The organism is Streptomyces sp. NPDC092369 (assembly GCF_044755245.1).
Taxonomy (GTDB): domain Bacteria; phylum Actinomycetota; class Actinomycetes; order Streptomycetales; family Streptomycetaceae; genus Streptomyces.
In genome coordinates, this window is sequence record NZ_JBIVQP010000002.1 from 476,777 (window position 1) to 704,129 (window position 227,353).

The window sequence follows — 227,353 nt, forward strand, 5'->3', positions numbered from 1 at the left end:
CAGCAGGTCCCAGCGCCACTTCTCCTCGACCCAGCGGCGCCCCCGCTCCCCCATCCTGCGGCGCAACTCCGCGTCCCCGAGCAGCGTGACGATCCGTTCCGCCGCCTCCTCGACGGAGTCTCCCCGGACCACCCAGCCGGTCTCCCCGTCGAGCACCGCGTCCGGCGCCCCGCCCGAGTCGCCCGCCACGACCGGCAGCCCCGTCGCCGACGCCTCCAGGTAGACGATGCCGAGCCCCTCCACGTCGAGGCCGCCGCGCCGGGTCCGGCAGGGCATGGCGAAGACGTCGCCCGCGCCGTAGTGGGCGGGCAGTTCGGACCAGGGGACCGCGCCCGTGAAGCGCACCGAGTCGGCGACGCCGGTCTCGCGCGCCAGCGTGCGCAGGTCCTTCTCGTACGGCCCGCCGCCGACGATCAGCAGCACGGCGTCGGGCTCGGCGGCCAGGATCCTCGGCAGCGCGCGGATCAGCGTGTCCTGCCCCTTGCGCGGCACGAGCCGCGAGACGCACACGACCACCGGCCGGTCGGTCAGCCCGAGCCGAGCGCGCACCTCGGCGCCGCCGGAGCCCGGGTGGAAGGTCTTCTCGTCGACGCCCGGCGGGAGTTGGACCATCCGCGCGGCCGCCTCGGGCGTCAACGCGGTCGCGATGCGCGAGCGCGTGTACTCGCCGAGGAAGGTGATCGTGTCCGTCGACTCCCCGATCCGGCGCAGCAGTTGACGCGCCGCGGGCAGCTGCGCCCACCCGGCCTCGTGCCCGTGCGTGGTGGCCACCAGCCGCTCGGCGCCGGCCTTGCGCAGCGCCGGCGCCATCAGCCCGAGCGGCGCCGCCGCCCCGAACCACACCGACGTGCACCCGTGTTCCCTGAGCAGCCCGACCGCCCGCCGGGTCGCCCCCGGCGTCGGCAGCAGCATCGTCGTGCGGTCCCGTACGACGGTGAAGGGCTGCTCGGCGTCGAAGGCGGCGGTCGCCTCCACGCCCTCGCGGCTCCGCTTCCAGGTCGAGGCGTGGACCACCACGCGCTCGGGATCCAGGCGCAGCGCCATGTTGTGCAGAAACGCCTGGATACCGCCGGGCCGGGGCGGGAAGTCGTTGGTCACGATCAGGGTCTTGTGCATCGCCGCAGACCCTACCGAACCGCCGGCCCCCGGCCGGGCCCGGCCGTGCTTGTGGCACGCTCACAGAAGGGCGGGCCATCATGTTCCCCTCAAGGCGGGAAGCGGACGGCAGGGGATCACGTGAAGACGACGGGCTCGGGGCGGTCACCGGTGTGGCTGCTGGGCACCTGGGGTGTGACCAGGCTGCTGCTGCTCCTCTTCGTGTTCAAGGTCTACGTCTTCCCCGGCCCGGACGTCACCAGCGACGTGTCCGTCATCTACCAGGGCTGGTACGACGTGCTGCGCACCGGCACCTTCCCGCTCGACGACGTGACCTGGCAGTACCCGCCCGCCGCCGCGCTCCCGATCCTCTCGCCCGCGCTGCTGCCCTTCCTCGGCTACGCGCACGCGTTCTTCGTGCTCGCCTTCGTCGCCGACCTGGCCGCCTTCGCCCTGCTGCTGTACGCGGGCCGGCGCCCCGGCAAGTCGCTGCGCGGCGCCTGGGTGTGGGTGGTGGGCGTACCGCTGCTCGGCCCGACCGTCTACTCCCGCTACGACGTGATGGTCACCGCCGTCGCGGTCGCCGCGGTGCTGGCCGGCACCCGGCACCCGCGCGTGACGGGCGCGTTGGTGGGCTTCGGGGCGATGCTGAAGGTGTGGCCGCTGCTGCTCCTGGTCGGCGTCCGCAGGCGCGGGGTGTGGGCCTGGGCGGTGGGCACGATCGCCGGCGTGGCCGCGCTGTTCGCGGTGGCGATGCCCGGCCCGTTCGCGTTCCTCACCTTCCAGCGCGACCGGGGCACCGAGGTGGAGTCGCTGGGCTCACTGGTCTTCCACATCGCCCGCCACCACGGCTGGAGCGGCCAGGTGCTGCTCAACTACGGCTCGGTGGAGTTCGTGGGGCCGTATGTGCAGGCGGTCAGCACGGCCGCCCTCCTGCTCACCGGCATGATCTTCGGCTGGCTGCTGATGTGGCGGCTGACGGCCACCCGGTTCGAGGCGGCGACGGTGGCGGACGCGGCGTTCGTCGCGGTGCTGATGTTCACCGTCACCAGCCGGGTGATCAGCCCCCAGTACATGGTCTGGCTGATCGGTCTCGCGGCGGTCAGCGTCTGCTTCCGCGGCAGCCGCATGGGCACGCCCGCGGTCCTGGTCCTGCTGGCGAGCTTCGTGACGGTCCTGGAGTTCCCGATCTGGTTCTCGGACGTGGTCCAGAGCACCCCGGTGGGCATCACCCTGCTGGCGGCCCGCAACGGTCTCCTGGTCCTCGCCACGATCCTCGCGGCCCGCGCCCTGTGGCGCGCCACGGTCCCCCGCGAGGAGCCGGCCACGGTCCCCGACCAGCCCACGCACGCGAACGAGACCTCGGTCTCCCCCTGACCGGCCCGGTCAGCCCAGCTGGTCCCGCAGATACTCCCGCCACGCCTCCGTGAACTCCTCGGGCGTGGTCCCCAGCACCTTCTTCAGCGCCCCCTCGACCGACCCCGCCCGCGTCCGGTGGTCGCCCACGGCCCGGTAGAACTCCCCCAACTTCGCCTCGCCCCACTTCCCGGCGATCATCCGGCAGGCCAGCCAGCCGCCCTCGTAGGCCTGCGCGAGCTTCGTCGCGTCGCCGCTGAACCCGAAGTCCCGGTCGGTCGGCAGGGCTTGGGGCACCTCGTCGTCGGCCACCGCGCGCGCCAGCTCGGGCGCGGCCTGGTCCGGGGTGCGGCCGGTGCCGCGGTAGCCGACCCAGTCCGCGTACCCCTCGGACAGCCACAGCGGGGTGGCCGCGCTGGTGTGGGCGCGGGTGGCGACATGGGTGGTCTCGTGGGTGAGCACGACCTGTTTGCCGAGGGCGCCGAGGACGGCGTACGCGTCCGGGTTGACGATGACCCGGTCCGCCGGCGCGTTCGGCGCCCCGCCCACCTCGCCGGTGGTGACCGCCGCGATGCCCCGGTAGGAGGACGCGGGCGAGCCCAGCAGCCCCGCCATGCCGTCCAGCGACTTCGGTACGAGCACGACGACGTGCCCGACCCAGTCGGGGCCCCACGCCCCCGTCACGGCCGGTACGGCGCGATCGGCGAGGTCCGCGTAGCGGTGCAGCGCCTCGCTGGTCTGGCCGACCCCCAGGACGAGGCTGTGCGCGCCGCGCACCACCGCCACCTCGCCCTGGTCCCACAGCTGCTGGGCGGACTTCTCGGCGGGCGTCTCGGCGTCCACGTACCACTGCCCGTCCTGCTCCCGGCTGAGGGTCAGGGTGCGGCCTGCGGTGACGGGGGCCTTGTCGTAGCCCTGGACCTGGTACCGCAGCTCGACGTCGGCGGTGGCGGTGGTGTCGCCCGACTGGTGCAGGGCGGTGACGCGGTAGGACCAGCTCGCCAGCGGCACCCCGCGCAGGTTCTCGAACCAGCTCAGCGCGCCCGTGCGCAGGAAGGCCGTGCGGTCGCGGTCCAGGACGGCACTCGCGCGCCGGTCCAGGACCCGCTGGAGGTCCTTGCGGTCGGTGGTGGCGGCCGGCTTGCCGCCGCAGCCCACCAGGCAGACGAGCAGCAGTACGAGCGCCACCGCTCCGGATCCCGACGCCCGCCCTCGACCAGCCACTTTACGATCGTACGGCGGCGACGCCGGGTGTGGTCAGACCCTCGTGACCGACGAGACGGGCATCATGCCCACCGGGTCGTAGCGCACCGGCGCGCCGGGGTAGGGCGCGTGGATCACCTGGCCGTTGCCCATGTACATCGCGACATGGCTGGCGTCGGACCGGTAGGTGACCAGGTCGCCGGGCTGTGCCTGGGAGAGCGGGACCTGGTGGCCGGCGTAGCGCTGGGCCTGCGAGGTGCGCGGGAGATGGACGCCGGCCTGCGCGTACGACCACTGCATCAGGCCCGAGCAGTCGAAGCCGGAGGGGCCGCTGGCGCCCCACACATAGGGCTTGCCGAGCGCGGTGCGGGCGGCGGCGATGGCGGCCGCCGCGCGCGCCGAGGAGGGGGCCGCGTCGCCGAGGTCGGGGATCTCCACGCGGCCGGAGCGGGAGGCCCGGTCGTAGGCGGCGCGTTCCGTGGAGGGCAGGGAGTTGAGCAGCTGCCGGGCCTTGGCGAGCTTCTTCTCGACGGTCTTCTTGTGGGTGGCGACGGCCTTGCGGCTCTTCTCCAGCTCGGAGAGCTTCTGGGTGGCCTCCGAGCGCTCCTGGGCGAGTTCGCGCATGGCGGTCTCGAGTTCCCTGAGTTCGCCGGTCTGGTGGACGGTGATCCGGTCCAGGACGGAGGCCTTGTCGAGGTAGTCGTCCGGGTCGTCGGAGAAGAGCAGGGCGAGGGAGGGGTCGACACCGCCGGAGCGGTACTGCGCGCCGGCCAGTGAACCGAGCGTCTCCCGCATGGAGTTGATGCGCTGCTGCTGGCGGGCGATGCGGTCCTGGGAGTCGGCCACCTCGCGGCGGAGCGTGTCGGCGGTCTCGTCGGCCTTGTTGAAGGCCTCGGTGGCTTCCTCCGCCTGCTCGTAGAGGCGGTCCACCTCGGCCTTGGTGTCGGCGTGCGGAGCGGCGCTCGCCGGTACGGCGCCGAGGGCGGCGGCCGCGGCGGACAACGCGCACAGGGCGGTGCCGGCGCCCCGGTTGAACCCGGACGGCGAGGCAAGTCGGCGATGGGACCCCACGGGAAGCCGCACTCCTTCCGCTGACGGACGAGGAAACGCGGCAGACAGTAGCCCCGCTACCGGGGGCCTACCAAAGACCTCCGCGACCACACAACGTGACGCCCCGCCTCAGACGCAGGTCATGGGCGGGGCGCGGGGTCAGCGGGAGTTGTCGTAATTCGCCCGTTCGGGCGGTGCGGCGTCGCGGCCTTACGGTCGATCGCTTCCGGTCGGAAGACGACGCCGAACCGGATCAGATCCGGACGCCGAACTGGAACGGCATGTTGCCGATCGACTCGTAACGGACCACGGTGCCGGTGCGCGGGGCGTGGATCACCTGGCCGTTGCCGGCGTAGAGGCCGACGTGGTGCATGTCGCCGTAGAAGATGACCAGGTCGCCGACGCGCAGGTCGCTCTGGTTGTAGATACGGGTACCGGCGTTGGCCTGGGCCTGCGAGGTGCGCGGGATGGAGACGCCGGCCTGGGCGTAGGCCCAGGAGGTCAGGCCCGAGCAGTCGAAGGAGGACGGGCCGGAGGCGCCGTAGACGTACGGGGTGCCGAGCTTGGACTGGGCGGCGGCGAAGGCCGCGGCGGCCCGGCTGTTGGCGGAGGTGCTGTTGCCGAGGTCCACGCGCTCGCTGGAGCTGCGGCTGGCCCGGGCGTCGGCGTCGGCGAGCGCCGAACGCTCGGCGGCCGTCAGGGTGTTGAGCAGCTTCTGCGCCTCGGCGAGCTTGCTCTGGACTTCCTGCTTCTTCTTGCCCAGTTCGGTGCGGGTGGAGGCGAGGTCCTTGAGCTTGTCGGAGGCCTCGGCGCGCTCCTGGGCGAGTTCGCGCTGCTTCTCCTGGATCTTCTTCAGCGCCTCGACCTGCTGGGCGCTCAACTGGTCGGCGGTGGACGCCTTGTCCAGGTAGTCGTCGGGGTTCGACGAGAGGAAGAGTTGCAGGGAGGAGTCGATGGAGCCGGTGCGGTACTGCGCGGCGGCCGCCAGACCTATGGACGAGCGGAGCTCGTTGAGCTCCTCCTGGCCGCGGGCGACGTTGTCCTGGATGGTGGAGATCTCCTTCTGGAGCTTCTCCTGCTTCTCCTTGGCGCCCGTGTACTTCTCGGTGGCCTGCTCCGCCTGCTCGTAGAGCTTGTCGACCTTCTCCTTGACCTCGTTCTTCGTGGGCTTCTCACTCGGCGCGGCGTTCGCGGCCTGGGCGCTGATGGCAACGGCGGCAGCAGCTGCGGTGGTGAGCACGGTCACACGTGCCCGACTCGGCTGCTTGGGTCGACGGTGGGACGCCACGGACGCGGGCTCCTTCTTCAGAGTGATCACCCGTTCGGAGGTTCGAGCCCAGACCCTAGTGACCTTCTTGTGATCAGTTCAAATCCTCACGTGAAAAATGTCTGTCACAGAGTGCATTCTTTGCACTCAACTCACATGCAGTCATGGTCGATTGACGCTACGTTGCGTGACGATTACGCCAATTCGGGCGTTAAACCTGCAAGCTTGACCTTCAGGACAGGCGCCGGAACAGGCGCTCAGGTCAGCCGCTTCAGGAGCATCGCCGAAGCGATCGGCCGGGCCCCCGCCTTGGCGACCCCGTCGGCCACCTCGCGGTCCGTGGAGGCGACGATGACGGGCCGGCCCGGCGGCTCGGCGCGCACCAGCTGGCGGATCAACTCGTCGGCCGTGACACCCGGCTTGGAGAACAGCACCCGCACCCCGCGCGGCGGCGCGAGCAGCACCGGCGCGGCCAGTTCGGCCCCGTCGAAGACACACGTCACCTCGGCCCCGGTCTGCGCGGCGAGCTGCGAGAGCTGGCCCAGCAGCCGCAGGCGCTGCTTCTCCAGGGGCATCTGCGGATAGCCGGTCTTGGTGACGTTGTAGCCGTCCACGACCAAGTGCGCCTGGGGCAGCGCGAGCAACTGGTCGACAATCGCGGGGTCGTGCTCGGACAGCGCCCGCGCGGCGATGTCCTTCGGGGTCATTCGTCCCGGTTCGACCGCGTCCACGGTCTCCGCGGGCCGCACGGACACCGGCGGCAACGCCAGTTCCCTGCGCAGCCCTTGGGCCGCGTCCAGTACGGTGTCCAGCAGCAGGCGCACGCGCATGTCCTCGACACTGCGCCCCTCGCGCGCCGCCCTGCGCGTGGCCTCCAGGGAGGCCTCCGCCTCGGTGAGCCGCGCCTTCAGCCGCCGCGCCTCGCTCTCGGCGGCGGACAGCTGGGTCTGCCCCTCGGAGCGCAGGGCGTCCATCTCGGCGTGCACCTTGCGCAGGGCCGCCTCACCGCGCCGCACGTCACTGACGGCCGCGCGCAGCTTGCGATGAAGCGATTCCGCTTCTTTTCTGGCAACCTCCAGATCGGCGCGCAGCCGCTCGGTATCGGTCCGGGTCGCCTCCCGCGCCTGCGCCAGTTCCTCGCGCAGCCGCTCCAGCTCGGCCCGGCTCTCCTCGTCGGCCCGCTCGGCATCCGCCCGCTGGGCCTCCTCGCCGGCCGCCGTCACGAGCTTCACCCAGCCCGTGGGGCGCAGCACATAGGCCGCGGCCGCCACATCGAGCGGGTCCGCGGCCGGAGGCGGCGAGCCGGAGTCGAGGGCGCCCGCGAGCTCCGCCTGGGCCTCTCTCAGCTTCTCCCCGATCCGCTGCCGGAACAGCGGATCGGTCTCCAGCGCGGCCGCCATCGCGTTCCCGGCGAACTTGGCCCGCCGGTTGGGGGCGAACCGCGCGTACTGCCTCAGCTGCGCGGGCAGTTCGGCGACGGTCAGGCCGCCGAAGCCGTCCGAGACGATCTGCACGACCCGGCGGCGCACACCGTCGGGCAGCGGACGGTCGAGCACCTCAGCGGTGCCGTCGCCCGGCCCCCCGCCTGCGCTCTCCACCATCCGTCACACCCCATCACCTGTGCGGGGCCGGCCCTGTCAGGAACCGGCGCCGGGCCTGTCCACGAGTTCCACCTGATCCACGGCGTTGCACCAGCGGCAGCGCACCGACTCGATGGTCTCACTGACCACCTCGCGCTCCTCGACCTTCGGCTCGCCGGCGAGGTCGAGGTGCACGTACTCGACGACCTTCGACGAGCGCGTCACGTCGAAACGCGTGAGGTTGCCGCACAGAGTGCAGCGCCACCGCGTGGCTGCGGTGGGCAGGGGAACCGTCATCGTGACTGTCCGCTTTCCTTCTAGTGTCCGTGACGCCCGGCTTCCCCGGTGCGTGTGGCTCGTAACCCTACGGCCTGGCGCGTACCCGCCGCCCGCCCGTCCGCGGCGGCGAGGCGATCTGTGCGTGTGCGTCCGGTTACGCCATGCTCTGTGTCCATGATCAGCAACTGGAGCGCGTCGGTCGGCAGGACGGTCAGAACGGTCCGGATGCCGTCGGCACCGGTGACGTACGGACTGATCGCGTTGTGCTGTCTGGTCTTCGCGGTCGGCCCGGCCTCGGGACTGAATCCGGCCTACGGCTCCGGGGACGCGCTGCTCGCCGCGCAGCGGGCCTATTTCCACCGCTGGGGCGTGGTCCCGGCGGACCTCTTCGCGGACCCCGCCGGCTCCGCCCTCACCCCCGCCACGGCCCTCTTCATCCACGGCAGCTGGGTCCACCTGCTCGGCAACATGCTCTTCCTCTACGTCTTCGGCGTGCTGACCGAGGAGCGGATGGGCCGCGTGCAGTTCACGCTCTTCTACCTCGTCTGCGGCTATCTCGCCCTGCTGGGGTACGCGGCCGCCAACTCCTCCTCCGACCAGTCCCTGGTGGGAGCGTCGGGGGCGATCTCGGCGATCCTGGGCGCGTTTCTGTACCTGTTCCCCGGGGCGCGGGTGACGAGCCTGCTGCCGTTCCTGTTCTTTCTGCCGATGCGGTTTCCCGCGTGGGTGGTGCTGCCGTTCTGGGCGGCGCTGCAGTGGGTGGCGGCGGGGCGGGCGGAGCAGGGGCCCGGGGTGGCGTATCTGGCCCACCTGGTGGGCTTCTCGCTGGGCTTCGGCTACGCGTGGGCCCGTTTCCGCCGTAGGACTAGAGTAAGGGCCGCCCCAGCTCCGGCCCCCGAGGGAGAGAACCAGCCGTGATCACCGCGATCGTCCTCATCAAGACCAGCGTGGACCGGATCCCCGAGATCGCGGAGTCGATTGCCTCGCTGGAATCTGTGAGCGAGGTGTTCTCCGTGACGGGTACGTATGACTTGATCGCGATGGTTCGGGTCAAGGAGCACGAGGACCTCGCCGAGGTGATCCCTGGGCGTATCAGCAAGATCCCCGGGGTTGAGGGCACGGACACGCATGTGGCGTTTCGGACGTACTCCCAGCATGACCTTGAGGCGGCTTTTGCTATCGGGTTGGACTCGTGATCGGCGCCCAATCGTCTGCGGAGCGCGGTTCGTGTGCGACTGCCGGCCGGATGTGGCTGGTCGCGCAGATCCCCGCGCCCCTTAGGAGCCTCTAGCCCACCGTCGGGACGCAGCGGCCGTTCTCCGTCGTGTACTTCCACTTCGCGCCGTCAGTCACCAGTTCCTTGACGGCGTTGATGAAGCGCTCGACGTGCTCGTCGGGGGTGCCCGCGCCGAAGCTCACCCGGATCGCGTTGAGGGACTTCTCGCCCGGGGCCGCCTCGGGGGCGCCGCATTCACCCTGGGTCTGGGGGTCGGTGCCCAGGAGGGTGCGGAGCAGGGGGTGGGCGCAGAAGAGGCCGTCGCGGACGCCGATGCCGTACTCGGCCGAGAGGGCGGCGGCGAAGTGGGAGCTGTTCCAGCCGTCGACGACGAAGGAGATCACGCCCACGCGCGGGGCGTCGTCGCCGAAGAGGGACAGGACCTTCACCTGCGGGACCTCCGCCAGGCCCGCCCGCACCTTCTCGATCAGGTGCTGCTCGCGTGCGACCAGCGTGTCGAAGCCCGCCTCGGTCAGCGCCTTGCAGGCCGACGCGATGGAGTAGGCGCCGATGACGTTCGGGGAGCCCGCTTCGTGCCGCGCGGCGGTCTCGTGCCACTCCACGTCCACTCCCCCGTCCTCGCGCCGGGCGACCTTGCGGCTGGCGCCGCCGCCCGCGAGGTAGGGGTCGGCGGCCTGGAGCCAGTCGGCGCGGCCGGCCAGGACGCCGGAGCCGAAGGGGGCGTAGAGCTTGTGGCCGGAGAAGGCGATCCAGTCGACGTCGAGGTCCTGGACGGAGACCGGGTGGTGCGGGGCGAGTTGGGCGGCGTCCAGGACGATCCGCGCGCCGTGGGCGTGCGCGGCGGCGGCCAGTTCGCGGACCGGCCACAGCTCGCCGGTGACGTTCGAGGCGCCCGTGACGCAGACCAGGGCCGGACCGTAGGGGTCCCGGTCGGCGAGGGCCTTTTCGAGGGTCTCGACGGCCTGGGCCGGGGTGCGCGGGGCGTTGAGGTAGGTGACGCGGGCGTCCTGCCAGGGCAGCAGCGAGGCGTGGTGCTCGGTCTCGAAGACGAAGACCTGGCAGTCGGCGGGCAGGGCCGCGGCGAGGAGGTTGAGGGAGTCCGTGGTGGAGCGGGTGAAGATCAGCTGGTCGTCGGGGCGGCAGTCGAGGAACTCCTCGACCGTCTTCCGCGCGTTCTCGAAGAGGTCGGTGGAGAGTTGCGAGAGGTAGCCCGCCCCGCGGTGGACGCTGCCGTAGTACGGGGCGTAGGCCGCCACGTCGTCCCAGACGCGCTGGAGGGCGGGGGCGCTGGCCGCGTAGTCGAGTGCCGCGTAGGTGACCTCGCCGCCCGTGACGAGCGGGACGGTGACGTCCCGGCCCAGAACGGGCAGCTGGGCACAAATGGTCTGGGCGGCGGCAGTGGTGGAGACAGACATGGCGAACTCCCGTGAGAGGCAAGGCGGTTCCGCCGTGCGAGCAGGCTGGGCTCAAGCACGGAGGGGTGAAAGGGGGTGTGCGGAGGCGGGGCTCGACGCCCTATCGCATTCGCTTGCTCACGGAGAACTCCCTCGATGACCAGGACCCCTGGTGTCTTTCGAGGGGCCCGCGCTTGCCGCAGACCTCGCTGCCTACGGCCTGGTCTTCACCCGGGGCACCCCGCCACGGACGGAGGGTTGCCGGACAGTCGGCCGGGGCCTCATGACTGTCACTCATGACCTGGTCCGAAAACTTACGCGATGTGATCGTCGTCCCGCAACCCGTGTCCGGATCGCGGGACGACCACCGCCGTACCGCTACGCGTTGCTGGCTGCCGCCCAGCGTTCCAGAGTCCGCTTGGCGGCGCCCGAGTCGATCGACTCCGCCGCCTTCTCCATCCCGGCCCTGAGCCGGTCCGCCAGCGGCCCGTCCTGCGCCTCCAGGGCCACCAGGGCGGCTGCCGAGTTCAGGAGTACGGCGTCCCGCACCGGGCCCGTCTCGCCGTCCAGGAGCCGGCGGGCGACGGCCGCGTTGTACTCGGGGTCGGCGCCGCGCAGCGCCTCCACCGGGACCAGCGGGAGGCCCACGTCACGGGGGTCGAAGGTCTCCTCGGTGACCTTGCCGTCGCGGACGATCCACACCCGGGAGGTGGCCGTGGTCGTCAGCTCGTCGAGGCCGTCGTCACCCCGGAACACCAGGGAGGAGTTGCCGCGCTCGGCGAAGACGCCCGCGATGATGGGCGCCATCCGCGGGTCGGCGACCCCGACCGCCTGGGCGCGCACCTTGGCGGGGTTGGTGAGCGGGCCGAGCGCGTTGAACACCGTGCGAATGCCCAACTGGCCGCGCGCGGCGCCCGCGTGACGCAGGGCCGGGTGGAACTTGATCGCGAAACAGAAGGTGATCCCGGCCTCCTCGGCGACCTCGGCCACCCGCTTCGGGGTCAGCTCCAGGTTGACGCCGAGACGCTCCAGGACGTCGGAGGCGCCGGACGCGGAGGACGCGGCGCGGTTGCCGTGCTTGACGACCTTCGCGCCCGTGCCGGCGATCACGATCGAGGACATCGTGGAGATGTTCACCGTCTTCGCGCCGTCGCCGCCGGTCCCGACGATGTCCACCGTCTTCCCGGACACCTCGATCACGTTGGCGTGCGCGTACATCGCGCGCACCAGACCGGTGATCTCCTCGACGGTCTCGCCCTTGGCCCGCAGCGCCACCACGAACCCGGCGATCTGCGCGTCCGTCGCCTCGCCCCGCATGATCTGGTCCATCGCCCAGAAGGTGGCGTCGGCGTCCTGGTCCCTGCCGTACAGCAGGGAGTTCAGTACCTCGGGCCAGGAACGGGCCGCCGCGGTGTCGCCTCCAGCGGGGGTCACAGCGCTCATACGGCCGCTCCTGGGTGTCGTAGAAATGTGCGTCGGGACGTGCGTCGAAAGACGTGCACCACCCTATCCAGCGCGCGGCACGGCGAAGGGCCCCGTCCGGTGTTCGGACGGGGCCCTTCGACTGTGGCGTGGCGACGCCTCAGCGATCAGTGGTGGCCGTGGCCGCTCGTGATCTCCTTGTACTCCTCGACGGTGGGCTTGGGGATCTGGGACTCCTCGCCGTAGTACGCCTCGCTCAGCTTGGCGCGCAGCTTCTCGGTGCCCTTGACCTTGCGCTCGACGCCGTTCTCGTCGACCGTGGCGCCGATCGCGGCCGGCACGTACTGCTCGTGCGCGGTGAGCGTGTGCAGCGCGTCCTGGCTGAGCGGCTCGTGCACCTCGATGAACTCACCGTGCGGCAGGCGCTTGATGATGCCCGACTCGCGGCCGTGCAGCACCTTGTCGCGGTCCCGGCGCTGCAGGCCCAGGCAGATCCGCTTGGTGGCGACGAACACGAGGACCGGCACCACGAAGAAGCCGACGCGCACGAACCAGGTGATCGCGTTGATCGACAGGTGGAAGTGCGTGGCCCAGAGGTCGTTGCCACCACCGACGAGCAGGACGAAGTACCAGGAGATCCACGCGGCGCCGAACGCGGTACGCGTCGGGACGTTGCGCGGCCGGTCCAGGATGTGGTGCTCGCGCTTGTCGCCGGTGACCCAGGACTCGATGAACGGGTAGACCGCGATCGAGACCAGGACCAGCGGGAAGATCACCAGTGGGATGAACACGCCCAGGACGAGCGTGTGACCCCAGGCGTTGATCTCCCAGCCCGGCATGACACGGATCAGGCCCTCGGAGAAGCCCATGTACCAGTCGGGCTGGGCACCCGTGGAGACCATGTCCGGCCGGTAGGGGCCCATGGCCCAGATCGGGTTGATCGAGGCGATCGCCGCGACGGCCGCGATGACACCGAAGACCAGGAAGAAGAAGCCTCCGGCCTTGGCCATGTAGACCGGCAGGAGCGGCATGCCGACGACGTTGTTGTTCGTCTTTCCGGGGCCCGCGAACTGCGTGTGCTTGTGGTAGAAGACCAGGATCAGGTGGCCGACCACGAGCCCGAGCATGATGCCCGGCAGCAGCAGGATGTGGATCGAGTAGAACCGTGCGACGAAGTCGCCGCCCGGGAACTCGCCGCCGAAGAGGAAGAACGACAGGTACGTGCCGACGATCGGCACGGACAGGACCGCGCCCTCCATGAAGCGGACACCGGTGCCGGAGAGCAGGTCGTCCGGGAGCGAGTAACCGGTGAAGCCGGTGAACATGCCCAGGACGAACAGCAGGAAGCCGAACAGCCAGTTGACCTCACGCGGCTTGCGGAAGGCACCCGTGAAGAACACGCGCATCATGTGCACGAACATGGCGGCGAGGAAGATCAGCGCGGCCCAGTGGTGGATCTGCCGGATCAGCAGACCACCGCGCACATCGAAGGAGATGTGCATGGTCGAGTTGAAGGCCTCGGACATCATCTGGCCCTGCAGCGGGATGTAGCTGCCGTGGTACTCCACCTCGTTCATCGACGGGTGGAAGAACAGCGTCAGGTACACACCCGTGAGGATGATGATGATGAAGCTGTAGAGGCAGACCTCGCCCAGCATGAACGACCAGTGGTCGGGGAAGATCTTGCGCATGTTGGCCTTGGCCAACCCGTAGATCCCCAGCCGGCCGTCCGCCCAGTCGGCGACGCGCTCGCCCGCCGGGGCTTTGCCGCGCCGGGGCTCGTTGCTTGCGGGACTCTCGTTGTTGCTCATCCGCGCTCCCAGAATGCAGGACCGACGGGCTCTTCGAAGTCGCCGAGCGCCTCGAGGTAGCCCTCGTCGTTCACGCCGATGCGCAGCTGCGGCAGGGCGTGCCCGGCGGGGCCGAAGATCACTCGGGCACCGTCGGAGAGGTCGAAGGTGGACTGGTGGCAGGGGCACAGCACGTGGTGCGTCTGCTGCTCGTACAGGGAGATCGGGCAGCCGACGTGGGTGCAGATCTTCGAGTACGCCACGATGCCCTCGTGCGACCACTCGAGCTCGCGCTTGTCCTTGATGTTGTCCGGCTGGAGCCGGACGATCATCAGGGCCGCCTTGGCGATCTCGGTCTGGAACTCCTCGTCGTGCTCCTCCAGGCCCTCGGGCTTGGCGAAGGTGAGCGAGCCGACCTGGACGTCGGAGGGGCGCAGCGGCTCGTTCGTGTTCATGTTGACGAGCAGCTTGCCCTTGGACCAGATGGTGTGGCGGAGCTTGGTCCCGGGCAGCGGGCCGAGGTCGCGCAGCAGCATGACGCCGGAGAGCGGGAACAGGGCCAGCGCGCCGAACATCGTGTTGCGGATCAGCTTGCGGCGGCCGAGCGCGGACTCCTTGGCGCCCTGCTTGAAGTCGGCCAGCACCTTGGCCTTGACCTCGGGCGTGGCCTCGATCGCGTGCCGCTCGTCGGCGATCTCCACGTCGGACATCAGGGTGCGGGCCCAGTGGACCGCGCCCGCGCCGATCGAGAACAGCGCGAGGCCCAGGGTCAGGCCGAGCGCGAAGTTCAGCGCGTTGATGTGACCGATCGGGAAGACGAAGATCGCCTTGTCGTGCGGGATCGCCACGTAGGAGGCGATGAAGCCGACGGTGGCCAGCATCGACACCGTGAACAGGAAGGCCACGACGCGCTCGGACCGCTTGGCGGCCCGCTCGTCGATGTCCTGGACCCGGTGCTCGTGGGGGGGCAGTCCGGGGTCGGCGAACGGGTCCTGCTCGTTCGCGACGCCTACCGCGCCGTGCGCGTCCTGCTCAGCGGGCAGGTTCTCTTCTGGAATGTCTTGGCTACTCATGACTTCTTGGCCTTTGCGGTCCGAGCGGCGACCCAGACGGCGACCGCGATCAGCGCGCCGAGTCCGAAGACCCAGGCGAAGAGGCCCTCACTGACCGGCCCGAGGCCACCCAGTTCGAGGCCACCAGGGCTCTCGGTGTCGTCGCCGTTGACCGCGTTCAGGTACGCGATGATGTCCTTCTTGTTCTTCTCCGACAGCGTGGTGTCGGGGAAGGACGGCATGTTCTGCGGGCCCGTCTGCATGGCCTCGTAGATGTGCTTGGGGGCGACACCTTCGAGGTCCGGCGCGAACTTGCCGTGCGTCAGCGCACCGCCCTTGCCGGTGAAGTTGTGGCACTGGGCGCAGTTGGTGCGGAAGAGCTCACCACCCTTGGCGATGTCGGCACCGTCGGGGCCGTACTGGGCCTTCGTGGGAACGGTCGGGCCGGCGCCGAGGGAGGAGATGTACGCGGCGAGCTGGTCGATCTCGGCCTGCGTGTAGATGACCTTCTTCTTCGGGATCTGCGCGCCCGGCTGCTGGGCCGGCATACGGCCGGTGCCGACCTGGAAGTCGACGGCCGCGGCGCCCACGCCCACGAGACTCGGACCGTCGGAGGTGCCCTGACCGCCGGTGCCGTGGCAGCTTGCGCAGCCCACGGAGTAGAGCTTCTTGCCCTCGTCGATGGCGAGGGACTGGGCGGTCTCATCGGCCTGCGCCTTGCTCGCGGGCGCGAACGCGGCGTACAGCCCCCCAGTGGCCGCCAGCGCGAGGAGTAGGACGACGACAGCCGCCAGCGGATGGCGTCGTCGTGCGGAGAGCTTTTTCACGGATTACCCCGGTGTCAGGATCTTCTGCGTCGATGCTTCTGGAAAGTGCGTCTGCTGGACGCACGCGGGAGCGGGCCCGCCTACTTGATCAGGTAGATCGTGGCGAAGAGGCCGATCCAGACGACATCGACGAAGTGCCAGTAGTAGGACACGACAATGGCCGCGGTCGCCTGCTCGTGCGTGAACCTCTTGGCCGCGTAGGTGCGGCCGAGGACGAACAGGAAGGCGATCAGGCCGCCCGTCACGTGCATGCCGTGGAAGCCGGTGGTCAGGTAGAACACCGAGCCGTACGGGTCCGAAGAGAGCGAGAGGCCGTCCTCCTTCACCAGCTCCGTGTACTCGAAGATCTGACCGCCGATGAAGATCGCACCCATCACGAACGTGACGATGAACCAGCCCCGGAGCTTCTTCACGTCCCCGCGCTCGGCGGCGAAGACGCCGAGCTGGCAGGTGAGGGAGGAGAGCACCAGGATCGTGGTGTTGGTCGCGGAGAACGGAAGGTTGAGATGGCTCGCCATCTCCTTCCAGTGATCCGGACCGGTCACCGATCGCAGGGTGAAGTACATCGCGAAGAGGGCCGCGAAGAACATCAGCTCGGAACTCAGCCAGATGATGGTTCCGACGCTGGTGAGGTTCGGCCGGTTGACCGACGGGTGCGCGTGCCCGGTTTCTACTGTCGTTGCTGTCGCCACGACCGACATTATGTCGGTCGCTTATCCCGCCCTCACTCCGGGGGGTGCCGTTCGGAGTGTTCGCAGCGTGTGTACTGCCCGTATGGCCCATCGAAGCGGTGTTCCAACAGGTGTTGACGGGGTGTTCAAGGGAGTAGCATCCGCCGCATCGGTCCCCGAGGTTCCCGATCGAAGACGCGGAGGAACAATGCAGCCGACTGCCACGGTGCTGGTCTACAGCGACGACTCCAACACCCGCGAGCAGGTGAGGCTCGCGGCTGGCCGGCGGCCGGCTCCGGACGCGCCGTTGGTGTCGTTCCTGGAGTGCGCTACGCCTGCGGCGGTTCTGGCGGAACTGGACAAGGGTGGGATCGACGTCTGTGTCTTCGACGGGGAGTCCGCGCCGATGGGGGGCATGGGGCTGTGCCGGCAGATCAAGGACGAGGTGTTCAACTGCCCGCCGGTGCTCTTGCTCATCGGGCGGCCGCAGGATGCGTGGCTCGCCACGTGGAGCCGGGCTGAAGCCGCTGTGACGTTGCCTGTGGATCCGGTGGAGTTCGCGGCGGCGCTCGCTGCGTTGTTGCGGGACAAGAAGGCTCTGAGCGCCTAAGAGCTCGGTTCGGCCCGTAGTTCGGCGACTGCGGGCCGTTGTGGTTGCTCGCGCAGTTCCCCGCGCCCCTTTCGGGGCGCTCACACGGCCGTCGGTCGTAGACGCGCCGTGTCCTCGGGGCTTGGGGCGTCCGGGGTGTTGGCGATGAGGGCGCTGCCGTTGCGCCACTTCTTCCAGTTGACGTTCCAGTCGCCGAAGCCGTTGCCGAAGGGTTCCATTTCGTTGCCGTCGGAGTTGACGACCTTGACGACGTCGCCCTGGTGGATGTTGTCGAAGAACCACTCGGCGTTGCTGGTGCTCATGCCGGTGCAGCCGTGGCTGACGTTCTCGTAGCCCTGGGAGCCGACGGACCAGGGGGCCGCGTGGACGTACTCGCCGCTCCAGGTGACGCGCGTGGCGTAGTAGACCGGCAGGTCGTAGTTGTCCGAGGAGCCCTCGGCGATGCCGACCGTGGTGCCGCGCATACGTACGAAGTACTCCTTGCCCAGTACGACCTTGACGCCGTTGCGGGTCTCGAAGCCGGGCTTGCCCGTGGTGACCGGGAGTTCGTTGATCTCCTTGCCGTTCTTGTAGACGGTCATGGAGTGTGACGAGGCGTCCGTGACGGCGATGATGCGGTCGCCGATGGTGAGCTTCAGGGGCTTGGAGGCGCCGCCCCAGAGGCGGTCGCTGATCTTCACGCCGTCCAGCTCGCTGCGCACCCGCACCGTGGCCCGGGTGGGCCAGTAGTCCTTGGGCCGGTAGTGGAGTTCCTTGTCGTCCACCCAGTACCAGGCGCCCTGCACGGCGGGTACGGAGTCGACCCTCAGGGCGCGTTCCACGATCGCCCGCTGCGCCTTGTCCTTGACCGGCTTGTTCAGCTCGGCCGTGACGGGCTGTCCGACGCCGTACTTGCCGCCCTCCGGCCCGAACTTCACCGTCAGGGGCTTCTTGGCGGTGGGCTTGCTGGTGTCGAAGGCGAGCACCTTGCGGCCGGGCGCGCCGTCGTCGTCCTCGGTGCTCACCCGGACCGTGTAGTGGGCGCTGGCGGCCAGCGGGGAGGTGCTGTGCCAGCGAGTGCCGTCGGCGCTGAGTTCGCCCGTCACATAGCGGCCCTGGGCGTCCATGGCGGTGACGTCCGTGATGCGGCCGTCGTCGTCCGACGCGGTCACTTCCAGGGGCTTGTCCGGGTCGACCTTCTTTCCGTCGTCGGCGGGGCCGTTGAAGGAGATCTGGTCCGTCGCGTCGTACGGCTTCGCGGAGAGCGGGTTGCCGCCGCTGCCGCAAGCGGTGCCGCCCGCGCCGAGGGCGATCACCAGCAGCGTGCAGCTGACGACGGTGCGGGTGCGCGGAGAGTGGTTCATACGATCACGTTATGGACGTACATGGACGGCGGCGCGGTGAGTAACTCGTACGAGGGACCGGACGTGCGGCAAAAGCAGGAGCCCGGACCCTCCTGACGGAGTGTCCGGGCCCCGATACGTGCCGGGCGTGCTACTGGGTGCGGTTCTCACCGCGGTAGTACTCGAAGACCCAGCCGTACAGGCCGACCATGAGGATCGGCGCCGAGAAGTACAGCAGCCACCAGCCGATCGCGATCGACAGGAAGGCGAGCGCGCCGCCGATGCCGAGGGCGAGCGGCTGCCAGCTGTGCGGGCTGAAGAACCCGACCTCGCCGGCGTCGTCAGCGACGTCCGCTTCCTTGTTGTCCTGTGCGCCGACGTCGACCCGCCGGGCCGTGAAGCCCAGGTAGAAGCCGATCATGATGCACAGGCCGAAGGCCAGGAAGAGCGCCGTGGTACCGGCCGGCTCCTTCGACCACACGCCGTAGACGACCGCCATGGCGAGGACGAAGACGCTCAGCCACATGAACATCCAGCCTTGGACCTTCACTTGCCAGCCTCCTTGCCACCGGCCAGGGCCTTCTCACCGTGAGGCGCGTTCTCGAGCTGGTCGAGAGCGGCGATCTCCGGGTGGTGCAGGTCGAACGCCGGGGATTCACTGCGGATCCGCGGAAGGGTGAGGAAGTTGTGCCGCGGCGGCGGGCAGGACGTGGCCCACTCCAGGGAGCGGCCGTAGCCCCACGGGTCGTCGACGCCGACCGGCTTGCCGTACTTGGCCGTCTTCCACACGTTGTAGAGGAACGGCAGGATCGACATGCCGAGCAGGAACGAGCTGATCGTCGAGATCGTGTTCAGGGCGGTGAAGCCGTCGGCCGCCAGGTAGTCGGCGTAACGACGCGGCATGCCCTCGGCGCCCAGCCAGTGCTGGACCAGGAAGGTGCCGTGGAAGCCGATGAACAGCGTCCAGAACGTGATCTTGCCGAGCCGCTCGTCGAGCATCTTGCCGGTCATCTTCGGCCACCAGAAGTGGAAGCCGGCGAACATCGCGAAGACGACCGTGCCGAACACCACGTAGTGGAAGTGCGCCACCACGAAGTACGAGTCCGAGACGTGGAAGTCCATCGGCGGCGAGGCCAGGATGACACCGGTCAGACCACCGAAGGTGAAGGTGATCAGGAAGCCGGTCGCCCAGAGCATCGGGGTCTCGAAACTCAAGGACCCCTTCCACATCGTTCCGATCCAGTTGAAGAACTTCACGCCTGTCGGTACGGCGATGAGGAACGTCATGAAGGAGAAGAACGGCAGCAGGACTCCGCCGGTGACGTACATGTGGTGGGCCCACACCGTCACGGACAGGCCGGCGATGGCGATGGTGGCGCCGATCAGGCCCATGTAGCCGAACATCGGCTTGCGGGAGAAGACCGGGATGACCTCGGAGATGATGCCGAAGAACGGCAGCGCGATGATGTACACCTCTGGATGGCCGAAGAACCAGAAGAGGTGCTGCCACAGCAACGCCCCGCCATTGGCGGCGTCGAAGACATGTGCCCCGAATTTCCGATCCGCCTCCAGCGCGAACAGCGCGGCGGCGAGCACGGGGAAGGCCAGCAGCACGAGCACGGCGGTCAGCAGCACGTTCCACACGAAGATCGGCATGCGGAACATGGTCATGCCCGGCGCGCGCATGCAGATGATGGTGGTGATGAAGTTGACCGCGCCGAGGATGGTGCCGAAGCCGGAGAACGCCAGGCCCATGATCCACAGGTCGGCGCCGATGCCCGGCGAGCGGACCGCGTCCGACAGCGGGCTGTAGGCGAACCAGCCGAAGTCGGCCGCGCCCTGCGGGGTGAGGAAGCCGCCCACGGCGATGGTCGAGCCGAACAGGTACAGCCAGTAGGCGAACATGTTCAGCCGCGGGAAGGCGACGTCGGGGGCGCCGATCTGGAGCGGCATGATCCAGTTCGTGAAGCCGGCGAACAGCGGCGTCGCGAACATCAGCAGCATGATCGTGCCGTGCATCGTGAACGCCTGGTTGAACTGCTCGTTCGACATGATCTGCAGACCAGGACGGGCGAGCTCGGCGCGCATCAGCAGCGCCATCACGCCGCCGATCAGGAAGAACGCGAACGACGTGACGAGGTACAGCGTTCCGATGGTCTTGTGGTCCGTGGTGGTCAGCCACTTGATGACCACGTTTCCGGGCTGCTTGCGCCGGACCGGTAGCTCGTCGGCGTAACCGCCTTCAGCCGCCGCGGCACCCTGGGGTTCGTTGAGGATGCTCACAGGTTTGTCGTCTCCCGGTTCTTCTCGTGGCCCGTCTGCGCGATGCCGGCGGGAACGTAACCGGTCTGCCCCTTCTTGGCGAGGTCCTTGAGGTGCTGCTCGTACCGCTCGGGGGAGACGACCTTCACGTTGAACAGCATCCGCGAGTGGTCGACGCCGCACAGCTCGGCGCACTTGCCCAGGAAGGTGCCCTCCTTGTTGGGGGTCACCTGGAAGGAGTTGGTGTGGCCCGGGATGACGTCCATCTTCATCAGGAACGGCACCACCCAGAAGGAGTGGATGACGTCACGCGACGTGAGGACGAAGCGGACCGTCTCCCCCTTCGGGAGCCACAGCGTCGGGCCCGGGTTGTTGGTCTGCGGGTTCCGCGTGCCAGGCGTACCGACGTCGTAGACACCGCCGGCGTTCGCCGGGAAGTCGTCCTTGAAGCGGTTCGGGATGGCGGCCAGGTTCGCGTCTGTCTTCGCGTCACCCGTGGAACCCTCGACGGGCTCGATGTAGTTGAAGCCCCAGCTCCACTGGAAGCCGACGACGTTCACCGTGACGTCAGGCTTCTTGTCGAGACTGAGGATCTTCGTCTCGTCGCGCGCGGTGAAGTAGAAGAGCACCGAGACGATGACGAGCGGAACGACCGTGTACAGCGCCTCGATCGGCATGTTGTACCGGGTCTGCGGAGGCACCTCGATCTTGGTGCGGCTGCGCCGGTGGAAGATCGTGCTCCAGATGATCAGGCCCCACACCAACACGCCGGTGGCCAGCGCGGCGGCCCAGGACCCCTGCCACAGGGAGAGGATCCGCGGAGCCTCTTCCGTGGTCGGGGTGGGCATACCAAGGCGGGGGAAGTCCTTGTATGTGCAACCGGTGGCGGTCGCCAGGACCAGGCCCGCGGTCATTGCCTGCAGCAGCTTCCGCCGCATCGGGCGCCGCGGCGAGCGGTCGGAGCCGTTGGGACTCACGTAGCGCCTTCCCGAGAGTCTCGCCCGCGCGGTATGGCTGCGGCCTGGCCTTCTCGGTGGTCGGTCGCCGTCCTGCGTCGGGCAGGGGTTTGGATGTTTATGCGGACCAAACCCTAGCCGACGCCCTCGGGGGGTTCGCGGGGAGGGGTGCCTAGTCACTCGGTGGGTTCGCTGGATTGGCGGCTGCGGGTCGTTTGTGGCTGATCGCGCAGTTCCCCGCGCCCCTGAGGGGGTTAGCGTGATCGCGTGTCCTACTTCGACGCTGCGTCCAGTGCTCCGCTCCATCCCGTCGCTCGCCAGGCGCTGTTGGCGTCTTTGGACGAAGGGTGGGCTGACCCCTCGCGGTTGTATCGGGAAGGGCGGCGGGCCCGGATGTTGCTCGACGCCGCTCGAGAAGCCGCTGCCGAAACCGTGGGCTGCCGACCGGACGAACTGGTCTTCACTTCCTCCGGAACACGGGCCGTTCACACGGGAATTGCGGGGGCGCTGGCAGGACGGCGACGCGTCGGGGGTCACCTGATCGTGTCAGCTGTCGAACATTCCTCCGTACTCCATTCGGCCGATATGCACGAGGCCGATGGCGGAACGGTCACGCGGATCGCGGTGGACCGCACGGGCGCGGTGACCGCGGAGGCCTACGAACGCGCCCTCCGGCAGGACACCGCGCTGGCCTGTCTCCAGTCGGCCAATCACGAGGTGGGGACCGTGCAGCCGGTGGGGGCGGTGGCCGAGGTGTGTCGGGCGGCCGGGGTGCCGTTGCTGGTGGATGCGGCGCAGTCGCTCGGGTGGGGGCCGGTCGAAGGTGACTGGTCGTTGCTGGCGGCGAGTGCGCACAAGTGGGGCGGGCCCGCGGGGGTCGGGCTGCTCGTCGTACGGAAAGGGGTGCGGTTCGCGCCGCAAGGGCCCGTGGACGAGCGGGAGTCGGGGCGGGCGGCCGGGTTCGAGAACCTGCCGGCGATCGTCGCGGCGGCGGCCTCCCTGCGGGCGGTGCGCGCGGAGGCGGCCCAGGAGGCGGTACGGCTGCGCGAGTTGACGGACCGGATCCGGACCCGGGTGCCGCACCTGGTGCCGGACGTGGAGGTGGTCGGCGATCCGGAGCGGCGACTGCCCGGGATCGTCACCTTCTCCTGTCTCTACGTCGACGGAGAGACACTCCTGCACGAGCTGGACCGCGCCGGCTTCTCCGTCTCGTCCGGCTCGTCCTGCACGAGCAGCACCCTGACGCCGAGCCATGTGCTCAAGGCGATGGGAGTGCTGAGTGAGGGCAATGTGAGGGTTTCGCTGCCGCTGGGGACGACGGAGGCTGATGTCGAACGCTTCCTGGAGGTACTGCCGGGGGCGGTGACGGCGGTACGGGAGAAACTGGGCGCATCCCTGCCGACCACCATCGCGACCGAGGACGCCCTCATCGTGGACGCCCTCGGCAAACGCTGCCCGATCCCCGTCATCGAACTCGCCAAGGTCATCGGCGAGGTCCCCCTGGGCGGCACCGTCCGCGTCCTGTCCGACGACGAGGCGGCCCGCCTGGACATCCCGGCGTGGTGCGAGATGCGGGGGCAGGAGTACGTGGGCGAGGAACCGGCGGACCAGGGTTGTGCGTACCTGGTCCGCCGGGTCTCGTAGGTCAGCCCAGGTGCCCCTGAACCTCGGCCGCGGCGTCATGCCCGTAAGCCTTGGTGAAGCGGTCCATGAAGTGCCCCCGGCGCAGCTGGTACTCCTGCGTGCCCACCGTCTCGATGACGAGCGTCGCCAGCATGCAGCCGACCTGCGCGGCGCGCTCCAGAGAGACACCCCAGGCAAGACCGGAGAGGAACCCGGCGCGGAAAGCGTCGCCGACACCGGTCGGGTCAGCCTTGCGCTCCTCCTCCGCGCAGCCCACCTCGATCGGGTCCTCACCGACCCGCTCGATCCGCACACCACGCGAACCAAGGGTCGTCACCCGGGTCCCGACCTTCGCCAGGATCTCCGCGTCGCTCCAGCCGGTCTTGGACTCGATGAGCCCCTTCTCGTACTCGTTGGAGAAGAGGTACGTGGCCCCGTCCAGCAGGATCCGGATCTCGTCGCCGTTCATACGGGCGATCTGCTGGGAGAAGTCCGCGGCGAAGGGAATCGCGCGGGACCGGCACTCCTCGGTGTGCCGGAGCATGCCCTCCGGGTCGTCCGCGCCGATCAGCACCAGGTCGAGACCGCCGACCCGGTCCGAGACCGCCTTGAGTTCGATGAGGCGAGCCTCGCTCATCGCGCCCGTGTAGAAGGAGCCGATCTGGTTGTGGTCGGAGTCGGTGGTGCACACGAAGCGCGCGGTGTGCAGCGTCTCCGAGATCCGCACCGAGTCGGTGTCGACGCCGTGCCGCTCCAGCCAGCCGCGGTACTCGTCGAAGTCGAAGCCGGCCGCGCCGACCAGGATCGGCCTGGTGCCCAGCTGGCCCATGCCGAACGCGATGTTCGCGCCGACACCGCCCCGGCGTACGTCGAGGTTGTCGACCAGGAAGGAGAGCGAGACCGTGTGCAACTGGTCCGCGACGAGCTGGTCGGCGAAGCGGCCGGGGAAGGTCATGAGGTGGTCTGTGGCGATGGAGCCGGTGACTGCGATGCGCACGGCGGGGACTCTCCTGTGGGGAGACGGATTGACAGTTCACGCTACCGGGTCGTAGCCGGGCTCTGAAGCCGCCAAAACTACCCGATAGTAGATCTTTCTTCGCGGGTGGAACCGTGCCTACGGTTCGGCTATGACGAACCTCAAGGTCCACGCGCCCGCTCCGGCCGATCTGGAAGGCGACCTCGCGTCGCTGCGCGGCGACTGCGCCAGGATGGCACCGCACTGGACGGCGCCCGTCCGGATCGCCGCGCTGCCGGTGTCGCCGTCGCTGATCCACGGTGTGACGGTGCCCTCGAGGTCGGCTCGACTGCTGGACGAGATGTCCGACTACGGCGACTGAAACCGGCTCGCCGGTCCGTATCGGCGCATTGCAGGGAACCGCGCGCTCCCCCGACGCGTCCCATCGCCGTCCCCCTTAAAGGGGATGCGGGATACGACCCTCCCACCGGCCTCTTTGGCAGGGCCGGGTCAGGGTCAAGGGACAGTTGCGCAGCCGAAGGAGCGATGCGGTGAACACCGAGCGACCCGATGACGACACCCCTGCCTCCGGCGGTGAGGTGGGGGCTTCCGGCACTGAGGCCGCCAAGGGCGCGGAAACCGAAGCCGCCGAAAACGCCGAAGTCGCTGCGAAGGCTGCCGGTACCGAGGAATCGCCTGTTGAGGCTTCCGGTGCCGAGGAGACGCCCGTCGAGGCTGCCGGTGTCGAGGAAACGGGCGCCCGTGACGACGAGGACACCGAGTCCGAGGCGGCTCCCGGCGCGGAAGCCGGCGACGCCGAAACCGCCGAGGCCCCGGCCGACGCACACGCTCCCGTTCTCGACGAGGCGCCGGACGCGCCGGACGTCGATGAAGCCGACCCCGATCCCGTCCCCGCCGAAGTCCCCGGCCCGCACGAGTCCGAGGCCGAGGCGCCCCGGCCGAACCGACGGCGTCCCCGCGTTCTCGTCGCCTCCGTCGCCGCCGCCGTCCTGCTCGTCGGTGGCGGTGGGGCGTATCTCGCGGCCACGGCCTCCGGAGGAGACGGTGGGGACAAGGGAGCCGGGGCCTCCGGAGGAGACGGCGGGACTCCCCCGCAGCTCGTGCTCGACGGCTACGCCGAGGGCGGTTCGAACGGGATCGCCCCCGGGGAGCCGAATCCCTACGGCGTGACGTACAAGGTCGACGGCAGCCTTCCCGACGGACCGGACTCGGCGCCGGTGTACCGGGCGACGGGTGAGGTCACCAAGGACGAGGTGGCCCGGCTGGCGAAGGCGCTCGGGGTGGACGGGTCGCCGGTGGTGCGGGGACAGTCCTGGCAGGTCGGGCCGGACAAGGACGGTGCGGGGCCGAGCCTGGTCGTCGACAAGGCGGCGCCGGGCACCTGGACCTTCCACCGGTTCGCGGCCGGCACCGACAACTGCAAGAGCATGACCGTCTGCCCGCAGGACCCCGCGAACCCGGCCGGCGACACGGTGAGCGAGGCCGCGGCGAAGAAGGCGGCCGCGCCGATCCTGAAGGCGATCGGTCAGGACGACGCGAAGGTGGACGCCAGCCAGGTCATGGGCGCCCAGCGGGCCGTGAACGCCGAACCGACGGTCGGCGGGCTGCCCACCTACGGCTGGACGACCGGCCTCACGGTGAGCGCGCAGGGTGAAGTGGTCGGCGGCACCGGCCGGTTGAAGGCACCGGTGAAGGGCGACACGTATCCCGTGCTGAGCGCGAAGAAGACGCTGGCCCTGATGAACGCGGCGCCGACGACCGACCACCGCATGGGCATCGGCGGCTGCGCCAGTGCCGTACCGCAGAAGGACCGGCTCGAAGCGCCGTGCGGATCGTCGACGGCTCAGCCCACGCGGGAGACGATGACCATCGGGGACGCGGTGTTCGGGCTGGCCGCGCGGTCGGTGGACGGGCGGCAGGCGCTGGTGCCGTCGTGGCTGTTCCAGGTGCGGTCGGCCGGGGCGGCGGACGGTTTCCGGGTGACGTATCCGGCGGTGGACCCGAAGTATCTGGCCTCGCCCTCGACCACGCCGACCGGTGCGCCCACCCCCACCGCGTCCACGCCGGGCGGCGACGAGCCGACCTCGGCTCCACAATCGCGGGACGTGGAGGTGCAGGGCTACTCGGCCGAGGGCAAGGAGCTGACCGTGACCTTCACCGGCGGGGTGTGCGCCGACTACAAGGCGACGGCGAGCGAGAGCGGGGGCGAGGTGACCGCGACGGTGACCGAGAAGCCCTGGAAGAACAAGGTCTGCATCATGATCGCCAAGGAGTACCAGCAGACGGTCCAGCTGGACGCGCCGCTCGGTGACCGCGAGGTCGTGGGGTCGGACGGCAAGGGGATCCCGCTGGAGAAGGCGGGCGCGCGGCTGCCGCAGGCGTCCATGGCGCGGTAGCCGGGCGCGCGCAGGAGCCGTCCTCCGCCCGGCGGACCCGGGCGGGCGGACAGGACGAAGGCGGCGGCCCCGTCGGAGGGGGCCGCCGCCTTCGTCGTGTCCTGGTGTCTCAGTCCGGCACCGCGGTCACCGCGGGCCGGTGAGGCTCAGCTGAAGGAGTCGCCGCAGGCGCAGGAGCCCGTCGCGTTCGGGTTGTCGATCGTGAAGCCCTGCTTCTCGATCGTGTCCACGAAGTCGACGGAGGCGCCGCCCAGGTACGGGGCGCTCATGCGGTCGGTGACGACCTTGACGCCACCGAAGTCCTTGACGACATCGCCGTCGAGGGAGCGCTCGTCGAAGAAGAGCTGGTAGCGCAGGCCGGAGCAGCCGCCGGGCTGAACGGCGACACGCAGGGCCAGGTCGTCGCGGCCTTCCTGGTCGAGCAGGGCCTTGACCTTCGCCGCGGCGGCGTCGGACAGGATGATGCCGTCGGTGACGGTGCTGGTCTCGTCCGATACGGACATCTACATCTCTCCCGGGTTGTACGGAGACTGCTTGCCGACAATTGCAACCGGCAGGGCCGCGGATTCATTCCGGGCCGGGTGGCGTTCTTTTCGCCTGTTCCTCTTCTGTTCCACCAACCATGCTCGCACATGCCCGCAAGGTCCCTCGCCGAGTGCGTATCGAGTGCCCACCGGGATTGATGTCACATCGACGCTATGGGCATCGTCAAACTGACGTGAAGCAGTTATGATAGATAACGTCAATTCGACGAGAAGGTCCGTCTTTTCAGGACAGCCCGCAGAACAGAAAGGGTGCGTGTCGTGACCACCGCCCAGACCCAGGAGCTCGACGTACAGCCGACGCCCCTCGCCCTGCTGCTGCTCGGCCGCGAGGCCGACCCGAAGAGCGAGCGGGGCGTCGAGTGTCCCGGTGACCTGCCCTCGCCGTCCGACCCCGACCTGGTCGAGCGGGCCCGCGCGGCCAAGGAGAAGCTCGGCGACAAGGTCTTCGTGCTCGGCCACCACTACCAGCGCGACGAGGTCATCCAGTTCGCCGACGTCACGGGTGACTCGTTCAAACTGGCCCGGGACGCGGCCGCGCGCCCGGAGGCCGAGTACATCGTGTTCTGCGGTGTGCACTTCATGGCGGAGTCCGCGGACATCCTCACGTCCGACGACCAGAAGGTCGTGCTCCCGGACCTCGCGGCCGGCTGCTCGATGGCCGACATGGCCACCGCCGAGCAGGTCGCCGAGTGCTGGGACGTGCTGACCGAGGCCGGCATCGCCGAGCAGGTCGTGCCCGTCTCGTACATGAACTCCTCCGCCGACATCAAGGCGTTCACCGGCAAGCACGGCGGCACGATCTGCACCTCCTCGAACGCCGAGCGGGCCCTTGAGTGGGCCTTCGAGCAGGGCGAGAAGGTCCTGTTCCTGCCTGACCAGCACCTGGGCCGCAACACGGCCGTGCGGGACATGGGGATGACGCTCGAGGACTGCGTCCTCTACAACCCGCACAAGCCCAACGGGGGCCTGACCGTTGAGCAGTTGAGGGCCGCGAAGATGATCCTGTGGCGCGGCCACTGCTCGGTGCACGGCCGCTTCTCGCTGGAGTCCGTCGAGGACGTCCGCGCCCGCATACCCGGCGTCAACGTCCTGGTGCACCCCGAGTGCAAGCACGAGGTCGTGAGCGCGGCGGACTACGTCGGGTCGACGGAGTACATCATCAAGGCACTTGAGGCGGCCCCGGCCGGCTCGAAGTGGGCCATCGGTACGGAACTCAATCTCGTACGCCGGCTCGCGAACCGGTTCGCGCCCGAGGGCAAGGAGATCGTCTTCCTCGACAAGACGGTCTGCTTCTGCTCGACCATGAACCGCATCGACCTGCCTCACCTGGTCTGGACCCTGGAGTCCCTGGCCGAGGGCAAGCTGGTCAACCGCATCGAGGTCGACAAGGAGACCGAGGCCTTCGCGAAGCTGGCGCTGGAGCGGATGCTGGCCCTGCCGTAGGCCCGAGTCCGGCCCGGCTCACCCGACCCCGCTCACTCGGCCCGGCTCACTCCGTCACGGGCTTCCGTTCGGGGTGAGCCGGGTCGAGGCTGAAGACGGTGCCGTCCGGGGTGTTCACGATCAGCGCACCGCCGTACGGCAGTACCGCCGACTTGATCACCTCGCCGCTCGCGAGCTGCTCGGCCTGCGCGCCCGTCTCCCACAGCAGCGTGCCCTTGCGGGCGTCGAGGGCCGCCACCCGGCCGCTGGTGCTGGCCAGATACAGGGTGCGGGTGCGGGCGTCGTACGTGGGCCGGCCCGAGCCCTCCGCGCCGGTGCGGGTCTGCCACAGCTGCTTGCCGCTCAGCGGGGACACGGCGGTCACCAGGCCGTTGGCCCCGGTGATCCACAGCGTGCCGTCGGCCAGCGTCACCGCGCCCTCGTAGGTCTTCGCCAGCTTCGTCGTGGTGCCGGCGCCCGTGTCCGGGTCGATCAGCCGGATCCTGCCGAACGTCAGCTCCTCGGGGCGCGTCGGGCCCGTGGTGCCGACCGCGAGGGCCAGCTTGCCGTCGACGGTGCCGAGCAGACCGGTCGTGTACGGGGTCTCCACCCGCCGGACCACCGAGCCGTCGGCCTGGTCCAGCTCCAGGAGCTCGGCGGGCCGACTCTCGTCCCCCGGGAAGCAGTGCGCGTACAGGCCTGAGCCGTATGTCAGGAGCTGGCAGTAGTTGTCGGCGGGCAGCTCCACGGTCCAGCGCTCGGCGCCGGTGCGCGGGGAACGGGCCGTCACCCGCCGGCCCTCGGGGGTCAGGGCGAGCTCGCCGGACACGCCCAGGTCGACGGTCTCGTCGCGCACCTCGCGGGACCAGAGCCGCTCGCCGCTGTCCGTGTCGAGAGCGACGACGGTGACCGTCGAGTTCCCGGAGGTCCCGATGTACACGACCTGTCGGACCAGCATCACGTCGTCCCGCACGCCGAGGAGCGTGAAGGAGTTCAGCTCCGCGCCGGGTTCGGTGGACGCGAGGGAGGAGCGCCAGACCGTCTTGCCGGTACGGCCGTCCAGCCGGACCGGAAGGATGTCGTTGCCCGCGCAGTAGACCGCGTCCTCGTACCTGGCGCAGGTGGCGTCGGTCGGGTCGCCGCTCTCCTTCCCCAGCGCCTCGGCCGCGCCGCGCGGTGCCGTCCTGAACACCGTCGACTGCCAGGTGCCGAAGCCGGTGGGCACCGTCGCCCACCGGGAATCCGGGGAGCCGGCGGAGGCCGGCGCCGGAGGACTGTCCGAGAATCCCGGGCCGAGCCACACGTACCCGAGCAGGCCCAGGGCCGTCGCGCAGACCGTGCCGACCACCAGCAGCGGGCGGAGGCGACGGCTCCACCCGCCGGTACGGCGGCCGGGCCCGGGGGGCTTGGTCGCCTCCCCCGGGTCGGCTCCGGAGGTGGTCTCCCCCACGGTGCGCAGCCGGTCCGTACGCAGCGTCAGCGTGACCGGGTCACCGGGATCCGACTCGGGCAGGGCGTCCGCGAACTCCCGTTCCAGCTCGTCGAGTTCGGGCCGGTCCTTGGCCTCCTTGGCCAGGCAGCGCTCCAGGACCGCGCGCAACGGCAGCGGCAGCCCGTCCAGGACGGGTTCGTTGTGGACCACCCGGTAGGCCGTCAGATAGGGGCTGTCGGCGTCGAAGGGACCGCGTCCGGTGACGGTGTACACCAGCAGCGCCCCGAGCGAGAAGACGTCCGAGGAGGGGCCCACCGTACGGGCGTCGGTGAACTGCTCCGGGGACATGAAGGGCGGGGTGCCGATCATCTGGCCGGTCTCGGTGAGGGTGTTGTGGTTCTCCACCGCGCGGGAGATGCCGAAGTCGATGACGCGGGGGCCGTCCTCGGACATCAGGACGTTGGCGGGCTTCAGATCCCGGTGCACCACCCCGGCCCGGTGGATGTCCTGCAGCGCCTCGACCAACCCCAGCGCCACACGGCGCAGTTCGCCGCCCTTCAACGCGCCGTGGTCGCGGATCCGCTCGGCGAGGGAGTTTCCGGGGACGTACTGGGTCGCCATCCAGGGCCGTACCGCCTCCGGGTCGGCATCCACCACCGGTGCGGTGAAAGCGCCGCTCACCTTGCGGACGGCCTCGATCTCCTGGCGGAACCGGGCGCGGAAGACCGGGTCCTCGGCGTACTGGGCGTGCACGACCTTGACGGCGACGTCACGGCCCGAGCGGGACCGGCCCCAGTAGACGACGCCCATGCCGCCGACTCCGAAGCGGTCCACCAGTCGGTACCCGCCGACCGACTTCGGGTCGTCCTTGTGCAGTGGCACCGCGGGGATCCCCTTCACCGTCAAGCAGTTCGAGCCACAAGATACCCAACGGGCAAAAGCCGACGGCCGGGCCCCGGACCGTCCTGGTCCGGGGCCCGGCCGCCTCGGCCGTCACACTCCCGCGGGCTCCGGCTCCGGTTCGTCCGAGGCCGATCGCGAGGCCGGCGGCTCGGTCTTCCTCGCCTGCTTCGCCGCGCGCTTCGACGCCCGCCGCTCCTTGCGGAGTTCGAGCATCGCGTAGAGCGTCGGAACCAGGAGCAGGGTGAGCAGCGTCGACGTGATCAGGCCGCCGATGACGACCACGGCCAGCGGCTGGGCGATGAAGCCGCCCTCGCCGGTGACGCCCAGGGCCATCGGGAGCAGGGCGAAGATCGTCGCCAGGGCCGTCATGAGGATGGGCCGCAGACGGTGCCGGCCGCCCTCGACCACGGCCTCGACGACGCCGTACCCCTGCTTGCGGTACTGGTTGATCAGGTCGATCAGCACGATCGCGTTGGTCACCACGATGCCGATGAGCATCAGCATGCCGATCATCGCGGGGACGCCCATCGGGGTGCCGGTGACGATCAGCAGACCGATCGCGCCGGTCGCCGCGAACGGGATGGAGACCAGCAGGATCAGCGGCTGGGCGAGCGAGCGGAAGGTCGCGACCAGCAGCATGAAGACGATCGCGATCGCCGCCAGCATCGCCAGGCCCAGGTTCTTGAACGCGTCGTCCTGGTCCGAACTGACCCCGCCGATCTCCGCGGTGGCGCCTGCCGGCAGCTTGAGGGCGTCGATCTCGGTCCCCAGCCTGCCGCTCACCGCACCTGTGTTGTCGCCGGTCGGCCGCGCGGTGATGGTCGCCGCGCGGCGGCCGTCGATACGGGTCATCGAGACCGGTCCGTCGACCAGCTTCACCGTGGCGATGTCGCCCAGCTTCACCGGACCGAGCTTGAGATTCCGCAACTGGGCAAGAGTCGCGGCCGGCTTGGCCGACTTGATGACGACGTCCCGCTCGGTGTCGTCCAGGATCGCCTTGGCGGCCGTGGTGCCCTTGACCGCCTCGGTGACCGCGGCGCCGAGGGTCTGGTCGTTGTAACCGGCCGCCGCCGCTTTGGAGTTGGCCTTGACCGAGATGCGCGGCACGCTCTGCGAGAGGTCGCTGGTCACATCGGTGACGTCGTCGAGGCCCGCCACGGTCTTGCGGACCTGCTCGGCCGCCGTACGCAGCACGCTCGCGTCGGCCGCCTTCACGACCACGCTCAGGTCCTGGTTGCCGAAGCCGTCACCGGCGGAGACGGTGGTGGTGCCGATGCCGGTCAGCTTCTTCAGGCCGGACTCGATGCCGTCCTGCACGTCCTCGTAGGAGGCCGAGTCGTCCAGCATCACCTGGTAGGAGGCCTGGTTGGTGTCCGTGCCGCCGCCGAAGGCCGCCATGAAGCCGGAGGAGCCGATGGTGACCTGGTAGTCCTTGACGCCCTTGGTGGCGCCGAGCAGCTTCTCGACCTTCTTGGCCTGTGCGTCGGTGGCCGCCAGGCTGGTGCCGGGCTTCAACTCCTGCTTGACGGTGAGGACTTCCTGCTCGCCCTGGTCGAAGAAGTTCGTCTTCAGCAGCGGCGCCATGCCGAACGTGCCGATCAGGATCACGGCCGCGAGCAGCACGCTGGTCAGCCTGCGGCGGGTGGCGAAGCGCAGGACGGGGACGTAGATCCGCTGCAGGCGGCTCTTCGCCTCCTTCTCCTCGGCCAGTCGGCGGGCCTGTTCGGCGTCGCCGGGCGTGCCCTTGGGGGCGCGCAGGAACCAGTACGACAGGACCGGTACGACCGTCAGCGACACCAGCAGCGAGGCCAGCAGGGCCGCCGTCACCGTCAGGCTGAACGAGCCGAACAGCTCGCCCACCATGCCGCCGACCAGGCCGATCGGCAGGAAGACGGCGACCGTGGTGAGGGTCGAGGAGGTGACCGCGCCGGCCACCTCGCGGACCGCCTTGAGGATGGCGTCCTCGCGCTCCTCGCCGTAGCCGAGGTGCCGTTTGATGTTTTCCAGGACCACGATCGAGTCGTCGACGACCCGGCCGATGGCGATGGTCAGCGCGCCCAGCGTCAGCATGTTGAGGGACAGGTCGCGCGTCCACAGGACGATCAGCGCGAGCACGACCGAGAGCGGGATGCTCACCGCGGTGACCAGGGTCGAGCGGACCGAGGCCAGGAACACCAGGATGACCAGGATCGCGAAGAGCAGGCCGAGCGCGCCCTCGGTGGTCAGGCCGCTGATGGACTTGGAGACCGCCGGGCCCTGGTCGCTGACGACCGTGATCGTCGCGCCCGAGCCGACGTCCTCGCGCAGATCGGGGAGCTTGTCCTTCACCGCGTTCGAGATGGCGACCGCGCTGCCGTCGTGGTCCATGGTGACCGACACCGCGAGGCTCGGCTTCCCGTCGGTGCGGGTGAGGGAGTCGGCGGTGGCCTGCTGCTGCTCGACGGTGGCCACGTCCCCGAGGCGCACCGGCTTGCGGCCGCCCTGGCCCGTGACCATCAGGTCCTGGATCTGCGTCAACGAGGTGAAGCCGCCGCCCACTTGGACCGTGCGGTTGGCGCCGTCCTCGTCGAAGGAGCCGGCCGGGACGGTCGCGCCGCCCGCCTGCAGGGCCTGGCCGAGGGCGAGCGTGCTCAGCCCCGCCCGCGCCAGCTTCGCGTCGTCGGGTGTGACGGTGACCTGGAGGTCCCGCACCCCGTCGACCGTGACCTGGCGGACGCCGTCGATGGCCTTCAGGTCCGGTACGACGGTCCGGTCGAGGCGGTCGGCGAGGGCCTGCTGGTCCTGTTGGGAGGTGACGGCGAGGACGACCGTCGGGATGTCGTCCGTGGAGCCGGCGACGACCTGCGGGTCGACGTCGTCCGGGAGTTGGACGCGGGCCCGGTTGACGGCCTGCTGGACATCGGCGACGAGCTGCTTGGTGTCGTTGCCGTAGTCGAAGGAGGCCATGATCACGGCGTTGCCCTCGCTCGCCGTGGAGGTGACGCCGGTGATGCTGTCGACGGCTTCGAGGTTGTCCTCGATCGGCTCGACGACCTGCTTCTCGACGACGTCGGGTGCGGCGCCCTGGTAGGGGGCGATCACGGACACCATGGGCAGTTCGATGGAGGGCAGCAGTTGCTGCTTGAGCTGCGGTATCACGATCGCTCCGAAGGCGAGCACGATGAGGGACATCAGACCTATCAGGGCCCGTTGCGCGAGGCTGAATCGGGACAGCCAGGACATGGGTGAGGGTTCTCTCTTCCGGGAGGAGTCTGCTGGGAGAGGCCTTCTGGGAGGGTCAGAAGGGCGGGAATCGACAGCGGACGCACAGGTGAGCGGCCGCCCTCTCACCCTGAGCCATCGGGGAGCCCCGATTCCTAGCCCCCAGGTCCCGTTCCTTATCCCGCGCATACTCCGGCCGCAGTACGGCCCGGTGGAGATCACTCCACCCTTGGACGTACCAGCCCCGACTCGTAGGCGATCACGACCAGTTGGGCCCGGTCACGGGCGCCGAGCTTGGCCATGGCCCGGTTGACGTGGGTCTTGACCGTGAGCGGGCTGACCTCCAGACGCTCGGCGATCTCGTCGTTGGAGAGCCCGCCGGCGACCTGGACCAGTACCTCGCGCTCCCGCACGGTGAGCGCGTCCAGCCGCTCCGCGCGGGCCGGGTCTCCGCCGTCGTCCGCCGCGCCACCCTGGGCGAGGAAGCGGGCGATCAGGCCCTTGGTGGCAGCCGGGGAGAGCAGTGCCTCGCCGCCGGCCGCGACGCGGATGGCGGACAGGAGCTCGTCGGGTTCGCTGCCCTTGCCGAGGAAGCCGGAGGCGCCGGCGCGCAGGGACTGCACGACGTAGTCGTCGACCTCGAAGGTGGTCAGGATGACGACCCGGACGTGCGCGAGGGAAGGGTCTGCGCTGATCATGCGGGTGGCCGCGAGGCCGTCGGTGCCGGGCATCCGGATGTCCATCAGCACGACGTCGGCCCGCTCCTGCTTGGCCAGCCGCACCGCCTCCGCGCCGTCGGACGCCTCGCCCACGACCTCCATGTCGGGCTCCGAGTCGACGAGCACACGGAAGGCGCTGCGCAGCAGGGCCTGGTCGTCGGCGAGCAGGACACGGATGGTCGTCATACGGGGTCCCCCGAGGCGCGTGTGCGGGTCTTGACCGGCAGGATCGCATGGACGCGGAAACCGCCGCCGTAGCGGGGACCGGTGGTGAGGGTGCCGCGCAGGGCGGTGACGCGCTCGCGCATGCCGAGCAGTCCGTGGCCGCCGCCGTTCTCGGGGTCGTCGTCCTCGCCGGCGCCGTTGTCCAGGACGGTGATCTCGATGTTCGGTCCCACGCGTACGACGCTGACCTCCGCCTTCGCCTCGGTGCCGGCGTGTTTCTGCACGTTGGTGAGGGCCTCCTGGACCACGCGGTAGGCGGCCAGGCCGACGGCGGCGGGCAGGGTGGTGCCGTGGTCCGCGCGGGCGACCTCGACGTGCAGTCCCGCGCTGCGGAAGGTGCCGACGAGTTCGTCGAGGCGGTCCAGGCCCGGTGCCGGTTCGGTGGGGGCCTCGGGGTCGCCGGACTGACGCAACAGGCCGACGGTGGCGCGCAGTTCGTTGAGCGCGGAGCGGCTCGCCTCGCGTACGTGGGCGAGGGCTTCCTTGGCCTGGTCGGGGCGCTTGTCCATGACGTGCGCGGCGACTCCGGCCTGCACGTTGACCAGCGCGATGTGGTGGGCGACGACGTCGTGCAGGTCACGGGCGATCCGCAGGCGCTCCTCGGCGACGCGGCGGCGGGCCTCCTCCTCACGGGTGCGCTCGGCTCGCTCGGCGCGGTCCCGGATGGCCTGCACGACCGCGTGCCGGCTGCGGACGGCGTCTCCGGCGGTGGCGCCGATGCCGGTCCAGGCGAAGATCGCGAGGTTCTCCTGGGCGTACCAGGGCAGGGGCCCTGCCAGCATCGAGGCGCCGGTCAGGACGGTCATCGTCAGCAGGCCCAGGCGCACGGTGGTGGCGCGGTCGGTGGTGTACGCGACCGTGTAGAGGGCGATGACCGCGGACATGGCGACCGGGGCGCGGGGGTCTCCGACGACGCACTCGACCAGGGAGACGGTGCCGGTGAGAGCGAGGACGGTCCTCGGGGCGCGGCGGCGGAAGACCAGGGCGAGGGCCCCGAGCACGATGAGCACGAGGGAGAGGACATCGGGGGTGCGGATGCCCCAGTCGACGCCGTGCTTTCCGTGCGGGTCGACGTATGAGCCGGCCACCATGCAGACCAGGACGCCGAACGCCAGCGCCGCGTCCAGCGCGAGGGGGTGCGCCTTCAGGTGGTGGCGGGCGCGGTCTTGGGTGCGGCTCACGTACCGAACAGTACGGCGTCCCTGCGGGGCTTTGAACGGGGGCTGCCTGTAGGTTTCCTGCGCGGTTCGGGCGTTGGCGTGGCCGTTCCCGGGGGCTGCCGCCCCCGGCCCCCCGCTTCGGCCTGAACGGCCTCGTCCTCAAACGCCGGACGGGCTGAGAGATGCGGACCCATGTCCGGACGGTGCCGTCTCCGTCAGCAGCGGGCCCGCCCCACCCCTTGCCCCTTCTTTCTGCTCAGCCCGGGATCAAGCCGTCGTCGCTCAGCAGGTCCCTGACTTCCTCCAAGGTCGCGTCCGGGGACGGGAGGATCAACTCGGAGGGTTCCAGGGAGGCGTCCGGGAGAGGCGTGCCCAGTTCCCGGACCTTGGCGAGGAGGGCCTGGAGGGTGCGGCGGAAGCCGGGGCCGTCGCCGTTCTGCATTTCGCGCAGGAGCTCGTCGTCGAGCTTGTCGAGTTCGGTGAGGTGGCTGTCGGCCAGCCTCACCTGTCCCTCCCCCATGATCCGTACGACCATGTCGCCCATGTGTCGGCCTCCTAGGCGTGGGCCCTCACTGCTTGTCGAAGCGTGGGGTGTCCTGCGGTTGCTGCTGGGCCTGCGACTGGCCGTTGCCACCCTCGATCGCCTGCTGCTGCGAGGACGGGCCGCCGGCCAGTTCCGCCTTCATGCGCTGCAGTTCCAGCTCTACATCCGTACCACCGGAGAGCCGGTCCAGCTCGCTCTGGATGTCGTCCTTGGCCAGACCGGAGTGGTCGTCGAGGACGCCCGAGGCGAGCAGTTCGTCGATGGCGCCGGCGCGGGCCTGGAGCTGGGCCGTCTTGTCCTCGGCGCGCTGGATGGCCATGCCGACGTCGCCCATCTCCTCGGAGATGCCCGAGAAGGCCTCGCCGATCCGGGTCTGGGCCTGGGCGGCGGTGTAGGTCGCCTTGATCGTCTCCTTCTTCGTACGGAAGGCGTCGACCTTGGCCTGGAGTCGCTGGGCCGCAAGGGTGAGCTTCTCTTCCTCGCCCTGGAGCGTCGCGTGCTGTGTCTCCAGATCCGTCACCTGCTGCTGGAGCGCGGCCCGGCGCGAGAGCGCCTCGCGGGCCAGGTCCTCGCGGCCGAGGGCGAGGGCCTTGCGGCCCTGGTCCTCCAGCTTCGTGGACTGCGACTGCAGCTGGTTGAGCTGGAGCTCCAGACGCTTGCGGGAGGTGGCGACGTCGGCCACTCCCCTGCGTACCTTCTGAAGCAGCTCCAGCTGCTTCTGGTACGAGTAATCGAGGGTTTCGCGCGGGTCCTCGGCCCGGTCAAGGGCCTTGTTCGCCTTCGCGCGGAAGATCATCCCCATACGCTTCATGACACCGCTCATGGGCTTCGCGCGCCCCCTTCTGACGGACTCCAGCTCCAGCTCTGCGACAGAACCCACAGTACGGGCCCTGCATCCATTGACGCACTGTTCCGGGACGGATGCGGTCATCCCCAAGGACGACTGCGCTCGCTCCCGCTCCGGCGTAGGGAGTAGGTGTCCCCCCAGGGTGACCCCCGAGAGGAAGCCGAGAAGGACCCGGCGCCGGAAGTACGTGCAACGCCCCCTCTGTCCCTTACAGGACGACTGGTGTTGCCGGATCGTTCCCCGCCGGGCTGGGGTCCAACCCCGGCCACCCCTTACCCTTGGGTTTTGTGTTCCGAAGCCGCGCCAAGGAAGAGAAGGCCGCGTACGCCGACAAGGCGTCGCTGACCGACTCCAAGCAGACCCGTGACCCGCAGGCCCCCAAGGGCCGCCCGACGCCCAAGCGCAGTGAGTCCCAGACCCAGCGCCGCAGCGTCGCCAGTACGTCGATGACCCGCAAGGACGCCTCCAAGCGTCAGCGCGAGGAGCGGCGTACCGCGATGCAGCGCCAGCGCCAGGCACTGGCCAGTGGCGACGAGCGCTACCTGCCCGCGCGGGACAAGGGCCCGGTGCGCAAGTTCGCGCGCGACTGGATCGACTCGCGGTTCAACGTGGCCGAGTTCTTCCTGCCGATGGCCGTGGTCATCCTGGTGCTGAGCATGGTGCGCGTGGGCGCGCTCCAGAGCATCGCGCTGCTGCTGTGGCTGGTCGTGATCGTGCTCATCCTGGTCGACGCGTTCGTGAACGCCTACCGGCTCAAGAAGCGGCTCGCCGAGCGCTTCCCCGACCACAACCGCCGGGGTGCCGTCGCCTACGCGCTGATGCGCTCCCTCCAGATGCGCCGTCTCCGGCTGCCGAAGCCGCAGGTCAAGCGCGGAGAGCGGCCCTGAGCGCGGATTCCTTCGCCGGGGGCGCGGCGGACGCCTGGCTGAGCAAGCTGGGCGGGCTGCGGGATGTCGTACGACAGGAGCTTGTCGCTCGGCAGTTGGAGGCTCAGATAACCGGGCGGTTCCCGGTCGGGCAGCGGCTGCGCGTGCTCGACGTGGGGATGGGCCAGGGCACCCAGGCGCTGCGGCTGGCCCGGGCCGGACATCAGGTGACCGGGATCGAGCAGGACCCCACGATGATCTCCGCGGCCCGCGCGGCCGTCGCCGCCGAGCCGGAGGGCATCCGGGAGCGGGTGCGGCTGGTGCAGGGCGACGGGCGGGACACGGGGGTGCACTTCCTGCCGGGCAGTTTCGACGTGGTGCTTTGCCACGGGGTGCTCATGTACGTCGGTGATCCGGACGCGCTGCTGGCGGGGCTGGCCCGGATGCTCGCCCCGGGCGGACTGCTGTCGCTGCTCGTGCGCAACGGCGACGCCCTGGCGATGCGGCCGGGGTTGTCGGGCGACTGGGCGGGCGCCCTCGACGCCTTCGACACCGTCTCCTACACGAACCGGCTCGGTCTCGACGTGCGCGCCGACAGGCTGGAGACGCTCACGGCCACGCTCGCCGGCATCGGGGCTCCGCTGCACGCCTGGTACGGCGTGCGGGTCTTCACGGACACGGCGGCCGACGGGGTGCAGGCGCCGGACGACCTGGAGACGCTGCTGGCGGCCGAGGAGCGGGCCGGGCGGACGGATCCGTACCGGCGGGTGGCGGCGCTGCTGCATCTGTGCGGCGTGCGCGGCTGAGGCACGCGGGCGCGATACCGACGAAGGCGCCGGTCGGCCCGTTCGGGTGAACCGGGCAAGCCGGACAATCGCCCCGAAGAGACACTCGGGGCATGGATGCTTCCCGTAACCGTGCCGTCCGGCTGCTCGCTCCCGTCGCCGCGCTGTCCTGCTCCCTCGCCCTGCTGAGCGGGTGCTCCGGGTCCGGTTCCTCGGGCCAGGAGGAGATCTCGAAAGCGCGGACCGAGCAGGCCGCACAGGCCGCCGAGGTCGCCGCGCCCGCGTCCGGCGACGATCTGCAGAACGACTACCTGAAGGTGATCAAGGACGTTCTGCCGTCGGTGGTGCAGATCCAGGCCAGCAACGATCTGGGGTCCGGGGTCGTGTACGACGACCAGGGGCACATCGTCACCAACGCGCACGTCGTCGGGGACGAGACGACCTTCAAGGTGACGACCGCCAACAGCGAGGACGTGCTCAGCGCCAAGCTCGTCTACTCCTACCCCGAACAGGACCTCGCCGTGGTCAAGCTGGACAAGGCGCCGGACGGACTCAAGGCCGCCGCCTTCGCCGACTCCTCGAAGGTCGACGTCGGACAGATCGTCCTCGCCATGGGCTCGCCGCTCGGGCTGTCGTCCAGCGTGACGCAGGGCATCGTGTCGGCGACCGGACGGACCGTCAGCGAGGGCAGCAGCGGCGGGGGCACGGGCGCGACCATCGCCAACATGGTGCAGACCTCGGCCGCGATCAACCCCGGCAACAGCGGGGGCGCGCTGGTCAATCTCGACGGGCAGGTCATCGGCATCCCGACCCTCGCGGCCACCGACCCCGACCTCGGGGGCAGCGCGGCGCCCGGTATCGGGTTCGCGATCCCGTCCTCGATGGTGAAGACGGTCGCCGACCAGATCATCAAGGACGGCAAGGTGACCGACTCGGGCCGGGCCGCGCTCGGCATCACCGGCCGCACGGTCGTGGACGGCAGCTACCGGGCCGCCGGGGTCGCCGTCGTCGACGTCAAGAGCGGCGGGGCGGCCGACCGGGCGGGCATCGAGCCCGGGGACATCATCACCAGGCTGGGTGACACGGACATCACCACGATCACGTCACTCTCGGAGGCACTGGCCGAGGACAAACCCGGGGACAGGACGACGGTGACGTACACGCGCGACGGCGACGAGGACAAGACGGACGTGACGCTGGGCGAGCAGTGACGCAGGGGGCGGCCGGTACGCCGCCCCCTGTCCCGCGGAGCCCTACGCGTCCTGGGCGTGCAGGCTCATCGGACCGTAGATCTCCGTGGTGTCCTCGAACAGCCGCACCTGGTCCGCGCCGCCTTCGAGGAGTGCCTTCCAGTGCTCCCCGATCCACGACTCGGCGTCCCCCTGCGTGGTGAACTCCTCGGGCTGCACCGCGGGCGGGACCTCCGCCCCGTCGGTCTTCTCGAACCGCCACGTCCATGCCGCCATGTACGCCTCCCGTGTCTGAGCACCTGCAGAGCGAGAGCCGGATCTTGGTCCGGCTCCTGCCCTGAAGACTAGTCGGACGGGCAACACCTGCGCAGACACGCGAAAATCACTTCTGTGGAAGTAACACTGCTCGGCACCGGTGCCCCGGCGGGCCTGCCCCGCCCCGACTGCTCCTGCGCGAACTGCGCCGTCTCCCTCGGGGAGCACGCGCGCGCGGCGACCGCGCTGCTCATCGACGGAACGTTGCTGCTCGACCTCACGCCGGGTGCCGCCTTCGCGGCGGCGCGGGCCGGGCGGTCGCTCGGCGGCGTACGACAGGTGCTGTTGTCGCATCCGCACGACGGGCCCGCCGTCGAGGTGCCGGTGGGGCTGCCGCAGCCCGGACGGGTGCCGGACGGGCGGGAGTTGGCGCTGCTGACGGGGCATCGGGTGCGGGCGGTGGCGATGGACGCGCCGGGCACCGGGTACGCGGTGACGGGCCCGGACGGGCAGCGGCTGCTGTATCTGCCGCCCGGGGGCGCGCCGGCCGGACTGGACGGCAACGGGGCCGTGGAGTCGTACGCCATGGTGCTCGCCGATGTCGTGGGGCGGCCGGACGCGCTCGCCCGGCTGCGGGCGGTGGGGGCGCTGGGGCCGACCACGGACGTCGTCGCCGTCCATCTGGACCATGACGTGCCACCCGGTGCCGAGCTGCGGCGGCGGCTGGCCGCGGCGGGGGCGCGGGCCGTGCCGGACGGGACGACCCTGACCGTGGGGGTGTACGAGGACGTGCCCGACGTGCCGCGGCGGACGCTGGTGCTGGGAGGTGCGCGGTCCGGGAAGTCGGTGGAGGCCGAGCGGCGGCTCGAAGCCTTTCCGGACGTGCTGTACGTGGCGACGGGCGGCACGCGCGGTGGGGACACCGAGTGGGCGTCCCGGGTCGCCGTGCACCGGGAGCGCCGCCCGGGGTCGTGGCGGACCACCGAGACCTGCGATCTGGTGCCCCTGCTGACGGACGAGGGGGCGCCGCTGCTCATCGACTGTCTGTCCCTGTGGCTGACGGACGCGATGGACTCCGTGGGGGCGTGGGACGACGCCGTGTGGGCGGACGGTGGCGAACGGGCACTGCGCGAGCGGACGCGGGAGCTGACGGACGCGGTGCGCGCGAGCCGGCGGACCGTGGTCGCCGTCTCGAACGAGGTCGGGTCCGGAATCGTGCCGGCCACGGCGTCGGGGCGCCGCTACCGGGACGAACTGGGCCGCCTGAACGCCGCGTTCGCGAGCGAGTGCGAGCAGGTGGTGCTGCTGGTGGCGGGCCAGGCGCTGGTGCTACGGGGCTGAGGGCGCCCGGCGTGCGATGAGCCGGGCGGTGGGGCGGAGTCGGTCCGGCAACGGGCTTTGGGGGAGCGGGCGGCCGAGGAACCTGCGGGGCTTCGGCGGGACGATCACGCAGCCCTGGGACTCCAGCTCGGTGCGCACGGCGTCCACGCCGGGGCGGGGGGTCTCCAGGAGGAGGAGGCCGCCGGGGCGCAGGAGGGTGAGGGCCGCCCGGAGTTCCTCGTCGGGGGTCGGGGTGTGGAGGAGGGTGACCACGTCGTAGCGGGCGCGCAGGAATCTGGTGAGCTGCCGGTCCGTCAGGTCGCCGACGTACGCCTCCTCGACACGTTCCTCCTCTCGGGCCGTCAGCACGCGCGCGGTGGGGTCGATGCCGTCGAAGGACGTGTAGGGGAACAGCTCCTTCGCCGTCGCCGGGAAGTGGGCGTGGCCGGTGCCGACGTCCAGCCAGCTCTCCGGTTCGGGGTCGACTCGCAGCAGGGCGCGGGCGGTTGAGCGGTGCCGGCGGCGCCGGTCGAGGTCGTCGGCACGCGCGCGTAGGGCACCGGTCCGGGTGCGCAGGACGGTGAGCCCGGTTCGGGCGGACCGGACGGATCGTGCGGAGAGGAGGGAGAGTGCGGCGAGTGGTGACATGTGCGGCTCCCGAGGACGTATGACAATCCGCTGCAAAGCGGAACATATGGGTTCTCGATCTTGGGAGCAACGACGTCACGCGCGCGTGGTGCCCATGTGGCGCGGAAGCGTTCGATCGGTGCCGGTACTGTTCGGCGAATGAGCTCGCTTAATCTCGACGACTTCTCCGATCTGATCGAGCGCCCCGACGGCGGAGTGCGCCGCGACGCCGAGGCCCGCCGGGAGCGTCAGGTCGTGCCGCCCGGGTCGCTGGGCCGCCTCGACGAACTGGGTGAGTGGCTGGCCGCGGCACAGTCCGCCGTGCCGGTGCGGCCGATCGGACAGCCGCGGGTCGTGCTCTTCGCCGGTGACCACGGAGTGGCCGAACTCGGCGTCTCCGCGCGGCCCGCGGGCACCGCGGGGCAGCTGGTGCGGGACGTCCTGGAGGGCGGCCGGCCGGTGTCGGTGCTGGCGCGGCGGCTGGGCGTGCCGGTGCGGGTCGTCGACATGTCCCTGGACTGCGACCCCGAGACGCTGCCCGACGAGGTCGTACGGCATCGGGTGCGGCGCGGCAGCGGGCGGATCGACATCGAGGACGCGCTGACCCCGGAGGAGGCGGAGGCCGCCTTCCGGGCCGGGATGGCGGTGGCCGACGAAGAGGCCGACTCAGGTACGGATCTGGTGGTGCTCGGCGATGTGAGCGTGGGCGGGACGACGGCGGCGGGCGTGCTGATCGCGGCGCTGTGCGGGACCGACGCGTCGGTGGTGACCGGGCGGGGCGGCCTGGCGATCGACGACCTGGCGTGGATGCGCAAGTGCGCGGCGATCCGGGACGCGCTGCGCCGGGCCCGGCCGGTGCTCGGGGAGCAGTTGCAACTGCTGGCGACCGTGGGCGGGGCCGACCTCACCGCGATGACGGGGTTCCTCCTGCAGAGCGCGGTGCGCAAGACGCCGGTGATCCTGGACGGCGTGGTGGCCGCCGCCTGTGCGCTGGTGGCCCAGCGGATCGCGTTCCGGGCGCCGGACTGGTGGCTGGCCGGGCACGACAGCGGGGAGCCGGGACAGGCCAAGGCGCTGGACCGGATGGCCCTTGAGCCGCTGCTGTCGCACGGGGTGACGGTGGGCGAGGGGGCGGGGGCGCTGCTCGCGCTGCCGCTGGTCCAGGCGGCGGCCGCGCTGGCCGCCGAGCTGCCGGAGAAGCCTCAGGAGACGGAGAAGCCGGAGGAGTCGGCGGCCGTCGAGGGGGCCGAGGGGTCCGGGGAGCCGGAGGTCTCCGGTGAACTGGCGAAAGAGGAGACCGAGTAGGTCTCAAAGAGCCGAAAGTCGACCGCACGTCAGACGAAAGAAGGACGGTTCGTCCAGGGCATCGCCCATATGATCCTTCTCCATGGGAGATGCCCGAAATGCCTCGCGGCGGGCCGCCGCCTTCGCCGTCTGGTACCTGCGGTTCGTCGCGTTCGTCAACTTTCTCAGCGCGATCTGGGTCTCCCTCGGACAGGACGTGCGGCGGCACAACCAAGAGGACTTCTTCACGCCGTACCTGCTCACCGCGGGCTTCGCGTCCGGGGTGTTCACCGTCTTCCTGGCCATCACCATGCGGCGCCGCAAGCGCGCCGCATGGATCCTGAACCTCGCGCTGGCAGGGCCCTTCCTCGCCCTGTTCTCCCTCGCGATGGCGTTCCCGGAGATGCGGCAGCACGCGCAGAACTGGATCTCGCTCGCCCTCACCGCCGCCTTCGTCGTCGCCCTGGTGGTCGGACGGCGGGAGTTCTACGCGAAGGGCGACCGGTCCAACCCGAAGCTCGCCGCCGCCGTCGCGGTCGGCGGCACGCTGGCCTGCTCGCTGCTCGCCGCACTGCTGGTGACGGTCACCAACCAGGCCTCGGACGCGGCCCGTTCGACGTTCCTGGAGCGCTGGCACTACGGCACCTTCCGGCTGGTGTCGGTCGCCGCGAGCGAGGCCCGCTTCCCCGGCATCGACACGCCGAACTGGGTGGACGTCGGCATCAACGTGCTCAGCACGGTCCTGGTCCTCGCCGTCTTCTACGCCGCCTTCCGCTCCCGGCGCGCGGTCGACCCGCTCACCGAGGACGACGAGAAGCGGCTGCGGGAGCTGCTGGAGCGGCAGGGCGGGCGGGACTCGCTCGGCTACTTCGCGCTGCGCCGGGAGAAGAGCGTGGTGTGGTCGCCGACCGGCAAGGCGGCCGTCGCCTACCGGGTCGTGGGCGGGGTCTCGCTGGCCTCCGGCGACCCGATCGGCGACCCCGAGGCGTGGCCCGGCGCGATCGAGCCGTGGCTCGCCGAGGCCCGCGCGCACGGCTGGATCCCGGCGGTGATGGGGGCCGGCGAGGAGGCCGGCACGGTGTACGCGCGGCACGGCCTGGACGCGCTTGAGCTGGGCGACGAGGCCCTGGTCGAGGTCGCCGAGTTCACCCTGGAGGGGCGGGCCATGCGGACCGTGCGGCAGGCCTACAACCGGGTGAAGCGGGCCGGGTACACCGTGCGCATCAGGCGCCACGAGGACATCCCCGCCGACGAGTTGGCGTATCTCCTCAAGCGCGCCGACGACTGGCGGGACGGGGCGACCGAGCGCGGGTTCAGCATGGCACTCGGCCGGCTCGGGGATCCCGAGGACGGGCGTTGCATGATGCTGGAGTGCACGGACGCGCAGGGGCGGCTGCGGGCGCTGCTGTCCTTCGTGCCGTGGGGGCCGCACGGGCTCTCGCTCGACCTCATGCGGCGCGACCGTGACGCCGAGAACGGGCTGATGGAGTTCATGGTGATCGAACTCCTGCGCAGGGGCTCCGAGATCGGGATCACCCAGGTCTCACTCAACTTCGCGATGTTCCGCTCGGTCTTCGAACGTGGCGGGCGTCTCGGCGCCGGCCCGGTGCTTCGGCTGTGGCGGTCACTGCTGAGCTTCTTCTCCCGGTGGTGGCAGATCGAGTCGTTGTACCGGGCAAACGCCAAGTACCGGCCCATCTGGGAGCCACGGTTCCTGCTCTTCGAGAAGAGCGCGGACCTGCCGCGCATCGGCATTGCTTCGGCTCGCGCGGAAGGGTTTCTGGAGGCGCCGGGGTTGCCCAAGTGGCTGCATCGCAAGCACCTGGAGACGCACAGATGAGGAACCTCGCCCGCTGGGCCCGCGCCGAATGGGGACTGTTGTACGTCACCGTGCGCGAGCCGCTGCTGAAGCGGCACTGGCGGGCGATCCCGATGACGCTCGGGGCGGTGGTCCTCACGGCGGTCGTGCAGGTCGTGCAGAACCAGTCCTGGGGCTACCGGTTCGTGCAGGACATCGGCGCGGTCCGGGCCCAGGACCCGCTGTGGCTGGCGTTGCTGCGCACCCCCTTCTCGCTCTTCGTCCCGGCGCTGGACCTGCCCGTGTGGGGCGCCCTCGCGCAGGTGCTGTTCGTCTTCGGCATCGCGGAGATCTGCCTCGGCTGGTGGCGCACGCTCGTCATCGCGTACGCGGCCACCCTCGCCGGCACGCTGTACGCGCGCGTGGGCATCTCCCTGGGCCCGGGCAGCCCGTTCGGCCTGCCCGCCTCGGACGCCCAGGTCGTCGACACCGGCCCCTCGGCGGCGGTGGTGGGCCTCGCGATCTTCCTCGGCTGGCGCTACGGCGCCTACCTCACCGCGGGCGCGGTCGCCCTGGCGATGGCGGTCGAGGTGGTGCTCAAGGACAACCTGGCCGGCAAGGAACACCTCGCGGCGATCGTCACGGTGGCGGTGCTGTGCGGGGTCTCGGCGCTGCGGCACCGGAAGCGGGAGCCGAGGGTACGGGGTCCGCGGGCGCGGGGTCCGGAGCCGGGCTCCCCGCCGCCTTGAAGCGCGCGTCCCCCGAGCAGTGCCCGTGGCGGCACGTCATCCCCGAGGCAGCGCCCGCTCCGGGTCCGGCTTGCCGCCGATCCAGTCCTGGAACCTGCGGCTGGGGCCCGCCCAGCGGCGGTCGTGGTGGTAGGCGCGGAGCCTGGAACGGGCGCGGGCCCGAGGGCGGCGACGGTAGAAGCGGCGCGCCCAGAAGGAGCCGGGGCGGGCCAGGCGGATCAGCCCGATCAGGCCGACCAGCGGGACGATCACGCTGAAGATCGCCATGCGGGTCTTGCCCTTGGCGAGGACGGCCAGCGCGAACACGAAGTTGACCACCACCGTCGTGATCACGCCTCCCCGGTCCTGGAGCTCCTCCTGGCTCATGTCGTTGACCCCGAAGGGCGAGAAGCCGGAGAGGACGAGGCCGACCAGGGCCGCCGTCAGGACGACGACCTCGACGCTCTGGCGGCCCTCCTCGCTCCAGTACACGTCGTCGAGGTGCAGGATCAGCGCGAACTCGTCGAGGACCAGGCCCGCCCCCATGCCGAAGATGACCGCGCAGAGGGCCGAGCCGAACCCGTGCCGCCCGCCGGCCACCGCCCCGAAACCGCCGATGACGGTCAGCACGATGCCCGGCACGACGTGGTGGATGTGCAGGCCGCCCGCCTTGACGTTGCCGAAGGGCCCCTTGCCCGCGCGGATGAGACGGGTGATCAAGCGGGTGATCAGGAACGTCAGGACGAAGGCCGCCAGGGCGAGGAGCAGCGGCAGCTTGCCGGGCTCGATGATGTTCCGGTGCAACCAATGTCCCATATGCGCACTTTATCCACCCCGTCCGCTTCCGCCCGCGCGACCGCCGGGTAACCTGCGCCGGTGCCCCGAACCCCCTGGCCGGACGGCCTCCGCTTCGCCTTCGGCACCCTCACCGCGCTCCCGGTCACGGTGACCCGCTGGGACCGGGACGCGGCGCGCGCCGGCATGCTCTGCGCCCCGGCGGCCGGACTGACGGTCGGCGCGGGCGCGGCCCTGTTCGGGGTCCTGCTGCTGGCGCTGGGCGCGGGCGCGCCGCTCGCCGCCGTCGCCTCCGCCGCCGTACCCGCCGTACTCACCCGTGGTCTGCATCTCGACGGGCTCGCGGACACCGCCGACGGGCTCGGCAGCGGGAAGCCCGCCGAGGACGCGCTGCGGATCATGAAGCAGTCGGACATCGGGCCGTTCGGGGTGATCACGCTGGTGTTCGTGCTGCTCGCGCAGGTGGCCGCACTGGCGCAGGCCTACGGCGACTCGTGGGGGCGTGGCGCGCTCGCCGCCGTCGCCTCGGCGGCCACCGCCCGGCTCGCGCTCACCCTGGCCGCCCGGGCGGGCGTGCCGGCGGCGCGGCCGGAGGGGCTGGGGGCGGCGGTCGCGGGGGTCGTGCCGGTGCGGGGTGCGGCGGTCGCGGGGGTTGTGGTGGTGGCGCTCGCGGCGGCCGGGGGCGCGCTCCTCGGGGCGTACGACGTGGTTCGTACGGCGGTCGCTGTGGTCGTCGCGGTCGGCGGTGCCGAGCTGCTGTTGCGGCACTGCACTCGGCGGTTCGGCGGGGTCACCGGTGATGTGTTCGGGGCGCTCGCCGAGACGGCCGCGACGCTCTCGCTGCTGGTGCTGTGCCTGGGGAACTGACGGCGAGGACACGGCCGTTGATCAGCAGGCCCTGCGCCAGGCCCCCAGTTCGTACTTCTTGAGCATCGAACTCAGCTTCAGGCGGCGGGAGTCGGCGCAGAAGCGGCTGGTGGGCAGCTCGTACTCGACGTGGAAGACCGCCTTGCCGGCCTTGATGAACGGCGTCAGGTCGGCGCATTCGCCGTACTGGGCGCACTGTTCGTTGACCGCGAAGTCGAAGTCCCCCACCAGCTGGGGGATTTGGTCGAGGTCGTTCTTCAGGCCGACCGACATGCCCCGGTCGTGGGCGAGTTTCGCGATCAGGCGGTTGTAGCGGAGCTGGTCGGTCGCCTTGAGGGGGAAGCCGGTGCGGTTCTTGTAGCCGTCCATGTTGTCCGGCTCCACCGCGTCGAAGCCCTTCTCGCGGCACATGTCGATGCGGGCCGCCATCAGCGGTTCGAGGACGTCGGTGCGGCGGATGTCGAGCCAGCGCTCGCCGTCCCAGCCGTTGCCCTTGCCCAGCACCGACGTGGGGAACTTCTTCGCGTCGGGGCGCCAGTCCTCGTAGGCGCCGGTGGAGAGGTAGCAGATGACCTTGCGGCCCTTGGCGTGCAGCGCGGAGACGGCGGACTTGGGCTGGTCGAAGCCGTCGATGTCGTAGACCGGCACGTCGACGGAGGTGTCGAGGCGGCCGCTCAGCTGCCACTGCCAGGCCACTGCGGGGCGCGGCTGCCAGCGGGCGTCGGCGGGGGACTCGTCGTCGGGCGAACCGGCGCAGCCCGCCAGGAGGGCGAGCAGGGCGAGCAGAAGGGGCGGGCGTCTCGGCATGCGGCTCAACGTGCGGACTCCAAATGTGCGGTGAGGTGGCTCAGGAATGATCTCCGATGCCGAGGACAGGTGAACGCACGGGGGAATGAGTGAACGCACCCACGCGCGTAGGCTCGTCCCGACTGTTCGCCGCACCGGGGAAGGCCCCGCTCAAGCCGCGTTCCTAGGCCGGATCTAGGGTCGGCTGTCGGGCCCGGTCGACCCACACAGTTCGACCACCGCAACTTCACATCGGAAGCGAGATTTCACCACCGTGACTGCTCTCACTCTCAGCACCGCCGCGGCGCCCGGTCTGCGTGCCGACGCGATCGTGCTCGGTGTCGCCAAGGGCGACAAGGGGCCGGTCGTCGCCCCGGGCGCCGAAGCCGTCGACAAGGCCTACGACGGCGGGCTCGCCGGGATCCTGGAAACCCTCGGTGCCTCCGGGGCCGAGGGCGAGGTGACGAAGCTGCCGGCGCCGTCCGGCTTCAAGTCCCCGCTCGTGGTGGCGGTCGGCCTCGGCGCGGAGCCCCAGAAGGACTCCGGCTACGACGCCGAGGCGCTGCGCAAGGCCGCCGGTGCGGCGGCCCGTGCCCTCACCGGGGCCAAGAAGGCCGTCTTCGTCCTGCCGGTCGGCGACGCCGCCGACGTCGGCGCGATCGGCGAGGGCGTGCTGCTCGGCGCCTACTCGTTCGACACGTACAAGGAGAACGGCAAGGACCCGAAGGCCAAGAACGGCAAGGCGCCGCTCGCCGAGGCCGCCCTGCTCGGCGCCAAGCCCCGCGACAAGGACCACAAGGCGGCCGTTGAGCGCGCCACCGCCGTCGCCGAGGAGCTCAACCGCGCCCGCGACCTGATCAACACCCCGCCCAACGACCTCAACCCCGAGTCGTTCGCGGCGATCACCCAGGCCGCCGCCAAGGAGCACGGCATCAAGGTGCAGGTGCTCGACGTGAAGGCGCTGGAGAAGGGCGGCTACGGCGGCATCCTCGGCGTCGGCGCCGGGTCCGCGGCGGGCCCGCGGCTGGTGAAGCTGTCGTACACCTCGTCCAAGGCGAAGAAGCACCTCGCGTTCGTCGGCAAGGGCATCACCTACGACTCGGGCGGTATCTCGCTGAAGCCGGCCGGGCACAACGAGACGATGAAGTGCGACATGAGCGGTGCGGCGGCGGTCTTCGCCGCCGTGGTCGCCGCCGCGCGCCTGGGCCTTGAGGTCAATGTCACCGGCTGGCTCGCGCTGGCGGAGAACATGCCCTCGGGTTCCGCGACCCGTCCCGGTGACGTGCTGCGCATGTACAGCGGCAAGACGGTCGAGGTCCTCAACACCGACGCCGAGGGCCGGCTGGTCCTGGCGGACGCCCTGTGGGCCGCCTCGGCGGAGAAGCCGGACGCGATCGTCGACGTGGCGACGCTGACCGGCGCGATGATGCTGGCGCTGGGCAGCCGGACGTTCGGGATCATGGCGAACGACGACGCGTTCCGCTCCGCGCTGCACGAGGCGGCGGAGGAGGTCGGCGAGCCGGCGTGGCCGATGCCGCTGCCGGAGCACCTGCGCAAGGGCATGGACTCCCCCACGGCCGACATCGCGAACATGGGCGAGCGGATGGGCGGCGGGCTGGTCGCCGGTCTCTTCCTGCGCGAGTTCGTGGGCGAGGGGATCACCTGGGCGCACCTGGACATCGCGGGTCCGGCCTTCAACGAGGGCGGACCGTTCGGCTACACCCCCAAGGGCGGTACGGGCACGGCGGTGCGGACGCTGGTCCGGCTGGCCGAGCTGGCCGCTTCGGGAGACCTGGGCTGACGTGACCGACGGTGAGGGGGCTCCGCGCGCGGGTAGGGCGGAGCCCCCTCCTGCCGTCTTCGGCGAGGTTCGGCGGCCCCGCTCAACTGAACGTGGGACGTCTCACACACCGGCCCGGCGTCTCGTCCACCCCCGACAAGTGCGAAGATGGGGCTCGGCAGGACAGGGCCCCCACCACAGGGCCGAAGGAAGAGCGGCCGGACACCAGCCGCCGACCGGTCACCCACCCGCACGGGACAAGGGCGACCGGCGTGGCGCACATGCATGGAGGACGTGACGTGGCGAACGACGCCAGCACCGTTTTCGACCTAGTGATCCTCGGCGGTGGCAGTGGCGGTTACGCCGCGGCCCTGCGCGGGGCGCAGCTGGGACTGGACGTCGCCCTGATCGAGAAGGACAAGGTCGGCGGCACCTGCCTGCACAAGGGGTGCATCCCCACCAAGGCCCTGCTGCACGCGGGCGAGATCGCCGACCAGGCCCGCGAGAGCGAGCAGTTCGGCGTCAAGGCCACCTTCGAGGGCATCGACGTCCCCGCGGTCCACAAGTACAAGGACGGCGTCATCGCCGGTCTGTACAAGGGTCTGCAGGGTCTGATCGCCTCCCGCAAGGTGACGTACATCGAGGGCACGGGCCGGCTGTCGTCCCCGACCTCCGTCGACGTGAACGGCCAGCGCATCCAGGGCCGTCACGTCCTGCTGGCGACCGGCTCCGTCCCGAAGTCGCTGCCCGGCCTGGAGATCGACGGCAACCGGATCATCTCCTCCGACCACGCCCTCGTCCTGGACCGCGTACCGAAGTCCGCGATCATCCTGGGCGGCGGTGTCATCGGCGTCGAGTTCGCCTCGGCGTGGAAGTCGTTCGGCGCCGACGTGACGATCATCGAGGGCCTCAAGCACCTCGCCCCTCTCGAGGACGAGAACTCCTCCAAGCTTCTTGAACGCGCGTTCCGCAAGCGCGGCATCAAGTTCAACCTGGGCACCTTCTTCTCCAAGGCCGAGTACACGGCCGACGGCGTCAAGGTCACCCTCGCCGACGGCAAGGAGTTCGAGGCGGAGATCCTCCTCGTCGCCGTCGGCCGCGGTCCCGTCTCCGCCGGTCTCGGCTACGAGGAGCAGGGCGTCGCGATCGACCGCGGCTACGTCACGGTCGACGAGTACATGCGGACGAACGTCCCGACCATCTCCGCCGTCGGTGACCTGGTCCCGACGCTCCAGCTCGCGCACGTCGGCTTCGCCGAGGGCATCCTGGTGGCGGAGCGCCTGGCCGGTCTCAAGACCGTTCCGATCGACTACGACGGTGTCCCGCGGGTGACGTACTGCCACCCCGAGGTCGCCTCCGTGGGCATCACCGAGGCCAAGGCCAAGGAGATCTACGGTGCGGACAAGGTCGTCGCTCTGAAGTACAACCTCGCGGGCAACGGCAAGAGCAAGATCCTCAACACCGCGGGCGAGATCAAGCTCGTCCAGGTGAAGGACGGTGCCGTGGTCGGCGTCCACATGGTCGGCGACCGCATGGGCGAGCAGGTCGGCGAGGCCCAGTTGATCTACAACTGGGAAGCGCTGCCCGCCGAGGTCGCCCAGCTCATCCACGCCCACCCGACGCAGAACGAGGCGCTCGGCGAGGCCCACCTGGCCCTGGCCGGCAAGCCCCTGCACTCGCACGACTGACCCTCGGTCGACGAACGCGACTCCGCGACGAACCCAGACTTCCGCAATTCGTAAGGAGCAACCGAAACCATGGCGGTTTCCGTAACCCTTCCGGCGCTCGGCGAGAGCGTCACCGAGGGCACTGTCACCCGCTGGCTGAAGGCCGAGGGTGAACGCGTCGAGGCCGACGAGCCGCTGCTCGAGGTCTCCACCGACAAGGTCGACACCGAGATCCCCGCGCCCGCCGCGGGCATCCTGGCCTCGATCAAGGTCGCCGAGGACGAGACCGTCGAGGTCGGCGCCGAGCTGGCGATCATCGACGACGGCACGGGCGCGCCCGCTGCCGACGCCCCGGCCCCGGCCGCCGAGCCCGAGCCGGCCCCCGCCGCCGAGCCCGCCCCGGCTCCGGCCGAGGCCCCGGCCGCCCCGTCCACCGAGCAGGCCGCCCCGGCTCCCGCCCCGACCGCCGAGGCCACCACGGGTGCCTCCGGCGCCGAGGGCACGGACGTGGTCCTGCCCGCGCTCGGCGAGTCCGTCACCGAGGGCACCGTCACCCGCTGGCTGAAGGAGGTCGGCGAGGAGGTCGCGGAAGACGAGCCCCTGCTCGAGGTCTCCACGGACAAGGTCGACACCGAGATCCCCGCCCCGGTCGCCGGTGTGCTGCTGGAGATCGTGGTCGGCGAGGACGAGACCGCGGAGGTCGGCGCCAAGCTGGCCGTCATCGGCGCCCCGGGCGCGGCTCCGGCCGCTGCCCCGGCTCCCGCCGCTCCGGCCCCGGCACCCGCCGCCGCTGCCCCGGCTCCGGCTCCGGCCGCCCCCGCGGCTCCCCCGGCTCCGGCTCCGGCCGCTCCGCCGCCCACCCCGGCTCCCGCTCCGGTCGCCGCCGCTCCCGCCGCCCCGGCCCCCGCGCCGGCCGCTCCGGCCCCGGTCACCCCGGCTCCCGCCGCTCCGGCGTCCGCCGCGGTCTCCGGTGACGACGGCGCCTACGTCACCCCACTGGTGCGCAAGCTCGCCGCCGAGAACGGCGTCGACCTGGGCACCGTCAAGGGCACCGGCGTCGGCGGGCGGATCCGCAAGCAGGACGTCATCGCCGCCGCCGAGGCCGCGAAGGCCGCCGCCGCCGCTCCGGCTCCGGCCGCCGCCACCGTGACTGCCGGGGGCCCTGCCGCCAAGAAGGCGCCGGCCCTGGAGGCCTCTCCCCTCCGCGGCCAGACCGTCAAGATGCCCCGCATCCGCAAGGTCATCGGCGACAACATGGTCAAGGCGCTGCACGAGCAGGCCCAGCTGTCGTCGGTCGTCGAGGTCGACGTCACCCGCCTGATGCGCCTGCGCGCCCAGGCCAAGGACTCCTTCGCCGCGCGCGAGGGCGTCAAGCTCTCCCCCATGCCGTTCTACGTCAAGGCGGCGGCCCAGGCGCTGAAGGCCCACCCGGCCGTCAACGCCCGGATCAACGTGGACGAGGGCACGATCACCTACTTCGACACCGAGAGCATCGGTATCGCGGTGGACTCGGAGAAGGGCCTGATGACCCCGGTCATCAAGCACGCGGGCGACCTGAACATCGCCGGCATCGCGAAGGCCACGGCGGATCTGGCCGGCAAGGTCCGCGCCAACAAGATCACCCCGGACGAGCTGTCCGGCGCGACCTTCACCATCTCCAACACCGGTTCGCGCGGCGCGCTCTTCGACACGATCATCGTGCCGCCGAACCAGGTCGCGATCCTCGGCATCGGTGCCACGGTCAAGCGCCCGGCGGTCATCGAGACCGAGGAGGGCACGGTCATCGGCGTCCGCGACATGACCTACCTGACCCTCTCCTACGACCACCGTCTGGTGGACGGCGCCGACGCGGCCCGTTACCTGACCGCGGTCAAGGCGATCCTGGAGGCGGGCGAGTTCGAGGTCGAGCTCGGCCTCTGACAGCCGACTGAGCAGCGCGTACGGTGCCCCCGCCCGGAGTTCCCGGGCGGGGGCACCGTCGTTCGCGCGCGTGCTACCGCGGCGTGAGCGTGCGGTCGCTCCACAGCACCAGCGTCTCCACCCACACGTTCGGGATGTCCAGCTCGGGCGCGGGTGTCAGATGCCGGGTGCGGTAGGCCCTGAGCACGTCGTAGGTGGCGTCCAGGCAGTCCCGGGAGGTCAGCTCGCCGGTCCGCGGGTCGACGCCGACCAGGAAGCCACGGCTCTCGACGGTACGGATCATCGCGCGGGCGGCGCCCACGTCACTGGTGGAGGACGGGGTGCAGCGATAGCGGCTGTACGGGTGCGTCGACTTCCCGGGGTAGTGCGCGTCGCGGGACATCTCGCTGAGCATGCGCGTGTACGTCCCCTGCGCGTGCCAGGCGCCGATGTCCCCGCCGGGCGGGGTGTACAGCTTGTTCGTCGGGTTCTCGACGGCGCCGTAGACCCACTGGTCGGTGCCGGTGATCCGGAAGCCCCAGCCGACGTGCCCGAACTTCTGCGCCCCGTCCGGCTTGACGAAGACGCAGGCCGCGCCGGTGCCGCCGCCCGCGCCCGCCGCCATGTTCCGGACCGGCGCGCCGGCCGTGTCCGTGGCCTTCGTGGCCGTCCCCGCCGCCTTCGTGGGCGTCGGCCGGCAGCCTGCCGCCCCCATGACCAGCGCCGCCACGACCGCCAGTCCGATCCCCGCGCTCCGCACTCCACTGTTGTTCATCGCCGTCCCCCGATGTGCCGGGAGTGCCTCTCACGGGCACCCCTACCGACCGCGACACCGTCGGGGGCCGGCGGGTTCTGCCGGTGACACGGTGGTGACGGCTCCGGGCCGGTCCCGGTACGGGTCTTTACAGAGCGGGCCGCCCTGAGGAGCGTGTAAGTCTCGTCTCACCTGCATGAAAGCGCCCCCGTGCGCCCCTCCGGAGTGCGCCCCCGGCCTTATTGTCTAAACGTCAAACGCCCCCGGGGCCGATGGGCGGCCCCTCCCTAAGGAGCCCCCATGACCGCGCCCGTCGTCCACTCGCTGCGCGAACAGATCCGCGAGCACATCGTGGAGGGGATCGTCAGCGGGCGCTGGAAGCCGGGCGAGCGGATCGTGGAGCGGCGGATCGCGACCGAGCTGGAGGTCAGCCAGACGCCGGTGCGGGAGGCGCTGCGCGAGCTGGAGTCGCTGCGGCTGATCGAGTCCGCCCCGAACAAGGGCGTACGGGTACGGAACCTCACGGCGGCCGACCTGGAGGAGAGCTACCCGGTCCGGGCCGGTCTGGAGGCGATCGCCGCGGAGCTGGCGGCAACGCGCCTCGCGGAGGACTGCTCGGCACTGGAACCGCACGTCACCGCGCTCTACGAGGCCGACCGCAACGCCGACGGCACCGGCCAGGTGCGGCACACGGTCGCCTTCCACCGCGAGCTGGTGCGGGCGGCCGGCAACTCGGTGCTGCTGCACACCTGGGAGGGCCTGGGCATCGAGGTGTTCACGGCGCTGTCGATCCGCTGGCTGGGGACGGTCCAGCAGTCGTACGCGGAGGAGCACGAGGAACTGGTGGCGGCCTTCCGGCGGCGGGACCCGCGGATCGCGGAGATCGTGAAGGCACACGTGCTCGGTTGCGCTCCGCGCCCGTGAAGGTGACCGAGTGTGCGGCGGGCGCACCGTGAAGCAGTCGAGCGCCCCCTCGCTCACCTGCGAAAACGACTCAACGGCACGGCACCCGGTGCCTTTTCGCAGGGCACTCTGTGCCGACTTTCTCGGTATCAAGATATTTTGCCCTGGGAACCTTTGATCGATCATCGATCAGGGAGTTACAGTCGCCGGTGGGCCACACGGCGGAAGCCGCGCGGTGTCACAGCACCACGGCCCACCGCCCTGTCCTGCCAAAGACAAAGGGCAACCCCGAACCCTTACCGATGAGGGAACCCCCTTCGACTGAGGAAGGCGGCGACATGACCGACCCCAAGGCCATCCAGCCGAGCGAGCTCGACCAGCTCCCGGACCGCGACCCCGAGGAGACCGCCGAATGGCAGGCCTCCCTGGACGCCGTCACCAAGGCGGCAGGGCCGCACCGTGCCGCGTACCTGATGCGCCGCACACTGGAGCGAGCCGAGGGCAACGGCATCGCGCTGCCCAAGCTTCTCGAGACCGACTACGTCAACACCATCCCCACCTCCGCCGAGCCCGCCGTGGACGGCGACGAGGCGATGGAGAACCGGATCACCGCCTGGAACCGCTGGAACGCGGCGGCGATGGTGACCCGGGGCGCGAAACACGGCGTCGGCGGCCACATCGCCACCTTCGCCTCCGCGGCCTGGCTCTATGAGACCGGCTTCAACCACTTCTTCAAGGGCAAGGAGGCCGACGGCTCGGGCGACCAGCTCTACATCCAGGGCCACGCCTCCCCCGGCATCTACGCCCGTGCCTTCCTCGACGGCCGCCTGACCGAGGCGCACCTCGACAACTTCCGCCAAGAGGCGGCCGGCAACGGCCTCCCGTCGTACCCGCACCCGCGCCGGCTGCCCTGGCTGTGGGAGTTCCCTACGGTGTCGATGGGCCTCGGCCCGCTCTCCGCGATCTACCAGGCGCGTTTCAACCGCTACCTCACCGCGCGCGGCATCAAGGACGTCTCCGACTCGCACGTCTGGGCCTTCCTCGGCGACGGCGAGATGGACGAGCCCGAGTCGACGGCGGCCCTCGCACTCGCCTCCCGCGAGGGTCTGGACAACCTGACCTTCGTCATCAACTGCAACCTCCAGCGCCTCGACGGCCCGGTCCGCGCGAACTTCAAGATCGTGCAGGAGCTGGAGGCCCAGTTCCGCGGCGCCGGCTGGAACGTCGTCAAGTCGCTGTGGGGCAACGCGTGGGACGAGCTGTTCCAGCTTGACACCACGGGCGCGCTCGTACGCCGCCTGCGCGAGGTACCCGACGCCCAGGTGCAGACGTACCAGACGCGTGACGCGGCCTACATCCGCGAGGACTTCTTCGGCAAGGACCCGGCGCTCGTCGAGCTCGCGAAGCTGCTGAGCGACGACAAGATCCTCGAGTGTTTCCACCTCTCGCGCGGCGGTCACGAGGCCCGCAAGGTGTACGCGGCGTACCGTGCCGCCCTGTCCCACAAGGGCGCGCCGACCGTCATCCTGGCGCAGACGGTCAAGGGTCACACCCTCGGCCCGGGCTTCGCCTCGAAGAACGCCAACCACCAGATGAAGAAGCTGTCGACGGACGAGTTCAAGCAGATGCGTGACCTGCTCGAACTCCCCATCAAGGACAGCGACTTCGTCGACGGGGTCGTGCCCTACGGCCACCCCGGCGCCGACTCCCCCGAGGTCCGCTACCTCCAGGAGCGCCGCGCGGCCCTCGGCGGTCCCGCCCCGGCCCGCCGCACGCACGCGATCGCTCCCCTGCCGTCCGCCTCGGAGAAGGCGTTCGCGTCCTTCGACAAGGGCTCGGGCAGCCAGAACGTGGCGACGACGATGGCGTTCGTCCGCCTGGTCAAGGACCTGGTCCGCGACAAGGAGACGGGCCGGCGCTGGGTGCCGATCGTCCCCGACGAGGCGCGCACGTTCGGCATGGAATCGTTGTTCCCCTCCCTCGGTATCTACTCCCCCAAGGGCCAGACGTACGAGCCCGTCGACCGCGACCAGCTCATGTACTACAAGGAAGCCAAGAACGGCCAGATCCTCAACGAGGGGATCACCGAGGCCGGTTCGATGGCGGACTTCATCGCCGCGTCGACGTCGTACGCGACGCACGGCGAAGCGATGATCCCCTTCTACATCTTCTACTCGATGTTCGGCTGGCAGCGCACGGCCGACCAGATGTGGCAGCTCGGCGATCAGCTCGGCCGCGGCTTCCTGGTCGGTGCGACGGCCGGCCGTACGACGCTGACGGGCGAGGGTCTGCAGCACGCGGACGGTCACTCGCCGGTGATCGCGGCGACGAACCCGGCGGCGCTGTCGTACGACCCGGCGTTCGCGTACGAGGTGGCGGCGATCGTGAAGGACGGTCTGCGCCGGATGTACGGCGAGTCGGCGCCGAACGAGGACCCGAACGTCTTCTACTACCTCACCGTCTACAACGAGCCGATCCCGCAGCCCGCGAAGCCCTCCGGGCTGGGCATCGACCAGGGCATCGTCAAGGGGCTGTACCGCTTCAACACGGCGGAGTCGGCGGGGCTTTCGCCTGCCGCCAACGCGGCGCGGATCCAGTTGCTCGGCTCCGGTACGGCGATCCACTGGGCGTTGAAGGCGCAGCAGTTGTTGGCGGAGGAGTGGGGTGTGGCGGCCGATGTCTGGTCGGCTACGTCCTGGACCGAGCTGCGGCGCGACGCGCTGGAGGCGGATGCGGCGCTGCTGCGGGGCGAGGAGCGGGTGCCGTACGTCCGACAGGCACTGCACGGTGCCGAGGGTCCGGTTCTGGCGGTCTCGGACTACATGCGGCAGGTCCCCGACCAGATCGCGCAGTGGGTCGAGCAGGACTGGTCGTCGCTGGGAGCGGACGGCTTCGGACTGTCGGACACGCGGGACGCGGCGCGGCGTTACTTCGGCGTCGACGCGGAGTCGATCGTGGTCGCGGCGCTCGCCCAGCTGGCGCGGCGCGGTGAAGTCAAGGCGACGGCGGTGAAGGAGGCGCGCGAGCGCTACGGGCTGTAGGGGTTGTTTTTCGCCCCCGCCGCCCCTACCCGTCCCATCCTTCTGGGGCTCCGCCCCAGACCCCGCTCCTCAAACGCCGGAGGGGCTGGATTGTGCCGGCCCAGGCTTGATCTTTTAGCCCGTCCGGCGTTTGAGGACGAGGCCGTTCAGGCCGAAGCGGGGGTCTGGGGGCGGCAGCCCCCAGAGATGGGACGGGTAGGGGCGGCGGGGGCGAGATCCCTCATCATGAAGGCATGCGCGCTGCCCGTCTCATCAAAATGGTGCTGCTGCTTCAATCACGCGCCTCCATGACCGCCGCCGAACTGGCCAGTGAGCTGGAGGTCTCCGAGCGGACCGTCACCAGGGACGCACAGGCGCTGTCCGAGGCGGGCGTCCCCGTGTACGCCGACCGGGGGCGGGCCGGCGGATATCGGCTCATCGGCGGGTACCGGACCCGCCTCACCGGACTGGCCCGCAGCGAGGCCGAGGCCCTCTTCCTCAGCGGCGTGCCCGGCGCGCTCCGCGAGATGGGCCTCGAAGACGCCGCCTCCGCCGCCCGCCTGAAGGTGTCCGCCGCCCTCCTCCCCTCCCTCTCCGACGCCTCCCGGACGGCGTCCCAGCGCTTCCACCTGGACGCGCCCAACTGGTTCGTCGAGCCCAAGGCCCCCGACCTCCTCCCGACCGTCGCGGACGCGGTGTGGGACGACCGGCAGGTGACCGCGCGTTATCGGAGTCGGGACACCGAGGTGGAGCGGGTACTGGAGCCTTACGGGCTCGTACTCAAAGCCGGCGTCTGGTATCTCTGCGCCCGCATCCCCGACGCGGACACCTTCCGGGTGTACCGGATCGACCGCTTCACGGCGATGGACCCCGGCGCGGACCGCTTCGTACGGGACGAGGAGTTCGACCTGCCGGCCTTCTGGGCGGAGCGCGCGCAGCAGTTCGCACGGTCCATCCTGCGCACGGAGGTGGTGGTACGGCTGTCCCCGGACGGGGTGCGCGCGCTTCCCTACGCCGTCGATCCCGTCTCCGCCCGCGACGCGCTGGCCGCCGCAGGCCCCCCGGACGACGACGGCACGCTGACCGTGACGCTGCCGGTGGAGTCCGAGAAGGTCGCCCACTCCCAGCTCCTGGCGCTGGGGCCGGAGGCCGAGGTGCTGGCGCCGGAGAGTCTGCGGGCGCGTTTCACGGACGACGCGAAACGGCTCGCGCGCCTTTACGGAACATAACAATCCACCTCACTCCACGTGCGCCCCACCCGTCCAGGCCCGATGCTTGACCCGTGATGGACGAGACGGAGTTCTGGGAGCTGGTGGACGCCTCCCGCGAGGCCGCCGAGGGCGACCCCGAGGAACAGGCCGACCTGCTCGTGGACCGGCTCCTCCAACTGGACCCCGAGCTGGTCCTCGACTTCGCCCGTCACTTCGAGGCCCGCTACAACCGCGCCTACACCTGGGATCTGTGGGGCGCGGCCTGGGTCCTGCTGGACGGCGCGAGCGACGACGCCTTCGACTTCTTCCGCTGCTGGCTGATCGGCCAGGGGCGCGAGGTGTACGAGGGTGCTGTGCACGACCCGGACTCGCTGGCCGATCTCATCGACGACTTCGACGAGGAGATCGACGGCGACGGGGAGGAGCTCGGCTTCGCGGCGGACGAGGCCTACGAGCAGCTCACCGGCGCGGTCGCCGCCGACCTCGGCATCCCGCCCGCCCCCGCGGAACCGACCGGCACGCCGCTCGACCTGGAGAACGAGGCCCTGCTGGCCGAGCGGTACCCCAAGCTGTGGGAGCGCTTCAGGGGCTAGGCGGGCCGGCGGCTGTCACGCGCACCGTGCCTCAGGCCGCCTGTCGGCGGCGGGTCGTGTCCGTCGGGATGTAGGCCTGGTTCTGGTCCGCCCGTACCGCGTGGTGCATCGGGGCCGCGTTGGCCTGGTCGAGCGCGGACGCGGTGACGGCGGCCGGCCCGAGGATCACCGTGGTGACGGCGCAGACCACCGCCCAGGGTCCGCGCGCCGACCTGGTCCAACTGCCCGACTTCTCCGTGGTGTTGGTCTGACTGCTGTTCATTTCCCCACCTCCGGTCAGTGCGTGTGCATGACGATAGGGAGACCTCCTCGGGGGACCCGGTGAGCCGCCTGCGAGCAACCTGTGAGCGCCGCGCGGGCGGGGTTGGAGTTCACAGTCGTGACGTCTTGACCCGTCCGGTGCGCCCCGGCTTGCGGTGGCCGCCGCCGAACAGGAGCGACCCTCTCTGGCTGCAGCCGGACGGGAGCCATCTCCAGCTCCCCGAGTGGGCCGATGTGCAGCCCGACTGGACGGCGGAGAGCGTCGGTTGGTTCGAGGACGACGAGATGGTCGCCGTGGCGCTCGTGCTGTACCGGGCGTTCCCCGGGACCGGGCCGCTGTCCCGCCTACCGGCACAGGCGGCCAGGCCGTGGAGTACCTGGGGGAATGGGAACGCCCGGTGGGCACTCAAGGGAAAGTCCTGCAAGGGGCGTTGGGGGTCTACCTCGGACGGAGGTAGGAACGCCCCCAGGGGCGCGGGGAACTGCGCGACAAGCCTCCACCGGCCTGCGGCCAACACTCGACCGGGCGGGGGTCCGGCGCGCAGCCCCCGGGATGGGACGGGTAGGGGCGGCGGGGGCGATCAACGCCCTTGAAGACGAGCCGCTTCCTCACGGACAAAGGGAAGTTCGAGATACAGCGCCGCCCCAGGGCAACTGGTCATGTACCCGTCCTTGTGCCCCGCCAGCGCGGGAAGCCTCGCCGTCGTACCGGACGCGTACCGGCTGAGACTGTTACTGGACACCAGTCGAGCCGTGGCCCGCGGGTCGACATCGGCCAGCCCCAGCTTCCACGCGGCCACGGCGGCGATCGCCCGCGTCATCGCGGACGGCACCTCCGCCCCCGCCGTGAACGTCCCGATCGCCGCGATCCCCGCCGTCCGGTGATTGAAGCCCTGCGTATGCGCACCGGTGACGGGCCGGTCCACACCCCCCGCGCGTCCCTCGTAGACCGTGCCGCAGCGGTCGACGAGGAAGTTGTAGCCGATGTCGTCCCAGTCACGCGCGCCGGTCTGCCCCGCGTAGAGGTAGCGGATGATGCGGGGCGCGTCCGCGCACGCGTAGCCGTTGGGCGAGTCGGTGTGGTGGACGAAGACGGCGACGACCTTGTCGTCGTAGCGCGGCGGCGGCTGCGCGTGCCGGGTGAGCGGGTCCAGCCAGGCCGAGCGCGGCACGATGTGCGGCCGCACGGCGGTGTGCAGGGTGACGGGCCGGGCCGCGACCGGGTGCGGTGGCACCGCCCGCCCGTGCCCGATGCCGTCGGCGCACAGCACGAGTCCCACGACGGCGGCCAGTCCGGGCACACAGGCGAGCGCGATCCGCACGCCGCGGGGCGTCCGGGCCGCGACCGCCCGCCGGGTTCCCGGCGATCTTCGGACACGCATGACCCCACTCTCGGCCGGATCCGCTCCGACCGCGATGTGTGCTGTGCCACCCGGTGGAACCATCGTCCTGGTCCGAGGCGTTTTCCCGGTTGCACGCACGCGTGACGCTTCCGGGGTGCCACACGTGCGCGTGGCTGATCATCGGGACCGTCCCGCCCGTAATAGGGGGTCCGACAGAAAGGCGGCTCCGTGGACCTGCTCGACATCGTGCTGTTGCTGGTCGTGGTGGCCTACGCGGCCTCCGGCTACCGGCGTGGCCTCGTGGCCGGCTGTGTCTCGTTCGCCGGGTTCGTGGGCGGCGCGGTCATCGGCGTGTGGGTGCTGCCCTGGATGATGGATCTCGCGGACCCGGGGACGACCTCGGCGACGGTGACGGCGGTCCTGACCGTGCTGGTCCCGGCCGTGGTGGGGCACGAACTGGCGGGGCGCCTCGCGCTGCGGCTGCGCAAGGAGCTGGACCAGGGGCCGCTGCGGGTGGCGGACGGGGTCGGCGGGGCGGTGGCCAACTCGGTGGCGGTGCTGATCGTGGCCTGGGTGGCCGCGAGCGTCCTCGCCGCATCCTCCTCGTCCCTGCTGACGACGGCGATCCGGGACTCCCGGCTGCTCGGCACGGTGCAGGACGCCATGCCGGACACCACTCCCGGCTGGTTCTCCCGGGCCACCTCCGCGCTCACCGAGGCCGGCTTCCCGCAGGTCTTCAACCCGTTCGAGAACGAGTCGACGGCCGAGGTCGCCAAGCCCACCGGCGACAGCGTCACCGCGAGCGCCACGAACGCGGCCAAGCGCAGCACGGTGAAGATCGAGGGCGTCTCCGGCGACCAGGGCCGCGAGGGCAGCGGCTTCGTGTTCTCCAAGGAGCACGTGATGACCAACGCGCACGTGGTGGCCGGCATCGACGACCCGACCGTCCGGATCGGCGGGGTGGGGCGCTCGTACGACGCACGGGTGGTGCTCTTCGATCCGCAGAAGGACGTGGCGGTGCTCTATGTGCCGGATCTGAGCGCCCCGGTGCTGCGCTTCGACGACAGTGCCGCGCGCGGGGACTCGGCGGTCGTCGCGGGCTATCCGCAGGACGGCGATCTGAACCTGCAGGCGGCGACGGTCGCGAACCGGGTGCACGCGACCGGCCAGAACATCTACAGCGACGGCACGGTGACCCGCGAGATCTACTCGATCCGCTCCACCGTCCGCCCCGGCAACTCCGGCGGCCCGCTGCTCACCACCGACGGCCAGGTCTTCGGCGTCGTCTTCGCCCGCTCCACCTCGGACGACGAGACGGGCTACGTCCTGACGGCGGACGAGGTCGCCTCCGACGCCCGGCGCGCCGCGAACGCGACGGCGGCAGTGGACACGGGCGACCTGGTCACGTCGTAGCGTCGGCGGCCGGACGGTCGTGGTGCCCTCGCCGGGTCAGAGCGAGCAGCCCATGAGCACGTCGTCGACGTACTCCCCGGCCAGCAGGAACTCCTCGGGCAGGATCCCCTCCACCACGAAGCCCTCGGCCTCGTAGAGCCGGCGGGCGGGTGTGTTGTGCCCGAGCACGCGCAGGGTCAGCCGGCGTGCGCCCTGGCGGCGGGCCTCGTCGCGTACGGCCCGCAGCAGCGCCCGTCCGACGCCCGCGCCGCGCGCTTCCTCGGCGACGGCGAGACCCTGGATCTGACGGACGTGGGCGTTGCAGACCAGCGGGGTCGGGTAACCGAGCCGTATGTAGCCGACGACCGTGCCGTCCAGTTCGGCGACCAGATGGTCGCGCGGGCCGAACCGCTCGTTGTAGAAGGGCTCGTACGGCGGTTGGGGGCGCGGCTGCACGGAGTGCAGCGGGGACCAGGTGACCCGGTCGAGGCGGCCCAGCGCCTCCTCGTCGTCGAGGGTGGCGCGGCGTATGTGCGGAACGGGCATGACGGCCAGCCTACGGTGGGGCGCCGGTTCCAGACCGGGACCTTATGTACGCACCGGGCAGAATGGGAATCATGGAAAGTTCAAGAATCTTGGTGGCCGGCGCGTCCGGTCTCATCGGCAGCGCCCTGGTCACGTCCCTGCGGGCCGACGGGCACGAGGTGGTGCGTCTGGTGCGCCGGGCGGCCCGCGGCGCGGACGAGGTCTGCTGGGACCCGGACGGGCGGTACGTGGACACCGCGGCGCTCGGCCGGATCGACGCCGTGGTCAACCTCGCGGGCGCGGGCGTGGGCGACCGGCGCTGGACGGACGCGTACAAGAAGAAGATCCGCGACAGCCGGGTGCTCGGTACCACGGCGCTGGCCGAGGCGGTCGCCTCGATGGACGTGAAGCCGCGGGTGTTCGTGAACGGCAGCGCGCTCGGCTACTACGGCGAGACCGGTGACCGGGTCGTCGACGAGAGCGCGCCGCCCGGGACGGGCTTCCTGCCGGAGCTGTGCGTGGAGTGGGAGGGCGCGACGGCGGCGGCACAAGAGGCGGGTGTACGGACCGCGTTCGTGCGCACGGGTCTGGTCGTGGGCAAGCACGGGGGCGCCTGGGGGAAGCTGTTCCCGCTGTTCAAGGCGGGGCTCGGCGGGCGGATGGGCGACGGACGGCAGTTCTGGTCGTACATCGCGCTGCACGACGAGGTGGCCGCGATCCGGCATGTCGTCGAGACCGACGGGCTTGAGGGGCCGTTCAACCTGACCGCCCCCGATCCGCTGACCAACCGTGAGATCACCGCCGCGATGGGGCGGGTGCTGCACCGGCCGACGCTGTTCGCGGTGCCGGCGCCGGTGCTGCAGGCCGTGCTCGGCGAGATGGCCGGGGACATCCTGGGCAGCGCGCGGGTGGTGCCCAAGCGCCTGCTGGAGTCGGGGTTCACCTTCGCGTTCCCGGACATCGAGGGGGCGATCCGGGCGGCGCTCTGAATCCCCACGCGGCCGCATCCGGCCGTCATGCGACCGCTGTGCGACCGTGCCCTGCCTCTGCGCGACTTCCCTTGACCGATCACGGCCCTACCCTCGACCCGAACTCGGGTATTTCTGGGGCCTGTTGGGGGCATGACGTCTCCACCGGCCGCGCAACCGCGAGGAGGGGCACGTGCTTGATCCCGTGTACCAGGCGGACGTCGTCATCGTGGGAGCCGGGGTCGCCGGTCTGTCGGCGGCACACCGGCTGAGCAGCGCTGGAGTAACGACCGCCGTCCTGGAGGCCGCTCCTTACGTGGGCGGTCGGATGTCCACCGAGAAGGTCGACGGGTTCCGGCTCGACCGCATCGGCCAGCTACTCTCCACGGCCTGTCCCGAACTGCGCCTGACCCCGGGCCTGGACGCGCTCGTGCTGCGCCCCTTCACGCCCGGCGTCCTGCTGCACAGCGACGGACGCCGGTACCAGGCGGGCGCCCAGATGAGCGCGAGGGGCGCAAGGGGCGCACTCCACGCCGTACGCGCCCTGGCGAGCGCCCCCGCCAAGAGCACACCCCGGTCGAGCTCCCCCCTGGGCACCGCCATCGACCAGGCCCGACTGAGCACGTCGCTCGCCCGACTCACGGGCCTGCCGGTCCATCGGCTGCTGTCCCGCCCGGAGTTGCCCGCCGCACAGGCCCTCGCGGCACGCGGCGTGCCCGCCCGTACCGTCGACGGCTTCCTGCGCCCGCTGCTGGCCGCCCTGCTCTGCGACCCCGAACTGACCACATCCAGCCGCTGCGCGGACCTCGCCCTGCGGTCCTTCGCGGCCGGCCGCCTGTGCCTCCCGGAGGGCGGCGCGGAGACACTGCCCGACCTCCTCGCGCGCACCCTCCCCTCGGGCACCGTGCACACCGGCGTCCGCGTCACCTCGATCGCCACGAACACGGTGACGACCGCCGAACACGGCGAGATCCGCTGCCGGGCGGTCCTCCTGGCCACGGACGCACGAGCCGCCGCCGACCTCCTGCCCGGCCTGCGCGTACCGGACTTCCACCAGGTGACGGTGGTCCACCACGCGACGGACGAGCCCCCGCGGACGGGCGCGGCCCTGCTCCTGGACGCCGACCGAGGCGGCCCCGTGGCCCACACGGCGGTGGTCAGCGCGGTCGACCCGTCCCGCGCCCCCGAGGGCCGCGTACTCGTCTCGTCCACGGTCCTGGGCGAACCGCCCCAGTCCGTCGACACCGCGGTCCGCATCCACCTCGCCCGCCTCTACGGCACCTCCACCACCCGCTGGGAAACCCTCGCCGTCCACCACACCCCCGAGGCCGTCCCCACCATGCGCCCACCCCACGACCTCCACCGCCCGGTCCGCCTCCTGGCCGGCCTCTACGTCTGCGGCGACCACCGGGACACGAGCACGGTCCAGGGCGCCCTGCACTCGGCCCGCAGGGCGACGGCGGCGATTCTGCGGGACCTGGGAGCGGCGGGCTCGTTGCACCGAGCGGACCCGCTCCCGACAACGCGGGCGGCGTAAAGGCTTCTGTCTTTAGGGGCGCGGGGAACTGCGCGACCAGCCCCCACGGTGGCGCGCAGACCACGCAACGGCCGAAGTTACGGCGAATCCCTCAGCTCAATGCCGCGACCTTGTCGCGATACCCCCGCACAGGCGCCGCATCCTTGTACGGCTCCAACCGCCGCTCAAAGTCCCGCACATACTCGATCGCCCGCACAGACCGCATCTCAGCAGCGGCCCCCGCCGCCTCCGCCCCCAACTGACAAGCCTGATCAAGTTCCCCCAGCCCAAGCCGAGCAGAAGCAAGCACAACCCGGCAGAACAGCCGACTACGAGCAAACGCGGGCGCCCTCAGCTGAAGCGAGCGCTCAGCGTGCTGCGCGGCGGCCCGGAACTGCTGAAGATCCCGATGCGCGTGCCCGAACTCATCCGCGAGCTGCGCCTCGTCGAAGAACCGCGCCCAGTACGGCACTTCGTCCCCCGCCCGCGCCGCTTCGAGCGCCCGCTCCGCCCGCACGAGCGAGGCGGTACAACTCCGCACCTCGCCCAGCACCCCATGCCCCCGCGCCTCCACCGCGTGCAGCAACGCCTGCACCACGGGAGGCGCGTTGGTCCCCACCCCCTGCTGCGCCACACGCGCGAGCTGGACGGCCTCCCGCCCGTGCCCCAGGTAGACGGCCTGCCGGCTCATGGTGACCAGCACATACGACCCGTACGCCCGGTCCCCCGCCGCCTGCGCGAGCCGCAGCGACTGCACGAAGTACCGCTGGGCGAGCCCGTGCGCCGCGATGTCGTACGAGGTCCACCCGGCCAAGCGGGTCAGGTCGGCCGCGGCGGCGAACAGGCGCCGGCCGGTCTGCTCGCCGTAGGTGCCGCGCAGCATCGGCTCGCACTCGTGCTCCAGGTACCGCACGAGGGCCTGCCGGGCGTGGCCGCCGCCGTACATGTTGTCGAGGGTGCGGAAGAGCTCGCCGACCGAGCGGAGGGCGGCGATGTCGCCGGGGGTGACCTTCTGGCCGGGGCCGCGCTCGCCCTGGACGCGCTGGCGGGGGACGACCTGGCGGCCCTGGGAGGGGACCCGGGCGGGCTGCTCGCCGCGGGCGACCTTGTCGTCGGCCCGGCCGATCAGCCAGTCCCGGCTGGGCACGACGAGCCCGGCCGGGGTGAACGCGATCTTGCGGAGCTCGGCGTGGCTGCCGGAGTCCTTGCGCCACAGCCCGCCCACGATGTCGACGGCCTCCTCGGGGCTCGCGGCGAATTCCAGCCCGGCGTACACCGGCGCGCACGCGTCGAGGCCGAGGTCCTGGGCGGAGAGCCGGCGGCCGAGGCGGCGGGTGAAGACCTCGGCGATGAGGGCGGGGGTGGTGCCCCGGGGCTGCTGGCCGCGCAGCCAGCGGGTGACCGATGTCTTGTCGTATCTCAGATCAAGCCCGTGTTCGAGACCGAGTTGGTCCACGCGACGGGCGAGCCCCGCGTTGGAGAACCCCGCTTCGGCGATGAGCGCGGCGAGCTGTCGGTTGGGAGTGCGCTGCGCGGGTCGTTCCGTCATCTGCGGTGCGGTCTCCTGCCTTTCGGGCCTCCAGGGGCCGCTACCGGCCCTGCTGTGCCCGGATTGCCTGTGAGCAGCCCTTATGGCCTTTGTGAACGGCGCGAATGTAGCGGAGAGTGAGCAGGCGATCGCACATTTCGACGTTCGTTCATCCGATCGTGTGAGGATTGGCCGCGGGGCTGACGCGAGACGGTCGGCCGTACAGTGGCGTAGGCACGTTTCGTGCCTTACGACTTCGCAGGGAGGCGTTTGCCGTGAGTGAGCTGCGGTTCGTCCGCATGGGGTTCGGTACCGAGGCCGTGGAGTACCAGGAGGCCTGGGACGAGCAACGCCGGGTGCACGCGGCGCGCTTCGCCGACGAGGTCCCCGACACCGTGCTGCTCCTCGAACACCCGCCGGTGTACACGGCGGGCCGGCGCACCGCGGACAACGAGCGCCCCCTGGACGGCACCCCCGTGATCGACGTGGACCGCGGCGGCAAGATCACCTGGCACGGGCCGGGCCAGCTGGTGGGCTACCCGATCCAGCGGCTCCCGCGCCCGGTGGACGTCGTCGCGCACGTACGTCGCCTGGAGGAGGCGCTGATCCGCACCTGCGCGGAGTTCGGCCTGACGACCACCCGGGTCGAGGGGCGCAGCGGGGTGTGGGTGCTCGGCGACCCGGTCGAGCAGCGGCCCGTGCTCGGCGGACTCTCGCTGGACTTCGATCCGCGGCTGACGGACGACGAGTTCGACCCGCGCCTCAACGGCCCCGAGTACGCGCCCTCCAACGCCGGCCAGCGCCGCGAGGACCGCAAGATCGCGGCGATCGGCATCCGCGTGGCCAAGGGCGTCACGATGCACGGCTTCGCGCTGAACGTGAACCCGGACAACAAGTGGTTCGACCGCATCATCCCGTGCGGCATCCGGGACGCGGGCGTCGCCTCACTGGCGGCCGAGCTGGGCCGGGACGTCACGATCGCCGAGGTGCTGCCCGTCGTGGAGCGGCACCTCAGGGACGTACTGGAGAACGCGGAGCTGAAGCCGCGGGAGATCGAGAAGGCGTCCGCCTGACGCGGGAATGCGTCCCTTTGGCCTGAGGTTGCCCTCAAGGCGGGGGCGGAAAGCACGGGCGTACCCTGGTGTACGCCGAAGAATCGAAGCTACAGGGAGCCGATGTGTCCGCAGTCACCCCAGACGGACGCAAGATGCTGCGCCTGGAGGTCCGGAACGCCCAGACCCCCATCGAGCGCAAGCCCGAGTGGATCAAGACCCGGGCGAAAATGGGCCCCGAGTACACGAAGATGCAGAACCTCGTGAAGAGCGAGGGCCTGCACACGGTCTGCCAGGAAGCCGGCTGCCCGAACATCTACGAGTGCTGGGAGGACCGCGAGGCGACCTTCCTCATCGGCGGTGACCAGTGCACCCGGCGCTGCGACTTCTGCCAGATCGACACCGGCAAGCCCGAGGCACTCGACCGTGACGAGCCGCGCCGCGTGGGCGAGTCCGTGGTCACCATGGACCTGAACTACGCCACCATCACCGGCGTCGCCCGCGACGACCTGGCGGACGGCGGCGCCTGGCTGTACGCGGAGACGGTCCGTCAGATCCACCAGCAGACCGCCGAGCGCGAGGCCGGCCGCACCAAGGTCGAGCTGCTGGCCCCCGACTTCAACGCCGTGCCGGAGCAGCTCGCCGAGGTCTTCTCCTCGCGCCCCGAGGTCTTCGCCCACAACGTCGAGACGGTCCCGCGGATCTTCAAGCGGATCCGCCCGGGCTTCCGTTACGACCGTTCCCTGAAGGTCATCACGGCCGCCCGCGACTACGGCCTGGTCACCAAGTCGAACCTGATCCTCGGCATGGGCGAGACCCGCGAGGAGGTCAGCGACGCGCTCCGGCAGCTGCACGAGGCCGGCTGCGAGCTGGTCACCATCACGCAGTACCTGCGCCCCTCCGTGCGCCACCACCCGGTCGAGCGCTGGGTCAAGCCGCACGAGTTCGTGGAGCTGAAGGAGGAGGCCGAGCAGATCGGTTTCTCCGGTGTGATGTCGGGTCCGCTGGTGCGTTCCTCGTACCGCGCCGGGCGCCTCTACCAGATGGCCGTCGAGAAGCGAGGCGCGTACATCGCCTCACAGGCCGTGTGAATTCAGGCACAAGCGGCTACCGCCCAGTAACTACCGTATGACCGCGGCTCCGACGCGTCCTCGCAGTTGAGGGACCCGTCAGGGCCGCGTCGGCGTTTCGGACCCGCGCATCAAGGCTTCATTGGTGTTTGACCGGTCGGTCACGCCCTGGTAACACCAAACAGTGACCCTGGTGTCACAGCATGTACGCCCTAGATCAGAGCCGTTCCGAGGGGGGACCTCCACCATGCAGGCCGCGCCAGTCCGCGCCACCGCCATTCCGTCCTTCACCGACGCACTGCGTGCGGTCGAGTCGCTGCTCCTGAGCAGCGGCCAGCGCACCGCCCGGCGCAACGCGTGGACCTCCGTCCTGGAGGACCGCCGCCGCGCCAAGGACCGCGTCGAGGCCCAGCGGGTCCTCGAAGAGGTCACCTCCGCCCGTCTCTGAACCACACCCTCCGCTTCCTCGTACCCTCCCGTCGGGCACTGCCGTCGTCGGCGCTCCCGGGGCCACGTAGACTTCACCGCATGGCGAGGAAGGACACAGCAGCGGACACCGCTGCTAACCCCGGGCGACTGAAGCAGATCGCTCTGACGTACAAGATGACCCGCAAGGCCGACAAGAAGATCGGTCTTGTACTCGCGGCTGTCGGCATCGGCATCTTCGGTGTTTTCCTCGCGATCGGCTTCTTGATCGGTCACCCCATCTATCTCGGAATCCTGGGCCTGTTGCTCGCCTTCCTCGGAACGGCGATCATCTTCGGGCGCCGGGCCGAGCGGGCCGCGTTCGGTCAGATGGAGGGCCAGCCGGGCGCTGCCGCGGCGGTGCTCGACAACATCGGCCGAGGGTGGACGACGACCCCCGCGGTGGCGATGAACCGCAGCCAGGACGTGGTGCACCGGGCCGTCGGCAAGGCCGGCATCGTCCTGGTCGCCGAGGGCAACCCGAACCGGGTCAAGAGCCTGCTGGCCGCCGAGAAGCGGAAGATGAACCGCGTCGTCGCGGACGTACCGGTGCACGATCTGATCGTGGGCACGGGCGAGGGCCAGATCGAGCTGAAGAAGCTGCGCACGGCGATGCTGAAGCTGCCGCGCGTGCTGACCGGCCCGCAGGTGACCGCGACCACGGACCGGCTGCGCGCGATGGGCGACCTGATGAGCAACATGCCGTTGCCGAAGGGTCCGATGCCCAAGGGCATGAAGCTGCCGAAGGGCGGCGGGAAGGCCCGCTGATCCCGCGCGACCCGGGTCCTGTTCAACCCGGTCCGCTCAGGCCAGCGTCCTGAACGCCCGGTCGTAGTACACCATCGGGGAACCCTCCCCCAGTCGCACTCCCGTCACCCGGCCGATCAGGACCGTATGGTCCCCGGCCGGGTGTCGTGCGTGTGCGGTGCAGTCCAGTTCGGACACGGCCCGCTCGACCGTCGGCAGGCCGGCCGGGCTGCGGCACAGGCCGCCGGACGCGAACTTGTCGGTGCCCTTCGTGGCGAAGCGCAGGGCCAGCGGCCGATGGGCCGGGGCCAGCACGCTCACCGCGAAGCGGTCGCAGCGCTCGAAGGACGATGCCGAGTCCGCCGAGTTGGCCAGGCACACCAGGATCATCGGTGGCTCCAGCGAGACCGAGCAGAAGGAACTGGCCGTGAACCCGCGCGGGGTTCCGTCCTCGCAGCAGGTGGTCACGACCACGACACCCGAGGGGAAGCGGGCCATCGCCGCCCGGAAATCCTCGGGTGCCACCGCGGCTTCGGCTTCCAGTACTTCCTGACGCTCCGCCATGACGGTGCACCACCTGTCGGGCCTTTGATCGAGATCGTCACCCGGCTCCAGATCGACTATGCGGTCAGGGTCGCCGACCGGCAACCGGGAGGGCCGGGAACGGGCTCTGGAGCTGGAGCGGGATCTGGAGCTGGATCTGGATCGAGACCCGGCTCAGTGCACCGCTGCCGCCCGTTCCTCGCCGGACAGTGCCCAGGCGCCGTAGGCCGCGCCCGTGGTCTCGAAGGAGAGGGCGACGTGCGAGGCCGCGCTGTTCACGTCGCGCCAGAAGCGCTGGACGGGGTCGGACGAGGACTGTCCTGAGGTGCCGCCGGCACGGAAGACCCGGTCGACGGCCGAGACCAGCAGTTCCACCGCGAGGGCCAGGTCCCGGGCGCCCCGGACCGCCGCCTCGCCCTCCGGGGGGCACTGGGTGCCGTCGGCGACCGCCGCCGTGCGCAGGATCAGCAGTTCGGCGGCGTCGATCTCGGCCGCCGAGCGGGCCAGGGAGACCTGCGTCGACGGCTTCTCGCCCACCGCCTGCCCCCGGCGGTCCACGCGCGACCCGGCCCGTGCGATCCAGGCCCGCAGCGCGCCCCGGGCGGCACCGACCAGCGGGGCGGCGAACGGCAGCGCGTTCACGGCGTGCATCGGGACGATGTGGCAGCGCGCGTCCGAGGCGGGCGCCCGGCCCGCGTGCACGGCCGACCGCGGCAGGGTCCGGTGCTCGGGCACGAAGACGTCGGAGAGGAGAAGGGTGTCGCTCCCCGTTCCGCGCATCCCCACGGTGAACCAGCTGTCCTCGATGGTGAAGTCGGCCCGCGGCACCGCGAAGAACCGCACCTCGGGGCGCGCGTCGGGATCCACCGGGCCCTCGGCGGGTACGGCCGCGCAGGCCAGCGCCCAGTCGGCGAAGTGCACCCCGCTGATGTACTTCCACTCACCGCTCAGCCGCCAGCCGCCGGCCACGGGCTCCGCCTTGCCGGACGGCATGAGCGCGCCGGCCAGCAGCGTGTCCGGACCGTCCGCCCAGATCTCCGCCTGTCCCTGCGCGGGCAGGAACGCCGCGTACCGCCCGGCGTAGGCGGCGAGGGAGGCCGCCCAGGCCGCCGAGGTGCAGCCCTCCCCCACCAGGCCGACCGCGGAGGTCAGTTCGGTGAAACCGCCGGCCTCGCCGCCATGGGCCGACGGTACGAAGTGGCGGGCGAACCCCGCGTCCCGTACCGCCTGGACCACCTGCGGCGAGAGCCGCCTCGCGGTCTCGGCCTCCTGCGCGCACCGGGCCGCGATCTCGGCGACCCTCGGCGCCCGGGTCACGATCGTCGACTTGTCGCCTGCTGGCATCCTGCCCACCACCTCCGTCGGGAACGGCGACAGTGTCCCGGGAACGGCCCGTCACGGAGGTGACCCCGGGCCGTGGGCGGCGCGCAGTCACCCGCCCGGCGCGACGAAGGGGTGCCCGGAGAGCAGCAGATACGGCAAGGGGGCGCCCGGAGTGATCCGGGCGCCCCTTCGTCGTACACGTTCCGGAGGTCGTGGGTCGTGGGTCGTGCTAGATGCGGACCTCGACCGTGCCGGCCAGCCGGTCGTGCAGGCCCCGGCCGTCGCGGTCCCAGATCAGGGCGGGGATCGCCACGCAGAGCAGGGCCGTGCGCAGCAGGGCGCGGGCGGGGCTGACGCGGCCGGTGGCCAGGGCGGCCACGCGCAGGCCGAACAGGCGCTTGCCCGGGGAGAATCCGACGGTGCCGACCGTCAGGACGCCCATCACGAAGAAGACGAGCAGGGCCCAGTTCCCGGTCGCCTGGTCGTAGCCGTGCGTGATGAGGCCGTATGCGATCAAGAGGCTCAGGCCCCAGTCGACCACGAGGGCGCCGAGGCGACGGCCCGGGCGGGCGATGGAGCCCGGTCCCTCCTCGGGCAGGCCGAGCTGTTCGCCCCGGTATCCGAAGTCGACACCGGCTTGCTCGGCGGCCGCGCGGGGGCCGGAGAGCCACGAGCCGATTGCGTCCCTGTTGTCCACGCGTCCACGGTACTGCCCGCGTTTCGGGATGCGGACGGGTGGGGTCAACCGGGCGAGGTCCGGTTAACTTGTGTGAAACAAATGGGTCACGCCCGAGAAATCACGCGTCCCTAGGGTCGTGCTCAGCGTGTGCCACCGCACTGGCAGCACGAACGAACTACCACCCCGGCGGGACGGTCGGGAGTAGGAGGAGCTGGATGTTCCAGAACGCCGACGAGGCCAAGAAGTTCATCGCGGACGAGGACGTCAAGTTCATCGACGTCCGCTTCTGCGACCTGCCGGGTGTCATGCAGCACTTCACGGTGCCCGTCGAGTCGTTCGACCCGGACGAGGAGCTGGCCTTCGACGGATCCTCGATCCGCGGTTTCCAGGCAATCCACGAGTCCGACATGGCGCTGCGCGCCGACCTGTCGACGGCGCGCGTGGACGCGTTCCGCCGCGACAAGACGCTGAACATCAACTTCTTCATCCACGACCCGATCACGGGCGAGCAGTACTCCCGCGACCCGCGCAACGTGGCCAAGAAGGCCGAGGCGTACCTGACCTCGACCGGTATCGCGGACACCGCGTACTTCGGTCCCGAGGCCGAGTTCTACGTCTTCGACTCCGTGCGCTTCGCGACCACCTCGAACGAGTCCTTCTACCACATCGACTCCGAGGCGGGCGCCTGGAACACCGGTGCGGTGGAGGACAACCGCGGTTACAAGGTCCGCTACAAGGGCGGCTACTTCCCGGTCCCGCCGGTCGACCACTTCGCCGACCTGCGTGCCGAGATCTCCCTGGAGCTGGGCAGGTCCGGCCTCCAGGTCGAGCGCCAGCACCACGAGGTCGGCACCGCCGGCCAGGCGGAGATCAACTACAAGTTCAACACGCTGCTCGCCGCGGCCGACGACCTCCAGCTCTTCAAGTACATCGTGAAGAACGTCGCCTGGCGCAACGGCAAGACCGCGACCTTCATGCCGAAGCCGATCTTCGGTGACAACGGCTCGGGCATGCACATCCACTCGTCGCTGTGGGCGGGCGGCTCCCCGCTCTTCTACGACGAGGCGGGTTACGCGGGTCTGTCGGACACCGCCCGCTACTACATCGGCGGCATCCTCAAGCACGCGCCGTCGCTGCTGGCGTTCACCAACCCGACGGTGAACTCCTACCACCGTCTGGTCCCGGGCTTCGAGGCGCCGGTCAACCTGGTCTACTCGCAGCGCAACCGCTCCGCCGCGATGCGTATCCCGATCACGGGCTCCAACCCGAAGGCCAAGCGCGTCGAGTTCCGCGCGCCCGACTCCTCCGGCAACCCGTACCTGGCGTTCTCCGCGCTGCTCATGGCCGGCCTGGACGGCATCAAGAACAAGATCGAGCCGGCCGAGCCGATCGACAAGGACCTCTACGAGCTGGCTCCCGAGGAGCACGCGGGCGTCGCCCAGGTCCCGACCTCCCTCCCGGCCGTCCTCGACCGCCTTGAGGCCGACCACGAGTTCCTGCTCGCGGGCGACGTCTTCACGTCCGACCTGATCGAGACATGGATCGACTTCAAGCGCACGAACGAGATCGCGCCGCTGCAGCTGCGTCCGCACCCGCACGAGTTCGAGCTGTACTTCGACGTGTGATCGAACCCACGCCGTGAGGCGACGCCCCCGTTCCCGATTCACAGGGACGGGGGCGTCGTCGTATCGTTCTTGCACAGCTGTTCGACAGTGGTGGCAGAGGCGACGGGGGACACGGGGATGCCCGAACAGGACGACGTCGAGCGGGAGTTCGACATCAAGTGGGCGGACGGCGCCGAGCACAAGGAGCCCTCGGCTCGGGCGCGGATGCTCGCCGCGCGGTGGAAGGAGAACCCGCCCGCGCCGCAGCCCTTCCGGGCCGACCCCGGCCCGGCCGGTCCGCGGCGGTCCTCGTGGCTGTCGACGACGATCGTGCTGGGCATCGTCGCCGCGATCATCCTGCTGCTGGGGTACGCGCAGTTCCGGGCGCCGTACTAGACGGGGGCCCCGCGGCTCGTTTCACAGCTGGGCTTTGCTGCTCCTAGGGCTGATCGGGACCGCTTCATGGGAGTTGCCGGGTGCACACTGGCGGTAGGGACGAGTGCCTTACTGCGGGGTGATGCACATGCAGAGCCGATTCCGGAGCGACCGGCGGTTGACCGTGCGGATGACGGTCACCATGTTCCTGCTCGGATTGTTGTACGTGGCTTTCGTCGGCGCGCTGATCGTGCTGCTGAAGTCGTGGGTGCTGGTCGTCGTGATCATCGCCGCGATGTTCGTGGCGCAGTTCTGGTTCTCCGACCGGATCGCGATGTTCGCCATGCGCGGCCGGGTCGTGGAGCGCGAGGAGTATCCCGAACTGCACGCGGTGGTCGACCGGTTGTGCGCGCTCGCCGACATGCCGGTGCCGGTGGTCGCCGTGTCCGAGATGGACATGCCGAACGCCTTCGCGACCGGGCGCAGTCCCGAGCACGCCGTGGTCTGTGTGACCACGGGGCTGCTGCGCCGGCTGGAACCGGCGGAGCTGGAGGGTGTCCTTGCGCACGAGCTGTCGCACGTGGCGCACAAGGACGTCGCCGTGATCACGATCGCGTCGTTCCTCGGAGTGATCGCCGGGCTGATCGTGCGGTTCGCCTTCTACTCGCAGATCTTCGGCGGCGGACGCCGGGACCAGAACACCGCGATGGTCTTCGCGGCCGTGATGGGCGTATCCGCGGCGGTGTACGCGCTCAGCTTCCTGCTGATCCGCGCGCTGTCGCGGTACCGGGAGCTGGCCGCGGACCGGGCGGCGGCGCTGCTGACCGGGCGGCCCTCCGCCCTGGCCTCCGCGCTGACCAAGGTCTCCGGCGACATCGCGAGGATCCCGACCAAGGATCTGCGGACCGCGCAGGCCTTCAACGCCTTCTACTTCACCCCGGCGACCGGCAAGGAGCCGGGCATCGAGCGGCTGTTCTCCACCCACCCGTCTCTGGAGCAACGACTGGACCAACTGGGGCGGATCTCCGCCGAGTTGGGTGAGGCGGCGACCCCCGGAAAGGCGTGAGAATGGGGCTGCTGGACATTCTGCTCGGGCGCAGCAAACCGGCGCTGCCCGATCTCGACCGGCTGTTCGCGCTGCCGTCGGCGGCCGTGACCCTGGAGGCCGCGGCCGGTTTCACGCCGACCGGCGGCGGCGCGGTGTGCTTCGCCACCGTCGAGGGCGCCGCGTTCGAGCAGACGCACCGCGAGGTCCAGGCCCTGCTCGACGCGGACGCGGACCGGGACGGTCCGCCGGTGGAGCTCAGCCAGGACGGGTTCGGCTACTCCTGGCTGGTGTCCCGGCGCACCCCCGACCAACTGTCGCAACTGGTCAACGACTTGCACGCGGTGAACAGCTCGATGGAGGTCAACGGCTTCGGCCCGCAGCTGCTGTGCTCGCTGGCCGGCTTCCAAGACGAGACCGGCCGGCGGCTCGCGCTCGTCTATCTCTACAAACGCGGCACGTTCTACCCGTTCGCGCCGCTGCCCGGCGAGGGACAGCGGCGCGACAACGCGCTGGAGCTGCAGGTGAAGGCGGCACTCTCCGGCGACCTGCGGATGGAGCAGGATCTGAGCCGGTGGTTCCCGGTGTGGGGCGCGCCCGGGCTGTGAGGCACGGGCGTCACCACCGCGGGTGTGACCACCACGGGTCTCAGCCGCTCTTCTCCTTCGCCTGCCGGCGGGACTCCAGGGGGTGCTCGCGGCGGTAACGACGCTCCCACCTGGCCTGCTCGTCACGGCGCTTGCGGTAGGCCTGGTACGTCTGGGGCATGGATCCCGACGAGCCCCCGCTCGACGCGGACCGCGAGGCGGAGCCGCTCCGCCCGTACTGCAGGTACAGGAAGAGGACGGCGGCCGCGGCCAGCCACCAGACGTGGTTCTCGAATCCTAGAAGGACCAGGACGACTGTCCCGGATATCAGCATGGTGCCCATCACGGGCCTCCGTGGGCGTGGGTTTCCGAGCGGTGTGGGTGCGTCGACGAGGCGCTGGGGGAGGACGTCCGTCGAGCGGTGCGTAGAGACTAGCCCCGGGTCCGCGAGGTGATGCCCGTCCTGCGGAAAGCGGTGGGGGCCGGCTCCGTAACGTGTCTCCAGAGTAGGGACGCGCTCACACGGAGTGCATCTCCTTTTCCGGCACCCGGCGTCGAGCGGCCGTCGCGTCACACCTCCGGCGTCGCGCGCACCACGCCCGCCGCGACCGCCGCGCCCAGCGCCGCGTGATCGGCGGCGGTCTGGTCGGCGTAGTGGAACGCGAAGTCGGTGACGGCCCGTTCGAAGGTGTCGGCGCCGCCGAGGTAGGCGGCGATGGCGACGCGGTCGCCGGAACGGGCGTGGGCGCGGGCCAGGGCGGTGCCGCACAGACGCGCGTAGCCGAGGAGATCGGCCGGGCTCATGCCGGCGACGTCGGCGGAGCCCTTCATGTCGCGTAGTTGGCGCCAGTAGAAGGCGCGGCCCTGGGGTCCGGTCATCCAGCCGAGGAAGATGTCGCCGGCGGCCTGCAGCAGCCGCTGCCCGGCGACGACGCGGTGGCCGGGATGGACGTAGGGCCCGTTCGGCAGATGCTCTTCCAGTACGGACTTCCGCGCCTCCTTGATCTGGAGGAACAGCGGGTCGTCCTGGTCCCGTCCGGCGAGCAGGACGATGAAGCAGCGGGTGCCGACGCTGCCGACGCCGACGACCTTGCGGGCGGCGTCCACGAACCGGTAGCGGTCGAGGAGGAGCCGGCGTTCCTCGGCGAGGGTGGAGCGGTAGTCGCTGAAGATCTTGCGCAGGGAGGCCATGTCGGAGGCGCCGGCCGGTTCGAGCAGCGGGGGGTCGTGGACGATGCGGCGGCGTCCGTCGACGGTCTCGGTGAGCTTGCCGACGGCCTGCAGGCTGGTGCGGCGGCGGGCGCGGGAGAGGCTGGAGGCGACCGTGCGGCGCCGGCGTGCGGAGCGGACCAGGGGCAGCAGGCTCTCGGCGTCGATGTGCTCGTACCAGACGGCCAGTTCGCCCTGCCGGGCCAGGCGCCGCATGGTGGCGCGATAGGCGGCGACGGCTTCCAGGACAGCCCGCCGCGCCTTCTCCTCCGGATGCCCGTTCTCCCGCCCGGCCACGGCGACGGAGGCAGCGAGCCGTTGTACGTCCCATTCGAAGGGCCCGGGGAACGTCTCGTCGAAGTCGTTGAGGTCGAAGAGCAGGGTGCGTTCCGGGGAGGCGTACAGCCCGAAGTTCAACAGGTGGGCGTCGCCGCACAGTTGCACGGTCAGCCCGGTGTGCGGCCGGGACGCGAGGTCGCCTGCCATCACGGCGGCGGACCCGCGCAGGAAGGCGAACGGCGAGGCGGACATCCGCCCGTACCGGATCGGCAGCAGCTCGGGCAGCCGGTCGCGGCCCTGTCGCTCCAGTACGGCGACGGGGTCGGGCCGGTCGACGGGCGGGACCCAGTGGGCATGTGCGGAACGGGAGACGCGCTTACGGGCGGCCCGGCCGCGTTCGGCACGGGTCGCGGGCGTGGTCATGGCAGCCACCGCCGCATGCCGAACCTGCCCATCGCGGCTCCTTCGTCTCCGGTTGTCTCCTACTGCGGGCCTTGGGGGCAGTCAAGGCGGGCGCCGGGATGTGCGCATGCCGGGTACGGCGATGGAGTGAGAGGGCGTGACCTGTGGGTGAAATGGAGGTGGCCGGACGGGCGACCGCCGGGGGCCGATGTCAGTGGCGCCCGGCAGGATGGGTGCGCCGGTCGGTGTTCGGGGTGGGTGGAGGCAGTGATGGGTCACGGGGTGCGGTACATCGGACCGGACGAGCGGCGGGCGCGGCTCGCGTCGCGGCACCGGCTGATCGGTCCGACACGGGCTTCGAGCCCCGAGGAGGTCGCGGCCTCCCTCGTCGCGCTGCACGGCTCGGACCCGGCGACGGTGTACCTGGCCCTGGGCGCGCGCCTCACGGACGCGACGCGCACCGTGCAGGCCACCGAGCGGGCGCTGTACGAGTCCCGCTCCATGGTCCGTATGCACGGCATGCGGCACACGGTGTTCGTGTTCCCCACGGACCTGACGGCCGTCGTGCACGCCTCGACCGGCCTCGCGGTGGCCGCGCGCGAGCGCGCCTCGCTGCTTAAGGACATGGCGAAGGCGGGGGCACCGGACGCGGCCTGGCTGAAGGAGGTCGAGGAGTCGATGTTGTCCGCGCTGGCGCTGCGCGGCCAGGCGACGGCGACCGAACTGGCCGAGGATGAGCCGCGGTTGAGGGAGCGGTTCGCGTACGCGGCCGGCAAGAGCTACGAGGGCGTGCACACCGTCTCGACCCGCCTGCTGCGGGTGCTGGGCGTGGAGGGCAAGGTCGTCCGGGGCCGGCCGCTCGGCTCCTGGACGTCCGGCCAGTTCCGCTGGGCGGTCGCTCCCGAGCACCCCGAACTCGACCTGGCCCAGGCCCAGTCGACCCTCCTGTCCCACTGGCTCAGAACCTGCGGCCCGGCCACGGAGGCGGACCTGAAGTGGTGGACGGGCTGGAAGGTGACCGACGTACGCCGTGCGCTGGCGGCGATCGGAGCACGGGAGGTGTCCCTGGACGAGGGCCCCGGACACGTGGTCGCCGAGGACGTCGACCCGGTCGCGGACCCCGCGGAGCCCTGGGCGGCCCTGCTCCCCGCCCTCGACCCCACGGCGATGGGCTGGCGGCAACGGGACTGGTACCTCGCCCCCGAACTGCGCCCCCACCTCTTCGACTACAGCGGCAACGTGGGCCCGACGGTGTGGTGGAACGGCCGGGTGGTGGGCGTCTGGGCCCAGCGCCCGAACGGCGAGATCGCATGGCGGGTACTGACCCCTGGCGGGGTGGGCCGGGAGGCGGAGACGGCGATCGGGGTGGAGGCGGAGCGGTTGCGGGGGTGGGTGGGCGAGACGAGGGTGACGCCGCGATTCCGGACGCCGGTGGAGAAGGAGTTGGCGAGGTAAGGGGTTCGTCGGGTGGGGGGTTCGTGGGGTGGCCCCTCCCTTCCAGGCACCGGCCTGCATTTTTCAGCCCGTCCGGCGTTTGAGGACGAGGCCGTCCAGGCCGAAGCGGGGGCCTGGGGGCGGCAGCCCCCAGATCCGACGGCAGCGCAAGCGCGGGGTGCCGGAAAAGACACGTCACCCCGCGCAAACGCTCACCGCGTGTACCGCATCAACGCCCGCACCATGTGACACGTCGTGTCCGACGGCGGATGCACGCCGATCATCTCCGCGGCGCTCCGAATCGTCTCGTTCCGCGCCTGGTTGGGCATATACACGCCCGAGTCGAGCAGCGCGATCGCGAGCCGCATCGCCTTGAGACGACGGTTGTGCGAGACGTACCACTCACGCGGACGCCCCGGCGGCAACGGGCGCTTCTCCACCGGGTCGTAGGGCAGGTCGAGCAGGACGGGGCGCTTCGCAGTGGACTGTGTGGGCAGGGGCTTCGGCTTCAGGGCGGCAGCGGGCACAGGCATCCTCCTGTCGCGATCAGGGCGTCCACCAGGGGCCATGGCACCCCTGGCGATTCCCTCGAACACTGCTTCTATTCTACCGCCCGCCACTGACAAAAGCCCCTGGCCACAAGCCCGTTCGGGGTCCTGGCGACTCATGTGAACGGCGGTCCCAACAAGGCCTTCTGTGACTCGACTGTGACGTACGTTACGTCGGTGACTCCTGTCACCGATGAGTAACTCCTGTTCGGTATTTCGTAAGTAGCGACGAACCACCCCCTAGCTCTTCAGGAGTCGCGGATGTCGCGCAGGAGAACTCTCGGCACGAAGAAGAAGATCGCGCTGCTGGTCACCGCAGCGGCGGTGGCGGGCGGCGGCGCCTTCGCCATGGCGAGCACCTCGAACGCCTCGCAGAGCCCCAAGACCTTGTCGTCCGCGGCGGATTCGACCGTCTGCCTGGGGCTGGCCACAGCCCTCGGCAACAACCAGACGTTCATCGACGGACAGCGGGCGAATCCCGACGCGCAGTCCGAGGCGCGGATCGCCAACCGCGAGGCCGTCATCGCGCAGATCAAGGTCCAGCAGGAAGCGTCCGGTTGCACCGTTGGGGAGTCGGCTCAGGGCTCCCAGACGTCGCAGCCGCCGGCGCAGGGCGGACAGGACGACGCGGCGGCCCAGCCCTCGCAGCCCGCGGCGAGCACTCCGCCCGCGGACGACGCGGCCGGCAACGACGACGCCGCCGCCGGCACCGGACAGCAGGTGTGCAACGGCTCGACCGTGACCCTGTCCGGCGAGGCCGGTGCGCCTGCCGCCTCCAGCAACCAGTTCCCGGCGGGGACCACGCTGCGGGTCACCAACCTGGACAACAACAAGTCCACGACGGTGAAGGTGACTTCGGTCTCCGGCAGCTGCGCCCTGTTGAACAACGCGGCCTTCGAGCAGGTCCGTGAACCCGGCAAGTTCTTGATCCGACGCGCGCTGATCGAGAAGGTGGGGTGAAGCTCAACGAGAGAGGAACTCCGTGAGGCGGCGGCCGAGTTCGGCCGGTGCGGACTGCGGCAGCGCATGGTGCGAGACATCCGGAAGCACGACCGTCTCCACCCGCGGCAGCAGCGCACCCGCCCTCGCCGCCACCCGGTACGTGTCATGGGTCCTGCTGTTCCCGGCCAGGAGCAGCAGGACCGGCATGTCCAGGCCTCGCAGCGCGTCCGGCGCGGGGCGCGGACCGGTCACCGGCTTCGACACGGAGGGGAAGCCGGCGGCCGCCTCCTGAAGGCGGAGCCAGTCGGGGTCGAGGCGCACTCCCCCGCTCTCCCACTCCAGGAAGGCCCGGACCCGGCCGCCCGTCGGCCGCAGCAGCATCGGCAGGGCGTGGATCAGGTACGACGCCCGGAAGCCGGCGAAGCACTGGGTCGGGTCCAGCAGAAACAGGCTGCGCACACGCGCGGGTGCCCGCAGGGCGTAGTGGAGCGCGATCCAGCCGCCGTACGAGTGCCCGCCCAGGTCCAGCTGTTCCCCCGCCTCGATGCCGACTCCCTCGACCACCGCGTCCAGCCACTCGGCGAGGTCCGCGACCGTACGAGGATGCCGGTCGGCGGCGAGCGTGCCGCGCCCCGGGGCGCCGACCAGGTCGACGGCGTACACGCGACGGGTCGCGGCCAGTTCCGCGGCCTGGGCGTACCAGGACGCCGAGGTCGCTCCGCCACCGCCCGGGAGCAGGACGAGCGGCGGTCCGTCGTGCGGGCCGCAGGCGTTGACGTACGCCGTGCCGAAGGGCGTGGCGACGGTGATCGCCTCCCGCGGGGCCGGCCACTTGGCCATGACCTTGTCGTACGCGGCGAGGAATCTGTCGGTACCGTCCGTGTCCTTCATTCCGTTCACGTCTCCGGTCAGCGAGAGGACAACCGCAGGCTAGCCCGACTCGGCCCGCACAGCGCCCGCTTCGCGAACCGCAACGGCACGCATCCCACGGGCGTACGCGCGTTGATGGCTCTCATGGACGCCTCGCGGGCGGGTGAGGAGCTGACGGCAGGACGGCTGGATGCGGCTCTCGGGCTCAACTCGGCTGACACGACAGGTCTGTTGGACCGGTTGGAGCGGCTCGGACATGTGCGGCGGGTGCGCGGGGAGGGGGATCGGCGGAAGGTCGTGATCGAGGTGGACGTGGCGGCGGTCGAGCTCGGGTGGGCCTTCTTCGGGCCGTTGATCGGGCGGACGGTCGAGCTGCTCCAGGGGTACGACGAGCGGGAGCGGGCCGCGATCCGGGGGTTCCTGGAAGGGGTGCGGGAAGCGGCGGGCGAGGACGCCTGAAGCGGACGTCCGTGCCCAACCCCATCGCATACGAGCCGTCGTACCCCCTGCGCTCTGCGGCTGCGAACGGTCGTTACCGGCCCCGTGGGCGCCCCTGTCGCGTGAAGCGCGCCACAGAACGGCCGGGTAACACGGGGTTCACAGTCGGGCAATGATCGGGAAATCGCCTGTTGACAGGCTGCCGGGCATCGAAATGCGGCGTCGACGCGGCGTCCCAGTGCCGCAGCGCCGCAGCACCCGCAAGCGCGCAGACACATCCCCGAAGGAAGTGGCCCGTGACCTTCAAGGCTGAGTACATCTGGATCGACGGCACCCAGCCGACGGCGAAGCTCCGTTCCAAGACGAAGATCCTGGCGGACGACGCCAAGGGCGCCGAGCTCCCGATCTGGGGCTTCGACGGGTCGTCCACGAACCAGGCCGAGGGGCACTCCTCGGACCGCGTGCTCAAGCCGGTCGCCAGTTTCCCGGACCCGATCCGCGGCGGCGACGACATCCTCGTCATGTGCGAGGTCCTCAACATCGACTTCACGCCGCACGAGTCGAACACCCGGGCCCCGCTGACCGAGGTGGCCGAGAAGTTCGCCGCGCAGGAGCCGATCTTCGGCATCGAGCAGGAGTACACGTTCTTCAAGGACGGCTACCCGCTCGGCTTCCCCAAGGGCGGCTTCCCGGCCCCGCAGGGCGGCTACTACTGCGGTGTCGGCGCCGACGAGATCTTCGGCCGTGACATCGTCGAGGCCCACCTGGACAACTGCCTCAAGGCCGGCCTCGCGATCTCCGGCATCAACGCCGAGGTCATGCCCGGCCAGTGGGAGTTCCAGGTCGGCCCGGTCTCCCCGCTGGAGGTCTCCGACCACCTGTGGGTGGCCCGCTGGCTGCTCTACCGCACCGCCGAGGACTTCGGCGTCTCCGCGACCCTCGACCCGAAGCCGGTCAAGGGCGACTGGAACGGCGCGGGCGCGCACACCAACTTCTCCACCAAGGCGATGCGCGAGGGCTACGACGCGATCATCACCGCCGCCGAGTCGCTGGGCGAGGGCTCCAAGCCGCTCGACCACGTCAAGAACTACGGCGCCGGCATCGACGACCGCCTGACCGGCCTGCACGAGACCGCCCCGTGGAACGAGTACTCCTACGGCGTCTCCAACCGCGGCGCCTCGGTCCGTATCCCGTGGCAGGTCGAGAAGGACGGCAAGGGCTACATCGAGGACCGCCGCCCGAACGCCAACGTCGACCCGTACGTGGTGACGCGGCTGATCGTCGACACCTGCTGCTCGGCGCTGGAGAAGGCCGGCCAGGTCTGATCCGCCCGGGTCCGGTCGAAGGGGCGTCCACCGGCCACGGTGGACGCCCCTTCGCGTGGGCCGCTGCCCCTGGGATGCGTCCAAGCTGTGAGAGGAGGCTCCTGTTGCGGGCCTGTGTCTGCTTCAATGGGCCCATGACCGGCTTCCAGAATCACACCGCGACGGGTCGCCATGACCTGGAGCCTTTCTGGCCGTCCCGTCAGCACCACGACTTCGACCGGGTGTGTTGCCGCGCGATGAACGCGCCGGCCCTCTAAAGCCGTACCACCTGGCCTTCGGCCGGCGCGACACGAGTACGTCCCTCGACGAAACCTCTCGCGCGAAAGAGCTGATCTCTCATGGCGATCGTCCGTTCCCTCCCCACCGCCGCCGTCCCCGCCGCCACGCTCGACACCCCCGCCCCGAACGGCGTGCGCAGTCATCTGCGCGCCGTGGACCGGGACGAGGTGATCGACGTCGCGGAGTTCCTGCCGCCGGGCGCCACCTGGCTGCCCGCGCCCGCGCACACGCTGCCCACCCTGCCGGGGCAGCCGCCGATGGTCGGCTACCTCGTCCTCATCCCGGCCGACGGCCCGCACCTCGCCGCCCGCCCCGGCCTCGCCGAGGCCCCCGCCCTGCCCGAGGCACCCGAGGTGCCCGACGCCGCCGACCCGCTCGTCCGCGTCGACCCCGTGCAGCGCACGGCCGCGGTGGACGGGGTCGAACTCGACCTGACCTACCTGGAGTTCGAGCTGCTCGCCCACCTCGTGGCGTTCCCGAACCGCGTGCACACCCGCGACCAGCTCGTCACCACGGTGTGGGGGTACGGCCATGTCGGCGACGGCCGCACGGTCGACGTGCACATCGCACGGCTGCGCCGCAAGCTGGGCGCCGAGCACCGCAAGGCGATCCAGACCGTGCGCCGGGTCGGCTACAAGTACACGCCGCCGACCGGCCGCTGAGCCGCTGAGCCGTTGATCTGCTGACGGCAGAGCACCGTTCCGTCCCGCGGGCGAACCGGGCAGAGTCACCGGCATGAGACTTCTGGTGCTGGGTGGTACGGAGTTCGTGGGCCGGGCCGTCGTCGAGGCGGCCCTCGGGCGCGGCTGGGACGTGACCGTCCTCAACCGGGGACGGCAGGTACCCACGGCCGGGGTGCGGTCACTGCGAGGTGACCGCACCGCCCCCGACGGGCTCACCGCCCTCGCGGAGGGCGAATGGGACGCCGTCGTCGACACCTGGTCGGCGGCGCCCCGGGCGGTGCACGACGCCGCACGACTGCTGCGGGGCCGCGTCGGCCGGTACGTCTACGTGTCGAGCTGCTCGGTGTACGACTGGGCCCCGCCGGCCGGGTACGACGAGGACGCGCCGCTGGTAGAGGGCGCCGAGCCCGACGCGGACGCCACGGACTACGCCCGCGACAAACGGGGCGGCGAGCTCGCCGCCGTCGGGGCCTTCGGCGCGGACCACTCCGTACTCGTACGGGCCGGGCTGATCCTCGGCCCCTACGAGAACGTCGGACGGCTGCCGTGGTGGCTCGGCCGGATCGCGCGCGGCGGGCCCGTGCTGGCGCCGGGACCACGGGACCTCCCGCTCCAGTACGTCGATGCCCGCGACCTCGCGGAGTGGGTGCTCGGCGCGGTGGAGCAGGGGCTGAGCGGGCCGTACAACCTGATCAGCGCGCCGGGGCACGCGACGATGGGCGAGCTGCTGGAGGCGTGCGTCCGGGTCACGGGTTCGGCGGCCGCGCTGCGCTGGACCGAGCCGGAGGTGATCCTCGACGCCGGCATCGAGCCCTGGACGCAGCTGCCGGTCTGGGTGCCGCCGGCATCCGACATGCACGACGCGCTGCACAGCGCGGACGTCTCCCGGGCGCTGGCCACGGGGCTCTCCTGCCGCCCGGCCGGCGAGACCGTCGCCGACACCTGGGCCTGGCTGCGGTCGATCGGGCGGCACGGTACCCGTGCGCCCGGGCCGTACGCCCCCGGGTCTCGACCCGGAGGAGGAGGCGAAGGTGCTGGGGTGAAAAAGAGGGGGTGGGGCTGACACCACCCCCCTCCGGGTGGTTCGGCCCCGTGACCGGGGGCGGGGCGCTCGGCGAGACTGGCGGCATGGAGACCAAGAGCGGGAACAACAGGGCGCGGTCGGTCGCGGTGGACGGGGCCAGGGCGCTCGCGCTGGCGGTCGTGTCGCTGGCCGGGTCGCTCACGCTGTTCGTCCTGGCGTTCGTGTCGATCCTGCTCATCGTGCTGGGCGTCGGGATCGTCACGACCCCCTGGGTGCTGACCGGGGTGCGGGCCTTCGCGGACTGGCGGCGGGTGGTGGCGGCCGAGTGGTGCGGGGTGCGGATCCCGCCGGCGTACCGGCCGCTCCCCCAGGGCGCGAATCCCTGGACGCGCACCTTCGGGATGCTCCGCGATCCGGCGACCTGGCGGGACCTGCGCTGGCTGGTGGTGGACATGACCGCGGGCTTCGTGACCGCGCTGCTGCCGGCGGCACTGCTGCTGTACCCCTTCGAGGGCTTCGCGCTGGCGTTCGGGCTGTGGCGGGTCTTCACCGACGGGACGTACGTCGGCTGGTGGTACGGGTTCGTGCCGGTGAGCGGGCAGGCCTCCGCGCTGCTCGCGGGGTTGCTGGGCGCGGTCCTGCTGGTCGGCGCCTGGTTCCTCACCCCGGCCCTGCTGCGCGTCCACTTCCTGCTGACCCGCTCCGTGCTCACGTCCGGCCAGGGTGAACTCGCCGAGCGCGTACGGGTGTTGACCGAGACCCGGCAGGACGCCGTCGACACCTCCGCCGCCGAACTGCGCCGGATCGAGCGCGACCTGCACGACGGCGCGCAGGCCCGGCTGGTCGCCATGGGCATGGACCTCGGCACGATCGAGGCGCTGATCGAGAAGAACCCTGCGAAGGCACGGCAGTTGCTCGCGCAGGCCCGGCAGAACTCCGTGGACACCCTCGCCGAGCTGCGGGACCTGGTGCACGGCATCCATCCGCCGGTGCTGGCCGAGCGCGGACTGGGCGACGCCGTAAGGGCGTTGGCGCTGCGGCTGCCGGTACCGACCGATGTCACCGTGGAGTTGGCGGGGCGGGCGGAGGCGCCGGTGGAGTCGGCGGCGTACTTCGCGGTGAGCGAGATCCTCACCAACGCGGTCAAGCACGCGGACGCCGAGCGCGTCTGGGTCGACCTGCACCACACCGACGGCAGGCTGAGGATCTCGGTCACCGACAACGGAAAGGGCGGCGCGGCGGTCGGCGCCGGCTCCGGACTCGCCGGGGTGGAGCGGCGGCTGGGTACATTCGACGGCGTCCTGGCCGTCAGCAGTCCCGCGGGCGGTCCCACCATGGTGACCATGGAGATCCCTTGCGTGTTGTCCTAGCCGAAGACCTGTTCCTGCTGCGCGACGGTCTGGTCCGCATGCTGGAGGCGTACGACTTCGAGATCGCGGCGGCCGTCGAGACCGGCCCCGAGCTGGAGCGGGCGCTGGCCGAGCTGGCGCCGGACGTGGCCGTGGTCGACGTACGGCTGCCGCCCACGCACACCGACGAGGGGCTGCAGTGCGCGCTGCGGGCCCGCCGGGACAGGCCGGGGCTGCCGGTGCTCGTGCTGTCGCAGCACGTGGAGCAGCTGTACGCGCGGGAGCTGCTGGCCGACGGGACCGGCGGGGTCGGCTATCTGCTCAAGGACCGGGTGTTCGACGCGGAGCAGTTCATCGACGCGGTGCGGCGGGTCGCGGCGGGCGGCACGGCGATGGACCCGCAGGTGATCCAGCAGCTGCTGTCCCGGCGGGCCGCCGACGACCGGCCGCTGGGGCGGCTGACCCCGCGCGAGGTGGAGGTACTGGAGCTGATGGCCCAGGGCCGGTCCAACGCGGCGATCGCCGGCCAACTGGTCGTGACGGAGCGGGCGATCGCCAAACACACCTCCAACATCTTCGCCAAGCTGGATCTTGAGGTGTCGGACGACGACAACCGGCGCGTACTGGCCGTATTGGCATATCTCGACCGGGGCCGCTGACCACTTCGGGTGAGATCACGGCAACTCCTCGTAGGGTCGCGGGAGTTGAAACCCGAGTTTCCCATCAACCTCTCATTAATTTGTGAGTCGGCTGAACACCTCGGAGGCCCCTTGCGTATCAAAGGGCGCCGCTTCACTCCTGTCGGGCGCCTTGATGCCCCGCCAAGCCCGCAAGGAAGTCAGAGGAGTTCCATGGGACGCAACAATCGCAAACGCCGTACGCCGCTGGCCACCAAGGCCATAGCCGCATCGGCGGCCCTAGCGCTCGGTGGGGGCGGGCTGATCTGGGCGAACTTCTACGCCTCGGCGCACGAGTCGAACAACTCCGGCCAGAACCAGACCAAGGCCGCCAACGCCTCGTCCGTGGCCACGATCTCCTGCCCGGATGTCGGCCAGAAACTGACGAACGTGCCGCAGGCGGCACGTGACGGCGTGGCGAAGGAGCTGGCGCTCCTCGACAAGCAGATCACCGAGGCCTACGCCCGGCTCGCTTCCACCCGGCAGGCGCAGGCAGGCGACGCGAACTTCGTGCAGAACGCGATCGTCGGCCCCCTGAAGGAGAAGCGGACCGCGACCCTCAACCGGATCCGGATCGACATCCAGCGGGTGGGCGGCCAGGTCGACGCGGCCGGGCTGAGCGCGCTCGCCGCCTGCACCACCCAGGCGGCCAACCAGACCAACGCCGGCGGCGGCCAGAACAACAACAACGGCCAGAACAACGGCAACAACAACGGCCAGAACAACAACGGCGGCCAGAACAACGGCGGCCAGGCCACAGCAGCGCCGAGCGCCGGTGCGAGCGCCCCGGCGAACATCGGCGGACAGGCCGGCAACGGTCCGGTGGCCGCCGACTTCGTGGACATCACGAAGGTCGCGAACAACGTCCTGGCGAAGCCGCAGCAGCAGCGGGCGGGCTCCACCGGTACGTTCACCACCAAGTGCGGTGTGAACGCGAACAAGAACCACAACACCGACAACGTGATCGTGGCGCCCGGCGTGACCAACGGCGCACACCACCTGCACGACTACGTCGGCAACTCGAAGGTCGACGCGTTCGCCACCAACGACTCGCTGATCAAGGATTCGACCACCTGCCAGAACCAGAGCGACCTGTCGGCGTACTACTGGCCGGTCGTCCGTATCCAGAACGGTACGCAGGACTTCGACCAGAACGCGGACGGCGGTGGCAAGGAAGGCAACGTCGGCAAGATCCTGACTCCGGTCCAGGCCGAGATCAAGTACGTCGGCAGCCCGGCCAGCAAGGTCACCGCGATGCCGCAGTTCCTGCGCATCATCACCGGTGACGCCAAGACCACGACCAACGGTCTGGCCAACGCCAACGCGCACTGGAGCTGCACCGGCTTCGAGAACAAGGTGCAGCTGACGGAGCAGTACCCGATCTGCCCGAAGGGCAGCAACGTGGTGCGGCTCTTCTCCTTCCAGAGCTGCTGGGACGGCACGAACATCGACAGTGCCAACCACCGTACGCACGTGGCCTTCGCCGACAAGGCGAGCGGTGTCTGCGGCCCCGGCTTCAAGGCGATCCCGCAGCTGACGATGCGCCTCGTCTACAAGATCAACCCGCCGGTCCTGCAGAACGGTCAGGTGAAGAACGCCTACGCGGTCGACGGCTTCCCGGAGCAGCTCCACAAGGCCGCCACCGACCACGACGACTTCATCGCGGTCTTCAAGAACAACCTGGCGAACAAGATCGCCAACTGCATCAACCGCGGGCAGAAGTGCCAGTGACGATGTAGCGCACGATGCGACACCGGGCGACCGGTGATCGGTGACAGGTGAAGAAGCGGGCGGTGGGAGATTCTCCCACCGCCCGCTTCGCCGTGTGTGTCCGTGTGCGCCGGGCCGTTCAGCTGGTGTGCTTGCTGTGGTCGGTGCCGATCTCCTCGTCGCCGCCCAGCGTGCCCTGGAGAGCCTTGACCGTCTTGTCCTCGCCGACGGCGACCCACTTGCGGCCGACGAGGTAGAAACCGCCGTAGTCCTTCGCGTCGTTGATCCACTCGCGCTGGCCGCGGTCGGTGGCGAAGGTCGCGAAGACGAACTTGCCGGCGGAGGTCTTGCAGATCGCCTGCCGTACCTCGTCGGAGTCGATCTGCATGTTCGGGGTGCACTTCACCTTGGCGGCCAGGCTCTCCAGGCTGCCGGTGGCGGCGACCGGTACCTTGGCCGCCGCGTCGCTCTCGCCGGACGATCCGCAGCCCGCCAGCGCCACGGCGGCCGCGGCACCCGCCACGGCGAGCATCGGTCGGGTCAACCTCATCTGTTCCTCCGGTCGCTCTGCTGGCCCAGGGGCCCGTCCCCTTCGATACGGCTGTGAGGCGCGGTGCGCTCAAATCCAGTGTCCTCGTGGGTACGCCTGTGCGAACGTATGCCCCGTGAACCAAGACTGGGAAGATCGTGTGACCGCCGCCTGGGCCGGCTTCGACGACTACGCCGAGGAGGAGGCCGCCGATTTCCGGGCCGTGATCGACGCCCTCGTCGCCGAGCTGCCGGACGGCAGCCCGCTGGGCCCCTTCGAGCGGGCCTGCGCCTGGGACTCCACGGGCCACTCCGACCGGGCGGTGCCGCTGTACCGGGAGGCCCTGGCCCGCGGCCTGAGCGAGGTCAGCCAGTACAAGGGCCGGCGCGCCAAGATCCAACTCTCCAGTTCGCTGCGGAACATCGGCGAGGCGGAGGCGGGCGTCAAGCTGCTGACCCCCGAACTGGACGCGCCCTCCGACGAGTTGGACGACGCCGTACGGGGCTGTCTGGCGCTGTGCCTGTCCAGCCTCGGCCGCGACCGCGAGGGCCTCTCGCTGGTCCTGGGCGCGCTGGCCCCCCATCTGCCGCGCTACCAGCGGTCGATGGCGAACTACGCGCGGGCCCTGGTCGAACCGGCGGAGTAGCGGCAGTCGCTCGCGTCAGCCCCTGGTCACCCGGGCGGCGGTGACCAACCCACGATTCGCTCGTTTTGCTGAACGTGCAGCCACAGGATGTCGCCCCGCGCCCCTCAGCCTCCTCCGCCGACCCGGTCGTCGATGTCGAGCGGGCCGAGGCCGCGCTCGTCGAGCACTACCCGCGTCTGGTCCGGCTCGCCTATCTGGTGCTGCCGCCGAGCCTGGGCCGCAACCGGCGCGTGGTGACCGCGCACTCCCTCGCCCAGCGCGCGCTGCCCCGCGGCCGGGCGTCGGCGGCCGCGGTGATCCCGGCGCAGGCCAAGGGCCGGGACGGCGATCCCGGGTACGCCTTCGTCCGCCTCCAGGTGCTGCGTACGGCGCTGGAGGCGGGGCTGCCGCTGCGGTTCACAGCGCTGCCCAAGCGGTCCCAGCTGCCACCGCTGCTCCCCCAGGTGTGGGGACTGCGGCTGTTCCCGCGCTCGGGCGGCGCCGACGAACTCACCCTGGACCAGCGGCTGTCCGCGCTGTCCGGACCGGCCCGCGCCGCCTATGTGCTGCGCGGCCTGGAGCGCCTGCCCGACGGTGACGTGAGCAAGGTCCTGGCCGCCGCCGGGGTCGCCGACCCCGCGGCCGCCCTGCGCGAGGCGGACGAGGTACCGGCGCAGTACGCGCTGCTCGCCTCCCCCGAGTTCGACCCCTGCGCGCTGCACGCCCGGCCCACCGACCTGATGCGCCGCCGCCAGCACGGCAAGGCCGCCCTGGCCGCCGCCGCGGCGCTCGCCGTGTGCGGGGCGCTGCTGGGCCTGCCCGGCGACGGCTGGGCCCCCGACGGCGCCGCCGCGCCCGTGTACGCGCAGAATCCGGCCGCCGAGGCCGCCCTCGATCCGGCCAAGCTGACCAGGGTCGCGCCCACCGCCTGGGAGTCGGCCGCGCGCACCGACTTCTCCGTCTGGCCGGCCCGCGGCGACCTCACCGGAGACAAGGCACTGCTGCGCCGCGCGCTCGCCGTCTGGGCCCGCCCGGGCGAGAGCGTCCAGGTCTCCGCGACCCCGGGCACCCCGTCCGGCGGCCCGGCGGGCCCGCCCCAGCTGCTGTACGCGGGAACCGTCGACAGCGCGCACGTGGTGATCCTCTACGACGGTCTGCGCATCGCCCGCTACGCCGAGCCGGCCGACGGCACCAAGGGCGCGGCCCTTGACTTCGCGCGCGTGGACGGCGCCGACCGCGCCGAGGCGAGCGCGCTGGTGCTGGGCCGTGCCGACGGCAACGTGCGCTATCTGACGGCGCCCTGGGTGACGAAGGCCGTCGAGCGGGACCTGATGAAGCCGAACGCGGGCGCGATGGACCTCGACCCGGTCAAGGGCATCACCGCCCCGATGGCGGGACCGGCCCAGCAGACCGGCGCCTGCACCTCGTGGAACGTCCTGCAGCTGACCGACGCCACCGGCACCCGGCTGCTGACCGACCTCGGCGAGCTGATCCCGGCCCACCTCACCACGGGCCGCCCCGGCTCGGCCAAGGAGGCCTCCGGCGCCGAGGCGCTGCGCACCTGGGCGCCGTACGCCTGCTCGCTGGGCGCGGTGCGCTCGGCGGGGGTGCGCAGCGTCAACGCCTGGGCCTACGCCGACCAGTCGCTGCCCGACACGAGCGGGACCGCCCAGTGGGTGTGCACGCGCGCGGAGACCTGGCGGGGCGGCGGCACGCGCGTGCTGGCGCAGTTCCACACGCCGGGCGGGGCGTACGGGGCGGTCGCGGCGAAGGCCGAGAACGTGGCGGCGTGCGGACCGAAGGACCCGAACGTGCTGGCCGGGGTGTTGTGGAAGTCGGAGGCGGGCGGCTGGTACCTGCTGGCGGCGGGGAGCCGGGGGACTTCGTCGATCCGCGCGACGGGGGGCATCAGCGCCACCGCCCAGGGCGGCCGGCTGGCGGCCCGGGCCCAGCAGGGGGCGCAGGCCGAGCTCAAGGGCACCTTAGCGGACGGGCGGACGATCAGCGGGCTGCGGTAGAAGGCCTGTCGGGCTGGGCCGCCGAGGGGCTGGAGGGCCGACCCGCGGCCCTAGCTGACACTCGCGTCAACAAGTCCTCGCACAAGGGTTCCTCTGGGACTTACTCGTCAGTACATTGACGCCATGTCTAACACGCCGCTCAAGGCCCGGAACGTGTCGTTCTCCTGGGAGGACACGCCCCTGCACTGGGTGCCGGGCGATCCGTACACCACGCACACCATCAACGTGCTGCATCTGCTGCTGCCGGCCGGTGAGCGCTGGTTCGTGCATGTGTACAAGCAGGTGCTGCCCTACATCCGGGACGAGCGGCTGCGCGAGGACGTCATCGGGTTCATCGGGCAGGAGGCGATGCACTCGCAGGCGCACGACGAGGTGCTGCCCCATCTGCGGGCGCAGGGGCTCGATCCGACGCCGTACACCGCGCAGGTCGACTGGCTCTTCGAGAAGATGCTGGGCGACCGGACGCTGCCGCCGGGCCGGGCCCGCACGTGGTGGCTCCTTGAGCGGGTCGCGATCATCGCGGCGATAGAGCACTACACCGCGTTCCTCGGCGACTGGGTGCTGAACGCCGAGGAGTTGGACCGGCGCGGCGCCGACCCGACCATGCTGGACCTGCTGCGCTGGCACGGCGCGGAGGAGGTCGAGCACCGGTCCGTCGCCTTCGACCTGTTCATGCACGTCGACGGGGACTACCGGCGCCGGGCCCGGACCTGGGCCACGGCGTTCGGGGCGCTGGTGTTCCTGTGGCAGCGCGGGATCCGCTTCTTCATGGCCAACGACCCGACGCTCGTGGACGGCAGGGCCTCCTTCAAGGAGTTCTACCGGTGCGGCAAACGCGGCACCCTGCCCGCGACCGGGGACGTGCTGCGGTCCGTGCCGCGCTATCTCAGCCGCGCCTACCACCCCTCCCAGGAGGGCTCCACCGAGCAGGCGCTCGCCTATCTGGCCTCCTCCCCCGCGGCCACGGCGGCCGAGAAGAGGGCCGTGTGATGCCGAAGCCGCTCGGTGTCGCGGTCGTCGCGGGGACCGCCCTGCTCGTACGGCGGGCGATGCGCCGCCGGATCCAGGCCTCGCCGCTGTGGCCGATGCCGGCGCTTGAACGGCCGGTCTCCGGGCAGCCGCGCACGCGGGTGCTCAGGCTGCTGGTCGCCGGGCACGAGACGGTGGCCGACGGGGTCGTCCAACTGCGCCTTGAGGGACGGGACTTGCCGCGGTGGGAGCCCGGCGCGCATCTCGACCTGGTGCTGCCGTCGGGGCTGGTGCGGCAGTACTCGCTGTGCGGCGATCCGGCCGACACCTCGTCGTACACCGTCGCCACCCGGCTGGTCGAGGACGGGCGGGGCGGTTCGCGCGAGGTGCACGAACAGGTGTGGGAGGGCATGGAGTTGGAGGTGCGGGGGCCGCGGAACCGCTTCCCGCTCGTCGACGCCCCGGCCCATGTCTTCGTGGCCGGCGGCATCGGGATCACGCCCGTGCTGCCGATGCTGCGGGCGCTCGGGGACGGCGCCGACTGGCGGCTGCTGTACTGCGGGCGGACACGGGAGTCGATGCCGTTCCTGGCCGAGATCGAGAAGCTGGGCGGGGGCGGCCGGGTCACCGTCGTCGCCGAGGACGAGGCCGGACTGCCGGACCTGGACGGGCTGTTGGCCGAAATCCCCGAGGACTCAGCCGTCTACTGCTGCGGTCCCGAGGGGCTGATGGCGGCCGTGGCCGAGCGGATCCCGCGGGTCCACCTGGAGCGTTTCTCGCCCCTTGTCGCCGGCGACGGCAACAGCGCCTTCGAGGTCGAACTCCGGCGCAGCGGACGGACGTTGACCGTGCCCGCCGACTCGACCGTGCTGGCCGCGGTGCGCGCCGAGCTGCCCGACACGGCGTACTCCTGCGCGCAGGGTTTCTGCGGAACCTGTCAACAGCGGGTGCTGGAAGGGGAGGTGGACCATCGGGACGAGTTGCTGACGGACGCGGAGCGGGCCGACTCGATGCTCATCTGCGTGTCGCGTGCGCGAAGTGATCGTCTCGTGTTGGATATGTGAGCATGCCCGGCCGGACCGGCCCGTTCCCGGCTGGATCCGATCGGTAAGGTGTTCGCATGACTACCGGGGTACGCCGCAGAATGGGAGTAGAGGAGCGGCGGCAGCAGTTGATCGGCGTCGCCCTCGAACTGTTCAGCCAACGCTCGCCCGACGATGTGTCCATCGACGAGATAGCTTCGGCCGCGGGCATCTCGCGCCCGCTCGTCTATCACTACTTCCCCGGCAAACTCAGCCTGTACGAGGCCGCGCTGAAGCGGGCTTCGGAGGATCTGGCGGCCCGTTTCGCCGAACCGCAGGAGGGTCCGCTCGGCAATCGGCTGCTGCGGGTGATGCGCCGCTTCTTCGACTTCGTGGACGACCACGGGCCGGGCTTCTCGGCGTTGATGCGCGGTGGTCCGGCCGTCGGTTCGTCGGCGACGAACGCGCTCGTCGACTCCGTACGGCAGGCCGCGTACGAACAGATCCTGTCGCATCTGGGCGTCGAGGAGCCGCCCGCGCGGCTGGAACTGGTCGTCCGTTCCTGGATATCGCTCGCCGAGTCGACCGCGCTGATCTGGCTGGACGGCCGGCGCATTCCGCGCGGTGAGCTGGAGGCGCAGCTCGTGCACGACTTCGCGGCGCTGGCCGCGGTGAGTGCGGCCTACGACGAGGAAATGGCCGGGCTGGTACGGGAGATGGCCCTGGGCGAGCCGGCCGACAGCCCTTTCACGGAGCTTGCCACCCGGCTCATCGCCCTGGCTTCCTGAACCGGCTCAGCGCTCGAACTTGCGGTAGGAGGCGTCGAGTTCGCGCACCTCGGCGGAGGCGTGCAGCACGAACCCGTCGTCCTCGATGTACTTGCGCAGCAGTTCCAGGACGGCCTCCGTCAGCTTCGCCTTGGTCTCGTCGGTGCGCCCGGCGAGCAGGCCGATGGTGACGTGGATGACCGCGTGCCCGGCGTCCAGCGGGTCCTCGTAGCCGAACGCGGTGACGGTGCTCTCCCGGAACTGCGTCTTGCACGCCTCGGGCTTGGCGGCCGCGATCTCGACCGTCGCGGCGTGCAGGTCCCGGGCGAATCCCTCCTGGTCGAAGAAGAGGGCGGCCGAGTGGTCGACGGTGATCTGCGGCATGGGTACTCCCCGTTCTCAGGTGTCGGACCCACCCTATTTGGTCAGCCGCAGGGCCAGCATGGCGATGTCGTCCTCGCGGTCGTGGCCGAAGGAGGCCAGCAGGGTGTCGCAGAGGGCGTCCAGGCCCGGCAGGGCGCCGGTGGCGGCGGCCCGGAGCTGTTCCATCGAGACCTCCAGGTCGACGCCCCGGGTCTCGATCAGGCCGTCGGTGACCATGAGGAGCCGGTCACCGCGCTCCAGGAACAGCTCGGTGGGCGTCGGATGGGGCAGCCCGAGGCCGAGCAGCGGGCCCGAGGCCTTGGCGTACTCGGCGCTGCCGCTGTCCCGCAGGATCAGCGGCGGGATGTGCCCGGCGTTGGCGATCCGGATGCGTCCGGTGCCGGGGTCGAGCTGGACCAGGCAGACGGTGGCCGTGAGCTCGGGGTGGTAGCGGCGCAGCATCCGGTCCAGGCGCTCGGCGAGCACGGCCGGGTCGCTCTCCTCGACGCAGTAGGCGCGCAGCGCGTGCCGTATCTCGACCATCACGGTCGCCGCGTCCAGCGAGTGGCCGACGACATCGCCGACCGCGGCGAGCACACCGTCGTCCAGGCGCAGCGCGGCGTAGAAGTCGCCGCCGATCTCGGTCTCCCGGGAGGCGGGCACGTACCGCACGGAGACGTTGATGCCCGGCAGCTCGGGCAGCTTGTGCGGGCGGGGCAGGAAGCTGTGCTGGAGGGTGAGGGCGACATGCCGCTCGACCTGGTACATGAGCAGCGGTTCGGCGGCCAGCGCGGTGGCCTGGGCCAGCTGGGCCAGCAGGGCCTCGCCGTCGGGGCCCAGGCGGCGCATCCCGCGCGCGGGCGCGGCCAGGCAGACCGGGGCCCGGCCGTCCTGGGTGAGGACCAGCGCGAGGCGCGCGTCGTGCTGCACACCTGGCCGGAAAAAGCCGGTCGGCCACAGCGGGGCGGGCACGGTGGTCAGCTGCAGGTCGGACTGGCCCCGGGTGAGCCGGCGCAGCAGCGTGGACACGGCCCGGTGGGCGCCCTCGTCGGGCAGCGCGACGGCGGTGCGGTCCCGCGACAGGCCGCGGTAGAGCCGGTCGTCCTGGTCGAGGACGAAGACGGCGGCCGGGGTGCCGGTCAGCCGGGCCGCGCCGTCGGCCGCCGCGTCGGCGAGTTCCTGCGGGGTGCGCGCCGACTGGATGGCGACGATCGTCTCCGACTGCAGCGTCAGCCGCCGCACCAGCGCCTGGTTGTCGGCCCGCAACCGGGCGGAGCGCACGGCGGCCCGGACCACGGCCTCGATCTCCTCCGGCTCGGCCGGCACCGTCAGATACGCCTCGTCGCCGGTGTCCAGCCCCTGGCAGCGAACGGCCGGGGCCACCAGCGCGGCCGAGAAGTGCACGACGGGAATGCCCGCCGTGTACGGCTGCTCCTTGAAGCGGCGGCACAGCTCGAAGCCGCTCATGTCCGGCAGGCCCACGTCCACCAGGGCCACATCGGGCAGGGTGCCCTTGCGCTGCCGTTCGGCCAGTTCGTCGAGGGCCTCGCCGGCGCTGGCCACGGCGACGACCCGGTGGCCGGCCCGGCTCAGCACCGAGCCCATGGCGTACCGGCTGGCGGCCACATCGTCCACCACCATGACCGTCGTACCTGTCGGCTTCTCGTCGACGTCCATCTGCCCCGCCCTGGACCCGTACCGTGGGGCAGACCCGGGTTCGAGGTCTGCCCCACCAAGGTAATGCCCTTATCGCGGGCTGCGGGAGAATACGGTCACGGTTCGGGCAGGAACGGTGAACGTGCCCGAATCCCGCTCGTAGCCGGCGGCCTTCACCACCGCGTCCGCCCCCGCCGCCTGCACCGGGTGCAGCCGGTAGCCGGTGCCGGCCAGCGCGCCGACCCGCTGCTCCTGCGCCTTCGGTGTCGCGTTGAACACGACCACGAGATCACCGAGTTCCATAGTGATCACGCCGGGCGTCTCGTCCTTCCCGGACAGCGGGAAGGACAGCTTCGCCCGCACCTGTCCGGCCGTGCCGAGCGAGAAGACGCTCTCCGTCGTACGGATCTTCAGCAGATCCCGGTACGCCGCCGAGGCGCCCTCGATCTGCGCGCAGCCGACCTCGACCGTGCTCAACAGAGGCTTCGCGTACGGCCACTTGGACGCGTTGTCGGCCGCCATCGGCAGCCCCCGCCCGAAGCCGTTGCCGTCCGCGCAGTTCCAGTGGATCGCGTTGAACCAGTCGCCGCTGTCGAAGGAGTTGCGGTCCAGGGACTTGGAGCGCAGCAGGTCGGTGCCGGCCTGGGAGAGGGAAGGACCCTGCGAGAGGGTGGCCGTCGCCATCGCCAGGACCTGCATACGGGCCCGGTCGGCGGCGCTCGTCGAGGCGGGCAGCTTGTAGGTGAGGGCGTCGAAGAGGGACTCGTTGTCGTGCGCGTCGGCGTAGGCGAGGGCGTCGCCGGGAGCGTCCGCGTAGCCGGCGGGCTGGCCGTTGTAGTCGACCTGGGCGCCGGTGACCTCCTTGCCGTCGGTGTCGGTGAAGGTGAAGGCCTTCAGGTTGCCGGACAGGCCGACCTTGATCAGGTCCTGGTAGTGCAGCAGGCGGGCCTTCTGCTCGGCCAAAGTGCCGTTGTTCGTGGAGGAGTTGGGGTCGGTGTAGAGCCCGGAGGCGAACCCTTGGACGCCCGGGTCCTCGTCGAAGGGCCCGCCGCCGCGCACCGCGTCATGGGCCCGGTCGGAGAAGGTGGCGATGCCGGTCCCGGCCATGTTCTTCTGGGTGGCCTGCACGAAGCGGGCGTCGTCGGCGACCTCGCCGAAGTTCCAGCCCTCGCCGTAGAGGATGATCTTCTTGCCGTCAACGCCGTCCTTGGCGGGGGTCAGCGCGTCCAACGCCTTGCGCACGGCGAGGATGTTGGCCTTCGGCTGATGCCCCATCAGGTCGAAGCGGAAGCCGTCGACCTTGTACTCCCTGGCCCAGGTGACGATCGAGTCGACGACCAGCTTGCCCATCATCGCGTTCTCGGTCGCGGTATTGGCGCAGCAGGTGCTGTTGGCCACGCTGCCGTCGGCGAGCAGCCGCTGGTAGTAGCCCGGCACGACCTTGTCCAGGACGCTGGTGTCCGCCTGTCCGGCCGCCGCCGTGTGGTTGTAGACGACGTCCATGACGACCCGCAGACCGTCCTCGTTCAGCGACTTGACCATCTGCCGGAACTGCACGGTGCGGGCCGTGCCGTCCGGGTCGGTGGCGTACGAGCCCTCGGGGACCGTGTAGTGGTACGGGTCGTAGCCCCAGTTGTAGGCGTCCTTCGCGGCCGACTTCGCCACGCACGCCTGCTGCTGGTCGGAGTCGGCCGGGTAGGAGGCGAGGTCGCAGTCGGGGCTCGCCTGGTCCGCCCTCTTCTCGGGGATGGTGGCGATGTCGAAGGCGGGCAGCAGATGCACGTAGGACGTGCCCGCCTTCGCCAGCTCGCGCAGGTGCTTCGAGCCGTCGCCGCCCTTGTCGGTGAAGGCCAGGTAGCTGCCCCGGTCCTTGGCCGGCACGGTCGCATCCGCGACGGAGAAGTCCCGGACGTGCAGCTCCTGGATCTGGGCGTCCTTCAGCGGCACGGCCTTGGGCTTGGTGTACGTCGACCAGCCGCCCGGCGCCAGGGATCTGTCGGCCAGGTCGACGACGAGGCTGCGCTCGGAGTTCGCGGTGAGGGCGACCGAGTAGGGGTCGGTGACCTTGTTGGTGATGACCTGCCGGACCGTCGGCGCCCACACCTTCACGACGTACCGATAGGGCTTGTTCTTCCAGGACTTGGGTCCGGTGACGGACCAGACACCGGTGGCGTCGTCACGCTTCATCGCCTTCATCGAGCCGTCGAGCTCCAGCGCCACGCTCTGCGCGGTCGGCGCCCAGACGGCCAGCGTGGGACGGCCCTTGTGGAAGGCCGGGCCCAACTCGGCCTTCGTGGCAGCGGGGTAGAGGTCGTCCAGTATGCCGGCGATCTGCACGCCGGTAGCCGCCAGCACGGCCCCGTTCGCGGCGCGTTGGGAGGCGACGAGCTGGCCGTCGAGGGCGCCGCGCACCCGGTCGCGGTCGCGAGGGTCGACCGACCAGGCCGTGTAGTCCTTCAGGTGCGGGAACTTGGCCTTCTGGGCGTCGGTGAGGGTGGTCTTCGTCAGCCGCAGCCAGCGCTCGTCGTCGCTGGTCAGCGTCCCGTCCTGGACGGCGATCGAGCCGTCGTGGGAGTACAGGAGCTGGGTGGAGGCGGCCGCGTCGGAGCCGTTCCAGGCGACCGTGTCCCGGTCGATCCAGACCGCCTTGGAGGTGGTCAGGTCGAGGGCGGCCGCTGAGCCCGCCGGCTGGGGCAGGAGGTACTTCTCCTGGCCGTTCAAGAGCCACACCTCGTGGCCGTCGCCCTTGAGGTCCAGCGACTGGTCGGTGGGAAGGTCCTTCTCGTCGCCCTTGTGGAGGATGTAACTGAGGCTGGTGGCACCGGCGTTGAGCGGCACCTCGAAGACAGCGCCATAGGCGTCAGTCTTCACCGGCCGCAGCGGGCTCGACCAGTCGGTGGGGTCGGCGGCGCCGGTCCAGACGTGCAGACCCCAGTCGTCGTAGTTCCCGTCGGCGCGGTGGTAGTGCAGGACCGCCTTGGTCTCGTCCTGCGCCGGGTAGTCGGGCCGCGTGGTCCGCACGGCCTCCTTGCCCTGCTCGATCCAGACCTCGCCGGTCGTGGTGACGTCGATCGAGCGGTCGGCGGAGACGTCCTTGTCGCCGTCCTTGTCGATGACGAGGAAGCCGACGTTCGAGGCGCCGGGCTTCAACTTGACGTAGGCGAAGGCCCCGTAGGCGTCCCGGCCGACGAAGGGGTGGCTGTCCGGCCAGGTCGTCGACTCTCCGTCGGCGAGGTCGCCCCAGGCGTACAGGCCCCAGTCGGTGTAGTCGCCGTCGGTGCGCTTGTAGTGGACGATCGCGTAGTCGCGGGAGGAGGCGGAGGGGGGCTCTTCGACGGGCGGGGTGCCGGAGGTGGAGGCTGCCGTCGCGCTCGCCGTGCGTCCGGTCGAGTCGACGACAACCGCCTTGTAGCGCAGGGCTGTTCCGGCCGGTACGTCCTTGCCGACGGTCTGGGTCACCTTGTACGGGGCGTGGTCGGCGGAGCCCAGCGTGCGCCACTTGCCGTTGCCGGTCTGGGCGGCGAAGACGACCCGGTTGAGCCCGCCGCCGGTGACGTCGGCGGAGAGTTCGACCGTGCCGGTGGCGCCGGCCTCGGGGGCCTTGAGGGTGATCGTCGGCGCGTTGGCCGGCTTGGCGGGCCTGCCGGTCGCCTTGAGGACGATCGCAGAACCGGCCGGGACGGTGACGGTGATCCGCTTGTCCGCGTCGGAGGTGACCGTGGCCGACGTGCCGTAGATCCCACGGAAGTTCATGGACGCCGAGCCGGTCGCGAAGCCGGCCGACTTCGCCTCGCCCGCGTTGTTGAAGGCGACGACGTACTCGGTCCTGTCGGCGCCCGTGCCGTTGCGGGAGAAGGCGTAGATACCGGAGCCGTCGGCCGCGTAACGCTCGGTCTGGACGCCGTCGGTGAGCGCGGGGTTCGCCTTGCGCAGCTTGCTGAGAGCGCTGATCTGCTCGTAGAGCGGTGCGCTCGTGGCGTAGGCGTCGCTCGCGTGGGTGCGGTCGGTGCCGATCTCGTCGTCGTCGAGGTAGTCGGCGACCTTCGAGGCGAACATCGTCTGGCGGGCGTCCTTGTCGCCGCCGGAGCCGGTGAAGCCCTGCTCGTCGCCGTAGTAGACGACCGGGTTGCCGCGGCTGAGGAACATCAGCTCGTTGGCGAGCCTGTCCTTGGCGAGGATCTCGGCGTCGGTGGCCTGCGGGTTGTCCTGCTTGAGGAAGTACCCGACACGGCCCATGTCGTGGTTGCCGAGGAAGGTGACCTGCTCGTAGGCGTTGGCCTTGTCGGTCGTGTACTTGTAGTCGTCGCCGAAGACCGCCGCCAGCTTCCGCGCGCTGCCGCCCTGGGAGGCGTAGGAGCGGGCCGCGTCCTGGAAGGGGAAGTCGAGCGTGGCGTCGAGGCGGCCCTGGGTGACGTACGGGGAAGTGATCGACGTGTCGGCGGAGTAGACCTCGCCGAACATGAAGAAGTCCTTACGGCCGTGCTGGGCCGCGTAGGTGTCGAGCGCGGTCGCCCACTGCGTCCAGAACTCCATGTTCACGTGCTTCACGGTGTCGATCCGGAAGCCGTCGACGCCGAAGTCGCGTACCCAGCGCTGGTAGATCCTCTCCATGCCGCTGACGACCTCGGGCCGTTCGGTCCACAGGTCGTCGAGACCGGAGAAGTCGCCGTAGGTGGCGTTCTCGCCGGCGTAGGTCGAGTCGCCGCGGTTGTGGTACATCGTCGGGTCGTTGAGCCAGGACGGGACCTTGACGTTCTTCTTCGCGGCGGGGACGGACGGCGTCCGCGGGAAGGAACCGGCGTCCACGGCGGGGAACTTCGACTTCCCGTCGGCGTAATCGGCGTCGTCGAAGGGCTCGCCGTCCTTGGTCAGGTACGGGAAGGCGCCCTTGGAGAGGTAGTCGTAGGACTTCTCCTCGTAGTCGACGACGTCCGCGGTGTGGTTGGTGATGACGTCGAAGAAGACCTTCATGCCCTTGGCGTGCGCCTTGGAGATGAGGGTCGTCAGGTCCTGGTTGGTGCCGAAGTGCGGGTCGACCTTCGTGAAGTCCGTTATCCAGTAGCCGTGGTAGCCGGCGGACGCGTCACTGCCGGTCCCCTGCACGGGCTGGTTCTTGAAGATCGGGGCCATCCAGATGGCGGTGGTGCCCAGGCCCTTGATGTAGTTGAGCTTCTTCGTCAGGCCCTTGAGGTCGCCGCCCTGGTAGAAGCCCTTGTCGGTGGGGTCGTAGCCGGTGCTGAGGCGTGAACCCGTGAGTCCGCCGCGGTCGTTGGCCGTGTCGCCGTTGGCGAAGCGGTCCGGCATGACGAAGTAGAACTGCTCGCGGGTGTCGTCGTGCCGGGCGGGCTCGGCGGCCAGCTTCGCGTCGGACGGGGGCGCGGGCGGGGGGTCGGCGTGCGCGGCGAGCGGCTGCACCAGCGCGAGGGCTAGGGCGGCGACGGCGACGGCCGCGACGCGTCTGACAGGTATCACCGGTGTGAACTCCTTGCGATGACGGCTCAGGCGGGTCCGACCCCGGCGTGACCGTATCGCCGACGCAAGGGTTGCAGCAATAGGCGTGAAAGCTGCGGAAAGAACTTTCAGCGCGGGCGGAGGATTTTCCTGCGAACTTCTCCGAACAAAACCGCCGCACCGCGCATCGGACCTTGTGTACGGGAACAGAGGAACGAGCAGGAGTGGAGCACCATCACCATGAACGAGCGCCCGAACACCGCCGACCGGACCGGCACCGACCAGCCCGGTACCGCCAAGCACCGCGCCGAGCGCAGGTTCGGCCGCCCGGTGCTGGCCGTGGCCGCCGTCGCAGGGCTGGGGCTCGCCGCCTGGGCCGGTACCGCGCAGGCCGCGAGCCCCGGCGCGACCAGCGCCGCGAAGGCCACGCCGACCTGCTCCGCCGCCGCGCTCAAGGCCTCCTTCGGCAAGCAGCTCGCCGGCGGGATGAACCACCAGGGTGTCGTCATCACGCTGCGCAACCTCAGCGGCAGGACCTGCGCGCTGCGCGGCTACCCGGGCCTGGGCCTGGAGAATTCCGCGCACAAGAAGCTCACCACTCACACCCACTGGGGCAACACCTGGTACGCGCACAACCCCGGCAAGAAGACCCTCGTCCTCAAGGACGGCCAGAGCGCCGAGGCCGTTCTCGCCTGGACCCACGCCAACACCGGCACCTCGGGCGCGACGCGCGCCTCCTTCCTGGAGATCACCCCGCCGGCCGCGACCCAGCACAAGACGCTGGCGTTCCCGCGCTGGGTCGACCACGGCGACCTCTCCGTGACGGCGTTCGCCAAGCACATCAACGTCAGTTCCTGACGACCGGGATCAGCAGGACGACTTCCCGGCGTAGATCGCCAGTGCCGTGTTGGAGCCCAGGGTGGCGGTGAACTGCCCGGCGGAGTTCACCGTCACCGCCGTGTTGTTCTGCACGTTGCAGTACGTGCCGGCCGCCAGGGAGGTCTGGTAGGTGCGGGACAGGCTGCCCGACTCGTGGTTGATGGCGACATAGCCCTTGCTGCCGCGGCCGAAGGCGATGGCGTCGTTGCCGTTGTCCCACCAGTCCGTCATGGCCTGGCCTCGGGTGGTGTTGCGGAAGGCGACCATGGACTTGATCTCCGGCCAGGCGTGCTGGCACTTCCAGCCGTCCTGCCAACAGGCGGTCACGGAGCCGCCGTTGGGCGGCCCGGCGTCGGCGTTCGACCACTCGTAGCCGGAGTTGATGTCCGGGGCGCCGTACGGGTGGGCGAGCATGAAGACGTTGGCCAGCGTGTAGGTGGCGCCATCCTTGTAGTTGAGCGTGGAGCCGTTGCGCTCGGTGTCGTGGTTGTCGACGAAGACGCCGGCGACCGAGCCGCTCAAGTACCCCCAGCCCTCGCCGTAGTTCTTCAGGTAGGCGAGGTTCTCGTTGTTGAAGACCCGCTTGAGGTCGTAGGCGTACCGGAACTCCTGGACGTCACCGTTGCCCGTGTACTCGGTGGGCTGGACGGCCTCCCCGCTGCCGTAGATGACCTCCTGCTTCCAGTACGCGGAGGGGTTGGTCAGGCGGGACTTGATGTTCGCCAGGTCGGCGGTGTCGATGTGCTTGGCCGCGTCGATGCGGAAGCCGTCGACGCCGAGGCTGAGCAGGTCGTTCATGTACTTGGCGATGGCCGACCGCACATAGTCCTCACCGGTGTCCAGGTCGGCCAGGCCCACCAGTTCGCAGTGCTGGACGTTCCAGCGGTCCTGGTAGTTCGAGACCTGGGAGGTGCAGTCGTCGAAGTCGTAGGAGGAGTACAGGCCGGGGTAGTTGTACTTCGTGTACGACGAGCCGCCCGTGCCGGTGCCGCTGCCCGCCGACATGTGGTTGATGACGGTGTCGGCGACCACCTTCACCCCGGCCGCGTGACAGGCGTTGACCATGTTCTGGAACGCCGTGCGGTCACCGAGCCGACCGGCGATCTTGTACGACACCGGCTGGTACGAGGTCCACCACTGCGAGCCCTGTATGTGCTCGGCGGGCGGGGAGACCTGGACGTAGCCGTAGCCGGCCGGGCCCAGCGTGTTGGTGCACTCCTTGGCGACCGAGGCGAAGTTCCACTCGAAGAGGACGGCGGTGACGTCCTTGGTGCCGGGGGGCGAGGCCTGCGCGGGCGTCGGGGTCATGACAAGGGAGAGCGAAAGAGGGAGGGCGGCGGCCGTGAGGGCGAGGCCGCCGGAGAGGGTTCTGCGTGCCATGTGAGGGCTCCTTCGTCGTTGAAGGCATCACTGAAGGGGCTTGCTGAAATCTTGCAGAAACTTGCGGTGACGCAGATGTTAAAGGCCCGCTGCCTGAAAAGGCAGCGGGCCGTGTGAAGTTGATGCAAGAACTTTCAGCGGCGGGTCCGGTCAGGCCGTCGTGAACCACACCGTCGTGTCGGCGGGCACCTTCGCCTCGCCGTCCGCCTCGGTGATCTCCCCGCTGGCGAGCAGGACCCGCCCGTGCGCCGGAGTCGTCACCGACTCCCCGCCCGTGTTCGCGACACACACGAACTCACCGCGCCGGAAGGCGAGTACGCCCTCGGGCGCCCGCAGCCACTCGACGGAGTCCCCCGCGCCCAGGTCGGGCTGGTCACGACGGGCGGCGAGCGCGGCCCGGTACAGCTCAAGGGTCGAGCCGACCGCCCCGGTCTGCGCCTCGATGCTCAACTCCCCCCAGCCGTCCGGCTGCGGCAGCCAACTGCCCCCGCTCCCGAAACCGTACGAGGACCCCTCGCGCGTCCACGGGATCGGCACCCGGCAGCCGTCGCGGAAGCCGTCCTGGCCCGCGCCCCGGAAGTACGCCGGGTCCTGGCGCACCTCGTCCGGCAGGTCGACGACGTCCGGCAGGCCGAGCTCCTCGCCCTGGTAGACGTAGGCGGAACCGGGCAGCGCGAGCATCAGCAGGGTGGCCGCGCGGGCCCTGCGCAGACCCAGCTCCCGGTCACCCGCCGTGCGGATCTGGGTGCCGAGGCCGGGCGGGTTGGCGAAGCGGGTGGCGTGCCGGGTGACGTCGTGGTTGGACAGCACCCAGGTGGCCGGCGCGCCGACGGGACGCATGGCCTCCAGCGTCCGGTCGATGACCGTGCGCAGCTCCTTCGCGTCCCATTCGGTGCTCAGGTACTGGAAGTTGAAGGCCTGGTGGAGTTCGTCGGGGCGGACGTAGTTCGCGGTGCGCTCGACGGTCGGGGTCCATGCCTCGGCGACGAAGATGCGCTCTCCGGCGTACTCGTCGAGGACGGTGCGCCACTGCCGGTAGATCTCGTGCACGCCGTCCTGGTCGAAGAACGGCATGACATCGTTGCCCAGCAGCTTGAGTTGGTCGTGCGAACCGAGGTCGGGCAGACCCGGCGCCTTCACCAGGCCGTGGGCCACGTCGATGCGGAAGCCGTCGACGCCCATGTCGAGCCAGAAGCGCAGGATGGAGCGGAACTCGTCGCCGACGGCGGGGTGGTCCCAGTTGAAGTCGGGCTGCTCGGGGGCGAAGAGATGGAGGTACCACTCGCCGTCCGGCACCCTCGTCCAGGCCGGGCCGCCGAAGATGGACTCCCAGTCGTTGGGCGGGAGTTCGCCGTTCTCGCCCTTGCCGGGGCGGAAGTGGTAGCGGTCCCGCGACGGCGAGCCGGGGCCCTCCGCCAGTGCCCGCCTGAACCACTCGTACTGGTCCGAGGAGTGGTTGGGCACGAGGTCGACGATGATCCTGAGCCCCAGTCCGTGGGCGTCCCGGATCAGCGCGTCGGCATCCAGCAGGTTGCCGAACATCGGGTCCACGGCCCGGTAGTCGGCGACGTCGTAGCCGGCGTCCGCCTGCGGCGAGGCGTAGAACGGACTGAGCCACACGGCGTCGACACCGAGGTCACGCAGGTACGGAAGTCTGGAACGTACGCCTTCCAGGTCGCCCATGCCGTCGCCGTTGCTGTCGGCGAAGCTGCGCGGATAGACCTGGTAGATCACCGCGTCCCTCCACCAGTCGCTGCGCTTGGCCTTGGCGGAACTGGGTGCCGGGGCGATGACGGAGTGCTGCTGAGTCATGGCGTCCTTGGTACGTAACGGAGTTCTGGTCATGGTGGGTTGGAGACGAGGCGGCCATGGTGTCAGCGGGGTCGGATGGACATCATGGCCGCCTCGAGTTTTGAGTGCGGCTGGGTGGGGGCTGGTCGCGCAGTTCCCCGCGCCCCTTAGAAGAAGGGGCGTTGGCGAACCCCGCTATCCCTTTGTGCCGCCTGCCGTGAGGCCGGTCACCAAGTTCTTCTGCACGAGGTAGAAGAACGCCGACACCGGTATCGCGATCAGTACCGCCGTCGCCGCCATGAGGTTGCGCTGGGCGTCGTGTTCGCTGACGAAGCTCTGCAGGCCGACGGCGAGGGTGTACTTCTGGTCGTCCAGCATGAACGTCGTGGCGAAGGCGACCTCGCCGAAGGCGGTGATGAAGCTGTAGAACGCGGCGACCGCCAGACCCGGCTTGGCGAGCGGCAGGATCAGCCGCGCGAACGTGCCGAAGGGGCTCAGCCCGTCGACGCGTCCGGCCTCGTCGATCTCGAACGGGATGGTGTCGAAGTACCCCTTGAGGAGCCAGGCGCAGTACGGCACCGCGGTCGAGCAGTAGACGAGGATCAACCCGAGGTAGCTGTCGATGAGTTGCAGGTCGGCCAGGATCTGGTACATCGGCACCATGAGGACGGCCACGGGGAACATCTGGGTGACCAGCAGCACCCACATGAACTTCCGGTAGCCCGGGAAGCGCATCCGGGAGACCGCGTAGCCGGTGGTCGCGGCGACGAAGACGCCGAGCAGCGTGGTGCCGAGCGAGACGATCAGCGAACTCTTCAGCCAGTCGAAGAAGTTGGTGTGCTGGAGGACGAACGAGTAGTTGTCGAACGTCATCTTGGACCAGATGCCGCCGGGGTGCAGATAGTCGTCCTTGTCCGGGCCGAGCGACAGGAACACCAGCCAGGCGACCGGGAACAGCGCGATGACGCTCGCGCCGAGCAGGATGCCGTGGGAGGCGAGGGAGCCGGCGCGGCTGTTCTCGCCGCGGCGGCGGGTGCGGACGGGGGCCGGCGGCGCGACGGTGGCGGGGGTCTCGACAGTGGTCGTACTCATGGAAGCTCCCGCCTCAGATCGCGAGTTGCTGGTCGCCCCGGCTCAGCCAGCGGCGGTAGAAGGAGGTGAAGACGATCAGGATGGCCAGCAGCAGGATGCCGTAGGCGGCGGACTGCGCGAAGTCGCGCGGCTGTTGGCCGAAGCCGAGGTAGTAGGCCCAGGTGACCAGGATCTGCGCGTCCGGGGCGGTGTTGCCGAACAGCAGGAAGATGACGGCGAACTGGTTGAAGGTCCAGATGATGCCGAGGAGTACGACGGTGGAGCTGACGGACCTCAGGCCCGGCAGGGTGACGTACCGGAAGCGCTGCCAGGCGGTGGCGCCGTCCATCTCGGCGGCCTCGTACAGCGAGGCGTCGATGGACTGCAGGCCGCCGAGCAGGGACACCATCATGAAGGGCACCCCGCACCAGGTGTTGACCATGATGGCGGCGAACCGCTGCCAGAAGGTGTCCTCAAGCCAGGCCGGACTGGGCAGGTGCAGGGCGTCCAGGGCGGTGTTGATGATGCCGCCGTCGGCGAGCATGAACCGCCAGCCGAAGACGGTGACGAAGGTCGGCACGGCCCAGGGCAGCACGAGGATCAGCCGGTAGAAGGTGCGTCCGCGCAGCTTCTGGTTGAGCAGGAGTGCCAGGCCCAGGCCGATCGTGTAGTGCAGGGCGACGCACAGCGCGGTCCACACGATGGTCCAGATGAAGTGCGACCAGAAGCGGTCGTAGGACGTCGGGCCGAACAGGATGTCCTTGTAGTTGTCGAGCCCGATGAACTTGTAGGTGGCGTCGATGTGGTTGACGCCGATCGTGCGCGCGGTGTTGAGGCTGTTGGCGTCGGTGAGGGTCAGGTAGAGGCCGTACACCAGGGGGTAGAGCACGAGGACGCCGAGCACGATCGCCACCGGGGCGATCATCGCGTACGCGTACCAGTACTTCTGGTAGCTGCGCCTGAAACGCCCGTCCCGCGGCGCTCGGTCACCGCGGCGCTTGCCCGTCGCGCGGTCGATGGCGACTGTCATGGTTCAACACCTTCTGGAAGACAGGCCGGTGACCGCCGGATCGCTCCCCCGGTACTGCTGTCAGGGCGATCCGACGGTCACGCGGGGCTCACTTGCTGAAGTCCGGCACCAGCTTGGCGATGGCCAGTTCAGCGTTGCTGAGGCCCTTGTCCAGGGACTCCTTGCCGCCGGCGATCTTCGGCAGTTCGGTGTCCAGCGGGGTCCACAGGGAGCTGTACTCCGGCAGCGCGGGCCGCGGCTGGGCGGCGGGCAGCACGGTCTGGAAGCCGGCGATGCCCGGGTCTGCCTTGACCTCGGCGGTGTAGGCGTCGTCGCGGGTGGGCAGTGTGGAGTTCTTCAGCGCGATCTGCGACTGGGACTTGGCGGAGGTCATGAAGTTGACGAACTTCAGGGCCGCCTTCTGGTGCGCCGCGTCCGAACCCGCGTAGACGGACAGGTTGTGGCCGCCGGTCGGGGCGCCCGCCTTGCCGGTGGAGCCGGCCGGGACGGTGGCGATGCCGAGGTTGGCCTTGTCCTTGAAGGCGCTGCCCTTGTAGAAGTTCGTGATCTCCCACGGGCCCTGGATGATCGCGGCGACCTTGCCGTTGACGAACGCGTCCTGGATGTGGGCGTAGGCGTCGGCGGTGGTGTCGGCCTTGTGCAGGCCCTTGCCGGAGAACAGCCCCTGCCAGGTGCCGTAGGCCTTCTTCGCGGCGTCCGAGTCGACGGTGATCTTCTTGGCGGCGGCGTCGACGGTGTCGGTGCCCTCGCCGTAGAGGAAGCTCTGCGCGTAGTAGGCCTGGGTGGAGCCCCAGTAACCGTCCACGCCCGTCTTGGACTTGATGGTGGCGGCGGCGGTCTTGAGGTCGTCCCAGGTCTTGGGCGCCTCGATGCCGGCCTTCGCGAAGAGGGCCTTGTTGTAGACCAGCGCGAGGGTGTCGGTGACCAGCGGGACGCCGTAGGTCTTGCCGTCGTACTGCGCCTGTGTGATCAGGTTGGACTGGAACTTGGCCTGGTCCGCGAGGGCTTCGGTGCCGTCCAGCGGCAGGAAGTAGCCCTTCTTCGCGAAGGCGGGGGTCCAGCCGACCTCGGAGCGCAGCACGTCCGGGGCGCCCGTGGCGCCGGCGGCGGTGTCGAACTTGTTCTGCGCCTGGTCGAAGGGGACGTTGACGTACTTGACCTTGACGTCCTTGTTGGCGGCCTCGAACTGCTTCACCAAGGCCTGGTAAGTGGGCGCCTCGTTGGTCGCGTTGGACGTGTCCCACCAGGTGATGGTGACCGGGCCGTCCGCCTTGTCTCCGCTGTCGCTCCCGCCGCACGCCGTCGCCGCGAGAGCGAGGGACGCCATCAGCGCGGTGGCCGCTATGCCACGCCGCATGAGTTCTCCTTGAGGGTGAAAGCCCGTGTGCTGCTGCCGACTGCGCCGTTGCGGCGGCCGGGCGATTGGGAACGTAACAGCGTTGCAAGCAAGACGAAAGACCTTGCAGCAAAAAATTGCAAGACGGCCGGAGAGTTACCCGCGCGTGATCAGACCTTGATCCCCTGAAGGCACCTATTGAAGGGGCTGAGCGGGTCGGGGACACTTGTGCAAGACTCTGCAAGCTCTTGCCGTGTACCGACCAGGACATGAGGATCGCTATGAGGCAGCAACCCGCGGCGGGCCGACGGCCGGTACAGTCCACCCCCGTGACCACACGGCTTGCCGACATCGCCGCCCAGGCGGGGGTGAGCGAAGCGACGGTCAGCCGGGTCCTCAACGGAAAGCCGGGCGTCGCCGCCACCACCCGCCAGTCCGTGCTCGCCGCGCTGGACGTGCTCGGCTACGAGCGCCCGGTCCGGCTGCGCCAGCGCAGCGAGGGCCTGGTGGGGCTGATCACCCCGGAGTTGGAGAACCCCATCTTCCCGGCCCTGGCCCAGGTCATCGGACAGGCGCTGACCAGGCAGGGCTACACCCCCGTGCTCGCCACCCAGACCCCGGGCGGGTCCACGGAGGACGAGCTGACGGAGATGCTGGTGGACCGCGGGGTCGCCGGCATCATCTACGTCTCCGGACTGCACGCCGACACCACCGCCGACATGGAGCGCTACGACCGGCTGCGCGCACAGGGCGTGCCGTACGTGCTGGTGGACGGTTTCTCGCCGAAGGTGCAGGCGCCCTTCATCTCCCCCGACGACCGCGCGGCGATGACGCTGGCGGTCACGCATCTGGTGTCGCTCGGCCACACCCGGATCGGACTCGCCCTCGGGCCGAAGCGGTTCGTGCCGGTGCAGCGCAAGATCGAGGGCTTCGTACGGGCGATGCAGGACCTGCTCGGCCTGGGCGCGCAGGAGGTCGAGTCGGAGCTCGTCCAGCACTCGCTGTACACCCTGGAGGGCGGCCAGGCCGCCGCCGGCGCGCTGATCGAGCGCAGTTGTACGGCGGTGGTGTGCGCGAGCGACATGATGGCGCTGGGCGCGATACGGGCGGCCCGCCAGCGCGGTCTGGACGTCCCGCGCGATGTCTCGGTGGTCGGTTTCGACGACTCCCCGCTGATCGCCTTCACCGACCCACCGCTGACCACGATCCGCAAGCCGGTGCCGGCGATGGGCCAGGCTGCGGTGCGCACGCTCCTGGAGGAGATCGGCGGAACGCCCGCACCGCACAGCGAGTTCGTGTTCATGCCTGAGCTGGTGGTACGGGGTTCGACCGCCTCGGCACCCGGGGAGCGCGGTCGTCCCTAGGGCGGAGAACGCGCGGTGTCGACCGGTTCGCTGGTAGGAGGGCGGGGTGTCTTCCCGTCGTAGGACATGCGTCCTGAACCAGCCCAGGGGATGATCGGTCGAGGAAGGCGTTTCTGGCAGACTTTGTGTCTATGGGTGAGTCGACCGTGACCAGTCTGGAAGACCGTGAGCAGACGGCCGTTCCCACCCGCGGTGCGGCCGGACGAGGGCCGGGGTTGCTGCGCCGACTGCGTACGCCGCGCCGGCCGCGGCTGTGGTTCGAGATCCTGCTGATCGGCGTCAGTTACTGGACGTATTCGCTGATCCGCAACGCGGTTCCGGAGCAGCGCGGCGAGGCGCTGCGCAACGCCGACTGGATCTGGAAGGTCGAGCACCACCTCGGCATCGCGGTCGAGGAGTCGGTCAACCACAGTGTGAACTCGGTGACTTGGCTCATCGTCGGCATGAACTACTACTACGCGACACTGCACTTCGTGGTGACCCTGGGCGTGCTGGTGTGGCTGTACCGCAGCCATCCGGGCCGTTACGCGGCGGCGCGCATGGTTCTGTTCGCCACCACCCTGGTCGCGCTGGTCGGTTACTACCTGTATCCGCTCGCCCCGCCCCGCCTGATGAACGGCAGCACGTTCGTCGACACCGTCATGGTCCACCAGACCTGGGGTTCGATGGCGTCCGGCGACCTGAAGCACATGTCGAACCAGTACGCCGCGATGCCGTCGATGCACATCGGCTGGTCCCTGTGGTGCGGGCTGACGATCTTCGCCCTGGCCAAGGTGCCGTGGGTGCGCGTCCTGGGTCTCCTCTATCCGGCGGCGACCCTGATGGTCATCGTCTCCACCGCCAACCACTTCTGGCTCGACGCGGTCGGCGGCATGCTCTGCCTCGCCTTCGGCTTCACGGTGGCCTACCTCTGGTACGGGGCCCTGCCGTACTCCCTGCCCCAGCTGCCACCGGCGAGGGGCACGGGAGAGCGTCTGTCGCCGACGAGGGCGTAGGCCGGGCGAGGGGTGCCCGCGCCGCGCTCGACGCGATACGGATTCCAGGCACCGGGCCCGGGAGGTGCCGTGGCCCCACGCGCCGGCAGGCGGGCCTGCCTCCGCCCCTGCCCCACGCCCGCCCGGCGCGGCGGATCGCGACGAGGAGGGTCCGGAGCCGTCGCGTCGCGCCCGGCGGGGTGTCGGGTTCGCGCGCGAGCCGCTGCCCGACGTGGGGGTCCCGCGGGCCGCGCATCAGCGGGGCGCTCCCGCCGCTTCCCGAAGCGCCTCCAGGAACGTGCGCAACGCCGGCTGTACCGGTGCCGACTCCCGCACGGCCGCGCTGATCGTGCGGGTCGGCTCCGGCCCCCGCACCTCCCGTAGTACCACCTGCGGATGCCGGCCCCCGCCCAGCCCCAGCCGGGGGATCAGGCTCACCCCGAGTCCCGCCGCGACGAAGCCCTGTGCGGTGACGTAGTCCTCGCTCTCGACCACGAACCGGGGCCGGAACCCGGCGGCCTCGCACGCGGTCAGCTGGGCGTCCAGACAGGGCCCCGGCCACTCGCTGCCGACCCAGGGCTCCTCGGCCAGCTCCGCCAGCTCCACGCTCCGCCGGGCCGCGAGCCGGTGCCCCTTGGGCAGGACGGCGAGGTAGGGATCGTCGAGCAGCCGCAGCAGCCGTACGCCGGCGGCCTGCCGCTCGCCGCCGACCACCAGCGCGAGATCCGCCCGCCCTTCCCGCACGTCCGGCAGCGGATCCTCGGGGTCGATCAGCTTCAACTCGACCTGTACGTCAGGGTGTTCGGCCCGCATCCGGGCCACGGCCGGAGCGACCAGGGCGGCCCCCGCCGTCGCGAAGTACCGCACCGACAACCGCCCGGTACGCCCCGCGAGCAGATCGGCCAGCGCGGTCTCGGCCTCGGCGACCTGCCGGCCAATGGCATCGGCGTACTCGGTGAGCAGCAGCCCCGCCGCCGTCGGCCGCACCCCGCGCCCGGACCGCTCCAGCAGCGCCGTACCGGCCTCCTTCTCCAACGCGGCGACCTGCTGACTCACCGCGGAGGGCGTGTACCCGAGGCTCGCGGCGGCCGCCGTCACCGATCCGCTGCCGACCACTGTCCGCAGCACCTGCATCCGTCGCACATCCAGCATGTAGGAGAGGTTAACAGTGCCTGCACAGACTTTCACTTGTCCTTACGACCACCCGCGGGCCACCGTGGACCCATGCCGCTCGCCTCCTCCCTCCGCATGGCCGTCCTGGCCCTCCTCTGGGGCTCCGGGTTCCTCTGGATCAAGCTCGCCCTGGACCACGGACTCACCCCGGCCCAGATCACCATCGCCCGCTGCGCCCTGGGCACGGCCGTCCTCCTGCTCCTGGCCCGCCGCGCAGGCCAGTCGCTGCCACGGTCGCGCAAGGTGTGGGGCCACCTGGTCGTGGCCGCGCTCTTCTGCAACGCGCTGCCCTTCGCGATGTTCAGCGTGGGCGAGCAGACGGTCGACTCGGGCGTGGCCGGCGTCCTGAACGCCACAACTCCCTTGTGGTCCCTGCTCATCGGCGTCGCCCTGGGCACCGACCGCGGCCTGAGCCGGACCCGTCTGACCGGCCTGTTCCTCGGTTTCGCCGGTACGGTGCTGATCTTCGCGCCCTGGCACCGCTCGGGCCTGTTCGGCTGGGGCGCCCTCGCCCTGCTGGCCGCCGCCGCGAGCTACGCCGTCGCGTTCGCCTACATGGCCCGCCATCTCACCGCCCGCGAGGCCCCGTTGGCGGTCTCGGCGGCCCAACTCCTCACGGCAACGGCCTGGACCACGCTGGCCCTCCCGGTCGCGGGTCCCCTGCGTCCCGACCTCACCGCCGTCCTGGCCGTCGTCGCCCTGGGCATCCTCGGCACAGGCGTCACCTTCTACCTCAACTACCGCCTCATAGCAGACGAGGGCCCGACGAACGCGGCGACGGTGGGCTACCTGCTGCCGGTGGTGTCGGTGACGCTGGGCGCGCTGGTACTGGACGAGCGGGTGGGTTGGCGGGTGGTGGCGGGAATGGCGGTGGTCCTGACGGGCGTGGCCTTGTCAAACAGGCGGCGAGTGGCAACGCCCTTCAGGGGCGCGGGGCTGTGTCGATCTGCGGCTCCGCCGCGGGGCGCGACCAGCCCCACCGGCCGTCAGCCGAAGACGAACAACCCACCTACAACGCCGCCGCCCCATAAAACAACTCGTCCACCACACCCCTCGCCCGACGCGCCGTACGGCGATACGCATCGAGCATGTCCCCCGCATGCCCCGGCCCATACCCCAAGTACCGCCCCACCGCGGCAAGTTCCCGGCTCTCAGAGGGGAACGTGTCCCCGGCCCGCCCCCGCACGAGCATCACCGCGTTACGAACCCGAGTCGCCAACACCCAAGCCTCATCCAGTATGTCGGCGTCCTCGCCCGACACCAGACCGGCGGAGCACGCCGCGGCGAGTGCCTCCCGGGTCCGCGTGGTCCGCAGCCCCGGCTCCGCCCACCCGTGCTGCAACTGAAGCAACTGCACGGTCCACTCCACGTCGGACAGCCCTCCGGGCCCGAGCTTGGTGTGCAGTTTCGGGTCGGCCCCGCGAGGCATCCGCTCGGACTCCATCCGAGCCTTCAGCCGCCGGATCTCCCGCACCGCGTCGTCCCCGAGCCCTTCGGCCGGATACCGCAGCGGATCGATCAGTTCGATGAACCGCCGCCCCAAGTCCGCGTCCCCGGCCACGGGTTCGGCCCGGAGCAACGCCTGCGACTCCCACCCCAGAGACCACCGGCGGTAATACGCCTCGTAGGAGTGGAGCGTCCGTACCAGGGGCCCGGACTTGCCCTCGGGACGCAGGTCGGCGTCGATGAGCAGCGGCGGATCCGCACTCGGCACCTGGAGCAGTCGGCGCATCTCGGAGACGACCTTGTTGGCGGCCTCGGAGGCCTCCCGTTCCGGCACTCCCTCGCGCGGTTCGTGCACGAACAGGACGTCCGCGTCGGAGCCGTAGCCGAGTTCGTGACCACCGAAGCGGCCCATGCCGATGATCGCGAACCGGGTGGGCAGGGTGTCGCCCCAGCCGGCCCGCACCACCGCGCGCAGCGTGCCCGCGAGGGTCGCCGCCGTGAGGTCGGAGATCGCGCCGCCGACCCGGTCCACCAGGGCGCCCTGGTCGGCCTCGACGGGGTGGGTGTCGGTTCCGTAGGAGCCGACGATGTCGGCGGCGGCCGTACGGAACAGTTCCCGGCGCCGTACCCCGCGCGCGACGGCGACCGCCTGGTCCGCGTTGTCGGCGCGCCCCACTCCGGCGAGGACCTCCTGCTCCAAGTGGGCTCTGTTGCGCGGCTCCAGGCCACCGCCGTCACCGCCGCCGTCGCCGAGCAGGGCCACCGCTTCGGGGGCCCGCATCAGGAGGTCGGGGGCGAGGCGTCCCGCGGACAGCACGCGGGCGAGGTTCTCGGCGGTGGCGCCCTCGTCCCGCAGCAGCCGCAGGTACCACGGCGTCTTGCCCAACGCGTCCGAGACCTTGCGGAAGTTGAGCAGTCCCGCGTCCGGGTCGGCGGAGTCGGCGAACCAGCCGAGCAGCACCGGCAGCAGGGTGCGCTGGATCGCGGCCTTGCGGCTCACCCCGGAGGCCAGCGCCTCCAGGTGCCGCAGGGCCGCGGCAGGGTCGGCGTAGCCGAGGGCGACCAGCCGCTCCCGGGCCGCCTCGGGGCTCAACCGGGCCTCGCCGGGGGCGAGTTGGGCAGCGGCGTCGAGCAGCGGGCGGTAGAAGAGCTTCTCGTGCAGCCGGCGTACGACGGATGCGTGCCGGCGCCACTCGCGGGTCAACTCGGCGACCGGGTCGGCGCGCAGGCCGAGCGAGCGGCCGATGCGGCGCAGGTCGGCCTCGTCCTCGGGCACGAGGTGGGTGCGGCGCAGCCGGTAGAGCTGGATGCGGTGCTCCATGGAGCGCAGGAACCGGTAGGCGTCGTCGAGTTGGACGGCGTCGGCGCGTCCTACGTACCCGCCGGCGGCCAGGGCCTGGAGCGCGTCCAGCGTGGTGCCGCTGCGCAGGGAGGCGTCCGCCCGCCCGTGCACCAACTGGAGGAGCTGCACGGCGAATTCGACGTCTCTCAGTCCACCCGGCCCGAGCTTCAACTCACGGTCGACTTCACCGAGCGGGATGTTCTCGACGACCCGGCGGCGCATCTTCTGCACGTCGGCGACGAAGTTCTCGCGCTCGGCCGCCTGCCAGACCATGGGGGCGAGGGCGGTGACGTACTCATCGCCCAGCTCCAGGTCGCCGGCCACCGGGCGGGCCTTGAGCAGGGCCTGGAACTCCCAGGTCTTGGCCCAGCGTTGGTAGTAGGCGAGGTGGCTGCTGAGGGTGCGGACCAGGGGGCCGTTGCGGCCCTCGGGGCGGAGGTTGGCGTCGACGGGCCAGATGGAGCCCTCGACGGTGGTCTCGGAGCAGACCCGCATCATGTGCGAGGCGAGTTTGGTGGCGGCGCGGATCGCCTTGCCCTCGTCGGCACCCTCGACGGCCTCGCCGACGAAGATCACGTCGACGTCCGAGACGTAGTTCAGCTCGTGGCCGCCGCACTTGCCCATCGCGACCACCGCGAGCCGGCACAGCGCGGCGTCGTCCGGCGCGGCGGCGCTCGCGATGGCGAGGGCGGCGCGCAGGGTGGCGGTGGCGAGGTCGGCGAGTTCGGCGGCGGTCTGGGCGAGGTCGGTGGTGCCGCACACGTCACGGGCGGCGATGGACAGCAGGCAGCGGCGGTAGGCGACGCGCAGGGTGACCGGGTCGGTGGCCTCGGCGAGTCCGCGCTCGAACTCCTCGACGCCCGGGTGCAGATCGCGCGGCTCGTAGGTGACGAGCGCGTGCCAGTCGTGCGGATGCCGGGCGAGGTGGTCGGCGAGCGCGGAGGAGGCGCCGAGCACGCCGAGCAGCCGGTCGCGCAGCGGCTTGGCCGCTATCAACGTGTCGAGCAGCGTCCGCCAGGCGGTGGTGTCGGGCTGGGCTTCGAGCAACCGCACAAGACCGAGCAGCGCGAGATCCGGATCGGCGGTCGCCCCCAGCGCCTCCAACAACACCGGATCATTGCGCACAGGCGTCAGCTCACCACTGTCCAGCAGCCGCTCCGCCGCCGAGGGATCGGTGAAACCGTGCCGCAGCAGCCGCGAAAAGGTACTGCTCCTGCGCCCCGGCGCCGTCATCCCGGCCCTCCCGTCCCGTCCACCGTCGCACGCCTGTCGGATCAGGGTCGTACGAGATCAAGGTCGTGCGAGACCGAGCCTAACCGGAGAGCCTGGGGGAAGCGCCGGGGCGGAACGGCGGTTTCGGCGGGCGGGACGGGGGGGCGAGGGGCGGTGGCCGGTGGCGCGAGCGGGCGGTGGTGGACGGGGGACGGTGCTGCGATCGGGCGGTGGTGGACGGTGGCAGGACCCGACCACGGCCCGTGCCCGTCGGCGCCCCGGTGGGTGTCGCCGCGAGCGGCCGGCGGACCCTATCCGCGAGGACCGACGAGCGACCCACCGCGAGCGACCGACAGGCCCGGCGGTCGCACCGCGAGAGGCGACGGGTGCCGAGCCCGCCCGCGGCGGTTTCGGTGGGCGGAGGGTGGCGCCCCAGGTTCTTCGGCGACCGCTCCTGCTCTGCCGGAGCGCTCCCCCTCAGCGGGCGACCACCAGGGTCGCCGGGCGGGTCGGGTCCAGGAGTACTCGGTCGCCCGGGGCCGCCGCGGTGTTGTCCGTGGGTGGCAGTGCCGCTGACGCGGTGGGGTGGCCGGCGAGCGGGACGAGTACCTGGCGGACGGTTCCGGGGCGGCCGCCCGGGCGGGTGGCGTACTGGATGTCGAGGCACAGGTCGCTCAGCCGGGTGAGGGCATCCGGGATGGTCGTGCCCGCGGTGATCTCCGGGAGGACCTCCTGCCGGGCGAGGTCCGGGGTGACACCGGCGCACGCGCGCGTGTCGGCCGGCGGTACGGGCTGTCCGGACCGACCCCCTTGCGGTCCGGACAGCGTGAGGACCGTGGTGTCGCCGACGGCGGTGGCGTTCGTGGCGTCGACGCGGAGCGTGTCGCGGCGCAGCCACCGCAGCGGCTGTCCGTCGAGCTCGGCCCGCACCCAGCCCGAGGTGTCGACGAGGAACCCGGTCTCCACCGCGGACTCGTCCGGTGGCCACAGCCGGGGCGCCCGCCCTCGCGAGGCCCGTGCCGCACCGGAGTCGGGCCAGTGCCGCAGCACCACCAGCAACTGGTCCGCTGGCCGGTCGAACCGGTGCGTGCGACCGCCGGCCACGGAGAAGCTCCCCGCCGCGGTGGCCGCCGCACGCGAGCCGCCGGTGAGCCGGACACCGCCGCGGGCGTCGAGGGTGAGGCGGAGAGTCGTGAAACTCGGGGCGGGAGAACGCGGGGTGGACGAACGCGGGGTCGCATCGCCCCTGTCCTCCTGCGCAGAGGCGGCCGAGGAGGACGATCCGGTCGAGGCCGTGGCGGACGACGACGTCCCGTCGCAGCCGGTGGTGAGCAGGACGGCGGTCAGGGCGGCGGCGCCGGTGGTGAGGGCCACCGTGCGGTGGAGGTGCGGGTACGGGTACGGGTGGGTGTCCGGGATGTGGTCGCGCATGAGGTGTCTCCGTTCGAGCCGGCCCTCCCGGTGGTCGGGGCTGGGGCCGAATGGGTCGTACGGGTCGACACTGGACGCTTCGATCGCCGTATCCCATACGGCATTTGACGAATCCCTCGCGAACCGGGCGCCCGGGGCGCGTAGCGTCGTACGACACGCACGCCCGGCCCAGGGAGGCCGTGATGACCCCACCCTTCACCACCGCCGAAGCCCATCTGCGCCGCATGGCGGACGTCCTGGACGAGGCCCGGCAGGACCTCGCGGAGGGCGTGCCCCCGATGTCCCTGCTCCACGGCCTGCAGCGGCTGATTCCCTGCGAGTGCGCGAGCTTCTCGGAGCTGGACATCCCGACCAGGATCAGCTGGAACGACCGGGACACCCCGGGCGGGGAGGAGCAGGGCCCGATGGAGGAGTACTGGCGCTGGCGCCACCAGCACCTCCAGTGCGAGCAGGTCTCGCGCCCGCACGACACCCCCGAGACCACGCAGATGGCGGACTTCGTGTCGGCGCACAGACTGCGGAACCAGCCGATCTACGTCGAGTTCCTGCGCCCCTTCCCCACCATCGCGGACGTTGCTCTGCCCACCGCGCCGGGCCGCACCCGGGTCTTCCAGCTGTTCCGCACGGACGGGCAGCCGTTCAAGGACCACGAGATGACCACCCTGCGGCTGCTGGCCCCGCACCTGTACGAGATCTACCTGGCGGCCGCCCGCAGGCGCCGCACCCCGGTCCGGCTCACCCGGCGCGAACTGGACGTCCTGCGCTGCGTGGCCCTCGGCATGTCCACCCCGCAGATCGCCGAGCAGCTCTGCGTGGCCCCCAGTACCGTCCGCAAGCACCTGGAGAACGCCTTCGGACGGCTCGGTGTGTCCAGCCGTACCGCGGCGGTGGCGCGGGTGTTCCCGGAGTATGCGTGACGGGCCGCCGATGAGTTCGCGCGGCTGACGCGGTCACCACTTCAGGAGCCGGTACGAGGAGGACATCCCATGGCGCCCATGACGAACCACGACCCGCAGACCCGTCTCGACCCCCGCTACAGCGACCCCGCCGCCACCGCCACCGAGTGGGCCGCGGCCGAGGATCGGCTCGCGGCGGCCGAGCTGTTCTGGATCTCGACGGTACGGCCGGACGGGCGGCCGCATGTGACGCCGTTGCCGGCGGTGTGGGCGGACGGGGCGCTGCACTTCTGCACCGGCCCCGAGGAGCGCAAGGCGCTGAACCTGGCGGCCAACCCGCAGGTCGTGCTGACGACCGGCACCAACACCTGGGACAAGGGGTACGACCTGGTCGTCGAGGGCGAGGCCGTGCGGGTCACGGACGAGGACCGGCTGCGGGAGCTGGCCGCCGCGTGGGAGGCCAAGTACGGCAGTTTCTGGCACTTCGACGTGCGGGACGAGGCCTTCCACCACGGCGCCGGGCACGCTTTCGTCTTCGCGGTGGCGCCCGACACCGTTTTCGGCTTCGGTAAGGGGGAGCCGTTCAGCCAGACGCGGTGGCGCTTCGAGTGACGTGGCCGTGAGGTGTCCACCCGCGCACGACACGCCTGCGACAAAGGAGTCGTTATGGACATGACCCTCGAAGTGATCCTCATGCCTGTCACGGACGTGGACCGGGCCAAGGAGTTCTACCGGGACAAGGTCGGCTTCCACGTGGACCTCGACGGGGACGTGATGCCGGGCGTGCGGATCGTGCAGCTGACGCCACCGGGGTCCGGGTGTTCGATCGCCCTGGTCGACGGGCTCCAGGTGCCGACGGGGACGCCGCAGCCGGGGACGTACCACGGGATGCAGCTGTGCGTGACGGACGCGAAGGCGGCGTACGAGGAGCTGACCGCGCGCGGTCTGGACGTCACCGAGCCGCAGCAGTTCGCGCCGCAGGACGGGGCGACCTTCATGTACTTCAAGGACCCGGACGGCAACGGGTGGGCGATCCAGGAGTACCGCAAGCGGGAGGCGGAGCCGCTGCACCAGGTGCTGGCTCAACTGGCGTCCGGGCGCGAGTAGTTCACCCGGTCTTCATGCTTCCGGTCGGGTGAGGTGGGGCGGGAGAATATTGGCGTGCGCATGCTCAATCCGTACCGCCGCCCCCGCCCTTCCCCCCACCGGAGGTAGACGTGCCCGGCCGCTCCGCCCGTTCGAGTTCCCCCCGTTCCCGTTCCGCCCGTTCCAGTTCCGCCCGTTCGACGTTCCGCCGCAGCCGTACCGCCGTGGCCGCCGCGCTCGCCTTCACGGCGACGGCGGTCGGTGTGTGGACCGGCCTCGGCGGCTCCCCGTCCGCGCACGCCGCGGGCACCGTGCCGAACCCGGACCACGTCGTCGTGGTGGTCTTCGAGAACCACGCCTACAGCCAGGTGATCAGCTCCTCCAGCGCGCCGTACATCAACTCGCTCAGGACCGGCGGCGCCAACCTCAGCCAGTCGTACGCCGAGACCCACCCGAGCCAGCCCAACTACTTCGCCCTGTTCTCCGGCTCCACCCAGGGCGTCACGGACGACAGTTGCTACACGCCCGGCTTCTCCTCGGCCGCCAACCTCGCCTCCGAGGTGATCGCGGCCGGCGGCACCTGGGCCAGCTACAACGAGACGCTGCCCAGCCAGGGTTCGACGACGTGCAGCAGCGGCAGCTACGCCCGGAAGCACAACCCCTGGTTCGGCTTCAGCAACGTGCCGACGTCGACCGCGAAGACCTTCGCGCAGTTCCCGACCGACTACGCGACCCTGCCCGACGTGTCCTTCGTCGTGCCGAACCTCTGCAGCGACATGCACGACTGCTCGGTGTCCACCGGTGACACCTGGCTGAAGAACAAGCTTGGCGCGTACGCCACTTGGGCCAAGACTCACAACAGTCTGCTCGTCGTCACCTTCGACGAGGACAACCGGCTGGCCGGCAACCGCATCCCGACGGTCCTGTACGGCCAGCCGGTCACGGCGGGTTCGACCTCGGCCACCACCTACAACCACTACGACCTGCTGCGCACCCTGGAGGACTCGCAGGGCCTGACCACGCACGCGGGCAACGCGGCCTCGGCCAAGGACATCACCGGCATCTGGACGTCCTGACGTGTACGTAGCGGACAGCCGCGCGAGCACCCCGACGGCGTCCGTGGAAGGTACCGCCCGGCGTCCGCGCGCGGGGCGGTACCGCACCACGATCGCGCCCACCGTGCTCGCGCTCGGCACGGTCAGCCTGATCACCGACGTGTCCTCGGAGATGGTGACGGCGGTCCTCCCGCTGTACCTCGTGACGGGCCTCGGCCTCTCCCCGCTCGGCTTCGGCCTCCTGGACGGCGTCTACAACGGCTTCTCGGCCCTCGTCCGCCTGGCCGGGGGCCACCTGGCCGACCGGGGCGGGGGCCGGCACAAATGGGTGGCGGGCCTTGGCTACGGCATCTCGGCGGCCTGCAAACCCCTGCTCCTGCTCGCCCACACCCTCACCCCCATCGGCCTGATCCTCGCGGCCGACCGCACCGGCAAGGGCCTGCGCACGGCCCCGCGCGACGCGCTGATCTCCCTCTCCGCCACGCCGGAGACCCGCGGCCGCGCCTTCGGTGTGCACCGCGCGATGGACACGGCGGGCGCCCTGCTCGGCCCGCTGGTGGCGTTCCTCATCCTGCGGGCGACGGTCGACGGCTACGACGCGGTGTTCACGGTGAGCTTCTGCGTGGCGGTGCTGGGAGTGGTGGTGCTGGTGCTGTTCGTGCCGGGGGGTTCGACAGGGAGGCCGGCACCTCCGCAGAGCCTCACCGCACCGGAGCCGCCTCCCCAACGCCCCACCCTGCGGGCCGCGTTGGCCCTCCTCGCTCACCGCGACCTGCGCCGCATCACGCTCTGCGCGCTGCTCCTCGGCCTCGCCACGGTCAGCGACTCCTTCGTCTATCTCCTCCTCCAGCACCGCCTGGGCGTACCCGACCGCTGGTTCGCGCTGCTCCCGCTGGGCACGGCGGCGGCGTTCCTGCTCCTCGCGCTGCCGCTGGGCCGGCTGGCGGACCGGCTCGGCCGCCGCCGCGTCTTCGTGGCCGGCCACGGCGCACTGCTCCTGGCGTACGCCCTCCTCCTCACCTCCTGGCACGGCCCCGCACTTCCCTACGCCGTCCTGCTCCTGCACGGCGGCTTCTACGCGGCGACCGACGGCGTGCTGATGGCGGCGGCGTCGGAGAACGTGCCGGAGCGGCTGCGTTCCTCGGGCCTGGCGGTGGTCCAGACGGGACAGGCACTGGCGAGGTTCGCCTGCTCGCTCGGCTTCGGTGCGGCCTGGACCCTGTGGGGCGACCGCACGGCGCTGCTGTCGGCGACGGTGGCGCTGGCGGCGTGCGCGGCCTTCTCCGCCGTATCCCTGCGCCCGGCGCGCGCGGTGAAGGAAGGGCTCACGACATGACCGTACGCAACCGCCTCCTCGTCCTCCTGGCGGCCGTCCTCGCGCTCGCAGCCGTAGCGGTGGCGTCGATCCTGCACGCGTCGGCCCGCGCGGACCGCCGGAACGAAACCCAACCGGACGGCCCGAAGGTCACGTCAGGCCAGGTCACGCTCACCACCCCGGCACACATGATCTTCCGCAACATGGCCTGGGGCCCCCACCGAGACGAACTCACGACGGTCCCGGCATCCGCCCCCGCCGGCCCCCGGATCGCCTCGGGCGTGAAATGCCTCCGCTTCTACGCGGCCGCCGGCACCGGCGTCTGCCTCCAGGCGGTCCACGGCCCGGTCTCCGACACCTACCGCGCGTCGATCCTCGACGCCCACCTCAAGGAGACGGCCCACTACGACGTCCCCGGCATCCCCTCCCGCGCCCGGGTCTCCCCCACGGGCCACTTCGCCGCGTGGACGGCGTTCGTGGGCGGCGACTCCTACGCGGGCACGAACTTCTCGACCCGCACGACGATCGTGGACGTACGCACAGGCAACCTGACCCCGTCCCTGGAGACCTTCCACATCATCAAGGACAACCACCCCTACCACTCGGCGGACGCCAACTTCTGGGGCGTGACCTTCGCGCCGGACGACAGGACCTTCTACGCGACGCTGGCGACAAAGGGCCGGACGTACCTGGTCAGGGGCGACCTCCGAACAGAAACAGTCACGACCCTGCACGAGAACGTCGAATGCCCGTCCCTCTCCCCCGACGGCACCCGCATCGCGTACAAGAAACGAGTGAAGGGCCTCCCGAAGGACGCCCCCTGGCACCTGTACGTCCTGAACCTCCGCACGCTGCACGAAACCCCCCTGGCCGAACCCCGCAGCGTGGACGACCAGGCGGTATGGCGGGACGACCACACGATCGCGTACGCCCTGCCCGGCGACTACGGAGCGGACCTGTACCAAGTACCGGCGGACGGCACGGGAAAGCCGCGGCGCATCAGCACCGCGGCTGTGTCCCCTGCGTTCGTCGACTAGAGAACCGGCAGGTTCTTCCGCAGCTCGAACGCCGTCACCTCGGAGCGGTACTCCTCCCACTCCTGCCGCTTGTTGCGCAGGAAGAAGTCGAAGACGTGCTCGCCCAGGGTCTCGGCCACCAGGTCGCTGCGTTCCATCAGGGTCAGGGCCTCGCCCAGGTTTTGCGGGAGGGGCTCGATGCCCATCGCTCGGCGTTCGGCGTCGGAGAGGGCCCAGACGTCGTCCTCCGCGCCCGGGGGGAGTTCGTAGCCCTCTTCGATGCCCTTGAGGCCGGCGGCCAGGAGGAGGGCGTAGGCCAGGTACGGGTTCGCGCCCGAGTCCAGGGAGCGGACCTCCACGCGGGCCGAGCCCGTCTTGCCGGGCTTGTACATGGGGACGCGGACCAAGGCGCTGCGGTTGTTGTGGCCCCAGCAGATGTAGGAGGGGGCCTCGCCGCCGGCGCCGGCCGTGCGTTCCGAGCCGCCCCAGATGCGCTTGTAGGAGTTGACCCACTGGTTGGTGACCGCCGAGATCTCCGCCGCGTGCTTCAGCAGGCCCGCGATGAAGGAGCGGCCGACCTTGGAGAGCTGGTACTCCGAGCCGGACTCGTAGAACGCGTTGCGGTCGCCCTCGAAGAGTGAGAGGTGCGTGTGCATGCCCGAGCCGGGGTGTTCCGAGAACGGCTTCGGCATGAACGTCGCCTGCACGCCCTGCTCCAGCGCCACCTGCTTCATGACCAGGCGGAACGTCATGATGTTGTCCGCGGTGGAGAGCGCGTCCGCGTAGCGGAGGTCGATCTCCTGCTGGCCCGGCGCGCCCTCGTGGTGGGAGAACTCGACCGAGATGCCCATCGACTCCAGCATGGTGATCGCCTGGCGGCGGAAGTCCATGCCGATGTTCTGGGGGGTGTGGTCGAAGTAGCCGGAGTTGTCGGCCGGGGTGGGGCGGCTGCCGTCCAGCGGGCGGTCCTTCAGGAGGAAGAACTCGATCTCCGGGTGGGTGTAGAAGGTGAAGCCCAGGTCGGAGCCGCGGGTCAGGGCGCGCTTGAGGACGTAGCGCGGGTCCGCGAAGGACGGGGAGCCGTCCGGCATGAGGATGTCGCAGAACATCCGGGCGGTGCCGGGGGCCTCGGCGCGCCACGGGAGGATCTGGAACGTCGACGGGTCGGGCTTGGCGATCATGTCGGACTCGTAGACCCGGGCGAAGCCCTCGATCGCGGAGCCGTCGAAGCCGATGCCCTCGTCGAAGGCCTGTTCCAGTTCGGCGGGGGCCACGGCGACGGACTTCAGGAAGCCCAGCACGTCCGTGAACCACAGGCGTACGAACCGGATGTCGCGCTCCTCCAATGTGCGGAGCACGAACTCCTGCTGCTTGTCCATCTTCCGATTCCCCATCCTTGCTGGTCAGGCCGCCTGCCCCAGGTCGCGCGGGAGGCGGTCGGGCACCTGAGCATCCCACCACAACAGCATTTCATGCGCGTTGCCGACCATGATCGGCCGAGCGACCGGGGCCTGAACGGCTCCGGTCCGGCGGGTGTACGACTCTCCCGCCATCTTGCCTGCTCGGACCGGTATCCGTAATGCCCGGCCCGTACTGATCCGGGCGAAGCAAGGGGTTGGCTGTGACCCACCTACGAAAGTCTTCCCCTTCCCCACTACGATCAGCGGACCGACCGGCCACCTTTTCCCCAGAAGGACACACCTCATGGGTTCCGCCAAGGCGAAGAACAGCAACAGCGCGGCCCGCAAGGCGCGTATAGAGGAGATGCAGCGTGCGGAGCGGGCCCGTGAGCGGCGCGCGCGGATCCTGACGATCGGTGCGAGCGTGGTCGTCGTGGCCGGGCTGGTCGTCGGTGGTGTCTTCGTGGTGAAGTCCCAGAGCGACAAGGACGACTCGGCGTCCGACTCGAAGACCTCGGGGCACTTCGTCACCGGCAAGGACGGGGTGAAGACGTGGAAGGGGACGCTGGGCCGTACCCACGTCGCCAAGACGGTGAAGTACCCCACCGAGCCCCCGGTCGGCGGCAACCACAACCAGGTCTGGATGAACTGCAACGGCGACGTCTACACCAAGGCGCTGAACAACATGAACGCCGTGCACTCGCTGGAGCACGGCGCGGTGTGGGTGACGTACACGAGCAAGGCCTCGAAGGCGGACGTGGACGCGCTGGCGGCGAAGGTGAAGAAGACGCCGTACACGCTGATGAGCCCGGACGACAAGCAGCCCGACCCGATCATGCTGACCGCGTGGGGCAAGCAGCGCACGGTGACGAGCGCGACCGACCCGAACGTGGACAAGTTCTTCGCGGAGTTCGTGCAGGGCAAGCAGACCCCGGAGCCGGGGGCCGCGTGCACGAACGGCCTGTCGCAGTGAGGCAGGCCGGTCTGATCGCGGGGGCCGCGGTGGTGGCGCTGATCGCGGCCGGCGGGATCACGTACGCGGTCGCCGAGGAGGGCGGCTCCACCACGAGCGTGCCGGCCGCCGACTCCGCGGACGCCGGGTTCGCCCGGGACATGGCGGTGCACCACCAGCAGGCCGTGGAGATGTCCTACATCGTGCGCGACCGCACGAAGGACACGGATGTACGCCGACTTGCATACGACATCGCGCAGACGCAGGCCAACCAGCGCGGCATGCTGCTGGGCTGGCTGGACCTGTGGGGGCTGCCGAAGGTGTCGGCGGACGCGCCGATGACGTGGATGGGCATGGGCGACATGGCGTCCGGCAAGGACGGTTCGCTGATGCCGGGCATGGCGACCAACACCGAGATGAAGAAGCTCGGCACGCTCAGCGGCAAGCAGGCGGAAGTCTTCTATCTGCAGTTGATGACCGACCACCACAAGGGCGGGATCCACATGGCCGAGGGCTGTGTCGCCAAGTGCTCGGTCGATGTGGAGAAGCGACTCGCGCAGGGCATGGTCAACGCGCAGCAGTCGGAGATCCAGGTGATGGGGGACATGCTCAAGGAGCGCGGTGCGAAGGCGCGTTCGTAACCTTCCGGAAAGATCGGGACTGAACGAAAGCCTCAAATCCCCCATCCTGGCCGTTCCTTGAGGTTCTCTTGGCATTGGCAGAGGTTCTCTTGGCTTGCGCATTCCCCTGGCATGAACGGTTCATCGAAAGAGTGACCCCTACCGTTTGATCCAATTCCGTGCCCCCGCCGCGGCGCGGTTCTCCGAGGATCAGCGGAGACCGACCACACATGCGAAGAACCGCATCGCAGGGGGTTCCATGAGATCCAACCGCGCCAAGTCGCGTGCCGTGGTGAGCATGGCGGCAACACTGCCCATGCTCGCCGGCGCGCTGGCGCTCGGCATACCCGCGGCCCACGCCGCGGACAACCCGGGCCGCGACTCGCTGGCGGGCACCAAGCCCGCCTGGGCCACGGCCAAGGCGGACAAGGGGGCCACCTCCAACGGCTCCCAGGTCTCGCTGCGGGTGTACCTCGCAGGCAAGGACGCCAGCGGCCTCGCGGCCTACGCGAAGGCCGTGTCCGACCCGAACTCGGCGGCGTACGGCAAGTACCTGAGCGCCAAGCAGGTGCAGGCCCGCTTCGGCGCGACCAAGGCCCAGGTGGCCGCGGTCAAGTCGTGGCTGACGTCCACGGGACTGAAGGTCACCGGCGTCACGCAGCACTACGTCTCCGTCACCGGTGACGTGGCCGCCGCGGAGAAGGCGTTCAGCACCCAGCTGCACAACTACGCCAAGGGCGCCAAGACCTACCGCGCGCCCTCCAAGTCGGCGTCCGCGCCCGACAGCCTCAACGGCGCCGTCCTGACCGTCACCGGCCTGGACAACGCTCCGCACAAGGCGAACCACGACGACCAACTGCCGGGTCCGACCGCGGTGTTCAAGAACGCGGGGCCGTTCTCCTCGTACTACGGCTCCAAGACCGCGACCTCGCTGCCCAGCGCGTACGGCAAGAAGATCCCGTACGCCGTGCAGGGTTACACCGGCAAGCAGCTGCGCGCCGCCTACGGCGCGGGCAAGTACACCGGCAAGGGCGTGCGCGTCGCCATCACCGACGCCTACGCCTCGCCGACCATCGCCTTCGACGCGGCCACGTACGCGAAGAAGCACGGCGACGCCAAGTGGAAGACCGGTCAGCTGCACCAGGTGCTGCCCGGCAACTACACGAACACCGGCGCCGACGAGTGCGATGCCTCGGGCTGGTACGGCGAGGAGACCCTCGACGTCGAGGCCGTGCACGCGGTGGCGCCGGACGCCGACGTCACGTACGTGGGCGGCGCGTCCTGCTTCGACGACGATCTGCTCGACTCACTGAGCAAGGTCGTCGACAACCACCTGGCCGACATCGTCTCCAACTCCTGGGGCGACATCGAGGCCAACCAGACGCCGGACCTCGCGGCCGCCTACGACCAGGTGTTCCAGCTGGGCGCGGTCGAGGGCATCGGCTTCTACTTCTCCTCCGGTGACAACGGCGACGAGGTCGCGCACACCGGTGTGAAGCAGGTCGACACTCCGGCCAACTCGGCGTGGGTGACGGCGGTCGGCGGTACCTCCCTCGCCGTCGGCAAGGGCGACAAGTACCTGTGGGAGACCGGCTGGGGCACCGAGAAGGCCTCGCTGTCCGCGGACGGCAAGAGCTGGACGGCCTTCCCCGGCGCCTTCACCTCGGGCGCGGGCGGCGGCACCAGCAAGACGGTGTCCGAGCCCTACTACCAGAAGGGTGTCGTCCCGAACGCGCTCGCCACGGCCAACAACGCCGCCGGCAACCGCGTCGTGCCCGACATCTCGGCGATCGCCGACCCGAACACGGGCTTCAAGGTCGGCCAGACCCAGACCCAGGCCGACGGGTCGGAGTCGTACAGCGAATACCGCATCGGCGGCACCTCGCTGGCCTCGCCGGTGATCGCGGCCGTCCAGGCACTGGCCCAGGAGGCGCGCGGCGGCAAGGCGATCGGTTTCGCCAACCCGTCGATCTACGCCAAGTACGGCTCGAAGGCGTACCACGACGTGACCGACAACCCGACGGGCTCCGGCCTGGCGGTGGCGCGCGTGGACTTCGCCAACGGCTACGACGCCACCGACGGCCTGCTGACCTCGGTCCGCAGCCTCGGCAAGGACAGCTCGCTGTCCGCGGTGAAGGGCTACGACGACGTGACCGGCGTGGGCACGCCCGCGGACGGCTACGTCCAGTCGTTCGTCAAGCCGAAGGGTCACCGCTGACCTCGCGGTAGGCACACGGGTCACCTGTAATGGGGTGGCGTGGGGCGCACCACTCCCCCACGCCACCCCATTGCGTCGCTATGACGATTACACTGGGCCCGTGCCTCCACTCAACTTCCGGTCGCTCTACCAGCACGGCTTCGCCCGCGTAGCCGCCTGTACGGGCCACACCGTCATCGCGGACCCGCACGCCAACGCCGAGGCGGTGCTGCGCCACGCGCGCAGGTGCGCCGAGGAGGGCGTGGCCGTCGCCGTCTTCCCGGAGATGGTGCTGTGCGGTTACTCGATCGAGGACCTGCTGCTCCAGGACGCGCTGCTCGACCAGGTCGAGGAGGCGCTGCGAGAGGTGGTGACGGGGTCGGCGGAGCTGCTGCCGGTCCTGGTCGTGGGCGCCCCGCTGCGTCACCGCGACCGCGTCTACAACTGCGCGGTGATCGTGCACCGCGGCCGGGTCCTCGGGGTCGTCCCCAAGTCGTACCCGCCCAACTACCGCGAGTTCTACGAGCGTCGGCAGATCGCCTCGGGCGACGCCGAGCGCGGCGGCACGATCCGGGTGGACGGGGAATCGGTGCCGTTCGGCGTGGACCTGCTGTTCGCGGCGGACGACGTGCCAGGGCTCGTCCTGCACACGGAGATCTGCGAGGACATGTGGGTGCCGGTGCCGCCGAGCGCCGAGGCGGCCCTCGCGGGCGCGACCGTCCTCGCCAACCTCTCCGGCAGCCCGATCACCGTCGGCCGCGCCGAGGACCGCAAACTCCTGGCCCGCTCGGCGTCCAGCCGCTGCCTCGCCGCGTACGTCTACGCGGCGGCCGGGCTCGGCGAGTCGACGACCGACCTGTCCTGGGACGGCCAGACCCTGATCTACGAGAACGGCGTGCTGCTCGCCGAGTCCGACCGTTTCCCGCTCGACGACCAGTACGCGGTGGCCGACGTCGACCTCGACCTGCTGCGGCAGGAGCGGCAGCGGATGGGCACCTTCGACGACAACCGCCGTACGCACGCGGCCCGTACGGCCGACTTCCGCACGGTGTCCTTCGAACTCACCCCGCCGACGGCCGACTTGGGCCTGCGCCGGCGGGTGGAGCGCTTCCCCTTCGTGCCGGCGGACGCGGACCGGCTGGCCCTGGACTGCTACGAGGCGTACAACATCCAGGTCGCGGGCCTGCAGCAGCGCCTGGCCGCGATCGGCGGCCCGAAGGTGGTCATCGGGGTGTCGGGCGGGCTCGACTCCACGCACGCGCTGATCGTCGCCGCCCGTGCGATGGACCGGGCGGGGCGTCCGCGCAGCGACATCCTGGCCTGGACGCTGCCGGGGTTCGCCACCAGCGACCACACGAAGGACAACGCGCACAAGCTGATGGCGGCGCTGGGTGTCACGGCGGCGGAGCTGGACATCACGCCGACGGCGCGGCTGATGCTGCAGGAGATGGGCCACCCCTTCGCCGCCGGCGAGCCGGTGTACGACGTCACCTTCGAGAACGTGCAGGCGGGGTTGCGTACCGACTACCTGTTCCGGCTGGCCAACCAGCGGGGCGGGATCGTGCTCGGTACCGGTGACCTGTCGGAACTGGCGCTGGGCTGGTCCACGTACGGCGTGGGCGACCAGATGAGCCACTACAACGTCAACTCGGGTGTGCCGAAGACGCTGATCCAGCATCTGATCCGGTGGGTCATCGACAGCGGGCAGTTCGGCGAGGAGGCGGGGAACATCCTCGCGGCGATCCTCGACACGGAGATCAGTCCGGAGCTGGTGCCGGGTGAGGAGATGCAGTCGACGGAGTCGAAGATCGGCCCCTACGCGCTGCACGACTTCACGCTGTTCCATGTGCTTCGGTACGGGTTCCGGCCTTCGAAGATCGCGTTCCTGGCGTGGCATGCGTGGCATGACGCGGAGGGGGGTGCGTGGCCGCCGGGGTTCCCCGAGGGGAAGCGGGGCGCCTACGACCTGCCGGAGATCCGGCGGTGGTTGGAGGTCTTCTGTCGGCGCTTCTTCGGGTTCGCGCAGTTCAAGCGCTCGGCGATGCCGAACGGGCCGAAGGTGTCGGCGGGGGGTTCGCTGTCGCCCAGGGGTGACTGGCGTGCGCCGTCGGACAGCTCGGCGACGGTGTGGCTGCGGGATCTGGCTCGGTTCGACTAGGCGGTTCTTCGCCCCCGCCGCCCCTACCCGTCCCATCCTTCTGGGGGCTGCCGCCCCCAGACCCCCGCTTCGGCCTGAACGGCCTCGTCCTCAAACGCCGGACGGGCTGAAAGATTCAAGCCAGGCCGGCGAAAACTCAGCCCCTCCGGCGTTTGAGGAGCGGGGTCTGGGGCGGAGCCCCAGGATGGGACGGGTGGGGGCGGCGGGGGCGAACTCTCAGTGGTGCACCGACTCCGACCGCTCCGGCACGTGGGACGCGACCACGCGCTCACGCCCCGGTACCGCCCGCCGTCGGTCCACCGCATACGCGACCCCCGCGACTCCCAGCCCCAGCACGGCAAGTCCCGCGCCGACGACCGCCGGGGACGTCACGCCGAACCCGGCGGCAAGAGCGAGCCCCCCGATCCACGCACCCCCGGCGTTCGCCAGGTTGAACGCCGCCTGGTTCGCCGAGGACGCCAACGACGGGGCCGACGACGCCTTTTCCATCACCATCAGCAGGAGCGGGGAACTCGTCACGAACGCCGCCGTGCCCAGGAGGACCACCGCGAGCGGCGCGCTCCACGCCGTGCCCATCAGCACCGGGAACAGCGCCAGGACCACGGCCAGCGAGACCAGGCCACCGAACAGCGTGCCCCGCATCGAGCGGTCCGCCAGCCGTCCGCCCAGGAGGTTGCCCGCCGTCGCGCCGACGCCGAACAGGGCCAGCAGCAGCGTCACGCTGGAGTCGGCGTAGCCGGCGGCGTCCGTGAGCATCGGCGTGATGTAGCTGTACGCCGCGAACAACGCGCCGAAGCCCGCCACCGTCGTACCGAGAGCCAGCCAGACCGGGAGGGAGCGGAGCGCGGCCATCTCGCCGCGCAGGCCGGCAGACGACGAGTGGGCACCGTCCCGAGGCACCAGCAGCGCCAGGGACACCACCGCCAGGACGCCGATCACGCTGACGCCGAGGAACGTGGAGCGCCAGCCGAGGTGCTGGCCCATGAGCGTGGCGACGGGCACGCCCGCGATGTTGGCGATGGTCAGCCCGAGGAACATCAGCGAGACCGCGCGGGCCTTGCGCTCGGGGGCCGCCAGCCCGGTGGCGACGACCGCGCCCACGCCGAAGAACGCGCCGTGCGGCAGACCGCTGAGGAAGCGGGCCGCGAGCAGCCAGTCGTAGTCGGGGGCGAACGCCGAGAGGGTGTTGCCCGCGATGAACAGGAGCATCAGGCCGATCAGGACCTTGCGGCGGGACATGCGCGCGGTGACGGCCGCCAGCAGGGGCGCGCCGATCACCACGCCCAGCGCGTACGCCGACACCAGGTGTCCGGCGGTGGGGATGGAGACGTGGAGGTCGTCCGCGACGTCGGGCAGCAGCCCCATCATCACGAACTCGGTGGTGCCTATGCCGAATGCGCCTACGGCCAGCGCGAGCAGGGCCAGGGGCATGGAGGTGCCTGTGCCTTTCAAAGAGTGCGGTGTTCGGTCCACTGTATGTTCATGGACGGAACAAAGTCTCCCCGGCCCAGTATTCCGGCAGGTTAAGAACGCGTGTAATCACGAGCCGGTGTCGAGATTCACACGCGCCGCCACCGGCAGATGGTCGCTCGGCGTCCGCGGCAGCGTCCACGAGCTCACCGGTTCGATGTCCTGGACCATGATCTGGTCGATCCGGGCCATCGGGAACGCGGACGGCCAGCTGAACCCGAAGCCGCTGCCCGCCGCACCCTGCGTGGAGCGCATCTGGGCGGTGACGGCGTTGAGGGAGCGGTCGTTCATGGTGCCGTTGAGGTCGCCGAGCAGGATCTTGCGGGGCAACCGCTCGTCGGCGATCGCCTCGCCCAGCGCGTCGGCGCTCTTGTCGCGCTGCCGGGCGGTGAACCCGGCCTCCAGCTTCACGCGCACCGACGGCAGATGAGCGACGTACACCGCGATCCGGCCCTCGGGCGTGGTCACCGTGGCGCGCATGGCACGCGTCCAGCCCAATTTGATGTCGACGGCCTTCACGCCGGTCAGCGGGTCCTTGCTCCACAGCCCGACCGTGCCCTCGACCGAGTGGTACTTGTACGTCGACGCCAGCGCCTTCTCGTACACCGGGACCGCCGAGGCGGTGAGTTCCTCCAGGGCCACGACGTCGGCGCCGGAGGCGGCCACGTCACGGGCGGTGCCGGCGGGGTCGGGGTTGTCGGCGTTGACGTTGTGGGTGGCGACGGTCAGGTCGCCGCCGGTGCCGGTCTTGTCGCTGAGCAGGCCGCCGAAGACGTTCAGCCAGACGGCGGCGGTCAGCACCACCGCGATCAGCGCGGTCGCGCTCCTGCGTACCAGGGCGAGCACCAGCAGCACCGGGACCAGCACGCCCAGCCAGGGCAGGAAGGTCTCGGTGAGGCTGCCCAGGTTGCCGATCACGTTCGGGATCTGCGCGTGCAGCAGCATGACCAGGGCGAGGATCAGCGCGATCGCGGCGAGCACGATGCCGCGCCGCCAGATTCTCGGGTCCCCGCGCCAGCCGGCGACCAGCCGCTTCAGCAGGCGCCGGACCCGGTCTCCCCGGCGTTCGGGTCCCGACCCGCCGCCGTCCGTCTCCGTCACATAAGCCTGCTGCGCCATACCGTCGCCTCACTACCTGCCGTGCGCACCGTTCATCTCCGCGTCATACGACCCTAGGGGATGATCGGTTCTCGTCCCGCCGTCCAAGACGGCCGTACGGGCACGAGGACGACGAAGCGGACGCGAGGAGTTCCGGGGACCGCTGGTGAAAGCGCGGTCTGTGACGCAACGCGCACATTCACGCGTTCAGGCTCACGCGCCGTTCCTACGGCGTGGTCGGCGGGCTGACGGGTCGTACTCCCGCGAGGAGCGTGTCCACGATCTGTTCCGACAGGCCGTCCGGGAGGTCGCCGTCGTGGCGCATGACGGAGCGCAGGAGCATCGGGCCGACGAGCAGGTCGTTGATGAGTTCGGGGTCGAGGTCGGTGCGCAGTTCACCGTTCTCCTGGCCGCGGCGCAGGATCTCCACCGCCTTGCGGCGGCGGGGCTCCACGACGGTCGTCTGGTAGGCGGTCCACACCTTCGGGGTGGTCTTCATCTGCGCGAAGACGTTGTGCAGGAGCAGGGAGGAGCGGGTCATCAGGCCGCGCTGGCGCAGCTGTTCGAGCATGGCGACGAGGTCGTCGCGCATGGAGGTGCCGGGCAGTTCGGGATCCGCCGGCTCGGCGTCGCGGATGACGTCGACGAACAGCTCCTCCTTGCCGCTCCAGCGGCGGTAGATGGCGGCCTTGCCGACACCGGCGGTGCGGGCGATGCGCTCGATGGAGAGTTCGGACAGTGGCACGCCGTCCTCCAGGAGCTTCATCACGCCCTCCGTGATGGCGCGTTCCACGGCCTCGCTGCGCGGGCGTCCCCGGGTGGGGGCGTCCGGCCGAGTCCCCTTGCCGGCAAGGCTCACTTCACTGCGTCCCTTCGCTGTCCCCGCTCCGATCTCCCGGTGATTGTCGTCGTTACTCGCCGACGACGACCAACTCCTGCTCCTCCTGGCCTTCCTGGCCGGCCGTCGGCCGGCCGGGCAGGAAGAGGAAGGCGACGACCGCGCCGATGACCGCGACGCCCGCTCCGCACAGCGCGGTGACGTGCATCGCGTGCAGGAACGCGTCGTTGGCCGGGGTGACGAGTGCCTTGCCCTGCGCGCCCAGCTTCTCGGCGACGCCGAGGGTGGCCTCGATGGACTCGCCGGCGGTGTCCCGCAGGGCGGGCGGTACGAGGCCGAGCTTGCCCTCGATGCCGTTGCGGTAGGCCGTGGACAGGACCGAGCCGAGGACGGCGATGCCGAGGGCGCCGCCGACCTGGCGGAAGGTGTTGCTCAGCGCGGACGCGGAGCCCGCCTTCTCGCGCGGCAGGGCCTGCATGATGACGACGCTGGTCGGGGTCATGACGTGCGCCATGCCGGCACCCATCAGGAAGAAGATGACCTCCAGGATCCAGATCGGCGTGTCCGCGTCGAGGGTCGCGAAGGCGGCGAGCATGCCGGCGAGCAGCAGCAGGCCGACGCCGGTGGTGATCTTGTTGCCGAACCGGTCGACGACCAGCCGGGCCCGCGGCGCGAAGATCATCTGCGCGGCGGCCAGCGGAAGCATCAGCAGACCGGTCTGCAGCGGCGAGTAGCCGCGCACGCTCTGGGTGTAGAAGACCGAGAAGAAGGTCACGCCCATCAGCGCGAAGAAGACCAGCGCGATGGCGGCGATCGCGGCCGAGAACACCTTGTTCTTGAAGTACGTGACGTCGATGGAGGGGTGGTCGCTGCGCTTCTCGAACCAGACGAATCCGGCGAGGACGAGGACACCGGCGATGATCGTCGACAGCACCTTGGGGGCGGTGAAGTCGGCGAGTTCGCCGCCCTCGATGATGCCGTAGACCAGCAGGACGAGGCCGACGACGGACAGCACGACGCCGATCGGGTCGACGCGGCCGGGCTTGGGGTCGCGGGAGTCGGGCACCAGCCAGATCATCAGGGCGAGCGCGAGCAGCACGATCGGCACGTTGATCAGGAAGACGGAGCCCCACCAGAAGTGGTCGAGGAGCACACCGCCGGTGATCGGGCCGATCGCGATGGCGAGGCCCACGCCGCCGGCCCAGATGCCGATCGCCTTGGGCTGCTCGTCGCGCTCGAAGACGTTCATCAGGACGGCGAGGGTGGCGGGCATGACGAAGGCGGCGCCGAGCGCCATCAGCGCGCGGAAGGCGATGAGCTGGGTCGGCGAGCCGGACTCGGCGGCCAGCGCGGAGCCGATGCCGAACACGACGAGCCCGCCGAGCAGGACCTTCTTGCGGCCGATGCGGTCGCCGAGGAGGCCGGCGGTGAACAGCAGGCCCGCGAAGACGAGGGTGTAGGCGTTGATCGCCCACTCCAGCTCGCTCTGCGTGGCGCCCAGGCCGGTGGGGGCCGGGGTCGAGATCGTCTTGATGGCGACGTTCAGGATCGAGTTGTCGAGCACCACGATCAGCAGGCTCAGCATGAGAACGCCGAGGATCGCCCAACGGCGCCGGTGCACCGCCTCCGGTATGCGGGAGGCGGGGACGGATGGAGTGGTCATGCCGACGAGGCTAGGCGAATTCCGATACGGAACGGTCCCGTATCGTAAATCTTTTACTCATCTCTTACGTGACGGAGACCCCTCTGGCCCTCACTGGCACGAGGTGCCACCATGGAGGTGATCCGGGGACACCGTCAGGGTGCCTCGAGATGACCGAAGGAGCCGTTGCAATGACGCAGCTTTCGGCTGCCCCGACTGTGCACAACAGTCCCTCCGACGGCAGCAAGGCGCTGTACGGAGGCAAGGGCACACGCCGTATCACCGTGCGCGACATCGCCCTCGCCAAGGACCGCGGCGAGAAGTGGCCCATGCTCACCGCCTACGACGCGATGACCGCGTCCGTCTTCGACGAGGCCGGGATCCCGGTGATCCTCGTCGGCGACTCGGCGGGCAACTGCCATCTGGGGTACGAGACGACCGTACCCGTCACCCTCGACGAGATGACCATGCTCTCGGCGGCCGTGGTCCGCGGCACGACCCGCTCGCTGATCGTGGGCGACCTGCCGTTCGGCTCCTACCAGGAGGGCCCGGTGCAGGCGCTGCGCTCGGCGACCCGGCTGGTCAAGGAGGCCGGGGTGGGCGCCGTGAAGCTGGAGGGCGGCGAGCGCTCGCACGAGCAGATCCGCCTCCTGGTGGAGGCCGGCATCCCGGTCATGGCGCACATCGGCCTGACCCCGCAGTCCGTGAACGCGATGGGATACCGCGTGCAGGGGCGTGGCGAGGAGGCGGCCCAGCAGTTGCTGCGCGACGCCAAGGCGGTGCAGGACGCGGGCGCGTTCGCGGTCGTCCTGGAACTGGTGCCGGCGGAGCTGGCGGCCGAAGTGACCCGGGTGCTGCACATCCCGACGGTCGGTATCGGCGCGGGCGCGGAGACGGACGCCCAGGTGCTGGTGTGGACCGACATGCTCGGGCTGACGCCGGGGCGGGTACCGAAGTTCGTCAAGCAGTACGCGAATCTCCGGGAGGTCATGGGGGACGCGGTGAAGGCGTTCGCGGAGGACGTGGTCGGCGGAACGTTCCCGCTGGAGGAGCACTCGGTCCACTGACGTCATGAAGTCATGAAGTCATGAAGCAGCCATAGAGCCATTGCGGCACAGAGACGGCCCGCCGATTTCCCCCGTCGGCGGGCCGTCGCCTTTGTCCGGTTCCCGTCGGCCGCGTGTCGGCACCGACAGGTCACCGACATATCTCTGTCGGTGACCTGTCGGTCGTTTGTCGGTGGGGCCTGGCACCGTTCTCGGCATGACGCGAATCGACAAGAACCCCAGCGGCGGGAACATCGCCGTGACCGTGCGGGGGCTGGTCAAGCACTACGGCGAGACCAAGGCGCTGGACGGCGTCGACCTGGACGTGCGCGAGGGCACCGTGATGGGTGTGCTCGGGCCGAACGGCGCCGGCAAGACCACCCTCGTACGCATCCTGTCCACCCTCCTGGCCCCGACCTCCGGGCAGGCGAACGTCGTCGGCTACGACGTCCTGCGCCAGCCCCGCCAGCTGCGCAAGGTGATAGGGCTCACCGGGCAGTACGCCTCGGTCGACGAGAAGCTCTCCGGCTGGGAGAACCTCTATCTGATCGGGCGCCTGCTCGACCTGTCCCGCAAGGACTCCCGTGCCCGGGCCGACGAGCTGCTGGAGCGGTTCTCGCTCACCGAGGCCGCCCGGCGCCCGGCGAGCACCTACTCCGGCGGTATGCGGCGCCGGCTCGACCTGGCCGCCTCGATGATCGGGCACCCGCAGGTGCTCTTCCTCGACGAACCGACCACCGGTCTGGACCCGCGCACCCGCAACGAGGTGTGGGCCGAGGTGAAGTCCATGGTCGGCGAGGGCGTGACCGTCCTGCTCACCACCCAGTACATGGAGGAGGCCGAACAGCTGGCCTCCGAGCTGACCGTCGTCGACCGCGGCAAGGTCATCGCCGGCGGCGCCATCGAGGAGCTGAAGGCGAAGGTCGGCGGCCGTGCCCTGCGCATCCGCCCGGTCGACCCGCTGGAGCTGCGCCCGCTGGCCGGCGCGCTGGACGCGCTCGGCATCACCGGGCTCGCCACCACGACCGTGGACCCCGACAGCGGCACGCTCCTGGTGCCGATCCTCAGCGACGAGCAGCTGACCGCGGTCGTCGGCGCGGTCACCGCGCGCGGCATCACCATCGGCTCGATCACCACCGAACTGCCCAGCCTGGACGAGGTGTTCCTCTCGCTCACCGGCCACAAGGCCAGTGCCCCGCAGGACGCCGTGCCCACCGACACCCGCGAGGAGGTCGCCGTATGAGCGCCGCCACGATCACCGCCCCCGCCGGCGTCACCGACGCTCATATCCCGCTGCGCAACCACGTCCGGCACACCGGCGCGCTGATCCGCCGCAACCTGCTGTGGATCCGCCAGGACCCGGAGTCGATGTTCGACGCCGTGCTCTTCCCGGTGATCTTCACCCTGCTGTTCGTGTACGTCTTCGGCGGCTCCATCGGCAAGTCGCTGGGCGGCGGCCAGGAGGCGTACGTGCAGTACGTCATCCCCGGGCTGCTGGCGATGATGGGGATGAACATGTCCCAGGGCGTCGGCACCGGCTTCAACACGGACTTCAACTCCGGGGTCATGGACCGCTTCCGGTCCCTGCCGATCGGGCGCGGCTCGGTGCTGATCGCCAAGATCGTGGTGGAGCTGATGCGCATGCTCGCCGCGTGCGTGATCCTCATGATCGTCGCCGTGCTGGTGGGCTTCGACATCACCAGCTGGACCGGGATGCTCGGTGCCGTGGGTCTTGCCACGGTGTTCGGGTCGGCGCTGATGTGGGTGTTCATCACCCTCGGTGTGACGATGAAGAGCGCGCAGTCGGTGCAGGCGATGGGCTTCCTGGTGATGATGCCGCTGCAGTTCGGCTCGTCGATCTTCGCGCCGACCGACTCGATGCCGGGCTGGCTGCAGAACTTCACCGACTACAACCCGCTGTCCTCGCTCGCCGACGCGGCGCGCGGCATGATGGTCGGCGGCCCGGTCGCGCACGGGCTGTGGGTGACGCTGGCCTGGTCGGTCGGTCTCACGGCGGTCATGGCGCCGGTCGCGATCCACAAGTTCCGTACCAAGAACTGACCTTCACCATCGGTGCGCGTCAGGCAGTGCCTTGCACCAGGGCGGCGGCCTCCTCCAGGGAGAGGCCGCCGCCCTCCGCGTACGCGGCCTCGTACTCGGCGTCGCCGAGGGCGGCGCGGGCGTGCCGCTCGGCCCGCTCGAACACCTCGCGCTCCATGGACGTCGAGCAGTTGCCCGGCGGCAGGTTCGCCACGCCCGCCCCGAGGCAACGGGCGGCGTCGCCGGCCCGGCGGCCGCCCTCCACCTCGGAGAGGCTGATCGCGGCGAGGGCCAGGTACAGGGACCGCATGTGCGGGGCCATGGCCCTGGACAGCGGGTCGGCCGACCGGTCCAGCGCCTTGCGGACCTTCTCCAGGGAGAGGTCGTAGTCGCCGGCGACCGCCTCCACCCAGGCCTCCCCGCCGAGGATGAAGGCGTCGAAGACCAGGAAGTGGGAGATCTCGAACTCCCGTCGCAGTACCACGAGTTGGCTGCGCGCCTCGTCGATACGGCCGGTGGTGGCGAGCCGGCCCGCGAGGAACATCCGCGCGGCGGGCATGGCTTCGTTGCCTGAGCCGTCCTTGCGCTCGATCACCTCGCGCAGCAGCCGCTCGCCCCGCTCGGGCTCGCCCGACTCGATGAGCGCGCTGCCGAGCCGGGCCTGCAGCACCGCCACCTGACCGCGGGCGCCCAGCCGCTGCGCCTGCTCGGTGGCCGCCTCGTAGTCCCCCGCGGCGAGCACGTACTCGCCGATCCGCTCCCGGGCCTCGCCGCGCGCGGACAGCGCCTCCGCGGTGCCCCAGGCGTCGCCGAGCCGGTCGAAGATCCGCAGCGACTCGTCGGCGTCACGAGCGGCGTCACCGGCCCAGTCGCTGCGGTTGGCCAGGAGGTTGGCGCGCATCTGGAGGGTGGCGGCCAGCTCCCACTCCATGCCGGGGGTGGTGCGGCAGGTGTGGACGCAGGCGTCGAGGATCACCGGCAGCATGTCCACGTTGCCGGTCAGCATCACGGCGTAGAACCAGAGCATGGCGGGGGTGCGGCAGGTCTGCGGCATGCCGGGTTCGTAGACCTCGGTGATCAGGCGCAGTTTCTCCTTGGCCGCCGGGGACTCCCAGGCCTCCAACTCGGTGTCCATGCAGGCGAGATGGGCGAGATGGATGCCGCGGCGGGCCTCGGCGAGGAGTTCGCCGGTCAGCGGGGGCGGGACGTCGGTGCAGCGCTCGCGGACGGGGGCGGCGCGGCGCAGCGGGACGGCGAAGGGGTCGGGACCCAGGGCCATGACCTCGGCGCACCAGTTGCGGGCCTCGATGCGGGCGTCGCGCATCTGCCAGTACCAGACCAGCGACAGGGCGAGGCTGAGGGCCTCCTGTTCGTCGCGCTCGGCGACGGCGTGCCGCAGGGCGGTGCGCAGGTTCTCGTACTCGCGCTCCAGCAGTTCGATGGCGGCGAGCTGTCCGGGGCCGCGCAGCAACGGGTCGGTGGTGCGGGCGAGTTCGCGGTAGTACGTCAGATGCGCGCGCTCGGTGGCGGCGCGCCGGCCGGTCTCGTCGAGGCGCTCCCCCGCGTACTCGGCGACGGTCTCCAGGAGCCGGTAGCGCATGCCGTCGTCGCCCGAAGGGGCCGCCACCACAAGGGACTTGTCGACGAGCGAGCCCAGCGCCTCCAGCGCGACCGGGCCGCACACCGCCTCGGCCGCGACGAGGTCGCAGCCGCCGGCGAACACCGAAAGGCGGCACAGGACGTCCCGTTCGTCCGCGTCGAGCAGGTCCCAGGACCAGTCGACGACCGCGCGCAGGGTCTGCTGGCGGGGCAGGACGGTACGGCTGCCGGAGGTGAGCAGCCGGAAGCGGTCGTCGAGCCGGTCGGCGATCTGACGCGGCGTCAACATCCGCAGCCGGGCCGCCGCGAGCTCGATGGCCAGCGGCAGTCCGTCGAGCCGACGGCAGATCTCGGCACAGGCCTCGGGGTCGTCCTCGACCCGGAACCCGGGCCGGGCGGCGGCCCCGCGGTCGGCGAGCAGCCGCAGCGCGCTCGGCTCGGGCAGCGGCTCCACGGGCCGCAGCAACTCCCCCGGTACGCCGAGGGGTTCACGGCTGGTGGCGAGCACCGTCAGTTCGGGGCAGCGGGCCAGGAGCTCCTCGACGAGGCGGGCGGCGGCGTCGATGACGTGCTCGCAGTTGTCGAGGACGATCAGCATGCGGCGTTTGCCGAGGTGTTCGGCGAGCCGGTCCAGGGGCTCGTCGTGCCGGTCGCTGCCCGCCGCCCGCATGGCCTCGGCACCGGCGCCGTACAGCACGGTCTCGCGGGCGCCGACGGCGGTGAGCACGGCCTCCGGCACGGAGTCCGGGTCGTCCACGGGAGCGAGTTCGGCGAGCCAGACGCCGTCCCGGGTGGCGTACCGCACCTTCTCGGCGGCCTCCTGCGACAGCCGTGTCTTCCCGGCCCCGCCGGGTCCGAGCAGCGTCACCAGCCGGGCGGCGGCGATGTCACCCCGGATGGCATCGATGTCGGCCTCCCGGCCGACGAAGGAGGTGAGCCGGGCCCTGAGGTTGCCAAGAGGCGGGGCGGGTGTGGTCTGGGCAGCGGCCGGCGCCGAGGGGCGAGGGGTGCTCGCGGCACCCGCCTCCCCGTCCGCCGACCGGAGCAACTCCCCGTGCAGGGCGCGCAGTTCAGGCCCCGGGTCGGAGCCGAGCCGGTCCGCCAGGAGCCGCCGTACGTCCTCGTAGGCGGCCAGCGCCTCCGCCGTGCGGCCGGCGGCGCGCAGGGCCTTGAGGCGCAGGGTCTGGAGGGCTTCGTCGAGGGGGTGGGTGTCGCACAGGGCGGTCAGTTCGGGCAGGGCCGTGTCCGCGTCGCCGAGGGCGAGCGCGGCCGAGAGCCGGGCGCGGCGGGCGTCCAGGCGCCGGGTCTCCCAGCGGGACGCCTCCCCCGTGCGGTCGGGCAGGTCGGCCAGGGCCGGGCCATGCCACAGGGCCAGCGCGTCGTCCAGGGCCTCCGCCGCCTTCGCGGGGTTGCCGTCGGCCAGCGCCCGCAGCCCCTCGGCGGTCAGCCGCTCGAAGCGGTGCAGGTCGATGTCGTCGGCGGCGACGGCGAGCCGGTACCCGCTCTCCGCCGAGGCGATCGCCTCGGCACCGAGCGCCCGGCGCAACCTGCCCACCAGCGCCTGCAGCGCACCGGTCGCGTCCGCCGGCGGGTCCCCGCCCCACACCTCGTCCACCAGGAGGCTCGCGGGAACCGTCCGCCCGGGCCGCAGAGCGAGCACGGTGAGCAGCGCGCGCAGCCGCGTCCCGCCGACCGGGACGGCCGTGCCGTCGGGGCGGAGTGCCTGGGTGGTGCCGAGAATGCGGTAGCGCACGGGGTCCATTGTCTCCGGTCGTATCGGGGCCGGTCACGGGGTTCGGGTACACGGGGTGGCGCGGGGGCTGGATCAGGGGGTTTCGGCGGCCTCAGGGGGATCGGGCGGGCTCAGGGAACCGATCCCGCACGCGGCCCCGCCCCACGCTTCACGCACCCCACCGCTTCTCGACGCCCCATCCCCCCACCTTCCCCGGAACCAAGGACCCTTCGCGAGACGTTTTCCCCGTACGCCCGGTACCGTCGGGCAGTCCCACCGCGCGCGCATTCAGTCCAGGGAGCCCGATGACCACCGCCACCACCCGCCACAGCGACCGCCGGATCAGTCCCGTCTTCCTCGGGATCCTGGCCGTCACGGCGGTCACGGGATGGGCCACCTGGACGGGGTTCGCCGAGCAGCCCGGCGTGGCCGTGTTCCTGTTCGTGACGGCCGCCTGGATCGTCTCACTGTGTCTGCACGAGTACGCACACGCGCGTACGGCGCTGCACAGCGGCGACATCTCCGTGGGCTCCAAGGGTTATCTCACGCTGAACCCGCTGAAGTACACGCACGCCCTGCTCAGCATCGTGCTCCCCGTGCTCTTCGTGATCATGGGCGGCATCGGTCTGCCCGGTGGGGCCGTGTTCATCGAGCGGGGACGGATCCACGGGCGCTGGAAGCACAGCCTGATCTCGGCGGCGGGCCCGCTGACGAACGTGCTGTTCGCGGCCATCTGCACCGCGCCGTTCTGGCTGCACGCGCTGGACGGGGTGCCGCGGGACTTCCAGTTCGCGCTGGCCTTCCTCGCGCTGCTCCAGGTCACGGCCGCGATCCTGAACTTCCTGCCGGTGCCCGGTCTGGACGGCTATGGCGTGATCGAGCCCTGGCTGTCGTACAACGTCAAGCGCCAGGTGGAGCCGTTCGCGCCGTTCGGCCTGCTGTTCGTGTTCGCGCTGCTGTGGGTGCCGTCGATCAACACGTACTTCTTCGACGTGATCGACGCGATCCTGCGCGGCCTGGGGATCAACGACTTCTCGACCTACTGCGGTCAGGAGCTGTACCGCTTCTGGCAGGGAACGAACGACTTCTGCTCGGTCAGCGGGTGACGGAACGGGTCTCGGTGCCCCGGCCTCGCCTCAGGTAGTACCAGCACATGTTGGACGACAGCCCCGCCAGCAGCACCCACACGATGCCGATCCAGCTGCCCTGCACGAAGGAGACGACCGCCGCGGCCACCGCGAGGACGCAGACGACGAGGGCGTAGAGGGCCAGGCGGGGCATTCGATCGGCTCCTGTCGAGGGACGGGGGAAACTGACGGGCACCCACCAGTCTCCCCCACCCGCTCACACGTCCGTGACGCGCAGCCCCGCGTGTGCCTTGTAGCGGCGGTTCACCGAGATCAGGTTCGCCACCAGGGACTCCACCTGGTGGGCGTTGCGCAGCCGGCCGGCGAAGACTCCGCGCATGCCGGGGATGCGGCCGGCCAGGGCCTGCACGATCTCGACGTCGGCCCGCTCCTCGCCGAGGACCATCACATCGGTGTCGATCTCCTCGATCTCCGGGTCCTGCAGCAGGACCGCCGAGAGATGGTGGAAGGCGGCGGCGACCCGGGAGTCCGGCAGCAGGGCGGCGGCCTGTTCGGCGGCGCTGCCCTCCTCCGGCTTCAGCGCGTAGGCGCCCTTCTTGTCGAAGCCGAGCGGGTTGACGCAGTCGACGACCAGCTTGCCGGCCAGTTCCTCGCGCAGGGACTCAAGGGTCTTGCCGTGGCCGTCCCAGGGCACGGCGACGATCACGACGTCACTGCGCCGCGCGGTCTCCGCGTTGTCGGCGCCCTCGACGCCGTACCCGAGCTCGTCGGCGGCGGCCTGCGCGCGCTCTGCGGCCCGCGAGCCGATGATCACCTTCTGGCCGGCCCGGGCCAGCCGGTAGGCGAGGCCCTTGCCCTGCGGGCCGGTCCCGCCGAGGACGCCGACGACCAGACCGGAGACGTCGGGGAGGTCCCACGGGTCCTTGGCGGGGGCCTTCGCGGGGGTCTGTGCAGCACTGTCGGTAGAGGTCATGGGCCGACTGTACGTGCGCCCCGACCCCCCTCGCCGGTCAGGTGAGCGCCGTCACGGGCACTGTGCGGAATACGACTCGTTCGTACGCCCCGAAGTCGCCGGTCTCGTAGAGGAGTCCGACCGTCCGGGCGTCGACGCGGACGAGGTCGGAGTAGGCGGCGGGCAGGCCGTCGGCCGTGAAGACCGGACGCCAGGTCCTCCCGCTGTCGGTGGAGGCGCGGACGGTCATCAGGGCGCGGCCGTCGGGGAGGGCGGGGCCGGAGAAGAGGAGGACGTCGGGGTCGTCGAGCTGGAGCAGGCTGCCCTCGCAGACGGGTCCGGTGAGGCCGGCCTGGGGGCGGAAGGGGGTGTGCAGGGTCCGGCCGCCGTCCTCGGAGTGGGCGTCGGCGCGGTTGCCGGGCGACGGGGAGTCGTTGCGGGTGTTGAAGTAGACGCGGCCGTCGGGGAGTTCGGCGGCGGTGGTCTCGTTGCAGTTGATGTAGCCGTTGGTGTTCTCGTCGACGTAGCCGAGGTACCAGGTCTCGCCCCGGTCGTCGCTGAGCAGGCAGTGGCCGCTGTTGTACTTGGCCTCGTCGCCGATGTCGGTGCCGGTGGGCGGCAGGGTGTGGTTGGCGGGGACGACGACCCTTCCGGTGCTCAACTGCAGGGCGTGGCCGGGGGTGGTGGCGTACCAGCGCCAGCCGGGCCGCTTCACCGACGCGGTGATCTCGACCGGGTCCGACCAGGTGAGCCCGTCGTCGTCGCTGTGCCGCACCCACACCCGGCGTCCGTCGGCGTCCGTCACCTCGCCCCGCAGGATCAGGTCCTCGGAGGCGGTGGCGGCCGACCGGACGTGCACCAGGAGGATCCGGCCGGTGTCGAGGACGACCGGGGCGGGATTGCCGGCGAGGTCGGTGCCGTTGCTCGCCGCGACCTGGAGCGGGCCCCAGGTGCGGCCGCCGTCGGTGGACCGCTTGACCACGATGTCGATGTGGCCGTAGTCGCGCGCGGAGGCGACCCGGCCCTCGCAGAAGGCGACCAGGGTGCCGGCGGCGGTGCGGACCACGGCCGGGATCCGATAACTGGCGTACCCCTCGCGGCCGGCGCGGAAGGGGACGGTGGCCTCTGCCATGGACGTACTCCTCGTGATCGTCGTTGATCTCCGACAACTGACCCGATTGCCCAAGTTGGGCGAATTCGTGGTGAACACCGGATCACGAACCGCCGGTTGGTGCAGGATGCGGGGCATGGACTCCGTACGTGTCGCGCTGCTGCGTGAAGTGCTCGCCGGGACCGAATGGCTGGGCGCCACAAGGAGGTTCGCGGGGGCGCTGCGCGGGTCGGTCGTCTCGCACGGCGGTGGGCTGCTCCTCGTCGGCACCCCGGAGTACGAGCCCTGGCATCTGGCGGCCCACCTCGTCGACGAGGCCGCCTGGTCGGGTACGCCGGAACTGGCACCGACGCTCGTACGGCACGGGGCACAGGCCGCGGACCCCGCCCATCTGGCCGTCGGTCTCGGCCGGTTGGCGGCGGCCCGGCGCGGCGAGACGCTGCTCGTGGTGTCGCCGGGCGGACCGGACGTGCCCCTCCTGGAGCGTGTGCACGACGCCCGCCGGGCCGGGGCGACGGTCCTGGCGCTGGGCCCCGGTGAAGAGCAACTGGTCTCCCTGGCCCACGAGTCACTCACGGTCCCGCAGGGCTCCGAACTCGACCTCGACACCGTCCAGCACCTGGTGAGCGCGGCGGCCGGCGAGACCCCGCTCCCCGCGCCCCGGGGCCACCGCCGCTTCAGGGACCGCCTGTCCCGGCTGGCCGACCAGTTGACGGCACCGCCGCCGGCCCGCTGGTAGCCCGGTAGGGGCGAGGCACCGCAGGTGGGGCGCCCGGAAAAGCGTTTGCCCCGGGCAGCCATGCAGCCCGAACATGGCACTTCGTGACCGAAGACGCCCCCGAAACCCCCTCCCGCCTGCGCGGCCTCCTGCCCGATCTCGCCCCCTGGCGGGCCTCACGGGACTTCCGGCGGCTGTGGTTCTCGGGGATGATCTCGACCTTCGGCAGCTTTCTGACCTTCGTCGCGCTGCCGGTGCAGATCAAGGAACTCACCGAGTCCGCGGCGGCCGTGGGGGCGATCGGGGCCGTGGAGCTGGTGCCGCTGATCGTCTTCGGGCTGTACGGCGGTGCGCTGGCCGACGCCCTGGACAAGCGGAAGCTGATCCTGTGGACGGAGGCCGGACAGGGCCTGCTGTCCGCGCTGCTGCTGGTCAACGCGCTGCTGCCGAGCCCCGCCGTCTGGCCGCTGTACGTCGTCGCCGCGCTCTCCTCCGCCCTGGTCTCCGTACAGCGCCCCGCCCTCGACTCGCTCTGGCCCCGGATCGTGGCGCACGAACACCTGCCGGCCGCGGCCTCGCTGAACGCGCTGCGCTGGACGGTCGGCGGCGTCGCCGGACCGGCCCTCGCGGGCGTGGTCGTGGCATACGCGGGCCTCGGCTGGGCGTACGGCGCCGACCTGTTGACCTTCGTCGTCTCCGCCGCCCTCATGGTCCGCATCGCCGCCGCCCCCGCCGCGCGCGAGGCCGCGAAGCCGTCGCTGGCCGCGATCGTCGAGGGCGCCCGGTACGCCTGGAGCCGCAAGGAACTGCTCGGCACCTACGCCGTCGACCTGGCCGCGATGTTCCTGGCGATGCCGCTCGCCCTGCTGCCCTTCCTCGCGGACGAGCTGAACGCCGAGTGGTCACTGGGCCTGATGTACGCGGCCGTGCCGTTCGGGGCGATGCTGGTGGGCCTGACCGGCGGCTGGACCTCGCGGGTGCACCGGCACGGGCGGATGGTGGTCCTGTCGGCCGCGCTGTGGGGCCTGGCGATCGCGTGCGCCGGCGTCGCCGGCAACGTATGGCTGGTGCTGCTCTTCCTGACCGTGGCCGGCAGCTGCGACATGGTCAGCGGCATCTTCCGCAGCGCCATGTGGAACCAGACCATCCCAGACGAGCTACGGGGCCGGCTCGCCGGGATCGAACTGCTCTCGTACTCCGTCGGACCCACCCTCGGCCAGGTCAGGTCGGGCGGATTCGCCGCCTGGTGGGGCGTACGGGCGTCCGTCTGGTCGGGCGGGCTGCTGTGCGCGGGCGCGGTCGGGCTGCTGGCGCTGTGCCTGCCGGGGCTGATGCGCTACGACGAGCGGACCAGCGAGCACGCGGCACGCGTGCGTGCGCAGCGGAAGGCGACCGCCGCGGTGCCGTCGGCGAGCCAGGCGCAGGCCCAGGCGTAGACCCAGGCGTAGGCATTGGCATCCCCATCGGGCACCGGCATCGGCACGGAGGTGGTGGAGACAGGCATGGGGCCCGGGCGGAAGCACGGACGTGGGTCCGCGCCTCCGACCGGGCCCGGGTCCGGCTACTTGCCCTCGGGGCCGCCCTTGGGGGCGTCGTGCCAGTTGGGGTCGTTCTCCCACTCCAGGTTGCGCTCGCGGGCCGTCTCCATCGCGTGCTCGGCCTCCTGACGGCTCGCGTAGGGCCCGAAGCGGTTCTTGCCGGGGCAGTCGGGCCCCTCCTCGACCGTCTTGTGTTCGAGGCAGTAGTACCACTCGCCCGGTTTGCCGACCGTGCGCTTCTTGAACAAGGCCATGACCTGCTCCTCTCGCCACCGACATGTTCCCCCACGGCGGCTCGTTAGACTCGCTGGCATGTCTGGCCAGTCGCTGCTCGTACCAGGGGAGCTCTCCCCCACCCGTCAAGTACCCGGAAACATCCGCCGCCCCGAGTACGTGGGCAAGCCCGCGCCGGCGCCGTACACCGGGCCGGAGGTGCAGACGCCCGAGACGATCGAGGCGATGCGCGTCGCCGGGCGGATCGCCGCGCGGGCGATGGCGGAGGCCGCGAAGCTGATCTCCCCCGGCGTCACCACCGACGAACTGGACAAGGTGGCGCACGAGTACATGTGCGACCACGGCGCCTATCCGTCGACGCTCGGCTACCGCGGCTTTCCCAAGTCCCTGTGCACCTCCGTCAACGAGGTGATCTGCCACGGCATTCCGGACTCGACCGTGCTGCGGGACGGCGACATCGTCAACCTCGACGTGACGGCGTACATCGGCGGGGTGCACGGCGACAACAACGCGACCTACCTGGTCGGGGACGTCGACGAGGAGTCGCGGCTGCTGGTGGAGCGGACCCGGGAGGCCCTCGACCGGGCGATCAAGGCCGTCAGGCCGGGCCGGCAGATCAACATCATCGGCCGGGTCATCGAGTCGTACGCCAAGCGCTTCGGCTACGGCGTGGTCCGGGACTTCACCGGCCACGGGATCAACTCGTCCTTCCACTCCGGGCTGATCATCCCGCACTACGACAGCCCGCACGCGACGACGGTCATCCAGCCCGGGATGACGTTCACGATCGAGCCGATGCTGACGCTCGGGACGTACGAGTACGACATGTGGGACGACGGGTGGACGGTCGTGACGAAGGACCGGAAGCGGACGGCCCAGTTCGAGGACACGCTGGTGGTGACGGAGACGGGGGCGGAGATCCTCACGCTGCCGTAGTCCTCCGGAGGGGTACACGGCTCGGATCGATGCCGAAGCGGCTCGCTCTCTCGGAGGGCGGGCCGTTTTCTTGTACTCTTTTACCGACACGCTGTCGGCATCTTTACCGACCAAAAGTCGGGAAGCTGTTGACTTAGGTAAGGCTTACCTCAGAAAATGGCGCGCATGGACTCCTTCTCGACAGTCATCCGCACCGCTTCCCACGAGCAGCATGTGGAGGCGGAGACCTCGACGTTCATGAGCGATCTGCTCGGCGGGCGGCTGGGGGTGGACGCGTACGCGCGCTACACCGAGCAACTGTGGTTCGTGTACGAGGCGTTGGAGGCGGCCGCGGCGCGACTGGCGTCGGATCCGGTGGCCGGGCCCTTCATTCAGCCCGAGTTGTTCCGGTTGCCCGCGCTGGAGCGGGACCTGACGCATCTGCGGGGAGCCGACTGGCGGTCCGGCCTGACCGCACTGCCGGCGACGCATGCGTACGCGGACCGGGTGCGGGAGTGCGCCGAGCAGTGGCCGGCCGGTTACATCGCCCACCACTACACGCGCTACCTCGGCGATCTCTCCGGCGGCCAGATCATCCGCGACAAGGCGGAGCGGACGTGGGGGTTCGCGCGCAAGGGCGACGGCGTGCGGTTCTACGTCTTCGAGGAGATCGCCAACCCGGCGGCGTTCAAGCGGGGTTACCGGGAACTGCTGGACGCGGTGCGGGCGGATGACTTGGAGAAGCAGCGAATCGTGTCCGAGTGCAAGAACGCGTTCGCGCTGAACACGGGAGTCTTCCGGGCGTTGGGCGAGGAGTTCTCGCTCAGCGCCTGACCTAGCGTTCCAGAAACACTCGCCCGCCGACTTCCACCCATCCCCCAGGCTGCGGAGCCGTCAGTATCTGCGACCCGGCCCCCTGCGTGATGTTGAGCGCCCGTCCCAGCTGGTCCGTCAGGAGCAGTGCCGCCGCGCCCGTCGCCTCGTCCTCGTCGATGCCGTCGTCGCGGCCGGGGAAGGCGCGGGCGCGGACGCGTCCGGCGGCCTCGTCCTCCCAGGCCCAGGCGTAGAGCCACTCCCCCGGCGGCGGCACCGGCAGGGCGTCGACCTCGGCGGCCGTGCCGTACTGGCGCAGGGTGCGCGGCGGCACCCACTCCGCGCGGGCCTCGATCCAGCTGAACTCGCCGTCGAGGCGAGCGCCCACGACCCCGGCCGGAGTGACCAGTTCGGGCACGTCGAGGAGCCAGGCCGAGCCGACGCAGGGGTGGCCGGCGAAGGGCAGGCGCAGGGTGGGGGTGTAGATGTCGATGACCCCGCGCTCGGGGTCGTCGACGAACACGGTCTCACTGAAGCCGAGTTTGCCCGCGAACGCCTGCCGCTCGTCCGGGTCGGGCAGGGTCGAGCCCTCGCGGACGACGGCGAGTTCGTTGCCGTATCCGCCGTTGGGCGCGCAGAAGACACGGAGCACGTCGTAGTCGGTCACGCGGGAATTGAAGCATCCCGGGGACACAGGCGGTTCCCTGCGCCCCCGGTCCGGCAAGGACTTACGCCTGCGTACGCCGCCTGCGCATCGCGAACACGACTCCCGCGCCCGCCGCCACCGCGACCGCCGAGGCCGTGCCGAGTGCGGTGACCGGTACGTCCGAGCCGGTCGACGCGAGGCCGCCGCTGATGCCGCCCGTCGTCGAGCCGGTCGTGCCCGAACCGCCGGTGGAGCCGCCGGAGGAAGGGCCGGAGGAGGTGCCGGAACCGCTCGAGCTGCCGTCGGACGGCAAGGTGGCGTCGTCGCTGAGGGCCACCGAGAGGGTGACGGGGTCGAGTTCAGCGCCGGAGGCGTAGTAGCCGCTGAAGGCCTTCGCACCGGCCTCGGTGAGGGTCGCGGTGATGCCGGAGACGGTGATGACGTCGTCCTCGGGGGTGAGGGCGGCGTCGTTGGTGCTGAGGTCGGCCAGGACCACGTCGGCGGTCGCCTTGCCGAGGCTGGTGACGTCCGCGGTCAGCTCGCCCTTGCCGCCGTCGAGGTCGACCTCCAGGCCGCTGAGGGTGAGGTCGAGGGCGTAAGTGCCGTTCGTCTCATGGCCCTTGAAGTTCACCGCGCCCTCGAAGGCGACGGAGAGGGTGTCCGCGTCGTTGTCGTAGGAGCCGGTCGCGTCGGGGAACGTGAAGGCGCCGTTGCCGGTGGCCTGGGTCGCGCCGTCCGATGCCGTGATCCTGCCGCTGGCGACGCTGCCCACGACGTAGGTGCGGAAGGACTCCTTGACGCCCCAGCCGAGCCTGCCGTCGAGGATCTCGCCCTCGGCAGCGGGCTCGGACTCCGACTCGGAGGGCGTCGGCGAGGGAGTGGCGGTGTCCGTCGCCGTGGGCGTCGCGGTGGGGGTGGTGGTCGGGGTGGGTGTGGGCGTCGGGGTCGGGGTGGGCGTCGTCGACGGCGGCGGCGAGCTGGGCGGGGTCGGAGCCGTCACCGTCAGCGGGTCGCCGGCCGCGCCCTCGTAGCCGGGGCTGCCGAGGGTGTCGGCGGCCTCCTTGGTCAGCGTGGTCGCCATGTCCTTCAACTCGCGCGTGACGGTGACCTTCGCGAGCGGCACGTCCTGTGTCGTCGTCCCGCCCTTGGTCACGTCCGCCGTCAACTCGGCGTCCTTGCTGTCGAACTGGACGTCCGACAGGCTGATGTCGAAGCCGTGCAGCGTGGAGACGACGTTCAGGCTGCCCTGGAAGGCGAGGTCCACCGTGTGCGCGTCGGAGTCGTAACTGCCCGCGCCCTGGACGAAGGTGAAGGCGCCGTTGCCCGCCGCCTGCGAGGCGCCGCCCGCCGGGGTGAAGGTGCCGGCCGCGGCGCCGGTCACGTAGGTGCGGTACGACTGCTTGATGCCCCACGTCAACTCGTAGCCGCTGAGCGGCACTTCGGCGGCCGACGCGCTGGTCGCGGCGAACGCGCCGGCGCCCAGGGTGACCGCGACGGCGGCGGCGAGGGCGATGGATCTGGGTGTGGCGGCTGGCATGGCGGGATCGTCTCCTCGTGATGATGGTGGTGGTGGCGTTTGCGGGGGGATCAGCCCTTGTCGGCCGTGGCTCGGGTGCGACGGGCGCGGATCACCGCGTAGGCGGCGGCCGTCAGCAGCAGGGCGCCGCCCGTGAGGCCCACGGGGAGGACCGGGAAACCGTCGCCGTCGGTGGTGCTCGCGGCGCGGACCGGTTCAGCGGACGGCTTCGAGGGCGTGGGGCTCAGGGTGGGTGTGCTGCCCAGGTCGGGCAGGGCGGGGAGGACGGCGTCGCCGGTGAGGGCGACGGCCAGGGAGACCGGGTCCATCGCGGTGCCCGCCTGGTACATGCCGCCGAAGGCCTTGGCGCCCCTGGCGGTGAGCTTCGCGGGGGCCTCGGTCAGCTTCACCACTCCGTCGGCGGCCTTGAGGCCCTTCGCTGGGAAGGTGACCAGCGGAACCTTCTCACCGGTGAAGTCCGCCCTCGTGACGTCGGCGTAGAGGGTGCCCTTGCCGTCCCGCACGGCGGCCTGCACCGCGCGCAGCCTCAGATCGAGGCCCTGCTCGCCGGTGAAGCGGACCGCGCCGGCGAAACTCGCGGTCAACTCACCCTTCTCATACGTCCCTTCGCCGTCCGGGAAGCGGAAGAGCGCGCCGCCGTCCTCGGCACCGTCGGACAGCGTCCACGTGCCGCGGGCGATGTCACCGGTGACGTACTCGCGGAAGGTGCGGCGCACGCCCCAGTCGGCGGCGCCGTCCTTGATGGCGTCGGTGGCGGCCGGCTTCTTCTCCTTCTTCGCCGCTGACTTGGTGGGCGTCGGCGAGGAAGTGGCCCTGGCCGCCTGGATGTCCGCCGTGAGGCTGACGGGGTCCAGGGCGGTGCCGGCCGAGTAGTAGCCGGCGAAGGACCTGGCGCCCTGGGCGGTGAGGGTGGCGGGCAGGTTGTTCAGGACGACCGAGGTGCCGCCGCCCTTCATGTTGATGCCGCCCAACGAGAGGGTGGCGAAGGGCACTTGAGAGGACGTCGTGACCGTCCCGGTGCCCTTCGCCTTGCTGACGACGTCCAGGTAGAGCGTTCCGGTGGCGCCGGAGAGGCGGACGGTGGGGCGACTGAGGGTGAGGTCCAGCTGGTAGGTGCCGTCGCCTTCCTTGTGGCCGACGAAGTGCACCCCGCCGGCATAGGAGGCGTTGAACGCGCCGGTGGTGCCGTCATAGGTGCCGGTCGCCGAGGGGAAGCGGAACTGGCTGCTGCCCACGGTCGCCGCGCCGCCGGTGAGGGAGTAACTCCCCTTGGCTATCGGGCCGGTGACATAGCTCTGGAAGGACGACTTGATGCCCCAGTCGAGCCGGCCTCCCCGCACGGTGCTGCTGTCCGCGTGCGCGGCAGTGACCGGGAGCAGCAGGGCGCCCAGCACGGCCGTGCACAGCACGGTGATCAGGGCACGTAGGCGCGCGGGCATGGAAAGTCCTCCGGATACGACTGCCGGTAGCGAACGAAGGTAAGGCTAACCTAAGCTTTGCCTGCCGAAAACAGTCGGCGGACCTGGTCATGGACCGGGCGTGAACCGGAAGGACGAACGGGACCGTGCGACGCTTGCGCACTCGACTGGCAGGAGCACTGGTCTCCGTGCTCGCCCTCACGCTCACCGCGACCGCCTGCGGAGGGGGCGAAAGCAAGACCCCTGCGGCGGCTACGACCACGGCGGCCAACCGGGTGGAACCGCTGGCCGGCACCCCGGAGCCCGACCTGCCGGTGACCGTCACCTCCGCCGACGGCAACAAGGTGACCGTCTCCGGCGCGCGGCGGATCGTGCCGCTCTCCGGCAGCCTCAGCGAGATCGTGTTCACGCTCGGGCTCGGCGACCGGGTGGTCGCCCGGGACATCACCGCCACCTTCCAACAGGCGGCGAAGCTCCCGGTGGTCACCCGCAACCACGACGTCTCCGCCGAGAGCGTGCTGTCCCTCAAGCCGGATCTGGTCCTCGCCGAGGCCACGACGGGACCGGAGGAGGCGATGGGGCAGATCCGCGCCGCCGGTGTCCCGGTCCTGGTCGTCGACCCGGCCCAGGGCCTCGACGACGTCGGCCCGCGCATCCAGGCGGTCGCCGACGCGCTCGGCGTACCGGCCGCGGGGAGGGAACTGACGAAGCGCTCCGAAGCACGAATAGCCGCCGCACAGAAAGCAGTTCCCACGCACACGGACAAACCGCGGGTCGCCTTCCTCTATCTGCGCGGCTCGGCCTCCGTCTATCTCATCGGCGGCAAGGGCTCGGGCGCGACCTCGCTCCTGGAGGCGGCCGGGGCGGTCGACGCGGGCGCCGAGTCGGGGCTGGACAAGGACTTCACGGCCATCACCACGGAGGCCCTGGCGAAGGCCGCGCCGGACGCGATCCTCGTCATGACCAAGGGACTTGAGTCAGTCGGGGGCATGGACGGACTGGTGAAGATCCCGGGCGTGGCCCAGACCCCGGCCGGCATGAACCGCCGGGTCGTCTCGATCGAGGACGGCGTGCTGCTCAACTACGGGCCGCGCACCGACCAGGTGCTGAAGTCGATCGTCGACCAGCTGTACGGCGACGCCAAGTGACCGTTCTCGACAAGCGGTTGGTGACGGAGAGCCCCGCACCGGCACGCCCCCGACGCAGCACCGCCTGGACCCTGACCGCAGGTCTGGTGCTCGCCCTGCTGATCCTCGTGCCCGCCGCCGCCGGGCTCGGCGCCTACCCCATCCCGGTCGGTGACGTCCTCTCCTCCGTCCAGCACCGGATCGGACTCGGCGGCGCGGCCCTGGACCGCGTACCGGAGTCGGTCCTGTGGAACGTGCGCTTCCCACGGATCGTGCTCGCGCTACTGGTGGGTGCCTCGCTGGGTTGTGCGGGCGCGTTGATGCAGGGCGTGTTCGGCAATCCGCTCGCCGAGCCCGGGGTCATCGGCATCTCGTCGGGCGCGGCGGTGGGCGCGGTCGCGGTGATCGCGTTCGGGCTGAACTTCCTTGGCACGTGGACGGTTTCGGTGTTCGCCTTCGTGGCGGGGCTCGGCACGGTCCTGCTGGTGTACGCGACCTCGCGCTCCGGCGGCCGTACGGAGGTCGTGACGCTGATCCTGACCGGCATCGCGCTGAACGCCTTCGCGGGGGCGCTGATCGGTCTGTTCCTCTTCTTCGCGGACACCACGGCCGTCAACCAGATCACGTTCTGGCAGCTCGGCTCGCTCTCCCAGGCGACCTGGCCGAAGGTGCTCGCGGTGCTGCCGTGCGCGGCGCTCGGCCTGGCCCTGGCGCCCCTGTACTCCCGCCGCCTGGACCTCCTCGCGCTCGGCGAACGCCCGGCCCGGCACCTCGGTGTGGACGTGGAAAGGCTGCGCCTGACACTGGTCCTTCTGATCGCCCTGCTCACCGCTGCCGCGGTCAGCGTCTCCGGCATCATCGGCTTCGTCGGCCTGGTCGTCCCGCACCTGCTGCGCATGGCGGCGGGCCCCGGCCACCGCTTCCTCGTCCCCGGCAGCGCCCTGCTCGGCGCGCTGGTCCTCCTGGCGGCCGACCTCACGGCCCGCACGATCGCCGCCCCCGCGGAACTCCCCCTCGGCGTCCTCACCGCCCTCCTGGGCAGCCCGTTCTTCTTCTGGCTGCTCCTCAGAACCCGACGCAGACAAGGGGGTTGGGCATGAGGCGCCGCCCATTCATGGACAGCGACCAGGTGTCGAGGGGTGTTGAGGTCATGCGATACGCGGGCGTCCTGGCCCTGCGCTATGCCGGCACCCCGCCCTCGTCCCGCCTCCCCTGCCCCCGCCCCCGTCCGCCGGGCGTGCGCTCAACCGGCCCCAACTCCGCCTGCCCGCCCTGCAGGCGCTCCGCGCCGCCCTAGACGACCTCGCCGCCGCGGCGACCGCCGCCACCCCACCCACGACAGTCCACGAGGACGACGCACTCCGCCGCTGTCCGACCGCCGACGACCACGACACCCAGGGCCCCCGGCGGTGAACCACCCGCAGCCGCGTACGGCGGGAAGGGGACGGGCCGGGGGGTGTCCGCCCGCAGTGTCCGGTGTCAAGACACGGCCCGTCCAGAACTCCATGTGCCACCGGACCGAGGACGGACACCCCCCGGCCCGGCCCCGACCCACATCCCACCTGAGCGCCAATCCACCCCCTTCCGCCTTCCTCCGCCCCCTCCGCCCCCCTCCGCCCCCTCCGCCCAAGGACGGCCGTATGAGACTCCTGCGCCCCCGGCCGACCCCACCCACCCCCGCCGAACCCGGAGACGTACTCGCCGAGGCCGTGCGGCTTCACATTCGGCTCGGGACCCGTGAGGTGCTGCACGGTGTCGACGTGCAGGCGCGGGCCGGCGAGATCCTCGCCCTGGTCGGGCCCAACGGGGCGGGAAAGTCCACCCTGTTGGGCGCACTCGCCGCCGACTTGCCGCCGACCGCCGGCACTGTCCGTATCGACGGCCGCCCCACCACCGAGTGGACCACCCCCGAACTCGCCCTGCGCCGGGCGGTACTCCCCCAGTCGGCGACGCTCTCCTTCCCCTTCACCGTGGAGGAGGTCGTCCGGATGGGCCGTGCCCCGCACCTCGCGACGCACGCCTCCGCACCCGCCGAGGACGACCTCGCCGTCGCCGACGCGATGGCCCGTACCGAGGTGACCGCGTTCGCCGCGCGTCCCTTCAACGCGCTGAGCGGCGGCGAGCGCGCCCGGGTCGCCCTCGCACGCGTACTCGCCCAGCGCGCCCCGCTGTTGCTGCTGGACGAGCCGACCGCCGCGCTCGATCTGAGACACCAGGAGCTGGTGCTGCGGCTGTGCCGGGAGCGGGCGCGGGCGGGGGACGCCGTGGTCGTCGTACTGCACGATCTGGGGCTCGCCGCCGCCTACGCGCACCGGGTCGCGATCCTGTGCGCCGGGCGGGTCGCCGCGGCCGGCCCGCCGGCCGAGGTCTTCACCGAGGCCTTGCTCTCCCGGGTCTACGACCAGCCCGTCGAGGTCCTTCAACACCCGCGCACGGACGCGGTTCTGATCACCCCGAGACGAATCCTTTGAAGTTCCTTTGAAGGTTTCTTGGGGTACGTTTTAGGTCGCCGTGATCGGCCCGTGCCCGTAGGTCTGCCATGAGAGCTGAATCACCGCATGGGTGGGTATCACGCAGGCAAGGCTCAGTTAAGTTAGGCGAGCCTCACCATCCCCGTGTGAGCCCCGACACGCGATTTTTCGCCATCCTCAGGAGCCTGCATGCGAGCCGTCAGACTCTCCGCCGTCACCGCAGTCGCCACCGCCGCGGCCCTGGCCGCCGTCACCGGCTGCACCGAGAAGAGCTCGGGCGACGGTGACGACGCGATCCAGGTGACCGCCGCCGACTCCAAGTGCGACACCTCCACCACGTCGGTGGCGGCCGGTCAGGTCACCCTGAAGATCGAGAACACGGGCTCCAAGGCGACCGAGGTCGAGATCCTCTTCCCGGACGACCGGATCGTCTCCGAGAAGGAGAACATCGGCCCGGGCACCAAGTACACGCTCACCGCCGAGGTCAAGGCGGGTTCGTACGAGATCGCCTGCCGGCCCGGCATGAAGGGCCACGGCGTCCGGCAGAAGCTCACGGTCACCGGCGGCTCGGTCGCCAAGCGCGACCCGAAGCTGGACGCGGCCGTCGCCGCCTACCGTGAGTACGCGCAGAACGAGGCCGACACGACGATCCCGAAGGTCGAGACGTTCGTCAACGCCATCAAGGCGGGCGACCTCACCGCCGCCCAGAACGCCTACGCTCCCTCCCGCGTCGGCTGGGAGACCACCGAGCCGATCGCCGAGTCGTTCGGGGACATCGACCCCAAGACCGACACCCGCGCCGACGGCCTGGAGAAGGGCCAGAAGTGGACCGGCTGGCACGCGCTGGAGAAGGCCCTGTGGCAGGACAAGAAGATCGGCGCCGAGCAGAAGGCCCTCGCCGATGAGCTGCTCACCGACCTGAAGGACTGGCAGAAGCGGGTCGGCAAGGCGGAGATCACCCCGACCTCGATGGCCAACGGCGCCAAGGAACTGCTCGACGAGGTCGCCACCGGCAAGGTCACCGGTGAGGAGGACCGCTACTCGCACACCGACCTGAGCGACTTCAAGGCCAACGTCGACGGCGCGCAGAAGGCGTACGAGCTGCTCAAGCCGGTCGCCCAGAAGAACGACGCGGCCCTCACCACCGAGCTGGACAAGCAGTTCGCCTCGCTCAACACGCTGCTGGACAGGTACCGCTCCGACAGCCCGCACGACAAGGCGTACAACGGCTTCGTGTCGTACGCCACGGTCACCAAGCCCAAGCAGAAGGAGCTGTCGGACGCGGTCAACGCCCTAGCGGAGCCGCTCTCCAAGCTCGCCGCCACCGTCGTGAAGTAGGGGACCGACCATGACGGACACGCAGGAAGCCGCCACCGAGGCCGCCGACTCCAAGGCACCCTCGCGGCGTTCGCTGATCGGCTGGGGCGGTGCCGGGCTCGCGCTCGGCGCCGCCGTGGCCGGCGGCACGGTCGCGGCGGTCCGCTCCGGCGACGACATGGACCCGGCCGCCGCCGAGACGGGCGCGGCGGTCGCCTTCCACGGCGCCAACCAGGCCGGTATCGCCACGCCGGTGCAGGACAGGCTGCACTTCGCCGCGTTCGACGTACAGACCGAGGACCGCGCCGAGTTCGTGCGGATGCTGAAGGACTGGACCGAGGCGGCACGAAGGATGACCGCCGGGAAGGCGGTCGGGGACGGCGCGTACGGCGGTCTCGCCGAGGCGCCGCCGGACGACACCGGCGAGGCGCTGGGGCTCAAGCCCTCGCGGCTGACGCTGACGATCGGCTTCGGTCCCTCACTGTTCGAGAAGTTCGGCGAGAAGTTCCAGATCGCCGACCGACGGCCCGCGGCGCTGGCGGATCTGCCGCAGTTCCCCGGCGACAACCTCGACAAGACCCGTACCGGCGGCGATCTGTGCATCCAGGCCTGCGCGGACGACCCGCAGGTCGCCGTGCACGCGATCCGCAACCTCGCCAGGATCGGCTTCGGCACGGTCAACATCCGCTGGTCGCAGCTGGGTTTCGGCAAGACGTCCTCGACCACGCCCAACGCGCAGACCCCGCGCAACCTGATGGGCTTCAAGGACGGCACCCGCAACATCGCGGGCACCGAGACGGACCGGCTGAAGAAGTTCGTGTGGGTCGCCGACGGTGACGGGGACGCCAACTCGGCCTGGATGACCGGGGGTTCGTATCTGGTCGCCCGGCGGATCCGGATGCACATCGAGACCTGGGACCGCACCTCGCTGCAGGAGCAGGAGGACATCTTCGGCCGGGACAAGGGCGAGGGCGCGGCGGTCGGCAAGGCCAAGGAGCACGACCCGCCGTTCCTGAAGGCGATGAAACCGGACGCGCACGTCCGGCTCGCGCACCCCGACTCCAACCACGGGATCACGATCCTGCGCCGGGGCTACTCCTTCACCGACGGAACCGACGGCCTGGGCCGGTTGGACGCGGGCCTGTTCTTCCTCGCCTACCAGCGGGACGTCCGCGAGGGGTTCATCCCGCTGCAGCGGAGCCTGTCGGCGAAGGACGCCCTCAACGAGTACATCCAGCACGTGGGTTCGGCGGTCTTCGCCGTCCCGCCGGGCGTCCGCGACAAGGACGACTGGTGGGGCAGCACGCTGTTCTCCAAGGAGGCCTGACGCGTGTTCTCCAACTACCTGATCGGGCTGCGCGAGGGCCTGGAAGCCAGCCTCGTCGTCTGCATCCTGATCGCCTACCTGGTCAAGACGGACCGCAGGGACGCCCTGCGGCCGATCTGGATCGGCATCGCCGTCGCCGTGCTCATCGCGATGGGTTTCGGCTGCGCGCTCGAATTCGGCTCCCAGGAGCTGACGTTCCAGGCCCAGGAGGCGCTCGGCGGCTCGCTGTCGATCGTCGCGGTCGGCCTGGTGACGTGGATGGTGTTCTGGATGCGGCGCACCGCCCGGCACCTGAAGTCGGAACTGCACGGCAAGTTGGACGCGGCCCTCGCGATGGGCACGGGCGCGCTGGTCGCCACCGCGTTCCTCGCCGTCGGCCGCGAGGGCCTCGAAACCGCCCTGTTCGTATGGGCGTCGGTGCACGCGGCGAGCGACGGCACCCCGCGCCCGCTGGTCGGCGTCGCCCTCGGTCTCGCCACCGCCGTCCTCCTGGGCTGGCTCTTCTACCGCGGCGCCCTGCGGATCAACCTGGCCAAGTTCTTCACCTGGACCGGCGCCATGCTGGTCGTCGTCGCGGCGGGCGTGCTGGCGTACGGCTTCCACGACCTCCAGGAGGCCGACTGGGTCCCGGGGTTGACGAACCTGGCCTTCGACATCAGCGACACGATCCCGCCGGACAGCTGGTACGGCACCCTCCTCAAGGGCGTCCTCAACTTCCAGCCGGACCCGACCGTCCTCCAGGTCACGGTGTGGCTGCTGTACCTGATCCCGACGCTCGCGTTCTTCTTCGCCCCGGTAGGGTTCGCCTCCGGGAAGGGGAAGGTGAAGACACCTGATGAGCAGGGATCGCGGCCCTCGAAGGCTCCGCAGGCTTGACCGGCGCGTACTGACGGCGGCCTCGGTGACCGCTCTGTCACTGACGGCGAGCGGTTGTGTGGTGGTGCACGGCGAGCGCGAGGTGCTCCCCGCGACCACCCGGGCCGAGGCCGCCAAGGCACTTCAGCAGTTCACGACCGCGTACAACGCGGCGGACAAGGCCTACGACAGTTCGCTCGACGCCGACCATGTCACCGGCGCCCTGGGCGACATCGACGCGGCCCGGCTGAAGGCCGGTCACACCAACAGCCCGGCCGGCAATCCGGCGCACACGCCGCTGACGCTGACCGACGCGACGTTCACGATCCCGAAGAAGGCGGGCTGGCCGCGCTGGTTCGTCGCCGAGGCGAAGGGCAACAAGGGCGGAAACCTGCACTGGCTGCTGGTGTTCACCCGCGACGACCTGGCCGAGCCCTTCCAGGTGGCGTATCTGACGCTGATCTCGCCCGGCTCGCTGCCCGAGGTCAAGAAGGACGCCGCCGGCTGGGCCGAGGCCGTGCCCGCCAACTCCACCGAACTCACCGTCCCGCCCGCGCAGTTGAGCAACGACTACGCGACGTACCTGAAGAACGGCGGGCAGACCTTCGCCCCCGGCCCGCACACCGACCAGTGGCGCTCCCAGCGCGCGAAGTCGGCGAAGAAGCCGGGCCTGGTGACGCAGTACATCGACGAGCCGGTCACCAGCGGCGACTACGCCCCGCTGGCGCTGCGCACCGAGGACGGCGGCGCGCTGGTGTTCTTCACGACCCGGCGCTTCGAGAAGGAGACCGCCGCGGTGGGCACCTCGATCCCCACCCCGAACGCGAACGTGCAGGCCCTGACGACCGGCGAGATCAAGCAGTCGCTCACCATGGAGTTCGTCTCCAACGGGGTGGCACTGGACCCGAAGAGCGGCGGCAAGGTGACGATCATGGCCCGCCTGGAGGGGCTGACGTCGGCCGAGGGCTCCTGAACCGGATCCTGAACCACCCGGCCCCGCAGGAGAGTTGAGCGCTCAGTGGCGCGAAGGCCAGGCCGCGCTCGCGTGGTCGGGCTCCTCGCCCGCGTACCGGGCGCACGCGTCGGTGAGGGTCTCCAGCAGGCTCAGCGGGTCGGGCAGCGGGTGTTCGAGACCGCGCACCCACCGCACGGACCGGCCGTCGTCACCCGGGAGCCGGGCGGGCGGTACGAGGACGTAGGACCCGCGGCAGTGCCAGCGCAGTCCGTGGTGCTCGTCCATCGTCTCGGGGTGGCAGTCCAGCTCGCACGGCCACCACTCGTCCTCGTCCTCGGGGGTGCCGCGGGTGAGGGTGAAGAACAGCAGCCGGTCGTCGGAGCTCTCGGCGACGGGTCCGACCTCGACGCCGGCACCGAGCAGCCGCTCCAGCGCCGACCGGCCCGCCTCCAGCGGCACGTCCAGGACGTCGTGCACCATGCCGGTCGCGGTGATGAAGTTGGCCTGCGGCTGATGCCGGGCCCAGCGCTCGATCTGCGCCTTGTCGGTCGTGCACTGCGTCTGCCACGCGAAGGACACCGGGTGCCGCGCCGGGGTGGGACAGCCCACGCGGTCGCAGGAACAGCCGTAGCCGGCGGCCGGATACGCGGCGGGCGCGAGCGGCAGCCCCGCTCCGGCGGCCGCCAGCAGCAGGGCCTCACGTCCACCGTCGCCGGTGGCCTCCTTGGGCCCGCGTCCGCGCAGCCACTGGGAGATTCTGCCCTGCAGGCCGGTCCGGCCGGCCGAATCCGCGCGGTCCCCGCTCATCTGCACCTCGCCTCGCTGTCGTCCCAACAGCATGCCTCATGGTCCCATCGTCCTGCGCTCCGGGGGGTGCAGAGCCGACATCTGGGGTGGTCCCGACACCATGGCGCCTGTCGGCACCGGGTGTCACCTGGGCGCGAGACCGTTGAGCGCGTAGTCGACGAGGGTGTCCGTGTACGCGTACGAGATCGGTCCCGTGTGCTGGAGCCAGCGCTGGGCGAGCGGGGAGACGAACAGTTCCAGGGCGATCCGGGGGTCCACGTCCGCGCGTACCCCGCCCGCGTCCTGGGCCGAGCGCAACCGGTCGACGTAGAGCTGGAGTTGGGGCTCCAGGAGCTTGGCCACGAACTCGCGGCCGAGCTGCTCGTTGACGAGGCCCTCGGCGGCCAGCGCGCGGGACGGCGCCTCGAAGGCGGGGTCGAGCAGTTCGTCGACCGTGGCCCGCAGCACGGCCTTGAGGTCGGCGGCGAGGTCTCCGGTGTCGGGGATGCGGTACGGCTCGTGTCCGGCGTCCCGCGCCGCCCGCTCGCCCATGTCGATGAACGCCTCCAGCAGCACGTCCGCCTTCGACGGCCACCAGCGGTAGATGGTCTGCTTGCCCACACCGGCCCGCGCGGCGATGCCCTCGACGGTGGTCTTCGCGTAGCCGACCTCCGCGACGAGGGCGAGCGCGGCGTCGTGGATCGCCCGCCGGGACCTGTCGCTGCGGCGGGTGGCGTCGGGGGTGGCGCGGTCGGGAGCGGCGCGGTCGGGAGTGGGCTTCTTGACCATGGGTTGACGGTACCGGCCCGGTGGTTTCTACGGCTGTGCGGTGGGCGGCGGCCAGGTGTCGCCCCAGTCCGCGTCCCGGGCCGCCTTGTACAGGTCGCCGTGGCGTTTGGTGACCGTCGTGCGGCGCAGCTGTTCGTCGGGCTCGCACAGGTCGAGGAGGACCTGGCCCTTGCGGATCTGGGGTCGGCGGATGACCCGGGCCGGCGCGGGCGCCTGGGCGGGCTCGAAGCGGGTCGCCGCCACGTAGCTGAACTTCTCGTCCTCGTACGGCAGTGAGCCGCCCTTGACCTTGCGGTGCAGGGAGGAGCGGCTGACCCGCGCCGAGAAGTGGCACCAGTCCGTGCCGGGGGTGATCGGGCAGGGGGCGTTGTGCGGGCAGGGGGCGGCGATGTGGAAGCCCGCCGCGATGAGGCGGGTGCGGGCCTCGATCACTCGGGCGTAGCCGGCGGGGGTGCCGGCCTCGACGATGACGACCGCTTGCGCGGCTGTCGCGGTGGCGTCGATCAGGGCGGTGCGGTCCTGTTCCGCCAGTTCGTTGAGAACGTAGGAGACCGTGACCAGGTCGGTGGGGGCGAGGGTGAGGGACTTGCCGATGCGGGCCTTCTGCCAAGTCGCTTCGCGCAGGGGTGGGTTGGTGGCGGCGAGTTCCTTGCCCAGCGCGAGGGCGGGCTCGGCCCAGTCGAGGACGGTTACCTCGCGGGGGCCGGGCCAGGTGGCGGAGACGGCCCAGGTGGCGGCTCCTGTGCCACCGCCTACGTCTGTGTGGGTGGTGGGGGTCCAGTCCGGGGTGGCCGCGGCGAGTTCTTCGAGGGCTGTGTGGGCTGCTTCGAAGGTGGCGGGCATGCGGTAGGCGGCGTAGGCGGCCACGTCCGCCCGGTCGCGGAGGATGGGGGTGTGGGTGGGGGTGGTGCCCCGGTAGGTGGAGATGAGGCGGTCCACTGCTTGGGACGCCTGCTTGGGCGGGAGGCCGTCGAGGAGGGTGGCGAGTCTGCTGCGCAGGGCTTCCGCGGGGGGTACGGGGGCGTTCACTCCCCGATTCTAATCTCGCCCCCGCCGCCCCTACCCGTCCCATCCCCAGGGGGCGCTGCCCCCTTCGACCCCCGTCCGGGGGCCAGCCCCCGGGCCCCCGCTCCTCAAACGCCTGAGGGGCTGGATTGAGCCGGACCGGCGCCTGCATGCGCAGCCTCGAACACTGGGCGCGCTGAAATTCACCTCACCGCCCTTGCCATCCTCGTCGCCAGTCGGGCCCTCGGAGCGTTGTCCGGGGGGCGGCGCCTCGGGTGGACCGTGTTGGCCAGGAGGACCACGAACGTGTCCGTCTCTCGGTCCAGGACCAGGGACGTGCCCGTGAAGCCCGTGTGGCCCGCCGCGCCCTGGCCCGACAACTCGCCCATGAACCACGGTTGGTCGAGGGCGAAGCCGAGGCCCGGTGGGGTGAAGAGGAGTTCGACCAGGTCCGGGCCGAGGATGCGGGCCGGGCCGTAGGAGCCGCCCGCCAGGAGGGTGCGGGCGAAGATCGCCAGGTCTCGGGCCGTGGAGAAGAGGCCCGCGTGGCCTGCTACTCCGCCGAGGGACCACGCGTTCTCGTCGTGGACCACTCCTCGGAGCATCCCCCGGTCCGCCTTGGCCCAGGGGCGGCGTTGGTCCTCCGTCGCCGCGGCACCCGGGCAGGGGCCGAAGGCCGTCGACGTCATGCCCAGGGGGCGGGTGATGCCTTCGTGGACGAGGACGTCCAGGGTGCGGCCCGTGATGCGTTCCAGGACGTACTGGAGGAGGAGCAGGTTGAGGTCGGAGTAGGTGTAGGTGCCGGGGACTCCCACCGGGGGTTCCGCTTGGAGGAGAGCCAGGCGTTCCTCGTCGTTCTCGCAGTCGTAGAGCGGGAGTTCGGGGCGCAGGCCCGACGTGTGGGTGAGGAGTTCGCGGATCGTGATGCCGTGTCTGGCCGCCGCGCGGAAGTCCGGGAGGTAGTCGCCGACGCGCGCGTCGACGCCGAGCGTGCCGCGTTCGATCTGCTGGACGGCGGCGACCGAGGTGAAGAGTTTGGTCAGGGACGCGAGGTCGAAGGGGGTGTCCACCGTCGCCGGGACGCGGGAGCTCCTCGGCAGTTCGACGCCCTTGTCCTTCTCCGGGTCGTAGGACTTGTAGCGGACCGCCCAGCCCGCCGCCTCCGCCACCGCGATCACCGGACCGCGGCCGGCGACCACGACCGCGCCCGCCGCCCAGGGGCGGTCCCCGGCGGTGAGGTCGTGGACCTCCTGGGCGAGCAGACGGAGTTCCTCGGGGTCGAGGCCGGCACGTTCCGGTGTGTCGTCGCGCAGTCTCGGTGCGCTCAGCTCCCTGCTCCCTCCAGGCTCGTACGTTTGTTCCAGGGACGGCAGATTCCCATGAAGCAGGCCAGTGCCACCAGTGCGGCCGCCAGTTGGACGACGGCCATCGGGACGGCCGTGTGCTCCCCGGCGATCCCGACGAGGGGCGAGGCGACCGCGCCTATCAGGAAGGACGACGTTCCGAGCAGCGCGGATGCGGAACCCGCCGCCTTTCTCGTGCGCATCAGGGCGAGCGCCTGGGCGTTGGGCAGTGTCACCCCCATGGCCGACATCAGGACGAACAGGGCCGCGGCGACCGGAACCAGCCCGACCTCGCCGAGCGCACCCGTCGACATGAGCAGCAGTGCGACCGCGGCGGCGATCACGACGAGCAGGCCGGCGCTCAGCACCTTCTCCAGGGCGACCCGGCCGACCAGCACCTTGCCGTTGATCTGGCCGACGATCACCAGGCCGACCGAGTTCAGGCCGAACAGCAGGCTGAACGTCTGCGGGGAGGCGCCGTAGATCTCCTGGATCACGAACGGCGAGGCCGAGATGTACGCGAACAGCGCGGCGAAGGAGAAGCCGCCGGTGAGCATGTAGCCGGTGAAGGGCAGGTCGGCGAGCAGGCGGCGCATCGAGTGCAGGGCCTCGCCCACCCCGCCGCTGTGGCGCTCGGCGGGCGCGAGGGTCTCGGGCAGCCTCGTCCACACGAGCGCCGTCAGCAGCGCGCCGACCGCCGTCAGGACCACGAACACGCCCCGCCAGTCCGTCACCCGCAGGATCTGGCCGCCGATCAGCGGCGCGACGATCGGGGCGACCCCGGAGATCAGCATGAGCGTGGAGAAGAAGCGGGCCATCGCCATGCCGTCGTACAGGTCGCGGACCACCGCACGGGCGATGACGATCCCGGCCGCGCCCGCCAGCCCCTGCGCGAGGCGGAAGGCGACCAGGGCCTCGACGGTCGGCGCGAGGGCGCACAGGACGGTGGCGACGACGTAGACCACCAGGCCCGTCAGCAGCGGGCGGCGGCGGCCCCAGCGGTCGCTCATCGGGCCGACCACCAGCTGTCCCAGCGCCATGCCGAGCAGACAGGCGGTGAGCGTGAGCTGGACGGTCGCCGCGGGCGCGTGCAGGGAGCGGGTGACCTCCGGGAGCGAGGGGAGGTACATGTCCATCGCGAGCGGGGGTGTGGCGGTGAGGCCGCCCAGGAGGACGGTGACGAGGATGCCGGTGCGGCGGGTGGCCGGGGCGGACGCGGATGCGGGGGCGGCCGGGGCGGGTGCGGGGGCGGCCGGTTCTCCGGTGGGTTCGGCCGCGGATTCCGTCTCCGGCTCGGCGCGCTGCTCCGCGTTCTGTCCCCCGCTCTGCTCCGCGCCCTGTCCCACGCCCGGGTCCAGGCGCGGTCTCGGCGCCCCCTGCTCGGGCATGTGCCCCTCCCTCTTCGAGTGATTCGACACCTATGCTCTCAGCTCGTACACAGTGCCGAGGGTCACGTGAGCGACCGAGGGGCACCTGAGCGAGGGCGGCGCGAGATGGCGGCGGAGAACGTGCGGTGGGGAATTCTGGCGACCGGTGGGATCGCCGCCGCGTTCACGGCGGATCTGGTCGATCTGCCGGATGCCGAGGTGGTCGCGGTGGCCTCGCGGACCGAGGCGTCGGCGAAGGCGTTCGCGGAGCGGTTCGGGATCGAGCGGGCCTACGGCGACTGGGGCGCCCTCGCCGCGGACGAGGACATCGATGTCGTGTACGTCGCCACCCCGCACTCGGCGCACCGGGTGGCCGCGGGGCTGTGCCTGGAGGCCGGGCGGAACGTGCTGGTCGAGAAGGCGTTCACGCTCACCGCGGGCGAGGCCGAGGAGTTGGTCGCCCTTGCGCGGGGGCGCGGGAGCTTCCTGATGGAGGCCATGTGGATGTACTGCAACCCGATGATCCGGCGGCTCAAGGCGCTGGTCGACGACGGCGCGATCGGTGAAGTGCGGACCGTGCAGGCGGACTTCGGGCTCGCCGGGCCCTTCCCTCCCTCGCACCGGCTGCGCGACCCGGAGCAGGGCGGCGGCTCGCTGCTCGACCTCGGGGTGTACCCGGTGTCGTTCGCGCAGCTGCTGCTCGGGGAGCCGTCGGACGTGGTGGCGAGAGCGGTGCTCTCCGACGAGGGCGTCGATCTCCAGACCGGAGCGCTGCTCAACTGGGAGAGCGGGGCTCTCGCTTCGGTGCACTGCTCCATCGTCGGCGGTCTGGCCACCTCGGCCTCCGTCACCGGCTCGCTGGGCCGCATCGACGTCCCGGACGGCTTCTTCTTCCCGAACAGCTTCGTCCTGCATCGCGACGGACGTGACCCGCAGGAGTTCACCGCCGACCCGGCCGACGGCCCGCGCAACAGCCTCCGGCACGAGGCCCGCGAGGTCATGCGCGCACTGCGGGCCGGCGAGACCGAGTCCCCTCTCGTCCCGCTCGACGGCACGCTCGCCGTGATGCGGACGCTGGACGCGATCCGGGAGCGGATCGGGGTGCGGTACCCGAACGAGGCGTGATCCCGGCGCCACCCGGGCGGGACGCGACCTCGCGGCACCCGGGCGGGAGGTGACCTCGCGGCACCCCGGGCCGGACGTGACCTCGCGACAGCCGGGCCGGGCGTGACCCCGCCGTACCCGGGCTGGACGTGACCTCGCCGCACCCGGGCCGGGCGTGACCCCGCCGCACCCGGGCCGGGCGTGAGCTCGCGTGATCCGGCCGCGCCGGGCTTCATCCGGCTTCGCCCGGTTCCCTAGGCTGCGGTCCCATGGATGCTGAGCAATCGAAGACCGCCGTACCGAAAGTCGCCGTGGTGACCGGCGCCGGTTCCGGGATCGGGCGGGCCGTCGCCGTCGAGCTGGCGCACGCCGGCTGGTCCGTCGCGCTGGCCGGCCGGCGCGCCGAGACGCTGGAGGAGACGGCCGCGCTCGTGCCCGACGGCGCCGCCGTCGTCGTACGCACCGATGTCTCTCAACCGGCCGACGTGGACGCGCTGTTCGGGGCGACCGTGGAGCAGTTCGGGCGGGTGGATCTGCTGTTCAACAACGCGGGGACGTTCGGTCCGGGCGGGGTGCCGGTGGAGGAGCTGCCGTACGAGGCCTGGCGGCACGTGGTGGACACCAACCTCAACGGGGCGTTCCTGTGCGCGCAGGCGGCCTACCGGCGGATGAAGGAGCAGAAGCCGCAGGGCGGGCGGATCATCAACAACGGATCCATCTCAGCCCATACGCCCCGGCCGTTGTCGGTGGCGTACACGGCGACCAAGCACGCGCTGACCGGCCTCACCAAGTCGCTGTCGCTGGACGGGCGGCCGTACCGGATCGCGGTCGGGCAGATCGACATCGGCAACGCGGCGAGCGCCATGACGGCGGGGATGCAGACCGGCGCGTTGCAGGCGAACGGTGAGATCGCGCCCGAGCCCGTGATGGACGTGGCCGACGTCGCGCGCACCGTGCGGCACATGGCGGAGCTGCCGTTGGAGGCGAACGTGCAGTTCGCGACCGTACTGGCGACGACGATGCCGTACGTCGGCCGCGGCTGAGAGCGTCCGTCGCGCCCCAACTCCCCAACTTGCACAAGCGGAATTTGACCGTCCGTACTATTGCGGCCGGTGGCGGGCTTATGCTCAACTCTCCTACACAAGAGCTTCACACTTGGGGCACGGGGCTTCCGCAGACCAAAACCGAGGGGGGAGGCGGCAGCCGTTCCAGGGCATCGCGTGGGGGTGGACCTCATGTGGGACCGTGAGGTACGCACCGGTGCGTGGAACGGCTGCCGCGAGACTTAGTCGGCGCGGTCCGCCCTGTTCGCCTTCGCCGCCCCCTCAACTCCCGTTGCCCCGGCCGCCCTTCGCCCGCGCAGCGCCCACGCTCCGCCCGCCAGCAGTGCGACCGCGCCGCCCGCGCCGGCCAGCGTCCCCCACGGCGAGGACCCGCCGTCCGCCGCCGAGCCCGGCGCCCCGGCCGCCGCCCGGGCCGACTTCCCGCCCGGTGTCCCGACCGCCTTCGTCCCGCCCTCGCTGAGCGGATCGACCAGTGTGCCCAGCGCCCGGGCCGAACTCCCTTTCCCGAAGCCCCAGTCGAGCAGCGCGGCCGTCTCCTCGTAGACGGCGTTGTAGCCGCTCCTGGGGTGCATCACCGTCACCAGCAGGGTCCGGCCGCCGCGGGTGGCCGCGCCGGTGAAGGTGTTGCCCGCGTTGCTCGTGTAACCGTTCTTGACCCCGATCAGACCGTCGTACGCCTTCACCCCGTACGTGCCCGTGAGCAGGCGGTCGGTGTTCTGGATCTGGAAGGTCTTCTTGCCGCCGGCCGGGAAGTCGGCGGTCCTGGTGGCGCAGTACGCGCGGAAGTCGGCGTCCTTCAGGCCGTGCCGGGCGAAGAGCGTGAGGTCGTAGGCGGACGACAACTGGCCCTTGTGGTCGAAGCCGTCGGGGCTGACCACATGGGTGTCCAGTCCCTGCAGATCCACCGCCCTGGCCTGCATCTCGGCGACCGTCCTGGCGACCCCGCCGTTCATGTGGGCGAGCACGTGCACGGCGTCGTTGCCCGAGCGCAGGAAGACGCCCTGCCACAACTGCTCGACGGTGTACGTGATGCCGGGCTTGACGCCGACCAGGCTGGAGCCGGACGGGATGCCGGCCAGGTCCGCGTCGGTCACCCGGTACCGCTCGGTCCGCTCGAACTTCCTCAGCACCGTGTCGGCGAACAGCATCTTCAGCGTGGACGCGGGCGCGAGCCGCCGGTGCGGGTCGCGGGCGGCGAGCACCTCTCCGCTGTCGTGATCGGCGACGAGCCAGGCGGCCGCGGTCAGCTTGGCCGTGAGCGCCTCGGGCAGACCTGTGCCCTGAATTCCGGGGCGGGCCAGCCGCGCACCGCCGACAACCGTCGAGGCGTGCGCGTCGGTCGCCGTGGCGAGCGGAATGGCGGCGGCCGCACAAAGGCCCAGAGCGGCCCGTCGGGTGAGCGGGGAGGAAGCGTGCATCCGGGGACCGTACACCGCACCCAACAGGGGTTTCCTGGCAGTGGACCCTCTACAGGATAAGAATTTCCTGTCTTATGCAAATTTGAATCCCCACCCCGCTTTCTCAGCCCTGACACATCCTTTACTCAGCCTGGCTCAAAGGTTTCTCCATACCTTGTGGCAGCGCCCACAGCGGGCGCCAAGAACCTTTGGGGAACGGGATGTTTGGCATCTATCTCAAGCGCGAACTGGGCCGGAGAAAGAAAGCGGCTCTGGTCATCGCTCTGGGTCTGGCGCTCGGAATCGCTCTGGTCATCACCGTCAACTCGGTGTCGGCCGGCATGACGCAGGCGCAGGACAAGGTCCTGAAGTCTCTCTACGGCCTCGGCACGGACATGACCGTGACCAAGGCGCAGTCCGCCCCCACCAGCGGCAGCTCCGGGGGCCCGAGGTTCAACTTCGACGCCAAGTCGAGCAGCAGCAGCACGCAGAGCTCCGACCGGGTCAACACACAGGGCGGTCAGGTCCTCGCGTCCTCCCTGGTCACCAAGGTCGCGGCGCAGAAGGGGGTTTCGGACGCGGTCGGCGCGCTCACCCTGAACGTCACCAAGGTCGACGGCTCCTTCACCCAGGGCAAGGCGCAGTCCTCCGGCTCCTCCCAGCAGGGCGGCCCCGGCGGCGGCAGCGGCAGCACCGCCCAGCCCAAGGTGCAGGGCGGCGGCGCCTCCTTCGACGTCAACTCCTACTCGGTGGCGGGCATCGACGTCACCAACCAGGACCTCGGCCCGCTCGCCACGTCGAAGATCACCTCGGGCACGACCTTCACCGCCGCGCAGACCGATTCCAAGGTCGCGGTGGTCAGCAAGTCCTACGCCAAGGAGAAGAAGTACAAGGTCGGTTCGACCTTCAAGATCTCCGGCACCAAGTTCACGGTCATCGGCATCGCGACTCCCGACAGCTCCGAGTCCACCACCGACGTCTTCCTGCCGCTGAAGCAGGCGCAGACGCTGGGCGACTCGAAGAACAAGGTCACCACGATCTACGTCAAGGCGACCGACTCGAAGCAGATCTCGACCGTCAAGTCGACGATCCAGAAGAACATCTCGGGTACGACGGTCACCACCTCCGCCGACCTCGCGTCCACCGTCTCCGGCTCGCTTTCCACCGCGTCGGACCTCGCGACCAGCGTCGGCAAGTGGCTCTCGATCGCGGTGCTGGTGGCGGCCTTCCTGGTGGCCGCGCTGCTGACCTCCTCGGCGGTCTCCCGCCGGGTGCGCGAGTTCGGCACGCTGAAGGCGCTGGGCTGGCCGAGCCGCAAGGTGACCCGGCAGGTGGTCGGCGAGTCCATGGTCAACGGCCTGATCGGCGGCGGCCTCGGCATCGCGCTGGGTCTGGCGGCGGCCTACACGGTCACCGCGATCAGCCCGAAGCTGACCGCGCAGCTCGGCTCCACCGGCGGTGGCGGCCAGGGCGGCGGCCCCGGTGGCGGCGGCCCCGGCCGCCAGTCCACGGCCAGCACGATGGAGATCGCCCTGTCGGCCCCCGTCTCCCTGACCACCATCGCCCTCGCAGTGGGCCTGGCGGTCACCGGCGGTCTGATCGCCGGCGCCATGGGCGGCTGGCGCGCCTCCCGCATGCGCCCGGCGGACGCCCTGCGCAGCGTCTCGTAACACCCCCCGTGCTGGGGCGCCGCCACCGTTCCCCCCGGGCGGCGGCGCCCCGCCCCCTTCCTCCTGCCACACCTCCTGGAGTTCCCATGTACAGACTCACCGGCGTCACCAAGCGGTACACGCGCGGCAAGGAGACCGTCGAGGCGCTGCGCGGCATCAACCTGACCATCGAGGACGGCGACCAGCTCGTCATCCAGGGCCCGACCGGCGGCGGCAAGTCCACCCTGCTGCAGATGATCGGCGGCCTGGACCGGCCGACCGAGGGCAGCGTGGAGCTGGACGGCGTCGACCTCGCGCGCGTCAGCGAGGCGAAGCTGACCCGGCTGCGCGCCGAGAAGGTCGGCATCATCTTCCAGTCGTTCAACCTCATCCCGACCCTGACCGCGCAGGAGAACGTCGAGACGGCCCTGGTGCCGCTCGGCGTGAAGCCCGCCGAGCGGCGCGAGCGGGCGGCCGAGGCGCTGGCCTCGGTCGGCCTCGGCGACCGCCTGCGGCACGCCCCCGCCGAGCTCTCCGGCGGCCAGCAGCAGCGCGTCGCGATCGCCCGCGCGCTGGTGAAGAAGCCGAAGGTGCTGCTCGCCGACGAGCCCACCGGCAACCTCGACGAGGGCACCCGCGACGACATCATGGGCCTGCTGGAGGGCCTGTGGCACGAGTACGGCCTGACCTTCGTCATGGTCACCCACGACTCCTCCATCGCCCGCCGCGCCCCGCGCCTGGCGACCATCAAGGCCGGCCAGCTCACGCTCACGGAGCAGGGCGGGCAGTTCGCGCCGACCGCACAGCAACAGCCGTACGGGAACGAGCAGTTCGGCGATCAGAGCTACGGCGGTCAGCAGCCCGGCGATCAGCAGTACGCGCAGTACGGCAACCAGGGGTACTGACGACACCGCGCCCGGGGTTACCGAATGCCGTGCCCCCAGGGGCCGTTCACCGTCCGAGTATCCGGTCGATCTCGGCCAGCTGCCCGGCGGTGAGCGGCCCCTTCTCGATGGCGCCCGCGTTCTGCTCGGCCTGCTCGACCGACCGGAACCCGGGGATGGGGACCGTCTGCGGGCTGCGCGCCCAGATCCAGGCGAGGGCGCCCTGGGCGGGGGTGCGGCCCTCGCTGGTGAGGACGGACCGGAGGGCGTCCACGCGGGCGACCCAGTCCTCGTCGGCACCCGCGCCCTGCTTGAAGCCGGTCAGCCAGGCGGGCGGGGTGTTGCGGATGTCACCGGCTTCGAGGGTGCGTCCGGCACGCTGCTTTCCGGTCAGCAGACCCATGGCGAGGGGGCTGCGGTTGACGCTCGCGAGCCCGGACTCCTCGCACAGGGTGAGCATGTCGGGGGCGTCGTTCAGCACGTTGAGCGCGTGCTGCACGGCGGCGCAGTGCGGCCCCTCGGCGAACACCGCGGCCCGCGCCGGGTCGTCGGTGCTCCACGCGTACGACCGGATCAGCCCCTCACGCACGAACTCCTCGCAGGCGTCCCGGAGTCGGGCGGCACGGTCGGGATCGAGGTCGCTGAGGTGCAGCTGGTAGAGATCGACGTACTCGGTGCCGAGCCGCTCCAGCGAGGCGGTCAGGGCGCGGCGGGCGTACTCCGGGGTGTCGTCGCTGCCGGTGAGCGTGCGGGTCTCCTCGTCGAAGACGTTGCCCCACTTGGTGGCGACCACGACGTCCTCGCGCCGCTTGCCGAGGGCGCGCCCGAGCACCCGCTCGCTGTGCCCGGCGCCGTAGGTGTCGGCGGTGTCGAAGAACGTCACGCCGAGGTCGAGGGCGCGACGGATCGCCCGTACGGACTCGTCGTCGTCGACCTTGCCCCAGCCGAGGGGCTGTCCGTCGGGATCCTGCCACTCTCCCCCGATGGCCCAGCAGCCGAAGCCGAGGGCGCTCACTTCGATACCGCTGCGGCCGAGTGTCCTGTTCGTCTTCGTCGTCTCCATGTGCACAGACGCTAGGAGTTGGAGCGCACACGAAGGCAAGTGGTATTACGGGTCCGGTCGTTACGCCTGGCCGGTCTCGAACCGCGAGATCCTGCCGTCGTCCTCGACCGTGAAGCTCCACCGGGTGCGCATCTCGCCCCAGGTGTCGTTGCGGTAGTTCGCGAGGAGCGCGCGGCCGCCCTGGGACTCGTTGTCGACGTCGAGGTGACCGTTGGAGGAGAAGATCTCCCGGTCGATCCACTCGTCGAGGTTCCGGTCGGAGCCGTCGTCCGCCATCGTCGCGCCGGGCGCGAGCAGCGCCACGAAGCCGTCCCGGTCATGGGCGTTGACGGCGGTGACGAAGGCCCGGACGGTCGGGTCGGTGAGTTTGGCTGGCTGAATCGTCATGCCAGCAGACTCACACCGCTCCCCCACGACCGCCACCCGAACGGCCGCGCGAACGGGCCTGCCGGGTGAGAGCGGTGCGACGGTGGGGACACGGGGAGGGAGACCCGTTCCTGCCGTTTCCTGCCGTCCGCACCGGGAGCCATCGTGACCTGCTACGACCGACGTGATCTGGGCCTGCTGCTGCTCCGGCTGGGCACGGGGGGTGTGCTGGCCGCGCACGGCGCGCAGAAGCTGTTCGGCTGGTTCGGGGGGCACGGGATCGAGGGGACCGGCCAGTTCATGGAGTCCGTGGGCTACGCACCCGGCCGGGCCAGCGCCACGGCGGCGGGCCTCGCGGAGGCGGGCGGCGGCACGCTGCTGGCCCTGGGCCTGGCCACCCCGGCGGCGGGCGCCGCGGCGGCCGGGGCGATGGCGGGGGCGGCCGCGGTGCACACCCCGAACGGCTTCTTCGCCGCGGGCGGCGGCTACGAGTACGCGGCGAGCCTGGGCCTGACCGCGGCCGGCCTCGCCGTCACGGGCCCGGGCCGCCTCTCCCTCGACCACGCCCTCGGCCACGCGGTGAACCGCGGCTGGATGGTCCCGGTGGCGCTGGGGGTGACCGCGGCGGTGACGGCGGTGGTCGTGGGGGCCCGGAACCAGCGCCTGCGGAGAGTGGTGGACGAGGAAGAGGGGGAGGACTGGGAGGAGGGAGCGGGGGCGCAGGAGGTGTTGTTCGACCGGTGAACCTGCGTGACAGGCTCACCGTATGAGCGATCAGGACCTTCCCACCCCGCCGGCCGGCGCCCCCGTCGACCTCTGGGCCGCCATCGACGACCTGTGGACCTGGTTGGAGGCGAACCGTCCGACCGGTGCCGAGGAGGGCATGCTGCTGCGCATGCTCAAGCTGTCGGAGGAGGTCGGTGAGGTCGCCGAGGCGGTGATCGGCGCGACCGGCCAGAACCCGCGCAAGGGCCTCACCCACACGTGGGACGACGTCCAGGCGGAACTGTGCGATGTCGTCATCACGGCCCTGGTCGCCCTGCGCACCCTGACCCCGGACACCCGCGAGGTCTTCGCACACCATCTGGCGCGGGTGAGGGCGCGGTCGCTGGGGGCGGACGGGACGTCATAGAGAGAGGGCACGAGTCCTGGACCGGACCAACACCCTCCCAGGACTGGACCCACCCCGCACCCACCCCCCATGATGACGCTGCCATGACAACAACGACGTCGTCTCGCAGGGCGGTCACCGTGCGCGGATCCCTCGTCAGGGCCACTCTGGCCGCCGTACTCCTGCTGGTGCTCCCGGCACCACTGTCGACGGCATCGGCCGCGTCAGGGGTGGAGCCGGCGGCACCACCGCCCGCGACCGCTCCCCCGGCCACTCCCGCGGCGACGGACTGGACGCCCCCGCTCAGCACCCGAGGCCGCTGGATCGTCGACGCCAACGGCAACCGTTTCAAGCTCCGTTCCGGCAACTGGCACGGCGCCAGCGGCACGTGGAACGGCTCGGGCTCAACGGACGACGACGCCAACCATCACGCGGGCGAGAACTCCGGCCGGATGCCGCTGGGCCTGGACCGCGCGTCGATCGCCGAGATCATCGCCGGTTTCCGGGAGATCGGCATCAACAGCATCCGACTGCCGTTCTCCAACGAGATGATCCACGACAGCGTCCCCGTCACGGACCGCGCGGTCGCCGCCAACCCGTCCCTGCGCGGTCTGACCCCGCTGCAGGTGTACGACGTCGTGGTGCGCGAGCTGACCGCCGCCGGGCTCGCCGTGATCCTCAACAACCACACCAACACGACCCGTTGGTGCTGCGGGGTGGACGGCAACGAGCGCTGGAACGCGAGTCAGTCGGTCCGGACCTGGGAGGACGACTGGCTGTTCATGGCCCGCCGCTACCGGGACAACAAGCGCGTGGTCGGCGCCGACCTCTACAACGAGGTGCGCCGCAACGTCTGGGACGACCCCAACTGGGGCGCGGGCGACGACCACGACTGGTTCGCCGCCTCGCAGCACGTCGGCGACCGCATCCTCACGGAGGCCAACCCCGATCTGCTGATCGTCGTCGAGGGCATCAACTGGACCGGCATCCCGATCGACGGCTTCGCGCACGAACGCCCCACCCTGGCGCCCGTACGCACCCTCTCGCACACCCTCGTCGACTCCGGCAAGCTCGTCTACTCGGCCCACTTCTACGACTACACAGGACCCAACCACAGCGGAGCGACCGGCACCGGCGAGACCAGCGACCCCCGCTACCGCGACCTGAGCCCGGCCGAGCTGACCCAAGTCCTGTACCGCCAGGCCTTCTTCGTGACCGCCGAGCCGGACCAGCACTTCACCGCGCCCGTCTGGATCAGCGAGTTCGGCGTCGGCGGCCGGGAGGAGACCGGCGCGAGACAGCGCGCGTGGTTCGAGAACTTCGTCGACGAACTGATCCGCAACGACGCCGACTTCGCGTACTGGCCGCTGGTGGGCTGGCACGAGAACCGCACCGGCAACGGCTGGGCCCTGCTGCACTGGGACAGCCAGGGCCGCCGCATGGGCCTGTACGACGGTGACGACTGGCGGGCGTCCGCCTGGACCCGGCTGATCACCGCGACCGGCCGGACCGGGCCCGTGGCGGCCGTGCCGGAGTGGTCCCAGCTCAGCCCCGACCACGGCGACTTCGTGCAGTCCCGGCGCCTGCGCGCCCTGCCGGACTGGGACTCCGGCGCCCGCAAGGCGGCCTGCCCCGACGGGCAGCGGCTGCTGGGCCTGAGCCACACCGGCAACCGGGGGCTGTGTTCGGACGTGACCGCGGGCGCGCTGTGGGCGCCGGCCGGCGGGCACGAGGTGGTCGTCGACGAACGGCATGTCGCGCCGGGCGGCGACTGGGCGTCGGGCTACACCAAACTCCAGTGCGCCGACGGTCGGTTCATGACGGGATACAGCGTCCGCGGCGCCGCTGTCTCGGCGGTCCTGTGCGCGACCGCGCCGGCCGGACGGCTCGGTTCCGGCGGCCGTACCGTCTGGTTCGACCGGGGCGACAACCGGGGATCGGCGCCGAAGGGCGGCGACTTCGCGTCCGGCACCTACAAGGGCCAGTGCGCCGACGACGAGTACGCGGCGGGCGTGGCCTACACGGGCCGGCTGGGCTCGTCACGGACACCGGACGCGCTGTACTGCCGGAAACTGGCCTGACCGTTGCCGTCACACCCTGACGCCGGGCACGTCACTTCCGTCAAAACTTACTTCATCTCTTGACGTAAGTGGTCCATACCTTTAAGTTCACCGGTCAGCCCCAGTACCACGCGTGCGTTCGCCCTGCACCGGTCGCCCCGGCCCCGGGCGTCCCACCCCCCACGAAAGGGCCGATCTGTCATGCCCAGACCACTCGTCGCCGCCGCCTCCGTCGCGGCACTCACTCTCTCCGCCGGCCTCCTCGCCATCACCCCCGCCTCCGCCGCGACCGGCACGATCACCGGCCTCGGCGGCAAGTGCCTCGACGTGGCCGGCGCGAACTCCGCCGACGGCACGGCCGTCCAGCTCTACGACTGCAACGGCACCGCCGCCCAGCAGTGGACCGTGGGCACCGACGGCACCATCCGCGCCCTCGGCAAGTGTCTTGACGTCACCGGGAGTTCGACCGCCGACGGCGCCAAGATCCAGCTGTGGACGTGTTCCGGCGGCGCCAACCAGAAGTGGACCGTCTCCGCCGCCCGCGACATCGTCGGCACCCAGGCCAACAAGTGCCTGGACGCCACCGGCAATTCCTCGGCCAACGGCACCCGCGCCCAGATCTGGACGTGCTCCGGCGCGGCCAACCAGAAGTGGACCGCGCCCGCCGCCGGCGGGGACAACCCGCCGACCTCCTCGCCCCTGGCCGTGGCGCCCTACCTCTACAACGGCTGGGGCAGCCCGCCGAGCCCCACCACGATCACCAACGCCACCGGCGTCAAGAACTTCACGCTCGCCTTCGTCCTCAGCAACGGTTACTGCAACCCCCAGTGGGACGGCGGCCGCGCGCTGACCGGCGGCGTGGACCAGTCCACGATCAACACCATCCGTGCCAACGGCGGCGAGGTCATCCCGTCCTTCGGCGGCTACAGCGGCAACAAGCTGGAGAGCTCCTGCTCCAGCGCCGGTGAGCTGGCGGCGGCGTACCAGAAGGTGATCAACGCCTACGCGCTCAAGGCGATCGACATCGACATCGAGGCCGACGCGTACAGCAACGGGACCGTGCAGCAGCGCACGGTGGACGCGCTGAAGACCGTGAAGGCCAACAACCCGGGCATCAAGGTGTACATCACCATCGGCACCGGGCAGAGCGGCCCCGACACCAGCCTGATCAACCGGGCGCACAGCTCCGGTCTGACGGTGGACGCGTGGGCCATCATGCCGTTCGACTTCGGCGGCGCGGGCCAGAACATGGGCAATCTGACGGTCCAGGCCGCCGAGGGCCTGAAGAACGCGCTGAAGAACGCGTACGGCTACAGCGACGACGCGGCCTACCGGGACATGGGCATCTCGTCCATGAACGGGATCACCGACAACAACGAGACCGTCACCGTCGCCGACTTCCGCACGATCCTCGCCTACGCCCAGCAGCACCACCTGGCCCGGCTGACCTTCTGGTCCGCCAACCGCGACCGGCCCTGCACCGGCGGCCCCGCCGACAGCTGCTCCGGCGTGAGCCAGGGCAACTGGGACTACACCCGCGTCTTCTCGGCCTACACCGGCTGACCGACGGTGTACGCCGACTGAGTCGCGGCGTACACCGGCCCGGCTCGGCCCGCACCGGCCGAGCCGGGCCGCACCCCCACCTCCCTCAGCAACTCAGGCTAGGAGAACCCGTGTTCCGTCATCTACGCACCGCCTCCCGGGGCCGCAGACCACTCGCGGTCGCGATGGTCGCCGGGGCGGCCGCGTCGCTGCTGACCGCGAGCCCCTCGCAGGCGGCGGCCACCGCCCTGCCCACCGGCTTTTCCACGCTCACCAACGCGGCCAGCGGCAAGTGTCTGGACGCCAGGTCGGCCGCCACCACCAACGGCACGGCCGTGCAGCAGTACACCTGCAACGGCAGCACGGCCCAGCAGTGGAGCTTCACGACCACCACGGACGGCTACGTCAGCATCAACAACGCCAACAACACCAGCCAGGTCGTCGACATCACGGGCGTCTCGACCGCCGACAACGCGCTGGCCCAGCTGTGGACGTACGGCGGCGGGACCAACCAGCAGTGGCTGCCGGTGGACGAGGGCGGCGGCGCGTACCACTTCGTCAACCGCAACAGCGGCAAGTGCCTGGACGACCCGGCCGCCTCGACCGCCGACAGCGTGCAGCTGGTGCAGTACACCTGCAACGGCAGTGCCGCCCAGCGCTTCCAGGTGGCCGCCGTGAACCCGCCGTCGTCCGGCAACCCCGACCTCGGCCCGAACGTGGTCGTCTTCGACCCGTCGATGTCGGCGTCGACCATCCAGAGCCGCGTGAACACGATCTTCTCGCAGCAGGAGACGAACCAGTTCGGCTCCCAGCGCTACGCGGTCATGTTCAAGCCGGGCACCTACAGCGCCAACGTCAACGTCGGTTTCTACACCCAGGTGCTGGGTCTCGGCCTGACCCCGGACGCGGTCAACATCAACGGCGCGGTGCACGCCGAGGCCGACTGGTTCCAGGGCAACGCCACGCAGAACTTCTGGCGCGGCGCGGAGAACCTCTCCGTGACCCCGACCGGCGGTTCCGACCGTTGGGCGGTCTCGCAGGCGGCGGCCTACCGCCGGATGCACCTGCGCGGCAACCTCGCGCTGGACGACGGCGGTTGGTCCAGTGGCGGTCTGCTCGCCGACAGCAAGATCGACGGCCAGGTCAACTCCGGCAGCCAGCAGCAGTGGCTGACCCGCAACTCGCAGCTCGGCAGCTGGACCGGCTCCAACTGGAACATGGTCTTCGTCGGCAGCCAGGGCGTCCCGGGCACCAGCTTCCCCAACCCGCCCTACACGACGGTCGCACAGACCCCGGTCACGCGTGAGAAGCCGTTCCTGTACGTCGACAGCGCCGGCGCCTACCAGGTGTTCGTACCGTCGCTGCGTTCCAACTCGACCGGCACCAGCTGGGCTTCGGGCTCGCCGGCCGGTTCGTCGCTGTCCATCGACAGCTTCTACATCGTGAAGCCCGGTGCGACCGCGGCGCAGATCAACGAGGCGCTGGCGGCCGGCAAGAACCTGCTGGTGACGCCAGGTGTCTACCACCTCAACCAGACGCTCCAGGTGAACCGGCCCGACACCGTGATCCTCGGTCTCGGCCTCGCCACCCTGGTCCCGGACAACGGCATCACCGCGATGAAGGTCGCGGACGTCGACGGCGTGAAGGTCGCGGGTCTGCTCTTCGACGCGGGCACCACCAACTCGCCGTCCCTGATGGAGGTCGGGCCGAGCAACTCGTCCGCCACCCACACCGCCGACCCGACCTCGCTGCACGACGTGTACTTCCGCGTCGGCGGCGCGGGCGTCGGCAAGGCCACCAACAGCCTGATCGTCAACAGCGACAACGTGATCGGCGACCACATGTGGATCTGGCGCGCCGACCACGGCTCGGGCGTCGGCTGGACCAGCAACACGGCCGACAACGGCCTGACGGTCAACGGCGACAACGTGACGATGTACGGCCTGTTCGTCGAGCACTACCAGAAGTACCAGACCATCTGGAACGGCAACGGCGGGCGCACGTACTTCTACCAGAACGAGATGCCCTACGACCCACCGAACCAGGCGTCCTGGATGAACGGCTCCACCCAGGGCTACGCGGCCTACAAGGTCGCCGACTCGGTCACCAGCCACCAGGCCTACGGGCTCGGCAGCTACTGCTACTTCAACGTGAACCCGGGCGTGGTGGCCGCGCGCGCGATCGAGGCGCCGACCAACTCGAACGTCCGCTTCACCAGCATGCTGACGGTGTCCCTGGGCGGCACGGGCACGATCAGCCACGTCATCAACAACACGGGCGGACCGTCCAACTCCTCCAACAACGTCGCCAACCTGACCAGCTACCCGTAACGGATCTCCCGATCGCGGTGGTCGTAGGCTGCTGGACGAGCCTGCGACCACCACGAGGAGATCCATCCGTTGACCAGTTCAGCCGCCTACTACGAGCGCATCGACGACCACCGCTACAAGCCCACCCCGCACACGGGCGGCGCCTGGTCGTCGGACGAGCAGCACTTCAGCCCGCTGGGCGGCCTCATCGCCCACGCGCTGGACCGCCACATCGGCGAGCGCCCCGGGCTGCTGCTGTCCCGCATCACCTTCGACATCCTCGGCCGACCGGCCCTGGACGAGTGCGAGATCAGCGTCGAGACCGTCCGCCCCGGCCGCACCATCGAGCTTCTCGAAGCCGTGGTGCGGATCGCCGGACGCCCGGTGGTCCGGGCCCGCGCCTGGCTGCTCGCCGCCGTCGACACCACGGCGGTGGCGGGCGGCCCCGACGCCCGGCTCACCCCGCCCGAGTCCCTCGCGCCGTGGAAGATGGCCGACGCCTGGCCGGGCGGCTACATCGCCTCGATCGACGTCCGCCCCCTCGCGCCCCCGCAGCCGGGCCGCACCACCGCCTGGATCTCCACCGAGCTCGACCTCGTCGCCGGCGAGCCCAGCGGCCCGCTCGCCTCCTACCTCGCCCTCGTCGACACGGCCAACGGCATCGCCGTACGGGAGTCGCCCGCCGAGTGGATGTTCCCGAACGTCGACCTCACGATCCACCTGCACCGCCAACCGGTGGGCCCCTGGACCGGGTTGGACACGACGGTCACCTTCGGACCGACCGGCCAGGGCGTGACGAGCACGGTCCTGCACGACATCCAGGGCCCGGTCGGCCAGGCCCAGCAGCTCCTGACGGTCCGCCCGCAGCCGGGACGCTGAACGGGAGCCGGGGGAGGGACTTTTTGCCTCGGAGGCAACACAGGGTGTCCGTGCCCCCACCCACCGTGAGGACCACGTAACTCCGCTTTATTCCGGATGACTTGGTTCGGTAACGGCCGGTGGCTGAAGTGGGTCCCACAGGCAGCGGTGAGGTGTAAAGACCTCGCCGCCTCGCGTGGGAGGGATGTCATGCCCGAGACCTACCCCGAGACCTACTTCGACACGCGCCGGCTGGCCGGTGCCCACTTCCCGGTCGCCGTCATCGGCGGCGGCCAGGCCGGCCTCTCGGTCAGCCACTGCCTGCGCGAACGCGGCATCGAGCACGTCGTCGTCGAGGCGAACCGGGTCGGCCACGAGTGGCGCAGCCGCCGCTGGGACTCCTTCTGCCTGGTCACCCCCAACTGGCAGTGCAGGCTGCCCGGTTACCCCTACCGGGGCGACGACCCCGACGGCTTCATGGTGCGCGAGGAGATAGTGCGCTACCTGGAGGGCTACGTCGCCCACTTCCGGCCTCCGCTGGTGGAGGGCGTGTCGGTCACCCGGGTGCGCAGGCCGGCCGGCGGGACGTACGAACTGGCCACGACCGCGGGCGACTTCACCGCCGAGCAGGTCGTCGTGGCGACCGGCCCCTACCACCGGCCCAGGATCCCGCGCGCCGCCGAGCGACTGCCCGCCGGGATCGAGCAGGTCCACTCCTCCGCCTACCGCAGTCCCGCCCAACTCCCCGACGGGGCCGTCCTGGTGGTGGGCACGGGTCAGTCCGGCTGCCAGATCGCCGAGGACCTGCACCTCGCGGGACGGCAGGTGCATCTCGCCGTCGGCAGCGCCCCGCGCGTGGCCCGCTTCTACCGCGGCCGGGACTGTGTGGCCTGGCTGGACGAGATGGGCCACTACGCCCGGTCCATCGACGAGTTCGACGACGCGGGCGCGGTGCGCATGCGGGTCAACCACTACGTCACCGGGCGGGACGGCGGCCGGGACATCGACCTGCGGGCCTTCGCGAAGGACGGCATGCGGCTGTACGGCAGGCTGACCTCGATCGACGGGCCGGCACTGGAGTTCGCCGACGACCTCAAGGTCAACCTCGACCACGCGGACGCCGTGGCGGAGGGCATCAAGGACGCCATCGACGCCCACATCGCGGCCCGGGGCATCGACGCCCCGACCGAACCTCGCTACACGCCGGTGTGGGAACCGGACGGCCAGGCGGGCGAGTTGAGTCTTGCCGAGGCCGGTGTCACCTCCGTGGTCTGGGCGACCGGCTTCGCCCGCGACCACCGCTGGATCGAGATCCCCGCCTTCGACGGGCGCGGTTACCCGATGCACTGGCGGGGTGTCACCAGCGTGCCGGGCCTGTACTTCGTGGGCCTGCCCTGGCAGCACTCCTGGGGCTCGGGCCGCTTCGAAGCGGTGGGCAGGGACGCCGAGTTCATAGCCGGGCACATCGACGCGGGCCGCCGCCTGGCCGATGTGTGCGGCACCCTCACCGGCGCGCCGACCCGGGTCGCCGCCGCGGTACCGGTGGGCTGAGCCATGGTGTACGACGCCCACCGCCACATCGGCGTACTGCCCGCCTTCCCCTTCTACGGCGGCCCGCCGGTCCACCCCGACACCACCGCCCGCGCCACGGTCAAGCAGCTGCTCGCCGACCTGGACGCGGAGGGCACCGAACGCGCCCTGGTCATCCCCAACTACGGCGTCCCCGACCCCGAGATCGCCTTCTCCTTCAACGAGTTGGCCATCGAGGCCGCCCAGACCGACGACCGGATCCGCGCCGGACTCTGGGTGTCCCCGCGCCTCGAGGACGCCCACCGCACGGAGGCGGCCCTCGCCCTCGCCGCCGAACGCGGGGTGCGGGCCCTGAAGCTGAGCTTCCTGCTCGGCGGCCGGCCCACCGACCCGGCCTGCCGCCCCCAACTGGACCGCATCTTCGCCGTCGCCGCCCGCCACGACCTGGTCGTCCACGTCCACACCTCCCCCGGCGCCGCCTCCGACATCGACGAGGTCGGCCACCTCGTGGACTGGTACGCGGATCAGGTCGCCGTCCATCTCGTGCACTTCGGCGGCGGGATGAGCGGCCACATCAAGCTCGCCGGATCCCGCTTCTTCGACTGGATCGCGGCCGGCAAGCGCGTCTACACCGACCTCTCCTGGGCCATCGGGTTCCTGCCGTACTGGCTGGCCCGGGAGATCGAGCACCGCGGCCTCGGCCACGACCGCGTGCTCTTCGCCAGCGACCAGCCCTGGGGCGACTTCACCGGCGAGTACGCCCGGATGACCGCCGCGACCGGCGGTGGCGAACTCGGCGACCGTGTCTTCCGGGACACGTTCGCCGCGCTCTACGACTGACCCGTCCCCCAGCTCCGACCCGACCCTCACCCACCTCTCGTACGCGCAAGGAGACAGCCATGTCCGAAACCGTCGAGCTCAGCGAGATCGAGCAGAAGTCCCTCACCGAGATCCCCCACCCGTCGCTGCCCGAGGGCACCAGCATCTACGGCGCGACCAAGGTGTTCCCCGACTACAAGGCGGAGGACGGCGAGACCTACTTCACGCTCGTCCACGGCATCGCCCACGAGTCGTCGGTGTCCTTCGTCGCCGTGCTCCAGGCGACCCGCGCGCTGCGCAAGGGCTTCGAGACCGCCATCTACTTCTACGGCCCCGGCTCCCTCAACTGCCTCGCCACCCGCGGCTTCCCGACCACCGGCACCTCCGCCTTCCCCGGCGAGCACAACATCAACAACCAGCTCAAGACGTTCATCGCCGAGGGCGGCAAGGTGTTCTGCTGCCGCTTCGGCCTCTCGCTGCACGGCGCCCGCGAGGAGGACCTCATCGAGGGCGTCATCCCCACCCACCCGCTGGACGTCCAGGACGCGCTGATCCACTACGCGCGCAAGGGCGCCATCATCAACTCGACCTACCAGCTGTAGGGGGCACGCCGTGAGCGTTGGCACCGGATCGACCAGTACGGCCGTGGACGTCCGCATCCTGACCCGCGCCGAACTCGCCCTGCGCGGAGTGGCGTTGGACGCTCCCGTACGGCGCCCGGACGGCGCGGGACCCAGCGACGACGGGCACGTCATCGTCGACGGTGCCAACGCCGCCCTCCCCACCAACCCGGCCAGCCCCTACCGCGTCCGCGACGGCAAGGTGTGGCTCGGCGAGGAGGACACGGGCCTGACCCTGACCGCCGTGCACCGCCCGAGGTTCTACGACCTGACGACCGCCGACGGCGTCCCTTACGAGCACATCGCCCGCCTGCACGGCGCCGACGTCCTCGCCACCACCGTCGTGCAGACCTGCATCCGCTACGCCGAGTCCGACCGCTGCCGGTTCTGCACCATCGAGGAGTCGCTGCGCGCCGGGGCCACGGTCGCCGCCAAGACCCCGGCGCAGCTCGCCGAAGTCGCCGAGGCGGCGGTGCGGTTGGACGGCGTCAGGCAGATGGTGATGACCACCGGCACGACGACAGGACCCGATCGCGGGGCCCGCACCCTCGTACGGTCGGTGCGCGCGGTCCTCGAAGCCGTCCCGTCGCTCCCGATCCAGGTGCAGTGCGAACCACCCGGCGACCTCGCCTGGATCCGCGCCCTGCACGACGCCGGGGCGACCGCGATCGGCATCCATGTCGAGTCCCTGGACGACGAGGTGCGGCGGCGCTGGATGCCGGGCAAGTCGTCGGTCGCGCTGGCCGAGTACGAGGCCGCGTGGGACGAGGCGGTCCGCGTCTTCGGCCGCAACCGTGTCTCCACCTACCTGTTGATCGGCCTGGGCGAGGATCCCGACGAACTCGTCGCGGGCGCCGGCCGGTTGATCGACCGGGGCGTCTACCCCTTCGTCGTCCCCTTCCGCCCCATGCGCGGCACCCTCGCCGCCCGCGACGGCATCCCGGCGCCGAGCGCGGAGTTGCTGCGGTACGTCACGGAGGGCGTCGCCGCGAAGCTGGTCGCGGCCGGGATGAGCGGCGCCGACCAGAAGGCGGGGTGTGCGGCCTGCGGGGCGTGCAGTGTGCTCAAGACGGCGGGCGGGTGAGGGAGGTGTATCTCGACGGATCCTCGGCGGCGCCGGTGCGGGACGAGCCGTTCGACGTCCTGGCGCTGCTCGGCGACCGCAGCACACTGGCCCGCCGGCCTGCCTTTCACGTCGAACAGGCTGACGGTCGGGCCGAGTTGGCGGCCTATCGGCGGCTGCGCCGGGACGTCTTCGTCGACGAGCAGAGGCTGTTCGCCCGCGACGACGCCGACGACCGCGACCTCGATCCGCGCACGGTCGTCCTGGTCGCCAGGGCGCCCGACGGATCCGTGGTCGGGGGCGTGCGGCTCGGGCCGGTCGACGACGGGCCCGACATCGGCTGGTGGCAGGGCGGTCGACTGGTCGTCTCGGCGCACGCCCGGGGCCCGCACGGCATCGGCGCCGCCCTGGTGCGGGCCGCCTGCGCGCGGGCCGAGGCCGAGGGGGCGCTGCGGTTCGACGCGACGGTCCAGGCACGCAACGAGGTGCTGTTCCGCCGGCTGGGCTGGCGGTCCGTGCGGGCGACCGAGGTCGCGGGCGCGCCGCACATCGTGATGCGGTGGCCGATCGGACGTATCGCCGCGCAGGCGGCGGCCACCAAGTCCGCGCTCGGACCGCTCCTTTCGGCCCTCTCCCCGGGAGGTGCGGGTTTCGTCGGCGACGACGGCGCCCCCGTCCCGAGCACCGACGTGATCGCCGCGTGCGACGCGATCGTGCCGTCGATGGTCGAGCGTGACCCCGAGTGGGCGGGCTGGTGCGCGGTCCTGGTCAACGTCAACGACCTCGCGGCGATGGGCGCTTCACCCCTCGGCCTGCTGGACGCGGTGGGCGCGCGGGACGCGTCCCATGCGGCGCGGGTGCTGACCGGACTTGGCCGGGCGGCACGGGCGTACGACCTCCCGATCCTGGGCGGCCACACCCAACTCGGCGTGCCCGCCGCCCTGTCGGTGACCGCCCTGGGCCGCACCGCCCACCCCGTCCCCGGCGGCGGGGGTCGCCCCGGACACGCGGTACGGCTGACGGCCGACCTGGACGGCGGCTGGCGAGCGGGCTACCGGGGCCGTCAATGGGACTCGACGAGCCACCGCCGTACGCCCGAACTGCGCGCCATGACAGGGGCGGTGGCCGCCGCCCGGCCCGCCGCCGCCAAGGACGTGTCGATGGCCGGGATCGCCGGCACCCTCGGGATGCTCGCCGAGGCGAGCGGGTGCCGCGCGGTGCTCGAAGTGGCGTCGGTGCCGCGCCCGTCGGAGGCCTCGATGGGTGACTGGCTGACCTGCTTCCCCGGCTACGCGATGCTCACCGCGGACGAAACGGGTCGTCCGCCGCTGCCCGCGGGACCGGCCACCGGCGCCGTCTGCGGGGAGTTGACCGAGGGACAAGGCGTCGGGCTGCGCTGGCCCGACGGAGAGATCACCGAAGCGGTCACCTCCACCGTGACCGGGATGGGAGCCGCATGAGCACGCTGCGCATGGCCGCCGTGGCCGCCGAGTTCGGCCGCGACCTGGAGGAGGACTTCGCGATCGCCGAGCGCCTGATCAAGGAGGCGCGGGAGGCGGGCGTACGGCTGCTGGCGCTGCCGGAGGCCTGCCTCGGTGGTTATTTGCTGAGCCTGGACGACGGGGCCGAACTAGACGAGGGCCCACCGGCGTTGGCGCTCGACGGCCCGGAGATCCACCGACTGGCGGCGCTGGCGGGTGAGTTGACGGTGGTCGCCGGCTACTGCGAGGCGGGCCCGGACGGCAACCGCTACAACAGCGTCGTGTGCGTGCACGGCGATGGCGTCCTCGGCAACCACCGCAAGGTGCACCAGCCGTTGAGCGAGGACGCCAGCTACTCATCGGGCGACCGCTTCCACGCTTTCGACACACCGGTCGGACGGCTCGGCATGATGATCTGCTACGACAAGGCGTTCCCGGAGTCGGCGCGTTCACTGGCGCTGGACGGCGCGGAGATCGGCGTGTGCGTGTCGGCCTGGCCGGGCGCCCGCACGAACGCGACGGCGGACCTGGCCGAGGACCGCTGGAAGCGCCGCTTCGACCTCTTCGACCGGGCCCGTGCCCTGGAGAACCAGATCGTGTGGCTGTCGGCGAACCAGTCCGGCACCTTCGGCTCGCTACGCTTCGTCGGCAGCGCCAAGGTCGTCGACCCGGGCGGCGAGATCCTGGCCGACACGGGCGTCGGCGCGGGCGTGGCGATTGCCGAACTGGACGTCGTACAAGCCCTGGAGACCGCTCGCCGGTCGATGGGTCACCTGCGCGACCGGCGTCCGGACACCTACACACCCGCAGGAGCAGTCAGCGTATGAGCAGCATCCGGATCGCGGCCGTGGCCGCCCACTTCGGCCGCGACCTGGAGTTCGACCTGGCGAGGATCGCCAAACTCATCGACGACGCACGGGCGTCGGGCGCGGGCCTGCTGGTCCTGCCGGACGCGGCCCTCGGCGGTTACCTCGCCGACCTGCGCCACCCGGACCCCGACGCACTGCCCCCCGCCCTCAAGCCGGACGACCCGCTCCTGCTCCAAGTCGCGCGCCTGGCCGCCGAGATGGTGGTGTGCGTCGGCTACTGCGAGGACGGCGGCACCGAGCGCTACAACGCAGCGGTCTGTGTCTCCGGCGACGGCGTCCTCGGCCGCCACCGCAAGGTCCACCTCCCGGCCGGCGAGGTCGCGGCCTACTCCCCCGGCGACCGCTTCGACGCCTTCGACACCCCGGTGGGACGCGTGGGCATGCTGATCGACTACGACAAGACCTTCCCGGAGTCGGCGCGTTCACTGGCACTGGACGGAGCGGAGATCCTGGCGTGCCTCTCCGCCTGGCCGACCAGCATCACCAACCGCGCGCCCCGCATGGCCCAGGACCGCCAGGCCAAGCTCTTCGACCTCTACGACCAGTCCCGCGCCGCCGAGAACCAGGTCGTCCTCGCCTCCTCCAACCAGACCGGCGCGATGGGCGGCATGCGCTTCCTCGGCCAGGCCAAGGTGGTCGGCCCCGGCGGCGACATCCTCGCCCGCACCTGGTCCAAGGCGGGCCTCGCGGTCGCCGAACTCGACATCGCGGCGGAGATCGACCGGGCGCGGCGGGTGCTGCGGCACCTGGACGAACGGCGGCCGACGGCGTATCGGGGGGTGCGGTCGTGACCGCCGGGCGGGAGTGCGAACGGGTGGCCGGGACCACCGGGCGGGATTGCGACCGGGTGGCCGGGACCGCCCGGCGGGATTGCGACCGGGTGGCCGGGACCGCCCGGCAGGATTGCGACCGGATGGCCGGGACCGCCCGGCGTGATCGCGACCGGGTGGCCGGTACCGCCCGGCGGATGGAGCGCGTCCGATGAAGATCGCCCTGCTCAGTTACTCCACCAAGCCCCGCGGCGGGGTCGTGCACACGCTCGCCCTCGCGGAGGCGTTGGCGGGGCTGGGCGAGGACGTCACGGTGTGGACGCTCGGCCGGGGTGGGGATCAGGGGTTCTTCCGGCCGGTGGACGCGCGGGTGCGGTTGCGGATCGTGCCGTTTCCGGACGGCCCGTCGGATGAGTCGACGGGCGCCCGCATCCTCCGCTCCATCGCCACCCTCCGCGCGGCCTTCGATCCCGCCCCCTTTGACGTCGTGCACGCCCAGGACTGCATCAGCGCCAACGCGGTGCACGGCCGCTGCATCCGCACGGTCCATCACATCGACCACTTCACGACACCCGAACTGGCCGCCTGCCACGAACGCGCGATCGTCGAACCCCACGCCCACATCTGTGTATCGGCGTCCGTCGCGGCCGAACTCGCCGAGGGCTGGGGCGTCCGGGCGACGGTCATCCCCAACGGCGTCGCCTACGACCGCTTCGCCGCCGCGGCCCGGGACGCGGAGGGTATCGCCGACTGGCGCCGCCGCCTTGGCCGTTACGTCCTCACGGTCGGCGGCATCGAGCCCCGAAAAGGCTCCCTCGACCTCCTGGAGGCGTACGCGCTGCTGCGCGCCCGGCATCCCGGCGTACGCCTCGTGATCGCGGGCGGCGAGACCCTCTTCGACTACCGCGACTACCGGGCCCGCTGGGAGGCGCGGGCGACCGAACTCGGCGTGGAACCGGTGGTGTTGGGCCCGGTACCGGACCCTGCCCTCCCCACCCTCGTAGCAGCCGCCGACGCCTTCGCCTTCCCGTCCCTCAAGGAGGGCTTCGGACTCGCGGCGATGGAGGCGCTGGCGGCGGGCGTACCGCTGGTGGTGCGTGATCTGCCGGTGCTGCGGGAGGTGTTCGACGGGGCGGCCCGATTCGCCGGTACGGCACGGGAGTTGGCGGACGAACTGGGGCGGGCGCTGTCGGAGGAGGAGGGGGAGGACGAGACGGTGCGGCGGGAGTCCGGGCGGGCGCTGGCCGCGCGGCACACGTGGGAGGCGGCGGCCCGCGGTCATGTCGACTTCTATCGCTCGAAGGAGGAGACGCACTAGTACGGCGGTACCAATCCCCGGCCGCCGATTCGGTCCCGCAGGGGGCAGGAAGCGCGCGAAACGGCTCCTAGCTTGAGATCAAGGGTCGATCAGGCCCCCGCCGGAGCCCGATGGGAGCCACGGACTCGGGTCCGTCAACTCCGCCCGGGGTCGTCCAACAGCGCCTGACTCTGCCCGCCGAACCACGACATGCCGTACGCCTCGGCCCCGCGCAGCGCCTCCCTGAGCAGCCGGTCGGCGTGTTGGCCGCTCCCGGGCGCCGCGGCCCGACGCAGCGCGCGGGCGCGGGCCAGGCGGAGACGGGCGAGTTCCGGTTGCGAGGAGCGGGCCGGCACCTCCGCCTGCCGGAAGTGTTCGAGCGCGGTCTCCGGCTCCCCCGCGGCCAGGGCGAGCAGCCCGCAGGCCCGGGCGGTCGGCCCGAGAAGAACGGTGGGCCAGCCGGCCAGCGCGATCTGCTCACCGTCGTGCGGCGCGAGGTGCGTACGAAGCGCGGGCACGACCTGCGCCAACTCCGCCTCGAATCCACCCTCCAGATCGAGCACCGCGCAGATCTCCGCGAGGATGACGAGAGTGGGCACGGCCCAGCCGGACGGCGGAAACAGTTCGACGTCGGCGGCGCAGCCGAGAAGGAGGTCCGCCCCTTCGGCGTACTGCCCGGTCTCGCACAGGGCGAGGGCGAGACCGGCGCGCCAAATCGGGAAGTAGGCGTGCCGTTCGACGTCTCCGGCCAGGTCGGAGGTGAACAGCTCGGCCAGCCGCCCCTGTTGACGCAGCAGCCAGTAGGCCTGGCCGAGCCGGGTCTGGCGCAGGTTGTCGGCGGGCACGGCGAAGTCGGCGCTGAGGGGCTCAGTAAATTCGAGGGACTCGCGGAAGACCCAGTCCGCGGCGGCGTCGAACCGGCCGTGCCACAGGTCGAGCAGGGCGTCGAGGGTGCGCTGTTGCCACACGACGAGGGTGCTGTGGGTGTCGGCGGCGTGCTTGCGGTACTGGTTCGCGGTGGCCAGGGCGCTGAAGATCTTGCCGTTGCGCAACTGGTCGATGGCGAGGGCCATGAGCGCCTCACCACGGAAGTAGGGCGAGTCATGCCGGGCGGCGGCGTCACGGAGCTGCTCGGAGAGGAGCAGGGCATCAGGGGCAGGCATGAAGTCGTAACGAGCCCACCGACATTCGATGAGAACTTCGCAGTGTGTGTCGTAGTCACTGTCGTTGTCGCCGGTTAATCGGCGCGCGGAGTCCTCACCGAGGAGGCCGGGTAATCGCCGCAGGGTCTCCTCGGCAAGCCGCGCCCCTTCACCGGGCCCGGCCGCCGCCCCCACCACGGTGTCCTGGCTGACCGCCATGGACATCTTCTTGGCGAGATGGGCCTGCAGTCGCAGCTTCAACCCAGCAGCCTCAATGCTCTCGTCCCCCTTCAAAGCGGTCAGACACCCGCGAATGGACTGCAACAACTCACGGTCGACCTGCCCGGGATCGGACCACCGCCGAGCCATCCGGATCACGGCCTCGGCCTGAGCCCGCGGCTCCCCGACGGCGCTACGGAAGGCAGCGGTGTAGTACCGCTCGGCGTCCCGCATCTCACCGGCGGCATGGCTCAGATCACCCCGCCGCAACAACCGCCGAAACTCGGCACGTTCCGGCGCGGACTCCGAACGCGCCTCGCCCCCACCCGACTTGACCAGATCGACGGCGCGCGCCCCAGGCCCCTTCCGCGCGACCCTGAGCACCGTCTCGGACCCCGGCGGCGGCACCAGACCGACCAAGGCCCCCTTGGCGCGCAGCACTTCATCACACAACTGCGCCAACTCAGGCGAAGCCCTGCGGCGCCCGTTCTCGACACGGCTCAGGAAGCTGCGGCTGCAGTACACCTTGCCGGCCAGCTCACTCAGCGACAGGCCGGCCGCGATGCGGCGCCGCCGCAATTCGGCACCGAATCCGTCGTGCTCGATGATCATCCCCCCAACAGCTCACCGTCCGCCCCGTGTTGCCACATTGCCACTGGCAACAGCCCACCCCTGCAGACCGGCGCGATGACGAACGAATCTGTTGGTGCCGGAGCCTACCGGGCATCTGTGCCTGCCGACCGGCAGAACAGGAGCACTGCCCATGACTTCGTGCAATCCCGGGGCGACGACGGCGCCCACCCTCCCGTTCTGACACCGACCTGGGGGCAGGGTCAGAACGGGACCTCCGGTCCGGGGCGCGCGGGGGGCGCTCCGGGCCGGGGATCGACGTGGCCCACGGGCCCCGCATATCCGAGCCCGATCGCGGCGGCGACCAGCCATATGACGAAGCATCACCCGGCGATAGTCGTCGTAGTCGGGCGTCGAGGACGAGGCGGCGAAGAAGCGATCACCCCCGGCGATGGCCGCCTCGAACTGTTCCGGCGTAATCGAAGGATGGTGGGCAAGGACGGTCTCCTCGAAATCCACCCGAGGATTCCGAGGACGGTCGTGTCGTCACCCATTCAGTCTGCTGACGGGACACCAACCGGTCGCCCCCTGCGCTGCCACCGCAGGTGACCACAGTGAGCTGTGCCCGCCCCTGGAGGCGACAGTGCTGTCCGCCGTCCTGGGCTGCACAGCACGCGTGCCCCAGATGGAGACTACGGCCGCCACCGCCCCGACCGATACGCGTCCAGCAGTTGTCGGCTCGCGACAGTGAAGGGGTGTTCGGGTCCCAGCCCGCGTTCGCGTCGCTCGACGACGTCGGCCATGAGCCCGATCCCCTCCTCGACGTGGCCGAGCGCGGCCCGGGTCCGGGAGAGGAGTTGCCGGGCGGCGAGCACGATCGGGTACTCGGGTCCAAAGCGCCGTACGTATCTCTCGGCGACCCACCGGATCTCACGGTCGGCCTCGTCGACGCGACCCAAAAGGTACAGCGCCCAGGCGTGGTTGTGTCCGGCGCCCAGTGTCACGGTGTGGTCGGGACCAAGGAACCGATCGCATTCGGACGGGAGCGTGAGCAGTGTGCCGCCCTCCTCGGTCACCACTTCGGCAGCCGGCAGCATCTCCAGCAGGCTGGCGCGGGCCCGCAGGGTCAGCGGATGCGTCGGGCCCAGCGCCGAGCGACGTCCGGCGACGGTGTCGCGCAGCAGCGCCACGGATTCCTCGCGTCTGCCGAGGTTCGCCAGCACGAGTTGAAGGCCGTAGCCACTGTCCGTGGTGTCGGGGTCGTCGGCGCCGAACAGGCGCTCCTGCGCGGACCGGACCACGCGGAGCACCGCTTCGGCCTCGGCGTACCTGCCCAGCCGGAACAGTGCCCGCCCTGCCCGGGAGCGGGCGGCCAGGATCGTACGGTGATCCGCGCCGAGGAGCCGTTCCGCGAGGTCCGCCGCGCTACGGGCGGTCTCCCAGGCGGAGAGGTAGTCACCGGTCCGGTGCAGGGCGACGGACAGTCGCGTCGCGACGGCCAGGGCGTCGGCGGCGGTGGTCGGCTCGCCGATGTGCCTCAACAGGGCCAGCGCGTGAGGTACCAGAAGACGTAGTCGCGGATCGTGCGGCCCCGCGTCGGGTACGGCGGGCACGGCCGCGTCGAGCAGCCGAACGGCCGTCGTGTCGAGGGCAATTACCAGGTTCGTCGGGGTCGCCGCCGAGACGCTGTCGAGCAGGACACCATGACTCTCTACGCAGCGCACGCCGACGGCGTCGACCAGCTCGGACAGCGACTGGTCGAGGAGGGCCCTGAGGGCTGTCTCGGTTCGGGCACGAGGCAGTACGGCGGAGACGTCGGCGTGGTTGAGCAGCGTCAGCGGCAGAGGCTCGGCGGCGAAACGGGCCAACAGCCTGAGCAGGGCCGCCGCTTCGGGCAGCCCGCGTACCTCGAACGCGTCGAGGGTCAACTGCCAGGTCAGGCCGACCAGATGCCGGGGGTCGGCTTCGGACAGGGCGTCGGCTCCCCGGTCGATCAGCTGGACCCGTTCGTCTCCGTCGAGCTGGTCCCCGTAGGCGTCCATCGTCCAGGGGTCGAGAACCTGGTGAGAGAGGAAGCCGCCGGCCAGGGTGAGGGCGAGGGGCAGCCGCCCGAGCCGGTCCGCGACCTGCGCTGCCTGCTCCGTCGTACCGCTGTGGGGTGCGAGATCGCGCAGCACGAGCGCGGCGTCCTCTCGGGGCAGGACGCCGATGTACTGCAACTCGGCGCCCGGCCACCACCGTGCCGCCGCTCGCCGTGTGGTCACCAGGACCGTGCCGCGCGGGCTGGTACGGAGCCAACTGCCGTCCCGCAGGATCTCCGGCTCGTCGGTGTTGTCCAGCACCAGTAACCAGGGTTCGACGGAACTGTCGAGATGCTGCCAGACGAGATCGGCGGCAGGTCTGAGGCCGTTGCGGGCGGCGAGCAGTTCGCCGTCGCCCGCTCCTCGGTCGGCGGCGACGGCGAGCATGCCGGCGCGCAGGCTGGCACGGTCGGAAGCGTTGACCCACAGGCACACCCGGTCCTGTTCTTCAGCGACTTCCTGAAAGAGAGCGCAGGCGACCGCCGTCTTGCCCGAACCCCCCATGCCGTACAGCACATAGACCTCGCCGCCGCGTTCCGCCTGGACGCTCGCCCGCAGGCGCTCCATCACCTCGCTGCGGTCGCGCAGCACGACAGGACGCCGCCCGACTGCCGGGCGGCGCACCGAGTCCGGTCCGCCGGGCTCCGGCCCGTCAGGGCCGTAATGGTGGTGTTCGCTTATGTGCTGGTCGCCCGACGACTGATAGACCCGCCCCTGGTCCTCGGCGTGGCCGTCCGTCCCGCCCGTCATCGCTCGGCGATGTGCTGGTCACGTCCCGCTTGGTAGACCCGGGCCTGACCGGACGCGGTGGCGTGCTGGCTGATCCGCCGGGCAGTGGATCCGTCCGGATCGAGTTGGTCCAGCAGTGCACGCAGTTCCTCGACGGCGGTGGGCCGGGCAACGAGCAGTCGCCGCACCAACCCCTGCCATTGGAGGCGGAGTTCGTCCAGGGTCTCCTGGTCGTCCGCTGCCACGGCGGCCAGCACGTCCTCACGGCCGGCTTCCAACTCGGCGGCGACGGTCTCGGCGCGCTCCGGTTGCGCCCGGCGCCAGAGCTGTGTGATCCCGTCACGTACACGGTGCCAGGTATCGGTCGCCATCAACGTGACCAAGGTGGTTCCCGCGCTCTGTGCGAGCGAGGCCACTTCCGCGTCCACAGCCACCCCTCCGTTCACCTGATTTTCCGACAGCACAGCTGGAAAGCGTCGCCTGTCAGGCGTTGACATGATTTTCTTTCCGATCAATATCATTCCCCCCTTGAGCGACATGAGACAAGGAGGAATCAATCCGCGCCATTACCCCTGTTGACCGGCTTTGACACATGGTCAGGCAGTCCCGTTGCAGGCTACAGTGAAGCATCTCGACCGCTCTAGGGGGCGATGGAAATGGTCAGGCCATGGGAAGCGGATCCGGACACAAGTTTCAAACACCGACTGGGAAAGACACCCCAGGAGTTAGGAAACACAACCGGCACTCCTGACTGCCCGGACATCTGGGAACTCACCAATGGTGACATCGCTGTCATCGGCCGGGACCTCACGCAGTCGCTCGGCAGGAACCTGCCCGACGGTGTCTCGATCGGGTCGGACGAACGCCTCGTGGTCATCCCCAGGAACATGCTCATCGCGGCGAAGCCGGACATCCCCAATGTTTGACTCCTTCCCTGGTGGCGCCTTCGAACGCCTGGACCGCCCCAGGTACCACGCGGATCTGAGCCGGGTCTACGACAGCGGGATCGGCTTCCTCAACAAGCTCGAGCGCGGCCAACACTTCAAGGAGCGCGGCTTCCCGAGCTGGGAGGCCTTCGCCGAAGGCGACTGGCAGGGGGCGCTGTCCCTGGCCGACGAGAGGCGCGAGGAGTACGCCCAGGAACTCCGCCAAGCGTCCCGACTGGGCGTCACGCATCGCCGCCTTCGCGTCGTGGAATTCCCGATCACGCCGTATGTGCAGTGGGAATTGTTCGTATTGCGTGTACGCGTGGACGTGGGCGACCAAATCAAGATTCTCGACGCTCACGATATTTCGAACATCGAGCGGACCCGCCCGGTTCCAGAAGTGGTGATTCTCGGCGATGCGGCCATGTATGAGGTCGTTTACGACGAGGACGGAAACGCGGACGGAGCCAACCGCTACGCTGACCGCTCACTGATCCGGGAAATGAACGCAGGATTCAATGCGCTGTATGACCGAGGCGAGGGGTTCTACGATTTCTTCGACCGGGAGATCCTCACTCTGGCACCGCCTCAGGTGTCTGGAGCTCCGACGGGTCTTCGCGGTTCGCGGTGATCAGCGCGTCGGGATGGCGATCGGCGGTGGCAGGGGCGTCCGCGCCGCGCTGTTCGGCATGTGCTGTGGCGAAAGGCCCATCGTCCTCCACGACTTCACCGTCTACGACTTCCCCATCCATCACTCGGTTCGACGGCTCCGCCAGCGGCAGGCCGGCGAGGTGCTTCTTGAGCCGCTTGGCCATCGGCAGATAGGTCGCAAGAGTGAGCCCGCCGGAGACAACGGCCCCGACGACAGGGATGGCCTTCGAGACCGTCTTCGCGAAGGACTGCTTTGTCATCTGCACGCCGAGGTAAGCCGCGACCTTTTTCACTATCGGGTAGATGACGCCCTTGGTGAGTGCCTTCTGGGGCAGCTTCTTGGCGACCTGCTCCGCCATCATCCCGGCGACCTTCCCCACAGCAGCATTCGCCGTCTGGGTACCGAACATCACGCCGAAGAACAGCGTGAGCACCCCCATGGTCGCGTCATCGACGTCATCGCCCTCGTCGGAGAACAGATCGGGCCAGCTGTAGAGGTACGCGAGTTTCTGCGCGATACGCACCATGTGGCCGAAGTACTGGGCCACATCGGCGGGCACAGTGGCGGGAAGGGCGAGGACACCGGGTATCCCGGCAGCGGCGGAGAGAGCGCTGACCTTGGCGGTCTCGTAGCGGATGGAGTCGTTGGCCGCTTTGTCGAAAACCTCGACAGCGATGCCGGCCGCGGCGGGGCTCTCTTCCATCGCTCGCCGGATGTCGTCCTCGGAGCAGTGACGAGCCAGCGCACTTCGGAGGTACGCCTCCCTGTCGATACGCACACCTGGAAGCTTTGCTGCCGCCAGCAGCACCGCGGAGAAGCGCGACTCGGGGTTCTCGATCCCTTTGCCCTGTTTCATGGCAAGAACCTACAGCAGCTCCACGCCCCAAGGACCGTACTGCGTCAGCTCAGTTGGGACCTCGCCGTGTGAGTGACGGTGGCGTACGGGCTGAGTCCGTCACGCTGTCGATCGTCGCTCGGGAGGGCGAGGCAAGCCGCGAACCGACCGGCAGCAAGAGACCGCCCTAACGCGTCGCCTGCGGCTCCTCCACCGGCGTCGCCTCCTCGTCGAAGGTCATCTCCGGCGGCGCCTTGCGGAACCCCTTGGTGAGGTACGCCAAGTAACAGACCCCGAGAGCCAGCCAGATGAGGCCGAGCGTGCGGGCCTTGCTGTCGAGGTGGATCAGCAGCCACAGGTCGACGACGGCACCAACCGCCGGGATCAGGACGTAGGACCACACAGCGGGCCGGCGACCTGCGCGGCGCTCGCGGACGTACGTGGCGATGACGGCGAGATTGACGAAGGTGAAGGCGGTGAAGGCACCGAAGTTGATGAAGGACGTGGACGTGGCGACGTCCAGGCGCAGCGCGATCAGGCCGACCGCGCCCGCGAGGAGGATGTTCAGGGCGGGGGTGCGGTACTTGGCGTGGATCCGCCCGAAGATCCTCCGGGGCAGTACCGAGTCACGGCCCATCGCGTAGAGCAGCCGCGAGGTACTGGCCTGCGCGGCGACTCCGGAAGCGAACTGCGCGACGATCAGGCCCGCCACGAAGAGGGAGGAGAACAGGTCGCCGCCGATCTCCTTCGCGATCTCGAACGCGGCGGAGCTGGAATCGGTGAACGCGTAGCCCGGGTGGGCCAGTTGGGTGGCGTACGCGACCACGACGAAGATGCCACCGCCGATCAGGGCGATGAGCAGGATGGCACGCGGAATGGTCCGCTGCGGCTCGATGGTCTCCTCGGTCAGCGTGGTGACCGCGTCGAATCCGAGGAAGGAGTAGGCGGCGAGCGCGGCACCGGAGGAGATGCCCGCCAGGGTGGTCGCGTCGTTGCCGAACGGCGTCGCACTGACGAGCCCGGCCGCTCCCTGATCCTGGAAGACGTGCCGCAGGCACAACACGGCGAAGATCCCGACGACCAGGACCTGGAAGATCATCAGCAGGTCATTCACTCGCTCCGCAGTCTTGATGCCTCGGATGTTGAGCGCGGTGGTGATCGTGATGAACCCGATGATCCACACCCAGAACGGCACCGAGGGGTACTCGGCCTGCAGATAGGCCCCGCCGATCAGCCAGATGACCATCGGCAGGAAGAAGTAGTCCAGCAGTGTCGCCCACCCGACGAGGAAACCGACCCTGGAGTCGATGGAGCGCCGTACGTAGGTGTAGGCCGACCCGGCGACGGGGTGGGTCGCGGCCATCTTCCCGTAACTGTGCGCGGTGAAGAGCATGGCACCCAGCGCCAGCAGATAGGCCGTCGGTACCGCGCCGTGGGTGGTGTCGGCGACGACACCGTAGGTGCCCAGCACGATGATCGGGGTCATGTAGGCCAGCCCGAAGACCACCACTGATCTCAGGGTCAGACTGCGGGCGAGGGTGGGAGCCGGAGCGGACATGGGGTTCCTTGCGCGACGGGGACGAGAGGGAGTAACCGGGAGAGACAGAGCGGGTCAGTTGTCGGCGGGCCGCCAGCGGCGGGGGTCCATCCGGCCGCCGTACAACGGAAGTTCGATAGGGACGTCGGTCTCGGTGAACTGGTCCCACATCCGGTTGAGGCCGGCGGTGCCGAACGTCCGCACACGCGATACGTCGTCCAGATCGAGGACGTCGGTCAGTACGGTCGGCCCGGAATCGGGCGCCTGGACACGGACACGCCCCTCGGGATCTACGACGATGCTGCGCCCGGTGCCGATCGGGCCCGCGGTGTTGACGCTGACGACGTAGACCTGGTTGACGATGGCGTTGGCCTGGGCGATGACGAGTTCCTGGGCGCGGTCCGCCGAGGTGGTCATGACCGGGTTGACGATCACCTCGGCTCCCATCCAGGCCAAGTGGCGGGCCACCTCCGGGAACCAGGCGTCGTAGCAGATCGCGAACCCGATGCGCCCGACCTCCGGGAGGTCGAGGACGACGAAGCGGTCGCCGGGGGCGTACGGCTCGTAGGGCCGCCACGGGAAGACCTTGCGGTAGTGGGCGGCGAGCCGCCCCTGCGGGGAGAAGGCGAGGGCGGTGTTGAAGAGCTCGCCGGCCGCGCCGCGCTCGCACACGGTGCCGGGGAACAACCAGATGCCCAGGTCGCCCGCGAGCTCGGCGAGCACCTTCGCACGCGGGCCGTCGAGAGGCTCCGCCGCAGCCTGGAGCCGGTTCTCCGACTCTGCGGCCGGGCCGTCGACGCCGCACAGATGCAGCTCCGGGTACGCGATCAGCCGGGTCTGCGGGAAGCGCGCCAGCACCCCCTCGACGTCGGCGACGAATCCGGAGAGGGGGTCCGTGGCCAGGCGGGGAGGGGCCTGGACCAGGGCGACGGGGAGCGGTCGGGACATACGCAGGAAATTAGCTCAAGATGAGCCCTTATACAATGGTCTCATTATGAGCAGATTTACTGACCGCTATCTTGAGGGCATGGTCGGCACCCCGGACGAACCCACACCGGCGAGCACCGAGGAGATCGATCTCTCCCTCAACTCGCCCAAGCTGAAAGGCATTCGCCGACTCACGGCCCTGGACACGGTGCGCGCCCGCATCGCCATGGCGGTCGATTTCGGACTGCTCTCCCCCGGCGAGCGACTACCGCCGACCGATGCCATCGCGCGAGCACTCGACGTCGGCGAGATCACTGTGCGTCGCGCACTGAGCTCCCTGTGTGCCGACGGCGTCCTGGAACGCAGGCGCGGGCGCAAGGGCGGCACGCTGGTGGCCGAGCAGCCGACACGGAAAGCGGTGGACGCCACCGAGGTGTACCGCGGTCAGACCGCCGAGGTGCACCACCTGATCGACGAACGCCTCGTCATGGAATGCGGGATCGCCCACCTCGCGACCCGCGCCGCGAACACCGCGGACCTCGACGAGCTCCAGCAGCTCGTCGAGGTCATGGACAAGGCGGAGAGCTGGGCGGAGTTCCACTCCTGCGACGAGCGGTTCCACCTCGCCTTGGCACGCACCACTGGCCTCGACGAAACCGTGGACACGTACGCCACCGTCCTGCGCAGGCTCTACGCGTACTACCTCCCCTACCCCCTCGCCGCCCTCCGCGAGTCCAACGACGAACACCGCGCCCTGGTGGAGGCGATGCGCGCGGGTGACGCGGCGCTGGCGGCCGACATCGCGTGCCGTCACGTACGGACACTGCACAACACGATGTTCGTCGGCCTGACGAACTGAGCGGCACAGCAGCACAGTTGAGGCGCTCTCAGGTGCCGTAGACCTGGAACTCCCACAGCGAGTAGCCGTATTGGGTGGAGCGCGCGGTGCCGTTCATCCGCACGTACCGCCCGGAACCGGTGACCGCCAGCGTCTGGTTGCCGCCGGTACCCGCCGTGGTGGTGTAAATGGTCGTCCAACTCACCCCGTCGGCCGAGGTCTGGATCTGGTACGAAGTGCCGTACGCGGCCTCCCAGTTGAGCCCCACCGAGCTGATGGCGTGCGTGGCGCCGAGGTCCACCTGCAGCCACTGGGGATCACTGAACGCACTCGACCAGCGGGTGCCGGTGTTGCCGTCGACGGCCATCGGCGCGGTGAAGCTGGTGTTCTCCGAGGAGGAGGCGGTGGCCGGCCGGCCCTGCGACAGCAGCGTCCCGGGGCCGGGGTTCCCGCCACTGGTCGAACCGTAGAGCCTGAACTCATAGAGCGAAGCGCCATACGACGAGTTCCTGGCCGTGGCATAGATCCGGACGTATCTCCCGGAGCCCGACAGCGCGGTGTCCTGGAGCAGTTGTGGACTGTTGTTGTTGGAGTAGATCGTGGTCCACGTACTGCCGTTGGCGGACGTCTGTATCTGGTAGGCCGATGCGGCGGCCGCCTCCCAAATCACCGTCGCGTGGGTGAGGTTGTAAGTAGCTCCGAGGTCGACCTGCAGCCACTGCGGATCGCTGAACGCGCTCGACCAGCGGGTGCTGATGTTGCCGTCGGTGGCGTTGGACGCCGGGAACGAGGCGCTCTCCGCCGAAGACGCCGTGGTGGGCTTGCCCTGGGCGATGTTGGTGCCAGTGGTGCCGGCCGGGGCCTTGTTGTAGACGGCGACGTAGTCGATGTTCATCGAACCGCCGGACACGGTGGCCGCGGTGGGACCGCCGCCGTAAGCGGCCGGGAAGGCGCCGCCGATGGCCAGGTCGTAGATGATGAAGAAGCTGTGGTCGACCGCGTTGGACCAGGCGGTGGCGTCGACCTGGTTGGAGCTGAGCGTGTAGTTCAGGGCGCCGTCGAGGTACCAGCGGATCTGCTCGGGAGAGGTCGAGCGGTCGATCTCCACGGCGTACGTGTGGTACCCGGTCTGGCAGCCGGAGCAGGCGCGTTCGCCGCTGCCGACGCCGGTGTTCTCGTTGCACGGACCGCCCGGAGCGGTGCCGCAGTGCAGCGTCCCGAATGTCGAACTGCGGCCGTTGATGTCCTCCATGATGTCGATCTCACCGGACCCGGGCCACACGGTGCCGACCCGCAGCGGAGAGCCCAGCATCCAGAACGCCGGCCAATACCCAAGACCGTTGGCCGTGTTGACGTTCGGCTGCTGGATGGACGACTGAATCCGTACGACGCCACCGGGCAGCGCGCCGAAACCGTCCGCCTGAGTCTCGACCCGCCCCGAAGTCCACCCGGCGACCGGGTCGGAGCCCGTATGCAGAGCCTTCAGCACCAGGTGGCCGTTGCCATCCTGATAAACGTTGGCCGTGCTGTTGGTCATTGTCTCGACCTCGCCGGTCCCGAAGGTCCAGCCCTCACCCACGTCGTACCGCCAAGTCCCGGTGTCCAGACCGGTGTTGGCGGCACCGGAGAAGTCGTCGCTCCAGGTGGTGGTGAAGCCGGCGGGGGCGGCGGGTACGGCAGCGGGGGCAGCCGGTGCGGCGGCCGCCGCGGGCTGCGCCGCGATGGCCGTCAACGGGGCTTGCGCGGAGGCCCCTTGGACGGCGGGCGCACCGGCCAACGCGACGGTTGCGAGGGCCGATACGACCGCGAGCAGGCCAATACCGCTCCGTCGCCTGCCTCTTCGGCGCGGAAACAGCGGAAGCAAGTGCGAGCTCATGTCTCTGATGGACATCCGTGCTCCTTCCCCTTGTGGGGGGCAAGGAGGACCACTTGAACGATGCTCCGTCAGGTGGCGTCCCTGCGGGGTGGAGGTGAGAGCGCTCTCGGGAGCGTGTCCCTTTGGTCTGGTCCATGTCAAGGGACGCGACAACTCTTGCTGGCCGGGGCTGGCTTACGGCATGTCAACCGGTTCACGAATCGGCGCGGTCGTGTTGATGCAGCCGGCCAGGCAAGGAACAGGTCCAGCGGTTTCTGAGAGGACGACAACCACCCGGTCGGCTATCCGAGCGTCGAGGGAATCAGCGAGACCTACCTGGACGCCCGCACGATCCGCCCCTGATCCCCCTCTGTCACCGATCGCGCACCTCGGACGCCCACGTCCCCGCCTTGTGGACTTCCGGTCCCTCGACGTGTGTGGCACCGGCCGTGTACAGGAGCCACAGCAGCTCAAGGGAGCCGAAGAACGATTCCCCCCAGCTGTCGACCCAGACGCGGAGCCGCGACGGCCCCACCTGGACGATGTCCCAGAACTCCCAGCCGCGAGAGTCTTCTTCCGGGTCGAACCGATAGAGCCAGTTCTGCAAGGACCAAGGGCCTCCACCACTGCGGTCCACGTACGCGGTGCGGCCGTGTCGGGCGAATTCCGGTGGCGGAGTCTCACCGTCCCGGACGGAGACCGTCCTGAACCAGTCGGGGAACTCGTCCGCCGGCAGGTCTTCGTCGCCGAACTCCGCCGTGCAGGCAAGGTGGAGGGCGGCCGACAGGACGCGACGTACCCGTAGCGCGTACGCCTCGGGGGTCCCCTCGAGTACATCGACAGTGAAAGCGGCCAGAACCGGCGGAGCCGACTCGATCGCGGGGCGCTGCCGAACACGGTCCAGTTCGGCGGCGACGCTCTCCTCGCTGTGAATCATCGAACGATCCTATTCGACACGTCCGGAGCCCTTGATGACGTTGTCGCGGAGTTCGTTGAGGAGCTTGGCCGGGATTCCGTAGAGGTCCTTTCCTTTGGTCGGATCGGAGATTTCCGGGTACTCCTGGAGCAGCCCTTTCCATTCCGTGCGGGTGAAAGCGTCACCGTCAGGATGGTCATCCTTGTTCTGCGGCAGAGCGGATTCACGGACCTTGAGCAAGTAGTCCTCGGAAATCTTGAAGGAGACGATCTGACCGCCGTCGCCCCGGTATTCCAGCGTGTGCTTGATATCGCCGCTCATGTTCAGATAGAGCTTGCCTTTACCGGTGATCGTCACCTCGCCGTTCTCACCGATGTGAATCCGCTGGCTCAGTGGGTGGTCGGTCTGTTTGCGGTAGACCGAGATCAGGTCCTCGCCGCACTCCTCGAGACCGAGTGGGTCGGTCCTGGTGTACGGGTTGTGGACGTAGGTGTTGGGGTTGGGAGCGGGGGCGAGACCGAGGGGGTCAGGGGTGACGTAGCGAGCGGTTTCGGGGTCGTAGTGGCGGAAGTAGTTGTAATGCAGGCCGGTTTCGGGATCGTTGTACTGCCCGGGGAAGCGGAGGGGGGTGTAGGCGGTGGCGTCGCTGCTCCAGGCTGTGGCGCCCCAGAGGGTGCTGCGGGCGCGCCAGGCGATGTCCCCTTGTTCGTCGACGAGTTCACGGGGAGATCCGACGAGGTCCGTGACGATCGCGAAGAAGCGGGAGTCGATCTCCTGCTGGGGTGCATCGGCCGCGGTGATGCGTTCGGTCTGGGCGACGGGTTTGAGGCCCTGGTGGTCCCAGGTGAGGGTGACGGGATTCGGGAGGTCCGCGGAGTGCGTGGTCTGTTCGCAGAGTGTCGCGCCGTCCCAAGTGAACTCGACGCGCTCCGCGACGGTTTCGCCGTCCACTGCGAGGCGGAGTTTGGCGGTGCGGCGGCCCAGGGGGTCGTAGGTGTGCGGAGTTTGGCGGTGCGGCGGCCCAGGGGGTCGTAGGTGTAGCGCCAGCGGGTGCCGTCGGGGGTGGTGACCTGGGTGAGGCGGTCCTCCGTGTCCCATTGGTAGTGCCAGGTGTCGGGTTTGCGGGACAGGCGGGTTTTCTGGCGCAGGATGATGCGGCCGAGGGCGTCGTGTTCGTAGCGGACGTTGCCCGCGCGGATGATCCGGGTGCCGGTGTAGGCGCGGGCGCCCGTGGCCTCGTGGCCGGGGTGTTGAGCGGGCCAGGTGGCGTGTGTCTGGTTGCCGGCGCTGTCGTAGGCGTAGGTCTCGGTCCAGTCGTGGGCGTGGACCGCGGTGACGCGGCCGGTCGGATCGAGGTCGAAGTGGCGGGTGCCGTTGAGCTGATCGTCGATGCTGGTAGGTCGACCACGCCCGGTCAGCCCTTCTCGCCCTTGGCCGCGGCCGCGATCAGCACATCAAGCAGATCGAACGCGTCGGAGACCTCGCCGATCAGCTTCGCCTCCGCGTCCCACTCCTCGCCCAGTTGCTTGGTGAGCTTGGCCAGGGTGGTCATGTCCTGCTCTATCTCGCCCTTCGCCCCCAGCAATGAGCCGAGTGCTCCCAGCGCGCCCAGGTCATGGGTCTGCTCCTGGAACTGCTGCAACGGCTTCGCCGTGTGCTGCCCCACACCATGCAGCCCCGAGGCCGCCTTGTGCATGGACACGGCTTCCTTCTTCAGATCCGACATGCCGTCCACCCCCGTACTTCACTCTGTGCACATGCCAACCGAAGAGACTATGGAGGGCGGCTATGCGAGAGGTATGGGCAGACTCAAGGGACGGCAAAGATCGACAAGCGCGCACGGGCTGCGGTCGCCGCGCACCACGTCTCTCGGGACTGCGGCCGCAAAGGAAGAGCCGCATGTAGCGGCAGACGAGCCGAGCTGTACGCCGGGTTCTGTTCCCCGGTCCCTCGCGGGTGCCGGGGCGACGGCCATCCATCTACGACCGACGTTGCCGTCGGCCTCCTGCGGTCTACCCGCGGACTCGGGCGAGCAGCCCTCGGGCGTCCGCGCAGGAGCCCTTTTCCATTCCCAGGAAGGGACTCCCTTTTGACCTTGCTCCGGGTGGGGTTTACCTAGCCGCCTGAGTCACCTCAGGCGCTGGTGGTCTCTTACACCACCGTTTCACCCTTACCCGGCGCCGAAGCGCCGGGCGGTTTGTTTTCTGTGGCACTGTCCCGCGGGTCACCCCGGGTGGCCGTTAGCCACCACCCTGCTCTGTGGAGCCCGGACGTTCCTCGGGAAGCCCCCGTCAAGGGGACTCCACGCGGCCGTCCGCCCGGCTCGTCTGCCGTGTCGACCATGCTACCGGGCGGGTGCCTTTGCCCCGACCACGCGGACCGGAGGCCGCCGTCGCCAGGATCGAGCCCGCCAGGATCAGAGTGAAGGCCGTTGCGATGCCGAGGGTGAACGCCTCGTTCAGGAAGAGCGCTCCCGCCGCCACCGCCACCGCCGGGTTCACGTAGGTGATCACCGTGGAGCGTGTTGGGCCTACCTCCTTGATCAACTCCAGGAACGCCACGAACGCCACCGCCGTGCAGATCACGCCCAAGCCCGCCAGCGACGCCAGGACCGACGCGGAGGGGACCGTCGACGGCCAGGTCATCGCCGCCGCCGGGGCGTACACCAACGCCGCCAACGCCAGGCACGGGGCCGTCAGTTGCAGGGTCGGGACGTCCTTCAAGTAGCGCGCCGCGATCAGCGGGGCCGTCGCGTAGCCCAGGACCGTCACGAACACCTCCGCCAGGGAGCGCGCGTCACCGCCCGTGAGGTGCGGGACCGTCAGGACTCCTACGCCCGCCAAACCCAGACCCAAGCCCGTCACCCGCCTCGCACCCAACCGTTCCGTGTCTCCGAAGAAGCGGGCCAGGAGCACGCCGACTATCGGGACGCCGGCGATCAACAAACCCGCCGTCGAGCTCGACAGGTGCCGTTCCGCGTCCGTCAGCGTGAACCACGGGCCGATGATCTCGATGCACGCGAAGGCCAGCATCGGCAGCCAGTGGGACCTGACCGTGCGGATCAGGCCGCCGCCTCGCAGGGCGAAGGGGAACAGGAGGAGCGCCCCCAGGGCACAGCGTGTGAAGACGACCATCGACGGGGAGAGGTCGTCCACCGCCACCTTGATCATCAGGTAGGGGATGCCCCAGATGACGCCCATGAGGGAGAACAGGAACCAGCCGCGTGCAGTCATAGAGGGAGGATGCGTCCCCTCAGCGGCTCACGTCTTGAACGCTATTGCGGTACGCCGCCGGCGTGACCCCCAGCACCCGTCGGAACCAGCGCGTCAGGTGCGCCTGATCCGCGAACCCCACCAGCGAAGCCACCTCTGCCGGTCTCAGGCCCGTGTCCAGGAGGCGGCGCGCCCTGGCCACCCGGTGCTGCGCCAGCCACGCATACGGCGGCATCCCCACCGCCGTGCGGAAAGCCCGTAGGAGCTGGTAGCGGGACAGGCCCAGGTCGCAGGCCAGGGCCGTGAGGGACGGGGGCTCAAGGAGTTCGTCCGCCAGGCGGTCCCGTACCGCCCTCGCTATGCCCTCCGCGCCCGGGACCTGGTCGCAGGTCGGGCGGGACGTGGAGTGGCGGCGGGACAGGGCCGTGAGGAGCCAGGGAAGGCGGGACTCGGCCTCCAGGGGGTCCGGGCAGGCGCTCAGCTCCGAGTGGGTCAGCAGCAATGCGGACGCCAGTTCCGGGTCGTCCAGGAGCGGTTCGCGGAAGTGGGGGATGCCCCCGACCGTGCCCTCCGTCAGCAGTGTCGGCTCGGCGTACAGAGCCCGGTACGCGTAGCCGTCGGTCGCGCTGCCGGGGCCGCCCGTGTGGATCTCGCCGGGGGCCAGGACGACGATCGAGCCGGGGCCGGTGCGGATGTGGCCGCCTCGGTAGTCGATCAGTTCGGAGCCGGCCACGCAGACACCGATCGTGAACTCGTCGTGCGCGTGCGGGGAGTACACGTGCTTGTCGAAGCGGGCGGTCAGGAGGTGCAGCGCCGGTCCGCAACGGCCCAGGCGGGCCTTCGTCCACAGAGCCTCTTCGGCCATCGCCCCGCACCCCCTCCTACGCCCGCCGCGCCCCTCGTACGCCGACCGCACCCCTCGTGCGCCGGCCCCATTCACTCCTACGGAGACAACGCCTTCAAGCCCTTTTCCATGCCCGCCGCCCCCAGTTTCCGCACCGCGCCCCAAGCGGCAGCGCCGTCGCTTGACCCTGCCGCAACGTCAACGTTTCTACTGGTCGCATGCGGATCGGAGAACTCGCCGCCACCGTCGGCGTCACCACGCGGGCAGTGCGGCACTACCACCATCAGGGGCTGTTGCCCGAGCCCGAGCGACTGTCCAACGGCTACCGGCAGTACACGCTGCGGCACGCCGTCGTGCTGGCGCGGATCCGGCGGCTGACCGAGTTGGGGCTCGGTCTTGCCGAGGTGCGGGACGTGCTCGCCGAGGATGCCGGGAAGGATCTGGCCGAGGTGCTCACCGAGCTGGACGAGGACCTCGCCCGGCAGGAGGCGGCGATCCGGGAGCGGCGGACTCGGTTGCGGGCGTTGTTGGACGCGGGGGGCGGGCTGTCCGCCGACGCCCCGGTCTCGCCGGAGCTGGCCGCGCTGTTCGAGCGGACGGCGAGCCTGTCCGACTCCCCCATGGCCGCCAAGGACCGCGAGGTCCTCGCCCTGGTCGAGACCGCCGCGACCCCCGAGGACCGGGAACGGCTGCTGGCGGCGATGGGTGTCGTCGCCGGCTCGCCGGAGACGGTGGCCAAGGCCAATGAGGCGTACGCGCTGCTCGACCAGCTCGTCGACGCCGATTCCGGCGATCCCCGGGTGGAGACGGCAGCGCGGTTGCTCGCCGAGTGCACCCCGCCGCAGTTGCTCCCGGACGCCGGCGCCGTCGACCTCGACCACAGCTTCCTGCGTGCCTTCTACGCCGACTTCGCCCCCGCCCAGGCCGCCGCGATCCGGCGCGCGCTGCGCATCCTCACGGAGGAACAGCCATGGAACACGGAGGAACAACCACGCGACACGGAGGAACAGCCATGAGAGTCGTACTCGCCCTCCTCCGCCACGAACTCCGCCTGCTCGCAAGCCTCGTGCTCTGGGTGACCCGCCGTACCCACGGCACCGACGGCACTGACGGCAGCGACGGCAAGCAAGCCTTCGGATACGCCCGCGGACAGGCCGCGATGATGTACGGCTTCGCCTTCGTGTGCGTGGTCGAGACAGTGGCCATGTCCGTCCTGCTCCGCGAACTGCCCGTCCTGCACGCGGTGTTGCTCGTCCTGGACGTCTACACCGTCCTGTTCGTCCTCGGCATGCACGCGGCCTCCGTCGTACGCCCGCACGTGCTCGACGTCGACGGCGGCTCGCTGCGCGTCCGGCAGGCCGGGCACATCGATCTCCTCGTACCGCTGGAGAAGATCGCGTCCGTCCGCCGCGAACTGCGCATGACCCACACCAAGGCCGACGGCCAACTCGACCTCCCCATCGGCTCACAGACCACCGTCACCCTCGAACTCGCCGAGCCGGTGGCCCACTTGACCTTCACAGGCCGCCAACGGCCCCTCCACCTCGTCCGCTTCCACGCCGACGACGCCGACGGACTCGTACAAGAAATCAAGCGGGCCATCGAGCAAGCCGTCACGCGGGAGCGAACCGCACCTTAGCCGCCGCCCCAGGGTCCGCCTGCGTCAGCCGCACCCGCAGTCGTTCACCCAGCGGGAGGTGGTCCCCCTCGATCCGGCCGATAATTGCCAGGGACTCCAACTGCACTGTCCCGACACCGGACTTGTGCTCGTCGAGTTCCACGACCACCGCGTCGAAGAGCTCTCCCACTCGGTCCTTCAGCAGGGCCGCCTCGACGATGTCCACGCAGGCCCGTTCGACCGCACCCGCGCGTCTCGTTCCGTCGGCCATCTCCTTTGGGAGGGCGTCCAGCGCGGCCAGGACCCAGTCCGGTACGTCCGCCCCCGCGACTGCGGCCAGGCAGATCTCGGCCGCGTAGCGGTCGACCAGGCGGCGGAGGGGGGCCGTGCAGTGGGCGTAGGGGGCCGCGACGGCGGCGTGCGTGGTGATGGACGGCAGATTGCCGTCTCGGAAGACCGTGTAGCCGGCGCCGCGCAGCAGGGTCGTGCACTCCTGGAGGAAGGCCGCGTGGTCGGGGCGGTGCGGGTCCAGGGAGCGGACGAGCTGCGCGTACGAGACGTGGTGCGGCCAGTCGATGTGCAGGGCCCGCGCGGTACGGCGCAGGCGGCCGACGGCGCCGTCGGGGGCGGCCGGGAGGGTACGCAGGACGCCGGTGCCGTGGGCGAGCATCAGGTCGGCCGCCGCCATGCCGGTGAGCAGGGAGATCTGGGCGTTCCAGCCGTCGGCGGGCAGCGGGGCGCGGTACGTCAGCTCGTACGTGTGATCCCTCTCGACGATCTCCTGCTCGGGCACGTTGAGCGAGATGCCGCCGCGCTCGACCTCCAGTGCCTCCCGTAGCTGACCGATCTCCTTGAGCAGTGCGAGTGGTTCCTCGGCCGTGCCGTCGTCGATCTGTCGTTGTACGCCCGCGTAGTCGAGCTTGGCGCGGCTGCGGACCAGGGCCCGGCGGACGTCGACGGCGACCGTACGGCCGTCCGCGTCGAGGTCGATCGTCCACAGCGCGGCCGGGCAGGTCTGGTCCGGTAGCAGGCTCGCGGCACCCTCGCTCAGCACGGTCGGGTGCAGCGGGACCTTCTCGTCGGGGAAGTAGAGGGTCGTCACGCGCCGGTGCGCCTCCAGGTCCAGCGGCGCGCCCGGTACGACGAAGGCGGCGACGTCGGCGATGGCGTACCGGACGCGGTAGCCGCCGGGCCGGCGACTGAGGTGCATCGCCTGGTCGAGATCGGTGGACGTGGGCGGGTCGATGGTGAGCAGAGGGATGTCGGTGGCGTCGTACGACGGCAGCGCGGGAGCCTTCGCCGCCCGCTCGGCCTCGGCGAGGGCCTCGGGCGGGTAGCTCTCGGGCACGTCAAGTTCGGCGCGCAGGGCGGTGAGGACCGCCCGGAGGGGGGCTTCAGGGGCGCCGGTCACGCGGATGTGGCGGCTGGGCATGTAGCGAGCGTAGGTCCCGGTTCGCCGGGTGGCACGCCGTACGCTGTCCCGGAGCTCAACCGAAGGAGACCGATCCCGTGCTCGTCCTGCTGCCGCCCTCCGAAGGCAAGGCGTCCTTTGGCCGTGGTACCCCGCTGAAGCTGGAGTCGCTGTCGCTGCCGGAGCTCTCCGACGCCCGCGCGGCCGTGCTCGACGAGCTGGTCGAACTGTGCGCCGCCGACGAGGAGAAGGCGCGCGAGGTGCTCGGGCTGACCGAGGGCCTGCGCGGCGAGATCGCGAAGAACGTCGAACTGCGCACCGCCGCCGCCCGTCCCGCCGGGGAGATCTATACGGGGGTGCTGTACGACGCCCTCGACCTGGCCACGCTCGACGCCGCCGCGAAGAGGCGGGCCGCGCGGTCGCTGCTGGTCTTCTCGGGACTGTGGGGCGCGGTCCGCGTCACCGACCGCATCCCCTCCTACCGCTGCTCGATGGGCGTGAAGCTGCCGGGGCTCGGGGCGCTGGGCACGCACTGGCGGACCTCGATGGCCGCCGTCCTGCCCGAGGCCGCCGGCGACGGGCTGGTCCTGGATCTACGGTCCTCCGCGTACGCGTCCGCCTGGAAGCCGAAGGGCGAGGTGGCCGCGCGGACGGCGAGCGTACGGGTGCTGCACGCGCCGACCCGGAAGGTGGTCAGCCACTTCAACAAGGCGACCAAGGGGCGGATCGTACGGAGTCTGCTGTCGGCCGGTGCGGCGCCGAAGGGGCCCGCTGAGCTGGTGGAGGCCTTGCGGGACCTGGGGTATGTGGTGGAGGGAGAGGCGCCCGCGCGGGGTGGGCAGGCGTGGTCGTTGGATGTGCTGGTGGACGAGATTCACTGAAGCCTCTGCCAAGAGGTGCCGCGAGGTGGTGCAGTGCATTGCCGGGCGTTGCAATATGCGCAACACCCTTTGCGCACCCTGCATCACCCCGGCAGGATGAGCGGCATGCCCACGTCTGTACTGGACCTTGCCCCCGTCGTCCCCGTCGTCGTCCTTGATGACGTCGCCGATGCCGTTCCGCTCGCGCGGGCGCTGGTCGCCGGTGGGCTGCCCGCGATCGAGGTGACGTTGCGGACGCCGGTCGCGCTGGACGCGATCCGGGCGATCGCCGGTGCGGTGCCGGACGCGGTGGTCGGGGCCGGGACCGTCATCACGCCGGCCCAGGTGACGGAGTCGGTGGCGGCGGGGGCGCGGTTCCTGGTCAGCCCGGGCTGGACGGACGTACTGCTGGAGGCGATGCGAGCGTCCGGGGTGCCGTATCTGCCGGGCGTGTCCACGACGTCGGAGGTCGTGGCGCTGTTGGAGCGCGGGGTGCGGGAGATGAAGTTCTTCCCGGCGGAGGCGGCGGGCGGGACGGCGTACTTGAAGTCGCTTGCCGGGCCGTTGCCCCAGGCGCGGTTCTGTCCTACGGGCGGGATCGGGGCGGCGAACGCGCCCGACTATCTGGGGCTGCCCAACGTCGGGTGTGTGGGCGGGACTTGGATGATCCCGGGGGATGCGGTGGCCGCCGGGGACTGGGGGCGGATCGAGGGGCTGGCGCGGGCGGCGGCGGGGCTCAGGCGATCCGGATGACGACCTTGCCGAAGGCGGCGCCGGTCGCGTAGTACGCGTACGCGTTGCGCACCTCGTCGTGACCGAAGCCGAAGACCCGGTCCACGGGCGGGTGGAGGGCATGCAGGGTGATCGCGCGGTTCATCCGCTCGAAGTGGGCGCGGCTGCCGACGAAGAGGCGTCGCAGAGTGACCAGGGCGGAGCCGAGCGCGTCGGTGCTGATCTCCAGGGACGTCCGGTGCGGGCTGTTGGCGGCGACCAGGGCGATACGGCCGTACAGCGCGGCGGCGCGCACCGACTGCTCGACGGTCTCCGGGCCGCCGGTCTCCACGACGAGGTCGGCGCCGCGTCCGTCGGTCAGTTCGCGGACGTCACGCCACCAGGCGGGATTCTGGGTGTAGTTGACGACGTGGTCGGCTCCCAGCGCCTTGAGGCGTTCCGCCTTGGCCGGAGCGGACGTGGTGGCGACGACCTCGGCGCCGAGTGCCTTCGCGAACGACACGGCGAAGAGTGCGACGGCGCCCGTGCCGAGGATCAGGACCGTCTCGCCGGGGAGCACCGGTTCGGCACCGCCGGTCACCGCGTTCCAGGCCGTGACGCCGGCGCAGGGCAGAGCGGCCGCCTCCTCCCAGGTCAGATGGTCGGGCACGGCGACAGCAGCGTCCTGGTCGAGGCGGACGTACTCGGCGAGCATGCCGGGGAGGGTGACGCCGGGTTGGTCGATCAGGGCCGGGGTGATCCGGCCGTCGAGCCAGCGCGGGAAGTACGTACTGGTCACCCGGTCGCCGACGGAGAACCGCGTGACCTCCTCCCCGACGGCGACGACCTCGCCCGCGCCGTCACTGAGGGGGATGGTGTCGGGGGTGGCTTTCAGTGGGTAACGCCCGTCCAGGATCAGCAGATCCCGACGGTTGAGCGAGACCGTACGCATGCGGACGACGAGGTCCCGGGGGCCGGGTTCGGGGCGGCGGGCGGTGTCGCGGGCGACGATGCCGTCGAGGGAGCCGAGGGTTTCCAAGTGGTAGGTGCGCATGGGGTCATGCTGATCGTCCGGGGTACGGGGGCTCAATTCCCGGCAGGGTATGGACGCCCGCCCCGGGAGTCGGCGGGCGTGCCGGGGAGGATGGCGCCGGGCTGTTCGGTCAGGGCCTGGGTTGTCGTACCCGTCCCGTACAACTGACCGCATGACCACTGTGGGACAACCACCCCCCTTCGCCCGCGAGTTGTTGCGTTGGCGTACCGCGCGCCGGGTCAGTCAGCTGGAGTTGGCCTCGCGGGCCGGGACCACTCAGCGGTACGTCAGTTTCATCGAGCGGGGGCGCTCGGTGCCGGGGCGGGCCGTCGTGCTGCGGTTGGCCGAGTCGCTGGAGTTGACCCTGCGGGAGCGCAACGCGCTGTTGCTGGCGGCGGGTTACGCGCCCGCGTTCCCCGAGTCGCCGTTGGACGCGGCCGAACTGGGGCCGGTGCGGGAGGCGTTGGACGGCATCCTGGAAGGGCATCTGCCGTATCCGGCGATCGTCGCCGGGCCGCGCGGTGAACTCGTCGCGGCGAACGACGCGTTCGACGTGCTCACCGAGGGCGCCGCGGCGGAGCTGCTGAAGCCGCCGGTCAACGTGCTGCGGCTGGCGCTGCATCCGCGCGGGATGGCGCGCCGGGTGGTCAACCTGGACGCGTGGGGGCGGCACATCGTGGAGAACCTGCGGGCTCGGGCGGCCCGCAGTCCCGACCTGTCACTGGACGAGCTCGCGGCGGAGCTGGCCGGGTACATGCCGGCACCGGACGACTCCGGCGACGACTATCTCGGTTTCGCCGTGCCCCTGCGACTGCGATGTGCCGAGGGTGAGTTGCGGCTGCTGACGACCTTGACCTCGTTCGCCACCGCCGTCGACGTCACGCTCGCCGAGTTGCACCTGGAGGCGTTCCTGCCTGCGGACGCGCGGACGGCGGAGATCCTGCGCGCCCGTGCCGGTCAGCGCAGGTGAGAGGTGTCGTTGAAGAGCCGCACGCTCGCGTTGCCGTCCGCGAAGTACGCCACCGCCGAGAGGGCTGCCGCCGAGAGTTCCATGCGGAACAGGGCCTCGGGCGGGGCGCCGAGGGCGAGGCGTACGAAGGTCTTGATCGGGGTGACGTGGCTGACGAGGAGGACCGTGCGGCCCGCGTAGGCCGTGACCAACTTGTCGCGGGTGGCGGCGATTCGGGTGCTGGTTTCTGCGAAGCTCTCGCCGCCGCCGGTGGGTTGGGCCTCTGGGTCGGCCAACCAGGCGGTCATGTCGGCCGGGTAGCGTTCGCGGACCTCGCCGAAGGTGAGGCCCTCCCATGCGCCGAAGTCCGTTTCGCGTAGGCCTTCGTCGATGGTTACGTCGAGGCCGAGGTGGGCGGCGACGATGGCTGCGGTTTCCCGAGTACGGGTCAGGGGGGACGCGACGATGGCCTGGATCGTGCCGCGTTTTGCCAGGGCGGCGCCGGCTCGCTCCGCTTGTTCGCGGCCTGTGTCGGAGAGGGATGGGTCGGTGCCGCCGCTACCCGAGAAGCGCTTCTGAGGAGTGAGCGGCGTTTCGCCGTGGCGGAGGAGTACGAAGGTGGCGGGGGCGCCCATGTCTGGGGACGAGCCCCAACCGACTGTGGGTTTCGGGGCCGTCGATACGTTGCGCGCGGCGCGGGTGTCGACGGAGGTCTCATCGGTCGTCGTCACAGTGCCAGCCGGTGGGGGCTGGTCGCGCAGTTCCCCGCGCCCCTTAAAAGGCTTGCCCGATTGCGCCGTATCCAACTCCGCCGTCGAAGCCTCCGCCGACCACTGCTCGCCCCGCTTCCCTGCATCCATCGCCTCGTTGGCCAAGCGGTCCGCGTGCTTGTTCTGCTCCCTCGGGATCCATTCGTACGTCACCCGGTCCGGCGGGAAGATCCCCGCCGCCTCTGCCGCCAGGGGCTTCATGTCGGGGTGTTTGATCTTCCAGCGGCCCGACATCTGCTCGACGACGAGCTTGGAGTCCATGCGGACGTGGACGGAGGCGGAGGGGTCCAGGGCGTGGGCCGCGCGGAGGCCCGCCAACAGGCCCCGGTACTCGGCCACGTTGTTCGTCGCGACCCCGATGTACTCCGCGGCCTCCGTCAACGTCTCGCCCGTCACGGCGTCCAGCACCACGGAACCGTAGCCCGCCGGCCCCGGGTTGCCCCGTGAGCCGCCGTCCGCCTCGACGATGAACTCCCGCACGGCGCAAGCTCCTTACAGACCGGACTCGGACGTACGCACCAGGATGCGGCGGCAGTTCTCGCAGCGGACGACCGTGTCGGGGGCGGCGGCGCGGATCTCGTTGATGTCGGTGATGGACAGCTCCTGGCGGCAGCCCTGGCAGCTGCGCTGGTACAGCTTGGCCGCGCCGATGCCGCCCTGCTGCTCGCGCAGCTTGTCGTAGAGCTTGAGGAGATCCGCGGGGATCGTGGCCGAGATGACCTCGCGCTCCTTGGTGATCGTGGCCACCTCGCCGTCGATCTCCTTGACCGCGGCATCGCGGCGCGCGGTCGCGTCGTCGATCTTCGACTGGACGGAGGAGACCCGCTCGGTGAGTTCGGCGATCCGTTCCTGCACGGACTCGATGCGCTCCATGACCTCCAGGACGACGTCCTCCAGGTCGCCCTGGCGCTTGGCGAGGGAGACGATCTCGCGCTGGAGGTTCTCCAGGTCCTTGGGCGAGGTGACGGCGCCGGAGTCCAGTCGCTGCTGGTCGCGGACGGCGCGCTGGCGCACCTGGTCCACGTCCTGCTCGGCCTTGGTCTGCTCGCGGGTGGTGTCGCTCTCCTCGGTCTGCGCGGCCACCAGCAGGTCGCGCAGCTGGGTCGCGTCCTTGGTCAACGCGTCGATCTCGGCGTGCTCGGGCAGCGAGCGGCGGCGGTGCGCGAGCTGCTGCAGGCGGACGTCGAGGGCCTGGACGTCGAGGAGTCGGATCTGGTCGGCGGGCGCGGCGTTCAGTTGGGGGCTCCAGGGGTGTGCGTCGGGTTGGACGCCGCGTGGGCGGTCCAGGGGTCGGTGACCGTCGGCGAGACATGGACGCGCAGGTCCCAGCCGTGGCGGTCGGAGATCTCGTCGAGCTGGGCTGCGGCCAGCTCGCACCAGGGCCACTCGGTGGCCCAGTGCGCCGCGTCGAGCAGCGCGAGGGGGCTGTGGGGGCTGTGGGCCACCGCTTCGGATGCCGGGTGGTGGCGCAGGTCCGCGGTGAGGAAGGCGTCGACACCGGCCGCGCGGACCTGGTCGAAGAGGCTGTCGCCGGAGCCGCCGCTGACGGCGACCGTGCGGATGACGGCCTCGGGGTCGCCGGCGACGCGGATGCCCTGCACGGTGGCGGGCAGCCGTTCGGCGGCTCGGGCCGTGAACTCGCGGAGGGTCAGCGGGGCGTCCAGTTCGCCGATCCGGCCCAGGCCACGGCGGCCCTGCGGGTCCGTCGGATCCGGTACGAGGGGTCGTACGATCCGCAGGTCCAGGGCGCCGGCGAGTGCGTCGGAGACACCGGGGTCGGCGGTGTCCGCGTTGGTGTGGGCGACGTGCAGCGCGATGTCGTTCTTGATCAGCGTGTGCACGACCCGGCCCTTGAAGTGCGTGGCCGCCACCGTCGTCGTACCGCGCAGGTAGAGCGGGTGGTGGGTGACCAGCAGGTCGGCGCCCAGCTTCACCGCCTCGTCGACGATCTCCTGGACGGGGTCCACGGCGAACAGGACCCGGGTGACCTGCTGCTCCGGGTCGCCGACGACCGTGCCGACCGCGTCCCAGGACTCGGCCCGCGCGGCGGGCCAGAGTTCGTCCAGCGCGGCGATGACTTCAGACAGACGGGGCACGGGGAAAGGCTACCTGGCTGATCTGTGGCGCTGAACCGACGGAGACGTCCGGCACCGGACCGGCAGAGCCACCCGGCCTCTCCCCTGGGCCCCGCTCAGCACATCCGCCACCGTTTCCTCAGGCGAATCGTTCCTGGGCCACCCTTATGTGTGAAGAGGGTGCCTGGTGGTCCCACGTCCGTGCGTACGAAAACTAGCTTCGTGGCCGGAGGTGACCAGACGATGACGGCCTGTGCGATCGAACCCGGGGCGACCCCTGAGGAGACGACCCCTGAGGAGGGGGCTCCGCAGGTGGAGTGCACGATCAGCGCGGACGGTGCCTACGCGGCCCGGCTCGCGCTCGACGGCGGCTCCTGGTTCCCGGAGCGCTGGACCCTGGACGGCCCCGAGCCGTACGCCGTCCCGCTGCCCGGCAACCAGCCGGAGGAACCCGGCACCGAGGTGCAGCCGATGGGCGACGGGCGGGTCCTGATCCGGCGCCTGGTGGACGGGCGGCACGTCTTCACGCTGCTGTACCCGACCGGGCCCGGTACCGGTGAGGTGCTGATCGGCGGGGTCGAGTGCCCGGACGAGGACACCCGGCTGCGGCTGCTGCCGCCCGCGCCGGGCGGCGAGAAGGCGTACGCCCTCGCCGTGGGCCGGCGCGCCAGCACGCTGTGGCTGGTGGCGGGCGGCTCCTTCGGGCCCGAGCATGTGGCGGAGATCCCGGGGCGCTGCTCGGGCGGGGTGTGGCTGGACCGGACGGGCCGGATGCTGGCCCTGGACCGGGAGGTCGGCGGCTGCACCAAGGCGATCGTGGTCGACCTGGAGCGGGCGGGCGAGGTCTCGCCGCTGCTCCAGATCGCGGCCGGCAGCGACGACCGGCTGCTGCTCGCCGACCCGGACAGCGGGCTGCTGCTGATCCGCTCGGACGCGCCGTCGCCGGGCGAGGACCGGCTGGGCTGGGGGGTGCTGGGCAGCACGCTGCCGGTGCGCTTCCCGGAGAGCCTGCGGCTGCCGGACTGCGCGGTGACGCCGTTCGCGATCCAGCCGGGGCTGGTGCTGATGCCGGAGAGCTGCGCGGTGGCGCTGCGTGTGGACGGGCCGGTCGGCAGTTGGGTCGGCGTATGGCGGCCGTCCGAGCGGCGGATGCTCCATCTCCCGGCGCCCGAGGGCTGGTTGGCGGGCACCGGGTTGTGGTCCACGGACGGGGTGCTCCAACTGCCCTTCACCACGGCCGAGGTGCCGTGCGGGGTGGCGCGGGTGGCGGTGCCCTGGGGGGAAACGGGGGGATCGGGGGATGCGGGGATGACGGGGGAAACCGGGGGGTCGGGGGACGCGGGGGGCGCGGGCCCGGGGGGTTCGGATCGGGGCGGTACGACCGTGCAGGCGGCGTCGGGGAGTTCGTCCCCGGTCGCCGACGGGTCGTCGCAGCCGGATCCCCCGGTGCCCGCCGTGTCCGCGGTGTCCGCCGTGCCGTCGGCGCCGCGTCCGGTGCCGCTGGGGAAGGCGCCGTTGGCGCGTCTTGTAACGAACTAGTGCCGGTTGGCGCGCCCTTGTGGATTCGAGGTCAGGTGTGCTGGATAAACTCGCCGGGCTGTTAGAAAGATCATGTTAACGGGGTGAACCTTCCGATGAGCGACGCAACCACGATGCAGCCGCTGACCGCCGATACCCACGAGGACAACGGGCAGGGCCGACACCGGGGGCCGGTCTCGGCCCAGGACGGCGAGACGGCTCCTCGCGGCCGACACCGCAAGCCGGAGTCGGGCGAGTAGGCAGAGCACGCGGCCCTGACGGCACGCAGGTGAGTGGCCTGACGGTACGCAGGTGAAGGGGGTGGCCCTAGCTACGGGTCACCCCCTTCCGTGTGCCGGCCGCTCCTGTGGTCAGCCGCGTTTGAGGCCGAGCACCTCCGCCGCCGCGAACGTCTCCCCCGTCGGCCGGTCCGCGTAGTGCGGGGTGAGCAGGGCGTCGAGTTCGTCGTAGCTGAAGACGTCCTGCTTGCTGTCGAACTTCGCCTGGACGTGCGGGCGTTCCACGATCGCGACCATGCCGCCGTGCACCACGAGGAGCTGTCCGTTGACGCGGGCGGCGGCAGGCGAGGCCAAGTAGCCGACGAGCGGGGCGACATGCTCGGGGGCGAGCGGGTCGAGGCCCTCCTCGGGGGTGGCCAGGCCGGCGAAGACGTCCTCGGTCATCCGGGTGCGGGCGCGGGGGCAGATGGCGTTGGCGGTCACGCCGTACTTGGCGAGCGCGAGCGCCGTGGAGGTGGTTAGACCGACGATTCCGCCTTTCGCGGCCGCGTAGTTGGGCTGTCCGGCCGAGCCCGCGAGGAACGCCTCCGAGGAGGTGTTCACGATCCGCCCGTACACCGGCGCGCCCGCCGCCTTGGACCGCTCGCGCCAGTGCGCGGACGCGAAGTGGGTCGTGTTGAAGTGGCCCTTGAGATGGACCCGGATCACCGCGTCCCACTCGCCCTCGGTCATCGAGAAGACCATCCGGTCGCGCAGGATGCCCGCGTTGTTGACCAGGATGTCGAGCTTGCCGAACTCCGACACGGCCGACTCGACGAGCGCCCGGGCCTGGGCGAAGTCGGCCACGTCCCCGGTGTGGGCGACCGCCGTGCCGCCCGCCGCCCGGATCTCGGCGGCGACCTCCTCGGCGGGGCCCGCGGAGGCGGCCCCCGATCCGTCCCGGCCCGGCTGTCCGAAGTCGTTGACGACGACGGCCGCGCCGAGCCGGGCGAGCTCCAGCGCCTCGGCCCGGCCCAGCCCCCGGCCGGCACCGGTGACGACAGCGGACAGCCCCTCAAGAGGCAGCGACGACACAGGAACTCCCGTCGGTTGTGGCGACGACATCGCGACCCCCGTCAGATCTCGATGCACGTACGCAGGGCCGTCCCGGTACGCATCTGGTCCAGGGCCTCGTTGATGTCGGCGAGCGGGACCCGGTGGGTGATCAGGCCCTCCAGGTCGATGCGGCCGGCCCGCCACAGGGCGATGGTCCGCTCGTAGGAGCGCAGGACGTCACCGCCGCCGTACATCGACGGCAGGATCCGCTTTTCGTCGAAGAACAGCTCGAACATGTTGAGTTGGAGGAAGTCGTCCATGGCGCCCGCGCCGACGATGACGAGGCTGCCGCCGCGCCGGGTGTTGTCGTAGGCGGTGCGGGCGGTGCTGGAGCGGCCGACGACCTCGAAGACGTAGTCGAACCCCTCGCCCGCGGTGACCTGTTGCTTGGCGTCGGGCAGTTCCTCGGGCGAAACGGCCCTGGTGGCACCGAACTTGAGCGCGGACTCACGCCGGGAGGCGACCGGGTCGACGGCGACTATCTCGGCGGCGCCCTTGAGCCGGGCGCCCTGGATCGCGGAGATCCCGACGCCCCCGCATCCGATGACCGCGACCGACGAACCGGCTTCCACGTCAGCGGTGTTGAGCGCGGCGCCGAGTCCGGTGGTCACCCCGCAGCCGATCAGCGCGGCGATGTCGAAGGGCACGTCGTCGGGGATCGGCACCGCGCAGCCCGCGTCGACCACGACCTCCTCGGCGAAGGTGCCGGTGCCCGCGAAGCCGAAGACGTCACCGGTGGGGCGACGGAAGTTGGGGGTGCCGGCGTTCATGAACCCGGCAAGACACAGCTCGGTCTGGCCGCGCTTGCAGGCGGCACACTCGCCGCAGGCCGGCAGCCAGCACACGACGACCCGGTCGCCGGCCTTCAAGTTGCTGACGCCTTCGCCGACTTCGAGGATCTCGCCCGCGCCCTCGTGCCCCGGCACGAACGGCGCCGGCTGCGGCAGCACCCCGCTCATCGCGGACAGGTCCGAGTGGCACAGGCCCGTGGCCCGCACCCGGATCCGCACCCTGCCGGGCCCGAAGCCCACCGCCTCGACGTCGTCGAGGACCTCCAGTTTGTCCTGGCCGATCTCTTGCAGTACGGCTGCGCGCATGGTGCGGCTCCCCTCAGGTGATCCCCAGTCAAATGGGCACTGTGTCAGGCGTGGTGGACGAGTCAGGAGTGTTGGACGAGGGTGTCGGCGAGGACCGGCGCGTCGTCCCGCTCCACGGCGCTCACGGCCACCCGGACCGAGCCGTCCAGCCGCCACATGCGGATGCGCAGGGTCTCGCCGGGATACACGACCCCCGCGAACCGGGTGCTGTACGCGCGGACCCGGCCGACATCACCGTCGAGCAGCGTGTCGACGACCGCCTTCAGCGTCATGCCGTACGTGCACAGCCCGTGCAGGATCGGCTTCTCGAACCCGGCCACCTTCGCGAATTCGGGGTCCGCGTGCAGCGGGTTCCAGTCACCGGAGAGCCGGTAGAGCAGGGCCTGGTCCTCACGGGTGGCGCGCTCCAGGGTCCGGTCGGGCTCGCCGGAGGGCGGGTCGAGACGAGCCGAAGGGCCACGATCGCCACCCCAGCCACCCTCCCCCCGTACGAAGATCTGCGAGTCGTTGGTCCACAACGGTCCGTCGGCGTCGGCGACTTCGGTGCGCATCACCAGGACGGCCGCCTTGCCCTTGTCGTACACGGCGGCGATCCGGCCGGTGGTCGTCGCGCTGCCCGTCGCCGGGATCGGGCGGTGCAGCTCCAGCGTCTGGCCGCCGTGCAGCACCTTGGCCAGCTCGACGTCGATGCCCGGCAGGGACAGCCCGCTGATCACGCCGGGCGCGCCGGATCCGGCGACCGTGGCGAAGCTCGGCAGGACGTGCAGCCGGGATTCCAGGGTGTAGCGCAGTTCGTCGGGGTCGGTCGCGGGACGGCCCGCCCCGATGCCGAGGTGATAGAGCTGGACGTCCTTCGAGGTCCAGGTGATCTCGCCGGTCCGGGGTTCGGCGGCCAGGGCCTTGGCGGCGTCGATGGGCAATGCGGCTCCCTGAGTAATCGGAGAGACCCCGGTACGGCCGTCCGCACCGTCGGCCGCACCGAGGTCGTCACGGGCCGATCTAGAACGCGTTCCAGTCCGGCGCCCCTTGTATAGCCCAGCGCACCGCACTTGTGAAGGCTCCTGACACTGTGTCAGGTGGCCGCGGTGTGGCACGGCCCGCCGTGACATTTGTCCTGCCCGAGTCCGTACAAGCGCATCTGCCGGAGGGCGGGGGCGAGTTCGTAGCGTCATAGCCATGACTCAGGGGACGGGTACACAGACACCTGCCGCACAGACACACACAGCCGTACGGTTCACCGCCGCCGGCAAATCCTTCGGCGCCGTCCGTGCCGTGGACGGCATCGACCTCGACATCGCCCCCGGCGAAACCGTGGCCCTGCTGGGCCGCAACGGCGCCGGCAAGTCGACGACGATCTCGCTGCTGCTCGGTCTGAACGAGCCCGACGAGGGCACCGTCTCGCTCTTCGGCGCTCCCCCGGAGCAGTCGGTACGGGCCGGGCGGGTCGGTGCCATGCTCCAGGAGGCACGCGCGGTACCCCGGGTCACCGTGCGCGAACTGGTCGCCTTCGTCGCCGGCCGCTACCCGGCCCCGCTCCCCGTCTCCGAGGCCCTGCGCCTGGCCGGCATCGCCGAACTTGCGGGTCGGCGCGTGGACCGGCTCTCCGGCGGCCAGACCCAGCGGGTGCGCTTCGCCGTGGCGCTGGCCGGGAACCCCTCGCTGATCGTGCTGGACGAGCCGACCGCCGCCCTGGACGTGGAGGCGCGGCAGGCCTTCTGGGCGTCGATGCGGGTGTTCGCGCGCCGCGGCCACACGGTCCTGTTCTCCACGCACCACCTGGAGGAGGCGGACGCGTACGCCGACCGCATCCTCGTCATCGACCGCGGCCGGATCGTCGCCGACGGCACCGGAGAGCAGCTCAAGCGCTCGGTCGGCGGCGGCCTGGTCACCGTCGACCTCGCCGGGCGCGACACCGCGGACCTCGGTCTGCTGCCCGGGGTGCGGTCCCTCGAAGTGCGCGGCGACCGGGCCCGGCTGCGCACCGACGACCCGGACGCGACGGTGATCGCACTCGCCGGTCTCGGCGCGATCCGCGGCCTGGAGGTCGCCCCGGCCTCCCTGGACGACGCGTTCCTGGCGCTGACCTCGGCCCCGTCGTCGACCGACTCTGTGATGGAGGTGGCGTGATGCTGGACTACCTGCGGCTCGAAGTGCGCCGGACCCTGCGGGACGCGGGGTTCGTGATCGGCGGCATCGCGATGCCGGTGCTGATGTATCTGCTCTTCACCAACCTCGGTGCGGACGACGGCGGTTGGAAGACCGGCTCGATGATCGGCATGGCCGGGTACGGCGCCGTCGGCTGCGCCCTGAACACCGGCGGCGGGGTCGCCGAGGACCGGGCGATCGGCTGGCTGCGGCAGCTGCGGGTGACCCCGATGACCCCGCGCCAGGTCGTGGTGGGCCGCACCCTGACCGGTTCGGTGACCGTGCTGCCGGCCATCGTGGTGGTGCTCGCGGCGGGCGGCCTGGTCAACGGCGTCCGGCTGGCCGCCTGGCAGTGGGCGACCGTCGCCCTGCTGCTGTGGCTGGGCTCGGTGCCCTTCACGCTGCTGGGCCTGGGCAACGGCTACCGGCTGACCGGGCAGACCACCGGCGTGACCAACATGGCCTGCAACCTGGGCCTGGCCGTCCTCGGCGGTCTGTGGTTCCCGGTCACCCTGTTCCCCGACTGGCTGCGCACCCTGTCGGCGTACACCCCCACGTACCGCTTCGCCCAGCTGGGCACGGGGGTCGCGGAGGGACACGCCCCGGCGATCGGAGCCATCCTTGTCCTGACCCTCTGGCTGCTGGCCTTCGGTTCGTACGCTGTGCTGTCGTACCGCCGGTCCGGCCGGACCGTCTGAACGGGGAGCTGAGAGATGACCTGGATGCGAGAGGTGTCCTGCCAGGTGGGCAGGTGGCGGGCGGCGCGGGCCCAGTGGAAGGCGGACATGGAGGCCTTCAAGGCCGCGCAGAAGGAGGCCCGCCGCAGCGGGAAGGAGATGCCCGAGCACCCGGGTCCGCCGCCGACCGGCTTCTCCCTGCTGCCCTGGCTGCTGATGGGGATGGGCGCGTTCTCCAACCTGTTCCAGGGCGAGACCGCGAACCCCTGGGTGGGCGGCCTGGGTCTGCTCACCTTCAACTCCCTGTACATCTACGTGACCTTCCGTTCGTTCGTGAAGGAGGCGCGCGAGGCGGTCTCGACCCGGGTGGCGCTCGCCGTGATGGGTCTTGTCACCTGTGGTCTCGCCATCGGGTACGGCGGCAGCTGGCTGTACTTCTTCCCGCTGCTCGGCCTCGCCGCCGGCGCGGCGGTGCGGGGCCCGCGGCTCGGCCAGGTCGGACTCGGACTGACCGCGCTGGCGGCGACGGTCTCCGTGTTCCGCGCGGGCTGGGACGCCATCAACATCGCCTACGGCACCTTCCTGTCCACCATGGTCACGGCCGCGATCCTCTCCCTCTCCGAGGCGGTACGCGAACTGCGCGCCGCCCGCGAGGAGTTGGCCCGGCGCGCGGTCGAGGAGGAACGTCTGCGCTTCTCCCGCGACCTGCACGACCTGCTCGGCCACACCATGTCCGTGATCGTCGTGAAGTCGGAAGCGGCCCGGCGTCTTGCCGCGCGGGACATGGACGCGGCCCTCGCCCAGATCACCGACATCGAGTCCGTCGGCCGCCAGGCGCTGACCGAGATCCGGGAGGCGGTGACCGGCTACCGCGAGGGCAGCCTGGCCACCGAGCTGGACCGCGCCCGCTCGGCGCTGTCGGCGGCGGGCATCGAACCGGTCGTGACCCGCTCCGGCGCCCCGCTCACCCCGCAGACCGAGGTGCTGCTCGGCTGGGTGGTGCGGGAGGCGGTCACCAACGTCCTGCGG

196 protein-coding genes, 1 other RNA gene, 5 pseudogenes and 1 riboswitch (2 of these 203 cut by a window edge) are annotated in these 227,353 nt (G+C 70.7%); of the genes and pseudogenes, 108 read left to right on the forward strand and 94 right to left on the reverse strand.

What is annotated here, in order from left to right; genetic code table 11:
• On the reverse strand, positions 1-1,116 hold the 5' portion of the coding sequence (locus tag ACIQI8_RS11820) for a glycosyltransferase family 4 protein (protein ID WP_402347727.1). The gene continues 27 nt to the left of window position 1, outside the view; the window shows 1,116 of its 1,143 coding nt (coding positions 1-1,116); the start codon lies at positions 1,114-1,116; its stop codon lies off the left edge, out of view.
• Positions 1,117-1,236: 120 nt separating this feature from the next.
• On the opposite strand from ACIQI8_RS11820, the gene ACIQI8_RS11825 reads away from it, so the two are divergent.
• Positions 1,237-2,472: a glycosyltransferase 87 family protein gene (locus ACIQI8_RS11825; RefSeq protein ID WP_402347730.1), complete on the forward strand. Its 1,236-nt coding sequence runs from the start codon at positions 1,237-1,239 to the stop codon at positions 2,470-2,472.
• 9 nt (positions 2,473-2,481) lie between these two features.
• On the opposite strand, the gene ACIQI8_RS11830 is transcribed toward ACIQI8_RS11825, so the two are convergent.
• From ACIQI8_RS11830 to ACIQI8_RS11850, 5 genes are all read right to left on the reverse strand, one after another.
• Positions 2,482-3,675 (reverse strand): hypothetical protein, encoded by a 1,194-nt coding sequence (locus ACIQI8_RS11830; protein ID WP_402347732.1) that lies wholly within the window; start codon positions 3,673-3,675, stop codon positions 2,482-2,484.
• A gap of 33 nt (positions 3,676-3,708) precedes the next feature.
• A complete protein-coding gene (locus ACIQI8_RS11835; protein ID WP_402347735.1) occupies positions 3,709-4,725 on the reverse strand; it encodes an NlpC/P60 family protein in 1,017 nt (338 codons plus the stop codon).
• A gap of 232 nt (positions 4,726-4,957) precedes the next feature.
• Positions 4,958-5,992, reverse strand: coding sequence for an NlpC/P60 family protein (locus ACIQI8_RS11840; protein ID WP_402347738.1), 1,035 nt, complete (start codon positions 5,990-5,992; stop codon positions 4,958-4,960).
• A gap of 236 nt (positions 5,993-6,228) precedes the next feature.
• Positions 6,229-7,572, reverse strand: a complete 1,344-nt coding sequence (locus ACIQI8_RS11845) for an NYN domain-containing protein (RefSeq protein WP_402347741.1) — start codon at positions 7,570-7,572, stop codon at positions 6,229-6,231.
• Positions 7,573-7,608: 36 nt separating this feature from the next.
• Positions 7,609-7,848: a hypothetical protein gene (locus ACIQI8_RS11850; protein ID WP_020129990.1), complete on the reverse strand. Its 240-nt coding sequence runs from the start codon at positions 7,846-7,848 to the stop codon at positions 7,609-7,611.
• Between the two features lie 156 nt (positions 7,849-8,004).
• On the opposite strand from ACIQI8_RS11850, the gene ACIQI8_RS11855 reads away from it, so the two are divergent.
• Positions 8,005-8,748, forward strand: coding sequence for a rhomboid family intramembrane serine protease (locus ACIQI8_RS11855; protein ID WP_402347744.1), 744 nt, complete (start codon positions 8,005-8,007; stop codon positions 8,746-8,748).
• Complete coding sequence (locus ACIQI8_RS11860; RefSeq protein WP_124004215.1) at positions 8,745-9,026, forward strand: Lrp/AsnC ligand binding domain-containing protein; 282 nt, start codon at positions 8,745-8,747, stop codon at positions 9,024-9,026. Before ACIQI8_RS11855 ends, ACIQI8_RS11860 begins: the two co-directional genes overlap by 4 nt.
• A 91-nt stretch (positions 9,027-9,117) precedes the next feature.
• On the opposite strand, the gene ACIQI8_RS11865 is transcribed toward ACIQI8_RS11860, so the two are convergent.
• The 6 genes from ACIQI8_RS11865 to ACIQI8_RS11890 form a co-directional block, all read right to left on the reverse strand.
• Positions 9,118-10,482 (reverse strand): aminotransferase class V-fold PLP-dependent enzyme, encoded by a 1,365-nt coding sequence (locus tag ACIQI8_RS11865; RefSeq protein WP_402347748.1) that lies wholly within the window; start codon positions 10,480-10,482, stop codon positions 9,118-9,120.
• Positions 10,483-10,646: 164 nt separating this feature from the next.
• Positions 10,647-10,763, reverse strand: a riboswitch (SAM riboswitch).
• 76 nt (positions 10,764-10,839) lie between these two features.
• Positions 10,840-11,904 (reverse strand): anthranilate phosphoribosyltransferase, encoded by a 1,065-nt coding sequence (gene trpD, locus ACIQI8_RS11870; RefSeq protein ID WP_402347751.1) that lies wholly within the window; start codon positions 11,902-11,904, stop codon positions 10,840-10,842.
• A 146-nt stretch (positions 11,905-12,050) separates the two neighbouring features.
• On the reverse strand, positions 12,051-13,694 hold the full coding sequence (locus ACIQI8_RS11875; protein WP_402347754.1) for a cytochrome bc complex cytochrome b subunit: 1,644 nt from the start codon (positions 13,692-13,694) through the stop codon (positions 12,051-12,053).
• Positions 13,691-14,746: a Rieske 2Fe-2S domain-containing protein gene (locus ACIQI8_RS11880; protein WP_402347757.1), complete on the reverse strand. Its 1,056-nt coding sequence runs from the start codon at positions 14,744-14,746 to the stop codon at positions 13,691-13,693. Before ACIQI8_RS11880 ends, ACIQI8_RS11875 begins: the two co-directional genes overlap by 4 nt.
• A complete protein-coding gene (locus ACIQI8_RS11885; RefSeq protein ID WP_402347760.1) occupies positions 14,743-15,552 on the reverse strand; it encodes a c-type cytochrome in 810 nt (269 codons plus the stop codon). The genes ACIQI8_RS11880 and ACIQI8_RS11885 overlap by 4 nt, the downstream gene beginning before the upstream one ends.
• An 80-nt stretch (positions 15,553-15,632) precedes the next feature.
• Entirely contained in the window at positions 15,633-16,253 is a 621-nt protein-coding gene (locus tag ACIQI8_RS11890) for a heme-copper oxidase subunit III (RefSeq protein ID WP_401727430.1), read from the reverse strand.
• Positions 16,254-16,431: 178 nt separating this feature from the next.
• Between ACIQI8_RS11890 and ACIQI8_RS11895 the strand changes: the two genes are divergently transcribed.
• The gene (locus ACIQI8_RS11895; protein WP_402347763.1) at positions 16,432-16,833 is read left to right on the forward strand and encodes a hypothetical protein; all 402 of its coding nucleotides are present in this window, start codon (positions 16,432-16,434) and stop codon (positions 16,831-16,833) included.
• Between the two features lie 80 nt (positions 16,834-16,913).
• On the opposite strand, the gene ACIQI8_RS11900 is transcribed toward ACIQI8_RS11895, so the two are convergent.
• The 4 genes from ACIQI8_RS11900 to coxB form a co-directional block, all read right to left on the reverse strand.
• Complete coding sequence (locus ACIQI8_RS11900; RefSeq protein WP_402347766.1) at positions 16,914-18,176, reverse strand: Ig-like domain-containing protein; 1,263 nt, start codon at positions 18,174-18,176, stop codon at positions 16,914-16,916.
• A 130-nt stretch (positions 18,177-18,306) separates the two neighbouring features.
• Entirely contained in the window at positions 18,307-18,705 is a 399-nt protein-coding gene (locus tag ACIQI8_RS11905) for a cytochrome c oxidase subunit 4 (RefSeq protein WP_401727433.1), read from the reverse strand.
• Positions 18,702-20,438 (reverse strand): cytochrome c oxidase subunit I, encoded by a 1,737-nt coding sequence (gene ctaD, locus ACIQI8_RS11910; protein ID WP_402347769.1) that lies wholly within the window; start codon positions 20,436-20,438, stop codon positions 18,702-18,704. Before ctaD ends, ACIQI8_RS11905 begins: the two co-directional genes overlap by 4 nt.
• Positions 20,435-21,394, reverse strand: a complete 960-nt coding sequence (gene coxB / locus ACIQI8_RS11915) for a cytochrome c oxidase subunit II (RefSeq protein ID WP_401729081.1) — start codon at positions 21,392-21,394, stop codon at positions 20,435-20,437. The genes ctaD and coxB overlap by 4 nt, the downstream gene beginning before the upstream one ends.
• A gap of 246 nt (positions 21,395-21,640) precedes the next feature.
• On the opposite strand from coxB, the gene ACIQI8_RS11920 reads away from it, so the two are divergent.
• Positions 21,641-23,017 carry a cysteine desulfurase/sulfurtransferase TusA family protein gene (locus ACIQI8_RS11920; RefSeq protein ID WP_402347773.1) on the forward strand — a complete coding sequence of 459 codons (1,377 nt, stop codon included), beginning with the start codon at positions 21,641-21,643 and terminating at the stop codon, positions 23,015-23,017.
• 1 nt (position 23,018) lies between these two features.
• On the opposite strand, the gene ACIQI8_RS11925 is transcribed toward ACIQI8_RS11920, so the two are convergent.
• On the reverse strand, positions 23,019-23,993 hold the full coding sequence (locus ACIQI8_RS11925) for a carbohydrate kinase family protein (RefSeq protein WP_402347776.1): 975 nt from the start codon (positions 23,991-23,993) through the stop codon (positions 23,019-23,021).
• Positions 23,994-24,123: 130 nt separating this feature from the next.
• Between ACIQI8_RS11925 and ACIQI8_RS11930 the strand changes: the two genes are divergently transcribed.
• Both ACIQI8_RS11930 and ACIQI8_RS11935 read left to right on the forward strand, forming a co-directional pair.
• Positions 24,124-24,333, forward strand: a complete 210-nt coding sequence (locus tag ACIQI8_RS11930; RefSeq protein WP_124004202.1) for a hypothetical protein — start codon at positions 24,124-24,126, stop codon at positions 24,331-24,333.
• A 169-nt stretch (positions 24,334-24,502) separates the two neighbouring features.
• On the forward strand, positions 24,503-26,368 hold the full coding sequence (locus ACIQI8_RS11935; protein WP_402347779.1) for a hypothetical protein: 1,866 nt from the start codon (positions 24,503-24,505) through the stop codon (positions 26,366-26,368).
• A 146-nt stretch (positions 26,369-26,514) separates the two neighbouring features.
• Here ACIQI8_RS11935 and ACIQI8_RS11940 read toward each other — a convergent pair whose 3' ends face one another.
• Positions 26,515-26,871: an iron-sulfur cluster assembly accessory protein gene (locus ACIQI8_RS11940; RefSeq protein ID WP_124004201.1), complete on the reverse strand. Its 357-nt coding sequence runs from the start codon at positions 26,869-26,871 to the stop codon at positions 26,515-26,517.
• Between the two features lie 300 nt (positions 26,872-27,171).
• Here ACIQI8_RS11940 and nadA point away from each other — a divergent pair, with 300 nt between their 5' ends.
• Complete coding sequence (nadA, locus tag ACIQI8_RS11945) at positions 27,172-28,356, forward strand: quinolinate synthase NadA (RefSeq protein ID WP_402347782.1); 1,185 nt, start codon at positions 27,172-27,174, stop codon at positions 28,354-28,356.
• A gap of 46 nt (positions 28,357-28,402) precedes the next feature.
• Here nadA and ACIQI8_RS11950 read toward each other — a convergent pair whose 3' ends face one another.
• From ACIQI8_RS11950 to ACIQI8_RS11975, 6 genes are all read right to left on the reverse strand, one after another.
• A complete protein-coding gene (locus tag ACIQI8_RS11950) occupies positions 28,403-30,649 on the reverse strand; it encodes a protein kinase (protein WP_402347785.1) in 2,247 nt (748 codons plus the stop codon).
• A 111-nt stretch (positions 30,650-30,760) separates the two neighbouring features.
• Positions 30,761-33,892, reverse strand: a complete 3,132-nt coding sequence (locus tag ACIQI8_RS11955) for an efflux RND transporter permease subunit (RefSeq protein ID WP_402347788.1) — start codon at positions 33,890-33,892, stop codon at positions 30,761-30,763.
• 197 nt (positions 33,893-34,089) lie between these two features.
• A complete protein-coding gene (locus ACIQI8_RS11960; protein ID WP_124004196.1) occupies positions 34,090-34,776 on the reverse strand; it encodes a response regulator transcription factor in 687 nt (228 codons plus the stop codon).
• The gene (locus ACIQI8_RS11965; RefSeq protein WP_402347792.1) at positions 34,773-35,996 is read right to left on the reverse strand and encodes a sensor histidine kinase; all 1,224 of its coding nucleotides are present in this window, start codon (positions 35,994-35,996) and stop codon (positions 34,773-34,775) included. Before ACIQI8_RS11965 ends, ACIQI8_RS11960 begins: the two co-directional genes overlap by 4 nt.
• 235 nt (positions 35,997-36,231) lie before the next feature.
• Entirely contained in the window at positions 36,232-36,510 is a 279-nt protein-coding gene (locus tag ACIQI8_RS11970; protein WP_402350375.1) for a hypothetical protein, read from the reverse strand.
• A 34-nt stretch (positions 36,511-36,544) separates the two neighbouring features.
• On the reverse strand, positions 36,545-37,342 hold the full coding sequence (locus ACIQI8_RS11975; RefSeq protein ID WP_402347795.1) for a PspA/IM30 family protein: 798 nt from the start codon (positions 37,340-37,342) through the stop codon (positions 36,545-36,547).
• Positions 37,343-37,614: 272 nt separating this feature from the next.
• On the opposite strand from ACIQI8_RS11975, the gene ACIQI8_RS11980 reads away from it, so the two are divergent.
• The 3 genes from ACIQI8_RS11980 (at position 37,615) to ACIQI8_RS11990 (ending at position 40,228) form a co-directional block, all read left to right on the forward strand.
• Positions 37,615-38,253 carry a DUF3043 domain-containing protein gene (locus tag ACIQI8_RS11980; protein ID WP_402350378.1) on the forward strand — a complete coding sequence of 213 codons (639 nt, stop codon included), beginning with the start codon at positions 37,615-37,617 and terminating at the stop codon, positions 38,251-38,253.
• Positions 38,254-38,348: 95 nt separating this feature from the next.
• Positions 38,349-39,038 carry a class I SAM-dependent methyltransferase gene (locus ACIQI8_RS11985; RefSeq protein ID WP_402347798.1) on the forward strand — a complete coding sequence of 230 codons (690 nt, stop codon included), beginning with the start codon at positions 38,349-38,351 and terminating at the stop codon, positions 39,036-39,038.
• Between the two features lie 92 nt (positions 39,039-39,130).
• Positions 39,131-40,228: a S1C family serine protease gene (locus ACIQI8_RS11990; RefSeq protein ID WP_402347801.1), complete on the forward strand. Its 1,098-nt coding sequence runs from the start codon at positions 39,131-39,133 to the stop codon at positions 40,226-40,228.
• Between the two features lie 42 nt (positions 40,229-40,270).
• Here ACIQI8_RS11990 and ACIQI8_RS11995 read toward each other — a convergent pair whose 3' ends face one another.
• On the reverse strand, positions 40,271-40,483 hold the full coding sequence (locus ACIQI8_RS11995) for a hypothetical protein (protein WP_280877427.1): 213 nt from the start codon (positions 40,481-40,483) through the stop codon (positions 40,271-40,273).
• Between the two features lie 114 nt (positions 40,484-40,597).
• Between ACIQI8_RS11995 and ACIQI8_RS12000 the strand changes: the two genes are divergently transcribed.
• The gene (locus tag ACIQI8_RS12000; RefSeq protein WP_402347805.1) at positions 40,598-41,803 is read left to right on the forward strand and encodes a bifunctional adenosylcobinamide kinase/adenosylcobinamide-phosphate guanylyltransferase; all 1,206 of its coding nucleotides are present in this window, start codon (positions 40,598-40,600) and stop codon (positions 41,801-41,803) included.
• Here the strand turns inward: ACIQI8_RS12000 and ACIQI8_RS12005 are convergent.
• Positions 41,792-42,430 (reverse strand): methyltransferase domain-containing protein, encoded by a 639-nt coding sequence (locus tag ACIQI8_RS12005; protein ID WP_402347808.1) that lies wholly within the window; start codon positions 42,428-42,430, stop codon positions 41,792-41,794. The genes ACIQI8_RS12000 and ACIQI8_RS12005 overlap by 12 nt on opposite strands.
• A gap of 138 nt (positions 42,431-42,568) precedes the next feature.
• Here ACIQI8_RS12005 and cobT point away from each other — a divergent pair, with 138 nt between their 5' ends.
• The 3 genes from cobT (at position 42,569) to ACIQI8_RS12020 (ending at position 46,240) form a co-directional block, all read left to right on the forward strand.
• Entirely contained in the window at positions 42,569-43,714 is a 1,146-nt protein-coding gene (cobT, locus tag ACIQI8_RS12010) for a nicotinate-nucleotide--dimethylbenzimidazole phosphoribosyltransferase (RefSeq protein WP_402347811.1), read from the forward strand.
• Positions 43,715-43,796: 82 nt separating this feature from the next.
• A complete protein-coding gene (locus ACIQI8_RS12015) occupies positions 43,797-45,533 on the forward strand; it encodes a phosphatidylglycerol lysyltransferase domain-containing protein (RefSeq protein ID WP_402347814.1) in 1,737 nt (578 codons plus the stop codon).
• On the forward strand, positions 45,530-46,240 hold the full coding sequence (locus tag ACIQI8_RS12020; protein ID WP_402347817.1) for a hypothetical protein: 711 nt from the start codon (positions 45,530-45,532) through the stop codon (positions 46,238-46,240). Before ACIQI8_RS12015 ends, ACIQI8_RS12020 begins: the two co-directional genes overlap by 4 nt.
• Before the next feature lie 36 nt (positions 46,241-46,276).
• On the opposite strand, the gene ACIQI8_RS12025 is transcribed toward ACIQI8_RS12020, so the two are convergent.
• Positions 46,277-47,035, reverse strand: a complete 759-nt coding sequence (locus ACIQI8_RS12025; protein WP_402347820.1) for a hypothetical protein — start codon at positions 47,033-47,035, stop codon at positions 46,277-46,279.
• Between the two features lie 60 nt (positions 47,036-47,095).
• Between ACIQI8_RS12025 and ACIQI8_RS12030 the strand changes: the two genes are divergently transcribed.
• Positions 47,096-47,881 carry an adenosylcobinamide-GDP ribazoletransferase gene (locus tag ACIQI8_RS12030; RefSeq protein WP_402347823.1) on the forward strand — a complete coding sequence of 262 codons (786 nt, stop codon included), beginning with the start codon at positions 47,096-47,098 and terminating at the stop codon, positions 47,879-47,881.
• 21 nt (positions 47,882-47,902) lie between these two features.
• Here ACIQI8_RS12030 and ACIQI8_RS12035 read toward each other — a convergent pair whose 3' ends face one another.
• A complete protein-coding gene (locus tag ACIQI8_RS12035) occupies positions 47,903-48,688 on the reverse strand; it encodes an endo alpha-1,4 polygalactosaminidase (RefSeq protein WP_402347826.1) in 786 nt (261 codons plus the stop codon).
• A 253-nt stretch (positions 48,689-48,941) separates the two neighbouring features.
• Between ACIQI8_RS12035 and ACIQI8_RS12040 the strand changes: the two genes are divergently transcribed.
• From ACIQI8_RS12040 to sucB, 3 genes are all read left to right on the forward strand, one after another.
• Positions 48,942-50,468, forward strand: a complete 1,527-nt coding sequence (locus ACIQI8_RS12040; RefSeq protein ID WP_402347829.1) for a leucyl aminopeptidase — start codon at positions 48,942-48,944, stop codon at positions 50,466-50,468.
• A gap of 278 nt (positions 50,469-50,746) precedes the next feature.
• Entirely contained in the window at positions 50,747-52,135 is a 1,389-nt protein-coding gene (gene lpdA / locus ACIQI8_RS12045; protein WP_402347832.1) for a dihydrolipoyl dehydrogenase, read from the forward strand.
• A gap of 69 nt (positions 52,136-52,204) precedes the next feature.
• Positions 52,205-54,034, forward strand: coding sequence for a 2-oxoglutarate dehydrogenase, E2 component, dihydrolipoamide succinyltransferase (gene sucB / locus ACIQI8_RS12050; RefSeq protein ID WP_402347835.1), 1,830 nt, complete (start codon positions 52,205-52,207; stop codon positions 54,032-54,034).
• 73 nt (positions 54,035-54,107) lie between these two features.
• Here the strand turns inward: sucB and ACIQI8_RS12055 are convergent, their stop codons facing one another.
• On the reverse strand, positions 54,108-54,788 hold the full coding sequence (locus tag ACIQI8_RS12055) for a hypothetical protein (RefSeq protein ID WP_402347838.1): 681 nt from the start codon (positions 54,786-54,788) through the stop codon (positions 54,108-54,110).
• A gap of 279 nt (positions 54,789-55,067) precedes the next feature.
• Between ACIQI8_RS12055 and ACIQI8_RS12060 the strand changes: the two genes are divergently transcribed.
• The 4 genes from ACIQI8_RS12060 (at position 55,068) to ACIQI8_RS12075 (ending at position 60,494) form a co-directional block, all read left to right on the forward strand.
• Positions 55,068-55,691, forward strand: coding sequence for a GntR family transcriptional regulator (locus tag ACIQI8_RS12060; RefSeq protein ID WP_124004180.1), 624 nt, complete (start codon positions 55,068-55,070; stop codon positions 55,689-55,691).
• A 317-nt stretch (positions 55,692-56,008) separates the two neighbouring features.
• Positions 56,009-58,711, forward strand: coding sequence for a pyruvate dehydrogenase (acetyl-transferring), homodimeric type (aceE, locus tag ACIQI8_RS12065; protein ID WP_402347841.1), 2,703 nt, complete (start codon positions 56,009-56,011; stop codon positions 58,709-58,711).
• Positions 58,712-58,944: 233 nt separating this feature from the next.
• Positions 58,945-59,919, forward strand: a complete 975-nt coding sequence (locus ACIQI8_RS12070; RefSeq protein ID WP_402347844.1) for a helix-turn-helix transcriptional regulator — start codon at positions 58,945-58,947, stop codon at positions 59,917-59,919.
• A 56-nt stretch (positions 59,920-59,975) separates the two neighbouring features.
• Positions 59,976-60,494 (forward strand): DUF4240 domain-containing protein, encoded by a 519-nt coding sequence (locus ACIQI8_RS12075; protein WP_402350381.1) that lies wholly within the window; start codon positions 59,976-59,978, stop codon positions 60,492-60,494.
• A gap of 31 nt (positions 60,495-60,525) precedes the next feature.
• On the opposite strand, the gene ACIQI8_RS12080 is transcribed toward ACIQI8_RS12075, so the two are convergent.
• Positions 60,526-60,756 (reverse strand): hypothetical protein, encoded by a 231-nt coding sequence (locus tag ACIQI8_RS12080; RefSeq protein WP_402347847.1) that lies wholly within the window; start codon positions 60,754-60,756, stop codon positions 60,526-60,528.
• 580 nt (positions 60,757-61,336) lie between these two features.
• Positions 61,337-62,137: a peptidoglycan recognition protein gene (locus tag ACIQI8_RS12085; RefSeq protein ID WP_402347850.1), complete on the reverse strand. Its 801-nt coding sequence runs from the start codon at positions 62,135-62,137 to the stop codon at positions 61,337-61,339.
• 189 nt (positions 62,138-62,326) lie between these two features.
• Between ACIQI8_RS12085 and ACIQI8_RS12090 the strand changes: the two genes are divergently transcribed.
• Entirely contained in the window at positions 62,327-63,511 is a 1,185-nt protein-coding gene (locus ACIQI8_RS12090) for a MarP family serine protease (protein ID WP_402347853.1), read from the forward strand.
• Between the two features lie 36 nt (positions 63,512-63,547).
• On the opposite strand, the gene ACIQI8_RS12095 is transcribed toward ACIQI8_RS12090, so the two are convergent.
• Positions 63,548-64,036 carry a GNAT family N-acetyltransferase gene (locus tag ACIQI8_RS12095; RefSeq protein WP_402347856.1) on the reverse strand — a complete coding sequence of 163 codons (489 nt, stop codon included), beginning with the start codon at positions 64,034-64,036 and terminating at the stop codon, positions 63,548-63,550.
• Positions 64,037-64,107: 71 nt separating this feature from the next.
• Between ACIQI8_RS12095 and ACIQI8_RS12100 the strand changes: the two genes are divergently transcribed.
• Both ACIQI8_RS12100 and ACIQI8_RS12105 read left to right on the forward strand, forming a co-directional pair.
• Positions 64,108-65,004, forward strand: a complete 897-nt coding sequence (locus ACIQI8_RS12100) for a TIGR01777 family oxidoreductase (protein ID WP_402347859.1) — start codon at positions 64,108-64,110, stop codon at positions 65,002-65,004.
• 172 nt (positions 65,005-65,176) lie between these two features.
• On the forward strand, positions 65,177-66,520 hold the full coding sequence (locus tag ACIQI8_RS12105) for an NAD(P)/FAD-dependent oxidoreductase (protein WP_402347862.1): 1,344 nt from the start codon (positions 65,177-65,179) through the stop codon (positions 66,518-66,520).
• A gap of 91 nt (positions 66,521-66,611) precedes the next feature.
• Here the strand turns inward: ACIQI8_RS12105 and ACIQI8_RS12110 are convergent, their stop codons facing one another.
• Positions 66,612-68,048 carry a regulator gene (locus ACIQI8_RS12110; RefSeq protein ID WP_402347865.1) on the reverse strand — a complete coding sequence of 479 codons (1,437 nt, stop codon included), beginning with the start codon at positions 68,046-68,048 and terminating at the stop codon, positions 66,612-66,614.
• A gap of 254 nt (positions 68,049-68,302) precedes the next feature.
• Between ACIQI8_RS12110 and lipB the strand changes: the two genes are divergently transcribed.
• From lipB to ACIQI8_RS12130, 4 genes are all read left to right on the forward strand, one after another.
• Positions 68,303-69,100 (forward strand): lipoyl(octanoyl) transferase LipB, encoded by a 798-nt coding sequence (gene lipB, locus ACIQI8_RS12115; RefSeq protein ID WP_402347868.1) that lies wholly within the window; start codon positions 68,303-68,305, stop codon positions 69,098-69,100.
• 104 nt (positions 69,101-69,204) lie between these two features.
• Positions 69,205-70,170 (forward strand): lipoyl synthase, encoded by a 966-nt coding sequence (gene lipA / locus ACIQI8_RS12120; RefSeq protein WP_402347871.1) that lies wholly within the window; start codon positions 69,205-69,207, stop codon positions 70,168-70,170.
• A 226-nt stretch (positions 70,171-70,396) separates the two neighbouring features.
• A complete protein-coding gene (locus ACIQI8_RS12125) occupies positions 70,397-70,597 on the forward strand; it encodes a hypothetical protein (RefSeq protein WP_280877450.1) in 201 nt (66 codons plus the stop codon).
• 80 nt (positions 70,598-70,677) lie between these two features.
• Complete coding sequence (locus tag ACIQI8_RS12130; protein ID WP_402347875.1) at positions 70,678-71,382, forward strand: DUF4191 domain-containing protein; 705 nt, start codon at positions 70,678-70,680, stop codon at positions 71,380-71,382.
• 36 nt (positions 71,383-71,418) lie between these two features.
• On the opposite strand, the gene ACIQI8_RS12135 is transcribed toward ACIQI8_RS12130, so the two are convergent.
• The 3 genes from ACIQI8_RS12135 to ACIQI8_RS12145 all read right to left on the reverse strand — a co-directional run bounded on the left by ACIQI8_RS12135 (position 71,419) and on the right by ACIQI8_RS12145 (position 73,924).
• Positions 71,419-71,925: a flavin reductase family protein gene (locus tag ACIQI8_RS12135; RefSeq protein WP_402347877.1), complete on the reverse strand. Its 507-nt coding sequence runs from the start codon at positions 71,923-71,925 to the stop codon at positions 71,419-71,421.
• 153 nt (positions 71,926-72,078) lie between these two features.
• The gene (locus ACIQI8_RS12140) at positions 72,079-73,248 is read right to left on the reverse strand and encodes an acyl-CoA dehydrogenase family protein (RefSeq protein WP_402347880.1); all 1,170 of its coding nucleotides are present in this window, start codon (positions 73,246-73,248) and stop codon (positions 72,079-72,081) included.
• A gap of 208 nt (positions 73,249-73,456) precedes the next feature.
• Complete coding sequence (locus ACIQI8_RS12145) at positions 73,457-73,924, reverse strand: RDD family protein (RefSeq protein WP_402347883.1); 468 nt, start codon at positions 73,922-73,924, stop codon at positions 73,457-73,459.
• Positions 73,925-74,121: 197 nt separating this feature from the next.
• Here ACIQI8_RS12145 and glnA (ACIQI8_RS12150) point away from each other — a divergent pair, with 197 nt between their 5' ends.
• The 4 genes from glnA (ACIQI8_RS12150) (at position 74,122) to ACIQI8_RS12165 (ending at position 77,538) form a co-directional block, all read left to right on the forward strand.
• The gene (gene glnA / locus ACIQI8_RS12150; RefSeq protein WP_402347886.1) at positions 74,122-75,531 is read left to right on the forward strand and encodes a type I glutamate--ammonia ligase; all 1,410 of its coding nucleotides are present in this window, start codon (positions 74,122-74,124) and stop codon (positions 75,529-75,531) included.
• 117 nt (positions 75,532-75,648) lie between these two features.
• A complete protein-coding gene (locus ACIQI8_RS12155) occupies positions 75,649-75,906 on the forward strand; it encodes a hypothetical protein (RefSeq protein ID WP_402347888.1) in 258 nt (85 codons plus the stop codon).
• A 127-nt stretch (positions 75,907-76,033) separates the two neighbouring features.
• Positions 76,034-76,951, forward strand: a complete 918-nt coding sequence (htpX, locus tag ACIQI8_RS12160) for a zinc metalloprotease HtpX (protein WP_402347891.1) — start codon at positions 76,034-76,036, stop codon at positions 76,949-76,951.
• Positions 76,952-76,953: 2 nt separating this feature from the next.
• Entirely contained in the window at positions 76,954-77,538 is a 585-nt protein-coding gene (locus ACIQI8_RS12165; protein WP_402347893.1) for a hypothetical protein, read from the forward strand.
• A 40-nt stretch (positions 77,539-77,578) separates the two neighbouring features.
• Here ACIQI8_RS12165 and ACIQI8_RS12170 read toward each other — a convergent pair whose 3' ends face one another.
• Together ACIQI8_RS12170 and ACIQI8_RS12175 are read right to left on the reverse strand one after the other, a co-directional pair.
• The gene (locus ACIQI8_RS12170) at positions 77,579-77,860 is read right to left on the reverse strand and encodes a hypothetical protein (protein ID WP_402347896.1); all 282 of its coding nucleotides are present in this window, start codon (positions 77,858-77,860) and stop codon (positions 77,579-77,581) included.
• Between the two features lie 227 nt (positions 77,861-78,087).
• The gene (locus ACIQI8_RS12175) at positions 78,088-79,428 is read right to left on the reverse strand and encodes a DUF2252 domain-containing protein (protein WP_402347899.1); all 1,341 of its coding nucleotides are present in this window, start codon (positions 79,426-79,428) and stop codon (positions 78,088-78,090) included.
• 249 nt (positions 79,429-79,677) lie between these two features.
• On the opposite strand from ACIQI8_RS12175, the gene ACIQI8_RS12180 reads away from it, so the two are divergent.
• Entirely contained in the window at positions 79,678-80,862 is a 1,185-nt protein-coding gene (locus tag ACIQI8_RS12180; RefSeq protein WP_402347902.1) for a winged helix DNA-binding domain-containing protein, read from the forward strand.
• A gap of 191 nt (positions 80,863-81,053) precedes the next feature.
• Here ACIQI8_RS12180 and ACIQI8_RS12185 read toward each other — a convergent pair whose 3' ends face one another.
• A complete protein-coding gene (locus tag ACIQI8_RS12185) occupies positions 81,054-81,368 on the reverse strand; it encodes a hypothetical protein (RefSeq protein WP_402347905.1) in 315 nt (104 codons plus the stop codon).
• Between the two features lie 282 nt (positions 81,369-81,650).
• On the opposite strand from ACIQI8_RS12185, the gene ACIQI8_RS12190 reads away from it, so the two are divergent.
• Positions 81,651-82,349: a hypothetical protein gene (locus ACIQI8_RS12190; RefSeq protein ID WP_402347908.1), complete on the forward strand. Its 699-nt coding sequence runs from the start codon at positions 81,651-81,653 to the stop codon at positions 82,347-82,349.
• 3 nt (positions 82,350-82,352) lie between these two features.
• On the opposite strand, the gene ACIQI8_RS12195 is transcribed toward ACIQI8_RS12190, so the two are convergent.
• Positions 82,353-83,222 carry an alpha/beta fold hydrolase gene (locus ACIQI8_RS12195; protein ID WP_402347911.1) on the reverse strand — a complete coding sequence of 290 codons (870 nt, stop codon included), beginning with the start codon at positions 83,220-83,222 and terminating at the stop codon, positions 82,353-82,355.
• Between the two features lie 48 nt (positions 83,223-83,270).
• Here ACIQI8_RS12195 and ACIQI8_RS12200 point away from each other — a divergent pair.
• The 7 genes and pseudogenes from ACIQI8_RS12200 to ACIQI8_RS12230 form a co-directional block, all read left to right on the forward strand.
• Positions 83,271-83,660 (forward strand): annotated as a pseudogene (locus ACIQI8_RS12200) (MarR family winged helix-turn-helix transcriptional regulator); the annotation flags it as partial.
• Between the two features lie 275 nt (positions 83,661-83,935).
• The gene (glnII, locus tag ACIQI8_RS12205) at positions 83,936-84,964 is read left to right on the forward strand and encodes a glutamine synthetase (protein ID WP_402347914.1); all 1,029 of its coding nucleotides are present in this window, start codon (positions 83,936-83,938) and stop codon (positions 84,962-84,964) included.
• 338 nt (positions 84,965-85,302) lie between these two features.
• Positions 85,303-85,905 (forward strand): winged helix-turn-helix domain-containing protein, encoded by a 603-nt coding sequence (locus tag ACIQI8_RS12210; protein WP_402347917.1) that lies wholly within the window; start codon positions 85,303-85,305, stop codon positions 85,903-85,905.
• A 73-nt stretch (positions 85,906-85,978) separates the two neighbouring features.
• Positions 85,979-86,969: pseudogene (locus ACIQI8_RS12215) on the forward strand (SDR family oxidoreductase).
• Positions 86,970-87,054: 85 nt separating this feature from the next.
• The gene (locus tag ACIQI8_RS12220; RefSeq protein WP_402347920.1) at positions 87,055-88,320 is read left to right on the forward strand and encodes a sensor histidine kinase; all 1,266 of its coding nucleotides are present in this window, start codon (positions 87,055-87,057) and stop codon (positions 88,318-88,320) included.
• On the forward strand, positions 88,305-88,958 hold the full coding sequence (locus ACIQI8_RS12225; protein ID WP_402347923.1) for a LuxR C-terminal-related transcriptional regulator: 654 nt from the start codon (positions 88,305-88,307) through the stop codon (positions 88,956-88,958). Before ACIQI8_RS12220 ends, ACIQI8_RS12225 begins: the two co-directional genes overlap by 16 nt.
• Positions 88,959-89,150: 192 nt before the next feature.
• Positions 89,151-90,707, forward strand: a complete 1,557-nt coding sequence (locus tag ACIQI8_RS12230) for a DUF1996 domain-containing protein (protein ID WP_402347925.1) — start codon at positions 89,151-89,153, stop codon at positions 90,705-90,707.
• 118 nt (positions 90,708-90,825) lie between these two features.
• Here the strand turns inward: ACIQI8_RS12230 and ACIQI8_RS12235 are convergent, their stop codons facing one another.
• Positions 90,826-91,236, reverse strand: coding sequence for a hypothetical protein (locus ACIQI8_RS12235; RefSeq protein ID WP_402347928.1), 411 nt, complete (start codon positions 91,234-91,236; stop codon positions 90,826-90,828).
• A 115-nt stretch (positions 91,237-91,351) separates the two neighbouring features.
• Between ACIQI8_RS12235 and ACIQI8_RS12240 the strand changes: the two genes are divergently transcribed.
• From ACIQI8_RS12240 to ACIQI8_RS12260, 5 genes are all read left to right on the forward strand, one after another.
• Positions 91,352-91,861 (forward strand): tetratricopeptide repeat protein, encoded by a 510-nt coding sequence (locus ACIQI8_RS12240; RefSeq protein ID WP_402347931.1) that lies wholly within the window; start codon positions 91,352-91,354, stop codon positions 91,859-91,861.
• Positions 91,862-91,935: 74 nt separating this feature from the next.
• The gene (locus ACIQI8_RS12245; protein WP_402347934.1) at positions 91,936-93,858 is read left to right on the forward strand and encodes a hypothetical protein; all 1,923 of its coding nucleotides are present in this window, start codon (positions 91,936-91,938) and stop codon (positions 93,856-93,858) included.
• Between the two features lie 123 nt (positions 93,859-93,981).
• Positions 93,982-94,848: a metal-dependent hydrolase gene (locus ACIQI8_RS12250; RefSeq protein WP_402347937.1), complete on the forward strand. Its 867-nt coding sequence runs from the start codon at positions 93,982-93,984 to the stop codon at positions 94,846-94,848.
• A complete protein-coding gene (locus ACIQI8_RS12255) occupies positions 94,848-95,891 on the forward strand; it encodes a PDR/VanB family oxidoreductase (RefSeq protein ID WP_402347939.1) in 1,044 nt (347 codons plus the stop codon). The genes ACIQI8_RS12250 and ACIQI8_RS12255 overlap by 1 nt, the downstream gene beginning before the upstream one ends.
• Positions 95,892-95,947: 56 nt before the next feature.
• Positions 95,948-96,637: a TetR/AcrR family transcriptional regulator gene (locus ACIQI8_RS12260; protein WP_402347942.1), complete on the forward strand. Its 690-nt coding sequence runs from the start codon at positions 95,948-95,950 to the stop codon at positions 96,635-96,637.
• 6 nt (positions 96,638-96,643) lie between these two features.
• Here ACIQI8_RS12260 and ACIQI8_RS12265 read toward each other — a convergent pair whose 3' ends face one another.
• From ACIQI8_RS12265 to pulA, 3 genes are all read right to left on the reverse strand, one after another.
• The gene (locus ACIQI8_RS12265) at positions 96,644-97,000 is read right to left on the reverse strand and encodes an isomerase (protein WP_124004138.1); all 357 of its coding nucleotides are present in this window, start codon (positions 96,998-97,000) and stop codon (positions 96,644-96,646) included.
• 33 nt (positions 97,001-97,033) lie between these two features.
• Positions 97,034-98,656: a SpoIIE family protein phosphatase gene (locus ACIQI8_RS12270; protein ID WP_402347945.1), complete on the reverse strand. Its 1,623-nt coding sequence runs from the start codon at positions 98,654-98,656 to the stop codon at positions 97,034-97,036.
• A 69-nt stretch (positions 98,657-98,725) separates the two neighbouring features.
• Positions 98,726-104,107, reverse strand: a complete 5,382-nt coding sequence (pulA, locus tag ACIQI8_RS12275) for a pullulanase-type alpha-1,6-glucosidase (RefSeq protein WP_402347948.1) — start codon at positions 104,105-104,107, stop codon at positions 98,726-98,728.
• 219 nt (positions 104,108-104,326) lie between these two features.
• On the opposite strand from pulA, the gene ACIQI8_RS12280 reads away from it, so the two are divergent.
• Positions 104,327-104,944 (forward strand): DUF4232 domain-containing protein, encoded by a 618-nt coding sequence (locus ACIQI8_RS12280; RefSeq protein ID WP_402347951.1) that lies wholly within the window; start codon positions 104,327-104,329, stop codon positions 104,942-104,944.
• Positions 104,945-104,953: 9 nt separating this feature from the next.
• On the opposite strand, the gene ACIQI8_RS12285 is transcribed toward ACIQI8_RS12280, so the two are convergent.
• The 5 genes from ACIQI8_RS12285 to ACIQI8_RS12305 form a co-directional block, all read right to left on the reverse strand.
• Positions 104,954-106,345 carry an alpha-amylase family protein gene (locus tag ACIQI8_RS12285; RefSeq protein ID WP_402347954.1) on the reverse strand — a complete coding sequence of 464 codons (1,392 nt, stop codon included), beginning with the start codon at positions 106,343-106,345 and terminating at the stop codon, positions 104,954-104,956.
• A gap of 150 nt (positions 106,346-106,495) precedes the next feature.
• Positions 106,496-108,157 carry a glycoside hydrolase family 13 protein gene (locus ACIQI8_RS12290; protein WP_402347957.1) on the reverse strand — a complete coding sequence of 554 codons (1,662 nt, stop codon included), beginning with the start codon at positions 108,155-108,157 and terminating at the stop codon, positions 106,496-106,498.
• Between the two features lie 174 nt (positions 108,158-108,331).
• Positions 108,332-109,228 (reverse strand): sugar ABC transporter permease, encoded by an 897-nt coding sequence (locus tag ACIQI8_RS12295; protein WP_402347960.1) that lies wholly within the window; start codon positions 109,226-109,228, stop codon positions 108,332-108,334.
• A gap of 13 nt (positions 109,229-109,241) precedes the next feature.
• On the reverse strand, positions 109,242-110,237 hold the full coding sequence (locus tag ACIQI8_RS12300) for a carbohydrate ABC transporter permease (protein ID WP_402347963.1): 996 nt from the start codon (positions 110,235-110,237) through the stop codon (positions 109,242-109,244).
• A gap of 88 nt (positions 110,238-110,325) precedes the next feature.
• Entirely contained in the window at positions 110,326-111,594 is a 1,269-nt protein-coding gene (locus ACIQI8_RS12305) for an extracellular solute-binding protein (protein WP_402347966.1), read from the reverse strand.
• Between the two features lie 308 nt (positions 111,595-111,902).
• Between ACIQI8_RS12305 and ACIQI8_RS12310 the strand changes: the two genes are divergently transcribed.
• Entirely contained in the window at positions 111,903-112,937 is a 1,035-nt protein-coding gene (locus ACIQI8_RS12310; RefSeq protein ID WP_402347969.1) for a LacI family DNA-binding transcriptional regulator, read from the forward strand.
• Between the two features lie 131 nt (positions 112,938-113,068).
• On the forward strand, positions 113,069-113,932 hold the full coding sequence (locus ACIQI8_RS12315) for a phosphatase PAP2 family protein (protein ID WP_402347972.1): 864 nt from the start codon (positions 113,069-113,071) through the stop codon (positions 113,930-113,932).
• 234 nt (positions 113,933-114,166) lie between these two features.
• Here ACIQI8_RS12315 and ACIQI8_RS12320 read toward each other — a convergent pair whose 3' ends face one another.
• Positions 114,167-115,063: a LysR family transcriptional regulator gene (locus ACIQI8_RS12320; protein ID WP_402347975.1), complete on the reverse strand. Its 897-nt coding sequence runs from the start codon at positions 115,061-115,063 to the stop codon at positions 114,167-114,169.
• Between the two features lie 72 nt (positions 115,064-115,135).
• Between ACIQI8_RS12320 and ACIQI8_RS12325 the strand changes: the two are divergent.
• Positions 115,136-115,981: pseudogene (locus tag ACIQI8_RS12325) on the forward strand (DMT family transporter); the annotation flags it as partial.
• Between the two features lie 112 nt (positions 115,982-116,093).
• On the opposite strand, the gene ACIQI8_RS12330 reads toward ACIQI8_RS12325, so the two are convergent.
• Positions 116,094-119,105: a bifunctional [glutamine synthetase] adenylyltransferase/[glutamine synthetase]-adenylyl-L-tyrosine phosphorylase gene (locus ACIQI8_RS12330; protein ID WP_402347978.1), complete on the reverse strand. Its 3,012-nt coding sequence runs from the start codon at positions 119,103-119,105 to the stop codon at positions 116,094-116,096.
• A 456-nt stretch (positions 119,106-119,561) separates the two neighbouring features.
• Positions 119,562-120,515: a hypothetical protein gene (locus tag ACIQI8_RS12335; RefSeq protein ID WP_402347982.1), complete on the reverse strand. Its 954-nt coding sequence runs from the start codon at positions 120,513-120,515 to the stop codon at positions 119,562-119,564.
• A 182-nt stretch (positions 120,516-120,697) separates the two neighbouring features.
• Between ACIQI8_RS12335 and ACIQI8_RS12340 the strand changes: the two genes are divergently transcribed.
• The 6 genes from ACIQI8_RS12340 to ACIQI8_RS12365 all read left to right on the forward strand — a co-directional run bounded on the left by ACIQI8_RS12340 (position 120,698) and on the right by ACIQI8_RS12365 (position 125,904).
• Positions 120,698-121,432, forward strand: a complete 735-nt coding sequence (locus ACIQI8_RS12340) for a LuxR C-terminal-related transcriptional regulator (RefSeq protein ID WP_402347985.1) — start codon at positions 120,698-120,700, stop codon at positions 121,430-121,432.
• Between the two features lie 78 nt (positions 121,433-121,510).
• Positions 121,511-122,023: a pyridoxamine 5'-phosphate oxidase family protein gene (locus tag ACIQI8_RS12345; RefSeq protein WP_402350384.1), complete on the forward strand. Its 513-nt coding sequence runs from the start codon at positions 121,511-121,513 to the stop codon at positions 122,021-122,023.
• Between the two features lie 54 nt (positions 122,024-122,077).
• Entirely contained in the window at positions 122,078-122,518 is a 441-nt protein-coding gene (locus ACIQI8_RS12350; protein ID WP_402347988.1) for a VOC family protein, read from the forward strand.
• 203 nt (positions 122,519-122,721) lie between these two features.
• Positions 122,722-123,573 (forward strand): alkaline phosphatase family protein, encoded by an 852-nt coding sequence (locus ACIQI8_RS12355; RefSeq protein ID WP_402350387.1) that lies wholly within the window; start codon positions 122,722-122,724, stop codon positions 123,571-123,573.
• Position 123,574: 1 nt separating this feature from the next.
• Positions 123,575-124,888 (forward strand): MFS transporter, encoded by a 1,314-nt coding sequence (locus ACIQI8_RS12360; RefSeq protein ID WP_402347991.1) that lies wholly within the window; start codon positions 123,575-123,577, stop codon positions 124,886-124,888.
• Positions 124,885-125,904 carry a TolB family protein gene (locus ACIQI8_RS12365; protein WP_402347994.1) on the forward strand — a complete coding sequence of 340 codons (1,020 nt, stop codon included), beginning with the start codon at positions 124,885-124,887 and terminating at the stop codon, positions 125,902-125,904. The genes ACIQI8_RS12360 and ACIQI8_RS12365 overlap by 4 nt, the downstream gene beginning before the upstream one ends.
• Here ACIQI8_RS12365 and glnA (ACIQI8_RS12370) read toward each other — a convergent pair.
• On the reverse strand, positions 125,901-127,262 hold the full coding sequence (gene glnA, locus ACIQI8_RS12370; RefSeq protein ID WP_402347997.1) for a type I glutamate--ammonia ligase: 1,362 nt from the start codon (positions 127,260-127,262) through the stop codon (positions 125,901-125,903). The genes ACIQI8_RS12365 and glnA (ACIQI8_RS12370) overlap by 4 nt on opposite strands.
• A 325-nt stretch (positions 127,263-127,587) precedes the next feature.
• Here glnA (ACIQI8_RS12370) and ACIQI8_RS12375 point away from each other — a divergent pair, with 325 nt between their 5' ends.
• The 4 genes from ACIQI8_RS12375 to ACIQI8_RS12390 all read left to right on the forward strand — a co-directional run bounded on the left by ACIQI8_RS12375 (position 127,588) and on the right by ACIQI8_RS12390 (position 133,210).
• Positions 127,588-128,256: a DUF3105 domain-containing protein gene (locus ACIQI8_RS12375; protein ID WP_402348000.1), complete on the forward strand. Its 669-nt coding sequence runs from the start codon at positions 127,588-127,590 to the stop codon at positions 128,254-128,256.
• Positions 128,253-128,876 (forward strand): DUF305 domain-containing protein, encoded by a 624-nt coding sequence (locus ACIQI8_RS12380; protein WP_402348002.1) that lies wholly within the window; start codon positions 128,253-128,255, stop codon positions 128,874-128,876. Before ACIQI8_RS12375 ends, ACIQI8_RS12380 begins: the two co-directional genes overlap by 4 nt.
• Before the next feature lie 238 nt (positions 128,877-129,114).
• Positions 129,115-131,073 carry a protease pro-enzyme activation domain-containing protein gene (locus ACIQI8_RS12385; protein ID WP_402348005.1) on the forward strand — a complete coding sequence of 653 codons (1,959 nt, stop codon included), beginning with the start codon at positions 129,115-129,117 and terminating at the stop codon, positions 131,071-131,073.
• Positions 131,074-131,173: 100 nt separating this feature from the next.
• A complete protein-coding gene (locus tag ACIQI8_RS12390) occupies positions 131,174-133,210 on the forward strand; it encodes an NAD(+) synthase (protein ID WP_402348008.1) in 2,037 nt (678 codons plus the stop codon).
• Positions 133,211-133,426: 216 nt separating this feature from the next.
• On the opposite strand, the gene ACIQI8_RS12395 is transcribed toward ACIQI8_RS12390, so the two are convergent.
• The 4 genes from ACIQI8_RS12395 to ACIQI8_RS12410 form a co-directional block, all read right to left on the reverse strand.
• Positions 133,427-134,641: an MFS transporter gene (locus ACIQI8_RS12395; protein ID WP_402348011.1), complete on the reverse strand. Its 1,215-nt coding sequence runs from the start codon at positions 134,639-134,641 to the stop codon at positions 133,427-133,429.
• A 108-nt stretch (positions 134,642-134,749) separates the two neighbouring features.
• Entirely contained in the window at positions 134,750-135,799 is a 1,050-nt protein-coding gene (locus tag ACIQI8_RS12400) for an endonuclease/exonuclease/phosphatase family protein (RefSeq protein WP_402348013.1), read from the reverse strand.
• 205 nt (positions 135,800-136,004) lie between these two features.
• Positions 136,005-136,637 (reverse strand): TetR/AcrR family transcriptional regulator, encoded by a 633-nt coding sequence (locus ACIQI8_RS12405; RefSeq protein ID WP_402348016.1) that lies wholly within the window; start codon positions 136,635-136,637, stop codon positions 136,005-136,007.
• 52 nt (positions 136,638-136,689) lie between these two features.
• Positions 136,690-138,279 (reverse strand): MFS transporter, encoded by a 1,590-nt coding sequence (locus ACIQI8_RS12410; protein ID WP_402348020.1) that lies wholly within the window; start codon positions 138,277-138,279, stop codon positions 136,690-136,692.
• A gap of 170 nt (positions 138,280-138,449) precedes the next feature.
• Between ACIQI8_RS12410 and panB the strand changes: the two genes are divergently transcribed.
• The 3 genes from panB to ACIQI8_RS12425 all read left to right on the forward strand — a co-directional run bounded on the left by panB (position 138,450) and on the right by ACIQI8_RS12425 (position 141,365).
• Positions 138,450-139,325, forward strand: coding sequence for a 3-methyl-2-oxobutanoate hydroxymethyltransferase (panB, locus tag ACIQI8_RS12415; protein ID WP_402348023.1), 876 nt, complete (start codon positions 138,450-138,452; stop codon positions 139,323-139,325).
• 196 nt (positions 139,326-139,521) lie between these two features.
• Complete coding sequence (locus ACIQI8_RS12420; RefSeq protein WP_402348026.1) at positions 139,522-140,547, forward strand: ATP-binding cassette domain-containing protein; 1,026 nt, start codon at positions 139,522-139,524, stop codon at positions 140,545-140,547.
• Positions 140,544-141,365, forward strand: a complete 822-nt coding sequence (locus ACIQI8_RS12425; RefSeq protein ID WP_402348028.1) for an ABC transporter permease — start codon at positions 140,544-140,546, stop codon at positions 141,363-141,365. Before ACIQI8_RS12420 ends, ACIQI8_RS12425 begins: the two co-directional genes overlap by 4 nt.
• A 19-nt stretch (positions 141,366-141,384) precedes the next feature.
• On the opposite strand, the gene ACIQI8_RS12430 is transcribed toward ACIQI8_RS12425, so the two are convergent.
• Positions 141,385-144,705 (reverse strand): AfsR/SARP family transcriptional regulator, encoded by a 3,321-nt coding sequence (locus ACIQI8_RS12430; protein ID WP_402348031.1) that lies wholly within the window; start codon positions 144,703-144,705, stop codon positions 141,385-141,387.
• Positions 144,706-144,980: 275 nt separating this feature from the next.
• Here ACIQI8_RS12430 and ACIQI8_RS12435 point away from each other — a divergent pair, with 275 nt between their 5' ends.
• Positions 144,981-145,781: a site-2 protease family protein gene (locus ACIQI8_RS12435; protein ID WP_402348034.1), complete on the forward strand. Its 801-nt coding sequence runs from the start codon at positions 144,981-144,983 to the stop codon at positions 145,779-145,781.
• On the opposite strand, the gene ACIQI8_RS12440 is transcribed toward ACIQI8_RS12435, so the two are convergent.
• The 3 genes from ACIQI8_RS12440 to ACIQI8_RS12450 form a co-directional block, all read right to left on the reverse strand.
• Complete coding sequence (locus ACIQI8_RS12440; RefSeq protein ID WP_402348037.1) at positions 145,771-145,956, reverse strand: hypothetical protein; 186 nt, start codon at positions 145,954-145,956, stop codon at positions 145,771-145,773. The genes ACIQI8_RS12435 and ACIQI8_RS12440 overlap by 11 nt on opposite strands.
• Positions 145,957-146,019: 63 nt before the next feature.
• Complete coding sequence (npdG, locus tag ACIQI8_RS12445; RefSeq protein WP_402348040.1) at positions 146,020-146,736, reverse strand: NADPH-dependent F420 reductase; 717 nt, start codon at positions 146,734-146,736, stop codon at positions 146,020-146,022.
• 37 nt (positions 146,737-146,773) lie between these two features.
• Positions 146,774-147,847, reverse strand: a complete 1,074-nt coding sequence (locus ACIQI8_RS12450) for an exo-alpha-sialidase (RefSeq protein ID WP_402348043.1) — start codon at positions 147,845-147,847, stop codon at positions 146,774-146,776.
• Positions 147,848-147,962: 115 nt separating this feature from the next.
• Between ACIQI8_RS12450 and ACIQI8_RS12455 the strand changes: the two genes are divergently transcribed.
• Both ACIQI8_RS12455 and ACIQI8_RS12460 read left to right on the forward strand, forming a co-directional pair.
• Positions 147,963-148,565, forward strand: coding sequence for a hypothetical protein (locus ACIQI8_RS12455; protein WP_402348046.1), 603 nt, complete (start codon positions 147,963-147,965; stop codon positions 148,563-148,565).
• 83 nt (positions 148,566-148,648) lie between these two features.
• Positions 148,649-149,980: an MFS transporter gene (locus ACIQI8_RS12460; RefSeq protein WP_402348049.1), complete on the forward strand. Its 1,332-nt coding sequence runs from the start codon at positions 148,649-148,651 to the stop codon at positions 149,978-149,980.
• A gap of 125 nt (positions 149,981-150,105) precedes the next feature.
• Here ACIQI8_RS12460 and ACIQI8_RS12465 read toward each other — a convergent pair whose 3' ends face one another.
• Positions 150,106-150,336: a hypothetical protein gene (locus tag ACIQI8_RS12465; protein ID WP_402348052.1), complete on the reverse strand. Its 231-nt coding sequence runs from the start codon at positions 150,334-150,336 to the stop codon at positions 150,106-150,108.
• A gap of 58 nt (positions 150,337-150,394) precedes the next feature.
• Between ACIQI8_RS12465 and map the strand changes: the two genes are divergently transcribed.
• Together map and ACIQI8_RS12475 are read left to right on the forward strand one after the other, a co-directional pair.
• Entirely contained in the window at positions 150,395-151,252 is an 858-nt protein-coding gene (gene map, locus ACIQI8_RS12470; protein ID WP_402348055.1) for a type I methionyl aminopeptidase, read from the forward strand.
• A gap of 165 nt (positions 151,253-151,417) precedes the next feature.
• Positions 151,418-152,065, forward strand: coding sequence for a heme oxygenase (biliverdin-producing) (locus tag ACIQI8_RS12475; RefSeq protein ID WP_402348057.1), 648 nt, complete (start codon positions 151,418-151,420; stop codon positions 152,063-152,065).
• Between the two features lies 1 nt (position 152,066).
• On the opposite strand, the gene ACIQI8_RS12480 is transcribed toward ACIQI8_RS12475, so the two are convergent.
• The 3 genes from ACIQI8_RS12480 to ACIQI8_RS12490 form a co-directional block, all read right to left on the reverse strand.
• Positions 152,067-152,711 (reverse strand): PhzF family phenazine biosynthesis protein, encoded by a 645-nt coding sequence (locus tag ACIQI8_RS12480; protein ID WP_402348060.1) that lies wholly within the window; start codon positions 152,709-152,711, stop codon positions 152,067-152,069.
• Between the two features lie 61 nt (positions 152,712-152,772).
• On the reverse strand, positions 152,773-154,227 hold the full coding sequence (locus tag ACIQI8_RS12485) for an HtaA domain-containing protein (protein ID WP_402348063.1): 1,455 nt from the start codon (positions 154,225-154,227) through the stop codon (positions 152,773-152,775).
• A 50-nt stretch (positions 154,228-154,277) separates the two neighbouring features.
• Complete coding sequence (locus ACIQI8_RS12490; protein WP_402348065.1) at positions 154,278-155,666, reverse strand: HtaA domain-containing protein; 1,389 nt, start codon at positions 155,664-155,666, stop codon at positions 154,278-154,280.
• Between the two features lie 134 nt (positions 155,667-155,800).
• Between ACIQI8_RS12490 and ACIQI8_RS12495 the strand changes: the two genes are divergently transcribed.
• From ACIQI8_RS12495 to ACIQI8_RS12525, 7 genes are all read left to right on the forward strand, one after another.
• Positions 155,801-156,793 carry a hemin ABC transporter substrate-binding protein gene (locus tag ACIQI8_RS12495; protein WP_402348068.1) on the forward strand — a complete coding sequence of 331 codons (993 nt, stop codon included), beginning with the start codon at positions 155,801-155,803 and terminating at the stop codon, positions 156,791-156,793.
• Positions 156,790-157,872, forward strand: a complete 1,083-nt coding sequence (locus tag ACIQI8_RS12500) for a FecCD family ABC transporter permease (protein ID WP_402348071.1) — start codon at positions 156,790-156,792, stop codon at positions 157,870-157,872. The genes ACIQI8_RS12495 and ACIQI8_RS12500 overlap by 4 nt, the downstream gene beginning before the upstream one ends.
• Positions 157,873-158,412: 540 nt before the next feature.
• A complete protein-coding gene (locus ACIQI8_RS12505) occupies positions 158,413-159,243 on the forward strand; it encodes a heme ABC transporter ATP-binding protein (RefSeq protein ID WP_402348074.1) in 831 nt (276 codons plus the stop codon).
• 189 nt (positions 159,244-159,432) lie between these two features.
• Positions 159,433-160,581 (forward strand): iron uptake system protein EfeO, encoded by a 1,149-nt coding sequence (gene efeO / locus ACIQI8_RS12510; RefSeq protein ID WP_402348077.1) that lies wholly within the window; start codon positions 159,433-159,435, stop codon positions 160,579-160,581.
• Positions 160,582-160,591: 10 nt separating this feature from the next.
• The gene (gene efeB / locus ACIQI8_RS12515) at positions 160,592-161,887 is read left to right on the forward strand and encodes an iron uptake transporter deferrochelatase/peroxidase subunit (RefSeq protein WP_402348080.1); all 1,296 of its coding nucleotides are present in this window, start codon (positions 160,592-160,594) and stop codon (positions 161,885-161,887) included.
• Positions 161,888-161,890: 3 nt separating this feature from the next.
• Positions 161,891-162,763: an iron uptake transporter permease EfeU gene (efeU, locus tag ACIQI8_RS12520; protein WP_402348082.1), complete on the forward strand. Its 873-nt coding sequence runs from the start codon at positions 161,891-161,893 to the stop codon at positions 162,761-162,763.
• A complete protein-coding gene (locus tag ACIQI8_RS12525) occupies positions 162,723-163,715 on the forward strand; it encodes a hypothetical protein (protein ID WP_402348085.1) in 993 nt (330 codons plus the stop codon). The genes efeU and ACIQI8_RS12525 overlap by 41 nt, the downstream gene beginning before the upstream one ends.
• Positions 163,716-163,757: 42 nt before the next feature.
• On the opposite strand, the gene ACIQI8_RS12530 is transcribed toward ACIQI8_RS12525, so the two are convergent.
• From ACIQI8_RS12530 to ACIQI8_RS12550, 5 genes are all read right to left on the reverse strand, one after another.
• Positions 163,758-164,504 carry a bifunctional DNA primase/polymerase gene (locus ACIQI8_RS12530; RefSeq protein WP_402350390.1) on the reverse strand — a complete coding sequence of 249 codons (747 nt, stop codon included), beginning with the start codon at positions 164,502-164,504 and terminating at the stop codon, positions 163,758-163,760.
• A 123-nt stretch (positions 164,505-164,627) separates the two neighbouring features.
• Positions 164,628-165,272, reverse strand: coding sequence for a TetR/AcrR family transcriptional regulator (locus ACIQI8_RS12535; protein ID WP_402348088.1), 645 nt, complete (start codon positions 165,270-165,272; stop codon positions 164,628-164,630).
• 27 nt (positions 165,273-165,299) lie between these two features.
• The gene (locus ACIQI8_RS12540; protein WP_402348091.1) at positions 165,300-166,301 is read right to left on the reverse strand and encodes a small ribosomal subunit Rsm22 family protein; all 1,002 of its coding nucleotides are present in this window, start codon (positions 166,299-166,301) and stop codon (positions 165,300-165,302) included.
• A gap of 179 nt (positions 166,302-166,480) precedes the next feature.
• Positions 166,481-167,650 (reverse strand): serine hydrolase domain-containing protein, encoded by a 1,170-nt coding sequence (locus tag ACIQI8_RS12545; RefSeq protein ID WP_402350393.1) that lies wholly within the window; start codon positions 167,648-167,650, stop codon positions 166,481-166,483.
• Positions 167,602-169,008 carry a multidrug effflux MFS transporter gene (locus tag ACIQI8_RS12550; RefSeq protein WP_402348094.1) on the reverse strand — a complete coding sequence of 469 codons (1,407 nt, stop codon included), beginning with the start codon at positions 169,006-169,008 and terminating at the stop codon, positions 167,602-167,604. Before ACIQI8_RS12550 ends, ACIQI8_RS12545 begins: the two co-directional genes overlap by 49 nt.
• Positions 169,009-169,113: 105 nt before the next feature.
• On the opposite strand from ACIQI8_RS12550, the gene ACIQI8_RS12555 reads away from it, so the two are divergent.
• Complete coding sequence (locus ACIQI8_RS12555) at positions 169,114-170,112, forward strand: Gfo/Idh/MocA family protein (RefSeq protein ID WP_402348097.1); 999 nt, start codon at positions 169,114-169,116, stop codon at positions 170,110-170,112.
• A 248-nt stretch (positions 170,113-170,360) separates the two neighbouring features.
• Positions 170,361-171,134: an SDR family oxidoreductase gene (locus ACIQI8_RS12560; RefSeq protein ID WP_402348100.1), complete on the forward strand. Its 774-nt coding sequence runs from the start codon at positions 170,361-170,363 to the stop codon at positions 171,132-171,134.
• Positions 171,135-171,376: 242 nt separating this feature from the next.
• On the opposite strand, the gene ACIQI8_RS12565 is transcribed toward ACIQI8_RS12560, so the two are convergent.
• Entirely contained in the window at positions 171,377-172,573 is a 1,197-nt protein-coding gene (locus ACIQI8_RS12565) for a D-alanyl-D-alanine carboxypeptidase family protein (RefSeq protein ID WP_402348103.1), read from the reverse strand.
• Positions 172,574-172,773: 200 nt separating this feature from the next.
• Here ACIQI8_RS12565 and ACIQI8_RS12570 point away from each other — a divergent pair, with 200 nt between their 5' ends.
• Together ACIQI8_RS12570 and ACIQI8_RS12575 are read left to right on the forward strand one after the other, a co-directional pair.
• On the forward strand, positions 172,774-174,222 hold the full coding sequence (locus tag ACIQI8_RS12570; protein WP_402348105.1) for an ABC transporter permease: 1,449 nt from the start codon (positions 172,774-172,776) through the stop codon (positions 174,220-174,222).
• Positions 174,223-174,308: 86 nt separating this feature from the next.
• Complete coding sequence (locus tag ACIQI8_RS12575) at positions 174,309-175,106, forward strand: ABC transporter ATP-binding protein (protein ID WP_402348108.1); 798 nt, start codon at positions 174,309-174,311, stop codon at positions 175,104-175,106.
• A 46-nt stretch (positions 175,107-175,152) separates the two neighbouring features.
• Here ACIQI8_RS12575 and ACIQI8_RS12580 read toward each other — a convergent pair whose 3' ends face one another.
• Both ACIQI8_RS12580 and ACIQI8_RS12585 read right to left on the reverse strand, forming a co-directional pair.
• On the reverse strand, positions 175,153-176,148 hold the full coding sequence (locus ACIQI8_RS12580) for an aldo/keto reductase (protein ID WP_402348111.1): 996 nt from the start codon (positions 176,146-176,148) through the stop codon (positions 175,153-175,155).
• 60 nt (positions 176,149-176,208) lie between these two features.
• Positions 176,209-176,535: a nuclear transport factor 2 family protein gene (locus tag ACIQI8_RS12585; RefSeq protein ID WP_402348114.1), complete on the reverse strand. Its 327-nt coding sequence runs from the start codon at positions 176,533-176,535 to the stop codon at positions 176,209-176,211.
• Between the two features lie 144 nt (positions 176,536-176,679).
• Between ACIQI8_RS12585 and ACIQI8_RS12590 the strand changes: the two genes are divergently transcribed.
• The 14 genes from ACIQI8_RS12590 to ACIQI8_RS12655 all read left to right on the forward strand — a co-directional run bounded on the left by ACIQI8_RS12590 (position 176,680) and on the right by ACIQI8_RS12655 (position 192,864).
• The gene (locus ACIQI8_RS12590) at positions 176,680-177,258 is read left to right on the forward strand and encodes a DoxX family protein (RefSeq protein ID WP_402348117.1); all 579 of its coding nucleotides are present in this window, start codon (positions 176,680-176,682) and stop codon (positions 177,256-177,258) included.
• Positions 177,259-177,280: 22 nt separating this feature from the next.
• Positions 177,281-177,646, forward strand: a complete 366-nt coding sequence (locus tag ACIQI8_RS12595; RefSeq protein WP_402348120.1) for a MazG-like family protein — start codon at positions 177,281-177,283, stop codon at positions 177,644-177,646.
• Between the two features lie 83 nt (positions 177,647-177,729).
• The gene (locus ACIQI8_RS12600) at positions 177,730-179,706 is read left to right on the forward strand and encodes a glycoside hydrolase family 5 protein (protein WP_402348122.1); all 1,977 of its coding nucleotides are present in this window, start codon (positions 177,730-177,732) and stop codon (positions 179,704-179,706) included.
• A gap of 180 nt (positions 179,707-179,886) precedes the next feature.
• Complete coding sequence (locus tag ACIQI8_RS12605) at positions 179,887-181,248, forward strand: lectin (protein ID WP_402348125.1); 1,362 nt, start codon at positions 179,887-179,889, stop codon at positions 181,246-181,248.
• 164 nt (positions 181,249-181,412) lie between these two features.
• A complete protein-coding gene (locus tag ACIQI8_RS12610; RefSeq protein WP_402350396.1) occupies positions 181,413-183,557 on the forward strand; it encodes an RICIN domain-containing protein in 2,145 nt (714 codons plus the stop codon).
• Between the two features lie 69 nt (positions 183,558-183,626).
• Complete coding sequence (locus tag ACIQI8_RS12615; RefSeq protein ID WP_402348128.1) at positions 183,627-184,415, forward strand: thioesterase family protein; 789 nt, start codon at positions 183,627-183,629, stop codon at positions 184,413-184,415.
• Between the two features lie 189 nt (positions 184,416-184,604).
• Positions 184,605-185,945: an MSMEG_0569 family flavin-dependent oxidoreductase gene (locus tag ACIQI8_RS12620; protein ID WP_402348131.1), complete on the forward strand. Its 1,341-nt coding sequence runs from the start codon at positions 184,605-184,607 to the stop codon at positions 185,943-185,945.
• A 3-nt stretch (positions 185,946-185,948) separates the two neighbouring features.
• Positions 185,949-186,764: an amidohydrolase family protein gene (locus ACIQI8_RS12625; protein WP_402348134.1), complete on the forward strand. Its 816-nt coding sequence runs from the start codon at positions 185,949-185,951 to the stop codon at positions 186,762-186,764.
• A gap of 59 nt (positions 186,765-186,823) precedes the next feature.
• Complete coding sequence (locus ACIQI8_RS12630) at positions 186,824-187,345, forward strand: MSMEG_0572/Sll0783 family nitrogen starvation response protein (protein ID WP_280877547.1); 522 nt, start codon at positions 186,824-186,826, stop codon at positions 187,343-187,345.
• A gap of 10 nt (positions 187,346-187,355) precedes the next feature.
• Entirely contained in the window at positions 187,356-188,447 is a 1,092-nt protein-coding gene (locus tag ACIQI8_RS12635) for an MSMEG_0568 family radical SAM protein (RefSeq protein ID WP_402348137.1), read from the forward strand.
• Between the two features lie 5 nt (positions 188,448-188,452).
• Positions 188,453-189,886 (forward strand): MSMEG_0567/sll0787 family protein, encoded by a 1,434-nt coding sequence (locus ACIQI8_RS12640; RefSeq protein WP_402348140.1) that lies wholly within the window; start codon positions 188,453-188,455, stop codon positions 189,884-189,886.
• Positions 189,883-190,734 (forward strand): carbon-nitrogen hydrolase family protein, encoded by an 852-nt coding sequence (locus ACIQI8_RS12645; RefSeq protein WP_402348143.1) that lies wholly within the window; start codon positions 189,883-189,885, stop codon positions 190,732-190,734. The genes ACIQI8_RS12640 and ACIQI8_RS12645 overlap by 4 nt, the downstream gene beginning before the upstream one ends.
• A complete protein-coding gene (locus ACIQI8_RS12650; RefSeq protein ID WP_402348146.1) occupies positions 190,731-191,567 on the forward strand; it encodes a carbon-nitrogen hydrolase family protein in 837 nt (278 codons plus the stop codon). The genes ACIQI8_RS12645 and ACIQI8_RS12650 overlap by 4 nt, the downstream gene beginning before the upstream one ends.
• A gap of 190 nt (positions 191,568-191,757) precedes the next feature.
• Entirely contained in the window at positions 191,758-192,864 is a 1,107-nt protein-coding gene (locus tag ACIQI8_RS12655; protein ID WP_402348149.1) for an MSMEG_0565 family glycosyltransferase, read from the forward strand.
• 134 nt (positions 192,865-192,998) lie between these two features.
• Here ACIQI8_RS12655 and ACIQI8_RS12660 read toward each other — a convergent pair whose 3' ends face one another.
• The 3 genes from ACIQI8_RS12660 to ACIQI8_RS12670 form a co-directional block, all read right to left on the reverse strand.
• Positions 192,999-194,816: a helix-turn-helix domain-containing protein gene (locus ACIQI8_RS12660; RefSeq protein WP_402348152.1), complete on the reverse strand. Its 1,818-nt coding sequence runs from the start codon at positions 194,814-194,816 to the stop codon at positions 192,999-193,001.
• Positions 194,817-195,466: 650 nt separating this feature from the next.
• Positions 195,467-197,605: a tetratricopeptide repeat protein gene (locus ACIQI8_RS12665; RefSeq protein ID WP_402348155.1), complete on the reverse strand. Its 2,139-nt coding sequence runs from the start codon at positions 197,603-197,605 to the stop codon at positions 195,467-195,469.
• Positions 197,602-198,012 carry a hypothetical protein gene (locus ACIQI8_RS12670; protein WP_402348158.1) on the reverse strand — a complete coding sequence of 137 codons (411 nt, stop codon included), beginning with the start codon at positions 198,010-198,012 and terminating at the stop codon, positions 197,602-197,604. Before ACIQI8_RS12670 ends, ACIQI8_RS12665 begins: the two co-directional genes overlap by 4 nt.
• 228 nt (positions 198,013-198,240) lie before the next feature.
• Here ACIQI8_RS12670 and ACIQI8_RS12675 point away from each other — a divergent pair, with 228 nt between their 5' ends.
• Both ACIQI8_RS12675 and ACIQI8_RS12680 read left to right on the forward strand, forming a co-directional pair.
• Complete coding sequence (locus tag ACIQI8_RS12675) at positions 198,241-198,510, forward strand: hypothetical protein (RefSeq protein ID WP_402350399.1); 270 nt, start codon at positions 198,241-198,243, stop codon at positions 198,508-198,510.
• Positions 198,503-199,141 (forward strand): DUF6879 family protein, encoded by a 639-nt coding sequence (locus ACIQI8_RS12680; RefSeq protein WP_402348161.1) that lies wholly within the window; start codon positions 198,503-198,505, stop codon positions 199,139-199,141. The genes ACIQI8_RS12675 and ACIQI8_RS12680 overlap by 8 nt, the downstream gene beginning before the upstream one ends.
• Here the strand turns inward: ACIQI8_RS12680 and ACIQI8_RS12685 are convergent.
• The 3 genes from ACIQI8_RS12685 to ACIQI8_RS12695 all read right to left on the reverse strand — a co-directional run bounded on the left by ACIQI8_RS12685 (position 199,083) and on the right by ACIQI8_RS12695 (position 202,482).
• Entirely contained in the window at positions 199,083-200,018 is a 936-nt protein-coding gene (locus tag ACIQI8_RS12685; protein WP_402348164.1) for a hypothetical protein, read from the reverse strand. The genes ACIQI8_RS12680 and ACIQI8_RS12685 overlap by 59 nt on opposite strands.
• A gap of 166 nt (positions 200,019-200,184) precedes the next feature.
• Positions 200,185-201,555 carry an APC family permease gene (locus tag ACIQI8_RS12690; RefSeq protein ID WP_402348167.1) on the reverse strand — a complete coding sequence of 457 codons (1,371 nt, stop codon included), beginning with the start codon at positions 201,553-201,555 and terminating at the stop codon, positions 200,185-200,187.
• 54 nt (positions 201,556-201,609) lie between these two features.
• Positions 201,610-202,482: a carbon-nitrogen hydrolase family protein gene (locus ACIQI8_RS12695; RefSeq protein WP_402348170.1), complete on the reverse strand. Its 873-nt coding sequence runs from the start codon at positions 202,480-202,482 to the stop codon at positions 201,610-201,612.
• 46 nt (positions 202,483-202,528) lie between these two features.
• Between ACIQI8_RS12695 and ACIQI8_RS12700 the strand changes: the two genes are divergently transcribed.
• Positions 202,529-203,320 (forward strand): FadR/GntR family transcriptional regulator, encoded by a 792-nt coding sequence (locus ACIQI8_RS12700; RefSeq protein WP_402348173.1) that lies wholly within the window; start codon positions 202,529-202,531, stop codon positions 203,318-203,320.
• 28 nt (positions 203,321-203,348) lie between these two features.
• On the opposite strand, the gene ACIQI8_RS12705 is transcribed toward ACIQI8_RS12700, so the two are convergent.
• From ACIQI8_RS12705 to ACIQI8_RS12735, 7 genes and pseudogenes are all read right to left on the reverse strand, one after another.
• On the reverse strand, positions 203,349-205,190 hold the full coding sequence (locus tag ACIQI8_RS12705) for a discoidin domain-containing protein (protein WP_402348176.1): 1,842 nt from the start codon (positions 205,188-205,190) through the stop codon (positions 203,349-203,351).
• 337 nt (positions 205,191-205,527) lie between these two features.
• Positions 205,528-206,091, reverse strand: a complete 564-nt coding sequence (locus tag ACIQI8_RS12710) for a hypothetical protein (RefSeq protein WP_402348179.1) — start codon at positions 206,089-206,091, stop codon at positions 205,528-205,530.
• A gap of 9 nt (positions 206,092-206,100) precedes the next feature.
• Positions 206,101-207,476 (reverse strand): annotated as a pseudogene (locus ACIQI8_RS12715) (RHS repeat domain-containing protein); the annotation flags it as partial.
• A gap of 8 nt (positions 207,477-207,484) precedes the next feature.
• A complete protein-coding gene (locus tag ACIQI8_RS12720) occupies positions 207,485-207,796 on the reverse strand; it encodes a hypothetical protein (protein ID WP_402348182.1) in 312 nt (103 codons plus the stop codon).
• Positions 207,797-207,978: 182 nt separating this feature from the next.
• Positions 207,979-208,396: RNase P RNA component class A (gene rnpB / locus ACIQI8_RS12725), an RNA gene on the reverse strand.
• Between the two features lie 127 nt (positions 208,397-208,523).
• Positions 208,524-209,303 (reverse strand): annotated as a pseudogene (locus ACIQI8_RS12730) (DMT family transporter); the annotation flags it as partial.
• A 19-nt stretch (positions 209,304-209,322) separates the two neighbouring features.
• Positions 209,323-210,147: an AraC family transcriptional regulator gene (locus ACIQI8_RS12735; RefSeq protein ID WP_402348185.1), complete on the reverse strand. Its 825-nt coding sequence runs from the start codon at positions 210,145-210,147 to the stop codon at positions 209,323-209,325.
• Positions 210,148-210,344: 197 nt separating this feature from the next.
• On the opposite strand from ACIQI8_RS12735, the gene ACIQI8_RS12740 reads away from it, so the two are divergent.
• Both ACIQI8_RS12740 and ACIQI8_RS12745 read left to right on the forward strand, forming a co-directional pair.
• Positions 210,345-211,142 carry a MerR family transcriptional regulator gene (locus tag ACIQI8_RS12740; RefSeq protein ID WP_402348188.1) on the forward strand — a complete coding sequence of 266 codons (798 nt, stop codon included), beginning with the start codon at positions 210,345-210,347 and terminating at the stop codon, positions 211,140-211,142.
• Entirely contained in the window at positions 211,139-211,765 is a 627-nt protein-coding gene (locus ACIQI8_RS12745; RefSeq protein WP_402348191.1) for a hypothetical protein, read from the forward strand. The genes ACIQI8_RS12740 and ACIQI8_RS12745 overlap by 4 nt, the downstream gene beginning before the upstream one ends.
• Here ACIQI8_RS12745 and ACIQI8_RS12750 read toward each other — a convergent pair.
• A complete protein-coding gene (locus tag ACIQI8_RS12750; RefSeq protein ID WP_402348194.1) occupies positions 211,740-213,176 on the reverse strand; it encodes an RNB domain-containing ribonuclease in 1,437 nt (478 codons plus the stop codon). The two genes, ACIQI8_RS12745 and ACIQI8_RS12750, sit on opposite strands and share 26 nt — an antisense overlap.
• A 77-nt stretch (positions 213,177-213,253) precedes the next feature.
• Here ACIQI8_RS12750 and yaaA point away from each other — a divergent pair, with 77 nt between their 5' ends.
• Positions 213,254-214,036, forward strand: a complete 783-nt coding sequence (yaaA, locus tag ACIQI8_RS12755) for a peroxide stress protein YaaA (protein ID WP_402348197.1) — start codon at positions 213,254-213,256, stop codon at positions 214,034-214,036.
• A gap of 105 nt (positions 214,037-214,141) precedes the next feature.
• Positions 214,142-214,768, forward strand: coding sequence for a bifunctional 4-hydroxy-2-oxoglutarate aldolase/2-dehydro-3-deoxy-phosphogluconate aldolase (gene eda / locus ACIQI8_RS12760; RefSeq protein ID WP_402348200.1), 627 nt, complete (start codon positions 214,142-214,144; stop codon positions 214,766-214,768).
• Here eda and ACIQI8_RS12765 read toward each other — a convergent pair.
• Positions 214,752-215,780 (reverse strand): NAD(P)-dependent alcohol dehydrogenase, encoded by a 1,029-nt coding sequence (locus tag ACIQI8_RS12765; protein ID WP_402348203.1) that lies wholly within the window; start codon positions 215,778-215,780, stop codon positions 214,752-214,754. The genes eda and ACIQI8_RS12765 overlap by 17 nt on opposite strands.
• 151 nt (positions 215,781-215,931) lie before the next feature.
• On the opposite strand from ACIQI8_RS12765, the gene ACIQI8_RS12770 reads away from it, so the two are divergent.
• Positions 215,932-216,729 (forward strand): helix-turn-helix domain-containing protein, encoded by a 798-nt coding sequence (locus ACIQI8_RS12770; RefSeq protein WP_402348205.1) that lies wholly within the window; start codon positions 215,932-215,934, stop codon positions 216,727-216,729.
• Here the strand turns inward: ACIQI8_RS12770 and ACIQI8_RS12775 are convergent.
• From ACIQI8_RS12775 to ACIQI8_RS12785, 3 genes are read right to left on the reverse strand one after another with little or no spacing between them, the layout of a single operon-like run.
• Positions 216,717-217,958, reverse strand: a complete 1,242-nt coding sequence (locus tag ACIQI8_RS12775) for a bifunctional RNase H/acid phosphatase (protein ID WP_402348208.1) — start codon at positions 217,956-217,958, stop codon at positions 216,717-216,719. The two genes, ACIQI8_RS12770 and ACIQI8_RS12775, sit on opposite strands and share 13 nt — an antisense overlap.
• 12 nt (positions 217,959-217,970) lie before the next feature.
• Entirely contained in the window at positions 217,971-218,714 is a 744-nt protein-coding gene (locus tag ACIQI8_RS12780) for a zinc ribbon domain-containing protein (protein WP_402350402.1), read from the reverse strand.
• Entirely contained in the window at positions 218,711-219,574 is an 864-nt protein-coding gene (locus ACIQI8_RS12785; protein ID WP_402348211.1) for a Nif3-like dinuclear metal center hexameric protein, read from the reverse strand. The genes ACIQI8_RS12780 and ACIQI8_RS12785 overlap by 4 nt, the downstream gene beginning before the upstream one ends.
• Positions 219,575-219,796: 222 nt before the next feature.
• Here ACIQI8_RS12785 and ACIQI8_RS12790 point away from each other — a divergent pair, with 222 nt between their 5' ends.
• Both ACIQI8_RS12790 and ACIQI8_RS12795 read left to right on the forward strand, forming a co-directional pair.
• Positions 219,797-221,092 (forward strand): hypothetical protein, encoded by a 1,296-nt coding sequence (locus tag ACIQI8_RS12790; RefSeq protein ID WP_402348214.1) that lies wholly within the window; start codon positions 219,797-219,799, stop codon positions 221,090-221,092.
• A 95-nt stretch (positions 221,093-221,187) separates the two neighbouring features.
• Positions 221,188-221,331, forward strand: a complete 144-nt coding sequence (locus tag ACIQI8_RS12795) for a hypothetical protein (protein WP_402348217.1) — start codon at positions 221,188-221,190, stop codon at positions 221,329-221,331.
• A gap of 111 nt (positions 221,332-221,442) precedes the next feature.
• Here ACIQI8_RS12795 and ACIQI8_RS12800 read toward each other — a convergent pair whose 3' ends face one another.
• From ACIQI8_RS12800 to ACIQI8_RS12810, 3 genes are all read right to left on the reverse strand, one after another.
• A complete protein-coding gene (locus ACIQI8_RS12800; protein ID WP_402348220.1) occupies positions 221,443-222,414 on the reverse strand; it encodes a 3-oxoacyl-ACP reductase in 972 nt (323 codons plus the stop codon).
• 11 nt (positions 222,415-222,425) lie between these two features.
• On the reverse strand, positions 222,426-223,502 hold the full coding sequence (locus ACIQI8_RS12805; RefSeq protein ID WP_402348223.1) for a Zn-dependent alcohol dehydrogenase: 1,077 nt from the start codon (positions 223,500-223,502) through the stop codon (positions 222,426-222,428).
• A 62-nt stretch (positions 223,503-223,564) separates the two neighbouring features.
• On the reverse strand, positions 223,565-224,422 hold the full coding sequence (locus tag ACIQI8_RS12810) for a MaoC/PaaZ C-terminal domain-containing protein (protein ID WP_402348225.1): 858 nt from the start codon (positions 224,420-224,422) through the stop codon (positions 223,565-223,567).
• Between the two features lie 256 nt (positions 224,423-224,678).
• Between ACIQI8_RS12810 and ACIQI8_RS12815 the strand changes: the two genes are divergently transcribed.
• The 3 genes in view from ACIQI8_RS12815 to ACIQI8_RS12825 are tightly spaced (at most 15 nt apart) and all read left to right on the forward strand, a layout consistent with a single transcriptional unit that may run on beyond the window.
• Complete coding sequence (locus ACIQI8_RS12815) at positions 224,679-225,629, forward strand: ABC transporter ATP-binding protein (protein ID WP_402348228.1); 951 nt, start codon at positions 224,679-224,681, stop codon at positions 225,627-225,629.
• The gene (locus ACIQI8_RS12820; RefSeq protein WP_402348230.1) at positions 225,629-226,345 is read left to right on the forward strand and encodes an ABC transporter permease; all 717 of its coding nucleotides are present in this window, start codon (positions 225,629-225,631) and stop codon (positions 226,343-226,345) included. Before ACIQI8_RS12815 ends, ACIQI8_RS12820 begins: the two co-directional genes overlap by 1 nt.
• Before the next feature lie 15 nt (positions 226,346-226,360).
• Positions 226,361-227,353: the 5' portion of a sensor histidine kinase gene (locus tag ACIQI8_RS12825; protein ID WP_402348233.1), read on the forward strand. The gene runs 348 nt beyond the window's last position; only the first 993 of its 1,341 coding nucleotides appear in the window; the start codon lies at positions 226,361-226,363; its stop codon lies beyond the right edge, outside the window.

Coding starts and splice junctions, on each gene's coding strand:
- ACIQI8_RS11845 (WP_402347741.1), bottom strand. CDS start 7,572: ATGGTGGAGAGCGCAGGCGGGGGGCCGGGCGACGGCACCGCTGAGGTG.
- ACIQI8_RS11850 (WP_020129990.1), bottom strand. CDS start 7,848: ATGACGGTTCCCCTGCCCACCGCAGCCACGCGGTGGCGCTGCACTCTG.
- ACIQI8_RS11855 (WP_402347744.1), top strand. CDS start 8,005: ATGATCAGCAACTGGAGCGCGTCGGTCGGCAGGACGGTCAGAACGGTC.
- ACIQI8_RS11865 (WP_402347748.1), bottom strand. CDS start 10,482: ATGTCTGTCTCCACCACTGCCGCCGCCCAGACCATTTGTGCCCAGCTG.
- trpD (WP_402347751.1), bottom strand. CDS start 11,904: ATGAGCGCTGTGACCCCCGCTGGAGGCGACACCGCGGCGGCCCGTTCC.
- ACIQI8_RS11875 (WP_402347754.1), bottom strand. CDS start 13,694: ATGAGCAACAACGAGAGTCCCGCAAGCAACGAGCCCCGGCGCGGCAAA.
- ACIQI8_RS11880 (WP_402347757.1), bottom strand. CDS start 14,746: ATGAGTAGCCAAGACATTCCAGAAGAGAACCTGCCCGCTGAGCAGGAC.
- ACIQI8_RS11890 (WP_401727430.1), bottom strand. CDS start 16,253: ATGTCGGTCGTGGCGACAGCAACGACAGTAGAAACCGGGCACGCGCAC.
- ACIQI8_RS11895 (WP_402347763.1), top strand. CDS start 16,432: ATGCAGCCGACTGCCACGGTGCTGGTCTACAGCGACGACTCCAACACC.
- ACIQI8_RS11900 (WP_402347766.1), bottom strand. CDS start 18,176: ATGAACCACTCTCCGCGCACCCGCACCGTCGTCAGCTGCACGCTGCTG.
- ACIQI8_RS11930 (WP_124004202.1), top strand. CDS start 24,124: ATGACGAACCTCAAGGTCCACGCGCCCGCTCCGGCCGATCTGGAAGGC.
- ACIQI8_RS11940 (WP_124004201.1), bottom strand. CDS start 26,871: ATGTCCGTATCGGACGAGACCAGCACCGTCACCGACGGCATCATCCTG.
- ACIQI8_RS11955 (WP_402347788.1), bottom strand. CDS start 33,892: ATGTCCTGGCTGTCCCGATTCAGCCTCGCGCAACGGGCCCTGATAGGT.
- ACIQI8_RS11960 (WP_124004196.1), bottom strand. CDS start 34,776: ATGACGACCATCCGTGTCCTGCTCGCCGACGACCAGGCCCTGCTGCGC.
- ACIQI8_RS11970 (WP_402350375.1), bottom strand. CDS start 36,510: ATGGTCGTACGGATCATGGGGGAGGGACAGGTGAGGCTGGCCGACAGC.
- ACIQI8_RS11975 (WP_402347795.1), bottom strand. CDS start 37,342: ATGAGCGGTGTCATGAAGCGTATGGGGATGATCTTCCGCGCGAAGGCG.
- ACIQI8_RS11990 (WP_402347801.1), top strand. CDS start 39,131: ATGGATGCTTCCCGTAACCGTGCCGTCCGGCTGCTCGCTCCCGTCGCC.
- ACIQI8_RS11995 (WP_280877427.1), bottom strand. CDS start 40,483: ATGGCGGCATGGACGTGGCGGTTCGAGAAGACCGACGGGGCGGAGGTC.
- ACIQI8_RS12005 (WP_402347808.1), bottom strand. CDS start 42,430: ATGTCACCACTCGCCGCACTCTCCCTCCTCTCCGCACGATCCGTCCGG.
- cobT (WP_402347811.1), top strand. CDS start 42,569: ATGAGCTCGCTTAATCTCGACGACTTCTCCGATCTGATCGAGCGCCCC.
- ACIQI8_RS12015 (WP_402347814.1), top strand. CDS start 43,797: ATGGGAGATGCCCGAAATGCCTCGCGGCGGGCCGCCGCCTTCGCCGTC.
- ACIQI8_RS12020 (WP_402347817.1), top strand. CDS start 45,530: ATGAGGAACCTCGCCCGCTGGGCCCGCGCCGAATGGGGACTGTTGTAC.
- ACIQI8_RS12025 (WP_402347820.1), bottom strand. CDS start 47,035: ATGGGACATTGGTTGCACCGGAACATCATCGAGCCCGGCAAGCTGCCG.
- ACIQI8_RS12035 (WP_402347826.1), bottom strand. CDS start 48,688: ATGCCGAGACGCCCGCCCCTTCTGCTCGCCCTGCTCGCCCTCCTGGCG.
- sucB (WP_402347835.1), top strand. CDS start 52,205: ATGGCGGTTTCCGTAACCCTTCCGGCGCTCGGCGAGAGCGTCACCGAG.
- ACIQI8_RS12055 (WP_402347838.1), bottom strand. CDS start 54,788: ATGAACAACAGTGGAGTGCGGAGCGCGGGGATCGGACTGGCGGTCGTG.
- ACIQI8_RS12060 (WP_124004180.1), top strand. CDS start 55,068: ATGACCGCGCCCGTCGTCCACTCGCTGCGCGAACAGATCCGCGAGCAC.
- aceE (WP_402347841.1), top strand. CDS start 56,009: ATGACCGACCCCAAGGCCATCCAGCCGAGCGAGCTCGACCAGCTCCCG.
- ACIQI8_RS12070 (WP_402347844.1), top strand. CDS start 58,945: ATGCGCGCTGCCCGTCTCATCAAAATGGTGCTGCTGCTTCAATCACGC.
- ACIQI8_RS12075 (WP_402350381.1), top strand. CDS start 59,976: ATGGACGAGACGGAGTTCTGGGAGCTGGTGGACGCCTCCCGCGAGGCC.
- ACIQI8_RS12080 (WP_402347847.1), bottom strand. CDS start 60,756: ATGAACAGCAGTCAGACCAACACCACGGAGAAGTCGGGCAGTTGGACC.
- ACIQI8_RS12085 (WP_402347850.1), bottom strand. CDS start 62,137: ATGCGTGTCCGAAGATCGCCGGGAACCCGGCGGGCGGTCGCGGCCCGG.
- ACIQI8_RS12095 (WP_402347856.1), bottom strand. CDS start 64,036: ATGCCCGTTCCGCACATACGCCGCGCCACCCTCGACGACGAGGAGGCG.
- ACIQI8_RS12100 (WP_402347859.1), top strand. CDS start 64,108: ATGGAAAGTTCAAGAATCTTGGTGGCCGGCGCGTCCGGTCTCATCGGC.
- ACIQI8_RS12110 (WP_402347865.1), bottom strand. CDS start 68,048: ATGACGGAACGACCCGCGCAGCGCACTCCCAACCGACAGCTCGCCGCG.
- ACIQI8_RS12125 (WP_280877450.1), top strand. CDS start 70,397: ATGCAGGCCGCGCCAGTCCGCGCCACCGCCATTCCGTCCTTCACCGAC.
- ACIQI8_RS12130 (WP_402347875.1), top strand. CDS start 70,678: ATGGCGAGGAAGGACACAGCAGCGGACACCGCTGCTAACCCCGGGCGA.
- ACIQI8_RS12135 (WP_402347877.1), bottom strand. CDS start 71,925: ATGGCGGAGCGTCAGGAAGTACTGGAAGCCGAAGCCGCGGTGGCACCC.
- ACIQI8_RS12140 (WP_402347880.1), bottom strand. CDS start 73,248: ATGCCAGCAGGCGACAAGTCGACGATCGTGACCCGGGCGCCGAGGGTC.
- glnA (WP_402347886.1), top strand. CDS start 74,122: ATGTTCCAGAACGCCGACGAGGCCAAGAAGTTCATCGCGGACGAGGAC.
- ACIQI8_RS12155 (WP_402347888.1), top strand. CDS start 75,649: ATGCCCGAACAGGACGACGTCGAGCGGGAGTTCGACATCAAGTGGGCG.
- htpX (WP_402347891.1), top strand. CDS start 76,034: ATGCAGAGCCGATTCCGGAGCGACCGGCGGTTGACCGTGCGGATGACG.
- ACIQI8_RS12165 (WP_402347893.1), top strand. CDS start 76,954: ATGGGGCTGCTGGACATTCTGCTCGGGCGCAGCAAACCGGCGCTGCCC.
- ACIQI8_RS12170 (WP_402347896.1), bottom strand. CDS start 77,860: ATGGGCACCATGCTGATATCCGGGACAGTCGTCCTGGTCCTTCTAGGA.
- ACIQI8_RS12175 (WP_402347899.1), bottom strand. CDS start 79,428: ATGACCACGCCCGCGACCCGTGCCGAACGCGGCCGGGCCGCCCGTAAG.
- ACIQI8_RS12180 (WP_402347902.1), top strand. CDS start 79,678: ATGGGTCACGGGGTGCGGTACATCGGACCGGACGAGCGGCGGGCGCGG.
- ACIQI8_RS12190 (WP_402347908.1), top strand. CDS start 81,651: ATGTCGCGCAGGAGAACTCTCGGCACGAAGAAGAAGATCGCGCTGCTG.
- ACIQI8_RS12195 (WP_402347911.1), bottom strand. CDS start 83,222: ATGAAGGACACGGACGGTACCGACAGATTCCTCGCCGCGTACGACAAG.
- ACIQI8_RS12210 (WP_402347917.1), top strand. CDS start 85,303: ATGGCGATCGTCCGTTCCCTCCCCACCGCCGCCGTCCCCGCCGCCACG.
- ACIQI8_RS12220 (WP_402347920.1), top strand. CDS start 87,055: ATGGAGACCAAGAGCGGGAACAACAGGGCGCGGTCGGTCGCGGTGGAC.
- ACIQI8_RS12230 (WP_402347925.1), top strand. CDS start 89,151: ATGGGACGCAACAATCGCAAACGCCGTACGCCGCTGGCCACCAAGGCC.
- ACIQI8_RS12235 (WP_402347928.1), bottom strand. CDS start 91,236: ATGAGGTTGACCCGACCGATGCTCGCCGTGGCGGGTGCCGCGGCCGCC.
- ACIQI8_RS12250 (WP_402347937.1), top strand. CDS start 93,982: ATGTCTAACACGCCGCTCAAGGCCCGGAACGTGTCGTTCTCCTGGGAG.
- ACIQI8_RS12255 (WP_402347939.1), top strand. CDS start 94,848: ATGCCGAAGCCGCTCGGTGTCGCGGTCGTCGCGGGGACCGCCCTGCTC.
- ACIQI8_RS12260 (WP_402347942.1), top strand. CDS start 95,948: ATGACTACCGGGGTACGCCGCAGAATGGGAGTAGAGGAGCGGCGGCAG.
- ACIQI8_RS12265 (WP_124004138.1), bottom strand. CDS start 97,000: ATGCCGCAGATCACCGTCGACCACTCGGCCGCCCTCTTCTTCGACCAG.
- ACIQI8_RS12270 (WP_402347945.1), bottom strand. CDS start 98,656: ATGGACGTCGACGAGAAGCCGACAGGTACGACGGTCATGGTGGTGGAC.
- ACIQI8_RS12280 (WP_402347951.1), top strand. CDS start 104,327: ATGAACGAGCGCCCGAACACCGCCGACCGGACCGGCACCGACCAGCCC.
- ACIQI8_RS12285 (WP_402347954.1), bottom strand. CDS start 106,345: ATGGCACGCAGAACCCTCTCCGGCGGCCTCGCCCTCACGGCCGCCGCC.
- ACIQI8_RS12290 (WP_402347957.1), bottom strand. CDS start 108,157: ATGACTCAGCAGCACTCCGTCATCGCCCCGGCACCCAGTTCCGCCAAG.
- ACIQI8_RS12295 (WP_402347960.1), bottom strand. CDS start 109,228: ATGAGTACGACCACTGTCGAGACCCCCGCCACCGTCGCGCCGCCGGCC.
- ACIQI8_RS12300 (WP_402347963.1), bottom strand. CDS start 110,237: ATGACAGTCGCCATCGACCGCGCGACGGGCAAGCGCCGCGGTGACCGA.
- ACIQI8_RS12305 (WP_402347966.1), bottom strand. CDS start 111,594: ATGCGGCGTGGCATAGCGGCCACCGCGCTGATGGCGTCCCTCGCTCTC.
- ACIQI8_RS12315 (WP_402347972.1), top strand. CDS start 113,069: ATGGGTGAGTCGACCGTGACCAGTCTGGAAGACCGTGAGCAGACGGCC.
- ACIQI8_RS12320 (WP_402347975.1), bottom strand. CDS start 115,063: ATGCTGGATGTGCGACGGATGCAGGTGCTGCGGACAGTGGTCGGCAGC.
- ACIQI8_RS12330 (WP_402347978.1), bottom strand. CDS start 119,105: ATGACGGCGCCGGGGCGCAGGAGCAGTACCTTTTCGCGGCTGCTGCGG.
- ACIQI8_RS12335 (WP_402347982.1), bottom strand. CDS start 120,515: ATGCGCGACCACATCCCGGACACCCACCCGTACCCGTACCCGCACCTC.
- ACIQI8_RS12340 (WP_402347985.1), top strand. CDS start 120,698: ATGACCCCACCCTTCACCACCGCCGAAGCCCATCTGCGCCGCATGGCG.
- ACIQI8_RS12345 (WP_402350384.1), top strand. CDS start 121,511: ATGACGAACCACGACCCGCAGACCCGTCTCGACCCCCGCTACAGCGAC.
- ACIQI8_RS12350 (WP_402347988.1), top strand. CDS start 122,078: ATGGACATGACCCTCGAAGTGATCCTCATGCCTGTCACGGACGTGGAC.
- ACIQI8_RS12365 (WP_402347994.1), top strand. CDS start 124,885: ATGACCGTACGCAACCGCCTCCTCGTCCTCCTGGCGGCCGTCCTCGCG.
- glnA (WP_402347997.1), bottom strand. CDS start 127,262: ATGGACAAGCAGCAGGAGTTCGTGCTCCGCACATTGGAGGAGCGCGAC.
- ACIQI8_RS12375 (WP_402348000.1), top strand. CDS start 127,588: ATGGGTTCCGCCAAGGCGAAGAACAGCAACAGCGCGGCCCGCAAGGCG.
- ACIQI8_RS12385 (WP_402348005.1), top strand. CDS start 129,115: ATGAGATCCAACCGCGCCAAGTCGCGTGCCGTGGTGAGCATGGCGGCA.
- ACIQI8_RS12395 (WP_402348011.1), bottom strand. CDS start 134,641: ATGCCCCTGGCCCTGCTCGCGCTGGCCGTAGGCGCATTCGGCATAGGC.
- ACIQI8_RS12400 (WP_402348013.1), bottom strand. CDS start 135,799: ATGGCGCAGCAGGCTTATGTGACGGAGACGGACGGCGGCGGGTCGGGA.
- ACIQI8_RS12410 (WP_402348020.1), bottom strand. CDS start 138,279: ATGACCACTCCATCCGTCCCCGCCTCCCGCATACCGGAGGCGGTGCAC.
- panB (WP_402348023.1), top strand. CDS start 138,450: ATGACGCAGCTTTCGGCTGCCCCGACTGTGCACAACAGTCCCTCCGAC.
- ACIQI8_RS12420 (WP_402348026.1), top strand. CDS start 139,522: ATGACGCGAATCGACAAGAACCCCAGCGGCGGGAACATCGCCGTGACC.
- ACIQI8_RS12425 (WP_402348028.1), top strand. CDS start 140,544: ATGAGCGCCGCCACGATCACCGCCCCCGCCGGCGTCACCGACGCTCAT.
- ACIQI8_RS12430 (WP_402348031.1), bottom strand. CDS start 144,705: ATGGACCCCGTGCGCTACCGCATTCTCGGCACCACCCAGGCACTCCGC.
- ACIQI8_RS12435 (WP_402348034.1), top strand. CDS start 144,981: ATGACCACCGCCACCACCCGCCACAGCGACCGCCGGATCAGTCCCGTC.
- ACIQI8_RS12440 (WP_402348037.1), bottom strand. CDS start 145,956: ATGCCCCGCCTGGCCCTCTACGCCCTCGTCGTCTGCGTCCTCGCGGTG.
- npdG (WP_402348040.1), bottom strand. CDS start 146,736: ATGACCTCTACCGACAGTGCTGCACAGACCCCCGCGAAGGCCCCCGCC.
- ACIQI8_RS12450 (WP_402348043.1), bottom strand. CDS start 147,847: ATGGCAGAGGCCACCGTCCCCTTCCGCGCCGGCCGCGAGGGGTACGCC.
- ACIQI8_RS12455 (WP_402348046.1), top strand. CDS start 147,963: ATGGACTCCGTACGTGTCGCGCTGCTGCGTGAAGTGCTCGCCGGGACC.
- ACIQI8_RS12465 (WP_402348052.1), bottom strand. CDS start 150,336: ATGGCCTTGTTCAAGAAGCGCACGGTCGGCAAACCGGGCGAGTGGTAC.
- map (WP_402348055.1), top strand. CDS start 150,395: ATGTCTGGCCAGTCGCTGCTCGTACCAGGGGAGCTCTCCCCCACCCGT.
- ACIQI8_RS12475 (WP_402348057.1), top strand. CDS start 151,418: ATGGACTCCTTCTCGACAGTCATCCGCACCGCTTCCCACGAGCAGCAT.
- ACIQI8_RS12485 (WP_402348063.1), bottom strand. CDS start 154,227: ATGCCAGCCGCCACACCCAGATCCATCGCCCTCGCCGCCGCCGTCGCG.
- ACIQI8_RS12490 (WP_402348065.1), bottom strand. CDS start 155,666: ATGCCCGCGCGCCTACGTGCCCTGATCACCGTGCTGTGCACGGCCGTG.
- ACIQI8_RS12505 (WP_402348074.1), top strand. CDS start 158,413: ATGAGACTCCTGCGCCCCCGGCCGACCCCACCCACCCCCGCCGAACCC.
- efeO (WP_402348077.1), top strand. CDS start 159,433: ATGCGAGCCGTCAGACTCTCCGCCGTCACCGCAGTCGCCACCGCCGCG.
- efeB (WP_402348080.1), top strand. CDS start 160,592: ATGACGGACACGCAGGAAGCCGCCACCGAGGCCGCCGACTCCAAGGCA.
- ACIQI8_RS12525 (WP_402348085.1), top strand. CDS start 162,723: ATGAGCAGGGATCGCGGCCCTCGAAGGCTCCGCAGGCTTGACCGGCGC.
- ACIQI8_RS12530 (WP_402350390.1), bottom strand. CDS start 164,504: ATGAGCGGGGACCGCGCGGATTCGGCCGGCCGGACCGGCCTGCAGGGC.
- ACIQI8_RS12535 (WP_402348088.1), bottom strand. CDS start 165,272: ATGGTCAAGAAGCCCACTCCCGACCGCGCCGCTCCCGACCGCGCCACC.
- ACIQI8_RS12550 (WP_402348094.1), bottom strand. CDS start 169,008: ATGCCCGAGCAGGGGGCGCCGAGACCGCGCCTGGACCCGGGCGTGGGA.
- ACIQI8_RS12555 (WP_402348097.1), top strand. CDS start 169,114: ATGGCGGCGGAGAACGTGCGGTGGGGAATTCTGGCGACCGGTGGGATC.
- ACIQI8_RS12560 (WP_402348100.1), top strand. CDS start 170,361: ATGGATGCTGAGCAATCGAAGACCGCCGTACCGAAAGTCGCCGTGGTG.
- ACIQI8_RS12565 (WP_402348103.1), bottom strand. CDS start 172,573: ATGCACGCTTCCTCCCCGCTCACCCGACGGGCCGCTCTGGGCCTTTGT.
- ACIQI8_RS12570 (WP_402348105.1), top strand. CDS start 172,774: ATGTTTGGCATCTATCTCAAGCGCGAACTGGGCCGGAGAAAGAAAGCG.
- ACIQI8_RS12575 (WP_402348108.1), top strand. CDS start 174,309: ATGTACAGACTCACCGGCGTCACCAAGCGGTACACGCGCGGCAAGGAG.
- ACIQI8_RS12580 (WP_402348111.1), bottom strand. CDS start 176,148: ATGGAGACGACGAAGACGAACAGGACACTCGGCCGCAGCGGTATCGAA.
- ACIQI8_RS12585 (WP_402348114.1), bottom strand. CDS start 176,535: ATGACGATTCAGCCAGCCAAACTCACCGACCCGACCGTCCGGGCCTTC.
- ACIQI8_RS12595 (WP_402348120.1), top strand. CDS start 177,281: ATGAGCGATCAGGACCTTCCCACCCCGCCGGCCGGCGCCCCCGTCGAC.
- ACIQI8_RS12600 (WP_402348122.1), top strand. CDS start 177,730: ATGACAACAACGACGTCGTCTCGCAGGGCGGTCACCGTGCGCGGATCC.
- ACIQI8_RS12605 (WP_402348125.1), top strand. CDS start 179,887: ATGCCCAGACCACTCGTCGCCGCCGCCTCCGTCGCGGCACTCACTCTC.
- ACIQI8_RS12610 (WP_402350396.1), top strand. CDS start 181,413: ATGGTCGCCGGGGCGGCCGCGTCGCTGCTGACCGCGAGCCCCTCGCAG.
- ACIQI8_RS12620 (WP_402348131.1), top strand. CDS start 184,605: ATGCCCGAGACCTACCCCGAGACCTACTTCGACACGCGCCGGCTGGCC.
- ACIQI8_RS12625 (WP_402348134.1), top strand. CDS start 185,949: ATGGTGTACGACGCCCACCGCCACATCGGCGTACTGCCCGCCTTCCCC.
- ACIQI8_RS12630 (WP_280877547.1), top strand. CDS start 186,824: ATGTCCGAAACCGTCGAGCTCAGCGAGATCGAGCAGAAGTCCCTCACC.
- ACIQI8_RS12645 (WP_402348143.1), top strand. CDS start 189,883: ATGAGCACGCTGCGCATGGCCGCCGTGGCCGCCGAGTTCGGCCGCGAC.
- ACIQI8_RS12650 (WP_402348146.1), top strand. CDS start 190,731: ATGAGCAGCATCCGGATCGCGGCCGTGGCCGCCCACTTCGGCCGCGAC.
- ACIQI8_RS12655 (WP_402348149.1), top strand. CDS start 191,758: ATGAAGATCGCCCTGCTCAGTTACTCCACCAAGCCCCGCGGCGGGGTC.
- ACIQI8_RS12660 (WP_402348152.1), bottom strand. CDS start 194,816: ATGATCATCGAGCACGACGGATTCGGTGCCGAATTGCGGCGGCGCCGC.
- ACIQI8_RS12665 (WP_402348155.1), bottom strand. CDS start 197,605: ATGACGGGCGGGACGGACGGCCACGCCGAGGACCAGGGGCGGGTCTAT.
- ACIQI8_RS12675 (WP_402350399.1), top strand. CDS start 198,241: ATGGTCAGGCCATGGGAAGCGGATCCGGACACAAGTTTCAAACACCGA.
- ACIQI8_RS12680 (WP_402348161.1), top strand. CDS start 198,503: ATGTTTGACTCCTTCCCTGGTGGCGCCTTCGAACGCCTGGACCGCCCC.
- ACIQI8_RS12685 (WP_402348164.1), bottom strand. CDS start 200,018: ATGAAACAGGGCAAAGGGATCGAGAACCCCGAGTCGCGCTTCTCCGCG.
- ACIQI8_RS12690 (WP_402348167.1), bottom strand. CDS start 201,555: ATGTCCGCTCCGGCTCCCACCCTCGCCCGCAGTCTGACCCTGAGATCA.
- ACIQI8_RS12695 (WP_402348170.1), bottom strand. CDS start 202,482: ATGTCCCGACCGCTCCCCGTCGCCCTGGTCCAGGCCCCTCCCCGCCTG.
- ACIQI8_RS12700 (WP_402348173.1), top strand. CDS start 202,529: ATGAGCAGATTTACTGACCGCTATCTTGAGGGCATGGTCGGCACCCCG.
- ACIQI8_RS12705 (WP_402348176.1), bottom strand. CDS start 205,190: ATGTCCATCAGAGACATGAGCTCGCACTTGCTTCCGCTGTTTCCGCGC.
- ACIQI8_RS12710 (WP_402348179.1), bottom strand. CDS start 206,091: ATGATTCACAGCGAGGAGAGCGTCGCCGCCGAACTGGACCGTGTTCGG.
- ACIQI8_RS12720 (WP_402348182.1), bottom strand. CDS start 207,796: ATGTCGGATCTGAAGAAGGAAGCCGTGTCCATGCACAAGGCGGCCTCG.
- ACIQI8_RS12735 (WP_402348185.1), bottom strand. CDS start 210,147: ATGGCCGAAGAGGCTCTGTGGACGAAGGCCCGCCTGGGCCGTTGCGGA.
- ACIQI8_RS12740 (WP_402348188.1), top strand. CDS start 210,345: ATGCGGATCGGAGAACTCGCCGCCACCGTCGGCGTCACCACGCGGGCA.
- ACIQI8_RS12745 (WP_402348191.1), top strand. CDS start 211,139: ATGAGAGTCGTACTCGCCCTCCTCCGCCACGAACTCCGCCTGCTCGCA.
- ACIQI8_RS12750 (WP_402348194.1), bottom strand. CDS start 213,176: ATGCCCAGCCGCCACATCCGCGTGACCGGCGCCCCTGAAGCCCCCCTC.
- eda (WP_402348200.1), top strand. CDS start 214,142: ATGCCCACGTCTGTACTGGACCTTGCCCCCGTCGTCCCCGTCGTCGTC.
- ACIQI8_RS12765 (WP_402348203.1), bottom strand. CDS start 215,780: ATGCGCACCTACCACTTGGAAACCCTCGGCTCCCTCGACGGCATCGTC.
- ACIQI8_RS12770 (WP_402348205.1), top strand. CDS start 215,932: ATGACCACTGTGGGACAACCACCCCCCTTCGCCCGCGAGTTGTTGCGT.
- ACIQI8_RS12790 (WP_402348214.1), top strand. CDS start 219,797: ATGACGGCCTGTGCGATCGAACCCGGGGCGACCCCTGAGGAGACGACC.
- ACIQI8_RS12795 (WP_402348217.1), top strand. CDS start 221,188: ATGAGCGACGCAACCACGATGCAGCCGCTGACCGCCGATACCCACGAG.
- ACIQI8_RS12800 (WP_402348220.1), bottom strand. CDS start 222,414: ATGTCGTCGCCACAACCGACGGGAGTTCCTGTGTCGTCGCTGCCTCTT.
- ACIQI8_RS12805 (WP_402348223.1), bottom strand. CDS start 223,502: ATGCGCGCAGCCGTACTGCAAGAGATCGGCCAGGACAAACTGGAGGTC.
- ACIQI8_RS12815 (WP_402348228.1), top strand. CDS start 224,679: ATGACTCAGGGGACGGGTACACAGACACCTGCCGCACAGACACACACA.
- ACIQI8_RS12820 (WP_402348230.1), top strand. CDS start 225,629: ATGCTGGACTACCTGCGGCTCGAAGTGCGCCGGACCCTGCGGGACGCG.